This is a genomic window from Anaerocolumna sp. AGMB13020 (genome assembly GCF_033100115.1).
Lineage (GTDB): Bacteria > Bacillota > Clostridia > Lachnospirales > Lachnospiraceae > Anaerocolumna.
In genome coordinates, this window is record NZ_CP136910.1 from 3403700 (window position 1) to 3634385 (window position 230686).

The following is a 230686-nucleotide window of genomic DNA, read 5'->3' on the forward strand; positions in this document are numbered from 1 at the left end:
CGGGATTATGAGACTGGAAAGCGCTGTTGCAATTATTTATGGAGCCAACATCGGAACAACCTTTACTGCGCAATTCATGAGTTTTCAGATTAACCGCTACGCCTGGCATATTTTGATAGCCGGTTGTATCTTGAGCTTTGGCACACTACATAAACTAAAAACTACGGGGCAGGTACTGGTGGGCGTAGGGCTCCTTTTCTCGGGACTGAACCTTATGGGGAAAAGTGTCTTGATCCTGAAAGGAAATCCGCTGCTTTCCCAGTGGCTTATGGAACACTCGGAGAATGTTATATTATGCCTCCTTGCAGGTGTATTCTTTACCATGCTTGCCCAAAGCAGCAGCGCCACTGTCGGAATGACCATTCTGCTCTTTAACAATGGCTTATTGCCCTTTGCTTCGGCGGTGGCACTAACACTGGGGGATAATATCGGAAGCTGTATTACCGCTCAGGTTGCCAGCTTAAAGTCCGGAACAGCCGGTAAGCGGGTAGCCCTGGCGCATACCCTGTACAATGTCTTTGGCGTCGTGCTGGTATTTCTTATCCTGCCGCAGTTCTGTGATTTGATACTGGCGAGTACGAAGGCTTTAGGACAGGATAACACCAGGCTGATAGCAAATACTCATACCATATTTAACCTGGTCAGTGCCCTGTTGTTTCTGCCGATATCAAAATATTATGTACGGTTTCTCTATTTTCTCCTACCGGATAAGGTTCATAAAGGCTGTGATTAAAACTCGTGGCTCACAGTGATTCATCAAAGCTAAAGTACGCATCAAACACAGCTTTATATAAGCTGATTCGCACTTCTCATAGACGATTAGATAATAAAAGCAGGATTAATCAGTTGATAGCATGAAAAAGCATTGTCCGGACAACGGAAAAAGGGTAGTCTATAAATGACAACAGCAATTATAATATGTCCGGATATTTGTGATAAAGGTAGTGTGCTATGACATTAGCCGGATACTTATACAAGTTTATGGAGGTTCGTTATGTTAACGGAGAAGGATAAGAGGTGGATAGAAGCCACAGCAGAAAAAATCAATTGTAAAATGGCCTGGGTCAGTGAAAAATCAAAGGAAAAGATTCCTTATACAACAGTAAACGGCACATACGACAGTTATGATTCCAGTGATAAATCCTATCGGATCTCAGAAGGCTTAAATTGGTGGACCAATGGTTTCTGGGGTGGAATGATGTGGCTTATGTATCATGAGACGAAAGATGAGAAGTATGCTGACATTGCAAGATTCAACGAGGAGAAGCTGGATCAGTGTATAGAGGATTATTACGGGCTTCACCATGATGTTGGTTTTATGTGGCTGCTGACAGCAGTGGCAAATTACAGGATCACAGGAAACAAGGAGTCAAAGAAAAGAGGTCTGCATGTAGCAAACCTGCTGGCAGGTCGTTTTAATCCGGTAGGAAAGTATATCCGTGCCTGGAATGAATGGGGCAGTGATAATAATAAAGGCTGGGCAATCATTGATTGTATGATGAATATTCCTTTACTGCATTGGGCTTCTGAAGAAACCGGAGATCCCAGATTCCGTCACATTGCGGTAATGCACGCAAATACGGCAATGGAGAATTTCATAAGGCCTGATGGTTCCAGTGAACATATCGTAGAGTTTGATGCGGAAGCCGGAGGAAAGCTTGACACCCATGGAGGGCAGGGATATGAAAAAGGTTCTTCCTGGACCAGAGGCCAGTCCTGGGCACTATACGGTTTTATTCTAAGTTATATGCATACGAAAAATCCTGCCTATCTGGATACAGCCAAAAGAGTTGCCCACTATTTTATAGCAAATATCCCGGAGAGCGGACTTATCCCCATAGATTTCAGACAACCCAAAGACGATATTTGGGAGGATTCCTGCGCAGCAGCAATAGCAGCCTGCGGACTAATTGAAATCTCCAAGGCAGTAGGCGAACATGAGAAAAATCTGTATCTGGGAGCAGCCCTAAAGATGTTAAAGGCACTGGAAGCGAAGAGGTGTAATTGGACAGAGGATAGTGATGGTATCGTTGAGAACTGTTCCGAAGCTTATCATACCAACAAGCATATGAATATCATCTATGCTGATTATTACTTTATGGAGGCCATATTTAAGCTTAAGGGTGAGGATATCTTTTTGTGGTAGTTAACTTACTGTATCTATCAGTTAAGGGATGAGATTACTGGCTGAAGATCTATTATTTCATGCTTCATAATCGATAAGAATACAATACAACAAACAACCGATTCGTAATGTAATATTGTTTCAGAGAAAGCGAATGGTTATGAAACCCGGAAATTATTAATAAGAAGCTGCAGGTTGTTCATCACAGATTTCTGTCGATTTTGTAGACAGGGTGTGAGAGAGGCCTGCAGCTTCATGTACGTAAAGACTCGTGGCACGCTGAGCACCGCACGCTCTGCCTCGCTCGGAGCTCGGCAGAGCACAAGAGCATGGTTCGTAAAAAGAGAAAATCATAAAATAAAAAGCCTTATTAGGAAGAAAGGGATTTTTCACCCTCTTTTGTTAAAGTTGGGTAATTCTTTGCAGTAATCCTTTCTGAAACAAAAGGAGGAATCAATACACCTAGAAGCAGCAGGGCAATTATCCAGATGGCCTTTTCCTGTAAGAATTTTGAACTTAGTCCCCCAATGGCAACTCCTGTGAAGAAGGATAAGAGGATAAAGGAATAACCGATAGCGCTTCTTTTGGATTTGGATTCTTTTCTAACCAGCCATTTATAGTAGTTTTCTGCGCAGGAGCGCATATTTCCGGTACAAAATACGCTGGAATAGTTATCCCCCTTACCAAAGGTACGAAAAGTGCAGAATTGCAAGGAAGCTGCAAAAGAAACCAGAATGTTAGCTGCCATGTCAGGAAAAGAAGCGGGAAGCAGACCTGCGGTAAAGAGCACAACAACTTCCAATACCAGTATTCCCTTATTCCATAAGGGGACTTTTTCCTTCAGGAAATAATACATATGCAGAGCTATAAATACACCCAGCCAGAAGGATAGGATAGGAATCAGGGCATGAAGCATTTGTTTGTAGTCCTTTTGGATAAGATATACTCCCACAAGTACAAAGTTACCGGTCTGACCGGTGGCAAATACACCCCCATGAACCATATAGGAGTAGACGTCCATAAAGCCACCGGCCATGGTAAGTATCATTCCAAAAAACATTGACTGCATAAATTTTGCGTTTCTTTGTATATATGTCAACATAATAATTCTGTATTCACTCCATTCCAATAGGTATTGTTACCAGAGTTTGTTTGAAAGCTCCTGGCACCATTCCCGTTTCAAATATGCGTTGGACGCCTGAATAGTAATACGCGCTAACCAGTCATTAATTGTTGGTGGTAACTACTTATCAGGTTCAATAATGATCGATGTTATTGTCCAAGACCTTTCATAATATCGTTAATGAGTTCTCGTATAAAAGCGGAATCCAAAGTATCACCGGTTATCAGCAGACGATAGAACAAGGGTGCAAAGATAAGATCAATGCTTCGTTCCAGGTCCAGATCTTTTCTTAATTCCCCTCTTGCTATTCCACGTTCTAAGATTCCCCTTGAGATGTGTCTGCGAGGATTAAAAAAGCGTACCCGGTATTCTTCTGCAATTCCGGGGTTGAATTGTCCGGCTGCAATAAGCTCAGTTATCATTTTTCCTTTTGGACTCGTAATAAATATGGAGAGATTGTTAAACTGCTGGAATAAATCTTCTTTCACAGAACCGGTATCAGGCACTGGCAGAAGCAGCTCCGTTGCGGCAAAATAACCATCCAACACTACAGCGGCTTTGCCTGGCCACCACTTGTATATGGTAGCTTTGCTTACGCCTGCTCTTTCAGCAATACCTTCAATGGTAACGGTATCAAAGCCATTTTCCGATAACAGCTCATAGGCAGCTGTAAGAATGGCTTTTTTTGTTTCTTCACTACGGGGACGACCCAGTTTCTTATCCATATCAATACCAACTTTCTCATCCCAGGCGTACCTGGGGCCACTAATAAGCGGTGAAGAAGCTTGCTGTGGCAGCCTTCCTTTTTTATTTTCATTCCCATACCCTGTATATCACACTTTTATTTGCGCCTTCAATTCTTGAAAGTCATAAAGAATACCCGCTGTTACCGTTTTGGTCACCTCTTCGTGGATAGGTTACAGAGAATAGTTAAAAAACGATACGTTTATTATACTATAAAATAATACGAAAAAAAAGTATTGACAAAACTAAACGGTGCGTTTATTATATATTTTATAAACGGAACGTTCAGTAAATGTTTTAGCAATAATAAAATAATTTAAAAGTGTGAATCTAAATGATTCCTTTCAGAAAGGCAGATTACTATGAACACAGAAAAAAATATGGAAAAAAGAATACCACGCTGGCTTGTTTTGTTTCTTGCCGCTGCCTGCGGACTGATTGTTGCAAATCTTTATTACGCACAGCCTCTGGTAGGGCCGATCAGCAGCTCAACAGGGATATCCTCAGATACAGCAGGCTTTATTGTCACCATGACACAATTAGGTTATGCAGCCGGTTTATTACTGCTAGTACCTTTAAGCGATCTGCTGGAGAACAGGAAGTTGGTCGTTACCATACTTTTAGTAGCGCTCCTGGGATTGCTGGGGGCGGGCACAGCCGCAAATTCTGCGATATTTTTTACAGCAGCCGTATTGATTGGGCTTGGTTCTGCAGCAGCACAGATATTGGTGCCTTTGGCAGCTCATATGGCACCTCCGGAGCAAAGAGGAAGTATCGTGGGAAATGTCATGAGCGGACTTTTGCTTGGCATTATGCTTGCAAGACCCGCTGCCAGCCTCATTACAGATCTCCTAAACTGGAGAGCAGTATTTATAATATCCGCTGTTATCATAACTCTTCTTATTGTACTGCTTCGATTTTTTCTCCCCAAAAGAATACCGGTAGCAAATGAAAAATACTCCCTTATACTGAAATCCCTTTTTGTATTATTCCAGACCAAACCGGTGCTTCGAAGAAGAGCCTTTTACCAGGCAGCCCTTTTTGGCAGCTTCAGTTTATTCTGGACAGTAGTACCCTTATGGCTTTCCAGGAATTTTGGATTATCCCAAAGAGAAATTGCTGTATTTGGATTTGTAGGAGTGGCGGGTGCTATTGCGGCACCAATAGCAGGAAGACTGGCAGACAAGGGATTAAGCCGAAAACTTACGGGTGCAGCTTTTCTAATTGCAGCTTTGGCTTTTGCTTTCACCCATGTGCTCGAGAATGGGAATCACATGGTTTCACTTGTAATCTTCTGTATTTCAGCAGTGTTATTGGATATGTCCGTTTCTGGTAATCTTGTGCTCGGTCAGCAGGCAGTATATGCCCTGGGAGACGAAATAAGGGGCAGAGTAAACGGTATCTTTATGGCAGTATTCTTTCTGGGAGGTGCTCTCGGTTCTGCACTTGGCGGCTGGGCATATGCTAAAGGAAGCTGGAAGCTGGCATCCGTAATAGGTCTGGTATTGCCGGTAATAGCCTTTGTCTATTATCTGACGGAAAATAAAACCAGAAGAAAGTATAACTGACATATTGAATACGAACGAAAAGGTCACTGAACTGGACATAAAGTAGTCATATAAAAGAACCGGAACCATTGGAATGAGCAAAAAAACAAAAAAGGACAATTTATAAAGGAATGGGCAAGTTTGTCTTATTATATATTGTATAAAAAGGGTTCAGGAGTTCGAATTGAAAAATATTCCATACAAAAAAGCAATAATTATAGTAGTATTCTTAATCGGTGCTTATTTCTTTGGCGGCGGTATAGCTATGCTGGTTCAGGCTGCCGGAAGAAATGCAGTGAAAGAAGAAGCTAACTGGGGGTTGGGATTTCATACAGAAGGTCAGCCCCCCACCGGCAATGCCACATCAGAGGAGCTTAAAAAATACGATACCTATTACATCGGGGATACCGGTAAGAAAGTGATTTACCTGACTTTTGATGCGGGATATGAGAACGGTAATACACCGGCTATTTTAGAAGCACTTAAGAAACACAATGCCCATGCGACCTTTTTTATAGTAGGTAATTATATTAAGACCAGCCCGGAGCTTGTTAAACAGATGGTGGAGCAAGGGCATCAGGTGGCAAATCATACATATAATCATCCCAATATGTCCAGTATATCATCCAAAGAAGCCTTCGAGAAGGAAATTACAAGCCTGGAGACAGAATATGAAGCGGTTACCGGTCAGAAGATGACGAAATATTACAGGCCGCCTCAGGGAAAATACAGTATCAAAAATCTTGAAATGGCAAAAGAAATGGGTTACAAGACCTTCTTTTGGAGTCTCGCCTATGTAGACTGGTATCAGGATAAGCAGCCCACCAAGGAAGAGGCATTTAAGAAATTGCTTGGAAGAATCCATCCAGGTGCAATCGTACTGCTGCATAGTACCTCGAAAACCAACGGAGATATTATGGATGAATTGCTTACAAAGTGGGAAGAAATGGGCTATACCTTTGGCGTTTTGGATGATATCGTAGCAGGCAATTAATAGTCTGAAAACCCTGATAGCAGCGGACGTAAACTTTATTGGAACGGCATCCTATGAGAGGAATGAAACGCAAGGTATACGCATACTTTCTTAGAGAGACAGAATAAAAAGGCCGTGTAGACGATTAAAGAAAATCAAATACAACAATTACGATATAACGATAACGGACCCAACAAAACCATATCAACGAAAAAAGCGCTGTCCTGGGTACTGTTCTGGATTGGCTTATCCATGTGTTTTAATTTGGGAATCTATATCTTTCTGGGAAAAGAAAAAGCAATGGAATTCCTGGGCGGCTATGTAATTGAGCAGACCTTGAGTATTGATAACCTGTTCTTATTCCTTATGGTGTTTTCCAGCTTTGGAATCAGACAGTCCTCACAAAGGCGTGTGTTGAATTACGGTATCTTCGGGGCAATTGTGCTGCGTTTATTATTTATTTTACTTGGAGTGACCATCGTAAACAAGTTTGAATGGGTTCTGTACATATTTGGAGGGATATTAATTGTAAGCGGCATCAATATGGCTTACAAACAGGAAGAAAAGGATAATTTCAAAGAAAGTAAGATTATAAAGGTACTTGGCGGTATCATACCAATTACAGACACGCTGGAGGGAGACCGTTTCTTTGTAAAGAAAAATAATGCACTTCATGCCACTCCCCTGTTTGCAATTTTATTAATCATAGAATTTACGGATATCTTATTTGCCATAGATTCAATCCCCGCTATATTTTCCATCACTACAGATCCTTTTATTGTATACACCTCAAATATATTTGCAATCTTAGGACTAAGAAGCTTCTATTTTGTGCTTGGAAAGCTACATGAGACCTTTAAGTATGTAAAACACGGGGTAGCTTTTATCCTGATTTTTACGGGAATCAAGCTGGCTGCTTTAACCTTTCAGGTGGAAATACCCACGGAGCTGTCACTGGGCATAATCTTTGCGATATTGTCAATCAGTGTGCTGGCTTCTGTAGCATTGGGAAAGGTAGATACGGGAAAAGATTAAAGAAATAATAGAAGTGTCTAGAGGAATAATATAGAGCTATAGTAAATAAAAATAATAAGAAGAATCGATATTTTAGACGGAACTGTACTAGAAATATAGCAGTATATACCATATGAAATTTGAAGAATATGAAAAAAAGATTTCTATTATCATTAACGAGGCATGATTATTAAAAAGTTAATATTCATGCCCCGTTTTCAATCAAGATTATATTATAAGAGAGTAATAAATAAAGCTTCGTAATATTTTTCATTGTACGGATAGACTAGTTTACTTTATGGGAATTACTACATCTTTTATATGAACTTCAGATATTTGTTTATCTGTAAGCGGATTCAATGAAAATGCTATAATATTACCATCTTTATCTAACCTGCAATCCATTTTTCCAGATGTACTTCCATCCTCGTATATTATCGTTACATATACACCATAATACATACCACTATCTGTATTTATACTACTTAATAGATCTTCTTTTTTTCCGAAGTCTTGTAGAATAGAAGTATTAACAATAACTTGTAAATCTGCTATTGAAACTGAATTAATTTGAAGCTCTTTGCCACTCATATATATAGTTTTGGATAAATCTAAATTATCACCCGATATAATATTATCTGAATTATTATCAACTGAAAAACTTAGTGACCACTTACCAGCAATTGTATTATCCTTGTATTTAGTACCGTTTAGCTGAGATTCATTACATAATAATCGATTCACAGAAAGATAAATTGTCTTATCATGATCTATGGAATCAGAATTCCATACAAAATAACAATACAAAATTTTTTTATTATCGGACAAACTAGTATCAACCATATAATTATCTATTTTTTTGTTCTCGCATATTAATTTCTCCACAACTGGATTCATTGAATTTTCAAAAATCTTCCCATTGTCTTTTGTAAATGTAATCATAATTATCATAGTATTAGATACTACACGTGAAGATACAGCAGACATGGTAATATCATTATTACTATAGCTTATTTCCAAACTACTTACTTCTTCATTATCTAATTTTAGCTTTTTAGCTAACAACGATTGAAAATCAGGAGAAAATGCATATACAGTACCAACAGTAAGAAAAATAAAAATAAAGGAAGTTATAAAAATCAATTTGCCATATCGATAGTAACAATTATTAGTTTTTTTTGTATAATTTCTTTTTTGTAAGCACTCATTTTCTTTATTACTAAATTTCTCAATTATATATTCCGCTTTGGGGACCTCTAAATGTATTGCATTTTTGATTATTTCTTTTTCTTTCATTAAAATACCTCCAAATTTTTAACGGTACAAACCTCTTATTTGCTTTAGTGTTCGATATAACTTATTTTTAACATTAGATTCACTAAGATTTAATAATCTAGCTATTTGTATAATTGAATAATCCATATCATAGTACAAAAAAAATATCTTTTGTATTAATTGAGATTTTTTCGCTATTAGTTCATTAATTTCATTTAAAAGCAAACTCTGTAGAACCTGATCTTCTAACGATATATTGTCTTCAGAACAAATTTCAATTACATCATCAATTCCTGGTTCTTGACTATCTAATATGAAATTCATTTTATTTTTCATATGTTCGATAAATGAATAATGTTGATGAATCTTTTGTTTTGCTATATGCATTACAAAAGCTTCTTTATTTTGTATATAGCCACCTCCTTTTTTTACCAATACATCCATAATTTCCATATATGTGTTCTGAAAGATATCTTGTATATCTTCTACTTTACCGCATTTTGCAGTAATATAAAAGATTACCTTCTTGTTGGTTTCCTCATATATTTGATTAAAGATTACATTAATATCATTAATAGGCATATTATCACCCCTTTATTTTATAAGTTTATTGAAACATAAAAATAGTTTCATTTTATTTTTGTAAAAAGAACTCCTCCCAAATTAGTTAATTAAACTAATGGAAGGAGGAGTATATAGCGTAATAATCGTCTAAACTACTTATAATAATATCTTGTGCCTGAATAAGGACTATAGCTAGCCGAATGTATCATTACAGGCCCTTGTCCCCATTTAGATGTAATTGTTGTAGTGCTATAATTGGTAACAATACCTGAATGAATATAGTAATCAACATGAGCTGCATTTATCCATAATACTTTTTGGTTATTAGCAGTTGGAGAAGTACCAACTTGAGAATAGCTGCCATCAGTAACATATGCATAAGGACTATTCATCCAATAACCGTCGGTCAGTGTCTGATTTTGTGAAAACCATGCATATGAATGACAGTTATACATATTAGTAGCTCCATAACCTTCTTTAAATGTAGCATTAGGATATGAAGTTTTAAATGATTCGGTAAGAGAAATAGTTGCTTCCATACCAAAATAGTCATTTACTATAACAGATACGCTAGTTCCTTTGGGTGTTTTTACTGTAGTAATATACGCATTAGGAGTTATGATTGATGTTTTGCTATCTTCTGTATTTTTTTGTATTGAATAATCTCCTAATAATATTTTATTTTTATCTTCCAATAAAGTTTCATAAAATGGGCTTTCCAAACCTTTATAAATTTTAGAGTTATTTCTAGTTTTATATTTTTCTAAGGCTTCGGTATTTAATACATTAAGATTATCATCAGATAAATTATTTTGTATCTCATCTTGCGCTAATAGAACTTCTAACATTACTATTGATAACATTTCTTTTGCAGCAGCTCTTACTTTATCACTGAGATCACTTGAATTTTGAATCTCTTCTATAAGCATTTCTATTTTTGCTTCATCCATTTCAATATATCTTGATTCAGGAATAAAAGATTCTAATTTAATTTCGGTATTTTGATATAAATCAAGTAATATAGTTGATGAATCATTTCTGCTTAATAATTCATTTAGTCCATTAAACTGCTCTCTGATAGAATCAAATCCTTGCTGATATGTATTATAAGCAAATAAATTACACAATAGTGGATAATTTAATACAATATTAACTAATTCCTCTGTGGATATTTTTTTCAAGATTTCACTTGGTATTGTGCAAGCTGAAAACATTTCTTCACTTGTTTTTAAAAATTTCCAATAATTTGAGTCGGTAGTTATTGGAAAATTATAAGTATTAGTTGATTCATCAATCCAATCTTTAACGGTGAAGTTAGATATCTCTACTTGTCCCTGTGCCAATGGATATGTTACATTAACTAAACTGAATACGGTCATTATAACAGATGTGATAATTACTAAAAGTTTTTTAGATGCTTTTCCTTTCATGTTTATCTCCTTGATTAACTATTGCGTTAGTCATTGGTTACATGTAATATTTTAACATTATTTTATCTTTTGTCAATGGTATTTTACATAATTTAACTAAATAACCTATTTGATTTTTTGTATTTGATTCTATTGAAGACTAAAATATCTGTACTGCTGATAATAAGGTCGATAAAGCAGTAATAACGGAGGATTCCTCTATGCTAATGTAAGCTGGGGCAAATGTGACGAATTATCGTAATGGTTGAAAAACCAGTAAGACATCTTGTGCATATGCAAACCAGATTTCGGTACTGGTCTACTACATTTTCAACTGTTTTCACCGTCTATTTAACAAGATCCATGAGGAACCCCCAAATTGATATAACGGTCCGGTTGAAGTTAGTGATGATGGCAGACAAAATGCTGTACTCAGCAAGAAATATACATATAAACTTTGTAGTAGTTACCCTTACAAGGAAGCATCTATCGAAACATTGAATAATATCAGGCTACTTCCTTGACAACGTGGAAATGATAATTGAGGATATTGAAGGATTTTCTACCCTTTTAAGAAGTGGATTCAATCGTTATCAACAAAATAAGCTGTATAGAAAATCGGTGAATATAATAATTTTATAAATCACCATCTAGAAATCAGGTTATAGAATATAGCTTGTTCTTTATAATAATGCAACGCACTGTATAGGTCTAGTAGTAATAATAAAGACCCCAAAATTAAGCACCATATTTTGGGGTCTTTATTGTAGTACAGTTCTAGTGTTTGATTTATATAACGCTCTTCTGTAACTCCAAAAGAGTAATTGTTTAATTGCTAATTTTTTACTAAAATTTACAGAGGGAGAGATGAATTACTTACCTGCTTCTTTACCAGCTCTGCCAAATACCTTAATCAGCTCGTTAACGACAAAAGGTATAAGTGCAAATACAATTACAATTCCCCAATCCATCAGGCTTAAGTTGTGTACGCCGAAAGCCTTTGCAAGAAAAGGGATTGAAATTACAAGCTCCTGTAAGAGAAGACCTACAACAATAGCACCGAGTAAGAACTTGTTGCTGAAGAAACCAATCTGGAAAATAGTTTTCTCAGGATTTCTCATGGACAAAGAGTAGAACAGCTGAGAAGCTGCCAGTACGACAAAGGCCATGGTTCTTGCATAGATTAAAGCAGTATTATAATCAGCAGATTCCGTAATATCTTTAGCAAGACCGCTAAAAATATTATATCCATGCTCATACATACCGTAATAAAAGGCAGCCAGGGTTAGAAGACCGATTAAAAGACCACCGATAACAGCTCGTGTGCCGGAGCCTTCTGCAAAGAAGCTCTGTTTCGGGTTTCGGGGTTTACGTTTCATAACATCCTTGTCCCCAGGGTCCACACCAAGGGCGATGGCTGGAAGGGAGTCAGTAATAAGATTAATCCATAACAGCTGAGTGGCTGCCAGGGGCACCGGCCAGAAGAACAGGATGGAAAAAAGGATGGCAACTACCTCACCTAAATTACAGGATAAGAGGAAGATAACAGACTTCTTAATGTTATTATAGATGTTTCTTCCTTCTTCTATGGCATTTACGATAGTGGTAAAGTTATCATCTGTAAGAATCATATCACTGGCACCCTTTGCTACGTCTGTTCCGGTAATACCCATAGCTACACCGATATCGGCATATTTAAGGGAAGGAGCATCGTTTACACCGTCACCGGTCATGGATACGATATTTCCGTGGGACTTAAAGGCTCTTACGATCTTAACCTTATGTTCGGGGGAAACCCTGGCAAATACCCTGTAATCATTGATCTTACCTGAAAATTCTTCATCAGACATTTCATCGATTTCAGCGCCGGTCAAGCTCTGATCGATGGAATCTGCTATACCAAGTTCTTTTGCTATGGCAACTGCTGTATTCTTATGGTCACCGGTTATCATAATCGGTGTTATTCCGGCTGCTTTTGCTTCTTTGATGGAATCTTTTACTTCCAGTCTGGGAGGATCGATCATGCCCACAATACCTACTATTGTCAGCTCTTTTTCCATCTCCTCCGCATTGATGGCAGAAGCTGTGTCTTTAAAAGCAACACCTAATACACGAAGTGCAGCATCAGACATTTCCTCTGCTGCTTTTAACAGATTCTTCTTAATATCCTCAGTAATTGGAACAATCTGGCCGTTTACAAGAGCAGTTGTTGAAAGTCTTAACAGATTGTCGATAGCACCTTTGGTATGAACACGGAACTTGCCGTTTTCTTCATTCAGGGTTGACATAAGCTTTCTGTCAGAGTCAAAGGGCTTTTCACCTACACGTTTATGAGCATTGTTCAGAGTGTTCTTAGGCAGACCAAAACGTTCACCCATAACAACAAGTGCAACTTCCGTCGGATCACCGGTTCCAGTGCCGTTCTCATAAGTGGCGTCAGAGCATAATACAAAAGAGCGAACCAGCTCTTTCTCATCCGCTTCCGGGATTAGAGTTCCCATATCCACGGGAAGGTCTTTTTGATTACTTAAGGTGTGGGTTTTAACAACGGTCATTTTATTCTGGGTTAATGTACCGGTCTTATCAGAACAGATAATATTAACAGAACCTAAGGTCTCAACTGCCGGAAGTTTCTTTACAATGGCATTGATCTTTGACATCCTGGTTACACCAAGAGCCAAAACGATTGCAACGATGGCAGCAAGGCCTTCCGGAATAGCAGCAACTGCAAGACTAATGGCGGTCAGGAACATCTCAAATAAATCACGTTTCTGGAACAGTGCAATAGCAAATATCAAAACACAGATACCAATTGCAATATATCCCAAGGTTTTACCAAGTTCGTCCAAACGTTTCTGTAAAGGCGTAAGTTCATCGTTATCTTCATCAAGAATCTTGGCAATCTTACCGATTTCTGTTTCCATGGCGGTTTCTACTACGACACCTTCACCTCGGCCATAGGTAACCAGCGTTGACATAAAGGCCATATTGGTTTTGTCACCGATAGGAGTTTTGGGGTCAGGAAGAAGGGCAGAGAAATCTTTTGTAACCGGTACGGATTCGCCGGTAAGAGCGGACTCTTCAATCTGAAGGTTGGCACTTTCAATGAGCCTTATATCGGCAGGAATGAATCTTCCGGCATCCAGAATAATAATATCACCGGGGACAACGTCTTCTGAGTTTATTTCTTTCACTTCACCATCGCGGCGAACAAGGGATCTGGGAGTAGTCATTTTCTGCAGGGCTTCCACTGCCTTCTCGGCCTTTGACTCCTGAACAACACCGATAACGGCATTTAAGATAACTACCAGTAAGATAATAATAGCATCCGCATATTCCCTGATGAATACAGTGATTACTGCAGCACCTAAAAGTACGTAAATAAGCATATCCTGTAACTGGGCCAGAAATTTGGCTAACAGGCTCTTACCCGGTTTGCCTTTTAACTTATTAGGCCCGTATTTATCCAGCCTGCTGCCGGCTTCCGCGGAACTGAGTCCTTGGGATGGGTTTACATTAAGCTCTTTTAGAGCTTCCTCTGCGGGTTTAGAAAACCACATAAAAACACCTCTCTTTTTTCTATCCATCAGGTTTATTCAGGCGGAGGACATAACCCTGCGGATGTTAAAATGGTTTAAATCTAGTTTTTTCTAATATCATTAAGAATATTCTTCGAAGAATAATTGTACTATGAAATGGAAAAACAGTACAGTTAAAATTTGATTAGATTAGTAATAATTAGAAAAACTGGAAAATAAGTACGGTCAATAATTTTCATAAGCTACTCATATACAAAAAGTCAAAAATCTTATTGGCATTGATTTTCAGGAAAAATCATAAGTTAGCCACGAACCAGTCTCCACGGAAAATCCACAATAGTAAGATAGAATAAGACAGACTTGCTCTGGATAGAGATTATGGAGTATACTGCATAGAGAAATGTTAATACAGCGCACTGGCGAATCACACTTCCGAGTTATTTACAGGAGGATGCACAGCGAACATTTGAGAAAAGGAGTATTCTTGTGGAAGAGAGCAGAAAGAAGATATTAGTGGTTGAAGATGAAGCTAAAATCATGGAATTTATAGAACCCTACCTTTTAACCAGTGGCTACGAGGTAATAAAAGCCTGTTCAGGGAAAGAAGCAGAGGAGAAGCTTGAAGACGCGAAACCGGACATGCTGTTACTTGATTTGATGCTTCCGGATAAAAGCGGTGAGTCAATCCTTAAGGAGCTAAGAAAGACTTCTTCTATTCCTGTAATTATATTAACGGCCAGGAGCAGTGAGGAGAATGTGATTCACGGACTGGAGATCGGCGCAGATGACTATATCACAAAACCCTTCAGCCCAAGGCAGATGGTTGCCAGGGTAAATGCCCTGTTTCGCAGAAGTATAAAGGAGGAGGAAGAAGTCCTGGTCTTTCGTAAGGGCAGGCTGGTAATCAATCAGAAGGATTACAGAGTACAAAAGGACGGAGAAGATGTGGTATTAACGCCCAGCGAATTCAAGCTTCTTACAACCCTTGCCAAACGACCAACCAAGGTATTTACCAGAGAGGAGTTAATACTGATAGCCTTTGACGGAGATTATGCGGGGTTTGACCGAACCATTGATTCACACATAAAAAACCTGAGATCCAAGATTGAGCTTAATCCCAAGGAACCGGATTATATTCTGACGATAAGAGGTGTTGGCTACCGATTTGGAGGTGACTGAAGTTGAAATATTCTCTGAAACAGAGATTGACCGTGTCCTATATTATTATTGTAATTGCGAGTATCGGCTTCGCCATCCTGTTTGCAAATGTAGGTATAAAAAATCAGTTCAAGCGTTATGCCATCCAGAAACAGGAGAAAGAGACTGCTGAAATCGTTAACCTGATTCAGTTGAAATACGAGGAGGAGGGTGGATTTAGCAGCCACTATCTGGATCTCATTGGAATGAACGCCTTGCAGAATGGTATGACCGTAGTTATAAAAGACACCGGTAATAAAACCGTATGGTCTGCCTATGAGCACAATAACGGACTCTGTCAGGCAATGATACAGAACATGACCGTAAATATGTCCAGCTATTCCAATAAATGGGACGGGAAATATGAAGAGCGTACCTATACATTAAAGCTTAAAAACAGTGAGATTGGAGTACTTACTACAGGCTTCATGGGGCCATACTATTTTAATGATGAAGAGCTGATTTTTATAAAGGCACTGAATTCTATCCTGCTATTTACAGGAGCAGCTTCACTGCTGCTTGCCTTTGCCCTTGGAATAATTATGTCCGCCAGATTAAGCAGTCCACTTACCAAAATATCGGAAAAAGCACTGGCTCTTGCGAAAGGGGAATATAGAGGAAGGATTACGGAGGAGGTAAATACCAGAGAAATCAAGATATTGGCCGATACCATGAACCAATTATCAGAAGCCCTGTCAGATAAGGACAGGCTTCGAAAACAGTTAACCCAGGATGTGGCCCATGAGCTGCGCACTCCCCTGACTTCCGTGCAGGGACATATGGAGGCCATGCTGGACGGTGTATGGGAGCTCAGTACAGAAAGACTTGAGAGCTGCTATGAAGAAATTCTAAGGATAAAGAAATTAATCGGCAGTATAGAAGATCTGTCTGTGATAGAAGACAAGAATATTATTCTGCATCTGGAAAAATTTGAATTTCAGAAGCTGGCAGGCAGAATGATTCATAACTATGAGAATGATATTGTCGAGAAGAATATGACCATACGATTGAATGTACCTATGTCTTCTGAAGGTGTAAAAGAGGACCTGCTATATGCAGATAAGGATAAAATCTGTCAGGTGCTAAATAATCTCCTCTCCAATGCCGTAAAGTATTCCGACAGAGGAGCAGAGATTAATATAACCTTTGTGAAAGAAGAAAAACAGGCAGTCATACGGGTGACGGATACCGGAATGGGAATAGCAGAAGCTGATCTGCCCCATATCTTTGAGCGGTTCTACCGTGCGGATAAATCCAGAAACAGAAATACCGGTGGTGCAGGAATAGGCCTTGCCATCACAGAAGCAATTATTAAAGCCCATGGAGGCAGCATAACAGTAAAGAGTAAATACGGTGAAGGAACGGAATTTACGATTACACTGCCTCAGGTTTAGAACTGTCTGTTTTCCGTATCAGAGGGATAGTGTATCTCAAGACCCGGCTGGTGTTTTTTATCCATCTGATGTCTGGCTTTTCTGTTTGCTACAGAATCAAATACAATGGAAAAGTCATAATCCGGCGGATACATTTCAGAAGCAGGGGTGATGAGCTTGATCCTTTTGTGATTGATGAATTCCTTTTTTTTCTGCAGCTGGACCCCAATAAACCCTTTGTCATCAGAGGGCTTAAATACGATTCCTATTTTCTTTTGAGGATATACCATTACACTGTCTCCCAACGTGAATTTAGAAGAAGCGGGAGATATCTTAACGGCAGTCTCTTTGGGCAGACCCTGTACCTTTGGAAGTGGTGCATATGCAGTATTACCAGAGGAAGCAGCAGTTTTTGCCAGCGTGTCCGGTACTTTATCCGTCCTGTCTGCTTCACCTGCTGCAGTATTTATAAAGTCAGCGTCGTATTCCATATGCTTGGAGGATTGGACCTTGTCGTAAGCAGAGGTGGCATATGCCTCCTGGTAGGCTCTTGTCAGCATTTTTTCCGGTAGTCCCAGTCGTCTTGCAATATATAGAGCACAGCTTTCTCCGGCCTCTCCGATTTCCAGTCGATATAAGGGTTTTAGACTTTCCTTGTCAAAGGCCATTCTGGCATTTATCAGGCCTTTGGTTCTTGCTGCATACTCTTTTACCTCTGGATAATGGGTAGTAGCAACAAAGATACAGTTTTTCTCGCGCAGTTCCTCAAGAATTGCAATCGCAATACCCATACCTTCTGCGGGGTCTGTTCCGGAACCCAGTTCATCCAGAAGCACCAGACTTTCATTGTCTGACTGGCGAAGGATCTGAATGATATTCGTTATATGAGAAGAGAAAGTGGAGAGGTTCTCTGTAATACTCTGTCCATCTCCGATATCGCAGAAAATTCCGTTATTCATGCATAATTCTGCTTCCTCGCAGGGTACGTGAAGTCCGCTCTGTGCCATTAGAGATAAAAGTCCTACGGTTTTTAAGGAAACGGTCTTGCCGCCTGTATTAGGTCCAGTTATTACAATACCTTGAATATCGTTTCCTATTGAGAAATTTAATGGTACACATTCCTTCGGATTGAGTAAGGGGTGTCTGCCGTTCACTATGGAGATTCTTCTCTCGTGGTTCATAAGTGCAGGTACGCCTTTCATATCCATACTTAACTTTGCTTTGGCAAACAGAATGTCTAAAGTCTCCATTGCCTGCATATTTAGATTTATTTCAGAGGCGGCATCGGCTACCATGCCGGTTAGTTCATATAGAATACGTCTTATTTCATTATCCTCCAAAATTTTCTTTAAGGATAATTCCTCTTCCAGTTTGAGAACTGTATTCGGCACAATAAAGCAGGTAGAGCCGGTGGAGGATACATCCAGGGTGGAGCCTCCGATCTGATTCTTATATTCCTTTTTAACAGGAAGTACATAATGTCCGTTTCGGTTGGAAATATAATTTTCGGAGAACCAGTCTTTTTTGCTTCGAAGCAGATTTTCCAGCTTTGTTCTGATTTCTGTCTGTATCTGTTCCATCTTACGCCTGATTCCCTTTAGTTCCTTGGAGGCTTCATCTTCTACTCTGTTACCTCTTAAGCAGCGGCTTATTTCCTCTGTGAGTGGAGAAAGATCGGCAAAGGAGTTGCCGTAATAGGCAATATCTGTCTGCAGGAACTCAGCCTTTAACAGATAGGACTTCACTCGTTTGGTTGCTGTCAGAAACTGTGCGATAAATAGTAACTGTTCCGGCAGCAGCATACTGCCAAGAGCAGCCAGTTCCAGTAGCTGTGGAATATCCTTCATGGAGGGAAGGGGAGGTGTTCCAAGAGCCGTAAGTATGCCTTTGGCCTCGGTGGTTTCTTTGATCCTGGTATTTACCTCTGAGAGTGAGAGGTAAGGGGTGAGAGCCAACAGCTTTTGTTTTCCAATATCGGAAACGGCTCTTTCGCTGAGCATAATTTTTATTGTATCAAATTCCAAAGTATGAGAAGTCTTTTCAAACATGTATATAATCCTTTCTGAGTACAGGGCTTCTTGTTCTGATTGACAAGTATACAATTAAACTAATTACCCATAGGAGTAATCACATCTGCGGTTGAAGACAGATACTGTGATTGGTCTTTTATCTGGAGGTAAAAATTATATTATATTTGTCAGCAGTTGTCATAATGCTATAAGAAATAGAGCCCTTTTCTATCATTGCATAAAAATACCCACAGGAATCCTGTAAATTGAATTCATAGTCTTTCATCATAAATACGGAATAAAACACAGTATTTAAGATTTCAGAGTCTGAAATTCAACTCACAGCAACAGAAAAACTCCCTGTGGGTACAAAAAAAGCATAGCAACAAACTGCTACGCCAGCCTTTATATAGTATGGATATGTTACTTTTATAAAAGTCCTGATCAGGGCTCTATAAAAGGCGGAATTGTTCCGCAACATATCAAACCTGGAAACCGGTTATGGTTCCTGTTTTATATAATGATGGCAGATGAGTATATTCTGTAATGAGGGTAAGCATAGAAAAAACATGTAACACAAATAAACCGAGCCCTTTGGTGTATTTAAGGGAAGCTCTGGCTTCATGATTAATCCTTGCTCTACCATATTCAATTACGTGCTAGTTGGCACGAACCTCACTTACAAATAATACCGACATCAAAACCATCCTTTCATTTCTTGTTTTTATGGTGACATAATATCACGTTATCCGAAAATTGTAAAGAGAAAGAAAAAAATATTTTAGGACATAGCAAATTTCTTTATTATTGTGGATTTCTATAGCTGACTATTATATAACGTAAAATAAGAGGGTAACCAGAGACTGCTAGTAGCTCATAACAAATAATCCGAAAGAGCTTATGTCTAATTTTACGATTATATTTGTAGTGTAAATAGCAAAGAAATGTCACCAACTCAGGTGGACTTCATAAGATAATATATATCTTATAAAGGAGTTTACCAGATGGATAACTACAGACGTCCGATGTACCCTCATGGTGGCAGGAACATGGGCTACAATCAGAACCAGCAATGTGGCTGTGGGGTTACACCAGTTTTGGAAGCTGTAAAAGGCGGTTGTGACAATATAGGCAGCGTTGATAAATGTCTTGACAAATTGCCTTTGGCAATGTCCTATGTTCCTATGCAGAAGTGGAGAAATATCTACGATACAGGAATGGCCTTACAGGTTGGTACAATTTTTCAGGAATTGGATCTGCCTTTTCTTGCAGCAGGTAATAGATGCGGAGGAAGAGGTGGCAGACCATGACGAGTAAAAGCAGAGATCAATTGATGTGCATTATTACAGAAGCCAGCTTTGCACTTGATGATGCCAGGCTGTTTCTGGATACTCACCCTTATGATAAAGAAGCTTTAGAGTATTTTCAAATGTATAGGCAGATTAGAACAGAAGCCATGGAGGAATACAGAGACTGTTATGGTCCATTATCAGCCTATGATGTAGCGCCCTCCAATATGTGGACTTGGATTAATGATCCATGGCCATGGGAAGGAGAGTGCTGATTATGTGGACTTATGAAAAGAGACTTCAATATCCTGTAAATATTAAAACTCCTAATGCTGCAACTGCTAAATTCATAATAACGCAATTTGGCGGACTGTATTGTTATAGGGTATAATATAAAATTATACCCTATCTATAGTAGAAATAAACTTTAACTTTAGACTCTCTCTTATTATAAGTTATGCGCTCTATCACAGAAGAGAGTGCTTTATTCTTGGCTATCTTATCTATGGAATCATCATTTAATATTTTATAAAGCTCTTTAACACGAGAGAGCATTTCAGGCTTATGATCGTGCTTAACATCAACTTTTAGATCAGATATTTGCTTTTCGATAAATCTTCGTTCGGAAGAAATTAATTCTTTATTCATTTTATATTCTTCTATAGTATCTATACCATTAATGTAGGCGGCTTTTATACGTTCCGCCTTGACTTCCAGTTTAGATAATTGTTGTTCTAACAAAGATACATCAATCTGTCTATCTTCAGTCTTAACCGTATAATCAACCACTCCTGAATTAATTACATTTTGCAGATACTCCATTATCGCAGGAACCAATATATTACTTGAAACAGAATTGGACTCACATTTCCCCTTGGCATAGCTACTGCATTGAAAATTAAAAATATTAGGATTCTTGGAAGAAGCAGCAACTAAAGCTCTATTACAGTATGCACACTTAATAATTCCAGTAAGCCAGTGCTTATACTCTGTTACAGGACGAGATTTCAAAGGCTTGGCTACTCTTTTGATGCGCTCCTGAGCGGCATTGAAAACATCATCGGATATAATTGGTTCGTGTGTACCTTTGGAAATTATCCAGTCCTCTCTGGACTTGATAGTGTGAGAAGAGTGATGCTGCCGATTCCAACGGACATAACCAATATACATAGGATTCTGTAATATATATTCTATAGTACGTCTTTGAAAGGGCTTACCAAATCTGGTTTTAACTCCAAGTTCATTAAATTGCCTTGCTATTTGAAACATTGCTAATTCTTCATTTACGTATTTATTAAATATAGTTTTAACTAGTTCTGCTTCCTCAGGAACAACCACGGGAGGATTCCCAGGAGTTGTGGAAGCGTACCCTAACGGGGGGACAGACATATAACCACCACGCAAAGCTTTTTCGCTCATACCTCTCATAACTTCTCCCGATAATCGTATGGAATAATATTCATCCATCCACTCGATTATTCTTTCTATAAGAGTACCAAAAGGGCCATCTATAAGGGGCTCAGAGATACTTATTACATCAATATTATTTCTTTTGAGTAAGGATTTATAAAGAATACTTTCCTCTTGATTTCGTGCAAACCTGGAGTATTTCCATACCAGTATTACATTAAAAGGATGATCCTTTGATTTTGCCAGACCTATCATGCGCTGAAACTTAGGGCGCTTATCAGCTTTTTTTCCTGAGATTCCACCTTCTATAAAGACATATTCCTCAGAGACTAACATATTATTCTTTTCTGCATAATCAAGAAGAAGTCTTTTTTGAGCATCAGGGGATAGCTCCTCTTGTTTATCTGTACTTACACGTATATATAAAGCTGCTGTTAACATCTATAACCTCCTATTTGCATGACCTGGGTGAAATTCGGTTCTGTTACAACATACAATTGATATTTAATACTTTTAGCAGAGCAAGTTATGCTCTGCTCAATCGAACGTATTTATTCGTTTTGTGAACGTAGAGAAAAATGAGTCATTGTTACTATAACCTTACGCCCCATTGTTCTGTACCATCTTTATTTACTAATACTACTTCTTTATCTGAAATCCATTTTAACTCACCAAAATGTTTAGTATAGTCAAATTCATTTGGTTTCTCTGTTTTTATTAGTGATTTCTCAATTTCTTCACCTATTCGAGTTTTGATTAATATGAATATTTTGAAAGAAGTCACATTATGTTCGCAAATAACTTGTGCAATATAGTCTTTCCTTGGACTCTTTAATGGTTTTTTCCACATCCAGATATTTTCATAGTCACAGTCTTTTACTTTTTTGTAAGCATCATCAAAAGGTGTTCTATCCCAACCCGTTGTTTCTAAAACCTTATCTATCCCATTCATTAATAACTCTAAGGTTTGTTTTTTCTTGTTATAATCATCTAATTTTAAAAAACTATCTATATCTAATTTTATATCAACTTCATAAACGCCCCCTACACTAACAGGAATCATCCTTGATATATATTCAACGCAGTTAGGCATGATTTTCCAACAATCTTCAGTTTTATATTTCTCAAAAAATCTTGTATATAAGGAGGCCACACACCTTATTTCGTCACGAAATCTCATTCTCTTCAATTTCCATGTTTTTTCATAATCATATCGTGTGGCTTCGAAATACTCGAAATTCAATTCGTCCATAATGTTTTGTATAGCTTTCTCATCAGAAACATATGGAATATCGAGGTCAAACTCTCGTAGAATAGGCATTGTAAACCTCCCTTATTACTTATTTAATAACAGAATATTATTATTGTTCTATTTTATCAACTACTACACTTGGTATTGTAATAGTTCCACCCATAGTTGATTGATATGAAAATAATCCATAGGATACTCCATATATTGTGATATAGTCATCCTCAAGTATACGAATAGATACAATCGACGGATCATACTCAACATAAAGTACATCATCATATTCGGAATTCACAGCTAATCTCATTTGATTATAGCCGTCCCCCTCCATTACTTGAAGTACCTCGCCTGAGAATTTGACCTTTTTATTTGTATACTTATCAGGTGTCCTAGCAAGCTGACTATATGTTATACCGGTATCATAACCTGCTTTTTCTTCCTTTTCTTTTGCTGCGGCCTCTTCTTTCTCTTTTGCCGCCTTTTCTTCAGCCTCTTTTTTCTCAATAGCTTCAAGTGCTTTTTTATCTTTTTCTGCTTTTAAATTCGCTTCATTTGTTTGTGCCTCTATCTCCGCAGCAGATAAATCTTTATATGGCTCAATTATCTTCTCAAGTTCAGCTACCTTAGTTTTTAATTCCTCTGTTTCGGACTTCGAATTTTCCAAATTGGTTTTCAAAGTCTCATTTTCTGCTTTTACAGAGTCTAGTTCATTTGATACCTCCATATAATCATTTGATGATACCCCACATGCAGACAATAAAATAACAGTTGTTAACATAGTAAAAAGTAAACATAACTTTTTCATTAATAATTCCTCCTCTATATGTAATAACATGCCATATTATACCACATGAATACAAAATATACCATAATATCAATTCGTTAATAAATGATAAAAAGTGAAAAATGTGTAACGATATAATTGGTGATGAATACTGAAGACAGTACTGTAGAGTCGAAGATTTTTACTATAAAGGGAATTTTTTCAAAAACTCTTGATAAAAACAAACGTATGTTCTATAATGTGTCTAGCGGCTGGAAATGATTTGCGGGGTAGTACATATGGAAGAGACTAAATATTTGATTCAGGAAATGCTTACGGAAATGGATGAAACAGACGAAAACTTTATTAAAACAATACAAGCTATGATTAGACATTACCTGGAAAAGAAAAGAAGGCATTAGCCTTCTTTTTCAGATTGTAGACAAATTAGAAGTAATGCATATTGAACTACTATATGTATTACTATTTATTAGACCGGTAGTTTAATATAATTTGAATATATTTTATCGAGTAGCTTTAAGCTGCTGATTATTTATATAATGGGTATTAATGAGTATCTATTAATTTGATTAATTATGGTATATAATAACAATAATGAGAAGCTCGTAAAATGGTAGGTTAATACAATGGAAGTTAATGTTATAGCTCAGCTAACATAAATAATCTATTATATTTGGATTTGGATAAATAATTGGAGGAATATGATGAATAACCCATTTACTATTGATAATAACAATAAAAATAAATTTACATATAAAGAATATATAAGCAAGATCTTATCGGCCAATGATTCATTATTTCTTTTTGACTATAAAAACAAATTTGTTCCAGACAAACTTTATAAATACGCTATACTACCATCCGTACCCAAGGATAGAAAGAAGTATCTAACATCATTAAAAGAAGAAAAGATTTGGTTTTCTAGAAAGGACATATTAAATGATCCTTTTGAGTTGCAATACAGTTACATAGATTTTTATAGTAATGAGGGCAAAGAATTTTTTGCAAATTCAGTTAATAATACTGGGATATTTTGTTTGTCAAAAAATCCATTAAATAAACTAATGTGGTCACATTATGCTCAAGCACATAAAGGATATTGTATAGAATATAATGTAGTTAATAAGGACTTGATTTTTCCTGTTGAATACCGTCGAACGCGTCCGAATTTTAGTGAATTATATAACAATTTTATGTCGGTTAAGGACATATTGGCGGAGAGGCTTCTAAATTCTGGTTATGAAGAAAATTATCCTTTAGAGAAAGCTGTATTTGCGTTAGCAGCAATGAATAATTATAAAGACGCTTGTTGGGACTATGAGAAAGAATTTAGGATAACATCCATCAAATCTGATCAAAAAGAAGGATTCCTTGAAATGCCGACTAATCTAATTATGACTAAAATAATATGTGGAATAAATTGTTCCGGTCCGGATAAGGCGGATTTGCAGTCTGTCTGTGATCACGTAAATAAAAAGCGACTAAAAGAAGTTGTTAATAATAACAAAGATATTCCTGCCAAATGGTTAAGTGAACGGTTTTATAAACGTAATGAGGATGTGAAATTATATAAAGTTTATTATGATGACAAGTTAAAATTACATAAAAAGCATGTATAATAAGCGATGCAAATTGCCCCTTATGTTTAATAAAACTATTGGAATATAAAAGAATTGAAGAGATAAATATGAAGTTGTAAGGAAGATTAATATATGTATAATGTGAGGTGAACGCATGTGCTTGCCGTAAAATTGGAACAACTATGGTAGACTTGGACCTGAAAGATATATTGAAGTGTATATCTGGAGTAATGATACAATAGATAAATATCGTTTACTAAAAGCCAAATATATAATTGACAAATTCCAATTATAGGGAGGGAATGAACTGTCCATTATATTTACAATGATTAGTTTAAATTAAAGTTAAAAATCAGCTTATTATAATACGAAAATGATAAATTGCATTAAATAATATTAATTTATAAAAGCACGAGTATTTTTTCGTGCTTTTTTATACATATTCAATTATTGTATAATGGCAAACCGAGAAGCTGGTTAGTCAAAAAGGTAAGCGCACCATAACAGAGTGCCTTTAATTCTTTTTATCATCCATGAGATAATTAACATGGCTAAGGAAGACAGTAAACCCTCTAACCTGAGTAAATAACATCTATATCAGGTTAGAGGTTAAAATGAGCTATATAAGTTAAGTATTAAATTTTATAATGAGTGTATTGATTAATTAAAATTATTACTTAGTGACTTCAAAATGTACTTCAGATGTCGGGAATGTAATTCTTCCCATATATGCAAGTTTTATAGTCCCATTGTCTGCATCAGTTGTGATATATTTGCATTTTCCATGTACTTCGTATTGATGAGCTCTTTGATACCAACTTAAATTATACAGTCCGGGCGCAGAGAAGCCACATTGCCATGATTCGCCTTTGGTAATTTTCGTTGTATCAGTATACTTGTAGCCGCCTTTTACTTCAGCTTCTACTACCTTAACATTAAACTTGGCGGATCCGCTAACTGAAAATTCATGTGATGATGTGGCTTCTTTTGATACAGAAAGCGTATAAGTTGGTGATGCTCCCTTAACATAGGAAACGCTAGTACCATATATGTATTTATGTTTATATATTATAGATTTATTATAGAGAGCTGCACCTGAAACGTATTGAGTTTCTATTAGGAAAAATGGGGTTACATAATTAGGTTGAGAATCTACAGATGTTCCATCAGGTAAAAGTCCATTATGAGAAATACTGTCTGGAACCCTTACTTCCGCTTTAACAGCAAGAGGGGTAAACATTGTTGAGAGTGCAAGCAAAAGTGACAACGCAATAATTTTAATTTTCATATTCTTAATTCCTTTCTTTTTCTAGAAATTTTAAGAGTTCATTTGAAAAACTTATTACTTCTTCTCCTGCAACATTATTTTCTGCATTATTGGAAAAAGCAATGATAGTTATACTGATTCCATTATTAGTAAAAGAATTACATGCTAATTGAACATTAGGATAATTTTTATCATAACTTTCAGAAAATTTGCCATTAATTCCATTAAAATAATCTGGTAAATAGTCAATACTAGAGTTCCACTCAACAGAGTTTTCTTGACTACTAATGCTTAAATTTAATAATATTACAGTATTTTTTGATTTACATTTATAAACAAACATTTTTTGTCTGTTTAATAAATCATCTTCTTTAGCTTGTAAAGGTAATGCCAACATATGGTTATAGTTAGATAATATTTCATTATATCCTTTAATTTCAAATTTGTTAATTAAACTGTCAATTATGCTATAATAGCTATTTGTATCCGCAGTTAGTACTTTAGAACTTGCATCCTTGTTGTAAATAATGGACTTAAAATTAAAAAATAATGAAATGATAGATATAAGTAATAAAAAGGTAATGATATAATTCTTTTTCATAATAAGCCTTTCAAACTTTTAATTTAACAAATTAATGCATTAATTTATCGTAGTTTACCATAAATTAACAAATGTGTCAATCTAAAATGTAAAATATAGGGATTTTGGTAATGAATACAGAAACCAGTAAAAAAGATGCCATAAAATTAATTTATTTTTAGATAAAAGATAACATAAATATCATTATTAATAGAGATACTTGTGCTACTGAGGAAAGTATGATCAACATTATTCATTTAAAAGTAATGAAACATTTATTTTACAAGGAGAAATTATATGTTTAACGAATCATTTGTTCAGGAGTCATTAGAAAATTACTTTACAAATAAGGGCTATGAGTGTAAGCATGAACAACGTGGAATTGATTTAATAGTTACTAAGGATGGAGTAATAACTTGGATTATAGAAGCCAAGGGAGAAACTGCTGATACAAGAACAGATTTTTGCACTTGTGTTGGTCAGCTTCTGGGAAGGATAAATGAGCCTAATAAAAATTATGGATTAGCAATACCAAAAACGGAAAAACACATATATCAAGCAAAGCAATTATCAAAATTTGTACGTGGGCAATTAAATATATTTATTTTTTTGATTGATGAAAGTGGGAGCGTTGAGATAATTGAACCAAAAGATAATATCGAATGCACTATAGTCAAGTAAGTAGACACGATTATTAGAAAAAAATTTCTGGAACTAGTTATTAATCTTGATTCCAGAAGAGTTCCTCCTTCTCATTGGGAGTTAGCATTCCAAGAGAACTGTTGGCTTGAAAACCTAAATGTGTTAAGTAATTCGGATCTTGGAAAAGCTGTAACTTATGCATAGAATCAAAAGAAGTATATGGAGAATTACCTTCTTGACGGAAGATGTTCTCTTTCCAACTATACAGCTGAGAACGCAATCCGCCCGATTACAGTTGGTCGTAAAAACTGGTTATTTGTAGATACTCCTAAGGGAGCTACTGCATCAGCTGCAGTATATAGTATTATCGAGACAACAAAAGCGAATGGTCTTAACGTATATACCTATCTGGAATATCTACTTTTGTATATGCCAGACACGGACTGGAGGAATTACCCGGAAGGACTGAATAATTGAATGCCCAGGTATAAAGCCGTACAAGCAGAATGTGGAAAACACTAAAGAAGTGACATTAAAACCGATGTTATTCTTTTACATAAGGCACTCTCTTATTGACCACTTGCTTTTTTCATGCTTTTATTTTACATAAATATTCAATTATTATATAATGGCAAACCGACAAGTTGGTTAGTCAAGTCTGAAAAGAAGGCGTTAGCCTTCTTTTCTCAGTTCCTCTATAAATAAATCAGTACTATTTCTTATAACCTCTTTAGATTTATCATCTAATTTTTTGTATGTACGCAACATAGATTTTATGAACTTATATACAGAATCATCAACATCAACCAATAGATCGGTTAATATTTCGCCAAACTCTTCCTCTTCTGATACTAGATTAAAAATCTCTCCTTTTCCATTTCGGAGCCATTCTTCATTAACGTTGAATTCACGACAGATATCTTTAATTATTCTTTCTGTAGCATTACGTTGTTTTCTTTCTATTAAAGATATTGCGGAACGTTCAAGAGATAATTTGCTTCCAAAGCTTGCTTGGCTAAGATTAATATTTTCGTGTTCTCTAATTATCTTTATTCTATCTCGAATTTCTAAACCGTCATTTGATATGTCCAACTATATCACCCCCTCGCAAAAATAACATAACACAAAGTCGAGACATTGTAAACAAAATATTAAAAATTATATTGACAACCGAGACTTAGTGAACTATAATCGAGACATAGCAAACAATAAAACCATAAGAAAGGAGAAAATATATGAGTAAAAAAGCTCAAGATAATTTTAGAGAGATGGAAAATGAACAACAGGAAGACATCAGTGAGATGGCTCAAAAATGGGAAACCCTTGCAAAGCTTAATATGAACAGTCTTTACCTGGTTAATGCGCAGATGGATATACTTATCGCAAGGGAAATGATAGAAGCAAAGCAAACCGCCTAGTTAATAGGCTAGGCGGTAAAGAAAGGAGTAGTTACTTATGCGGGTCCGATTAGAATCGAATCACCGTTTTGACCATCAACCTTTGGAAAAGCAACAAAATCAGCAGCGATTTCATAACGGAGAGCTTTGTGGTACAGCGCAGCTTCAGCTTCATGCAAGTTCGAAAGTTGCTCTTGAGAAATCTCAAACTCGTACTCAAAGTCTTTTGGCTCCCAGAGATAACTTTTTAGAGCCTGCAAGGTGAGTATATCATAAATTACATTTTATAACAATAATTTGCCTAGTACTATACAGGAAACAAGTACAAACCGTTATACATACAATTAATCAGGAGGTGATTGTGTGGCTAAAAAACTAACAGTAGAAGGATACATAATCATTGATGGAGAGGAAAGACCATGGGAGTCATTTTCTCCAGAGGAACAAAAAGAAATAGGGCAGGTTCTAAATGACAGAGGATTAAGAGCAGCAGGGTACGTTCCTGTAAATGAACTGAATGACAAAACCGCTTAGGCGGTATATGGAGGGACAAGCTCAATGACAACACAAGAAATAATGCAGCGTTGTGAGATATTTCTGCCAGGTGACAAAGTCTTAATTAAAGACATAGTAAAAGATGAAAGCGGTCATCGCCCTGTAGAAACAAAAGTGGAAGGAACCGTCCTGCAAAGATATCCTCATACAATTCTGGTAAATAAACAAGGAGTTAGAGAAAGCTTTACATACTCAGATATAGCAATAAACAGCAGATTAGAAAAAATTAAAAATTCCAGGAGGAAAAATAATGAAAAGCACAGGAATAGTAAGAAAAATTGATGATCTCGGAAGGTTGACGCTTCCTAAAGAAACAAGGGACATGCTAGGTTTTGGAGAAAGAGAGCCGATTGAGATTTTCTTAGAAGAGGACAAGATATGTCTTATGAAATACGTTCCAGATAAAGGGTGCAAACAGTGCGGTTCCACAGAGGACGTCATAATAGTGGAAGGAAGCCGTATATGCTTACACTGCTTAGAGAAGTTCAATACAGCAATCAGGAATGCAAGGTAAATAAACCATAAAAAGTAAGAAAGAAAAAGGAATGGTAAAGAGAAGTGTTGATATAACTGTACATACAACAGACATTACAAAGTTAGAAATTGCTTTAAATGAAGCAGAAAGAATTTTAGAAACACACCCCAATGCCAGAATCGACATTGAGGTGGCGGAAAACTAAGACTGCTTAGTAACCTCGATAATCCCGATCATATCCTCTGAAATAGTGTAACTGGAATCAGAAGAATTAAGATGGAGACTACAGTTGGTCGGATAGCGATGTCTTAAAAGAGCATCACCTGACACGGATTCTTCTATTCCAAGATGAATGTAATCCACACTTGTTATATCTTCAAAAGTACTAGAGCTACCCTTAGGGTGACAAATAGTAAATGTATACATAGATTTCTCCCTTCTTATGTACTCGGCTTGGAAGAGCCTGTAAGGAGATTGTACCACGATATAACAAAATATTCCATAGGAGGACGAACCAAATATGAAGTTAAAGAAACTTGCATTGAAAGAACCGGTATTGGAAAATGCATTAGAAAATTTGGAAGAAGCCACAAAAGCATTAAAGGAAGATTACACACAAGAAAACTCCAGAAAACAGGGAGAAGCTCATTACACAGTATTTGGATTTATATGGGGATATTTCAGAGCTGGAGGAATTACAGAAAATAAATGAGAAGAACTTATTGCAGAGCTATTCACGATACAGGGCATAACACCATGGTAACATTGGAATTAAACCGGACAACGGATACATACCATGACGGAACTAAGATAACAGCCCCTTTCTGGGTAGTTAAATGTTTAAATCCAGAATGCAAGCACGAAGGCTGGTCCGTTACATACAAAGAAACCTGTTCAAAATGTGGACAACCTGCTGTAAGCACACCGGCAAATGTGGATAAAAAATCACCGGCTTAGTTACGAGCTAAGTCGGTGACCTGTAGAATGTTTGAAAAATTATTTGTACTTAAAAATCATAGCATATTTACAGGATTTTGTCAAAAAAATTCAAAAGGGTAAAGCCCTTTTCCGACCTTGTAATGAGTATTAACATCTCTGGTATTAAGGGGTAAATATGATAAGACATAGTAACTATGAACATGAAGAGGTATATAACCAGTTAGCATATACCTTAATAGCTAAGAAAGAACATAAGAAGGAATTAGAAAAAGAGGATCTGGATTATAAGTACATCGGTAAAGAATCGCTGGAAGAAGAACTCCAAAGAATCCTCAATGATAGAAAATATTATGGCTATGTAATAAAAACTATTAAATCAGGAGATCTGGTAGAAAGTGAAATATATCCCTGGTACGGAAGTAAAAAAGATATTCCAAGAAATAAGGATAGAAAGAACCAGAGAGAGACTCAGAACAATCTTAATCATAAAAACAATCAGAAAAAGGTTATCCGCTTAATGAGCTGCAACTTCACCAAAGAGGACTATATCGTTACCCTTACCTGGCAAGATAAATATTATCCCACCTTAGAAAGAGCAAAGAAAGATTTTGATAACTGGCTCGCCAAGGTAAAAAGATGGAGAGATAAGAGAGGATTACCACCACCAAAATATATATACGCACTTGAATACCTCGAAGAGGGTGAAACCACTAAAAAAGTCAGAATGAATATTCATGTCATCATAAGCGGTACCGGAAGGAATGATAAATCCGAGCAATTAGAGTACAGGGATATGCTAGAAACAAAGTGGACAAGAGGCTCACGCTGTGAAACCAGAAAAGTTGTTCCAGATGACTATGGTCTTACCGGATTTGCCAAGTATATAACCAAGGGCTGCCAAGATGAAAGAAAACATGCTAGGAAGTGGAACGGATCACAGAACCTTACCAAGCCCACCATAACCAAGAATCACACGAAAATAACGAGAAAAAAAGCTGAAAATATGTTCAGGGATAACAATTTCTTGAGAGAAGTCCTAGAGACCACCTATAAGAATAAATATAAGTTCCTGGACTGTGAAGCAAATGTAAACGAGTATGTATCCGGTATTTATTTCTATGCCAGGATGCGCAAGAGGGATTGAGGATGGAAGTAAACATATACATTAACACTTTCCATAAAGGAAGGCAGCACCAAGGTACAGGAACCTATGCTGCTACTTTAGAATACATAACTCAGGCAGATGAACCGGCAACCTTACAGCTTTACAAAGGTGTCGAAGGGACTACAAAGAATAGAACCGCACTTATTGCTTGCCTGGATGCCTTTTCGCGCCTTAAAACCTCATGTCTTATAAATCTCTACATAGATAACAACTATGTAACGGAAACGGTTAACCAAGAGTGGTATAAAGCCTGGGACATGGAAAACTGGACAAGTAAGAAAGGAAAGGTAAAAAACGCTGACCTATGGAAAGAGTTCTTTATAAACCTCCATAAGCACAAAGTAAGCATCACTTTCCAGAAAGACACACCCTATTCGTCATATATGCAAACAATGATTAAAATAGTTGAAATCGAATACAAGGAGGATATACATGTTTGATACATTCGGAGAATTTGACACAGTAGAAGAATTAAACCAGGCAGCAGCCGGACTTCTGGCGGAAGGGGACAATGATAATATTCTTCTCCTGGCCAAAGAAAACGGAATTGAAGAAGAATATGCACAAGCATATATAGCTGGAGATATCACGTTCTTAGCGGATTTAATGTGTGCAGCGATCGGAAAGCTTACGATTGAAAAAGCTAATATTAAATCTCAGATGCCAGTTAGACCGATTGTAGACTATCTGTGCACTTTATGTGTTGATGATGCCTTTGCAGGCATTGTAAGAAGTAAAGGAAAGAAATTGGAGAACTGCATCAAGGAAGTTGAAAAGAAATGTGAAGAGGAATGCAAAAGAACCAAAGACTTATATATTGCAGATGCCACCGTGTTTAAATGGGCAAAAGCCTATTATACAGAATAAGGAGGAAAGATGATAGCTTACAAAGGATTTGATAAAGACTTGTCATGTACCTCTTTCGGTAACAGGTTCCAGTATAAACTTGGGATAGTAAATACTACAGAAGCAGCGAACTGCAGAGAGAATGGATTCCATTGTGCTGAAGACCCTCTGGACTGCCTTAGTTATTATTCGGATTGGGATAAATCATCTTATTACATTGTAGATGCTGGTGGAGATATCCACGAAGACGGTACAGACAGCAAGATATCTTGTACGGAAATGTTACTACTTAAAGAGCTGACAATGGAAGAATTTATAATTGAAAGCTTGATATATATTAGCAATCACCCGCTTCGAAAAGCCAATAATCATGTGCGTATGGATGAAGCGGAAGCCAGTGGAAGATTCATTATTGTTAGAGGTAAGCAGCCGATCGCCAAAGGTGTTACGGGTTCCTATTTAGGTTTTGCCAGAGAAGAAAAGGAAAGTAATGAAATCAGTGATATAGCAGTTTATAAAATTGATGGAGTGAACTTTCTGCCGGATACATGGTATACGGTAGAAGGGATTCCGTTTGAAAAGGAGGCTAAGTCATGAAGAAAGAGCAGCTAAGAAAACTTAGAAGATTATACGCAACCGACACCATGATGAAAAATGCCGGAATGGATGTTCCTATCAAAAAAACTATTTCTTGGAGGAATGCCAGAGTAAACACATATAAACATGGACTTTACATGAGATGTCAGGTTCTGAGTGGAATATTAAAGGTTGCTTTCTTTGCAACAGAGAGTATGCGCCTTGGAAGTAACAAACCGCTTTATGAATTATTTATCAATAAGAACTCTGGTGAGTTCATAACTTGGGATGTTCTTCAGGAAAAGTGGAGTAATGCAAAATTGGACATGCTTGACTGGCCGGATACCGTCAGATATTCCCCTGACAAGTTTATAAACAGAGAAGGAAACAGAAGCATAAAAACTTATTTGGGAGTTGCGAACGGTGGATATAGAGGAATTTTAGATTATCAACTTAGTGTCAGAGAAGACCAGTTAAAACAGAGATACCGAAGGGAAACAGATCCATGGGATATGAAAATGGAACAAATACCGGAACTTCCGAAGGACTGGAAGCAGTGGTTTGATAAGACTGGTATCCCTGAAAATTATATCTTTTATGAGTACTCAAGAAAAGGTGCTACTGAAGGTTATTGCTCATGGTGTGAGAAAACAGTCCCCATAAGCAAACCCAAACACAATACAGATGGTAAATGCTCATGCTGTGGGCATAGTGTAAAGTTTAAATCCACCGGAAAAGCCGGAAACTTTTCTACAAAACGTGTGCCGGTCTATCTTTTACAACGTTGTGAGGACGGTTTTGTTATCAGAGAATTTATGGCTCACAGACACTATTACAAAGGAAAATACGAAAAGCCAGACAAGTGCTGTTTTGAACAGAGAAGAGTAATTTACGATAAGAACATGAATGCAGAGGCATTTTGGTACGGTTTATACAAGCAGATGCACACGCGATGGATTAAATCTGGATACTATAGTTGTTACGGTTCGGAAAGCGGGAGAGTGTACAAGCGAACAATACCTACATTGTCTAAAAATGAATTAAAACGAACTGGCTTACCAGAAATGATAAATTCTTTAGATAAAATTGATCCAGAGCTGTATCTCTATACTTTAAAAAACTATGGGTATCTGGAGCAGCTAGCAAAGGCAGGGTTAACAAGGCTTGCAAATGAGATTGTAACCGGTGGTAAAAATATTAACATTAAGCATATTAGTAATTTAGCAAAAGCATTAAACATTGACAAGCAGAGATTGAAAAGGTTAAGGGAAAACAACGGTGGAAGGATATTTCTTGAATGGATGAAGTTTGAGAAACGTAACGAGAAAAATATCTCTGATGATATTATCCAGTATTTTGAAAGCGAAAATATTATGCCAGATAACCTAAAATTCATATCAAAAAGAATGAGTGAAACTAAAATATACAATTTCCTACGAAAACAATATGCCCTAAGTGGACGTAAACCAAAAGAATTGTTATCATCCTGGGACGATTATCTTTGCATGGCGAACAGGCTAAAAATGGATACAAAAATTGAACTGGTATATAAACCAAGAAATCTTATAAAGAGCCACGACAAGTTTGTAAAGCTTTGTGGAGGACAAGAAATAGCGAAAAGAGCCGGAGAGATAGCTGAAAAATTCCCTAACGTTGATGAAATCTGCCTGTCTGTTAAAGAAAAATATGAGTTTTCGGATGAGAAATATGCGATCCTGGCACCTAGTAAAATTGAGGACATTATTACAGAAGGTCAGATCCTTGGACATTGCCTGGATGGTAGTGACCGGTATTTTGAAAGGATACAGATAAGAGAGTCTTACATAGTTTTTTTAAGAAAGAAAGAGGAATTGGATAGGCCTTATTACACTTTAGAAATCGAACCAGGCGGAGCCGTCAGACAGAAAAGAACAGTCGGAGATAAACAGAATCCGGATTTTCAAGAGGCTAGAAAGTTTATAGAAAAATGGCAGAAAGAAATACAGAAGAGATTATCCGACGAAGACATGAAGCTATCTCATGAAAGTGCAAAACTCCGAATTGAAGAATTTGCAGAACTAAGAAGAACAAAAGCCAAGATATGGAGAGGACACCTTGCGGGTCACTTGTTAGCGGACGTTCTGGAAGCTGACTTTATGGAAGTTCCGCTAGAAAGAGAGGGAGCATAATTGCATAAACATCATATAGTCTTTAGGTCACAGGGTGGATTGGACTTTGATTTAAACCTTATTGATTTAACATATGAGGAACACGAAGGAAATGAAGGGCCACACTTGAACAGAGCAAGAGACCTAGAATTGAAGCTAGACCTTCAGCAGCAGCTCATGGAATTATTCAGCGAGGAAAGCTACACGATTGAGGAAATAGCCCAAAAGTTAGGGAAATCAAAGAAATATTTTGAAAAGAAATTTAAGAGAGTACCATCGGTAGCAGGACGTTATTGGCGAATAGAAATTATTAAAAAGCTTATGGGAGGAAAGTTTTATCCATAATAACCATACGCAAAGCGTTGGCTATAGTAACCATTAAACACCCGTAAAAGGGGATTCATATGATATCTGGTCAATAACATATCACACGACTTGACCGGTCTTATCCAGGCTGTAATGGCCTGGAGGAAAGGAATTTCAATGGAGCTTAATCTTAATTATCAAGAAATAAAAGGAATTATAAGAAAAGATTTTAATACCGTAGCGGAGCGGTTTAATTCTATCGGTTATCACCTTAAGAAAGTAAGGGACGGAGAGTTATACAAAGAGGACGGCTACAAGGATATTGCTGAATTTGCCTTAAAGGAATACGGAGTAAGTCGCAGTAATACCTATAGATTCATGCAAATCAATGAAAAGTTCTCTGTTGGCGGAGATAGCCTGGAACTTCTTCCGGAATATGCTGGATTCGGAAACAGTAAATTATCTGAAATGCTTACCTTGGATGAAGAGGAGCTGAAACTGGTCACTCAAAGGACCACAAGGGATGAAATAAGGGAGATAAATAAGACACATCATGCCCAGGATGATACCCCAGTCGCGCCCGCGCGACAAGTGGCTGAAACCATTGATTTTACTCAATCAAATACCGATTTTGACAGCACCCAAAAAGAAGGTTTTGAACACCTTGTAAATGTCGCTTTTGAGTTCTTTAATGATAAAAATATGAGAGAGAAGTTAAAAGAACTTGGGCAGGCTTTCAGAAAAGATATTTCAGACCTGGAAAACGAAGTTTTAATCATAATAAACCCAAGCAAGCACACAACCTTCCGAAAAGGGATGCTAATTGTCTTCTTTGAAGAGTCAGTTATAAAGGTCAAGAAGTTCGGAGACATAACCAGAGAATTTACATATACAGATTTCCTTCGTGCAGCAGGAGAGACTTATAACCTTAATACTGGTGATCCTTGGGTGGAAAAGTTCGGGGAACCGGTACCAGAAATAAAAGAACCTGAGAAAAAAGAGCCAGAGATGAAAGAACCGCCTAAGAAGGAAACACCAAAGAAAGCGGAGCCACCCAAAGCAGAAACCAAGACAGAAGAAAAACCAGAGGTCAAAGAAACAGAAGAAAACCTCCCTGGGCAGATGGATATAAAAGAATTTCCAGAGTACCTGCCGGAGGAAGCAGAAAAGGTAGAAGGGGAAGTTATTACTGAAGACGCTCAGGAAGAGCTGCAAGAAGATGAAGAGGAAACGAAAGAGTCTGAAGAGATTGAAACCGAAGAGAGAGGACAACAAGTCCACGAATTAAAAACAGATCATATCTATTTTGCTGATGTTCTAACGAATAAAAAGCCTTTTGAACTTAGAAGAAAAGACAAAGACTTCCAGGTTAATGATGTCCTTCGCTTACATGAGCAGATCGACGGACAGCCCACCGGAAGAACGACGGACAGACTTGTAACCTACATTCTGGAAAATTACACAGGACTGGTTGACGGTTTCTGCATCTTGGGTATTCAGCCGGTATAAGGAGGGTATATGGAAAGAGATAAAATAATTATACGAAGTGCAATTATGCATATCCTCAATACAAACAATAATCATTTAGAATTTTCGGATACGCTCCTGGATCTAACAACTGATAAGTACGATTTCATAAGAAATCATATCTATAAAATCATGGATAGCGATGATTCAACAGAGTGCACATTTAATGAAGACTCTGAGATCCGGCAGCTGATGGAAGCCTTCGAAGAAACAAACCTCATTATGGACAGCCAAATGCTTGCCTACAAACTGTACGAGATTATGGCAATGAGCTTTTCTATTCCACCGGCCGATCTATTCGTAGTTCCATTTCAGGAAGCAGGTACAAAATACCTTGCTATACTGAAAATGAACTACAAAGAAAGCTATGTACACAAAGTAGAGAAATACAATTCAGGGATAAGCAATACCATAGCAAAGCAAAAAGTAACTCTGCCTTCCTTGTCCGCCAAGCTGACAGAGGCAGCAGTAATAAATCTAAGGTCACTAAAAATCAATTTGATTGAGAAAAAATACGACATTAACGGAGTAAAAGAAAATTATTTCTCCTCCAGATTCCTTCAATGCACCCCGCAACTTTCCACAAAGGCAAAACTCAATCTTGTGTCCAGGGCAATGGATAAAATTAAGAGAAAGTATTATCCGGAAGACTACAACAAAATAATGGAGTATAAGAGCCTTGTATATCAAAGCAATCTTGACGGTGAAATAATACCTGAAGATATCGTGGACGATATGTTTCCGGAAGAATCAGAAATCAAACAAGAATTTATCAATGACCTTGATAAGAACAACCTTACAAGAGATTCTATTACACCAAAGAAACCAGCTACGGTAAAGAAGTTTGAACAGCAGCAGCTGACAACGGATCAAGGAATTACAATCAGCATTCCTATGGAGCAGTATCTTAATAATAATAATGTGATTATCAAACACGCGCCCGATGGAACAATGGAAATAACCATAAAAGACATTGAAAGCATAACTGCCCGGTAATCATCGGGCAGCAGAAAAGAGGTGGAAATAAATGAAATTAGTATACACAGTAGAAATTGATAAGGATTTTGAATATTTAGACAACTACTTAGAATTATTGGAAGCAGTAACAGAAGAAGAATTCGGTTGCAATGTTGTACGTAGCAAACTAGAGACACCGGATGAAATAATCTCTAAAGGCGAATGGGAGGACGAGTAATGGACAAGAGAAAGAACCCAATAGTAAGGCCTTTTGATTATTCCAGAATCAAGAAGTGCTCAGAATGCGATCACTCCGACTGGAAAGGAATTTGTAAAAATAACACCCTATACAGATACTTGCGTAACGGATGCTTAAGAGAACCAAGCCAACAGGCAGAAAGGAAATGATATGAATTTAGATGAACTTGAACTAAGCGTAAGAGCCTACAACTCACTTAAAAGAGCGGGAATCAACACCCTGGAAGAACTCCGGGTTCTCACAGATGAAGATTTGCTTCGCGTAAGAAATCTCGGTCAAAAGTGTTATGTGGAAGTAAAAGAAAAATTGAAAGAGTTTTCCACAGAGAAATGGACATGGAACAGAGTAAAAGATGACTTTTGGGGACATGGAACCTGTGAGTCCAGAGAAGAAGCAATAAAAGAAGCAAAGGAATACGGTTACACGGATTTTTATATAGGAAAATGTGAAGACATTCCGCTGAGAAACGATCCTGACGTGGATAGAATCCTGGAAGAGCTAGACGAGGCATACTCTGAGGATTCGGGTTGTGATGACTACATCTATGACGGAGTAACAGATAAAGAAAAAGAATGGCTCTCAGATAAACTACAGGATTTAATGATTGAGTTTCATGAAAGAGTCAAGATTAAGCCAAATTATTACCGCGTTTTTGCAGAAGAACATATACAACTAACTAAAAAGGACGATTACGCTTCAATCGTCCAGATATGCTCCTTAACATAATAATTTAAAACAACCGTTCTTAAGGAATCACCAGACCTATAAGAGCAATTAAAAGAAACACCGCCCCGTATATCTTTATGATAATTTATCTTTTCAATGTGAGTCTTACATACATTACCGTATAAATCTTCTAAACAGATATACAGGGGCTTAAATTCTCCCATAGGGTTAAACACAGCAGCTACATTAACTGGTTGACCGGTTACATTTATTAACTCGGTTTTAGTATTTTCATAAAACGGCATAAGTCAAACCTCCAACTAAGTATTTTAATATTATACAAACATATGTTTTGTGCATCAATAGTAAATTTTACAAAAATATTGGGAATCATTGAAGGATTAATTGCTCGAAGCGAATAAACAAAATGTCAGCAGATTACTGGAAGGCTGAGTAAGTATATTTCTGTAATGCAATAGGACAGTATTGGACTATAGCTGACAATCCATAAAATAGTAAAACACTGCATCGGTTATAATTCCGGTGCAGTGTAAATAGTAGGATATGCGTAATATGTATGATGTTTACATCGACATTATTTAATTGAAGGCAAGCACTAATTATCTACCCCAAACGCCTCCAACAACATCAATTGATCCAGTAGTTGAAGAAAATTTAAAATAGAATTTATCCGAAGCACTTACGTCTTTAGCCGAAATTACAGAACTCATGTAGTTAGATAGTGTAGTTGACCAAATTTCAGTGTCTGCAAAGAGCGGAATGGGATTCTTTTTCATTAAGGTTACTTTTAAGGAATATGTAGAGTGGTTCTCAAAGTCAAAACTTATAAGAGAACTTCCAGTATATAGGTAACTACTGTAAATATTTACATAGTTAGAGGTGCCAGCAATATCATCTTTACCCTGCGTTGATAAATTCCATACAGTTGACGGAACTGCCGTGCCAGCAAATACTGAACCAGCAGTTGAAACAGATAGCATTATTGTTAAACAAAACACGAAAATAGCTCTAAAACTTTTCTTTCTCATATTATTTTACCTCTTTCTTTTATTTCATTACATTAATCTTCTTGCAAGAATAGATTATGGTAATATTATACTATAATATACAAAATAATACAAGATAAAATAAAATTCCATCCAGCTTTCATTGCAGGAAATGCAGATATAAAGGAATATGAAAAGGGTGAGTGGCAGGGCTAAGGCTACCAACCACCCAGCTAGTAAGGTGTAACGAGGCTACAAAAATATTTTATCCATGATATAAAAAATGTTACTTAAAAGGAGCAAGATAAATTGGCATATGAAGCAATACTAAGAACCGGTATCCGCTCGAAAGACTTCCTGCTCTCCTGGGCAGCAGAAGAGAACTTGACAGCCTTACCAGAAGCCGAATACCAAAGGCGTATAAACCTCGGTAAATCCCTCCACGGTCTACGTGCTGTAATAACAGAAGAATTACTAGGCAAAGAATTCTGTCTCTGCTATATCCATCCAGAAGACAAAGAAAAAGCCAAGGAAGCCTACTACATAGCAGAGCAAGCTCCATACTTCGGCTCCTACATAAACAACCGCAAGGACTTTGAAAGAGACTGGGCAGCAGGAACCTACGAACCAGACTACACAATTAAGCTCCACAGGAAGGAAGTTCAGATAATCGGCAAAATTGAACATGTCACAGAAGAAGACCAAGAAGGATACATAGATAACCCATTAGAGATACAGGAGGAAGAAAATGAGTAATACCATGAAAGAACTTCACCAAATAATACATAGCGTAACTGACATTCTTGAACATAATTCAAACACGAATTATCGTATTGCCAGAGAAAAGGCGGAAGCAGGAAGAGATGGATATAACGAAGCATGTGAAGATTTCAACAAAGCCCTAAGAGCAAGGCTAGAAGAAGAGGGATTCAAAACAATTACAGATGATCTTATGAAAATCTACCAGGAGCTTAAGAAAGAAATAGAAAATCCTTCTGAGGATAAAGAAGAGAATTACACAAACGGATATCACTGGGGACACAGAAACGGACAGATAGAACTTATTGAAAAACTTCTTAATATTGACACAGGAGGAAGAAAATAAAATGGAAATCATAATATTTGCTATTTGTTTATTTGTAGGCATTATCATAGGAGTTAAACTTACTAGACTGAATAAGGGTGAATGCGAGAAATGGATCAACGCTCCTATTATGACGATAGACATAGAAAACGATAAGCGAAGCAAAGAAAGGATACAAGGAATAATAAAAAACCAAGAACCTGGCATGATACAACCTGTTGATTTTAAATGCAATGAAAACATTGTATTTAAAAAAACAGCAGCGGTGGGGAGGTCAGAAATAACACCTGAAGTAATGGAACAGGTAAGGAAATGCTGTAATTCGTGCAATGAAATGGATTGTCCTTATTCTAGGGATACCATAGAAGAAGGAGTGTAATCACCGGTACTTAACAGGAGGAATGGAGAGGAGGATATTTATTGACTACAAACTTAACGAAAGATGTAGTGATTCAATATGTCGATCTGATTGAGGAAACAAAAGAACTTAGAAGGAGAATTGATACCCTTGAAAAAGAAATTAAGAAAATGGAAAGGGAAGGATCTGTTATAGATTGTGTCAAAGGTGGAGAAGGTGGTATACAGAATTTTAAAGTAGAAGGATTTCCGGTTCCTGCATACAACAGAAAGAAAACTCTATTATATATTCGCAAAGCAAACTTGGAAGCATTAGAAATGGAAAAACTAGAGCTTGTCATACAAGCAGAAGAGTACATAAATAGTATTGCAGATGCAAGGATGAGGAGACTTCTCAATCTTAAGATTATAGAGGGATTAACATATATGCAAGTGGCTGCTAAAATGGGAAGAAAGGCCACTCCTGACAGTGTGAGAATGGAGATAAACAGGTTTTTTGAAAAAAAATAAAGTTTGTTCGTTTTGTTCGGTCGACATGTGGTAATATGATACCATGAAATAAATAGATATTAAGAAGGTGTTTAGGCAGCAGGCTTAAGCACCTTTTAATATAAATAAATCACCCTAATAATGCCCAATATTATAAAAGAGGTGATGATATCATGAACAGTTTTATTTCGTGGATTGGTGGCAAAAGGCTACTACGTAACAAAATACTTGAACAATTCCCCGGTACCGAAGAATATGACAGGTACATAGAAGTATTCGGCGGTGCCGGCTGGGTATTGTTCTCAAAGGAAAGACACGCAGATCTTGAAGTGTTTAATGATGCAAACGGAGATTTAATCAACCTATATCGTATAGTTAAATTCCATAGTGAAGCATTGCAAAAAGAACTTGATTGGAATTTTGTTTCAAGAGAGCAGTTCTTTGACTACAAAGAGCAAATAAACAACAGAGGTCAGACGGATATCCAAAGAGCTGCAAAATTCTTTATGTTAATTAAGAACAGCTTCGGCTCTGATCTAAGGTCATTCGGTGTGAGGAATCGCAACTTAGACAAAGCTATTGATTACCTTCAGGAAGTTAAAGACAGACTGAGGCATACTGTTATCGAGAACAAAGACTTTGAAGGCTTGTTAAAGACCTACGACAGAGAAAGAGCACTCTTTTACCTTGACCCGCCTTATTATGACGCAGAAGAACATTATGATATTATATTCAAGGAAGCGGACCATATCAGATTAAAAGAATCTCTTGATAAACTAAAAGGTAAATTCATACTATCATATAATGATTCTGATTATATCAGGAAGCTTTACAAGGATTACAAAGTAATTGAAGTAGATAGGCAGAATAACCTAGTGTGCAAGGGTAGTAGTGAGAGATATAAAGAATTAATTATCAAAAACTTCTAATAACAATTGACAAACGTATGTTCGATTTGTATAATTGTCAGTGGGTATTATTATGATTTATTTAATCGGGAAGGGCACATAAAATGGTGTCCTTCCTATTTTATTGGAAGGATTCGACAGATTAAAATTATTAGGTACTTCCCAGGGGGGAGGGGCGTTTACGGGCACGGCGAGCCCCACCGCTTGCCTGGATGAAAATAAAAATAATTTTTGCACTTCGTTTCGCAAGAGTTAAAAAGTAAGGAAAGAAGGAGGTGGGAAACCGCATGAATGCTAATAAAACACCCTCGTCAAAGATTAAAAATAGTAAAGATATATTTGACGTGAAAGAACTGGATAAAAAGCATTATTGTGACTCCAAAACTTTAGCGTTGATTTTTGGCCTTTCTACTAGATGGATACAGCAATTGACGAAAGATGGAATCCTTGAAATGGTTGATACAGAACATGGGAAAAAGTATGATTTATTTCCCACCATTTTGCACTTCGCTAAATATCAATCAGAAAAACTCAAAAAAAAGGGGGGTTCAAAACGTGAAGAAGACTTAAAAATGTTGAAATTAGAGGCAGAAATTGCACTAAAAGAGTCACAGGGAGAGTTACATCGTTATAAGTCAGATATTCAATATGGGAAATACATTGATGTTGCTGACATACAGAGAGATTATGAACGATTCTTCGACATATTTAAAAAGTTTGCTTTATCTCTACCGAGTAAAGTATCAAATAAGTTAAACGGATTTTTGGAACCATTGCAAATAAGGCATATAGAAAAAGAATTAAAGGATGAGGTTGCGAAGCAATTAACCGGATTTGTTATTGCTGCAACTGTGGATCAGGAGGAATGAGTTGCGAAAATACTCTTGCACTGCATACCAGAAAAAAGCCTTACAATTCTTAAAACCTCCAGACAATATTACTGTTTCGGAATGGGCTGAGAGGTACCGCATACTAGATGCCAAGACCTCCGCCATACCAGGAGGATGGAGTAATGATGTAACGCCTTATTTGCGTGAGATAATGGATGAGTTCAACAGTGAATGTGAAGAAATTGTTTTTGTAAAACCTACACAGGTGGGAGGTACAGAAGCCTTACACAACATGATTGGATATGTAGTTACGCAAGATCCTGCATCAACGATGATTGTTTATCCAACTGAAAAACTAGCCGAAAGCATATCTGAAAATAGGTTACAGCCCATGTTTAGGTTATCGCCGGAACTTAGAAAGCACTTCAAAGAAAACGCTTCACAGAAGTTAGAGCTGCAATTTGATAACATGTACATAGTACTTACCGGTGCCAACAGCCCTGCCGGTGTTGCAAGTCACCCTATGCGGTACTTATTTATGGATGAAGTAGACAAGTATCCGGGTGCAAGTAAGAAAGAGGCTGATCCTATAAAGCTGGCAAGAGAGAGAACAAAGACTTTTGCCAGCAATAAAAAAATATTTATAACCTCTACACCAACGTTAAAAACAGGTCATATCTGGAAAGCAAAAGAAAGCTCAGATATTGAGAAGCATTACTTTGTTCCTTGTCCTCATTGTGGTGAAATGATAGAATTGAAATTTGCTCAGATTATCTATTCTAAAGATGAATCAATGTCAATTGCTGATAGAGCAGAAACGGCATATTATGTTTGCCAGGAGTGCGGCTCTATTATAAATGACAGGCATAAACCGACCATGTTAAGACAGGGAAAATGGAAAATTGTAAGTAAAAAGACAGAATACATTAAAAAGGTTGCTTACTGGATTAACACTTTATACAGTCATCAAGTAAGATTTGCAGATATCATAAAAGAATATCTGACATCCGTTGATGATCCGGGATTACTACAGAACTTTAATAATTCATGGTTAGCAATTCCGTGGGAAAATACAAAGCTTAAAACAAGCGAAGAGCAATTACTGGAGAGACAAACAGAATTACCTGAATTAATATTACCATCCTGGACCAAATTATTAACCGGTGGAGTAGATGTTCAGGAAAATTGTCTTTACTGGAGCATTAGAGCATGGGGGAATTTCTCAACTAGTCAGAACATAGCGCATGGGCAGGCGTTATCGCTTTCGGAGATTGAAAATGTAATGAATATGCAGTACCAAAAAGAAAATGGTGAAACAATGATTGTAGATAAATGCCTGATTGATAGTGGAGATCAGACAGACGATATCTACGAATTTTGCTTAATGAATCAGGAGTGGGCGATTCCCTGCAAGGGAGCTTCCGCTCCTTTGTTGAGTCATTATAAAATTAGTGTTATCAATAAAGCCAATTCTAAAGCGAATGGATTACAGTTAATTATTGTGGATACCGGGAAGTACAAAGACAGTATTGCTTCCAGAATGGCAAGACCAAACGGAAAAGGCAGCTGGATGGTACATAAAGATTGTGATTTAAACTATGCCAAACAAGTGACAGCCGAGCAAAAAATTACTATAGACGGAAAAGAAGTTTGGGATAAAAAAACTACACATGCCGACAATCACTATCTGGATTGTGAAGTATATAATTATTGTGCAGCAGACTTATTAAATCTTCGCATGCTCTATCTGGAGGATGAAAATAAGAATGTAGTAGAACCAGAGCAAACACAAGAAACACAAGAAGAACAATGGATTAAGAATAATGAAAACTGGTTTCAAGGAGGATAAAGAATGGACATGTTCTTTAAAGATACGCCGGTTCTTTTAATAATGCATCCGACCGCCAACATAGCAGACAATGAGTCGATGAGAAGGACACAGTCAATTATGAAAATTTTATATAAAACAAGAAAGGAGACCGAGTATGGACGGACTAAAATTAGATGCACAAATGCTCCTTGAAGAGGTAAACAAAGCCATTTATGCAATTATGGTAGGCGGACAGTCTTATAAAATAGGCAGCAGGGAACTAACCAGAGCTAACCTAAAAGAGTTAAAGGAACTTCGCACACTTCTAAGATCTGAAGTTGCAGAGGGCAGTGGTGGGTTATTTGATAATACTGTTGTTGCTGAGTTCCAGTGGAGGTAAATATGGGATGGATAGATGAAGTAGCATATAAAATATCTCCACAGTGGGCATATAAGAGGGAAGCCTGGAGGCAAGAGTTAGACAGTATCAGAAATTATGATGCTGGAGCCCTTGACCGGAACAATGCAAATTGGAATGCTTCGAACTTATCAGCAGAATTCACTGATAAATATGACAGGGATAAGGTCAGGGCCAGGGCAAGAGATCTTGAAAGAAATTCTGATATGGCAACAAGCGTTGTGAAAGCTTTTAAAAGAAATATCATAGGAGGCGGATTCAAACTACAGGCAAGAACCTCTGTTCCTGAAATAAACAATAAGCTAGAGGAGTACTGGAAAGAATGGTGTAAGAAAGAGAACTGCGATGTCACAGGAGTGCAAAGCTTTAATCAGCTTCTTCGTATGGCAGTACAGCGTAAAAAGGTGGACGGAGGAATTCTATTCATAAAAAGGTACACAGATGATGGGCTGATTCCTTTCAAGCTTCAGGCAATCGAAGTAGATGAGCTGGCAAAGGATGCTGTAACAAACGGTGAAAGAGTAGTGGGAGGCATTAAATACAACGAATACAACAAACCATTAGGATATTATATTAAACAATATGATATAGATGGATATACAATCAATGAACCAGTATACATCCCCGCAAAGGATGTTATTTTTATTTACAGCAAAAAAAGACCTTCTCAAATTAGGGAAATGTCAGATATGGCTCCAACGGTTACGCGGATTAGAGACATTAACGAATTTATGACCGCCGTCTCTGTTAAAGAACGTATAGCAGCTTGCTTGGCTGTTTTTATTAAGAAGAACAATCCCAATGGAGCCGGAGGTTTTGATAAACGAAATAACAATAACGCTAACACTCCGGAAAAGAAATATGATGGAAAAACACTTATACCTGGAATGATTAGAGAATTAAATGTAAATGAGGATGCAATAACAATCAATCCATCAGGACAGGCTACCGATGCAGCAGCTTTTGTTAAATTACAACAACGACTTATTGCATCAGGACAAGGAATCAGCTATGAGTCTACCTCCAGAGACATGAGCGAAGTCAATTATTCTTCTGCCAGGCAAGGAAGCATTGAGGATGATCTGGAATATACAGAAGACGGTGAGCTAATTGAGGAGTTCATGGCAGAAGTTTACGAAGCCTTTGTGACCTGCATTTATTTAACTGGATTAATTAAGTTTAAGGACTTTTATACCAAAAAACAGGACTACATAAAGCATGAGTGGGTAAAAGCACCGAAGAGGTGGATTGATCCCGTGAAAGAGGCTAACGCAAACAAAATCGCACTTGCTACAGGCCAGAAGACATTAAAAGACATAGCAGCAGAAAATGGTAGAGATTGGCGTGAGGTGGTGGATGAAATGGCAGAAATCAATGATTATGCAAATAAAAAAGGACTAGATTTAGGAGGTGCACTTTTTGGACAAAAAACAGCTCAAAAGCAGACAGGATAGTAATACCAGAGAGTTTTACTGCGCAAGTATACGCGCTATGTCTGGCGAAGGAAATGAAAGAAAATTTGAACTATCATTTTCCAGTGAAGAACCATATGAAAGATGGGATTATGTAGAAATCCTGGAACACACAGAAGATGCGGTTGATTTAATCAGATTGAATGAAATTGGCTGTGTTCTATTTAATCACAACAGAGATGTTGTGATAGGAAAAATAGAAAAAGCATGGCTACAGGATAACAGAGGATATGCAGTAATAGAATTTGACACGGATGAAGAATCAGATAAGTTTTATATGAAAGTGAAAAACGGCGTGTTAAAAGGTGTTAGCGTAGGTTATAGAGTAACCTTATGGGAAGAAGTGGGAGCAAATAAGAAATCCACAGACGGAAGATTCACAGGACCTTGTTCTATTGCAAAGAAATGGTTTCCTTATGAAATTTCTATTGTTTCCATACCAGCGGATGCTACTGTTGGAGTAGGAAGAGACTTGGAGAATCATGAAAATACTCACCAATCTCTTAACCTCTACCAAAAGCAGATTCAAATAAATAAAAATTATATCTAGGAGGATAATCATGACCAGAAAGCAAATGATTGATGCAAGAGCCTTAAAACAGCAAGAACTTATTAATAAGGCAAAAAATGAGGGATGCAGAGAGCTTACAAGCGAGGAACAGAGAGAATTTGACAAATTGCAAGGAGAGATAGACCTGCTAAAGTCTGCCGAGGAAGGAGAAGAGCCAACAGGAGACGGGGAAGAACCTGATCCTACACGTACACTTGAAGCAGAAAGGGTGCGAACAGCTGAAATTATGGATTTGTGTAGAGATTTCGGTATCGACCCCACAAAGCACATAAAAGATGGAACCTCAGTGGATGGCGTAAGAGCTGCCGTACTGGAAGAAGTAAAAAAAGGAGGCACACCAATCAGTGTAAGAGTCACTAACGATGAAGGTGACAAGTACAGAGCAGCAGCGGTTGATGGCATTTTAATGCGTGGCGGTATTCAGCTAGAAAAACCTGCTGACGGTGCCAGAGATTTCAGGGGAATGAGCTTAAGAGATCTGGCAATCGAATCGTTGGAACGTGATGGAATTAATGCAAGAAGAATGGGTAATGATGATCTATTTCACGAACTAATGCAGAGACAGTATTTTAACCCTACTTCTGCATTCCCTTCCATTATGGACGCTGCCATTAATAAGGCGTATGTTGAAGGGCATAAGAAAGTAAATGTAACGTTTGATAAGTGGACTAAGAAAGGCACTTTAAAAGACTTCAAGACTACAGAGAACAATTATCTGGCAGGGACCGCCGGTGAATTCCTGGAGGTGCCGGAATCTGGTGAATTAAAGCATGACAAACCAATTGATGCGAAGCTGCCTACCAGAAAGTTAAAGACTTACGGAAGACAATTCACAATGACCAGACAAGCATTTATCAATGATGATATTGGCTTTCTTACAACCATGCCTTCCAGATATGCCGCATCTGCCAGAAAGACAATTAACACACAGGTATATAAGATTGTAAACGATAACCCTACTATCTATGATGGTATTCAACTCTTCCATAGCGCACATAACAATCTTATGGGAGAGGCATCCGGTGTTACGGGTGCAGTAATCCAGAAGATGATCACAAGGCTGCAAAAACAGAAGAATCAGTTCGGAGAGGCAATCATCATACGCCCGGCTTATGTAATAGTCCCTGTCGGATATGGATTTACCATACAGACGATTCTTGGCAGTCCTTATATCCATACGGGAGAGAATACACAGGCAGTCAACCCGCTTTATGGGTACAAAATTGAGGTTGTCGAAGATCCTACCTTAAACGCTTTGGTGGGCGAAGGCAAACCCATGCCCTGGTATATAGCAGGTGATAAAAATGACGTTGATACCATTCAGGTAGATTATCTGAATGGAAATGAGATTCCCACAATTCGCAGAATGGAGGCTCCCGGTGTACTAGGTTTTACCTGGGATATCTATCTTGACTGGGGTATCAGCGTGATGGATTACAGAGGAATTATTAAAAACAGCGGTATCATTATACCGGACTAATGGAAGGAGAACATCTATGAAAGCTACATACTGGCAAAAGGGAGATACATTGGATTACAAGAATACTGGAAGTGCCAAAATTGAGCATGACACGGTTGTGGTCTTAGGAAAAAGAATAGGAGTATCAGGGACAGAAATTCCTGTAGGTGCAGTTGGTAGTATTCATGTTACCGGTGTGTTTGTAATGAACAAAGCAGCTGAAGTGATTTCTTTCGGTGACGACCTGTATTATGACTCTGAAAATGAAGTGGTGACTAAAACTGAGACAGAAGTTAAGGCGGGTTATGCTGCTGAATCAAAAGACAGCGCAGAAAGCAAAGTCTTAGTTAAAATCGACTAGGGAGGTAACTATGAAAAAACTAATTGCCATTATACCGATTCTGTATCTTGCGAAATTGTATCAGCCGGGGGAGGAGATCCCGGCTAGCGACAATACTATGGTGGAAGCATGGCTTGGCAATAAGGCAGCTGAATGGGTAGAGAATAATACTATGGTTGAAGATACCAGGGACAATGAGAATGAAGATGTTAACGAAACTGTAGATGAGGAAGAGCCGGAGAATCAGGAAGATAAAGAGAATAAAGAAGCTGAAACTTCAACAGAGAATGAAGATACTGACAATCAGGAAGATATAAATGTGGATTCATCAGGAGAGCAGGAAGTTAAGCAAAGCACTATTACCAGGAGGAATAAAAAGTAATGAGCTCCTTCAAAGAGCAATTAAAGGATGATATAAAAAACGTCTTTTTTAATACATCGGAATTTGCTGATATGCACGATATTGATGGAAAGATGATTCCTGCCATTATCGACGATGAAATAATGGAAGAGTACGAAAATCTAAAGGATTACAATTATGACGGAATGTACAAAGTAAAATTAGTTGTATTCGTTAGCTTGGATAGCTTTGAGAAAGTACCAGTTGCTGAAAGCAGCCTGAGGGTGGACGGAAGAAAGTACTTTGTCTTGGGAACATCAAAACCGGATGGAATGCTAAAATTAATTCTGGGAGTGAGTACTTCGTGATAAAGAATTTTGAAATAAGAGCACCTGATTTAAAAGACATTACAGGCGGAATTGAGGGGATAGGCAAGCAGAGTTCAGGAATGCTTTCAAGATCAATCAACAGGGCTGCAACAACAGCAAAAACCGCAATTGGTCGAAGTAAAACAGGTGCGCCGAGCGTATACAGAATAAAGACTGGTGAAGTAAATTCTGCATCTAAAATAATTAGAAATGCAGATAAAAAGAATTTATTTGCAATTATTTCCGTAAAAGGAAGGTCAAGGCCACTGATTAAGTTTGCTGTTAGTCCTAAAAGACTGGCGAAAAGACGTAAAAGCAGCGGTAACCCTAAATCGTATAAGGCTGCCGTTATGAAAAGCGGTAGCCTTAAAAATTTAAATCACCTTAAAAATAAGCCGTTTTTTGCAATTACTAAGAACGGAACGGAAGGCATATTTTCTCGTAAAGATTCAAAGATACAGAAGCAGATCAGAATAGTCAGGAGATTAAAAGGTAAAGGAGTTCGGGTTTATACTTATAAAACCAAAGTCAAAACCGGCGAGCCTTATCAAACGGATATTTTACAAATGCACTTCGGCCCTTCCATTCCTCAGATGGTGGAAAACAATGATGTTATGAGTAGAATCCAAAAAGAAGCTAACAAAACATTGCAAAAAAGATTAGACCATGAAGTATCAAGGTATTTAGAGAGGTTGAAAAAATGAGTGTAAAATATTTGCTTGTCGAAATTGAGAAGAATCTCCAAGAAGTATTCAAAGGATATAAGCTTGTAAATCAAAGGGAAAACCTTGCTTCTTTAAATATTTATCAATACAATCTGCCAGAGAAACAGGAAGAGAACGATGAAGAACATTTTCCTTACATCATTATCAGACCGACTGAAGGAAGTTTGAATCAAGAGGAAGAGACGGTCACAACCACTCTCATTTTTGGCATAAGTGATGATGGCGAAAACAAGCAGGGAGCTGCTGATATCACCAACATGATTGAAAAATACAAAAATCATCTTGCAAACAATAAATTTGTTGGAACTTATGAAGTATTATTCCCGATTACCTGGGAATTGCAAGATGAAGATACTCATCCATTGTATTTTGGTGGTATCGCAGTCATGTGGAAATTACACAACATGAAACAAAAGGAGGCAGTACTTATATGATTGAGAATGAGATAGAGACAGCGGAAAAAACCGAAGTAATCGGAAGGAAAGCTGATACGAAAAAGAAAGAAGATAGTAAAAAGAAGGATTTAAAGCCTTCAGAAACACTGGTCTATTGTGGGCCGACTATAAAAGGAATTGTGCAGCAGTACGCACACTTCAATAATGGGATTCCTGAAAGGCTAAAGGATTATGTAGCAAACCACAAAGCAGTAGAGAGACTACTTGTACCAATTGAGGATTTCGTAGAAGTAAAGCGAAACCTCCAGGTTAAAGGTACAGTAGAAAGTCTTTCTTATATCTCGATTGAGAAGGGAGAGTAAAATATGAATTATCAACACGGAATAATTTCCAGTGAAAAACCGACCTCCGTAGCCAAGCCGACAATTATTGAAAGTGCAGTCGGTGTTATATTTGGTACTGCGCCAGTCAATCTCTTAAAAGATCCATATAGTGCTGCAAACAAGCCGGTATTAATCAATAATTATAACGAGGCGGTAGAGAAGTTGGGGTTCTCTTATGACTTCAAAAACTATACCTTGTGCCAGAGTATGTATATTCGTTTCAAGAAGTTCTTTATGGCACCAGTTGTTATGGTTAACGTGCTTGATCCAGCTGTACATAAAGAAGATGTAACTGAAAAAACATTTACAATAGCAAATAAAAAGACTGCCATTGATGACCAGGGAATCTTATTAGACAAGATTGTTGTAAAATCCTCTGATGGAAACACCACTTATGAAGCCGAAACAGATTACTTGGTATCCTTTACGGATGAAGGTACAGTTGTCCTCGCTATCATAACTGGGGGAGCTATCGGTTCAGCTGCTTCTGTAAAAATAGCATATACAAAAATTGACCCGGCAAAAGTTACTCAGACTGATATCATTGGAGGTTATGATATCGAAACAAGGAAAAGAAGTGGCATTGACTGTGTAAATATGGTTCGCCCTTTGCTGGGTGTATTGCCTTGCCAGCTTCTCGCACCGGGTTGGTCACAGGTTCCGGCAGTTGCAGCGATACTGAGTTCAAAAACACGTCTAATTGAAGGCTTATTCAATGCAATAAGCATCACAGATCTTGATACTCAAGCGGTCGAAAGCCTTGATACAATACAGAAATATAAAGAAGATAACGGTTATGACGATGACTTTAATATTCCTTGTTATCCGAAAGTTATTGTAGATGGATATGAGATCTACTTATCTGCTGTGGTTGATGCTGCTATTGCTCAAACAGATAATGCAAATGGTGGTCCCTATGCTTCCCCTTCCAATAAGATTATAGCAATTAATGGTACTTGCCTGGATGGGGGAGAAGAAATATATTTTGACATTAACGAAGCCAATGAAATAAATGCAGCGGGAGTTATGACGGCTCTAAATTTAAACGGTTGGAGAAGTTGGGGAAATGAAATGGGCTGTTATCCTGCCAACACTGATGTAAAAGATAGATATATAGTGTGCCGTAGAGTATTTAACTATCAGGACAATACCTTTAAAATTAATTTTTTCGATAAGGTTGACAATCCGACTGATTACAGGTTAATTGAGGCAATCGTAAATGAAGAGAACCTCAATTTATCAACATTGGCCTCTAGGGGAAGGATTGCAGGAGGAAGTCTATTCTTTGATATAGATGAAAATCCGACTGAAAATATTTTGGATGGACATATCATCTTTCAAAGGAAGCTTTCTCCGTTTACTCCGGCAAAAGTTATTGAAACGGTTACAGAATTTGATCCTACGCTTAACAGCGCAGCATTAACGGGAGGGGAATAAGATGGGATACAGAGTACCTGAAGCAGTAAATCTTTTTAATGTTTACAATGGAACAAGCAGACAGGTGGGAGTAACGGGTTCGGTAGAATTGCCGGAATTTGCTTATATGACCAATACCATTTCGGCAGCTGGAATGGCAGGAGAATATGATGCTCCCGTCATTGGTCATATAGCTTCTCAGAAGTTAAAAATTCCTTTCGGCCAGATTGATGAGCAGGAATTTTTTGCTATGGTTGAAAGCAGCAGCAATATAACGCTAAGAGCTTCTATCCAAACCAGAGACGAGCAGACAAATGAACCGGAAATGGTGTTAATGACGATAACTGTTCGAGGGGCTACAACGGATTTTACACCGGGAACGATTGAAAAAGGAAAAACCATGAATGCAAGCATAACGAAAGAGGTTGCTTATATAAAAATCGTTATTAACAATGTGGTTTGCCTGGAATTAGATAAATTCAACAGTATTTTTATTATAAACGGCAAAGACATTTTTGCGAAAGTGAGGGCAATGATCTAATGGAAGAAAATGATACAGTTAAAGAAAATATTGAGGTAATAAGTAAAAAGAGAATTATCAAATTTGATAAGCCTTACATGTTTGAGACGGTAACCTACAAGGACATTGATTTATCAAAGCTCGATGACCTGACAACCGATGACCTTATGACAGCAGAGAGAATCTATAACAAAAGTGGTGGGGCAGCTATCAACCCGGAAACAAGTCTTTTGTACAGTATAATCCTGGCACACCTTGCCAGTGATATGCCGATTGAATTCTTCGGAAAATTGCCAGCCAAAGAGTCCTTAAAGCTTAAAAGGGAAGTCTATAATTTTTTCTACAGAGGGGCATAACATTCGGATCGGGAAAAGAGCTGAATAAAATCTGTATTCAGCTCTCTATGTCAAGAATGAATGTTAGCCTGGAACACTTAAAGAAAATGTCCTTAGACGAGTTGTTTGAGCTAACGGAGGAGGTAAGTAAGATTGTCGAAGAGAACCGAACACGAACTGCAAATAAGAATAGGCGGTAAGGTAGACAATTCCCTTACCCAAAGCGTTAACGAGATTAAAGGTGAATTAGGTTCCATGGGAAGTACAATAAAGACGGTGGCTGCAGCGGCGGTCACCGCTTTTGCTTCTGTGAAAGTGAAAGAAGCTTTCGATGATGTAACAGACGCCTCGAAGGAGATGCAGACTTCTATGGCTGGCGTTGCAAAGGTTGTAGACGGACTGAAAGATGACAACGGAAAAGTTACCAAATCCTATAATGTCATGAAGGATGCAATCCTGGATATGTCGAAAGACCTTCCGATGACTGCCGAGAATATAGCAGCTATTATGGAGGCAGCAGGACAATCAAATATTGCCAAAGATGAACTATTAGAGTTTACCGAAACCGCCACTAAGATGGGAATAGCCTTTGACTCCACCGCAGAGCAGTCTGGTGAGTGGATGGCCGCCTGGAGAACTGCTCTTAAAATGAACCAGAAAGAGGTTACAGACCTTGCTGATCAGGTGAATTATCTCGGAAATACAACCTCTGAAAGTGCTGTTAAAATCAGTGAAGTAATTACCAGGGTAGGAAGTCTTGCAGGAACGGCTAATGTGTCGGCCGCTTCCGTTGCTGCTATGGCTGCATCCATGACAAAAGTTGAAGCCGATGTATCGGCAACCGGTATTAAGAACTTTACACTTGCCTTGGCTGCGGGTGATAGTGCTACAAAGAGACAACACGCAAGCTTTGACAAGCTGGGTCTTAAAGCGAAAACAGTTGCGAAGAATATGCAGATGGATTCCCAAGGAACTATTGTGGATGTACTGGAACGAATTAATAAGTTAAGCAAAGAAGAACAGACCTCCACCATGAAGAACCTTTTTGGCAGTGAATCAATTTCTGCCATTGCGCCCATGATAGCGAACCTGGACAATTTAAAAGAACAGTTCAGTAAAGTTGGGGATGCTGCACTTTATGCCGGAAGTATGGAAAAGGAATATATTGCAGCTTCTTCCACTTATACAAATGTTGATGTCCTTACAGAGAATAAGATTCAGGCTATGAAGGTTCAGGTTGGTGATACGCTTGTTTCGCTCTCTGCTCTGGCAGCTGAGACAAAAGGTAATCTTGCGGAATCCTTTGGAGATTTTGTTCAGGATCATGCGCCAGAGATAGAAAGTACAGTCAGAAACATTGAAAAGGCCTTCTCTGAATTTTTACCTACCGCTGTAACAAATGTAAAAGAGTTTGGAAAAAATGCTATGGATCTTATTGAGCCGGTTTACGAACTCATAGAAGATAATCCAGATTTAATACCGAACTTTATCGTCTCAACTGGCGCAGCTATGGTTACATACAAAGTAGGAAAAAATATCGGGGAAATTGCAAAGAATGTGAAAGCTGTAGGAAGCCCTATAAAACTACTTACGGGCTTAATTACCAATCCCTGGGCACTAGCGATTGGAGCCACTGCTGGTGCTATTGCAATGATTGCGACCTCTGTCCATAACGCCAGAAAAGAGTTAAGAGAAGCTGATCTGGCTTCACGATTTGGCGATATATCTTTGTCTTTGAAAGATTTGGATGGGATGGCAGCAGAAATGTTACGCAGTAACAATTTCGAAAAAATATCTGAATCATTAGATATAAAAGAAGGTACAGAAAAACTGCAATTTACCATAGAAGACACTTTAGCTGAAATAAATAAACTTAACTGGAAAGTGGGAATAGGACTCGATTTATCTGAAGAGGAACGTGCTTCTTATCAAAATGATATAACAAGTTTTATAACAGATACACAGCAATTATTAGATGATAATCAATATGCTCTAAGCCTATCGTTGGATGTACTTACGGATGATGATGAGTCAGGAAATGCCATTAAAGCAAGCGCGAAAAAATTCTATATGGAAAATCAAGCTGCCCTGGAAAGTCTAGGTACGCAGTTGCAAGAAGCTGTTAATAATGCCTTCTCGGACGGATTACTTACCATAGATGAAGTGGAGACAATATCCAATCTTCAAAAACAAATGTCTGCTATCACTAGCCAGATGGCGCAGAGTAAATTTGAAGCAACGCTTGAAGTTATGGGAACTAAAACACTAGGAACTGATCTAACATCTGACAGCTTTAAAAATTATCTGGCAGAAATGCAAGAACAAGCCCAATCGACAATAACTGAATACGATGAATCCCTTACAATGAGTATAGCTAACTCTAAGGTACGGCTTAAGGCTGGAGAGATAAATAAAGATCAGTATGATAAAGAAGTTGCAGAGTATAAAAAGAATTACTTAGAGGATATCGGAGAATTAAATCTTACAGTGTCTAATTTTGCCACGGACACTCTTTTTCAAGCTTATGGAAAAGAAATGGAGTCAGGATTACCGCAATTAAGTGAAATTTTAAAAACCGTCTTAGAAGAAAACAAAGATGAACTTGCGGGGCTTATAGATAGCAACAGCTTAGGGCAATATGGACTTAGCGACTATATGAGTAATATGCTGATAAGTCAATTTAAAAAAATCAACATATCGAAAGAAGCAAAAGAAAACCTGCTTAACAATTATAAAGACCTATTACCCACAAAAGAGGAATTGGAAAAGACCATGTCCTCATATGTTGAAGAAAACAGAGATATACCATCTGAAATATTGGAAGAGTATAATAACATTCTGATGCTAGGTGCATTAGGAGGGGATGAAAATTCTATTTATTCGTTGCTGGGTTCTAAAATGGGTGAGGATGAAGAATATCGGGAAATCATAAAAAAAGCTGGTGAACTTGGGCTAGTATTACCGGAGTCTTTGATAAATTCATTAGATACGGAAATACCAAATATTACTGCGAAAGTGGCAGAGGCAAAGAAAGCTCTAATAGAAGAAGCTGAGAAAGAAGTAAATATAAATATTCCACTTAATATAAACACAAAAAGTAATGTGGCGGATATTTCAACTATACCAACAAGTGACTTATATAATCAACTATTCGGTAAAATACATCATAATGCTAAGGGAAATATAGTAAATGAACCTATCTTAACAACATTTGCCGAGGAAGGACCGGAAGCTGCTATTCCACTGGATGGCTCTCCAAGGTCTATTGACCTGTGGTATATGGCCGGACAGATATTGGGAATGTTTAACCGGGATACAGCTTATGGTAACGGGTTTAATATTCCACAAGCATACAGCAATATATCCAATAGTTCATCAACCAATAACATAAGCAGTGAACCAACCTTAAAAATAGAAAATACTTACTACATTGAAAATGCTTCAGACATACAGAAAGTCCAACAGGTTATAGAAAAATCACAGTTACAGATGCAAGCGCAGTTTGATCGCATGATGGCACAATATAAGAAGAGCGAAGGCAGGGTGAATATGAAACAATGAGTACATACATAACTGTTCAGGGAGATACCTGGGACATGATAAGCTTTAGGGTATACGGAACGTCAAAGTACATCGGCCTGTTAATGGAAAATAACTATGACCTGCTTGACATCTTTCTGTTTAGCGCAGGTATCGAAATTAATGTACCAGAATTACCCGAAGAGGAGGAGAACGACATACCGGATTGGAGGAAATAATGGGAACGGTAAGAGAAGCAACCTTAAGCCTGTCTTACAATGGAAAAAATGCGACAGAAGAGATTACAAACCGTCTTGGACAGATGACCTACACGGATGCGGCAAGCGGGGAAACAGATACTATTTCACTCGTCCTGGCTGATGAAAATCTGAAATGGTTAAATGCCTGGTTTCCTGTAGAAGGCGATTATATAGAGGCTGTCATAAATCAATACAACTGGAGCAAACCCGGTGATAATAAAAAGTTAAAATGCGGGAAATTCCTGATTGATGACTATGATTTTAAAGGGCCTCCGGATACCTTTAACCTAAAAGCGATATCTTGCCCTATAAATACGGATTTCTCTTCTACGAAGAAAAGCAAGACATGGAACAAAACATCCGTTAAAGGCATTGCGTCAGGAATGGCTAAGAAAATCGGAATCTCTCTGGTTTATGATGCTCCAGATTATAAAATCAATAAACAGGAGCAGAGCGACCAGGATGATATGCGGTTCCTGTTTGGGATTTGTGAAAGCTATGGCCTAGCCATGAAACTTTTTAATTCCAAACTGATTATCTTTAGTGAAGTGGAATATGAGAAAAAGAAAGCTGTCGGAACTCTTGATAAATCCGATTGTAGCACCTATGAGTTAAACGGGACATTAGTAGGAATCTATCACGGTGTCAGCATAAAGTACACTGACTCTAAGACGAATAAGACGCTTTCTTATGCTTACAACGAAAGCAAGGGAAACCGTATCTTAAAGGTAAATGAAAAAGCTGAGAGTTACGCAGATGCAGAAATAAAAGCAAAAGCCAAGCTACGGAAAGCCAACAAAGAAGCAAGGACCATAACTCTTGATTTAAAAGGAAACACTTCCTACGTGGCAGGTACCTGTTACAACATCACCGGCTTCGGAAAATTCAATGGCAAGTATTATATTGACAGAGTCACGCATTCTTTTTCGGACGGCTACACAGTGTCATTGCAGATGCACAGAGTATTATCATATTAAGGGGGATTGAGGATGAATGACATTATAAGAAGAGGAACTGTTGAAAGCGTTGATTATAAAAGCGGTACTATAAAGATTGTCCAGGAGGACAGGGACGATTCAGTTTCCTTTGACTTACCTCTAATGAGCTTCGAATACAATCCTCCCAACATTGGGGATATGGTAATTGCGGTCTTCCTTTCTAATGACAATACCCAGGGATTTGTTATAGGAAAGCCTTATAATAAGTCCAACCTTCCCACAAACGGGAAAAAAGGAGTTATACGAAAGGACTATGATATAGACGCCTTTGTCGAGTATGACAAGAATACAAAGACACTTACCTTGCAGGCTCAGAACATTCTTGTTAAAGGAAACATGAGCCATGAGGAAGGAGGAGTATCTTGAGCGTTGGTAGTTATGGAGGAATCGTTTTTCAGGTAAGCAAGAAAAAAATATACTCCTTTAGTAATTTCAAAAGAACCAGAACTGCCGAATGGAAAGAACACAGCAGGCATGGACAAAAAGCAATATCCCAGTTTATATCTCCAGGAATAGAAAACATAACTCTGGACATCCATTTGAATGCATCATTGGGGGTTAAACCTCTGACAGTAATAGAAAAATGGGGAAAACTACTTGAAACCGGCCACCATGATATTTTTGTTATAGGCGGTAAACAGGTAGGAAAAAATGAATGGAAGATTGAGAGTGTATCGGAAGCATGGAACACCTTTTTAAGCAAAGGAGAGCTAATAGCTGCGGATATCACAGTCACACTGTCAGAATACATAACCAGTGACAAACCAAAGAAAAAGTCAACCAGCACTACAACAAAAAAGACCACGACTACAAATTCTGCATCATCTGCCTTAGTAATTGGTAAAACATATAAGGTAAAAAAATTACTGACAGGCTATTATACAGCCCCAGAAGCCAAGAACCAGAGCGCGGTCAATCGAACAGGAAAAGTTTATCCAGGAACCTATTATATTTTTAACATATCTCAGGGGATGGTTAATGTAACGAAGGTCAAAGGTTCTCCTGGATCATGGATAAATCCATCCAAGAATAAGTAGGAGGTGAGCATGTACGATATTGATATACAGACAACGGATGACAGTATAACAGAAGAGGAGGTAGAAAATTTAATAAACCTTTCTCAAACACCCGTTGGAACAATTCCGATGGAGCGGGAAAAAGGGATTGACATGTCCTTTCTAAGTATGCCACGGGAATCAGCAAAATCCTTGTACAGCGTGGAACTTATAAAAAAAGCACGCTTATACCTGGACTTAGAAGTGCAAGACATTTCTTTTGAAGAGTATGAGGATGGAAAAATAAAAGCAAAGGTGGTGGTAAGCCGTGGCGAATGACATACAGAAATTATATGATTTACCAGAGGTAAGCTTCATCGAAGATATAGCAGCAGATACGCTATTAGAAGAAATGATAACAGACTTTCAAGACAAATATTATGAGCTGACGGGAGAGTACGAGACATTAGGAGAACTGGATAAATACAGAATTCTAATGAATGCATCTGTCTTGAAAATCTATCAGGCATTTCAGACGATTGAGAAGGCGGGGAAAATGAATCTTCTTAAATATGCTTCTGGTGATTACCTGGACAATCTGGGAGCCACAAGGGGCATAACGAGAAATCCTGCAAATGCAGCCACCTGTACCATTAAATTTTCATTAAGCCAAGTGCAAAACAGTGCTATCGCCATACCAGCAGGAACACAGATTACAGCCGGTGACGGAGTATATTTTGTAACAGACAATTACAGTGAAATACCTGCCGGATCAAGCGAATTAGAAGTATCTGCAACCTGCCAGACAGAGGGTACCGTTGGCAATGGTTATGTTATCGGTCAACTTAACACGATTGTTGAGCCAATAGCTTATATATCCGCTGTTACGAATATAACGGAATCTACAGGAGGAGAAGATATCCAGTCTGATGATAGTTTCCGTGAAAAGATTTTTCTTGCACCAAGCGGTTACTCCACTGCCGGCCCGGAAGATGCTTATATATATTGGGCAAAGGCATACAGTGCTGCTATAGGGGATATAAAAGTTATTACCCCGGCAGACGATACTGTCCAGCTGATAATCTTGTTAAAAGATGGCATGATACCAGACATGGAATTTCTTAATGGATTACAAGAATATTTGTCAGATGGCAATATAAAGCCTATGACGGAACTTGTAACAGTGACTGCACCGGATGTTGTTAATTATGACGTATCAGGAACATATTACATAAATCGCAGCAACAAAGACGATGCGGTAAAAATACAAGCAGCCGTTACAGCAGCATTAGATGAATATGTAGCTTGGCAGAAAGAAAAAATAGGAAGAGACCTTAACCCTTTCCATTTGCAATATTTGCTTGTGAAAGCCGGAGTAAAACGCATTGAATTAATATCGCCAACTTATCTGGATATCACAGATACAACGGTTGCTATAGCAAATGTAATCTCTTTGGAATATGGAGGAATTGAGGATGATTAGTTTACATGACAGTTATTTAGAAAGCGTCCTTCCTAATTTCTTAAAGCAAGACAAAGAAGCCAAAGCTTTCTGTTATGCACTGGATAGGCAAGTTAAGAAATTGCTTAACAGAGCTGCTGTTCTAGCAATCTGGTACGATGTACAAAATGTAGACGAGTCTTTGTTGGATTATCTTGCAATTGAACTAAGGACACAGTATTACTCCGTCGATCTGGAAGTTACGGTCAAGCGGCAGCTGATAGCTAATACTCTTATCTGGTACCAAAAAGCCGGAACGGTGGCAGTTGTCGATGAACTAATAAGTACGGTCTTCGGTTCGGGCAAGATTCAGGAATGGCATTCGTATAATGGTGATCCACATCATTTCAAGGTGCAGACTTCAAACCCTTTGATTACCTCTGAGGACATTCAGAAATTTAATGACATAATTAAGAACATAAAGCGAAAAACAGCAATACTGGATACGATTGACATTGTCTTAACGGCTACCATGAAAACTTATTATGGTTTTAAGCTTCAGACCGGTACCGTAGTCAGACTGAAGCAGGAGGGATAACGTGAGTTTTAGTACAATATTATTTACTGAAAAAGGCCGTGCCTTGCAATCGAAAGTATTGGCGGGTGCAGCCTTAAATTTTACTCGGATTGGAATGGGTTCCGGCTCTCTTGGTGGACAATCTCAAATTGCCTTAAACAACCTGATAGACCAGAAAGTTTCTTTAAACGTTACACAGGTATCGAAAAGCGGAAGCTATGCCGTGGTTGAAGGGAATTTCAGAAATGCAGATATATCTACAGGATTTTACTGGAGAGAGCTTGGAATTTTTGCACAAGATCCCGACATAGGTGAAATTTTATATTGTTATGGAAATGCTGGGAGTCTTGCTGAATATATACCACCTCAATCAAGCGAAATTGTTGAAAAGGTAGTCGGTCTTTCGGTAATTGTGGGAGATACAGCTAATGTTACATTGCTTACAGATTCTACAGCTTTCGCAACGAAGGCCGAGGTAAAAGCAGCTAAGGACAAAGCAGATCAGGCTTTTCGGTCAGCCAGTAATGGCAAAGAAGCAATTAAGACAGCCATTACTGGCATAGACCCAACAGTAACAATTCCTACAGAAGCCACCTTTGCACAGCTTGCTACAGCAATAGGACAGATCGAAACTGGAGTGGATACCGAAGACGCAACAGCGATTGCAGAGGGATTATTGGAGAATCTTTCAGCCTATGTAAAGGGTTTGAAAATAATCGGTACAATGCCAAATAAAGACGGGCATACCCTTAATGCAAGAGATGTAATAAATCTTCCTGCAAGTGGCAAGGTAGGGCTACAATTTCCCGATATAATCGGTGATTATAATTTATATGCAGTAAGTCCAGATACAGAAATAGAAGTAAGCTATGGTTTATTATCGGATAAGCTTGGTATAAAAGCTGCCGACATTAGAGCGGGTGCACAAATATTAAACCGTACAGGCACCTTTTCCTCGGATGCCACGGCAGGCGCAGGCAGTATATTGGATGGACGTATTGCTTATACAAATGGTAATAAAGTAACAGGTACAATTCCTATAGTAAATCCTGATATCAGTGGACAATTACCTGCTTCCTCGGTAATAGTCGGAGCTAGCTCAGGGGATGGTCTCAATTATTTATACATGCAACATGGGCTTTCGGGAAAATATAGTAATGGTGTGAACTGGGTAAGAAGCTACCAACCGGACTTAATTGCAGCCAATATATTATCTGGTAAAAACATATGTGGGATGGTAGGAACTGCTATAGCAGGTAAAAGATATGCCACGGGACAGGTAACATCTGGGGAAAATGTAAGTTGGTATTCGCCAGAGCAGGGAGGTCCGTTTTTGGGAAGAAAAGTACATGTATCTCAAATGAATTTAAGCTTTGTCCCATCTATTGTGCTGTTAATGGCAACTTCAAACTCTTGGGGTGCATATACTACCATATATTTCAGACAAGGATTTTATTCCAGTTCTTATGGAGTCTACACATGTAAATCCGAATCAAATTCAGGAGATGCTCGTCAACCGCTGCGACCTGCATCTGGGGACATTAACGAAATAATTACAACTAATTTTCAGTACGGTTCGCCTTTTACGTTTTGGGCATGGGAATAAGAAAGGAGAAATTTTATGGAATTATTAATAGTCTATGACACAACTGGAAGAATTATATACCAGGGGCAGGGTGACGTTTACGAGCCTGTAGGAATACCTAAAATGCGGGTTACAGTACCAAACGGAAAAAGAATTGTATCTATAAACACAGTAATAGAACCGCATGAACCTGTATTTGCCGACATTATGGGAATAGACCCAGATACAGCAACACTGGAGCAGCTTAAGGCGTACCAGATCACGAAAAGTAAAGAAAACCTTGAAACCTACTTAGAAGCCAACCCCATCACTTCTAAATGTCATGGCGGAGCAGAAAAACAGTATACCATAACAAAGGAAAAGCAAGCTCTACTTACCCAAGAAATGGCTATAGTACAAATGGCAATACAGGCAGGCATAGAGTATCAGCCGAGCTGGAATGCTGCCGGTGAACCCTGTACATACGATTGGACACTGGAAGAGATTAAACAACTAGCCTTTGAAGCTGTTACGGTAGTAAAACCTTTAATAAGCCACCAACAGACAATTGAAGCCCAGATAAATGCTGCACAGACCAAAAAGGAAGTATTAGCAATATCTATAGAATTTTAGGAGGAGCCTATGAGAAAATTCTTAAAGGCTCTTTTTCTATGGGCAATCGGAGGAATAATTTATTTCGCTGTAGAACTTATCTGGAGGGGATATAGCCATTGGACTATGTTTATCTTAGGTGGGTTGTGTTTTGTCCTCATAGGGGCATTAAACGAGCTGTACAGGTGGGACATGGCTCTTATTAGTCAGATGTTTATATCTGCATTGGTTATAACGCTTCTGGAGCTTATAATCGGCTTAATAGTTAATAAGTGGTTACATTGGGGTGTCTGGGATTATTCTCAGGTACCCTATAATTTTATGGGGCAGGTATGCCTCTTATATACCAACCTATGGTTCTTCTTATCTCTGGCCGGAATCATCCTGGATGACTTCATCCGATACCGACTATTAGAAGAAGAGAAGCCACATTATAAAATTTTATAGGGGGACTTTTATGGAAAAATTATTTAACACAATAAGTATGATATTTGGAGTTATAGGCGGTTTTATTTGTAAGTGGCTAGGCGGTTCCGACTTACTACTTAAGACAATCATAGTACTTGTCATTTTGGATTATACAACAGGGGTAATCAAAGGAATTTATGAAAAGAACCTATCCTCAGAGATTGGTTTTAAGGGGATTTTAAAGAAAATCATGATTTTTATAGTTATTGCAACAGCCTGGACCATACAGAAGCTTCTTGGAGAAGCAATAGCCCTAAGGGAGATTGTTATCATGTTTTTTGTGGTAAATGAGGCTTTAAGCTTGCTTGAAAATGCTGCAGTATTAATACCCATACCAGATAAACTGAAAGAAACTTTATTGCAGATTAGAGATAAGGAGGACACTGAAAATGACAAATAAAGAGCTTATCACACAGATCGGAGCTGCAGCGGTAAAATATTACCCTACATACAAGATTTTGCCGAGCATGACAATTGCCCAGGCAATCCTTGAATCTAATTGGGGTAAGTCAGGGCTGGCGAAAGATTGTCACAATTACTTTGGTATGAAATGGACAAGCACATGTGGAACTGACTATAAAGAATATTCTACACAAGAGCAGCGGACAGATAAAACCTGGTATACAGTAAAGGCGAAGTTCCGGAAGTATGCCAATGTTGCGCAAGGCATCAAAGGGTATTACGATTTCCTTAATTACTCCAGATACAAAAATCTTAAAGGGGTTACAGATTATAGGGAATCCTGTTTCCTTATAAAAGAGAATGGATGGGCAACAGATGTATCCTACACTACCAAGCTTACTAAACTGATTAAGGACAACGACCTTTGGAAGTATGACTTGCAGGCTATCTACCCTAAGCCTCCTACAGGTACTATAAATCCAGATTCCAGCTTTCTATCAATAATCTGGCTACAGCACAATTTAAATATCTGTCTGGCCGGAGTTAAAGGGTTTGTATCCTTGGTAGTAGATGGAGATTACGGAGCTAAGACCAGAGCGGCATTGCTTCTTTATTGGAAACAGTTAGACTGGAAACCCGGAACCGGTTGGGGAGTTGGAGCTAATACAAAGAATGCACTTGTAGCTAGTACAAATAATTAAACAATGGGTGAGCGTTAAATTAGTATTTGGGTAATTCATTTCGAAAAGATTAAATGACTATGTCAATAGACATTTGTGTCTATTGACATTTTTTGGCTAATAGAGTAGTATTGACTTACTAAGTTAACAAATGTTGGAAAATTGCTATTGTATTTGGAGGCTAAAATTTATGAAAAAAAACACAAAGTTATTATATTGTATTCTAGGTAGTATTATTCTATCATTGTTAAACAGTTCTTTTTTAGAAAGAGCACGATTTGGTATATTCCCAAATGGATATGGAACAAGTTCGTTTGGTGTTTTTTTTATTCAGTTGACTAACATTTTATCTTTTAGTGGTTTTGTACTGTTAATAGTATTTACGATTTTATTAATTATACATAATATAATAAATGTAATTAGAGGAGTAAATGAAACTACAAGTAAATGATATCATGTAATCAAAAATATTTTTTTGATTATTTGAATATAAAACACAGGAGGATAAATATGAAACATAAAATGAAAATCGTTGCTTTTGCACTAGTACTTGCTATGGTATTTACTTTAGGTGCTCCTATGAAAAGTTATGCTGCAACTGAAACAGCGCCAGAAAACGCTAAAGTGGAATCAATTAACTTACTTGAATCAGAGGATGTTGTTATTAGTGATGTATTAACTTTTGAAGAGATAGCAACAGAATATGCGAAATCAAATCAAGTATCAATTGAGGAAGCAAAGAAAATTCTTGGAGCAGATTCAAGCAGCACCAATAATTCTGCAGCAAAAACAGCAGGAATAATAACGCCTTATGCAACTACTTACAGAACAATAACAAAAGAATTATACAGCGTTTACAGTTATTATAAACCCAAACTAGTATTTTATTGCCAAACCACTGAATCTGGTAGTTACATGGGTATTATACAGATACTTAATGTTGAGATGAACAGAATTAGTGGTGGCACTGTTAAGTCATTTACTGGAAATGTGTATGTTCATCTACAAAGCTCTTATGTCATTTATTATTCCGTAAATGGTGAGTTTTGGGATATCGGTGTACAATCAAGCACAGCTAGTGTTGGAATAACCGTAGGAGGAGTTTTAACTTTGACATTTAATTTAACTAATCCTTCATCATTTTTCTACTCTTTATTTGAACAAGATACAATAGTAACGCAGCATTAAGAAAGTTCAAGTTACTCATTATATACCTATAATAAAGATTGACTTTAAAAGGTCAGTCTTTATTTTTATAATTCATATAACCTTTTCCTATGTTTCTCGCAGAGATATGTTTGTATTTTTATTATCGTGTCTATTTGTATGTTCGGAAAACAGATAAAGAAAAAGAAAAGTCCCCAGACATCGCTCGTCTGGGGATTGGGGATGAACAAATATTGCTAAACTTCTTCAACTCTAGTATATCATATTTTAATTTATCACATCTCACAATCAATGTAAATATATTATATGCTATTGCAATTAGGAGGTCCGGACGGAGAGCTGGCAGCATCTCAGCGTTACCTCTCTCAGAGATATGTAATGCCTTATAATGAAGTAAAAGGAATATTAACAGACATTGGAACGGAAGAACTGGCACATATGGAAATTATCTGTGCTATCGTTCACCAGCTGACCAGAAATCTTACCATTGATGAAATCAAAGCTTCCGGTTTTGACACCTATTTTGTTGATCACACTGTTGGTCTCTGGCCTCAGGCAGCAAGCGGAACACCCTTTAGTGCAACCGTATTCCAGTCAAAAGGTGACCCGATTACAGACCTTCATGAGGATATGGCAGCAGAGCAGAAAGCCAGAACCACCTATGACAATATCCTTCGTATGATCAAAGACCCTGATGTAATTGATCCCATCAGATTCTTAAGGGAAAGAGAAATTGTTCACTTCCAGAGATTTGGTGAATCATTAAGAATCGTTCAGGATAACCTGGATTCCAAGAACTTCTATGCTTACAACCCGGCATTTGACAAATAAGAAATCATTCAGAAGGTCAAGGAGTAAGTAATTTTAAGGAAGGGGTATTCCCTTCCTTTTCAATATAAAATATCTTCTGGGTTAATAACCTAAAAAGGCTGAACAGGGATTATATTCTATGAGAACAAACCTGCTGAATCAGCAGGTTTATGTATATATTAGAATTATTAAAAAACTCTAAACATACTTGTATTTATTGCAAATTATGATACTATATATGACATATACTAATGTTGACAGACAATACGGACAAAATAACAACCGATAGAAGCGGATACAGGAGGTAATAGAATGGATTTTTTTGAAAAAGTAAGCGGCACTATTACAGAAAAAGGCAAGGAATTATCAAAGAAAGCCAAAGAGCTGGCAGATATTGCAAAGCTCAGCAATCAGGTAAGCAGTGAAAAAGATAAAATAAATAAAAACTACCTTGAAATTGGCCGTGCTTATTATAATGCACATGTAGCCGATGAGAATTATGATTATGAAGGCTTATGCGGAGAGATAACCGTCTCCATGGATAAAATAGCTCAGTTAAAAAAAGACATCCAGAGCTTAAAGGGAACGAAATTATGCGAGACCTGCGGCGTTGAGCTTTCGAAAGAGGCAGCCTACTGTTCCAGTTGCGGTGCTAAAGTAGAAGAAGTAGCAGAGGAAGAGGAAGTCGTAGAAGATATCATTCATGTTGTAGATGATGTTGTAGATGATGTTGTTGATGCTACAGAGGATGTTACAGAAGAAAAAGAATGATAATATATAAAGGAAAAAAGCTGATACATTACGTACAGCTTTTTTTCATATCTCATTTTATGATTTTTGTTATTCAAACACGAAATACTTATTTGACGGATAATTTAGTTGAACAATTGACCGTATTCCCGTATTGGTTTTTTCTCCGGGACAAATCATTATATACTAAAGGACAGCCTCGGATTCCGCTATTTTATTCTTAATGGTTTCTGATACATAAGCTGCGATGTCGTTTGACTTCATTCCTTTGTAATCCTCATAATACAGAGGTTTCAAATAATGAATCTGTACACTGGTCTTTTTGATGGAATGGGTATCGAACACCTTGTAGGAATCCAGAATAGCAATAGGGACTATAGGGCATTTGGCATTCATGGCAGATTTAAAGCTGCCGCCTTTAAATTCCTGAATCTGATTCCCATTTTTGGATCTGGTACCTTCGGGAAAGATAAGATAATTTTTTCCCTGTTTCACTTCTTCTGTAACCTCATTTAATACCTTTAAGGACTGTCTTACATCCTCTCTGACAATAAACTTGGAACCAAGTAAAGTGAAAACATCCCGAAGGAAAGGTATATTCTGAATTTCTATTTTCGATACGGTTGCAAAAGGCTTATCATGAGTCTCCAGGAGTAACAGGGCATCAAAAAGTCCCTGATGATTTCCGAAAAGGATATAACCGGATTCTTTTGGGAGGTTTTCGGTCCCGGTACAGGTTATATGTACCCCTCCTCGGCGGTTGGCCTTCACAGTCAACCGATGGAGAAAAGCATAACGGGTCTGTTCACTGTATTTCTCAGGATGTTTCTTATATTTGTTTAATAGATATAACCAGTAAGGCAGCTGAAAGATGCTCCTTAATACCATTACCAAGATTCTTTCCATAGTAACCTCCATCTGTATGCCTGAGCACACATTCTATCCGGATGTTGAAACTATCTTTTCTTTCAATCTATTATCTGTATAAGCACAAAATACTTGTGATACTTTTAAATAGTAGTTTGAAAAATGCAATGCATTTTAATCTGACATTCATGCATTGCAGAATTGTATTTGCATACTTGCAAGTTAACTTATAACTTCATGCTAGTAATAAATTACATGATATCATAGCCCTTTAACATGCGGGCTCTGCTTGGATGTCTTAATTTTCTTAAGGCCTTGGCTTCAATCTGACGGATACGTTCACGGGTTACGTTAAATTCCTTGCCAACTTCCTCAAGGGTTCTGGTTCTGCCGTCCTTTAAGCCGAAACGTAGGATGAGTACTCTCTGCTCTCTTTCGGTAAGGGTCTCTAAAAGCTTGGAAATCTGATCCTGTAATACGGAATAGGAAGCAGCGTCTTCAGGTCCCATGATAGAATCATCCTTGATAAAGTCGCCTAAATGGCTGTCATCCTCTTCACCAATAGGAGTATCCAGGGAAATGGGGTCTGCGGATACCTTCAGGATTTCTCTTACCTTTTCAATAGGCAGCTTCATTGCATCTGCAATCTCCTGCTCGGAGGGCTCACGGCCTAAGCTCTGTAAAAGACTTCTGGATACACGATATGTCTTGTTAATAACTTCAGACATATGTACCGGAATACGTATGGTTCTGGACTGATCGGCTATGGATCTTGTGATAGCCTGACGAATCCACCAGGTAGCATAAGTACTGAATTTATAGCCTTTGCTGTAATCAAATTTATCAACGGCTTTAATAAGACCTAAGTTACCCTCCTGAATTAAATCAAGGAAAGAAAGACCACGGCCTACATAACGCTTTGCAATGCTGACAACCAGCCTTAAGTTGGACTCAGCAAGTACCTGCTTGGCATGGGCATCACCTTCTTCAATTTTCTTGGCAAGTTCAATCTCTTCTGCCACGGATAATAAGGGATAACTACCGATTTCCTTCAGGTACAGTTTTACAGGGTCATCAGACATGGTGCCGATCATGGATAAATCATCAAAATCCAATAGTGCGGCTTCATCGCTGTCTTCTAACTCCAGTATAATCTCATCATCAGGTTCATCCTCTTCAATGGGATTTAAGATGACAATGTTATGTGCCTCAAGATACTCATATATTTTATCGATTTGCCTTACATCAAGGTTCATCTCTTTAAAAAAATCGTTGACCTTCCCTACATCCACTACACCTTTATTGTCATTGGCATAGGACAGTAGTTCTTTAAGTCTTTCTTCAAAATTATGTGTTGCTTCGCTCATCATATTCCTCCATGGGTCTCATTGTTGCACAATACGATAAAAAAAGAAACCCTTTACAAAATTAAGTGCCCCAAGTCTAGTATGATTAATCATGGGACATTTCATGCAAAATATTTAGTAAATAAGTTTCATGGGACGAAATTACCACCAAATATCATTATAGCACAGGCTGTCCGATAAGAAAAGATAAATTTTATCACAAAAACCGAAATAACACGAAAAAGGTACAAGAGATTATCCTGTCCAAACATCTTTAGAATAAAATATGTGACAGGCCATCAAAATATCCATTAAAAATAAAATGTCATTGTTCCACTTGGGTAGAACTGGTTTTTAATATCTTTCTATAATCGTATTGATTTAAAGTCTTTACCGTCTTGACAAAGGTATTCCTTATAAATTATGCTGAAGTTATTAATTTCCAGCAATTAAATTTTAAAAGGAGGATTTTCCATGCCCTATATAAGTACAAAAACCAACATTGCAATAACCAAAGAGAAAGAACTTATCATAAAAGAAAAACTAGGTAAGGCTATCGCTATTATACCCGGGAAAAGCGAAAACTGGCTTATGCTGTCCTTTGAAGGAGGCGCAAGCCTCTATTTTCAGGGAAATGCTGATAAGCCCATTGCTTTTGTTGAAGTGAAACTCTTTGGAAAAGCAGACAGTAATTCCTATAACAAGCTCACCTCTGAGATTACGAACATCTTAGAAGAGGAGCTTCATATTGAACCAGGCAAAATATATGTAAAGTATGAAGAGGTAAGCCACTGGGGCTACAACGGTAACAACTTCTAGTGTTGAGTTTTCAGGCATACCCTTGTTTAAGGATATGTGTGGTAATCAATAGAAGCAAAAAACTATATCGAGGGACAGCTGCCAAAAGTTGCAGCTGTCCTTCTTTGGTGAGTGATTAGCGTGAATTCAAGGCAGCTCACACTTCTTATTTGGCAGTACCGCAAGCGGCTTGCGGTAAACATTGGGGGGAATGTGATTTATTGAACCACGAAAGTCACACCTGATTTATGGCAGAACCATATCTGCTAGCTAATACGGTAAGGCAAGAGGTGTTGGTGTGGTCGGTTTACGCGCAGGGTTACATAGGCGGAAGCCCGAAATAATTGAGCAATCCCTGATAAATAGCATAAGCAAAGTCATACTGTCTGTTTTCTAACTTCTGTGCGTCATTGTAATTCGTAATATATCCAAGTTCTATCAGAACGGCAGGCATATTAGTTCTTCTTAATACATACAGAGAGGGATTGATACGCACACCGTTGTTGTAAGTATCCAGCCGGTCTACGATAGCCAGAAGAATACGTTCCGCCAGATAGTAGGACTGGGAATAATTCTCGTATACATAACATTCTGTTCCATTTAGGGCGGGATTGTCACTTGCATTACAGTGGATACTTAAGAAATAATCTGCAGGCCAGGTATTGGCAAGACGTACCCGTTCTGCAAGACTGGAGGTGTTACTGTAGCCTAACACCTGTTCCGGACTGGTTCTGGAGGTGCGGGCTTCAAATCTGGGGTCGCCATTTAAGATATTTGCCAGATAAATACCTACCTGATAGGTAATATCCTGCTCTCTTAATCCGAACCCCTCTGCACCTGCATTGATTCCCTGGGGATTATGGCCCTGATCTATAAAAATTCGAATAGCCAAGATAATGCTCCTTTAATATCTATTATTACATCATATTCCGGGATCTGTAATTTGCTACTGAATAGCGTGGATTTTTCCATTGAGATTCTTTGCACAGATTTGCTGTGATAAAAAGGATGGAAGGTCTTGACAGCGGTACTGGAAGGAGTATAATGTGAAATGTGCATATGCACATATTAACGGAGAAATTAACAGCCAAGCAGAGATGGGAGATAAAGGTTATTTGTTCTGTATCAGAGCAAGTTGCTGATATCCGCAGAAAGGAGCTTTCCTTGCCAGGAAATGAGAAATGCAGATTTGTATGTGCAGAATATAAATACAGCTCTATAGAGCCTGCAGCAGAAGGAAAGGAATACACAGAACTTCAGATGGATGAGATGGAGGCATTGAGGTTATGTGACTTTGAAGGGATGGACCAGGAAATGGCAGCCCATAGCATGAATGTATCCAGAGGCACTCTCCAGCGTATTTTGTACTCTGCAAGGCATAAGGTTACCGAAGCCCTAATTGAAAACAAGGGTATAGTTATATCAGGGGGAAACTATAAGGTTTCTACCGGCTGCAGATGCAGCATGAGATGTAAAAAATGCAGAAAAGAGGTCACAGAGAATGAGTGAGACATACGAGACACAAAGCAGCTGCGGAGACAGCTGTTCAAGCTGTCAGGCTACCTGCTCCTCCAGAAAAGGAGAACAGCAGGACTTAAAGGAACCCTTGAATCCATACAGCAAAGTAAAAAAGGTTATCGGAATCGTAAGCGGTAAAGGCGGAGTGGGAAAGTCCTTTGTCACTTCCTATTTAAGTGTACTGCTCAACAGAGAAGGATATAATACCGCAATCCTGGATGCAGATATCACAGGGCCGTCAATTCCGAAAGCCTTTGGTATACACAGCAAAGCCCAGGGGAATGAAATGGGTATATTTCCATCCATCAGTAAGACGGGCGTAAGAGTCATGTCCGTTAATCTGCTGCTTGAGACAGAGGATACACCTGTTATCTGGAGGGGACCGGTTATAGCAGGAACTGTAAAGCAATTCTGGTCAGATGTTATCTGGGATGATGTGGATTATATGTTTGTAGATATGCCACCCGGTACGGGTGATGTTCCCCTGACTGTGTTTCAGTCCCTGCCCGTAGACGGCATTATTATTGTGACTTCTCCTCAGGAACTGGTATCCATGATTGTATCCAAGGCCGTTAACATGGCAGAGGCTATGAACGTTCCGATTCTTGGGTTGGTGGAGAATTACAGTTATCTGGAATGCGGAAATTGCGGAGAAAGAATAAGTGTATTCGGGAAAAGTCATGTGAATGAAACGGCTGAGAAGTTCAAGCTGCCCGTACTTGGAAGAATTCCAATCAATCCTGCTATAGCAGAATCTGTGGATGGAGAAAAAATTGAAGAGTTAAGTGGTGACTGGTTAAAGGATGCCGTAGGTGCTTTAAAGGGTCTTCTGTCAGAACAAAAGAAAGCCGAAAATACCTCTTTTATTCGCTTGGCTGTACCTACAGACGGCAGTAATAACGTTTTTGGTCATTTTGGAAAAGCAAAAGAATTCACGCTCTATGAAATAATAGATGGCAAACTGGCAGGAAAGACCTTGCTGACCTCTGCCGGAGAGGGACACGGACAGTCCATAGAGCTTATGAGAAAAGAGAAGATCAATACGGTTCTTTGTGGCGGTATCGGCATGGAAGCCATGGAAGGTCTCATGAATAACGGGATACTTGTAGTGCCGGGAGCAACAGGTGACGCTGATGTAGCAGCGGCAGCTTATCTGGACGGAAGTTATAAAAGCGGCGATTATGCAGCTGAAAGTCAGTCAGTCTGTTCCTGTAATTCACAAGGACATAAGGAACAGAATGATTGCGGGTGCAATTCCGATGGCTGTAACTGTCAATAAAATATGAAAGGTTATTTCTTATCAAGCAGAGTGCCACGTTTAACGGCATCAGAGCCGAATTTTTCCCGGATGCTGTCAAGGGCTTTATCAAGTTTCTCCTTTTTAACATCTACTTCATAATCAAAGAGGGAAAGCTGGGTATAGTCTTCCTCCTCCTTCAGCTTGCTGGCTCTTACGCCAAGAAGTCTTAAGGGAGCACCTTTCCAGGCTTCCCTTAAGAGTTTACAGGCACTTTGGTATATGGTATCTGTGGTGTTGGCAGGTGAGAGAAGGGTTTCCTGGTGAGAGGAGTTATTAAAGTCACAGTCTCTCATTTCAACAGTGATACAGGCTGCTCGTACATTATCCTTACGAAGCCTGGTCCCGACGGTCTCACTTAAGGAAAGCAGAATTTCTTTGGCACTTTCCATATCCGTGACATCAGCAGCCAGAGTGATACTGTTGCCGTAACCTTTGCTGGCAGCCGGACTGCTTTCTACAGGTCTTGTATCAATCCCCCTGGAATACGCATAAATCAGCTCTCCATGCTTCCTGCCTAAGTGGGCTTTTATGATAGCAGGGTCAGTGGCGGCGATGTCTCCGATGGTCTTAAGCCCAAGGCTTCTCAAGATTCGGGCAGAAGACCGTCCCACGAAGAAAAGTTCATTCAAAGGAAGGGGCCACATTTTCTTTTCGATTTCATGAGGAAACAGGGTATGTATTTTATCCGGTTTTTCAAAATCAGAAGCCATTTTTGCCAGCAGTTTATTGGAGGAGATACCGATATTTACCGTAAAGCTCAGTTCTTCCCTTACTCTTTTGGCGATTTCTTCTGCCAGCGTTAAGGGATCTTTGGCAGCGGGGATTCCGGTCATATCAAGAAAGGCTTCATCAATGGAAAAGGGTTCAATCGCTGGTGTATACTGATTTAATAAATTCTTTAAGGACTTGGAGTACTGTTCGTAAAGGCCGTGGTTTGGGGGTACCAGATAGAGGGAAGGACATTTCTTAAGGGCATGAACCACCGGTTCGCCGGTATTGATTCCGAATGCTTTGGCGGGATGGGATTTGGCAAGAATAACGCCATGCCGTTTTGATAGATCACCGCCGATTGCAGAAGGAATCGTACGGATATCGAAAGTATCCCCTTGCGCCAGCCGGTGCACAGCCTCCCAGCTTAAGAAGGCAGAATTAACGTCTATGTGAAATATAATTTTATCATACATAATGCTCTGCCTTCCTCCGGGAATCTATCAATTGATCGAGCTAAAAGCTAAATAACATAAAGTTTTGAAATATATTAAGGCTTTGGTCTTTTGATAACATTAATCTTGTGGGTATCCCATGAATGTTCTCAACATTAGCTTGTACTATTATAGCACAAACATGTATTCGGGGTAAATACCGGAAAGCGGATTCTGTCTGCGAATCTTTGACAATGAAATAACAATTAAAAAGGAATACCGAAAAATTTATTTTCTTTTTCGGACAAATAGGTTATAATATCTAGAGGTTTTTATTTCAAGTAAACAAACTCACACAAATGGAGGTATGGATATGCTAGTTTCAGCAAAAGAAATGCTTACTAAAGCAAAGGCCGGACATTACGCAGTAGGCCAGTTCAATATTAATAACTTAGAGTGGACAAAGGCAGTTCTTTTAACTGCTCAGGAATTAAATTCACCTGTAATCCTTGGCGTTTCTGAAGGTGCTGGTAAATATATGTGCGGATATAAAACCGTTGCAAGTATGGTATCAGCTATGATAGATGAATTAAAGATCACTGTTCCCGTTGCTCTTCATTTAGATCACGGCAGCTACGAAGGTGCTTTCAAATGTATCGAAGCTGGATTCTCTTCCATCATGTTCGATGGCTCCCACTATCCTATCAATGAGAACATTGAGAAGACAACTGAATTAGTTAAAATCTGTGCTGAGAAAGGACTTTCTCTGGAAGCAGAAGTTGGTTCTATCGGCGGTGAAGAAGACGGCGTTGTTGGTGCTGGTGAAATTGCAGATCCTAACGAGTGTAAATCCATCGCAGACCTTGGTGTAACAATGCTTGCAGCAGGTATCGGTAACATTCATGGAAAATACCCTGAGAACTGGGCTGGTCTTAACTTCGATGCTTTAGATGCTATCCAGCAGTTAACAGGAGATATGCCTTTAGTACTTCACGGTGGTACAGGTATCCCTGAAGATATGATTAAGAAAGCAATCTCTCTTGGTGTTGCTAAGATCAATGTTAATACAGAGTGCCAGCTTACTTTTGCAGCTGCAACACGTAAGTACATTGAAGATGGAAAAGACCTTTCCGGAAAAGGTTTTGATCCTCGTAAGCTTTTAGCTCCCGGTTTTGAAGCAATCAAAGAAACTGTTAAAGAGAAGATGGAACTTTTCGGCTCTGTAAATAAAGCTTAATTTATTGCATTATACCTTTAATAGGTTATAAACATAAAGATGCTTTCGCGTAATATGAATTATTAATAAAAGAGAAGGTGCCGCAGTATTATAATAAATACTGCGGCACCTTCTTTCCTTCTGTTTGGGTAACTGGTATTTTTTTGTGTATATTTTATAACCATTTTATTTCCCCTGAATCTTTACCAATCTCAATAACCTGGATTGGAATAAAGTTCTGTTTCTCCCGGAGGATACTTTCATCATAAAAATTAATGCAACATTATTAATGTCAGCTTTCATCGGATTACAAGAACAGATGCAACATTAATGAAACGATTAAGCACTATTATTAGAGATAAATGCACAAAATATTGACAGGATAAATAGAATAACCTATAATAGCACCAGTCAACAAAATGCATTGCAACTTATTTTGAAATTAAGTAAAATAATGAAAGAAAAATGGCAACAGTGAAAGGAGACAAGAAAGTGGGATATTTAGAGAAATATAAGCAGTGGACAACAGATGAGTACTTTGATGCGGAAACCAGAAATGAGCTCTTGGCCCTTGAAGGTAATGACGGTGAAATCAAAGACCGTTTCTATAAAGACCTTGAATTTGGTACAGGAGGACTTCGCGGAGTATTAGGCGCTGGAAGCAACCGTATGAATCTCTATACTGTAAGAAAAGCAACACAGGGTCTTGCCAACTTTATCATAAAGCAGGGTGGACAAGAGAAGGGAGTTGCCATTGCTTACGATTCCAGAAGAATGTCTCCGGAATTCGCAGCAGATGCGGCACTTTGCCTTAATGCAAACGGTATAAAGTCATATGTATTTGAATCCTTAAGACCTACACCGGAACTTTCCTTTGCTCTCAGAGAATTAGGCTGTATCTCAGGTATTGTAATAACTGCCAGCCATAACCCGCCGGAATACAACGGTTATAAGGTGTATTGGGAGGATGGCGCGCAGATAACTTATCCCAAAGATGTAGAAATAATCAGTGAAGTAAATGCCATCACAGACTATTCTGCGGTTAAGACCATGGATTTAGAGACTGCAAAGGAAAAAGGCCTCTATCATACCATAGGTACAGAGATTGATGACAGATATATGGAAGAGCTTAAGAAATTAGTGGTAAATCCTATTGCTGAAGCGTGCAAGGATATGAAAATCGTATACACACCTCTTCATGGTACCGGTAACCTTCCTGTAAGACGAATATTAAAGGAACTTGGGTTTACCAAGGTATACGTAGTACCAGAGCAGGAACTGCCCGATGGTAATTTCTCCACGGTAGGATATCCTAATCCTGAAGACCCCAAGGTATTTACCCTTGCAAAGAAACTGGCAGACGAAGTGGGTGCGGATATTATCCTTGCGACAGATCCTGATGCTGACAGACTTGGTGTTCAGGTAAGAGGAACCGATGGAGAATTCGTACTGCTTACCGGAAATATGTCAGGTGCCCTCATTGCAGAGTATGTATTTTCACAGAAGGCTGCCCATAATACACTTCCTGCAAATGCAGCCCTTATTAAGACAATCGTTACCGGTAATATGGCTGACAGAATTGCTGCCCACTACCATGCTGAATTAATCGAAGTACTTACCGGTTTTAAATATATCGGAGAACAGATTAAATTGTTTGAAGAGACCGGCTCCAATGAGTATGTATTTGGCTTTGAAGAAAGCTATGGCTGTCTGATTGGTACGCATTCCAGAGATAAGGATGCTGTTGTAGCGGTTATGACTTTATGTGAAGCAGCGGCTTATTATAAATCCCAGGGCATCACTCTTTATGAGCAGATGAACCGTGTATTCGAGAAATACGGATACTTTAAAGAGGATCTTGTTTCCGTAACCTTAAAGGGTATCGAGGGCATGGAAAAGATTAAAGAAATCATGGGTAATTACCGTAAGAATCCGGTGAAAGAAGCTGGCGGATTAAAGGTATTAAAGTTCAGGGATTATGAGAAGGATACGATAACAGATCTGACAACAGGTGCTGTAACACCTACAGGGCTGCCCAAATCAGATGTACTGTATTTTGATCTGGAGGAGGATGCCTGGTGCGCAGTTAGACCTTCCGGTACAGAACCTAAGATTAAATTTTATTTTGGCGTAAAGGGGACCAGTCTTTCAGATGCGGCTGAAAAGCTTGATAAACTGGTGCATGATGCTGCATTTGCAGTGGGATGAGGATATAGATTTAGGGAATAGAACGTTGTGAAGTAATGTGCTAATTGGTGGTTTTTTTAACAAGGGGACGGCAAACCGCACAAAGCAGAAAAACTCATGCTTCAATTCCAAGGTATAAGAAGTCCTAATTCTCTGGATAGTTTGTGCTGGGCATAATATAAAACCGATAACTCGCTACGCTCAGACAATCGGTTTTATATTATAGCACAAAATAGCCAGAGAAAGGACTTCTAATACCTTTCCATAGGCGCATTCGTTCTTCTGCTTTGTGCGATTTGCCTGAAATCATGTGGAAAAAGTTTTGGCACTTGGATCATGGCATTGATTGCTATAAACTAGGAATTAACTGTAAAAAAATAATAAGTAATAAAAAGTAATAAGTAATAAAAAATATAAGTAATAAAAAATATAAGTAATAAAAAATATAAGTAATAAAAACAAATAAGTAATAAATAATAATTATAACAAACAAATAATAAGAAGTAACAATTAAAGCAATCTCCTTTTCCATAATTATAAGAAAAGAGGGATTGCTTTATTGTTATATAAGTTAATGTGTAGTTTAGTCTAAAGAACTGAATAAATATGTCATAGTTGAAAGAACTGAATAGATACTGTATTACTGCAAATATATAAGTAAAATTCGATAATCCGTTAGTAAGAATTCTTCTGAGTTGATAGTTTATACCTTAGGATAACAAATATCAGCTAATCATATCTTTACAGTTTCTGTCCGCAGTTTCCGCAGAAGTTGGCACCGGTGGTTTTCGCTCCGCAGTTAGGACAGAAGTTAGGTTTTGTGCCGTTACTGGAGCCTGAGGTCTTGGTCGTCTGGTTGTTCATTTGTTCAAACACCTGATTTGCTATATTGAGACCCATCATCATACCGGCCATATCGGAAGCCAAGCCACTGCTTTTGTTGTTTCCGGAGAACATGCCGTCTGTTACTTTAACCTGCTGATAGCGGTTAATATCGCCAATCATATTATAGGAGGCATTCTTATTAATCATTGCCTGTATTTCTTCCGGATAGGTAAAGCTCATTATCTGAAAGCCCGATACGGTAAGACCGGTGTCAAAGAGCTGCATATCCAGATCGGTTTTGATGCCGGCTGCAATATCGAAGGAATTGCTTTGCAGATTGAACATGTCTTTCCCTTCTTTTGCAATCCATTTCATCAGGAGCTGGTCTAAGAGGGCGGTTATACGAAGCTTTACATCCTCTACCAGATAACTTTCCCTTATGCCTGCAACCTTATCGATAAGCTTCACGTAATCCTTTACGCGGAACTGGAAGGTTCCGTTGGCACGTACTGGCATACCACCGGGCAGGGAGGGAGCTGGTATATTGATTGCATTTTTTGTTCCCCATTTAACAGTGAACTCCTTGGTATTTATAAAGAGGACCTCGGCCCTCATACCGCTGTTGAAACCGAATTTAAAGCCGCTTAAGGTTGACAGGAAAGGAATGATCTGAGACTCGATGTCATAATCACCTTCATCCTTAAAGATACCCTCCACTTTGCCATTAAAGAGGAATATGGCATCCTGACCCGGGCGGATTATAAGTTTACTGCCTTTTTTGATTTCCCGGTTACTCCATTTCCAAAATATCATATCCTCTCTGAATTCTTCCCATTCCACTACATTGGATAATTGTTCTTTAAAGAAACCCATTAGTTGTCATCCTTTCTTGTTATGAAGTATTGATATGTTATTAGAAGCTTCTTCCGCCGCCGCTGTGCGAGTGTCCGCCGCTGGATACACCGCCGCCACCGCTGCTCCGGCCACCGCTATTGTTATCGTTTGTTGGTTTTTTCACTCTTGTAGTTGTTGTACGAAGATAATCGTCACGGTGATCTGTCAGACCGGAGCGGCCTTCATCCAGATAGGTTCGGCCCTGAGCTGTCATTCTGCCGCCGGAATTCGCCGCCATGACCCCAACGGAAATTCCGCCGATAACAAGAGCAATCACTAATTGTACGACTGTGTTATAGAGTGGATTCTCTTCTTTTTCTCCGTAATAATTACTTGGTCCGTTATAGCTGGATTCACCGTAATTTCCGGAACCGGTGCTGCCGTTGGAATTGGTATTGCCCGAAGCCGGAGTCTCTTTGACGCCTTTGCTTTCATTCATGTAATATGCTGATTGCTTAGCAAATTCCAGAAAGGCATCTCTATATTCACCATTCTTTAATATTTTTGTGATATCGTCGAGCATGTATTCTATGCGGTCGTTGTTAACATAATATTCTGCCTGACCGTAACCCTGTATTTCCACCCAGCGATTGTTCTCCTCCATGTTGACAAGGAGCATTACGGTATCGCCGTATTCTTTGTCATAACCAAATTTCATCTCATCATAGAAATCCTCCATGTAGTTTTGGGCAGTTTTTCCGTCTAGAGTCGAGGTGGTTATCATTATAATATCTGCCTTGGCTTCTTCACTGTACTCCAGGCAGGCAGCTTTTAAGGAATCGGCTTCTTTCTCTGTAAAGAGACCATAATTGTCAAACAAGTATTGCTTCTTGTTTTCTGTTCCGGACTCAGCTTGTGCATCCGTCACTGTCTCAGCAGCGGCTGATTCTTCTTCTGAGGCTGCCGATGCTTTGGTGGTCTTATCTGCTGAAGCCATAACCGTCATAGGGCTTAGCAAGGTAACAGTAAGTAAGGCTATGAAGAGAAGCAGCAGTCCTTTTACAAAAGGCAATCGAAAAATATTATTTCCTATCATAGCAGAGGACCTCCTGTCAGTAGTGCTATAAGCTTGATAATAGCAAAGGAAGCCGCACTGATACCGGCAAACCAGCCGGCAATTTTGGCAGCACTTAAAGGAGGTTTGCCTACAATCTTACCCGTCTGTCCATTCATCGCAAAAGTATGCTCTGACTTTTTATAATCATAACATACCATCCAGACGGGGAAAAGGGCGTATTCGGCATTCTGCGTATGGATACGGATATCCTTGTTATTATACGTGGTGGAAGAATAACCGCTTATTGTCTGTCTAAGGTAACTGTCCACATAATCCTGAACCCTGGATTCTACCCGGGGAAACATCTCACCGGCATCATAGTTATATTTTTCTGCCAGATACCCTGCAAGATATGGCATGTTAAAGGACTTTAGATCCTTATAATGATAAGGTTCCAGCTTATCCATCATCTTGTCATTCATTTTCTCAGAGGCATCGGTGGGAACCTTGAGATAATTAAGGTTCACTTTACGGTATACACGGTAATAGTCTGTTTCCGTATAAATATAATCGCCGCGGGTATAAGTTCTGACTTTGGTACAGGTAGCATCAGCAGTACCGATTCCATTCAGATCATAGAGCCAGAAAGGGACATAGATACCGGTAATACTCTTGATTCTGTCCGCTGTCATAAAGCCGCTTGGGGTTAACAACCCTTTTTTGCACCATTTCTTAAAAGCTGCCTGTGCCTCTTCTTTGTTAATGGCAAAGGGTATAACCAGAGAGGGAGCGAAACTACCTGAAAGGCGGTCTGAGAGAACTACTCCCGCACCGCAGAAACTGCAGGTGGTGGCTGTGGTATCCTGATCGGTTATCAGTACAGCTCCGCAGTTATTGCAATGATATTCATGTACCTCTGCTCCGTGGTCAAAAGCCTCTTTGTAAGAAGCAGACTCCTGATGTGTATGTTTATGGTCCCTGGCGTTCTTGTCGCCGGACATTTCCTCAATGTTCATGTTGGTGCCGCAGCTCTCACAATGCAGCTTTCCTATAGTGCTGTCAAAGGCCATATCAGCACCGCAGCTCGGGCACTTATATTGCACAACCATATGATACCTCCCAATTGGATCATCTAACTAATTATATTACAAATAATCTTTGCTGCCAATCCTTCTGTCCTAATTTCATCGGAAGATACCATAGAAATAATTTCTGAAAAAGGTAATACATAGAAGGGAAGGAGCAGACTAATATCATATAATTAGTTCCCTTACGCGAAAACAGCGGCTTAAAGCCGCTATTTTCATTTGTTTTAAGAATAAGTTTAAACTTTTTATAAGGCAGTTCTGCAAGGGTTTATTCCTGCGATGTGCCTGTGTTTAACTGATTTGTGGCAGTACCTCATCTCCAAACAGTACAGTGAGTTGGGTATTTGGGCTGTGATAAACTTCAGTCCCGGATACGACAGTGAATAAATTCTTCTATTTGTTAAGGCTTGCTTTTAATGCTGCTAACTCATCTTCAACAGCTGCATTTTCACTATACTTCTTCGTAAGATCTTTAATTGAGGCATCAGGGCCGCTGTGGTTAAGCTCAGCCATGGCATTTGCCTTATCCAGTGCTTTGTCAGCCATCTCTTCGTATCTGGAGAAGCTTGCGATGGAATCGTTAGCGGAAGATACAGAGGAGGTCATCTTATTAATACGCTCCTGCGTCTTTGCAACGGCAAGTTTTCCTTTGATCATTTCTTTTCTGGATTCCAGTTCATTGATATCAGAAACCAGCTTATCATGCATTTCCCTCATATGATTCGCATTGGTATTTGCCAGATTAAAGGATTCCTGCAAGCCGTTTAATTTAGAAGTAAGTGAAGCCTTCTGCTCCAGAAACTTTCTTGCATCCTCTTCGTTTTCTGCTTCCAGAGCCTTCACTGCATAGGACTGCATTCTTGTGATTTCTTCCTTGCATTCATCCAAAGTTCTTTTTGCTCTTTGCTCCTCTGCCATTATAGCTGCTGTTTCAGCTTTTACCTTATTTAAATCGCTGTTTAAATTTCTTAAACACTGGTCTATCATCTTCTCAGGATCTTCTGCTTTGTCCAGAAGTGCATTTATATTACTGGACATAATATCTCTGAATCTTGTTAAAATACCCATTATAAACCCTCCGTTCAGTTGGTTTCCATTTATTGTTTGCATCATCAGTTTAGCGTTTTCTGCGCTTTTAGTCAAGTTAAAATATGGTTAAAAACCTAACGGAAACATTAGAAACATTAAAAAAACCAATGTTTGGATGAAATGAGCGTTGACAGGTTACCTTCGGTGTTGTACATTATTTATGTAATATTAATGCAAAATTAATGGAAGACATATGATTGCTTTATGGTGCATTTATATTCATATATGAAAAGCAATGCAAGAATATGAGACAAAGAGCACATTATGAATTGAGTCAAGCTATAGTATGAAAAAATGCATAGTATAAAATTAAGATAGAGTTTTCAGTACTATATCAGGAATGTCTGTCCCGGACCAGATTTTCGAAAGAGGTTTTGCGGGAGACAAAAAGCATTTTCAACTACTGCTTCAGGTAAAACAATCAAAGCTTTGTTATTTACGAAAGGGGTTATTATGAATTTAAAACAGATTGCAGATAGAGGAATCATTGATTTCGGTAATTTATACCGTATTGGAAAAGTAATGAGAAAAGCCCAGGCAGGAGAGAATATAGCAATAGGAATGATAGGAGGCTCCATCACCCAGGGTTCCCTTTCCAGTAGCCCAAAGACCTGTTACGCCTATTTGGTATATGAGTGGTGGGTAAATAAATTCAGCAACAGCAACATTCAGTATGTAAATGGAGGTATCGGCGGAACTACTTCACAATTTGGAGTGGCAAGAGTAGAGGAAGATCTGCTGTGCCATAGACCGGATTTTGTCATTACGGAATTCAGTGTAAATGATACGAACAATCTTTTCTTTCAGGAGACTTATGAGGGATTGGTCAGAAGAATATTGACCTATGAAAACGAACCAGGGCTACTGATTCTTAATAATGTATGTTATAATGATGGGACCAATGCCCAGGAGGTCCATAATGAGGTTGGTGCTTACTATAAGCTGCCCATGGTGAGTATTAAGAACAGTGTGTATAAAGAAATCGAAGAAGGCAGGCTGTCAGGGCCTGATATTACACCGGATGATCTGCATCCCAATGATAAAGGACACAGGCTGGTAGCCGACGTTGTGATTAATATGCTGGAGGAAATCTATAAGAAGGTTATTTATGAGGGTACAGAAAAGGGATATTTCTTACCGGAGAAACCGCTGACCGCCAATCGTTATATGGACTCCCTTCGTATTAACAACAAAAACGCAGAGCCAGTATCCAAAGGATTTGTAAAAGATACTACGGTACAGGAGAATATTACTGAATTTTTCAGGAATGGTTTTTCTGCTGAAAAAGTAAATGACACTATTCATTTTGAGGTAGAAGGCAGGAATATTGCCGTTCAGTATAGAAAAACTGTAAAAAGAACAGCGCCTGTTGCTGTAGCTATCGTTGACGGTAAGAAAGATAGCCCGGTTATATTAGATGCTAATTTTGAAGAGGATTGGGGTGATTGCCTGTATCTTCAAAATCTGCTGACAGGCGGGGAAAAGAAGAAACATACAGTAGATATTACGGTTACAGAGGCTGATGAGACAAGCAAGCTGGATTTTTACCTGGTATCTGTAATTGTATCTGACAGGTAATTTCGTCAATACAACATCTGAAAGCGGATGGGGCATGAAATGGGAGTTGGTATGAAGCAGATGAATAAGTATGTTTACCAGGAGGTAACAAGTTGAGAAAGATAACAATACAGGATGTGGCAAAGGAACTTAACCTGTCCCGTAACACTGTTGCGAAAGCACTGAATAACAGTGACACGGTAGCATATGAAACCAGGTATGTAGTAATTAAGAAAGCTTATGAAATGGGGTATTCAAAGCTTTCTCCCACTGTTCTAAACGAATTCAAGATAAAGGACAGACTTGAGAGGGTCAGGACAGTAGTTGTATTTGCAAGAAGAGAATTATCAACCTTCTGGAACCGGATCATAATGGGAATCTCAGATGAATTGAACAAAAATAACTGCAAACTGCAGTTGAATTTTATCAGTGAAGAAGATGAGGCAAATTATATAGCACCTCTTGACATGGATACAGAGATGAGTGGTATCATTATCTTGAATGTCTTTAACAAAGGGTTCTTGGAATTAATACTGAAAAGAGATGTGCCGGTGGTATTCTTAGACGGGCCCAGCAATGTTCATGAAATAACCTCAATGGGTGATGTTGTATTATTTGAGGGGTATCATTCTACCAGAAGCATAACGGAGCACTTGCTAAGCCAGGGAAACAGGCGGATTGCTTTTATTGGAGACATTACGTATTGCAAAACCATTAAGGACCGTTACGAGGGTTATCTTGCGGCCCTTTCAGGTTATGGAATCGAACCCGAAGATCAGTTTGTAATTAACCGGCACGTGGAACACAAGTATTACAAACAGGAAGAAGTCAGCGTTGAACTTGGAAAATTAAAAGAATTGCCCGAAGCTATTGTATGTGCCAATGATGACATTGCCAAAGATGTCATGCTCTGCCTCAAGAGAAAAGGGGTAAAAGTGCCACAGGAAGTAGCGGTAACCGGTTTTGATGACAAGGAAGAGGTTGAGCTCTTATCGCCGTCCCTTACATCTGTTCATATCGGAAATCAAAGGATGGGGAGAAGACTGGTACAGCAATTGATCTGGAGAATCGATAATATGGATTTGCCGAAGGAAATATTAACGGTGAATACGGAAATCGTAATCAGAGAATCTTCCATCAGAAAAGGTAATTCCTAAAGAAGAACTCTTTCTTCTTTGTCAGTAATAAACAATGAATAAAGACAGAATGATTCCAAATACTTAAGTTAATTGAGACATTGACAGAACATCAATTAAGTCCTGAAGAATTGGAATCATTTTTATGCCGTTTTTTTCGCAAATACTTGCATTTGGTAGAGAATTATAGTACATTTTTACTTAGTGCCGTAGAAGCGGTTTCTTATAAACGGGGTGATGCCCTGCATGATGTGAAGGATAGAATATATGTGGATAGCAGACGGTTGGAAAGATTATGAAGTTATAGATACATCAAACGGTGAGAAATTGGAGCGTTGGGGGGAGTATGTCCTTGTACGTCCGGATCCTCAGGTTTTGTGGAATACAGAGAAAAAAGCGGCAGGCTGGAAGAAACCCAATGCCCATTACCACCGAAGCAGCAAAGGTGGCGGTGAGTGGGAGTTCTTTGATCTGCCAAAGGAATGGAAGATTCATTACAAAGATATGGTTTTCCATCTGCAGCCCTTTAATTTTAAGCATACAGGCTTGTTTCCGGAACAGGCTACCAATTGGGACTGGTTTGGTGACCTTATAAGAAAAGAAAAAGCAAAACATCCGGAGAAGGAGATTAGAGTTCTTAATCTTTTTGCTTATACGGGCGGCGCTACCATTGCAGCAGCCAAAGCAGGCGCCAGTGTAACTCACGTGGATGCGTCAAAGGGTATGGTCACCTGGGCGAAAGAGAATGCTGCCTTATCGGGGCTTTCTGATGCACCCATCCGTTATATTGTTGATGACTGCGGGAAGTATGTAGAACGTGAAATCAGAAGAGGGAATTTTTATGATGCCGTAATCATGGACCCGCCTTCTTATGGAAGAGGACCAAAAGGCGAGATTTGGAAGATTGAAGAAAGCATTCACCCTTTTGTTAAATTGTGTACAGGAGTGTTAAATAAGAATCCACTGTTTTTCCTGATAAATTCGTATACAACCGGACTACAGCCTGCGGTGCTTGCCTATATGCTGGGAATCGAACTTCAAAGTAAGTTCGGAGGGAAAATTGAAGCAGAGGAAATCGGATTGCCTGTAACCTCCAATAAATTGGTACTTCCCTGCGGAGCCTCGGGGCGCTGGAGCAATGTATAAGCAGTAATGCTGATAGATGAGAGGATAGGATGAGATGAGAAGAAGAACCGCAGTAGTAATATGCAGTTTCATTATCATAGCAAATATTTTGGGATTTGTGCTCATTAACAGATTTCCTTCTTATAATTTAAGATCTGCTGAAAATGGAGTGTTATCACTGACAGACTGGGATACTTCCGAGAGAGGACTTTTAACCGCCGGAGGTATCTGGAAATTGGGGGAACTTATAACTCCAAACAAAAAGGAAGATACATTTATACAATATAAGCATCTGAAAAGATATGTTAAGGTACCGGATGATTGGAGGGATTATGAGGAATATACAAGTAATCCCTTTCTTTCGGTACCTTTCGTTTAGTAGCGGAACTTCCTGAGGGCGGAAGTTATGGAATACTGAGCAATAGCATTCAATATAGCGCGGATGTATATTTGAATGGAATCAGGGTTTTAATAAGGTTTAAATACAATTTGCTGGATTATTACGGGAGATTCTATGAGAGTGTTATTGGTAGATGATGAAGAACTGGCTTTGGATGTTTTGCAAAGATTATTAATGCAGATAGATGGAATTGAAGTAGTTGGCAAATATACAAATCCCTTTAAGGCATTAGAAGCGTTATCGGTAATAGAGGCAGATGCTGTTTTCCTGGATCTTGAGATGGGAGGGTTGCATGGACTTCAATTTGCCCATGAACTGCTCCAGAAAAAACAGCAGCCGGCGATTATATTTGTAACAGCGTATGCTCAATATGCGGTAGATGCTTTTGAAGTGGATGCCTTAGACTATTTATTAAAGCCGGTTACCCTGGAACGGTTGAAAAAAGCTGTCCAGAAATTAGAAGCCAGCCTGAAAATGAAAGAAATAAAGAGGATTCGTATAGAAGAACAAACTACTGACATATACATACACTCTTTGGGAACATTTCAGATTCAGACCAGAGATGGAGATACCGCAGTACGCTGGCGTACAAAGAAGGTAAAAGAAATGTTCTGTTTTCTCTGGCTGAACAATGAGCAGCCAGTCTATAAACATCGTCTTCTGGAGGAACTCTGGCCGGAAGTTGCACCTGATAAAGGAGCAGCGCTTTTGCATACTACGGTCTATCAATTAAGAAAGACCTTGAAGGAGATGGGATTTGAGGAGGGAATACAATATATAAATGATCATTATGTATTGACATTGCCCTTTAAAAGCGATCTGGAAGAATTAAAGAACCTGCTTGAAAAAACGGCTCCCACCACCGAGGATATAAAACGTCTTTTAGCCATATACGAAGGTGATCTGTTTGAACAGGATGAGTATAATTGGTGTATTTATGAACAGCAGAATTTAAGAAATGCTTATTTGGATTGCCTTCAAAGATACACGAATAATAATATCGAAAGATCCCAGAATGTCATTATTGAAAAATGTTTACTCAAATTAGTGCAGATGGATGCTTATAATGAAAGGTTTGTTATTTTATTAATTAATTACTATGGCGGTATCGGTAATACCAAAGGATTAATTGAGGCATATGAGTATTATAGCAGAACTGTCCGGGAGGAACTGGGGATAATTCCGTCGCGGCAAGTAATAGAAAATTATCAGCACTATATAAAAAGAGGATAAATAACTCCATATGATTTGGTTGAGAGAGAAGTACCTTCAACCTTTAAAAAGAGCAGGATATGTACATAAACATATCTTTGCTCTTTTTTTGTGAAAGAGTCTATCGTTTAAGGGGTTCCTATTTTCCTGAGCAACTTTTTTTATTGGAAATAGTAATAGTATAGATTACTATTACTATTTGTTTAGAATTTGTTCAGAATGAAAAGATATAATAATTTTACATAAGATGGAGATTATAACACTTTTAACATATTTCATAGGAGGGATAAGAAAGGAAGCGTCAGTTACATAAGGGAATAATCTATAAAGAAAAAGTAGGTGGTCCAAAGAATTTAATATTCCACTAAACTCAAAACATAAAGAAATAAGGAGGAATTGAATGAAGAATATGTTTGAGAAAATCAAGAAAATACTGGTTGTAATTTTGATTTTAAGTCTTATATCCAATATACCGCTTCAGGGATTTGGGTTAGGTAACGTAAAGGCAGAACATAATCCGGATCTGGGAAATATATTTACTCAGGTAGTAATGACCAAGACTGCCAATCCGGAGGATCTGCTGCCTCTGGATAAACCGTTGGAAATAACGGAGAGTACTGAAGTTGGATTAATGTTTTACTGGAAAATCCCTGATGAGAAGGAATTGCTGAGCGGCGATTATGCACAGGTCAAGATTCCGGAGGTATTTAAGCCTATTGCAACTGCATCAGGAAATTTAATTGCCTCAGACAACAGTACCGTAATAGGTACCTTCCTCTTTGATAAGGATACGGGATATCTAAAACTGCAATTTAACGAAGTTTTGCAGGATGGCGGAGATTATGAGGAAGAAAGAAGCGGAACCGTAGGAATCATGCTTAAGTTTGATCTTACGAAATTTGAAGAAGATACTACTCAGCTGGTTCAGTTTGAGTTTATGGAGAGTTTGAATTTCAGTTTGACCGTTAAGCCGGCGGGCGGGACCGATCTTATAACAAAAACAGAAACCCATGAAGCGCTTAATGCCAAGGAAGTAACCTGGACGGTTGATTTAAACACCTCCCTTGAGGATATTGACAATGCAATATTTAAGGATACCATACCGGCGGGGCTTCAGCTGGTACCGGATAGTGTTAAAATGTACCCCCTTTCTGTAGGATATTATGGGGACTTGACGCCTGGTGCAGAAAGTCCTGTGACACCGGTAATCGAAGAAAATGGATTTTCTGTGCCCCTGGGGCAAATAAAAGGGAAAGCGTACCGTATAGTATACAAAACCAAAATTACCAGTTATGCACAGACCTCCTATACAAATAATGCGGTATTATATAACGGTGAGACAGAACTTGACAGTGCTTCTAAAACCATCAATGCGTTTGTTCGCAGTGCCATGGTTGAGAAATTTGGAACAGTCAGCGGAACGGATGCCAAGACAGTACATTGGGAAATTAATGTAAACAAAGCGGAATCCATTGTTACGGGAGCAGCTATTCAGGAAGTAATATCTGATAACCAGACAATAAAGAATAATACCATTAAGGTATATAAACTTGTAAAAAGCGGAAGCAGCTGGAGCCAGGGGACAGAGGTGACACCAGATATCAAGTCCCTTAATACCCTTGATGAGGATGGTAATCTGCAGTTTCCGATTACCTTAGGTGACTTAAAGGAAGGTGCCTATCGAATTGTTTACGACGCTTCCGTAATTTATGGTGAGAACTATTATTGGGAAGATAATAATGCAACGGTTCAGGCCAAGAACAAAGCAATACTGACTGACAGCGGGGTGTTTGCCGGAGAATCAGAAACCTCTGTAAATATAAACAGAAGTGAGCTGTTGACGAAAACAGCAGCAGCAACAGTTAATTACTCTGTTAAGCAGATTAAGTGGACTATCGTAGCAAATGCTGCGAATCATCCTATTAAAGGCGCTGTAATACACGACCAGCTGCCGGCCGGATTAACTTTGGTTGCCGGAAGTTTAAGTGTAAAGGATTCAAAAGGAGCAACACCTGCCTTCACTTATAATGCCGATGAAGACGGTAAGTTCACCATTAGCCTTGGAGATATTACATCTTCCTATTCCATAACCTATACAACAACAGTTGAGAAAGAGTATTATGGTAAAACTTTTCATAACAAAGCCTGGCTGAGTGGTGTTGGAACCGGAGTAGGACCCGGAACGACGGAGGAATTGTCTAAGGATGTTTCTATAGCTCCAACTATTGCAAATTCATACATAAAAGGAACCTTAGGAAGTAAAACCTATGACAGCATAACCTATGACGGTATCAATTATGATGCCAAAACCATGAGCTGGCAGATTACGGTGAAACCTGTAAAGAGAAATGTTACAGAATTGACCATATCAGATACTTTCCCCAAAAATGGAATGGTATTTCTTAAAGATACCCTGAGATTGCAAAGAGGTACTGCTACGACACCTCTGGTCGAAGGAACAGATTATACCATAGAGCCAGCAACCGGTCCGGATGAGGTGACTGGTTATCAATATGGATTTGTTCTGAAATTAAAAGGAGCTGCCTGGTCAGGGGCAGATTATTATATATATTATAAGACCACCTTTGATCAGAATACGCCGAACATTATTATCAATACAGATAAAACCTATGAAAACCAGGCAGTATTTTCCGGAAAAGCCGAAGAAGAAACCATAGATGGTGTATACACTGCTTCTTACGGATTGTCTGATACAGCCTTTAATAATGGTAAAAAAGAAGGAACTCTCGACAGACAGAAAAGGGAAATAGGCTGGAAGATATATACCAACTATCTCTCCGTTGATAAAGGCAGTAACATTGTTATTGAGGATACCTATGACAGCGGACAGCACCTTCTCGAAGACTCTTTTATAGTAACAAAGTATAAATTGGATGCTTCGGGAAATACCGTAAAGGATGGTATTGCCCTGATTAAAGATACCGACTATACTCTGGAACCTTATGAGAATGGACTGGGTTTTAAGGTTACTATAACAAAGAATCCTCAAGATCCTTATGTTATTGAGTATAAAACGAAGATTGACGGACTTTCAAAAGCAAACTACAACAATAAGGCTACTGTAATAAAAGGCGCCTCATCTGCATCTTATGAAGCAAAGGTTTCATATCCTGATTATAATAATTTTGTTGAGAAAGCAGCAACAGATGTAGATTCTAATATGAAGGTATACCCGGATGATGAAATCAATTGGAAAGTGGCATTGAATAAGAGTCTTTCGGAAGTGCAGAATGCAATCTTCACTGATGTGATAAGCAGTGGCCATGTATACTTAAATGACAGCCTTAAAGTATATAAGATTACGAATATAAATACCGGAACGAGAGAAATTGTCGATCCTGCCTCCGGTGAATATACCTTAATCAGTGTTGCAGGCAGCAATGCAGGAGAATGGAACTTAACGGTTATCTTTAGCAGTACGATAACCTCCAAATATGAGATAGAATATAAGACGGTGGTAACCGCTAAAACCGGAGTAATCAAAAATTCTGCGAAACTGACAGGAACTGGAGTATCAAAGACCAGCAGTGCCAATAATGGTTCCGGCTTTTCAGTTACTCAAACAGCCTTTGGTACAGGTGGAGGTACCACCAATAAAGGAAAAATAACCATTAATAAAAGGGATAAGGATACGGGAGCTCTCATAACCTCCTCAAATGCTGAATTTGAGCTTTATTATTACCTGAATGGTACAAAGACGGTTATCAGCGGCAGCAGCCAGCAGACGACAAACGGCATCCTTGTTTATCAGGGACTATCCTACAGAACCTATTATTTAAGAGAACTGACACCCCCCGGAGGTTATTATTCAAACAATACAGAATATGAAATAACGGTTAACTCCACAAATAAAAGCGTAGTAAAAGACATTATTAATGAGGCCAAAAAGGGTATCAAGGTAGTCAAGGTAGATTTGGACCAAAGCAGCAAGAAACTGGTAGGAGCCAAATTCAAACTTGTAAAAATTGAGTCTGACAGTACAGAAACTGTTATAGATGAAAAAGCAACCAATACAAATGGAGAGCTGTTGTTTAACGGGCTGGAGTATGGAAATTACAAGTTAATAGAAACAGCGGCACCAAACGGTTATCAGCTGCCCCTGGAGGTGGAATCTGAAGTTATTGAAATCCAATCTGAAACTGTGAATCCTTTGGTCTTTACAATCAGGAACGAAAGCAAGAAGTCCTTAAAGGTAATAAAAGAGGATAAGGATACGGACTCAAAGAAATTATCCGGAGCTGTATTCAAGCTTTATGATTCTGGGAATCAGCAGATTGGTGATACCTACTCCAGTGACAGCAATGGAATAGTGGTGATTTTCGGACTTATAAACGGTATCTACAAATTGGTAGAAATAACGGCACCGGAGGGTTATCAGCTGCCCCCGGATACAGAAACTACAATAGTAATTGACGCTGCAGTTGATCAATCCTCTGATGGCAGCTTAGATAATATCATAACCAAGGTTATTAAAAACGAGAGTAAAAAGTCATTAAAAATAGTTAAAGAAGATAAAGAAAATAGTTCTAAGAAATTATTCGGAGCTGTATTCAAGCTCTATGATTCTGCGAACCAGCAAATTGGCGATACCTACTCCAGTGACAGCAATGGAATAGTATCGATTCCCGGTCTGGTAAATGGCACTTACAAGTTAGTAGAAATAACTGCGCCGGAGGGCTATCAGCTGCCCCAGAATACAGAGACTGCAATCATAATAAATGCAGCAGAAGATTTATCTTCCGATGACAGCCTGGACAATATAATAACCAAAGTTATCAAAAATGCATCTCTAAAGACAATTAAAATTATCAAAGTTGATTCGGAGGAACCTGACAAGACACTTCAAGGGGCAGAATTCAAACTTTATGATGCAGATAATGTACTTATAGGTACGTATACGACAGACAGCAAGGGTGAGATTATAATATCAGGACTGAAGGTCGGCAGCTACAGACTGGTAGAAACCAAAGCACCGGAAGGTTATAAACTCCCGGACAATCCGGTTACCTTCATTGAGATAACCCATGATACAGATTACGACACGATACTGCCTTCCATTGGTAATGAAGTCTACCGTTCCATTAAGGTTATCAAGGTTGATGCAGAAGAGGAAGGAATTGTACTAAAAAATGCGGAATTTGAGTTATGGAAAGACGGTAAAAAGGTAGCGGATAACATTAAGACGGATGACAATGGGATTGCGGTCATTCCCAATTTGCTGCTTGGTGATTATAAACTGATAGAGATCAAGGCACCAGAAGGGTATATAACACCAACTGCCAATGAAACGGATATAGAGATAAAGGTTGGTTCGCCTTTGCAGATAACAGTAACGGTAGAAAATGATATCCTCAGAACGTTGATTATTCGCAAGCTGGACAGAAGTGATAAGACAAAATTATTGGAAGGAGCAGAGTTCACAGTAACAGCTCCGGATGGTACCATAGAAATCCTTAAGACCGGAAATGATGGAACAGCAGTTCTTACGGGGCTTAAGTTCGGAGAGTATCTGGTGAAGGAAACGAAAGCTCCTCAGGGGTATATATTGGATACCAGGACAAATACAGTAAGAATAGACAATACCAGTATTGTATTTACAATTGAGGTGGAAAACCAGCTATACATACCCGATATTATTATAACGCCCGGACAGCCAGGCACACCAACGCCAACACCGACGCCAATCCCTACACCGACACCGAGTGTGACACCGGTGCCTACCAAGACGCCGACGCCTACGGTTAATCCCGAGCCAACACCAACCAAGGAGCCAATTATTGAGCTTACGCCGGAAAACACACCAAAAGGTGGAAAGATACCAGTACCTGATGGTGGTAAACCTTCTATAACAAAGAAACCTGACAACGGTAAAGCTACCGTTGATAAAGATGGAAATTGGAGTTATATACCGGATAAGGACTTTACAGGAAAAGACGATTTTACAATAGTAATAAAACATCCTGACGGAACGGAAGAGGAAGTGCTCATAGAAATTGATGTAAATGAAGTTCCCAAAGGCGGTGTTACGGGAGATTCTGAAGCGGAAGACCCGGAAGGAGTTAAGGTGCCTAAGACGGGAGAAGAGTTTCCTATGGGGCTGTTACCTATTGCATTAATAGGTATTGCAGCCGGTGGTATCGCATTTATTAGAGTTAAGAAAAAAGAAGATATTGAATAAAAATCAAAAATAGAAAGAAGCAATGCCACTGATTGAAGCAATAATAGGATGCTGGGTCAGTGGCATTGCTTTTATAAAAAAAGTTAGAAAGATAAAACATCCTGTATATCTGTGTAGTAAAAGGAAATATAAATCTAGTCAAATTTACTATACCAAATTATAACAGCCTGTGTTATAATGTAGTCATAAAATATACGTCATATTTCTACAAAATATTTTTTTGAAACTTGTAGATGCTCGGTGCTTTCCACCGATAAAGGCAAAACCAGCGAAAGCTGGTGACGCAAAGCTAGAGGGCCTTAACTTATGCAGAGCATAAGCTGGCAGCCAGTTACCGAAAGGGGAGTTTTTTGTGTATAATTTTTTAAGAAAAAGTGTATTGTTTCTATTAATAGCAGTATTTTTAATAAGTACAGCAGGATATTCTATTACTGCAAAGGCAGCGGATTCTTTTCTTGACAAGAGTGAATTAGAAAAAGGAATCGTAACAGTAAACTACCAAATAGATGCCAAGGCTCTTGCAAAAGTAAGAGTAACAAAAAAAGACACGCAATACATATATGATCTGAAAGATGGAATGAGGCTTCCTCTTCAATCAGGAAACGGAAGCTATAGAGTTGAAATTCTTCTTCATGTTGAAGGAAACAAATATCGTAAGGCAGCCGAAGAAACGGTAGAATACAATACGGATAACGGTAAATCAATTTATCTTCAGAGTAACACCGTGGTTTATTGGCAGTCGGATATGAAGGCAGTTGCAAAAGCAGAGAAACTAACGGAGAATGCCAAAACGGATTCAGAAAAAGTACTGGCAATCTATAATTACATCGTTAAGAATGTCAAGTATGACACGAAGAAAGCCCGTACCGTAGAAGCTGGTTATATTCCTTCTGTAAATGATATATTTAAAACCAATCTCGGAATCTGCTATGACTATTCCGTTTTGTTCGCCTCTATGTTAAGAAGCATAGGAGTACCCGTTAAAGTACTTATGGGATCATCCTCTGATGTAACGGAGTATCATTCCTGGAATCAGGTATATTTAAGTGATAAGAAGTCCTGGATCCTTGTAGATACGACACTCGATGCCGGAAAGACAGCAAAAAGCATCAGCACCCTTTCTAAAGATGCTGGACATTATTCAGCCGACAGACAATACTAACTGGTATTGATTTAAAAAGTTTGTTCTTTCTTCCTATAACAATATATTGAAAAAGAGTACTGCGGATAAATTACCCCTATTTGCAGATACTCTTTTTTATTGGAAAAAAATATCTGCATAAATTGTTGAAAAAATTAAAAAAAATCTAAAAAAATACCTTGCATTATTGATTTTACTATAGTATAATTAGTACTGTTGTGACATTGATAGCGTAGAAACGTGAGGTTGCTACATACATATGTAGGTTTTCCGTGGAGCGAATGTCAAGTTATGAAACTGGCGACAAGTCACTGTACAAATTAAGATTCTGCGATTCCGAGCAGATTCGTGTGAGTTACCCTTAAGGGATCGGCTTCCTAGCTTTGGTGAGCCTTTTAAGGACCTTATGAACGGGACACACACGGCCAAGTGTACAGTCACCGCTTGTCGTACTGCAATTAAGTGCGAAAAGGAGGCGACTTTTTTTATGGCAAGTCAAGTAATGAGGATTACATTGAAAGCGTATGATCATCAGTTAATCGATCAGTCAGCTGCGAAAATCATCGAGACTGTAAAAAAGACAGGATCAAAGGTGAGTGGACCCGTACCCCTACCTACTAAGAAGGAAGTAGTAACAATTCTTAGAGCGGTACACAAATACAAGGATTCAAGAGAGCAGTTCGAGCAGAGAACTCACAAGAGATTAATCGATATCATCACACCTACACAGAAAACGGTAGATTCTTTATCAAGATTAGAAATGCCCGCCGGTGTGTACATCGACATCAAGATGAAAACAAAGTAATCAAACAACAGAAGTAATGAAAATCCTTTAGGGTTTATATATAGGGAAGGGTTCACAGGAATCCGCACCAAGGTAGACCATCTAGGATGATTGCACGCAGTACAATGCACATGTTGCAGCTGTTACATGGTGTAATCCGCTGTAGATTAAACAGGAGGTGCAAGAAATGAAAAAAGCAATATTAGCTACAAAAGTCGGAATGACTCAGATTTTCAATGAAAACGGAAGCCTTATTCCCGTTACTGTATTACAGGCAGGACCTTGCGTTGTAACACAGGTTAAAACAATTGAAAATGACGGATATGCAGCTGTTCAGGTTGGATACGGCGACATCCGTGAAGTATTAGTAAACAAGCCTAGAAAAGGACACTTTGCAAAAGCAGGTGTTGCAAACAAAAAACATCTTAAAGAGTTCAAGTTTGAGAATGCTGCTGATTATACAGTAGGACAAGAAATCAAAGCTGACATCTTCGCAGAAGGTGACAAGATTGATGCTACTGCTAAATCAAAAGGTAAGGGATTCCAAGGCGCAATTAAGAGATATGGTCAGTCCAGAGGACCTATGGCTCACGGTTCCAAATTCCACAGACATGCCGGTTCCAACGGTGCTGCTACAACACCCGGACGTGTATTCAAGGGTAAGCACATGCCTGGACATATGGGTCATGTAAAAGTAACAGTTCAGAATTTGGAAATTGTTAAAATTGATGCTGACAAGAACATTATTTTAGTAAAAGGTGCCGTACCCGGACCTAAGAAATCTTTAGTAATGTTAAAGAATACCGTAAAGGCAAACTAGAAGCTTTGAGAAAGGAGGACGACACAGATGGCAAACGTATCTGTTTATAATATGGAAGGCAAAGAAGTTGGTTCTATCGAACTTAACGATGCAGTCTTCGGAGTAGAAGTTAACGATCATTTAGTTCATATGGCAGTTGTTCAGCAGCTGGCTAATAAACGTCAGGGTACACAGAGCGCCAAAACCCGTGCAGAAGTAAGCGGTGGCGGAAGAAAACCTTGGAGACAGAAGGGAACCGGTCATGCAAGACAGGGTTCAACAAGATCACCTCAGTGGAAGGGCGGCGGTATCGTATTCGCTCCCAAGCCCAGAGATTATTCCTTCAAAATGAACAAGAAAGAGAAGCAGCTTGCTCTTAAATCTGCTTTAACTTCCAGAGTAGAAGAGAAGAAAATCGTAGTATTAGATGAATTAACATTCAGCGGAATCAAGACCAAAGAATTCGTTAAGGTTCTTGATAACTTAAAGGTAAATAAAGCACTGGTAGTTCTTGGCGAAAAGGATGAGAAAGTAGTTCTCTCTGCAAGAAATATCCCCACTGTGCTTACAGCAATTCCTGGAACTATCAATGTATATGATATCTTAAAGTATGATACACTGGTACTCACCAAGGATGCGGTGGCAAAAATCGAGGAGGTGTACGCATAATGGCTGATTTAAAATTTTATGATGTGATTTTAAAACCGATCATAACGGAAAAGAGCATGAACTCTATGTCCGAAAAGAAATACACTTTCTCTGTAGCTCCCAGCGCTACAAAGAACCAGATAAAAGAAGCGGTTGAGAAAATGTTCGCAGGAACAAAGGTTGTTAGTGTCAACACTATGAACCTTGACGGAAAGAACCGCAGACGTGGAAATACTTCCGGTAAGACATCAAAGGTTAAGAAGGCTATCGTTCAGTTAACTGCTGACAGCCCTGAAATCGAGATTTTCTCCGGACTGTAAGAAACAAAGTAACAGATTATGGTGTTTATTCGCCGATAACAGAATAAAATAAATGCTCGAAAGGAGTGCAAAAGATGGGAATTAAAAAGTTTAACCCATATACACCTTCCAGAAGACATATGACCTCATCTGATTTTTCAGAAATCACCACATCTACACCTGAGAAATCTTTAGTTGTTTCCTTAAACAAAAATGCAGGTCGTAACAATCAGGGAAAAATTACAGTAAGACATCAGGGCGGCGGCTCTAGAAAAAAATATAGATTAGTGGATTTTAAGAGAAGAAAAGACGGAGTACCTGCAAAGGTCCTGACAATCGAATATGATCCTAACAGAACAGCAAACATTGCATTGATCTGCTATGCTGACGGTGAGAAATCCTATATCCTTGCTCCTAACGGATTACAGGTTGGAACCACACTGATGAATGGTGAGACAGCAGAGATCAAAGTAGGAAACTGCTTACCACTTCAGAATATTCCTGTTGGTACACAGATTCACAACATTGAATTATATCCCGGTAAAGGCGGCCAGTTAGTTCGTTCAGCAGGTAACTCTGCACAGTTAATGGCGAAAGAAGGCAAATATGCAACACTTCGTCTTCCCTCCGGTGAAATGAGATTAGTTCCTATCATCTGCCGTGCAACCATCGGACAGGTAGGTAACATTGATCATGAGTTAATTAACATCGGTAAAGCGGGACGTAAACGTCATATGGGTATCAGACCTACAGTCCGCGGTTCCGTAATGAATCCTAACGACCATCCTCACGGTGGTGGTGAAGGTAGAACTGGTATTGGTCGTCCGGGTCCTGTTACGCCTTGGGGTAAACCTGCTCTTGGCTTAAAGACCAGAAAGAACAATAAACAGTCTAACAAGATGATTGTAAGAAGAAGAGATGGTAAAACTGTTAAATAAATAAGGAGGTTAAACCTATGGCTCGTTCATTAAAAAAAGGACCCTTCGCTGATGAGCATTTACTGAAAAAAGTTGATGCAGTGATTAAAACAGGCGATAAATCTGTAATTAAGACATGGTCACGTCGTTCTACGATTTTCCCTCAGATGCTTGGACTCACCATTGCTGTACATGATGGTAGAAGACATGTGCCTGTATATGTTACAGAAGATATGGTTGGCCACAAGTTAGGTGAATTTGTTGCAACCAGAACTTATAGAGGACACGGAAAAGACGAAAAGAAATCAAAGAGATAAAGTAACTTTGAATTGAAAGGAGGTTTCATCCATGGCGAAAGGACATAGATCCCAGATAAAGAGAGAAAGAAATGAGAAGAAGGATACAAGACCGAGAGCAAAGGTTTCTTATGCAAGAGTATCTGTTCAGAAAGCTTGTTTCGTTTTAGACGCCATTCGCGGTAAAGATGTTGAATCAGCTCTTGGTATTTTAGCTTATAATCCCAGATATGCTTCAACTGTAATAGATAAAGTTTTAAAATCAGCAATTGCTAACGCAGAGAATAATAACAATATGGATGTGAGCAAGTTATATATACAGGAGTGCTACGCTAACCAGGCTCCTACAATGAAAAGAATCAGACCTAGGGCACAGGGAAGAGCTTACAGAATCTTAAAGAGATTAAGCCACATCACTGTTGTGCTAAATGAAAGATAAGGAGGGCAATAATGGGACAGAAAGTTAATCCTCATGGTTTAAGAGTCGGAGTTATTCATGACTGGGATTCAAGATGGTATGCAGAAGCTGACTTTGCAGATAACTTAGTAGAAGACTACAATATCAGAACATACCTGAAAAAGAAATTATACAGTGCGGGTATTTCAAAAATTGAAATCGAGCGTGCTTCTGACCGTTTAAAGGTTATTATCTTTACAGCTAAACCCGGTGTGGTTATCGGTAAAGGCGGACAGGAAATCGAGAAATTAAAGATTGAAATCCAGAAGTTCACAACGAAGAAATTGATGGTTGATATCAAAGAAATCAAAAAACCGGATGTAAATGCTCAGTTAGTAGCTGAAAACATTGCTGCTCAGCTTGAGAACCGTATATCTTTCAGAAGAGCAATGAAAACAACTATGGCAAGAACCATGAGAGCAGGCGCTAAGGGTATTAAAGCCGCTGTTGCTGGTCGTCTTGGCGGTGCTGATATGGCTCGTACAGAATTCTACAGTGAAGGAACTATTCCGTTACAGACATTACGTGCGGATATTGATTATGGATTTGCAGAAGCAGACACCACTTTTGGTAAATTAGGCGTTAAAGTATGGATTTATCAAGGTGAAGTACTTCCCACAAAGGCAAAAAAGGAAGGGAGCGATAAATAATGTTAATGCCAAAAAGAGTAAAACGCCGTAAACAGTTCCGTGGCTCCATGGCAGGAAAGGCAACTAGAGGTAATACTATCTCTAACGGCGAATTTGGTCTGGTATCATTAGAACCAGCTTGGATAAAATCAAACCAAATCGAAGCAGCCCGTATCGCGATGACACGTTACATCAAGCGTGGCGGTAAAGTTTGGATTAAAATATTCCCCGATAAGCCAGTAACAACTAAACCTGCTGAAACTCGAATGGGTTCCGGTAAAGGATCTTTAGAGTACTGGGTAGCTGTTGTTAAACCGGGCCGCGTAATGTTCGAAATCGCAGGCGTTCCGGAAGAAACCGCAAGAGAAGCTTTAAGACTTGCAATGCACAAACTTCCCGTTAAGTGCAAAATAGTTTCTCGCGCAGATTTAGAAGGAGGTGCGGGCAGTGAAAACTAGTAAATTTTTAGAAGATTTAAACGTAAAAACAGCAAGTGAGCTGAACGACGAATTAGTAGCTGCTAAAAAGGAACTTTTCAACTTAAGGTTCCAGAACGCAACAAACCAGCTGGATAATACAAGCCGTATCAAAGATGTAAGAAAGAATATTGCTAGAATCCAGACAGTTATTTCTGAAAAAGCAAAAGCATCCAACTAATTATAAATATGATATCAATGCTCCCAGAGGTTATGTGAAAATAAATGCGATTTTCACCAAATGTGAAAATAGAAAGCGATTTTCGCGGAGTGTGAAAATGAAAAAATGATTTTCGCTGAGTGTGAAAATTAAGAACCAATTTTCACTTTTATCTAGGTAGTATCGCGAATGAACTCGCGATATGTACGGGTGTTATTGGGAAAGGAGAATTGTTGTGGAAAGAAATCTGAGAAAAGTTCGTACCGGTAAGGTAGTAAGTGATAAAATGGACAAAACAATCACCGTAGCTGTAATTGATCATGTTAAACATCCTTTATACAACAAGATCGTTAAGAGAACTTATAAGTTAAAGGCTCATGATGAGAACAATGAGTGCGGTATTGGTGATAGAGTAAAAGTTATGGAAACAAGACCTTTATCCAAGGATAAGAGATGGAGACTTGTTGAAGTTATTGAAAAAGCGAAATAATGTTATTCTGAAAGGAGTAAGGTCATGATACAGCAGGAATCAAGACTTAGAGTTGCTGATAATACCGGTGCAAAAGAATTACTCTGCATCAGGGTACTTGGTGGATCCACCAGGAGATATGCTAATATCGGTGATGTTATTGTTGCCAGCGTTAAAGATGCAACACCAGGCGGTGTTGTAAAAAAAGGTGACGTTGTAAAAGCTGTTGTTGTTCGTACTGTAAAAGGTGCTCGTCGTAAAGATGGTTCCTATATCAAGTTTGATGAGAACGCAGCTGTTATTATAAAAGAAGATAAAAATCCCAAAGGAACACGTATCTTCGGACCTGTTGCCAGGGAATTAAGAGAAAAACAGTTCATGAAGATTGTTTCATTAGCACCAGAAGTACTATAAGGAGGTGGAAAACCTGTGTCAATGTTAAAAATCAAAAAGGGAGATAACGTGAAAGTTATCACCGGTAAAGATAAAGGCAAAGAAGGTAAAGTAGTTGCTGTTGTAGACGGAAAAGTTCTGGTTGAAGGCGTAAACATGATCACAAAGCATGCAAAAGCTAATCAGGCTAATCCCAAGGGCGGAATCGTACATCAGGAGGCTCCTATCGATGCTTCTAACGTTATGTACGTTCACAAGGGAAAGACTACAAGAATCGGTTTTACTACAGTTGAAGGTAAAAAAGGTTCCAAAAAAGTACGTATCGCTAAAGTAAATGGCGACGTTATTGACTAATTCTAAGAGAGGAGGTCCCATAAGTTGACTAGATTAAAAGAACAATATTTGAACGAAATCGTAGCTGGAATGGAAAAGAAATTCGGTTACAAGAACACACTGGAAGTACCCAAATTAAACAAAATCGTTATTAATATGGGTGTCGGCGAAGCAAAGGAAAACTCCAAGCTTTTAGATGCTGCCATTAAAGATATGGAAACAATCGCTGGACAGAAAGCTGTTGTAACCAAAGCTAAGAAATCCGTAGCTAACTTTAAACTAAGAGAAGGCATGCCTATCGGTTGCAAAGTTACCTTAAGAGGAGATAAGATGTATGAGTTCGCTGATCGTCTTATTAACCTTGCACTCCCTCGCGTTCGTGACTTTAGAGGTGTAAGCGCAAACTCATTTGACGGAAGAGGAAACTATGCTCTCGGTATTAAAGAACAGGTTATTTTCCCTGAAATCGAATATGATAAAATTGACAAAGTCAGAGGTATGGATATAATTTTTGTTACTACTGCCAAGACCGATGAAGAAGCTCGTGAATTATTGACATTATTCGGTATGCCATTCAAAAAATAGTTAGGAGGGAATTTCATGGCTAAAACGTCTATGAAAATAAAACAGCAACGTACCCAGAAGTTTTCCACCAGAGAGTACAACCGCTGTAGAATCTGTGGCCGTCCACATGGTTATTTAAGAAAATACGGAGTTTGCAGAATCTGCTTCCGTGAATTAGCATATAAAGGACAAATACCAGGCGTTAAGAAAGCAAGCTGGTAATTAAAAGGAAGGAGGCAAACAACATGACAATGAGCGATCCTATTGCAGATATGCTTACAAGAATTCGTAATGCCAACACTGCAAAACATGATACTGTAGATATCCCTGCTTCAAAAATGAAGGTAGCGATAGCTGATATCCTTTTAAAAGAAGGTTATATCAGAAAGTATGATATTGAAGAAGTAGATGGTTTCAAAAACATCCATGTTACATTAAAGTATGGTAAAGATAAAAATGTTAAGATCATTACTGGTCTTAAGAGAATTTCCAAACCCGGACTTCGCGTTTATGCCAATACCGAGGAACTTCCTAAGGTACTTGGAGGACTTGGTGTAGCAATTATCTCCACCAATAAAGGTGTTGTAACCGATAAGGAAGCAAGAAAATTAAACGTAGGCGGCGAAGTACTGGCTTTCATTTGGTAATCAGCTGAAAACTACCCCCTTTTACCCGTTTTGCTAACAAAGCGGGAAAAAATTATGTATACAAAACATACTTCCGGCTGTATTATCCTGATAAACAGGAAGACAGCTAAGAAGTAATAAAATTATAGGAGGTGCGGGCATGTCACGTATAGGAAGAATGCCTATCGCTGTACCAGCTGGTGTAACCGTTGATATAGCAGAAAATAATAAAGTGACTGTAAAAGGTCCTAAGGGAACATTAGAAAGAGTGTTACCCTCTGAAATGGATATTAAACTTGAAGGTTCTGAGATTATTGTAACAAGACCTAATGACTTAAAGAAAATGAAATCTTTACATGGTCTTACAAGAACACTGGTTAACAATATGGTAACTGGTGTAACTGCCGGATATGAGAAAGTACTTGAAGTAAACGGTGTTGGTTACAGAGCTGCTAAATCCGGAAAGGAATTAACTTTAACACTTGGATATTCACATCCCGTAGTTATGGTTGATCCTGAAGGTATTGAGTCAGTATTAGAAGGACAGAACAAGATTACAGTTAAAGGTATAGATAAAGAAAAAGTCGGACAATACGCTGCTGAGATCAGAGATAAGAGAAGACCTGAGCCTTACAAAGGTAAAGGTATTAAATATGCTGATGAAGTTATCAGACGTAAAGTTGGTAAGACTGGTAAGAAATAATTGGAGGTGAAATAAAAATGGTTAGTAAAGAAGCAAGATCCAAAGTTCGTGTAAATAAACATAGAAAATTACGTAATCGTTTTTCCGGAACTCCTGAAAGACCGCGTCTTGCTGTGTTTAGAAGTAATACCCATATGTACGCTCAGATCATTGACGATACCGTAGGTACTACTTTAGTATCAGCTTCCACCCTGCAAAAGGATGTCAAGGCTGAGCTTGAAAAGACAAATGACGTAGCTGCAGCAGCATATTTAGGAACTGTTATTGCAAAGAAAGCAGTTGAAAAAGGCATCAAATCTGTTGTCTTTGATAGAGGCGGTTTCATATATCAGGGTAAAGTTAAAGCATTGGCAGAAGCAGCAAGAGAAGCTGGTCTGGAATTCTAAGCGAGGAGGGAAACACATGAAACGTACAATCGTTGATGTTGATCAACTGGAGTTAGTAGAAAAAGTAGTATCCATTAAACGTGTTACGAAAGTAGTAAAAGGTGGACGTAACTTCCGCTTTACAGCTTTAGTAGTAGTTGGTGATAAAAACGGCCATGTTGGAGCAGGTCTTGGAAAAGCAACAGAAATACCTGAAGCTATCCGTAAAGGAATTGAAGATGCCAAGAAGAAATTAATCTCATTCCCTATTGATGAAAACGGAAGTGTTCCTCATGACTATACAGGAAAATTCGGAGGCGCTACAGTACTTTTAAAGCGTTCACCAGAAGGTACCGGAATTATTGCTGGTGGTCCTGCACGTAACGTTCTTGAGCTTGCTGGTTTTAAGAATATTCGTACAAAATCACTTGGTTCCAATAACAAGCAGAACGTAGTTTTGGCAACAATCGAAGGATTAAGTCACTTAAGAACTCCTGAGGAAGTGGCTAAACTCCGTGGTATCACTGTAGAAGAGTTGTTAGGCTAGGAGGTGCCCAAGATGGCAGAGAAATTAAAAGTAACTTTAGTAAAGTCTACAATCAGTTCTATCCCTAAGCATAAGAAGACAGTGGAAGCATTAGGTCTTAGAAAGCTCCACAAAACGGTAGAATTACCCAACAATGAATGTGTTAGAGGTATGGTTGATCAGGTAAGACATTTAGTAAAGGTAGAAGAGATATAATTCCCAAGAAAGTAAGGAGGTGTACTAGATGAATTTATCAGAATTAAGACCGGCAGAAGGCTCCAAGCAAAGCGGAAATTTCAGAAAAGGCCGTGGACATGGTTCAGGTAATGGTAAAACTGCAGGTAAAGGACATAAAGGACAGAAGGCACGTTCCGGCGCACCCAGAGTAGGTTTCGAAGGTGGTCAGACTCCTTTTATCAGAACCTTACCTAAGAGAGGTTTTACAAACAGAAATACAAAAGAAATCGTAGCAATCAACGTAGACAGACTGAATGTTTTTGAAGATGGTTCTGTAGTTACTATCGCGAATTTAATCGAGACTGGTATCGTTAAGAACCCCAGAGATGGTGTTAAGATCCTAGGAAATGGAGAACTTACTAAGAAGCTTGACGTAAAAGTATCTGCATTCAGCGAATCTGCTGCAGAGAAAATTAAAGCTCTTGGTGGAAATGCTGAGGTGATTTAGGAGATGTTTAAAACAATCCGAAATGCTTTTAAGATTAAAGATATAAGAAATAAGTTAGTGTTTACTTTTATTGCATTAATTATCGTAAGACTTGGCTCTCAGCTCCCTGTACCAGAAATAAACAGGGAGTATTTCGCCCAATGGGTTTCGGGCCAGACTTCTTTAGGTTTCTTTGATACTTTAACTGGTGGTTCTTTTACTCAGATGTCAATATTTGCTCTGAATATTACACCTTATATTACATCCTCAATCATAATGCAGCTCCTTACCATTGCAATTCCTAAGTTAGAGGAAATGCAAAAAGACGGAGAAGACGGAAGAAAGAAGATTGCTGAATTTACACGTTACCTGACAGTTGTCTTAGCACTGGTTGAATCTGTTGCTATGGCTGTTGGTTTTGGTAATTCAGGTTTGTTAATCGGTGGATTAACTTTTGCTAATGTAGTAATCGTTGTTGCAGCTTTAACTGCAGGATCTACTTTTCTTATGTGGTTAGGTGAGAGAATCACAGAAAAAGGCGTTGGAAATGGTATCTCAATAATCCTTTTAGTCAATATCGTAGCCAAATTACCTAGTGACTTTACTAATCTTTTCAGAACATTCGTAACAGGTGCTTCCAGCGTTATCAATGGTATCCTTGGAACTGTTATCATTGTTCTGGTTACAGTATTTGTAATTGTATTTGTAGTTTTACTGCAGAGCGGACAGAGAAAAATCCCTGTTCAGTATGCAAAAAAAGTACAAGGCAGAAAAATGATAGGTGGACAATCCTCTCATATTCCTTTAAAAGTTAATACTGCAGGTGTTATTCCAGTAATTTTCGCTGGATCTATTATGCAGTTCCCTATTGTTGTATCATCTTTCTTTGATGTACATCCGGCAAGAGCATATTTCTGGCCTAAAGTATTATACTTATTAAATCAGAATAACTGGTGTAACTTTAAGAGCTTTGGTGAGTTCAAATACACTCTTGGCTTACTTATTTACATTGTTTTAATTATCTTCTTCGCTTACTTCTATACTTCAATTACATTTAATCCACTTGAAGTATCCAACAATATGAAGAAGCAGGGTGGATTTATCCCGGGTATCCGTCCCGGTAAGCCCACAGCGGAATACCTTACAAAAGTAGTAAATAACGTTATTTTAATCGGTGCAATTGGTTTAACTATCGTGTCTGTAGTTCCTATTTTCTTCTCAGGAAGCTTCAACGCACAGGTAACCTTTGGTGGAACATCTATCATTATTATCGTTGGTGTTGTTCTTGAGACCATGAAGCAGATTGAATCCCAGATGTTAGTACGTCATTACAAGGGATTCTTAAATGATTAATAAAATACAGATAAACTGCAGGCGGGGCACAGCCCCGCCATTTGCAGATTGCTTTTCGAAGGGAGTTTACAAAAATGAAGATCATTATGTTAGGCGCACCTGGCGCAGGTAAAGGAACACAGGCTAAGAGACTTGCTGAAAAATTTACTATTCCTCATATATCAACAGGCGATATTTTCAGAGCAAATATCAAAAATGGTACTGAGCTTGGAAAGAAAGCCAAAGGCTACATGGATCAGGGGCTTTTAGTACCTGACGAGCTTGTAGTTGATCTTGTAGTTGACCGAATCAAACAGGCAGACTGCGAGAAGGGATACATTCTTGATGGTTTTCCCAGAACTATTCCACAGGCAGAAGCACTGGATAATGCTTTAAAAGCAATCGATGAGAAGGTTGATTTTGCTGTCAATGTAGAAGTACCTGACAGTGATATCGTAAGCAGAATGTCCGGCAGAAGAGCTTGCTTAAACTGTGGCGCTACTTATCATGTTGTTACCATTCCTACCAAAGTAGAGGGTATCTGTGATACTTGCGGCAGCGAGATCGTATTAAGAGAGGATGATAAGCCTGAGACTGTATTAAAACGTCTTGAGATATATCATAATCAGACACAGCCTTTAATTGATTATTACACCAAGCAGGGAATATTAAAAGAAGTTGACGGAAGAAAGAATATGACCGATACTTTCGAAGATATCTTAAAAGTCCTTGGAAAGTAATATATAAATGAATTAAGTCTTTTACCTCTTAGCAATACAAAAATGCCATATTAAGGCTTTTTACATCCGAAAGAGGAGAAACTTATATTTAACTTATATATAGCGAATTAAATGATAAAGCAGATGCAGGGAGTGATTATTATGTCAGTAACAATAAAATCAGAGAGAGAAATAGAATTAATGCGTGAGGCGGGAAAGATTCTGGCGGCTGTTCATGAAGAGCTGAGAGAATTCATACAACCGGGAATCACCACTCTGGATATTGACAAAAAAACCAGAGAATTAATTAAAGGTTATGGCTGCATTGCATCCTTTCTTAATTATAATGGTTATCCTGCATCTGTCTGTGTTTCTGTAAACGAGCAGGTGGTTCATGGAATCCCCTCCAAGGGAAGAATATTAAACAATGGAGATATTGTAAGCTTGGATGCAGGTGTGATATATAAAGGATATCATTCGGATGCCGCCAGAACCTGGGCAGTAGGTGAAATTACGGAAGATGCAAAAGAACTCATACGGGTAACGCAACAAAGTTTTTTTGAGGGTATTAAATATGCAAAAACTGGCAATCATTTAAATGATATATCCTCTGCAATTCAAAACTATGTGGAATCTTTTGGGTTTTCGGTTGTTAGAGACCTTGTAGGACACGGCATCGGTACGAAGCTCCATGAAGACCCACAGATTCCAAACTTTGCACAGAAAAGAAGAGGAATCAGGCTTGAGCCGGGAATGACCTTCGCCATAGAACCTATGGTAAATGCAGGACGGCCTGAAGTTTACTGGGAAAGTGATGACTGGACAGTTGTAACGGAAGACAGATCCCTGTCGGCGCATTATGAGAACACCATTCTGATAACAGAGGGTGAGCCGGAAATATTCTCTTTAAAATAAAGCAGGAATAACGGAGCCGTAAAAGTGGATTATATGATTGGCAGAGGTGCAATATCCACCGCAGGACATGACATCGGAAAATGCTATGTCATATGCAGAGCAGATGATGAATATGTATATCTAGTGGATGGTATTGCCAGAAACATAAAAAACCCAAAGAAAAAGAACAAAAAGCATATTAAGTGCATTGAAGGAACCGAAAATCTCCTTCCATGCATCAATGATAATAACATAATAACCCGGAATGAAGATATCAAAAGAGCAATTAAAACTTACAGTAAGATATATAAAGGGGCTATACCCTGGTAATCTGTTGTATTTCTTCAAATTTATGGAGGTGACTTAATGTCCAAATCAGATGTAGTTGAAATTGAAGGAACCGTTATTGAGAAATTACCCAATGCTATGTTCCAGGTTGAACTGGAAAATGGCCATCGCGTACTGGCTCACATCAGCGGAAAACTACGTATGAACTTTATTAAAATCGTACCCGGTGACAAAGTAACTTTAGAATTATCTCCCTATGATTTAACCAAAGGAAGAATTATCTGGAGAGATAAATAAAATACTAAAATTTACTTGATTTTTCTTCTGTCATTTGTTATAATGATAGACGGACTTTTTTTGAAAGGAGTGAATTACTGTGAAGGTAAGGTCATCAGTAAAACCCATCTGCGAAAAGTGCAAGATTATAAAGAGAAAGGGAAGTATCAGAGTAATCTGCGAGAATCCCAGACACAAACAAAGACAAGGCTAATAATCAGTTAAGGGCTGCGAATGCGGCATAACTGTTTTATATAAGGCGTTTACAGGATAATTCATCAGAGGGTATCATTGATATATCAAACTGTGAAGTATAACCGTTAATTCTCAGGAAATACCGGTTAAGATTTATCCGGAAGCTTATCTGATAGGTTTTCATGTGAACGACAATATATAGTTCTTGCTTTCTGTGTTACAATCTGCTTTTTTGCAATTGTGATATTGTGGGTAAATCAAAATGGTTTATCTTGAAATCTATGGGGTTTCAGCGGATTAACCTTAGGGTTAGTCTGTCACAATTTAAAGCGGCTGCGCAATGAAACACCAGGTGGTGTTGTTCATTGCAAAATATCATTTTATTATTGAAAATGTTACAAAATCAGCTTCCAGGGATATAAGGAACGGGTATGCATTTCACCATATATCAGATATTCTGTTATATGATACTTTTTTCATCCTACCGGAGCAACCTTAAAAAACAACGGAGGTGTAATACGCACATGGCTCGTATCAGTGGTGTAGATTTACCAAGAGAGAAACGTGTAGAAATCGGTCTTACTTATGTTTATGGTATCGGCAGAGTAAGTTCTAACCGTATTTTAAAAGAAGCAAATGTTAATCCTGACACACGCGTTAGAGATTTAACAGACGAAGAAGTTGGCAGAATTCGTGATATTATTGATGCAACTCAGACAGTTGAAGGTGATTTACGTAGAGAGATCGCTCTTAATATCAAGAGACTTCAGGAAATTGGATGCTACAGAGGAATCCGTCATAGAAAAGGCCTTCCTGTTCGTGGACAGAAGACTAAAACTAACGCTAGAACAAGAAAAGGTCCTAAGCGTACAGTTGCTAATAAGAAGAAATAATATTATCCAGTTACTACGAGAAATTCTTAGAATTTCAAGTTCTGTAACGGCAAGGTATGCATTTGCTGTATAACAGCAAAGGTATAAACCGCTCGTAAGAACCGCAGTGGCTGAATAGTCACGAAATAAGGTAATTAAAATCCAACAGGAGGGTTTGTTAAATGGCTAAGAAAATAGCAAAAAAAGTGACTAAGAAACGTGTTAAGAAAAACGTTGATCGTGGACAGGCACATATCCAGTCATCTTTTAACAATACAATTGTTACTCTGACAGATGCAGAAGGCAACGCTCTTTCATGGGCCAGTGCCGGTGGTTTAGGCTTTAGAGGTTCCAGAAAGTCAACTCCCTATGCAGCACAGATGGCAGCTGAAACAGCAGCAAAGGCAGCTTTAGTTCATGGTTTAAAAACAGTTGACGTAATGGTTAAAGGTCCCGGATCAGGAAGAGAAGCAGCAATTCGTGCACTTCAGGCTTGCGGCATTGAAGTAACAAGTATCAAGGATGTCACACCGGTTCCTCATAACGGCTGTAGACCACCTAAACGCAGAAGAGTCTAATAGAGGAGGTAAGTAACAATGGCAAGAGACATGGGTCCTGTATTAAAAAAATGTAGAACACTCGGACTTGAACCGTCTGTTTTAGGAATTGATAAGAAGTCCAACAGAACTTCTTCCAGAGCAGGAAAAAAGGTTAGTGAATACGGTACACAGTTAAGGGAAAAACAGAAAGCTAAGTTTATCTATGGCGTTCTGGAGAAACCTTTCAGAAATAATTTTGATAAAGCAAAGAAAATGAAAATCGGTACTACCGGTGAGAATCTGATGATTCTTCTTGAGCTCAGACTGGATAACGTAGTTTTCCGTTTAGGCTTTGGCAGAACCAGAAGCGAAGCAAGACAGATTGTTGACCACAAGCACGTTTTAGTTAATGGCAAGTGCATCAACATTCCTTCCTATTCAGTAAAAGCAGGAGACGTTATTGAAATCAAAGAGAAATTCAAGAGCGCTCAAAGATATAAAGATGTTTTAGAAGTAACAGCTGGCAGACTTGTTCCAGCATGGCTTGAAGCAGATCAAGAGTCCCTTAAAGGAACTGTAAAAGAACTGCCTTCAAGAGATCAAATTGATGTTCCGGTAAATGAAGTGCTTATCGTCGAGTTGTATTCTAAGTAATCATTAATCGTATCATAATAACCCAAAAGGAGGGTCCTATTGTGTTTGATTTTGAGAAACCAAAAATTGAAATTGCAGAAATTTCTGAAGATAAAAAATTTGGACGTTTTGTAGTAGAACCTTTGGAACGAGGATACGGTACAACCTTGGGCAATTCTTTACGTAGAATTATGCTTTCATCCTTACCCGGAGCTGCAGTAAGTCAAGTTAAGATTGATGGTGTAGTTCACGAGTTCAGTGCAATTCCAGGTGTAAAAGAAGACGTTACTGAAATCATCATGAACTTAAAAAGCCTTGCAATCAAAAATACCAGTGAGACAAATGAGCCTAAAACGGCATACATTGAATTCGAAGGAGAAGGTATCGTAACAGCAGGAGATATCCAGGCTGATCCCGATATAGAAGTATTAAATCCTGAGCTGGTGCTTGCAACTCTGAATGGTGGCAATGACAGCAAGCTGTATATGGAAATTACCATAACAAAAGGTAGAGGATATATTAGTGCAGATAAGAACAAAAATGACGATCTGCCTATCGGTGTAATCCCTATTGATTCCATCTACACTCCTGTTGAGCGTGTTAACTTAAGCGTTGAGAATACCCGTGTTGGACAGATTACTGACTTTGATAAGCTTACACTTGATGTATTTACCAATGGAACTTTAGCTCCCGATGAAGCTGTCAGCTTAGCTGCCAAGGTTCTGAGCGAGCATCTGAACTCATTTATCGATTTATCTGAAAATGCCAAGACTGCAGAGATCATGGTTGAAAAAGAAGATAATGAGAAAGAGAAAGTTCTTGAAATGAATATCGACGAACTGGAGTTATCCGTTCGCTCTTATAATTGTCTTAAGAGAGCCGGCATTAATACGGTTGAAGAATTAACGAATAAAACTTCTGAAGATATGATGAAGGTAAGAAACCTTGGTCGTAAGTCCTTAGAGGAAGTGCTTGCAAAACTGAAAGAGCTTGGCTTATCACTTAATGTAAGTGATGAGTAGGTATTAAGATAAAGGAGGGAAACAAATGGCAGCCTATAGAAAACTTGGAAGAACATCCGATCAGAGAAAGGCATTGCTGAGAAGTCAGGTTACCAGCCTGTTATATCACGGCAAGATCAGGACAACTGAAGCCAAAGCAAAAGAAATCCGTAAAATTGCTGAGAGCATTATCGCATTAGCTGTAAAAGAGAAAGATAATTTCGAAACAGTTACAGTAAAAGCTAAAGTTGCCCGTAAAGATAAAGAAGGTAAAACTGTTAAAGAAGTTATAAACGGAAAGAAAGTTACTGTATTTGATGAAGTTGACAAAACTATCACAAAAGACAGCGCATCCCGTCTTCATGCTAGAAGACAGATGTTAAAGCAGCTGTATACAGTTAAAGAAGTTCCCACAGAAGCAGCTGGTAGAAAGAGAAATACAAAGACTGTAGATGTGACAGACAAACTTTTCGAGGAAATTGCTCCTAAGTATGTAAACCGTAACGGTGGCTATACAAGAATCATCAAAATTGGCCAGCGTAAAGGTGATGCAGCGATGGAAGTTCTTATCGAGTTAGTTTAATTATAACACTGCAATAGAAAAAGGCAGAAGCACTTAATGTATGTTAAGTTGCTTCTGCCTTTTGTGATAGCTGTTAAAGTGATAGCTACTCTATTTAAGTATTTTAGGTACAGGGTAATAACGGAACTCCGCTTTGCCGATAATTTCGTCTTTGGTGGCAAAGGTGTTCTCCCAGAATCTGGAGTCCAGAGAATCATTGCGGTTATCACCCATAAGGAAATAGGAATCCTCCGGTACCGTATAAGGACCATAGTCTCCAACAGGTGTCTCCTTTAAGTAATTCTCCTCTAAGGGAGTGGTACTGCCGTTGATATAGACCTTTCCGTCCTTAATATCAATTGTTTCACCGGGTAACCCAATTATACGCTTTAAATACTGCTGAGTCTCGTCATCGGGAAAATCAAAGACTATGATGTCACCACGTTTGGGTTCACCAAAAGTATAAGCTAACCGAAAAGCGATAATACGGTCACCAATTTTAATGGTGTTTTCCATGGAACCGGTAGGTACTTCTGCACTGACAACCACATACCGATTTAACACAAAAGATAGAGCTAAGGCACAGGCAATAAGTACAATCCAACTAAGGATCTCTTTTTTGACTGAAAATTTCCCGTTATTATTATCTCCAGTATTACTATCTTTTTCGGTGGAAGTATCTAAGCCTTCCTCATTTTGCTTGAAGTCTTCCATATAATCCTCATTTCATATCAAATTATTTGTAAAGTACGTTTACCATTGTAACATAATTGGAAATGTTAAACAAGAACTACAAATCGAACAAATCTTACAATTAAATTAACATTTGTGTATACAACTTATTTTGGGATTTTACTGGATCAAAAATACGTTGCAAATGTGGGAATAATAATTTACAATGTAAAAAGTATTGACAGTAGTAATGACAGCTGTGATAGAAAGTAAAATAAGAAAATATTGCAGATGAGGTTAAACTACAATAAATGACTACATAATAAGAGCAATGGGATGAAAAGCTTATATGAAAGCCTTCAAGTTAAAAATCTATATATAAGATGTTAAAAGCCTCTGAGTTAGAAATTAAGTATAAGATGTTTCAAGTTAAAAATTATATATAAGATGTTAAAGGTTATCAAATTAGAAATTTAATATAAAATGTTTAAAGCTATCAGGATAGAAATTTAATGTAGGATGTTTAAAGCTATCAAGTTAGAAATTTAATATAAGATGTTTAAAGCTATCAAGTTAGAAATTTAATATAAGATGTTTAAAGCTATCAAGTTAGAAATTTAATATAAGATGTTTAAAGCTATCAAGTTAGAAATTTAATGTAGGATGTTTAAAGCTATCAAGTTATAAATTTATATAAAAGATTTAAAGCCTTCAAGTTAAAAAATATATAAGATGTTGAAAGCTTTCAATGATAAGCTTATATGTGAAAATTCAAAGTATTAACATAAAAGATAGATAAGGCTTTTGCAAATAAATATGGAAATACTAAGTTTTTGACATAAAGGTATGTATTAATTCTTTAGACAGAAGGAATTAATACAAGGTAAATTAATAGTGGGTTTTATAGTTTTATAGTGTTCTCCTTTTGAGTAATCCTGAGAAAAACTTATTAAATACCCATACATGAAGTTGATTTACGAAAAGAATGTTTTAATTACGCTTAACAAATCTTTAATCTGTGATTGAAGATTCAGGAAAGAGGTTATTATGGAAATGGTTAAAACAGAAGGTTTGATTTTTGAATATATCAGACGAAATGATGAAGGTGAAGTTGAGTCTATAAACCGAGCCGTTGACAACGTGAATTTAGGAATAAAAAAAGGTGATTTTGTAGCGATTCTGGGACATAACGGTTCTGGCAAATCCACTCTTGCAAAGCATATGAATGCGATACTTACACCTACTGAAGGTGTTATGTGGGTAGGCGGTATTAATACAAGAGAAGAAGAACAGCTTTGGGATATCAGGCAGAACGCAGGTATGGTGTTTCAGAATCCGGATAACCAGATTATTGGTACCGTTGTAGAAGAGGATGTTGGTTTTGGAGCAGAGAATCTTGGGGTACCCACAGAGGAAATCTGGGAAAGAGTTGAGAAGAGTCTGAAAGCAGTAGGGATGTTGGATTATCGAAAGCATTCGCCTAATAAGCTGTCAGGGGGGCAAAAACAGAGAGTTGCCATTGCAGGTGTCATGGCTATGAAGCCACAATGCATTGTTCTTGATGAACCTACAGCCATGCTTGATCCCATGGGACGCAAGGAAGTTATTGAGACGGTAATGGAATTAAATAAGAAAGAAAAAGTAACGGTAATCCTGATAACACATTATATGGAAGAAGTTATCAATGCCGATAAAGTCTTTGTAATGGATAAAGGCAAAGTTGTAATGGAAGGCACACCAAGAGAGATTTTTAAAGAGGTAGACGAATTAAAGAAATACCGATTGGATGTTCCCCAGGTGACTGAATTAAGCCATGAACTAAGGAAAAAGGGTCTTGCTGTACCGGAAGGTATACTGACAGTAGAAGAGCTGGTCAAGGTATTAACCTCCCTTCCAAAGAAATAGACCTGTGCAGACGCAGAAAAGAGGTAGTTATGCCAATAATAATAGATAATTTACAATATGTGTACAGCCCTCAGACAGCATATGAAAAGCAGGCGCTAAAGGATGTCAGTCTGGTTATAAATGACGGAGAATTTATTGGACTAATCGGACATACAGGTTCTGGTAAATCTACTCTGATACAGCATTTAAATGGACTTCTAAAAGCTACAGCAGGTAAAATATATTTCAATGGCCAGGATATTTATGAAAAAGATTACAATATGAAATACTTAAGGAGTAAGGTTGGATTGGTATTTCAATATCCTGAGCACCAGCTATTTGAGACAACCGTTTATAAGGATGTAAGTTTTGGGCCGAAGAATTTGGGACTGGAGCAGGTCGAAATTGATTTAAGAACCTATGAAGCCATTAAGATGGTTGGTCTTGGAGAGGATATGATAGATGCCTCACCTTTTGAACTATCAGGCGGACAAAAGCGAAGAGTAGCCATAGCCGGCGTATTGGCCATGAAACCGGAAGTGCTCATTTTGGATGAACCAACCGCAGGTTTAGACCCGAAAGGCAGGGATGAGATACTGGAGCAGATTAATAAGCTTCATAAAGAAAGTGGAATAACAATTATTTTAGTGTCTCACAGCATGGAAGATGTGGCGAAATACGCAGACAGGCTGATTGTGATGAACAAAGCCGCTGTAGCATTCAACGACACACCTCACAAGGTATTTGAGCATTATAAGGAATTGGAGGCAATGGGACTTGCGGCTCCTCAGGTAACTTATGTGATGCATGAATTAAAGAGCAGAGGTATTCCTGTAAAAACAGACGCTACAACGGTGGAAGAAGCTGCAGGAGAAATACTGAAAGCGTTAAAGCAATAAATAAGGATACTGAAAGAAAATATCAGTAATTAGGAAAGGAATGCCACAGGCTGATCTCACAGCCTTAAAAGGTGGCAGTACCGCAGTTTCTCTGCGGTATGCAATGGGTGTAAAAATGATTCGAGACATAACAATCGGACAATATTACCCGGCAGATTCGCTGCTTCATAAGCTGGATCCCAGGGTAAAATTAGTGGGAACCATCGTTTACATCATCTCACTGTTTGTAATCGATTCCTATATCGGCTATGTGATAGCAGCTGCGGCTCTTTTTGCTGTAATCAAGTTATCGAAGGTTCCGGTAAAGTTCATATTAAGAGGCTTAAAACCTATTATTGCCATCCTGCTGTTTACGTTGATCTTCAACCTGCTGTTTACGCAGGGCGATTCCGTTTTCAGGTTTGGTATCATTAATATTACTAAGCAGGGCATCACGATATCGGTAACCATGGCAATCCGTTTAATTTTGCTAATTATGGGGTCTTCCTTAATGACCTTTACAACTACACCAAATCATCTTACAGATGGCTTAGAGAGCCTTTTAAGCCCTTTAAAGAAGGTCAAGGCACCTGTCCATGAAATATCCATGATGATGTCCATCGCTTTAAGATTCATACCCATACTAATGGAGGAAACGGACAAGATCATGAAAGCGCAGACAGCCAGAGGAGCAGATTTTGAAAGTGGCGGTCTGATGAAGAAGGCAAAAGGCCTGATTCCATTATTAGTACCCTTATTCGTATCGGCATTCAGAAGAGCCAACGATCTTGCAATGGCCATGGAAGCCAGATGCTATAGGGGCGGGGAAGGCAGAACGAAAATGAAGCCGCTAAAGTACAGAGGAAGGGATATATTTTCCTATCTTGTTTTAATTTTATTTTTTGCGGTAATAATTGGACTCAATCATGTAGATTTTACTGGTTTACTGAATGGTCTGCCTGGCTTTAAAAACTGATAATTCAGGAATTGGCAGATAACACATGAAATCAAAAGGTTTTAACCGTGCAATGCAAGTAGATAACGAAAAAAAGAATATATAATTGCATTACTGAATTACTTATGGAAGTACCGCACACTAAGAAAATGTGGTATGTAAGGGATATTATGAAGAGAATAATGTTGGTAGTCGCCTATGATGGTACAAAGTACTGCGGGTGGCAGATACAGCCAAATGGTATAACAATAGAAGAGGTATTAAACAAAGCATTGTCAGAACTGCTAAAGGAACCTATTACAGTGATAGGAGCCAGCAGAACGGATTCCGGTGTGCATGCACTTGGAAATGTAGCCATCTTTGATACAGACACCAGAATACCAGGTGATAAGATATCCTATGCCCTGAACCAGAGGTTACCGGTGGATGTCGTAATCAGAGAGTCAAAAGAGGTGGATGCAGATTTTCACCCAAGACGCTGCGTAAGTACTAAGACATACTGCTACCGAATCATGAACTCCAGGTTTCCGGTACCTACGGAAAGGCTTTATTCCTATTTTGTATATTACCCGCTAAAGGAAGAACTGATGACGGAAGCGGCCTCTTATCTTATTGGGGAACATGATTTTAAGAGTTTTTGTTCAACTGGATCCCATGTGACAGACACGACCAGGACTATCTATGACATACAAATAGAACGCACTGGGGAAGCAATAACGATTCGAATAAAAGGCAATGGATTTCTTTATAATATGGTCAGGATCATAGCGGGAACATTAATAAAAGTTGGATTAGGAGCAATACCTGCCACAGAAGTCAGAGAGATTCTTATAAAAAAGGATAGAAGCTATGCAGGACCAAAAGCACCTGCCCAGGGTCTGACCTTGGAAAAAATAGAATACAGCAATAAATGTATTGACACGCCTGGTGAAATATAATATAATATGGAGATGTGACGTGAGAATACCAGAGCCAAGCCCCGGTACGGTATTTTAACATATATAACTATTAAAATGAATGAATATGATTGAAATTAACAAGGAGGTACTCCAATGAAAAGCTTTATGGCAAGCGCATCAACCATTGAAAGAAAATGGTATGTTATAGATGCAACAGGACATACTTTAGGACGTCTTTCATCCGAAATCGCTAAAATCTTAAGAGGCAAGAACAAGCCTACTTATACACCTTTCATTGACACCGGTGATAATGTAATCGTTGTTAATGCTGACAAGATTAAAGTAACCGGTAAGAAACTGGATCAGAAAATATACTACAATCACTCCGACTACGTAGGTGGTATGAGAGAGACAACCTTAAGGGAATTAATGGCTAAAAAGCCTACCGACGCTATCAGCCTTGCAATAAAAGGCATGTTACCTAAGGGACCGTTAGGAAGACAGATGATTACAAAATTACACGTATACGCTGGACCTGAGCACAACAATGCAGCTCAGAAACCAGAAGTATTAGAGATTAAATATTAATCCAGGTTGAAAGGAGGAAAAAACATTGGCTAAAGCAAAATACTACGGAACCGGAAGAAGAAAAAGCAGTATTGCCAGAGTATATTTAGTACCCGGTACTGGTAAAGTGACAATTAATAAGAGAGATATGGAAGAGTTTTTCGGACTTGAGACATTAAAGTTAATCGTTCGTCAGCCCCTTACTCTTACAGATACAGTAGATAAATTTGATGTTATTGTTAACGTTCACGGAGGCGGTTTCACCGGTCAGGCTGGTGCAATTCGTCACGGAATCTCCAGAGCTTTATTAAAAGCAGATCTGGAATACCGTCCTGTATTAAAGAAAGCAGGATTCTTAACAAGAGATCCAAGAATGAAGGAAAGAAAGAAGTACGGTCTCAAAGCCGCACGTCGTGCTCCTCAGTTCTCAAAGAGATAATAAGAACAATAATGAAAGCCTTGAAAACACAGTGTTTCAAGGCTTTTTTGATGCTATAAATTATACGGCTCTTTGTCAATAGTTGGGGTGGGATTCGTATGAATCCCGCTCCTTTCTTACGTTTAGAGCTGTTTCGATAGTTCATTCTACTGTATGCTGTTTTGGGCATGCAAAATAAGCCTCCATATCCCGACCATTTTTCCTATGATGTACAATGAAGTATCCGAGTACGGAACCGGTTAAAGTTTCGGATTCCATAAGAACTTCGTTTTAATACTTTAATCTTATTGTTAAATCCTTCTGTGACACCGTTTGTAATGCCATATTTGAAGGCATTTAAGATTTCTTTTCTCCAAGACTGGAACGTTTTTGCACATTTCTCGAATTCTTTAATACCGCATCCTCTTGCATTAGATATCCAATCATCGAATTCCTGCTGTTGCTTACGATAGGACTCCAGCTGGCTGATGTCATAAAACCATTCTTTCATCATGTGCGCCAACCGTAGGTCATCACTATACTGGAGCATCAGATCACAGGCTTGTTTGTTCTCGTCTTTCAGCTTTCTATAGCGGGTCAAAATCAGCTTCCGGCTTCGTTTATAGTATTTTCGAAGAGAAGTCGGCATGGATTTTTGGAGCCGTTTACGAACATTTTCGATAGCCCATGTGACCTGACGAATGAAATGATACTTGTCCACTATAATCTTTGCATTTGGAAAGAAGGTCCTGGCCAGCTCCACATAGGGAAGCCACATGTCACAGACAAAGAACTTTACTTTCAGCCTTTCCTTTCTTGTAATGTTTCTCCAGTAATCAGCCAGATGGCTCTGAGTGCGGTCTGGAAGAATATCCAGAATCCGGTGTTTTTTAGGATCAACGAGGATACACTGATATTTCCCAGTAGAGGCATTGCCTTTAAATTCATCAATAGAAACAGCCTCAGGAAGTTTATCTGGGGGTGCATAATGGATGGTATCCAAAAGTCTGCAGATTGTAGGGACGGAAACCCCGGTAAGGATTGAAACCTGCTTGAGAGAAAAAGTCTGCCGAAGGAGAGATATAACATAAAAAGCCAGTCTCCTTGTTCTGCGGTGATAGGTAGGAAGAAAAGAATAGTGTTCCAAAAATCGTTTTCCGCAGGAGGTACATAAATAACGTCGTTTTCTTAGAACCAGAATGACGGTTTTACCTTGGAAAGGAGTGTCATTAATTTCCTGGATTCGATAGTCATGAACTCTTTTTGTTTTACAGCCACAACAAGGACAGGTCTGCTCAGAAGGTTTAGTTTCAATGAAAACCTTTAAAAAAGAATCTGCCTGAATCACTTTTTTTACAAAAACATCTTTCAAGTCTAAGAATGCCTTGCTATAATTAGGGTACATCTATAAGAGGTCACCTCCGTTAACATTAAACTTTGGTCGGGATAATGCGTTTGGGAGGCTTCTTATAGATGTATTTTATTACAACTAAAAGAATGTTGGAAGTGTGCTTTTCAAGCACACCCCAACATTCAGTATAGAACCAATTATACATTTGTTGTGAGTTAATTTATTTTGCCAGTTTCAGCTCTATAATTTCTGCTGTCTTTTTCCTGGTAGATGCCAGAACGTCCGCATATATGTCTGCTGTGATTCCAATATCCGAATGCCCTAAATAATCTGATACCACTTTAATATCTACACCACTGTTTAGAAGGAGTGTAGCATTGCAATGGCGCAGAGAATGAAGAGTAAGGAAATCAAAATCAGTACCCTTGATACGGTTCCGGAAAGAAGTATTTAGGCTGCTCCTGTCCTTATAGTTTCCGGTATCGGAGGTAAACACCATTTCCGGATGAATAAAGGTTTCTGATTGTGCTATTTGAAGCTCTAACTGATGCCTTTTGTGTTCTCTTAAAAGCTCCGCAATGGAATCGCTCATAGAGATATAGCGCCGACTGCTTTTGCTTTTGGGAGTGGTAAGGAAGTGCTTACCGCCTACATCTGATAGAGTATGTCTTATAGTAATGGTTTTATCAATATAGTCGATATCTTCCCACCGTAGCCCCAGGCATTCCCCGGAACGCATACCGGTGAATAGGAGCAGCTTAACAATTGTATTAAGTGAGGAATATTCCTGAAAAAGATTGAGAAAAGGGGGTAATTCTGATTCGGTTAGGTACTTACGTTTTTCATCTGCAGTAGCCTTCTTGGATGGGAGAATAACATTCCTGGCCGGAGATTCCTTCATATAGTCTTGGGTAACTGCAAATGTGAATATACTCTGCAAGATTGTGTATAACTTCTTTGCATTGGACGGTGATAGTGGAATTTCTTTTCCCTCTTTATTTTGAGTGGTGTGAGTACTAAAGAAATTTGTCAGCATTCCGGAAGTAATCTCCTTTAGCTTCTTATTCCCAAAATAGTCTTTGAAATGATAGGCAACCATTTTTTCATAGTTGTATGCTGTGATAGGTTTTAACTTATTGGGAGCGTAGAATTTAAAGTATTCCTCTGACAGCTCCTGGAATCTCATATTCTCATTAAAGGCAGAAAGACCTTTACAACGGTTCTTAAAATTAACATATTCCTCTTTAGCCAGCTTATCGGCCTTCTTTTCCGTTGTTCCTTCTGGAGGGGTAAAGGTGGTTGTCTTACGGATCTGTTTCCCTTCTGCTGTCATTCCCATTGCTACAGTGAAGGTATATGTATTACCTCTCTGCACAATTCCTGTGTCTACTCTTCTTGATTTCATCTTGTTATCCTTTCTTTAAGAACACCAGTTTTATGATGCATTAAATCAAGGCTTATAGTATAATGATTATGTGGATTGGCATTATACAAGCCTTTGGGTTTATATGTGTCATTTATGAAAGCAGCTTTTAGGTGGTGGTACACCTGGGGGCTGTTTTTATTTATTTCTTCTCAGTTTAACAAACTCAGCAAATTTCTTAATTTCTTCTAGTTCTTCTTCAGTATATTCATTTCCATCAAAATGAGCTGCTATTGTATTAATTTCCGTATCTAACTGAATAAGTTCTTTAATGATTTCTTTTTCGGTAGCGTTGGGAGTAGTGCTGCCAAAGGCTTTGGTCAATTCATCGTCTATGGATTGAGATTTCGAGATATCTAGTAATTGAGATCTGGTTATGTCCAACTCATTACATATCAGATCAATTTTATCCATTCTGGGCATGCTTATCCCATTTAACCAGTTTGAGACCGAAGACTTACCAACACCTATAGATTCTGCTAGTTCTGAAAAATTTTTTCTTCGTAATTGAGTATAAAATCGAAGATTGTTTGAGAAAACATGTTTTAAATCATTATCGGACATAATGTAATTCCTCCTTTTTAACAATAATACACTATAAATGAACTTCTGTCCATATTAATACACTATAAATAAAAAAAGTTCAATATAGCATCGACAGTTCATTATAAATGTACTATTATATTAGAGAAGTTCATAATAAATGAACTGAGAAAGAGGTGATATGATGAAAAAAAACGTAACAAAAATGCTAATAGCTTTAGGAGAGCAAGAAATGTCAATTCAAGAGTTGTCAAAAAGAAGTGGAATCTCCAGAACTACAATATCAGCTATTAAAGCAGGAAAAACATGTAGACCAGATATTGCAGGAAAGATAGCTAAAGCCATTAACAGACCATTAACAGATTTAATAGAAGCATAGTAATTTACATTCAAACTATCACCAGATCCTTCTGATCAGGTAAAAGAAAATCTAATCATGGCGAATCTGAAAGCCTAAGAATCTATAGTGCAAATTGTTCTGACGTCAGAACAGAAAGGAGCATAAAGCATGGTAATAATAAACGGGATTGAATGCCCTACGATGGTGACGATCAATAAGGCTGCAGAGCTTACAGGGGTATCGTATAGTTATATTCGGAGTTTATGCCTTACTAGGCAGATTGTATTTGTTAAAACCGGATGTAAGTATTTGATTAACCTGGAGAAGTTTGTTGCTTTTCTAAATGGTAATTAATATGCCGGACAAGCTATCATTTTACCAGGGAATTAGCGAAGTAACATTGTTTGACGATGACTTTCACAAGAAGGTTTACGGCTATGCCTATACTGACAATGACTTTCTTCCTGCAGTTGCTGCCAAGTTAACCGGCATAGGTCGGAAAGATATCATACAGGCCTATAATGAATGGTTCGCCAGGTGGAAAGCCGAAGATGATAAGGAAATGAAGAGTGTAGCAAAGTGGTATATAAAGGAGTGTGATAAGAAATTTGAAGAATTTCAGAAAGAACACCAGGGGAAGGCGGTGGAAGAATGGAAAGAAAGCCTACGGAGTTTGACTACAGAGGACTTAATCCTGCTATTATTGAACAACTCAACGAAAGAGGTGTGATACTAACTGTTGATAAAACAGGTTTTGAACCTTTTGAACCTTTTGAACCACCTAACATAAACCAATTAGTATCTTTTCCTATTGATGCTTTCCCCAGTGTATTTAGAGAATATGCAATAGCAGTTGCTGAATCCCTACAAGTATCAATAGATATGGTTGCTGTGGCAATATTAGGTTTAGCAGCTCTGTGTCTGCAAGGAATTTTCACTGTACAGCCCAAAGAGGATTGGCAAGAGCCTTTAAATCTATACATACTGATTATTGCCAGGCCATCAGAAAGAAAGTCACCTACCATGAAAGAGATAACAAGGCCGGTATATGAATATGTAAATGGCATAAATAAGGACAGGCAATCTGAGATATCCGAATACAACATAAAGAAGGATGTTTTATCAAAGAAAATTAGCCATCTAAAGGAATCTGTAGTAAGAAATAAGAAAAATGCATCAATGCAAGATATTCTGGACACTCAGAAAGAGCTAGAAGAACTGGAAGAGGTAGCACCATTAAGGATAATCGTTGATGATGTAACAACTGAGGCTTTAGTTAAGATTATGAAGGAGAATGAAGAAAGGATTTCTATTGTAACTGCCGAAGGTGGAATATTTGGAATGTTAGCAGGTAGATATAATAATCAGCCTAATATTGATATAGTCCTGAAAGCTTATTCTGGTGAACCTTACTCTTCTGATCGTATCGGAAGGAAGGGCGAGGGTTTAAATAATCCCTTACTTACATTACTTATCATGACACAACCGGTTGTTGTAGATGAAGCCATGCAAAATAAAGAATTTAGGGAGAGGGGTTTGCTTGCAAGATTCATGTATTCATTACCTGGTTCTAAGGTTGGTAAGAGAACATATAAATCTAAGCCCATAAGTCAGAGTGTCAGAGAAGATTATGATATCCTTACTAATCGTTTATTATCCTTACGTGACTGGAAATTTGAAACAGGAACAAATATAAGATTTAGTAAAGAAGCCGACAAACTAAGCGAAAATTTCGCAAATGAGATAGAAGGTAAACTATTAGATGATTATGAAGAAATCGAGGATTGGGCAGGAAAATTTCATGGTCAAACAATGAGAATAGCAGGGATATTACATGGTATTAAGCATTTACAGGCAGCTCCCACTACTTTGTTGGAAGGGCGGACAATGAATGAAGCTATAACAATAGGACGGTACTTTCTTGATCATGCAATAGCAGCATTTCAGATAGCCGGTTTAACGGATGCTCGTGAGATTAAGGATGCAAAGTATATTCTTAAACGTATCGACAAAAGGGACAATAAGGACAAAAGCATATCAAAAAGGGATTTATTTCAGTTATGTAATGGAACATTGAAGACAGTGGAGGACATGCAGCCAGGTCTTGATGAGCTTGTAAAACATGGTTATATAAGAATTTACAAGAATAATACAACAGGTGGAAGACCTAAAGATATTATCGAAGTAAATCCAGAATATGAATTGCAAAAGGTTCAAAAGGTTCAAAAGGAAGGAGATCAGAATGATTAAAAAGGAAATATGGATTAGGGTTAAAGTATCTGAGGAAAGCGAGAAGGTCAGGGCTGAAGTATGGGAGCTGAGAAACAGATTCCCAGGTGATTATGAAATCAAGATATTTTCAGAAGATACCAAGGGAATTAAAGACCTTCCTCAATCACATCAATTAAGCAAGGATAGCGTTCCGGTTTTAATTGCAAGGTTCAAAGAAGAGAATGTTCAAGTAGTTGAAAAGGAAGTTTACGTTGAGCCTGTACCGGAATGCAAGCCAGTAGAGAATGTGAGAGACTTGTTAGAACGAATTGCGGATTCTCTGGGAAATATAAACGATCAGTTTGAACGGTTAAATGACAACCTTGAAAATGTTACAGGTACCTTCAAGGGGAATGCGTGGATAAATGTATCAGCATCCGTCCATGAAAATTAAAAAAGCCCTTAACAATGTTACCAGCATTGCTAAAGGCTAAAGTAACCCGTCAACCACGAAAAGGAGAGTTACACCATAAATATATCATTGGTGAAGCTCCGGTGCAAGAGTAAAGGAGAGGAAACTTTATGGCAATGACATTTGAGGACTATTTGAGTGAATTAAGCGAAGAGGACTTCTTAAACTTGATTGATAACACAGCACTTCCAGAAGAGACAGGAATCACGATGAACCAGGCCAAGGCAATTATTAAGCATAATAACAGATCAATATACGCAAGTGTTAACGATGCCTTAAAACTTGGATACTTGGTTGCTAAGAAAGAGTATGAAGGAAATGATTGTCCAATGAATAATAGCAGCCTAATAGACTTATCGTGCGAAGTATCAGAGTGTAGCATCAACATCGAAAAGGCTAAATTAATCGTAGGGGATATTCTGGATAAATATAGCTTTTGTGTAGGTGGTCCGCTTGAGGATGATAAAAGAAAAGATATCAGTATCGATGCTGACAGAGTTATGACATACCTATTTATCGTATTTGATTATATTGTTTCCACGAACAAGCATTTAAATCTTATGCAAGATATGATTGTATTAAGTGATAAGAAGGTGGCACTATGAGTATAGCAGCTTCAAGAGACATTGCACCGGAGTTTAAAAGTATCCTGTCCAAATTACCTTTATTAGCACTGCAGGAGATAGAAAGCAGCTTCACAGAAGGATTAAGTAAGAAATCACATATTACACCTGCAGATCAGGAGATTATAAAGAGTTTTCAGGAAGAGAGAATATCCAGGCAGCATAAAACGGCTTTCATCCCTGAAACAAAGAAGTGCCCACGATGCAATACATATCATGCCCAGGACAAGAAGCACTGCCCGGAGTGTGGCCGGTACCTTTATAGCTGCGGTGACATTTATCAGCCAAAAGTAAGGAAGAAGGTGCAGCCATGAGTATGATAATAACAGTATCCTACGAAACTCAGGAAGAGCTAAAGACGGTGCTTACCCTTCTGGATCCAGTCATTAAGGATTGGAATAAGGCCAGTAAGAAAACCGGACAGTATAACAGGGTATACATAAAGACAAGAATCAGGGAGGGACAGGCTAATGGATAATGAGGACTTTAAGCAGTACATAATAGAGCAGCTTAACAGGATCCAGGATACAAAGATATTGAGAAGGATTTACCTGTTTATCCAGGCTATAACTGCATAGGAGATAAAGAGAAGGTACGTAACCGGTTGGCTGCGTACCTTTGTTTCTCTATAGAATAATTAATTAAATATATCTACGGTGTCGTCATCATTTTTTTTATAAAAAAGCTGAACATTCTTAATAGTAATAACATTAGACTTTATGGGTTCGCACTTAGGATAGTTAAAAATCACAAAATTCGCACCATTAATCTCACAAGACTTATTTACACTTTTATACTTGATTCCATCATACCCTAAATTTTTTATAAATTCTGAAATATACTGAGTGGGTACATAATTTATTGTATCTTCATCATTGACTATAGGGCTTGAAAATATTTCAGACAAGTCTTCGCATAATTTTATTTTTGAAGTACTGATGTCTGCAGGCTTTTGTGAAATAGTAAAATCAAATATTCTTAAATTTTCATTAACCATGATTTTGGCTATGCTAACATCAGCTCCTATTCTTGGTCTAACTTCGCTTATAGCAATGTCAAGATTATCTGTACAATATAGGTAAGGGATATATTTGTAATTAGCGCGCATATCTTTTGTCATTTTTATTGGTGGAACAAAACTCCCTTCCTTAGAGTATCCCAAAAAATTTTTTTCTTTATTGATGTCGTTGCAATTAGTAATTATCCTGGCTCTATATAAAAAGTCGTTAGGTTTAATAACTACTTGGGGGTTTGTATCAATATCTTTTAGAAAACTTAATACTGAGTTGTCAAGTGGGTTTCGATTAATATATTTAATTTCCTCGACAAATTCTTTAAGTTTATCGGATTGCATTTCATATTTTTTGTGTCTGATACATTCTCTACATATCCTAGGCTGATGTATACCTCTCTCAGCAAGAAATTCTTGTTCTGCGATAGTAAGAATAAATATTTTATTGCAATCTTTGCATTCAATAGATATATCGTTCATTTTTTACCCCCCATTATTTAATTAGCTGATATAAATATTGCATAAGACTTCTAATACACAAATAGTACAACATATTTCATAAAATCACCAGTAGCTTAACTTATTTTTTAAAGCGCAAAGTAATTAGTTATATTAACTTCTGTTTTATATCACACTTTAGTATAGTACAAATATTATGAATCAGAAATGAACCTTGCATACCTTTAGTAGAGATGATATAATGCAACTAGAATAAATAAAGATTAAGTACCCCAATGCCTTAGGCAGTGGAAGTCTTATTTTAAGACGTGGGAATAGCTATTCATCAATCCGATGATTAGTTGTTCCTGCGTCTTTTTTATTTGTTCCTCCTTTCCTGTTTTGTATAGATATTCTAAGCTCCTGGGCATGAGTTTAAAAGGCCTTTGCTCAAAACAGAGAGAGGATAACTATTGATCAAAATTAATAATAAAGGAGACAGGAAAGACATGAGCAAGAAATCAGAATTAATCCAGTTATTCAAAGAGTTTAAGGACAGGTACAGCACCATCCAGACCAGAATTGCAGAGGTACAAAAGAGTGATGCTTATACGGATATTGGAAGGGAACAGACTATCGGCAAGATATTAGAGGAATTTCAGCCAACGGTGCAGCTTTATCATGATAAGGCCATTGCTGCCATTGATAACGGCCTGACTGCTTTACAGGCAAAGTGGAAGGCTAACAGTGCTGGCAGACTTGCAGATGCAGGGTATCAGATCGGGCTGGGGAATGTCATTAAGATGATTGAAGCCGGTGCTATCCATGACAGGGACGATATGCAGAATATCATTGAAACCTACAAGGATGATTACAATGCTATGGCCACAATTAAGAATATCCTTCCTAAGAGTGAACAGGCTATGGACTTTGTAGGACTCATACCGGTGGATAACAGAGAGCAGAATAAGCAGCTCCTGGGACAGCTAAGAAATAATGCAGATCAGCACATCAATGTGTATAGGATAGAAAATGCCATGAAGTCAAGAGATGCCTTCCAGGGTGCAAGTTCAATTGTATTTGCATTAGATGGTGCGATTGAATTTGCTAATACCAGGCTATCTGATGATCTGTCACTGATTCAGTAAGTTATATGCCCTATATGCTCTTAACCGGGTATATAGGGCTTCTTTGTATAAAGGATGGTGAGGGAATGAGTAAGTTAACAGCGAAACAGAAAGCCTTTGTTAATGAATACCTGATTGATCTAAACGCTACGCAGGCAGCCATAAGAGCTGGCTATTCCGTAAAGACAGCAAACGAGCAGGGAGCTAGGTTGTTAGCAAATGTTAGTATTTCAGAATTTATATCAAAAGCAATGGAAGAACGGAGTAAGCGCACCGGTATTACAGCCGATCAGGTGCTGAATGAACTGGCCATGATAGCCTTTGCCAACGGTACTGACTTTGCCCAGGTGGTGGAAGAGCCTATCATCGTTAATGGCCGTTATGTTAAGGATCCTGATACCGGTCAGCTTAGAAAGCAGGAAGTTGTAAAGATTGTTCCAACTGATAAGCTGCCAGATGATAAGAAAAGGGCTATAGCAGGCATTAAAGAGGGACGATACGGTGTAGAGGTATCCACCTGTGATAAGGTAAAGGCCTTGGAGCTACTGGGACGTCATTTAGGTATGTTTAAGGATAAAGTTGAGCTTACTACCCTTAACGAAGAAAAGGGCAAGCTTGACGGAATTATCGCACAACTAAGGGGCTGAGAGTAGGGCTGTTGCGACGTCGCAACACTGGCCGGAGATCTCCGGTATAGTTCCGTTCTGATGTCAGAACAGTTGCGCCGGCGCAACAAAAAGTAATTGACGAACATTGACAACTGAATATTGATAGTTGATAGAAAAAGGTTAATCAGAATCTTAATTTTTTTTAATACAGAAATTAATAGCTTGTGATAATATTAATTTAAAAAGTGGAGAGTGTTAAATGAAGATAAAAAATATTTTAAAGTATTGGATAGATATATTATTGAATGTTATTAATACAATATCATTAAGCATATTGGGCTATTATACTTTCGGACATAATATAAAAGCAGTGTTCATGTATAATATTGTACTAATAGCTTTCTTTATCTCTGGTGTTTGGATTTATAAATCGGACGGAATTAAAGAACTAGGAAAAGAATTAATTAAATCCAGCATTATAGCAATTATGTTTCCTATAGCTATGATGTATGTAAATGGTCAGTTTGATTCAGTTTTTTTTAAGAGTTCCTTAACAAGTATCTTTTACGCGTTCTTACTTAAGCTTTTTATAAAGGAAATAGATGCAAAATTAAAGGGGATTTCTAAAAAAAATACATATGTAGCTTATGTTATTGCAAGCATTACTTTTATATATATTTATAACATTACACATGAGGTTATCATGGCTATGGGATATGGTGCGGCAATTGTTTCTATAGTTAAGATAATTAAGATATCTCCAGAACATAATAAGAATTAAAATACATTTTTCTACCAACTATCAACATTCAGTTGGTAGTTTTTTTATACCCAAAATTAAGGAGTTGATAACATGAGTAATGAAGAACTGGTGCAGCTCATAAAGCAGGGAACGGATCCGGCCGGTAATATGGAGCAGCTCTACATAAAGAACCAGGGTATTATCTTTTCAGTGGTTAAGAAGTACCGCTACGCTTGCCAGAGTGACCACAACGGCACTCCAATCATTGAACTGGATGAATAATTAATGCATGAAGCCTATTTCGGGCTTGTAAAGGCTGTTAAGAACTACGATGCAAGCCAGGGAGTGCTATTCATGTCATATGCTCCTTACTGGATCAGGCAGGCTGTTAAAAGGTTCTTGGATGATTGTGGCCGAGTTATCAGGGTACCGGTGCATAAACAAGAAAAGGTATATCAGTATAACCGGTTAACGGCTCACTTCCTGCAGAACTTCAACCGGGAGCCAACTATCCATGAGTATGCCAGGTGGCTGCAGATATCAGATAAGGCGGTGGAGCAGCTGCAGCGTTTCATGTTCCGGGACAAGATCAAGAGCTTTGATGAAATGGTGTCGATCGGAGAGGATGAGAGCATAACCTTTGCTGATACGGTGGCCAGTGATACAGATCTGGAAGGTGAAGTAATCGAAAGAGTATCCCAGGAGCAGCTAAGGGGTGAGTTGTGGGACTTAATACGCATGGTGCTTAAGGATGATAAGAAAGTCCAGATAATCAAGCTTAGATACATAGATAACCTTGCATTAGAGAGAATAGCAGAGCAGTTTAATATCAGCAGAGCTGCTGTTGATCAGTCTATTAAGTACAGTATAAGGCTTATCAAGAGAAATGCCGGTATAAGGCGGTTGGCCATTGAAACAGGCCTATGGGATGCAGATAAGCCCTTTAGTGCGGATAGGGTGAAATACTGGTGCGAATGCAGCCGGTATAATATGTTGGATAAGAATGAGTTAAGATATGCCAGGCGCATGGGCTGGGTAGATGAAGAGCTGCTGCAAGGGTATTCATAAAGTGAGTATCTCTTCCGGAACGACGAATATCGTTCTTCCGAAAATGAACGAAGGTGTGTCCACGTTTGGATTGACCTATCTTCACACGAATTTCGTAGAGACATTAAGACGGCTTCATACGGTTTTCGTACTAAGGGAAGAATACTGACCATAATTATGTGGTGAGTAAGGTTTTCGCCTTTAATGGCTAATACATATAAACAGTCGTGGCCAATCTTGGACAGGGGAAGATTCTTTCTTTAGGACTACTGAAAAATAAGGAGTCCTTACCGTTCAACATCATGTTGAACCTTACAAAACCTTACTTAAAGTCATATATAGATATTCCGCTTTACTGCGTAAAACCCTCGACACAATGTCGAACCCATGAAAGGAGATCACATGAGAAATAACGAACATTACATAGACCCTACAGCTCATGCAGCCATTAAGAGAGCAGACTGACACCGCTGTCCAGTTGCAAAGCCCAGGCCTTGGGGTGATGAAAGGCATCTTACGGTGGTAGGGTGTCTTTTTGTTGTAATTTATTGTATTAAGGTATATAATGGAAATAAAATCTGTATGAGGAGGAAAAGTAATGAATAAAAAATACGATGTAGAAACTTTTACTATTGATGAATTTAGAGAGCTGATTGCCAATGGAGATGATACACACCACAATCAGATAAGAGTGACTAAAAGTGGTGAGGTTTTTCTATCTCAAGATATAGTAGGAGCTAAAGATCTTGAAGATATAGCTTTTAGATTTGAAACATTTAACAGGGGAAATGGATACATAGGGGTTGCAGCATCAAAAGATGATGATATTATATTAATGTATAATGCCCTAATTAACAACTGGAATAAAGCTGTTCGTAGAACATATCTAGATATGTGGAGAATTGAGCAGTAAGTAAAAACATTAAGCATCCTTCGGGGTGCTTTTCTTTTAAATCCCTCTAGGCGGTTGGTTTTCTCTTGCTGAAAAATGGGAGAGGGTGTATAATTATGGTAAAAAAGGTTAAGGGGATATATATTGTATGCTAAGAGATATGGAAACACTATTAAATACTGTATGTAATGAGGAAATAAAATTATACTTAAAAGAAGCTCTTAATTGTTATAATTTCGGAGCATACAGAGCTTGTATAATTATGACGATGATTGGGGGCGTACATGATTTACATAATAAAGTAAAGGATTTGGCACCTAGTAACAGAGATATCGCAGTTCTTGAGGCAGAGATAAACACCCTGAAAAATGATTTAAAACCATATGAAAGAACACTAATAGAAAAATGTGCTACAGAAAAGATAGACATCCTTAATCCTAATGAAGCTAAAGAATTAATTCGCTGTTTTGATACGAGGAATGATTGCGCTCATCCAAGTGATTACAATTGCTCTGCAGAGAATGCACGCTATGTTTTTACAACTATAATAGACATATTGGCTTCGAAACCTATATTATTAGGACAACAACATCTTAATACCTTAGTTGCAGATATAAATAAAGATATTTTTTTTCCACGTAAGGATAAACTGGAAATTCAACAGATAGTTAAACAACAACTTGATAGATATAGTAGTAGAATTATTAAACCTTTAGCTAAGAGACTTGTTAAAGAAATAATAAGTGACACTTCGCGTATAAATAGTAATAAACAGTTTTTTCTAGCAAATATCGCTTTAAGGCTGGAAACAGATTTTGACGCCATAGTAGCGCCTCTATTTATTGATTCAAAGTTTAATTTGGATATAATGCATATGGTATCAGCAAATGAAAAAATGATAGAAACTTTATCAAATGAAAATATAAAAAGATTATTAAGCATATTGCACAAGTATACTCAAAATGACCTAGGATACAATTCTTTAGTTGTTGATATTTATCAATCAAAACGTTTAGATGATAGTGAATTGGATGATAATATAGCTGATTCACTAAACACGGGATATGAGCAAATGAGTGATAATCAGAGTTTAATATGGCTGGAGACTACTTGTAATGGTAATATTAGTGAAAGACGTTTTAATTTGTTAGTCAGTAAATATAAGAATCGTGTAATAAATAACCTTAAATTCGCAAGCCAAAATTATTTGAAAATATTGATCAAATGTAATGATCAAGAATTAAATACAGTAGTTATTAAAAGCATCATGGATAAAGTGGCTGAGTCAGATTATACAGTTAGCAATCCAGCTACGAATGAATTTGAACAATTGGATGAAGAATTCATTCGTAATTTATCCGATCAGGATATAGAATATATTATTTATCATATAGTAAAAGGTGCAGAGGGTTATGGGCGCGAAGTAAAGAGGGTTTTTGATACGTTTCATAATGTATATGTATTTAAAGCTTTTTGTGAAAAAATTGTGCCAACTTTTAATGAAATTAATTTAGAAAATTTGCTTAAAGTTAATTTATCAGATCATGCAATTGCTAAATTTGTGGGTCGAGTTAAAACTTCTATTAAAGGGTTCGCTGCTACCTTTGTTGAAGTTGCCGAAAACTTTATTTCTAAAGTAAATACAGATGATCCAGAGCAAGAATGGAATCAAATAATATTGACCAATGTAATATATTTTATACAAAGAGAGGAAACGGAATCCAATTAATTGGGATATGGTCATGGGATTTATGAAATGGAAAGACTGTTTACTAAGAATAGTTTTAATAGAGTTGGTATTGTGTTTACATTTATAGTATCTAGTAATTGACTATGATGCTAAAAATCCTTAAAATTCTTTTCCCAAATAATTCATGATACGAAATTGTTGTGATGTTGTTGTGAAAAGTTACATAAAACAATAAAATCTATGATTGATTACACAAGTTAATATTTAAGAAATGCAGTCAATATAAGAAAAATTGAAGTGTGACAACCTATAAAAAGCAATCATCATTACTCAAAGAGATAAGGATTACTGCAACGCAGGATGTCTTATTACAACTCAAAACAATTCAGAACCTCTCAGGACATTTGTCTTGGGAGGTTTTTATGTTGAAAATTATGTTAAAAAAAGCATAATATAGTTATGAATTCTTTTGAAATATTATCTCAAAGATGAAATTGTGAAAGGTTGTGTATGAAATGGAAACGATTGAATGTAAATATTGCGATACAAAGATATCATATAAAACATCTGCAAATTTCATTATTTTTTGTCCTAATTGCAAGCGCAATATATATTTGGAATGTGAGTATGGTTATGGTCCTGTAACACCCTGTAATATACTTTTAGGAAATGAAAAAATAGGAACAGTAAATGTGGACGAGAATAATAAATATTTTCTGGAGTATAGGTTTGAAAAAATTAAGCTTAATAAAGGATACTTAGACGCATTGTGGGAGGCAATTGAAATTGTAAAGAAAAAGATTAGTCCTAATTAGTCCTTATAGGAAAACAAAAGAATCAGAATTAGTTCAAAGTCATAAAGTGAAATGATATTCTTTTGATGGTGAAATATTAGAAATAGTATTTGATTCTTGAGAGAGGTTAATTGTGTTCGAACCGTCTGAGAGAAAATGAAATGGTAATATATGAACGATCTGTTTGTGATAAAGAACTTTTTAAAAAGCTATTGAATAAGTTGGATGTGGTTTTGCTGTATGGCAAGATAAATGTGGAAGTGAAGTATTCAATTTAGTGAGGAGAAGACATGAAGTACACTAATTATAAGATGATAAAAACATATGGAGGACAATCTATTGGAATGTTTGGGAATGACATTTATGCTTATGAGGTGCTTACAGGAATATGTGATGTCCCAGGATACTATCAGATAACAAAACACGAATATAATACATTTGATGAATGGAAGGATGAAAGTACAGGAGAACTTGGTACTATGTATGAAATCCATAACAGAAAGCCGTTGTGTAGTGGTTATAAGGATAGTACAGAAATTAAAAACGTTGCAAAAGAGTTTGTATGTCCGATTTGCGGAAAAGATTTTTTGGTTGAAGGAGGAATAGTTCCTAACCATATAGATATAAAACAAATATGCCCGGATTGTAATAAAAAACCGGAACCAAAGATGGATTTAATGTTTGAGATTAAAAAACAACTGCAGCGGGTAGAAATTAGGATACGAAATTTAGGCTCATTATTTACATCCTATTACATTGATCCATATTCTAAGTTAGATATGAGAGGATATGTTTCAGTAGGAAGCACAAGCTATTATCTTAGAGTTAATGAGAGAGGTAAGTTGATAATTGAGTATCATGTGATAGACAAAAGAAAGGCTGCATATTGGATATTAAGGGAATTGTTGTATTCTATGGAATATGATTTGTTGTCAAAAGAAGAAAAATATGATATCCATACGGATGAGGTTATAAAAGAAAAGTGTAGAGACCATTTTAAAAAAATGGATTTAAATTATACAGAATGGTATGAAAAGAACATTGGTATTTTCAATTTTGATAAAATCTTATAAAGAGTTTATTAGGAAATTACTAAAAGATTTTTCAAATACTAAACCAGGAAAAGTAGCTTGGGATAAAAATAAGGAATACATTTATCTTACCTAACATGACACGAGAAAATGGTGGTTTGAATATATCATAAAGAATCTGCGGTTATTTTTTTATGATTAAATAGAATGGCACTGTATTAGTCTATGATGTTACAAAAAAAGTTAAAAATAGGAAATTCTAATTTAATTAAATAAGTGACATGAAAGGATAACAGAAATGAAGTTCAAATACAGAAGAATTCAAGATAGTGATGCTCATTTTTTGACTCAAATTTTTTCTAATCCTGAGTATGAATTGTACTTTGCAGAAAATGACACAATAGAAGAAGACTGGATAGAAAGATTTCAATATTATAAAGATATCGAATCAAATATAATTATAGATGGAGCCAAGCCAATAGGGTGGATAATGTATAAATTAATAGATAATGTATGTGATTTATATATTGTAGTACTACTCGATAAAGAAAGACATAAAGGTTATGGAAAAGAAATATTTAGTGACTTGTTTGAAGCATATCCTTGCATTAAAAAGATAAAGTTAGATGTTCAGCAAAGAAATATAAATGCGTGCAAATTCTATCAGAAGTTAGGATTCAGAATTGTATCAGAAGAAAGACAACCTGTACGTGATAGCAGTGAAATGTATTGTAATATGGAATTAGATATTTGATGTTTTTAAGTGGTTTCACATGTACATGAACGATTGTTTTAGAACATAATCGAGATTATGAGAGTACTGGTTCGCCGGATCTTAATGAACAGAATGATTGGATGAATAGGTTGGCGTGCATAAAGATGGAACTGGATGGGACAAGGAATCTAGACATAAATATAAAGAAGGTGCAAAAAGATGGCTAGGAAAGCCACATATATATGATGAGGTGAAATTCCTTATTTCTTAACGATAACAGATTTATATTTGGAAGCTGAGAGGGAAAGTTACATGATAACGAAAACAGAATGGAAATGGACGAGAGAACCTAAAGAATATTCTATTTCAGAAGATCGAATTGAGATCATAACAAATCCATACACAGATCTATGGCAGCGAACATACTATCATTTCAGAAATGATAATGCACCTTTACTACAGATGAAAACAACAGAGAAGTTCTTTTCTTTCGTTGTAAAGACCAAGTTTGAGAGTAAGATGCGTTTTGATCAGTGTGGTATCGTTATGTACCTTGATAGTGAAAATTGGCTGAAAGGCTCTATTGAATATGAGAATGAAGAATTTCAGCATCTTGGAAGCGTGGTTACAAATAATGGCTATTCAGATTGGGCAACAACTGAGATTGATGCGCGAATCAAGTCTATGTGGTACAGATTCAGCAGACGGGAAGATGATTACTGCATTGAATGCTCTGAGGATGGAAAAAAGTTTAAACAGATGAGAGTCTGTCATATATATAAAGCTACTGGCGAAATTCAGTTTGGAATATATGCTTGCAGCCCGGAGGCTTCTTCTTTTAAAGCCACATTTACGAATATGGAAGTTACTGAATGCAAATGGCTGGCACATGATGGCCAGGCACCGGATGAAGCATAGAAGTCTTAATTTTGTGCGTGTGAAATCGTGCTAAATCGCATATTTGCTGACTTCATCAAGTTGTGGAATTAAGAAAAAGTAATAACATTGACTATATTAAAATACCTCATTATTGTTCGAAAAGTAGTTCTGAAATTTTGAAATTAATAAAAAATACTCCTAGTGTCACGTGTACTACTGTTTTTGTAGCTAACAATTTACCGAATAAGGAATTGTTAAAAAAGTATACCAAAAAAGTAAGGAAGGTATATTGCACTAACAATTTGGAGGAAGAAGATCATATTACTGACTATGGGACAATTTTGACAAGATTTAATATTGTTAATACAGAAGATATTAATACGGAAGTAGGTGGTAATGCTAAAGAATATTTTTACATAATAAGAATTGAACTTGGATAATGAAAATAACATTTTCCCGTTTTGAAGAAAAATAGTAGTAGTTAAACATTGACAAATAATAATTCAAAATATATAATTACTAGAAATTTATATAATAAAGGCATAGAAGAGAAGAGTAAACTATTTGCGCTTTTACAGAGACCTCAGGATGGTGAAAATGAGGAAAGTTATAAAATGGTTGAATATGGCCTCTGAGTTGCGTACCGAAACATATTGTTTAGGCTACGACGGGTGCACCCGTTACAGTGATAGACTATCGATGAATCATTTCTCATCCGTAGTTGATAAGACCTATATCGTGAGGTATAGGTGAATTTAGGGTGGTAACACGAAGCTTCGCTCTCGTCCCTGAAAAAGAAATTTTTCAGAGAGGAGGGCTTTTTTATTTGCTTTTTAAAAATTTAGATTTGTTATCACAATAAAAATGAAATGAGGAATGTTATATGAGAAACATTTTAGTTGGTGGTGCATGGCCATATGCAAATGGCTCATTGCACCTAGGTCACATAGCTGGGTTATTGCCTGGAGATGTAATTGCTCGGTATCATAGAGCAATAGGAGATATAGTATATTATGTATCAGGTAGTGACTGTCATGGAACTCCTGTAGCGATACGTGCAAAGAACGAAAATAAATCACCACACGAAGTGAGCGATTATTATCATGAGGAATTTAGAGATTGTTTTGAACGATTAGGATTTAGTTATGATGTCTATACGAAAACTTCTTCAGAAGAGCATATGAATTTTGTCAGACAGTTTCATGAAAAACTTTATAAGAGTAATTATGTTTATGAAAAAGAAGCTCCACAGGCATATTGTGATTGTTGTAATAGTTTTTTGGCAGATAGGTTTGTGAATGGAAAATGTCCGGAATGTGGGAATGATACAAGAGGGGATCAATGTGACTTTTGTGGAACAGTATTAGAACCAGAAGGATTAGTAGATCCAGTTTGTGCTGTTTGTGGTAATAGAATTTCGTTTAAAAATGCAACTCATCTGTATATTGCTATTTCAAAAATGGAGGCTCAATTAAAAGAGTTAGTTAATAACAATCCTAATTGGAGAAAAAATGCAATATCATTTACAAATCGCTATATAAATGAAGGATTAAAAGACAGGGCACTTACGCGTGATTTGGATTGGGGAATAGACGTTCCAAAAGAAGGATTTGAGGATAAGAAAATTTATATCTGGGCAGAAAATGTTCTGGGATATTTATCTGCCAGTCAAATTGCGGCAGAACAAACTGGTGATGATTATAAAAAGATATGGGGAGTAAATGCGAAACATTATTATGTTCATGGAAAAGATAATATTCCTTTTCATACTATTATTTTACCAGCATTGCTTATTGCCAATGGAGATGGATGGCATTTGCCAGATGAGATTATATCAAGTGAATATTTGACCTTGGAAGGCAGAAAAATATCTACAAGTCAGAATTATGCAATTTGGGTAAAGGATATTATAAATAGATATAATGCTGATTCTGTTAGATATTACTTGTTGGCAAATGGACCCGAAAAAAAGGATGCAGATTTTTCATGGCGGGAGTATGTGAATAGCCATAATGGTGAGTTGCTTGGTGCATATGGTAACTTTATCAATAGAACACTTGCTTTTATCAATAGATATATGAATGGAATTATTCCGGCAGGGAATTTGAATTCAGAAATTGAGGTGAAAATTGATCAGCTATTTTGTGAAACAGGAGAAAAAGTAGAGGCAGGTAATCTAAGGGATGCCATTGATGGAATATTTGAATTTGTACGATATGCAAATAAATTCTTTGATATTGAGCAGCCTTGGATTACAAGAGTTACAGATGTTGAGGCTTGTGATAACACACTTTTTAATTGTGTTCAAGTTATAGCTAATTTAGGAATATTGCTACATCCTTTCTTGCCATTTTCATCTGAAAAGGTTTGTAAGTGGCTAAAAATAAGTAATGTATGGGAAAAGCAATATGTATTGACCGGTTATCAATTACCAGAAATAGAGATATTATTTGAAAGAATTGATAAAAAAGTGATTGAAGAGGAAAAAGCCAGATTGGAAAAGCAGGAGGAAGTATAAGATGAATCATTTAGGTACAAAGACTCTTGAAACTAAGCGATTAGTATTAAGACCATTTAAGGAAACTGATGTTGAAGATATGTATCAGAATTGGGCAAGGTGTTTCAAGGCTTTTTTAATGCTTAGAAATAGGCTTTTGTTGTGAGTTAATTTATTTTACTAATTATAGTTCTATGATTTCTGCTGTCTTTTTCCTGGTAGATGAAAGAACGTCCGCATAAGAGATAAGTATAGATTAACAAATATTGTATATGCCTATTGACATTACAAAATGATTTGATATAATCAACTGTAATAACATAAGAAAAGCAAAGACGGAAAAAGTAATTTATTGGAACCATACAGAGAGAGAAACATTTGGTGAGAGTTTTTCATGAGAGATAATAAATGAAAACCATTCCTGAGCTGTAATACTGAATTAAGTAAGTGTTACCGTATGACTGCGTTAAAGTATAGGATTTGTTAGAATCTGAAGTGAAAAGTTAAGGTGGAACCGTGCATTAGAATTTATGCACCCTTAAATTAATGGTAATATGCCATTGATTTTTGGGTGCTTTTCTTATGTTGAAATTTATTAAATGTCGTAAAGGCATATTTTGAAAGGAGAACATAAGAAATGAAAGTTAGTATGAAAGATGGAACGGTAAAAGAGTGTAAATTTGAGGAGGAGTTAGGAAAAGAGGCATTTTGGCACACAGCTTCGCATGTTCTGGCACAGGCAGTTAAACGTATTTATCCTACTGCAAAATGCGCAATTGGACCGGCAATTAGAGATGGATTTTATTATGATTTCGAATTTGACTTTATTTTTTCTATTGAACATCTGAAAAAAATAGAAGATGAAATGAAAAAAGTGGTAAAGGAGAATTTAATATTACAGAGATTTGAATTGAGCAGGGATGAAGCAGTATCACTGATGTCAGAGAAAAAGGAACCGTATAAAATCATATTGATAAATGATTTGCCAATTGGAGAAAAAATCAGTTTCTATGAGCAAGGTGAATATGTTGATGTATGTGCAGGGCCTCATATTTCTAATACAAACCTGATAAAGGCATTTAAATTGACAACGATAGCAGGTGCTTATTGGAGGGGAAATGAACAAAACAAAATGCTCACAAGAATCTATGGTGTGGCATTTCCTAAAAGTAATCTACTAGAAGAATATCTTGAGTTACAGGAAGAAATAAAAAGAAGAGATCATAGAAGACTAGGGAAGGATTTGGGACTATTTGCACTATTTGAGGAAGGCCCTGGTTTCCCGTTTTTTCTTCCAAATGGAATGATACTAAAGAATCTATTGATAAATTATTGGCGAGAAATTCATGAAAGAGAAGGGTATCATGAAATATCTACTCCGATTATTCTCAATCGAGATTTGTGGCAGACATCAGGACATTGGGACCATTATCGTGAAAATATGTATACTACAGTTATTGAGGATATGGATTATGCTATTAAGCCTATGAACTGCCCAGGGGGGATGCTGGTATATAAGCAAAAGCCACATTCTTACCGTGAGTTACCAATAAGAGTAGGAGAACTAGGTTTAGTTCATAGAAATGAAAAATCAGGTACGTTACATGGATTAATGAGAGTACGAAGCTTAACACAGGATGATGCGCATATTTTTATGACACAAGAGCAGGTTACACAAGAAATAGTGGGCGTAATTTGTTTAATTGATGAGGTTTATAATAAATTTGGATTCAAATATTCTATGGAATTATCTACTAGACCAGAAAATAGTATTGGTAGTGATGAAGATTGGGAATTAGCAACGGAGAGCCTTAAAACAGCTTTAGAAGTAACAGGGAAAAAGTATGTTATAAACGAAGGTGATGGAGCGTTCTACGGCCCCAAGATTGATTTTCATCTAGAAGATTCCATGGGGAGAACATGGCAGTGTGGAACAATTCAATTGGATTTTCAACTACCACTTAGGTTTGGAGCAGAGTATATAGGTGCTGATGGTGAAAGACATAGACCTATTATGATCCATAGAACAGTTTTTGGATCGATAGAACGATTTATTGGAATATTAATAGAGCATTATGCAGGAAAGTTTCCTTTATGGCTGGCGCCTGTTCAAGTTAAAATCTTACCGATTTCTGACCGTTTTATCTCATATAGTAAAGAAGTGATGAATGTATTAAAAAAATCTGGTTTTCGTTGTGAAATGGATACTAGGGCAGAGAAAATTGGCTATAAGATTCGCGAAGCACAATTAGATAAAGTACCATATATGATTGTTGCCGGACAGAAAGAAATGGAAAATGGTGTAGTGTCAGTTAGAAAAAGAGAAGTAGGAGATTTGGGTAGCATTGAAATAAGTGAATTTATCACGATATTAAAGGGTGAGTCGGAGGTTTGAAATGAAGGCTACAGTTGTATTGATTGCGGATGATGAAGTTGAAAACTACGGTAGAAAAATACTTCTTGAAGCTCATCGTATTGGGAAGGTAGGTTTTGAAATGACAAGATTACCATTTCATGTATCTTTAAAGCAGCCATTCGTAGTACCAAGTCTTGAAGAAATCGAAGGTTTTTTTGATGAGTTTATAGAAAATGTAAGTTCTATCGAATTGAACTTTGAGGAATTAGTGGTATATCCTAATAATGCTCTTGGTGGAGAACCATCTGGATGTTTAAGTATTAGAGTTAGAAAAACCATAGAGCTTGACCATATCCAAAAAGATTTATTCGCTAATTTAGAGAATAGATTTGGTCCATGTCCAGCACCGTTTGATGATAATTATATTTTTCATATGACAGTAGCTATTGGTAAAGCGCCCTATGAAAACTACGAAAAGGCATATGATATATTATGTAAAAATAACTATAATAGAAGTTTTAAATTCCATAAAATGGGACTGTTGTATTATGACAATGATAATATTTTACCAGGTACTTATTTTTGTTATAAAACGGTTGAATTGAAACAATCAAAGTAAAAATTATATTATTAGATTTGATGTGGATGTATTGGGGAAAAGAAAGATATTTATAGAAATATTATGGGTATTTCAATTCAAAACAACGATTCAGAACCTCTCAGGACATTTGTCTTGGGAGGTTTTTGTATATTTTCTGTGTGAATTGTGATAGAATCTCAATTGATATGTCGGATATATTTATAAATTAACAGATTGATAAAACTATTTTGGAGATGCAGTATAAATGGAACCATATTATTATAGTCAGATGAGTAAACAGCAGCAGAGAATTTATCAGGTCATTAAAAGCGGTCTGGAGTCTCTCTCACAGAGCTTTGATGTGCAAAGAATTGATGGAACAGAGCTAAGTGATATTTTTTACAAGTTAAGATTGGATTACCCAGAAATATTTTATGCTTCAACATTTCATTATTCTTTCTATAATGATTCTACGTTGATAAAGATAAAGCCGGTTTATTTATTTGAAAAGAATAAAATCAGAGAGCATCAGCTGGCGATGAGAGCCCGGGTGGAGAAGCTTGCCCGGGTAGCAAAGGATAAAAGCGACTGGGAAAAGGAGCAATATATTCATGATTTTATCTGTGAAAATGTGACTTACGATAAGCTGAAGAAACAATATTCACATGAAATTCTAGGCCCATTGGGGCAGGGAGTAGGAGTGTGTGAGGGAATTGCGAAATCTGTGAAGATTCTTTGTGACCAGTTGTCTATTCCTTGTATCGTTGTTATTTCTGAAAATAACCCGGATAAGAATATCAAATATCGTCATGCCTGGAATGTGATTAAAATCAACGGCTCATGGTATCATTTAGATGCTACTTTTGATAATTCCTTAGGAAAAAAAGAAGTAAGGTATGATTATTTTAATTTGGATGATAAGAGCATTTTCAAGGATCATGAGCCGGTAATATACAAAATTCCGGTATGCAGTGCGGGTGATCATTTTTACTATAAAGAGAAGAAGCTTTCTTTTACCAAGCAGGAAGATATAGCAAGACGCTGCCAGCAAGCAATAAAAAAAGGAAAAGTGCTAACCTTTCATTGGAGAGGTGGTTATCTCACAAAAACGGTCTTAGAAGAATTATTGCATAGCATAGCTGAGGCGGCCAAGGAAAAGAGCAGGCACTGCCAGGTTTCTGTAAACTGGCAGCAGGCAGTCATTCGTGTGAAATTCATTCAGGAGCAGATAGAGAATTCAGTGAAGATGGATGATGCATACGAAGAGGAGAATGATACAGCACAGTAGAAGCCGTACTGCAATTTGCGTAAGAGGGGTAAGCAGGCTATAGGATTCTGAGAAATCTTAGTAGTAAGCCTGCAGTAAATAGACACACTTAAGATCCCAGTGGAGCAATTAGACGGTTTTACAGTTCTCATTCACCGTCAGAAAAATAATTATTATACAATAAAAATCTCAGTGCAGAAATGTTCTGGGATTTTTTTATGCACCAACAGAATAGGTGTAATGTAGCTTTTAAGCTTCGTTGCTGTTTTGGGACGATTTTTGATACAAATTCACCCAATAAACCTTACAGGTATTTACAAAGGAGTGCGAAAATGTATATACTTAGTACGGAATACGGACAAGCAATAGAAAGGATAGTGAAGTCAACGGAGTTGAGAGTTTATGAACGTATGTTTAAGCAATTTACGGATAGATGTATTGTCAGTGTGCTACATAGATTACATCTTCTACACCTATTTGACTACATTTATGTATTTAGAGACGGAAAAATCGTAGAAGAAGGAACCATAGAACAGTTGAAAAAGGCTATTTTAATGAAAAGTGGAATCAATATATGCAAATAACAGAGTAAAATATGCTTGAATACAAGATAAATTATTAGTACTAATGATACAATACTTATTTTTTAGACTTAATGATAATACACGAGAATCAAACACAAACGTTGGAACTGTCTCGGATGAATAAAAATTATAGGTTCAAAATAGTCGTCTTAAGCTTATATAAATAAAGCAAGACGGCTATTTTTTATTTATATAATATATATTTCTTTTTACAAGCTGGAATTAAGATTTTATAAGATCATTATATATGTTCCATGCATATTTCAAGGTACTGTTAAATATTTCTTCTTCATTTTTTACTATTATAGAGTATATCTGTTCTTTTAAAACTTCCATGTCATTAATACTTATCTTATCACGCAGCCAATCAAGATCGATATCAGAGGTAATATGGTTATAGTAATCAGTGGCTATATAATTAGCAAAAAGATGCATTAAGGCATTGTTCATTTCTTCGCCTCCTTTCATGCTTCATCATATTCGTTGCTTTCCAGAAATCCGTAAAAAATATTTCGGATACTACTATCTGTATATTTATTCTATCCGATTATTAGAATGTCCTAATTGATAAAAATGTTCCTATTTGTGAACCATTATATCATAAATTGTCAGGTATAATCAATAGAAATGTTCCTGTATGTGAACCGTTTTTTAGAAAGGGACTAATACTAATAGAGTTAGGGGAATGTAAGGAGGATATGCATGACAATGGTTTTACAAAACGCTGATTTATATTTGAACTTGAAGAAAATGAGGAAATCCAGCGGCTTATCTCAGTATGAGTTAGTTGCTCAAATGCAACTGCTTGGAAGTACTATGTCACGTTCTACTTATGCCAAGATAGAACAAGGAAGTAGAAATATAAAAGTTACAGACATAGTGGCATTAAAGAAAATATACAATGTTGATTTTTCGGAATTCTTTGAGGGGATAGGAACCTGCTAGATAAGATTCAAGACGGTGGTATACGATATATTTGAGGAATACTGCGAGAATGCCTATGGAATGGGACATAAGATTGGAGGATATAAGGGAGCAGCACAGCTTACAGAGTATTACCAGAGCAGTACTCCCATTGATGTCAAATCAGATGTAAGCTCTGTGTTGCTTTTTCAGCTTAACAGTGATTATGCAATGGTCATTTTTTTGAGACCCGTAAACACGATTGGATTAAGGTTATGTGGGGAGATTCTGGTGTTGGAAATTTCTCGATTAAGCGAAAAGATCTGAAAAATTGCGATTTTAGTAATGTGTTTTTTCAATGGGATTGTTCGTAGAGCATTTATTCAAAGCGGATCAAGCGCACTCTCCATTTTTCCATTTAAGCCGAATTAACACGAAAGGCCATGAGAAATCTGATGCTTTCTCATGGCCTGAAATATTCTAGAAACTGCATCTCAGTTCAAACTTTGCTGTTTATTACAATTTAGCCAGATATTTAGCAGTACGAATCATCTGGCTGGTAAAGGAATTTTCATTATCATACCAGGCAGCAATCTTAACCAGGGTATCCTCCCCCAGTGCTGTAACCTTTGTCTGTGTTGCATCAAACAGTCCACCATATGTCATACCGATAATATCAGAAGATACCAGCTCCTCCTCTGTATATCCATATTGCTCAGAACGGGATTGCTTCATTTTCTCATTGACCTGAGCTGCTGTTACTGAGCCCCTTACAACCACTGTTAATTCAGTTAAGGAGCCGGTCATAACCGGTACTCTCTGAGAGGTACCATCCAGCTTACCGTCTAAGGAAGGGATAACCAGACCGATAGCTTTGGCAGCTCCCGTTGAGGTTGGAATAATATTGCTTGCAGCCGTACGTGCCCTGCGCAGGTCTCCTTTGGCATGAGGGGCATCCAGTGTATTCTGATCATTGGTATAAGCATGTATGGTGGTCATAAAGCCTTTTCTTACAGGTGCCAGTTCGTTTAGGAAATATGCCATGGGAGCAAGACAATTGGTGGTGCAGGAAGCAGCGGATACAATAGCATCCCTTTTCGTTAAGGTGTGCTCGTTGACTCCATAAACAATAGTTGGCAGATCGCTTCCGGCAGCAGTAGAAATCAATACTTTCTTTGCCCCTGCATTAATATGAGCCTGAGAGCCTTTTTTGCAGGCAAAGAAGCCGGTACATTCTAATACCACATCTATACTGAGCTCTTTCCAGGGAAGGTTTGTAGGATCTTTTTCTGCATAGATTGGTATCGTAACGCCATCTACGATTAAACTGTTTTCTGTGTAAGAAACCTCTTTGTCATAGCGCCCTTGTGAAGTATCATATTTTAGCAGATGTGCTAGCATCTTAGGGCTTGTCAGGTCATTGATCGCTGCAATTCGATATCCTTCTGTGCCAAAAAGCTGTCTGAAGGCAAGCCTTCCTATTCTTCCAAATCCGTTTATTGCTATGTTATTTCCCATAACATCCACCTTTCTTTCTTTATTTTACATCCTTATTATATTGCTAGCGGTTATGTGGTACAATGTTAAAAATGAAGCATTTAACTATACTATCTGTCAGGAGAGAAGCATGCCCCAATATGATCGCCATAAAGGCAGAACTGTGTTAATTGAATTTATAACAGCCGAAGCTTTTGAGAGCCTTCCTTATGCAGAGAGATTTACTCTGATCTTTCTAACAACAGGAAGTATAAGCGGAACTTTAAATGACCGTCCGATAAAAATTACTGCCCCTGGTATCCTGTGTATATCAAAAGACGATAAAGTAGAGATTTTTGAGAAAGAGAATGCCTTTGCCCAGTCCTTTTGTTTCCATCCAGTTTTTCTGAACAGTATTCCGATAGCAGAGGGACAGGACTATATCGCAACCAAGTTAAAAATACGAACAGGAATATCTCTTTTTGAAAGGGATGGCCTGCACACAGGAGTACCGCTTATTACGGAAAAAGCCTATCCGCAATTGTTGGAGTGGTTCTTCGTCCTGGGAACAGAGGTGTATGCTCAAAGTGATTCCAGGTGGGTATGCAGAATCAAGCGATACCTGATACAGATACTCGGGCTGCTTGAGGATTTGAACCGCCAAAGTGAACAATCACCCGTTGATATTGTATTGGAATATATACATACCAATTATTCCGATAAAATCAGCCTTGTGGATTTGACAAGCTGCGCTCACTTAAACCGGGTATCCTTAAATAAGCTGTTTCAGGACAGATGTGGCAATACAGCAATGGGTTATCTCCTTTCCCACAGGCTAAAGGTAGCCGGCGACCTGCTAACCCATACAGGTATGAGCCTTAATGAGATTGCACGCTCTACAGGGTTTGAGTATGATACCTATTTTATCAAGCAATTCACTGCAAAGGTTGGGATGTCACCTACAGTCTATCGGAATACTACCCGCGAGATGGCGGCGGCTTTATAGATACTTTGAAGAAATAAAATTAAGGGATGACATAATGCCAAGTATATTGTAAAAGGGAAAAGGAATATTTCGATATGCTGTAGATAATTAGCAACGAAGTAGGTCTAAAGCAACCTACTTTGTTATTGTTTAGAGTTTATTTCTAAAAGTATTGATTTTCATGATAAGGTAAAATGAAGAAAATTATCTTTATCTATTTCTACTCTTCAGATATGATATTAAATCATCTGCAGCTAAACCTGAACTGCTATTTTTTGAAACAACATTATCTGAATCAATTGATAATGCTGCATGCGCTGAATTATTATTAATTATATATTGACCATACCCTAATCCTTTGCATACATAAGTGTTGTTATCGCTAGATAAGAAACCATTATATTTTTCTAAGAATAACAGAACTTGTCCGTCTTTGGTTAAAATCGGATCTTCTTCGGAAAATGTTTGTAAAACATTTATTGTTTTCGATTCTAGATTACCTTGTACGATTTCATTAACATTCACCTCTGAAACATAAAATTTTGTACCAACTTCATCAATTATTTCAGGGCTTCCATAAACATTCCCAAGAATAATTAACTCACTATTATCCTGTAAGTTCTCAATAGAGGCAGGTACGAAGTCTAGTTTGAGGTGAACAGAGTTTTTATTAGGTGTGTCGTATGTAACTACAGTTACTAAAATAGTCATTACTACTGCTAAGGCATATATTCTTTTTTTCATATTCTACCCCCTTATTAATAATTAGAATTAACACCATCAATATCATCTTTTTCTGGTTTAGCACTGCCTTTGTACCCGGAGTTTCTCATTAAAACGGTCATATCACTTATATCATCTAACCGAAAGGAGTGTCCCATTTCATGAGATACAAGTTCAGCTCCGTTTCCGCTAAAAGAACTATCGTAATATTCATTTAATTTTATATATGAGTTGTCAGGAAATAGAATTGGTATTGGAGCCTGACAATGTCCGTGCCAGCCTGTATTACCATAGTCTTTACTAGTAAATTCTATATTATAGTGGGTATAGAAGTCCGTTTCTTTTGAAACATATATTCTAGCACTGCTTGTGTTCCATGCACTAACTCCACTAGTAATAATGGAGGAATAATTTTTAGTTCCATTTTGGAGATAATAATACTTCAAGCTGTATTGGCTGGTGTTAAAATTCTTAGATCCCCATAGAATTGAGTAAGCCATAACTTTATTGGTTGAGACATAAGTACCGAAAACGAGTGCTAGTAACAGAATAATACTGAAAATTCTTTTGATGTGTTTCGATTTCATTAATAACTCCTCCTTCATCCAATTTGTTTTGTAATCCTCATCTTACCTTATTTATGTCATATTAAAATTCGTTGAATTTTAAATATAACCTTAATCAGTAAATAGTGATAGTACTAAATTACTTGTTATTATATAAGTAATAATTACTATCTATCTTTACGGCAATAGCTTTCTTGTATTCCTTGTTTTTGATATCATATATTTCTGTCTTGCTATCTAATATGCTTGCATCCCCGTTTCTCATTTTATAATAGGGGCTACGAACATTACCTTGTAATTTAAACTTGGTGGTACCAAGCAGCTCTCCAATTTGTTCTTCTGAAATGGCAACTCTTTCGTTGTTTTCATTATATTGACACTCATATGTTACTCCCTTTAACTTTAAGTAATCTCCCCATTTTAAATTTGAAAATCCAAATCTATCCAAACGAAATCCCCAAATTACTGTTGCAAGAATTAATAGTGAAAGAGTTATAATTAAGAACTTATGTTTTTTCATAATAAACCTCCAAAAATAATTTATTCTATGTAGTTGCATTATATTTATTTTAGCAATAATTACATTAAATGTAAATGTTTTCTGTCTATTCTACGATTTTTATGCATATTCTATGTCTATTTTCGGATGTTTAAATTAAATATAGAATAAAAAACTAATATAACATAAAAATTATATGATTAAATTAACGACAAAAAAAAGACTTAATAAGCTTAACGAGAATAAGAATAGCACTTGAAATCGTTGTAAGGGGCATATTTAACTCAGTAGAAAAGTCTCCCTAGATATTGTAGTTTGTTATATATATAATTTACTTGCAGGATAGATACCTTTAGAGGAATATGGCAGTCAGAGCGCTTTATTCGCCCTGTAAAATACAACGAAACGAAAAAACGATATGTTAAGGGATGGAGAAGGAAATGAAAAATATAACAACAAGACAATTCCGAATACTTGCAGATCATATGGAAATCTATCAGTTCATGACGAATATTTATGAAAAGGACTGGAGAAACGGGGTTCCAGCACCGTTTTTTGAGTATGCTTTATCCTCCTCCTGGATGGATAAGTCCTATACGCACAGAAACCGGATATGGGAGGATCAGGGGGAGATCGTTGCCTTTTGTTTTACTGAAAATCCGGTAACAGATATATTCTTTAACCTCAAACCTGGATATGAAGAGCTTGCAGAGGAGATGGTTCAATATGCAGATGAATATATGCCGCATATAGACTCTGAATTTCAGCTAAGGTTATTTAAAGGGCAGAAGGCTATTATAGAAGCAGCCAGAAAGCAAGGCTATCAACAGGTCGGTGAAAATATGGATATGATTTATGAATACGATAAACCACTGGATTACAAGCTTCCAGAAGGGTTTCGTTTTGTAGAACAGGGAAAATTCGATGTTGCCAAATCTATGGAATGCTGCTGGAAAGGCTTTGATCATGAAGCGGAGGAAGGTCCCTGGAATGGAGATGCAGAAGCGGGATATCATTTATTGCAGGCGCCTCATGCCACCAAGCAGTATGCCGTTGCAATTGAAAATGAAGCCGGAGAATATGTCTGTTGGGCGGGCATGTGGTGGGTTCCGGAAAATAATCTGGCATATATGGAACCTCTTTGCACCATACCTGAATACCGAAAGATGGGTTTGGCAGCAGCAGCTCTTTCTGAACTATATCGTAGAATGAAACCTTTGGGAGCTACTCATATGACCGGAGGCAGTAATCCTTTCTATGCGAAGATAGGCTATAAGCCGATGATTAACTGGACCTGCTGGAAGAAAGAACAGTAAGTACTTATGTTTGTATATAACTACCAAAGAAACAGCTGATTTACCTGATACCTCCTATCATTTCATTCATTGTAGTTTGGATTTTAGTTGTTTATACTATTATACAAACTGAAAGGCGTGATTGTAAGAAGAGTATAGGAGGGCAGCGGATGGATGAAGCGAAAAAAATTGTATGTACCTTAATTATTCCCAGTAAAATTTACAGGGAACTAAAGGCGGAGGTAAGGGAACTCTTTGCAGAAGAGGAGGGGGTATTTTCGGTACAATTCCCGGCAGATACGGCAGAAAATACATTTCTGGGAGAGTTTATCTGTGCCTTTTGTGAAGTGGTATTAATCATGAATAACCCCAAATATGAAATTACGGAAGAGTGTCAGTTAAGCACTGAGCTGTTAAGGTTTGGCACCTCGGAGGAATCTTACTGTCTTTTGGTGAATATAAAATATCCCGGTTCTGATAAAGTACATCATGACACACTGTATTTTAAAGAAGTATCCCAAAGCTTAGGGTTTTACACCTTTGAACTGCTGGGGGATCAGACTCTTTTTTCCATAGATTAGTAAGGTCGGAAGCTGCAGGGAATTCCTGTAGCACACGGATTTAATGTTGCGTAATTCGATTAAGTATATAGCTGGCGCTTTATGCCTTTGGTGGTTTGGGAGTCAAAGTGTACTGCATTGGATTGGCTTGCCTTATTATAAAATAGTCAAGTTGGCTTTGATGTTCTGAAAGCAGACACCAGGAAAAAAATGAAGTAATGGCAATGGCTTCTTGTGGTCCTATATACTGTACTTCTGCTATTTGTCAAAATAGTGATTGGGGAGGGGTCAAGCCGGTAGTTGAATTTCGGAAATTGAGTCTGGTGAAATTCCTCTTTCAGTATATCTACTATGCTTTTGGAACGGTACTTTTTATGTTGATTTTAATTTGGGGCAGAAGGCAAGTGATATTTGGTTTCACAAGGAGAAAATCCCATATGGAGGAATTGATATTCCTGCCTGTACTTCGTTGGAGAGCAGCCTTTTAGCTTGCGAAAGACCTTTGAGTAGTAATTGGGGTCTGTAAAACCTACATTAAGAGCTATTTCTGTTATGGAGATATCAGAACCTGTAACATAGAACAAGCTTTTTTCTATACGGTATTCAATTAGATATTCGAAAAGTGGAATCCCCATATATCTTTTAAATAAACGGCAGCATTCGCTTTTGCATAAATTAATATGTCTGGCAACATCCTCTAACTCAATCTTTAAAGTAAAATGATTCTCTAGATAGGTTAAGATCTGTTTTATTCTTTTGATATTCTGTTCCTCAAATTTTTTCGTTTCTTTTACCTGGTGTGGTCTGTTGCTTGCAAAGGTACGCCAAAGCTTCAGCAGCAGCAACTGTGTATCCAGCTCTCTGTAATAGCTCTCCTGTTTCGTTATGACAGAAAGCTGCATTAAATAGCTTATAATCTCAGTATGCCAGTTTTCTGACAAGTCGAAATGGAAAGAAGAAAAGCTTGTATCCTGTTGAAGGGGATTAACATATTTGTGCTGAATAAGACTCCCTTCATAGCCATAAATAATTTTCGGATTGAAGGTAACGGAGAGATAATTACAATCTTTATTCTTATCCATACGCCCTGTGTGCAGGGTATTGGAATTCCCAAAAAGTGCCTCCCCCTCGGTGAGATAAAAGATATCTTCATTAATCTGATAAAACATATTTCCTGAAAGAACCAGTGTAAATTCTATTTCTTTATGCCAATGCCATAGGAAAGAACCAGAGGTATACTTAGAAAGTGTTTCTTCGCTTACCAGCACAGGAAACTGATAGCTGCCGTGTTCCTTTAATTCTTTCTGTGTCGGGTCTGTTATTATTTGAATTTTATTTGTAGTTATATTTTGCAGGTTATCCGTTGTGTCAATCTTCATAGAAGGTACCTCGTTTCAATTCAGTTCATCATATAGAAAATGTAATTGATATAATCTGTAATTCTCAATTTATTACCTGAATATATAATGATTGTAGCGTATGCTAGTTCGTTTATCAATGAAAACCGCAATATTTTCCCTATATATCGCAGAATATTAAAGGTTTTTCTCTGATAAGCTGATAAACTGTTAATTAAGACGGAGAACTGAAGACGGAGCATATATGAAAAACACTGTACCATTATAGGAGCCAGGGAATAGCAGTTTTCAGACACGTCCAAAGGGAAGGAGAAAGATAAAATGGATTATTGGATGATTATAGCGGTATTATGTGCGTATGTTGTTAAAGGACTTTGTGCCTTTGCCAATACCTTGGTATTCAGTACCATACTTAGCTTTAGAACAAGTAATTTAAATATTACGCCGATTGAATTGATTGTAGGATATCCTGCAAATGCAATTATAGCCTGGAAGGAAAAGAAGTCTCTTCAATGGAAAATCTGGATACCGCTTTCCGTCCTTGTAATCGCAGGAAGTATACCTGGGGCGTTATTGTTAAAAAATGCAGACAATAGAATCATTAAGATTTTTTTTGGCATTGCGGTAGCAGCCATTGGTGTGGAGATGTTTTTTCGTGAGAGCCGGCAGGTAAAGAAGAAGTCTTCACCATTTGTTTTGTGGATAATAGGTGCTGTTTCGGGACTTCTGTGTGGATTGTTCGGTATCGGCGCCTTACTGGCCGCATATGTTGGACGGACAGCAGATAATAACCAATCTTTTCGAGGAAATCTCTGTATGGTGTTTTTGGTGGAGAATACCTTTAGAATTCTATTGTATCTGGCAGCAGGAATTATAACCCCCGGCATAATGAAAACGTCTGTTTTTCTGCTGCCCTTTATGCTGATCGGACTGGGAATTGGCAATTACCTGGCCCGTATCCTGGATGAAAGGAAAGTGAAAAAGGTGGTTATCCTTTCTCTGATAATATCAGGTGTCTGGTTAGTGCTAAAGAATATAAGCTGGCTGTGATTCAATTGTACTCCAGAAGCTGAGATTCATGTGTAATACTACAGCTATGATTCATGTGTAATACTGCAGCTATGATTCATGTGTAATACTGTGGCTGTAATTTTTATTGTAAATCTCAAAAGATTTGACAGATTTCCCGTTTATGTGATATGATTAATATAACTGATTTAGAGATATTGTATTAAAGATGCAAATGGTAGTGAAGATATGATAACAGCAAGTGTCATTCGTAGCGAAAGTTAGGAAGGATACCTGCTGTTTTTTTTGCGTTCAAATCAGTTTAAAAACATATTAAGAGAGGTAGCGATATGCCGCAGAACAAGAGAGAAAGTATGATTTTTACAGTAATGATGTGTTTTTTTATGGTGCTTTGGATGAGCATCTATAATGTTTCCCTTCACATGAAGGGGTTGTCCCTGACAAGTGTAAAAGAAGCCTGGACGGGGTTTCCTATTGCCTTTATAGTCGCCTTATGCTGTGACGTATTTATCGTTTCGGGGGCTGCCAAAGGATTTGCCTTCCGTTATCTGCTCAAAGCAGAAAGCAGCAATATACAAAAGGCCATAACAGTGTCCTGTTGTATGGTAATACCTATGGTTATTATCATGTCTTTATATGGGGCTTTTGAAGCTTGTTTTCAATCGGGGGCATGGAAGCAGCTTCCGGTTATCTGGATGTTCAATATCCCAAAGAATCTTATAATGGCACTTCCCCTTCAGTTATTACTGGCAGGTCCTATAATCAGAAGACTTTTTAGAAAAGCATTTCCTGTAGGGAAGGTACTGGATTAAACATTGGTATTCAGGGGGATTAAGGGAGGATATTCTGGCAAACATTCTCCTTTAAGTTTTCCTTCCCCCAATTGCACATTTCTGACAGGACAGGCATAAGTGACAGGCCTTTTTCAGTTAAGGTATATTCCACTTTAGGAGGAATCTGCTGGTACTCTGTCCGTATGATGATATCGTCCTTTTCCAGTTCCTTCAGCTGAGTGCTGAGCATCTTGTGGGTAATTCCCTTAATGGAGCTCATGAGCTCGCCGTATCTTAACACTTCACTTTTCCATAACCAGAACATTATAATAATTTTCCATTTCCCGCCTATGATGGACAGGGTATATTCAATGGGCCTGGAGCATACTTCAACTTTTTTGGGCATGTCTTGCTTCCTTTCGGGGAGTATTATTTAAAAAGTGCATACTTTTACTTTATATCGAAATATATTATACTATTTTAACATACAATGCAAATAGGTTTCTGTAGGCAGAAAGATGGTAACGTAAAAATAAAAGTCAGAATCGTATACGTGCAAGAGTGCGAAGACAGGAGTGAAGAATGAAAGAATTAGGAGCAGAAGAATTTAACAAGAATCCGTTTCAATTGATCGGAAGGGAATGGATGTTAGTAACCGCCAAAAAAGGGGATAAGATGAATACCATGACAGCCGCCTGGGGTGGTTTGGGTATAATGTGGGATAAAAACGTTGCTTTTATCGTAATAAGGCCCAGCCGTTATACGAAAGAATTTATTGATAGTGCAGATACCCTTTCTCTTACGTTTTATGATAAAGAGTATAAAAAACAACTGGCTTACTTAGGAAGCGTTTCCGGAAGAGATGAAGATAAAATATCAAAATCCAATTTTACAGTGGTGTACGAGGGAGAGACACCCTACTTTAAGGAAGCAAACCTGGCAATTATCTGCAAAAAGCTGTTTCGTCAGGAATTTACTCCGGACTCTTTTGTTGAAAACGGACTTGCGGAGAAATACTACCCAGGGAAAGATTATCATACTCTGTATATTGCAGAGATAGAGAAGTTCCTGGTAAGTGAATAACATCATTGTGCTGGAATATTAAAGGAGTGCATCCGGACCCCTGTCTTAGCTGACAGAGGTCCTTTCTATTTGTTGTAGTGAAAAATATTGAAAAATAATTCGAAAAGAATGTCGAAGAAGGAATATCTTATAAATTATCTTAAGAAAAAATTTTAGTATTGATAGTAAAAAAGGGTATCTTTAACAAAAACATATTGATATAATACAACTAACTATATTGTTTTGTATGCTAAATAAAAGGGTTGAAAAAGAGTCCAACTGTTCCTATTTTTGGCCGAAGGAGTTAGGTATGAGAAAGTATTATATTGATAATATTCGTATCCTGTGTATTCTGCTGTTGTTTCCGTATCATACAGCGATGATATTTAATAACTATGGTGAAAGCTGGTATATACACAGCAGGGGATCAGAGGCTGCCAGTTTATTTCTTATAGCGGTATACCCCTGGTGGATGGCACTCTTATTTGCCATGGCAGGAATGTCTGCGGTATATGCACTGAACAAAAGAACAGCCAAAGAATATCTTAATGAAAGAATACATAAGCTTTTAATCCCAACGATAGCGGCGATACTTTTACTGGTACCGGTGCAAACCTACATAGCAAATCGAACCTTTAACGGGTACAGCGGAAATTATTTTGAGCACCTTAGGTTTTTCTTTCGTTTGACTGATTGGAGCGGATACGATGGGCATTTTACAACAGGGCAGCTTTGGTTTACCCTCTATCTCTATCTATATTCCTATTGTTTTCTATCTCTTATGGTATGGTACTCAAAAAGGGATAAGAAGCTTAAGGGGGAGAAGTTCACCTTAATAAAGCTTATTCCTATGTTCATACTGATTGCGCTGGTAACACCTGTTTTGAATATTGGGGGTAAGAGTATCAGTGAATTTGCCGCTTATTTTTTATTGGGATACTTTGTTCTTAGTATGGAAGAGGTTCAGGAAAGACTTAAGAAGTATAGTGTTTTACTGGCGGTATTCTGGGTAGCTCTTATACTCTGGCGCTGCATCATGTACCAAAAGGGATTAGGAGAAGGGCTGTGGTGGGAGCTTGAACAGAGGCTTCTTGCCTGGGTGGGAATACTGGCCGTCTTGGGTATTGGAAGGCGTTATCTGGAGTTTAATAATAAGTTTACTTCCTACTTTACACCGGCAGCTTTTCCGCTGTATATATTCCACCAATCCATTATTGTAATAATAGGTTATTTTACGATTAATCGTATAGACGGGTTATTAACCCAATATGTTATTATATGTCTGGCCTCCTTTGGGTTAACGATAGCACTGTATGAGTTATGTAGACGGATAAGGGTCACCAGATTTCTATTTGGAATAAAGAAATAAGCAGGAAGAAAAGAGGTAGCAGATTATGCTGTGCCGATTGGTGATTGATATGAGCACATATCTCTGTACAAGGTCTGATGGGACGAAGCCTGTACAGAGTATTGGTTGAATAGAATTGTTGTTTAAGCCAGCAGTAAACTAAGATTCGTCCCCATTGGGGCTTGTACTTATAAAATACTATTAATATATTTTATAAGGAGATTCCAATGGATAATAAAAGTTTTCGTAATTATATTGTATTTTGGTTAAGTCAATCCGTATCACAGTTAGGGAGTGCAATGACAGGATATGCACTGATTGTATGGGCTTATAAGCAGACGGGCTCAGTACTAACAGTATCATTGATGTCTTTTTGTTCCTTTGCACCTTATATTATTGCCAGTTCTGTTACAGGACCGCTCATAGACAGGTATAAAAAGAAGACAATTATAGTGCTTTCTGATTTGGCAGCAGCGTTGAGCTCACTTGCTGTTCTGCTATTTTTGTTGCAGGGAAAGCTTAACTTAGGACACATATATGGTGTTAATATAATAATTGGGTGTATGAATTCATTGCAGTCACCAGCAGTCTCTGTAGCAGTGAATAACATGGTGCCAAAAGATAAATACAAACAGGTAAGCGGAATGGATTCCTTTTCCGGAAATCTGGTGGCGGTAACAGCGCCTATGCTGGCAGCTTTTGTATTATCTGTTCTGGGACTGGAAGGTGTTATCTTTATAGACTTAATCAGTTTTCTTTTTGCTGTTGCTGTCTTAATCTTTAAAGTTTCCATAAAGGAAGCAGGGGATAAGACAAAGGAGCAGAAAGAAGCTTATTTTTCTAGCCTTAAGAGTGGGTATTTATATCTAATGGAGAATAAGGGGCTTTTGTTTATTATGATAAGCATTGCTTTCATGAATTTCTTTTCCAGACTGACTTATGAGAATGTACTGTCACCTATGCTTCTTGCCAGAAGCGGAGGTGGTGATATTGCTTTTGGCATAGTAAGCGCTGTACTTGGTATAGGCGGTTTAATAGGCGGGATTCTGGTATCTGCCGGTAAAACATTTAAAAGTAATCTGAAAATGATCTATTATTCGGCAGCTTTTAGTTTCCTGTTAGGGGACCTTTTGATGGGACTTGGGAGAAATGTTTATTTATGGGTAATTGCTGGGTTGGCTGCCAGTATACCAATCCCCTTTATTAGTGCTGGACAGCGTATCCTTATGTATGAAAAAATACCAAAGGAGATGCTTGGCAGGATATTCGCAGTACGTAATGCCATTCAATACTCGACGATACCTTTGGGCATATTGCTTGGAGGAGTACTGGCAGACTTTGTGTTTGAACCATTTATGAGTTCTGGAAATTTGCTTGCAGCTTTTCTTGGCAGTCTGGTAGGAAAGGGTAAAGGCAGCGGAATGGCAGTAATGTTTCTGATAACAGGTATATTGGGTACAGTATCAACTCTGATAGGATATCACAGTAAAGAAGTTCAAAGTATGAAAAATAAAGAAAAATAGCCTACACAGTAGTTTTTGGGAGGGAGAATGGCCTAGATGATAGAAGTGAAATTTTATGATGAAATAGCGGACGAGAAATTAAAGTTTGCAGTTATCCTGACGAAGACAAAAGGGAAATGGGTATTTTGCAAACATAAGGAACGCATTACCTATGAAATTCCAGGAGGGCGAAGAGAACCTGGAGAGAGTATCCTTCATACAGCTATGAGAGAGTTGTATGAAGAGACAGGAGCTCTTTTATTTGACATTACCCCTGTCTGCGTTTATTCTGTTGTAAGAAATGAGGAGATGAAAGCCGATGACACAGACAGCAAAGCAGAGGCGGATGAAAGCTTTGGCATGCTCTATTTTGCTGATATTGAGGAATTTGAGGGTGAGCTCCATAATGAAATTGAATCCATCTTAATTACCGAGGAAATGCCAACTAATTGGACATATCCACTTATTCAGCCAATATTATTGGAATATGCGAAACAAGCTGGATTTTTCTAATAAAATAATAAATGTTCTTTAAAATTAATAATTAGCAGGAGGCTTAGAATGTATCAGAAGCCGGAAATGATATTATTTGACTACGGACAGACATTAGCAAGAGAAGAGAAGTTTAACCCGGTAAGGGGGACTCAGGCGATGTTAAAGCATGTAAAGAGTAATCCCAATGGTGTTACTGCTCTTCAAATACAGGAACTGGCAGATACATTAATCGAAGAAATTGCAAGTACGCTCCTTGGGGATAGCAGAAGCAGAAATCTTCTGGAAGTAAGCAATCATGTATTTCACCGTTATCTGTATGAATATTTTGGGGTGGAATTTGCAGAAAGCCCAGAGGTAATGGAACGTATTTTCTGGGATAATGCAGCAACGGGAAGGCCTACAGAGAATATTGAGAAGCTGCTGCTGCATTTGCAACAGATAGGAATACGTACCGGAGTCATAAGCAATATTACTTTCAGTACGGATACCCTTACAAACAGGATCAATGAACTCCTTCCGGATAATCATTTCGAATTTATTCTGGCCTCCAGCGACTATATATTTCGTAAACCTCACGGGAGGATCTTTGAAATGGCTCTTGCGAAGGCAAAACTTTCAGCGGAGCAGATATGGTTTTGCGGAGATAATCCCATATGTGACATAGAAGGAGCTTATAAAGCGGGGATGAAACCTGTCTGGTATACGGCCTGTATATTCGAGGATATGGAAGTAGCTCCAGGTATACCTTATCTTAAAATTGATGATTGGGAAGAATTAATACATATGTTATAATAGAAGAGGTTGCGGCGTTAGGAATTGACCTGTACTGTTTTCAACAGGATAATAATGCTGCAACCTAAGCTATTCGAAGTATTGCTGCCATGGGTGGCTGAAGGTGAGGAATATATGAAGAGACAATGTAGTCTAGATGAAATATCAGACGGTAAATTATACAGTGCCAACGATTTGGTGGAAGCCAGCTGCAACGGATGTCATGGAAGGGCTTCCTGCTGTCACGGCATGGGGAATTCCATTATTCTGGATCCTTATGATACCTATAGGCTGACAACCGGCCTTAATCTGTCCTTTGAACAATTACTGGCAGGTAAGCTTGAACTGAATGTGGTGGATGGAATCATACTTCCCAATCTTAAAATGATAGGCGCCAAAGAGCAATGTTCGTTCCTGGATGAGAGAGGAAAGTGCAGTATCCATAACTTCAGATCCGGAATATGCAGAATATTTCCCCTTGGAAGGGTTTATGAGAACAACAGCTTTCAGTATTTTCTTCAGACCGGAGAGTGCAGAAACAGCAGCAAGACTCAGGTGAAGATAAGCAAATGGATAGCCACAGAGGATTTAGAGAGAAATGAGAAATTTCTTATAAGCTGGCATTATTTTATTAATACTGCAGAAACAGCAGTAAAGAAGGCAGCAGATGAGAAGAGAATCAAAGAAATCAACATGCTTATACTGAATCTCTTTTATCTTATGAAATATGAGAAGGATATAGATTTTTATCAGCAATTTGAAGCAAGGCTTTCAAAGGCAAAGGAACTCCTTGGAATATAATATCAATACAGTAGAGCTATAAGAGCCCTCCGGTTATTTAACAGTTATAGAAAATATGGCAGACTTGTATTGAGATATAATGTGCCCTTGGGATAAATAGAACGGGATTGGAGTAAATGAAATAATTATTATAGAGTTTATTGCATACAGGTCATAAAGGAGTAGTAGGACATGGAACGAAAAGAACTGGTGGAATTATTACAGGAACATAACCAGGAACATCTATTGTGGTACTATGACAGGCTTACAGAGGAAAAACAGGCAAATCTTGCAGCACAGCTGGAGAAGCTGGACTGGAGGCTCTTAAAACTTTCTGAAAGTGGAAATGTCAGTCAGAAGCGAGGGGAGTTTAGCCCCCTTGCCGGTTTGAACAGAGAGCAGATTGAAGCGAACCGGGAAGCTTTTGAAAAAGCAGGACTAAAGGCTATTCGGCAGAATAAAGTAGGAGCGGTCCTTCTGGCTGGAGGGCAGGGTACCAGGCTTGGCTGCAGCGGACCGAAAGGGAATTTTAATATTGGCGTGACCAGGGAAATTTATATCTATGAGTTGTTATTTGGAAACCTTCTTGAAGTGGTTCATAAGGCAGCTGCCTGGATACCGTTATACATTATGACCAGTGATAAGACGCATGAGGAAACGACCAATTTCTTAAAGGAACATCAATATTTTGGTTATAATGAGGCTTATATTAAATTTTTTGTCCAGGAGATGAATCCTTCCGTCGACTATGATGGAAAACTCCTAATGGAAGCACCGGACAGGCTGTCGCTGTCTCCCAGTGGTAACGGAGGATGGTTTTCCTCCATGGTAAAAGCCGGATTGCTGAAGGATCTTGAAGCCAGGGGGATTGAATGGCTGAATATATTTGCAGTTGATAATGTGCTGCAAAAGATCACAGACCCTCTGTTCTTAGGAGCGACTATATGCTCCGGGAAAACAAGCGGAGCTAAGGTGGTCAGAAAGGCAGAACCTGGTGAACGAATAGGTGTATTGTGTACGGAAGATGGTAAGCCATCTATTGTGGAATATTATGAAATGACGGAAGTTATGCGGCAGGAGAGAACGCCCTCTGGTGAGTTAAGCTATTCGCTTGGTGTTACCTTAAATTATCTGTTCAAACTGGATAAGCTGAAGGAAATTTTAAGCAAAGATCTACCGATACATGTGGCAGAGAAGAAAATACCTTATCTGAATCAGGAAGGGGAATATATTCAGCCGGATAAACCCAATGGATATAAATTTGAAGAGCTGGCATTGGATATGATACCTTTATTTGAGGAGTGTCTTCCTTTTGAAGTAATCCGAGAAGAGGAATTTGCTCCGGTAAAGAATGCTTCTGGGGTTGATTCCCCTGAAACTGCCAGAGAACTTCTTAAGAGAAACCATATTAAACTGTAACGAGGTTATCCATAAAGAAATAACTAATCACATATACGACAAGGCGAATAGTATAAAACATAATATAAAGAATAAATCAACATATATGGCTCCAAATTAACTGAAAACAGTTGCTTACTGACTTTCAATGGGGTAATATTACAGTAGTATTAAATATATATTCTGTTTGTATCATACAAGATGTTAGACTGCTTCTGCAGACTCTGCAGAGGACATGAATAAAAAGGAGGCTATTATATGAGACGAAGGCATGTTATGAATGCGTAGCATCAGCTATTGCATTTTTAGAGAATAAATATGTTATAGCTGCTGCTAATCCTAAGATTAATATTATTAGGAGGGCGCAATGGGCTATAGGAAAGCAGAACAGATTCTGCCGAATGAAATTATTGAATTGATTCAGAATTACGTGGATGGAGAATGTATCTATATTCCCAGAAAAGAAAATAACCGACGGGACTGGGGAGAGAATACCAGTATCAGAGAAGAATTGAATGAACGAAATCATAACATCTATCTTGACTATAAAAACGGAATGAAAGGGACAGAAATTGCCGACAAGTATTTTTTGTCCATTAAGAGTATACAACGTATCATAGGTAAAATGAAATAAGAAACAGGTGCAGCTACAGATTTTTTGTTGCTGCACTTGTTTTTTTATAAAAAACTATGAGGTGGCATAAACCTTCCACAAATGATATGCTGTGAACAAAAAAGGAGGGGTGTTGTATGCTATCACCGCATCATAAAACATGGCTTATTCGTTTACCAAAGGCTATGTAAGTTTAATAATCAATTTAATAAAAATTAAATAATATTTTATCTTAAATAGCCTTTGCAAATCAGCTTAGAAGGAGATGCAAATGAGCTATTATATGATACTGCCGAAGGAAGCTTACCATATTCTTAGAAACTGTCCCAAATGCGGCTGCGGGTCGCGTTTTATCAGTACCAATAATTTCAGAGTAAATGCCAATGGAAACCGGATAGACGTCTGGTTAATCTATCAATGTGAAAAATGCAGGCATACTTATAACCTTACCATTTATGAGAGGATGAAGCCATCATTTTTAGCAGGAGAAGAATACAAAGCTTTTTTAGAGAATGATAAGGAATATGCGTTAAAGTATGGAATGAATAAAGGGATTTTTGAGGCTAACAGAGCACATATCGATATTTCTAATATAACCTATCGTTTAAAAAAGCTTAAGGAAGAAGCGGAGGGAGTAGTAGTAATTCAAAATCCCTATGGTCTTAAGCTCAGAACGGACAGAGTGGTGGCAGAGCTATTAGAAATCAGCAGGAGTGCTGCCAAAGAGCTGTTAAAGAAGGAAGAGACCAATAGTCAAAGCTATTTGGGTGAAGAAACCATTCTGCACATCACGGTTAGAGCAGATAGCAGATAATCGGTAATGCCGGCAGCAGGTATAACAAATAAAACCCCGAAAGAGGAAAGTTCATAAAGGAGCTTTCTCTTTTGGGGTTGTTTTGATATAGCAGTACTTCGATAAAAAGGTGGCGCTTCGCTTAACTATAACAAACCTGTTTACAGTTTACACGGGTTTAATCATAATAAATGGGCCTGCTTCCATTTATGGTATTGTCAAGGGAATGATTAATAAAGGCAATTGCATCCTCCCAGTTTCCCTGCTCTAACTGTGTCCATAAAGAAAAGGTGTTACGGTAGAGAGCCTCTATTCCGTAAAGGGTACAAAACCGTTCCCATAAAGTTAATACTGGTACTTTAAAAGACTGAAAGATCAACGGCAGCAAAGTATTACCGGATACCAGTGCAAGGTCGTGATGAAAACCAAAGGCTGCCAGGGCTGCCGTTTCATGAGAAGTGGCATTATGTATTTCATTAAGCCTGTTTTGAAGCAACACAGCATCTTTCTCGGTAAAATGTGTTCTGCAAAGCTGAACGGCAAGTACTCCAAGCGCAGCACGAACCTCTAAGATGGAGCGAATCTCCTCATCACGAAAGCGCCCTCCATTGTAGTTCATAATGGAAATCAGTGTATCCAGAGTACCATTCTGACGGTAATCAGCGACAAAGGTTCCTACCCTGGGCCTGATAATCAGAAATCCCTTCTTCTCAAGTTCTGTAATTCCACCATTCACTACTGCCCGGCTTACCTGCATGGCTTCTGCAAGCTGACGCTCTGGTGGCAGCTTTTCTCCTATCTTTAATTTACCCGATAAAATCATATGCTCTAACTGTGTAATAAAGAGTTCCTTTAAGGAGGGAGAACATAATTTTGTGAATTCCATAACAAATAACCTCCTGTGCTATTGGTATGACCAGATACCAGAGCGCTTTTTAAAGTAATTATATTGTATAAAATGATAAAAATCAATAGAAATAATATATAAATATATTGAATAAATACAATAAAAGTTGACTTATTTACAAGATAATGTTAAAGTTATAACAAAGTATAGACGCTGAGATGCTCTGGTATGACCACAGGGAATGGCGGAGGGAGGAATCATATGGAGAATTTCAGAATTCTCGAAATCAAAGAAAGTGTTTTTGCAGATAATGACAGGCAGGCAGTGAAGCTAAGAAAAGAATTAAAGGAAAAAGGTAAGTTCTTATTAAACCTTATGTCCTCACCGGGTTCTGGTAAGACTACGACTCTGACAAGAACCATAGAGGCACTAAAGGATGAAATGAAGATTGGAATAATGGAAGCTGATATTGACTCAGATGTGGATGCCAGAAGAATATCGGAGACAGGAACCAAAGTTATTCAGCTGCATACCGGTGGCATGTGTCATTTGGATGCTTCTATGACAAGGCAGGGACTGGAAGGTTTAGGAATAGAGGAGATAGATCTTGCTATTCTGGAAAATGTGGGAAATCTGGTTTGCCCTGCGGAATTTGATACAGGTGCTTCTAAGAATGCTATGATATTAAGCGTTCCGGAAGGAGATGATAAACCTCTCAAATATCCGCTGATGTTTTCCATATGTCAGGTACTGCTGATTAATAAAATAGACATGCTGGAGCATTTTAATTTCGATCTGGAAGCCTGTAAGGAACGTGTAAGAAAGATAAATCCTGAGATTACAATTATCCCTATTTCTGCCAGAACAGGAGAGGGTATTACGGAATGGACAGAATGGCTGCGAAAAGAAGTAAATCAGTGGAATAGCGGTAAATCAGTGGAATAGCGGTAAATCAGTGGAATAACGGTAAGTCAGTGGAATAGCAGTAAGTAAGTGAAATGGTTATTAGCATAGGCAGCAGGAGAAAAAATAAGCTTCTGCATACATAGCCCTGAAACGATATAGAAGGATAAAGATAAAGAGCTAAGCGAAGAAAAACAAAGTATATTAGCTAAACGAAGAAAAACACAAAAGAAATGACCAGGGGAAATAAACGGGAAAGGAGAGGGTTATACGAATCATAAGGGGATAATAAGGGGATGAGATTATCAAATATGATTCACAAAAGAAAGGGTATACATAAAATGGTCAGAACGATGGTAAATGAGAAGGTATTAGACCTGGCAAATCATATCAGCCGTAAAAAAAGAGGCTCCAAAAACGAAATCAAAGCAACAGACCCGGAATATCTGATATTGGAACCAGTTGTAACAGAGGAGATGGCAGAAGCTGCCCTTTGTATGGAAATAAGAAAAAAAGTAACTGCAAAGGAACTATCTGTATTATGCAATAAAACCGAGGAAAAAACAAAGGAACTGCTCCTGGAACTTGCCGATGCAGGTGTCTGTTTCGTAAATGAAATAAAGGGAGAGGACTATTTCTGGTATGATACCTGGGTTCCCGGCATTATGGAAATGATGGTAAATAATAAGAAGAATGTCGCTAAATATCCTCAGATAGCAGAAGCCTTTGAAGCCTATGGAAGGGTAAGAGGACCGAGAACAGCCGGAAGTTTCCCGGTAGGTGTGGGCCTTATGAGAGTAATCCCTATTCAGACAGCAATTGATGGAGAGACCAGAAGAGCCTCTTATGAGGAGGTTACTGGGTATCTTAATGAGAATAAGATATTTTCCGTATCTGATTGCTCCTGCCGTACAGCAAGAGAGGTTATGGGAGAAGGCTGCGGACATCTAAAAGAAGATATGTGTATTCAGATGGGTCATGCGGCAGAGTATTATATCCGAACCGGAAGAGGCAGAGAGATTACCAGAGAGGAAGCTTTTGAAATCATAAAAAGAGCAGAGGAAAATGGTCTGATGCATCAGATTCCCAATCTGGACGGCTCCGGTAAGACCCATGCTATCTGTAATTGCTGCGGCTGTTCCTGCCTGGCTTTGCGTACTGCCAGTATGTTTATCAATGCGGATATGGTGCGTTCCAATTATATCTCCAAGGTAGATAAGGATAAATGCGTAGCCTGCGGTGAATGTGTAAAGCATTGCCCGGTAAATGCCCTGCAATTAGGGCAGAAGCTTTGTTCCAAGACTCCAGTAGTTGACACCCTCATAAGAAAAGATACACCAAGGGATACCCTTTGGGGAGAAGACAAATGGAACAAGGATTACAGAACCAACCGTAAGAATGTAGTGGATACAGGAACCAGTCCCTGTAAGACCGCTTGTCCTGCTCATATAGCCGTACAGGGGTATATTAAACTGGCAGCCCAGGGAAAATACACGGAAGCCCTGGAACTTATCAAAGAAGAGAATCCTTTCCCGGCAGTATGCGGACGAATCTGTCCCAGAAAGTGTGAGTCTGCCTGTACCAGAGGTGATATGGATGAACCGGTAGCTATCGATGAAATCAAGAAATTCGTGGCAGAAAAGGATCTGAACAAAGACTATCGTTTTATTCCTAAGAAGAAGCATGATTACGGCAGAAAGATAGCGGTAATCGGGGGCGGACCCTCCGGCCTTTCCTGCGCTTATTTTCTGGCAGTGGACGGATATCAGGTTACCGTTTTCGAGAAAGAGCAGGTTCTTGGTGGTATGCTGACCCTTGGAATCCCCTCCTACCGACTGGAGAAAGAGGTAATCAACGGCGAAATCGAGGTTTTAAAAGAACTCAAGGTGGAATTTAGGACCGGCGTGGAAGTTGGCAAGGATATCTCTCTGGCAGAACTGCGTAAACAGGGATATGAAGCTTTCTATCTTGCAATCGGAGCTCAGGCTGGAAGAAAACTGTCCATAGAAGGTGAAGAGGCAGAGGGTGTTATCACAGGTGTTGACTTTCTGCATACTGTTAATCTTGGAAAACCCTCAGGGATTGAAGGGAAGACGGTGGTAATCGGAGGCGGAAATGTTGCAATTGATGTGGCAAGAACTGCCGCCCGCTCCGGTGCCAGTGAGGTTACCATGTATTGTCTGGAGAGCAGAAGGGAAATGCCTGCACTGGAGGAAGAAATTGAAGAAGCCTTGGAGGAAGACATCGCTATCATGAATTCCTGGGGACCGAAACGTATTGTGACAGAGAACGGAAAAGTTGTGGGAGTGGAATTCAAGAAATGCCTATCGGTTTTTGACGACAACAGAAATTTCCGTCCGGTATTCGAGGAAGAGAATACCCTGTTGGTAGAGGCAGACAGAGTAATGGTATCAGTAGGTCAGTCCATTCTATGGGGTGGTTTATTGGAAGACAGTCAGATAAAGTTAAATCCCAATAATACAGTGAAAGCAGATTCCTTCACCCTTCAGACGGATGAAGCAGATGTATTTGCAGGAGGAGACGCCCTGACAGGGCCACGCTTTGCCATCGATGCCATTGCACTTGGCAAAGAAGCTGCTATTTCCATTCACCGCTATGTTCAGCCCGGACAGAGCCTGGTAATCGGTCGTGACAGAAGGGATTATCATGAGCTGAACAAAGAAAGTCTTATACTGGAGGGTTATGATACAATACCCAGACAGAGGCCGGAGCATAAGACAGCTGTAAAAGTAGCTGAAAAAGCAGGCGGAAGTACTGTGGCTAATACTGTGGGGCTCTTTTCCGATAACAGAGGAGTTCTTACAGAAGAGCAGATCAGAAAAGAGACAGAGCGCTGCCTTGGCTGCGGAGCTACCGTCGTAGATGAATTTCTATGTGTAGGCTGCGGACAATGTACAACAAAATGCAAATTCGATGCCATTTCCCTGGAAAGAAAATATGACGGAGAAGGTGTGGCCTTTGAGAAGCTAAAGCCGGTAGTAATCAAGCAGGTACTAAAACGCAAGGGTAAGATAGCGGTAAAGAATATCAGAAGAAAGTTTAACAATGTATAGTCTTATGCAGGTAAAGGCAGGTGGTACTTGTGCATGAACTGGGAGTTGTAATCGAAGTAGTAAATACTGTAGAGAGATTTGCTCAGGCTAACGATGTAAGCCGTATAGATTCGCTGGTACTACAGATTGGTGAAATGTCCTCCATGGTGCCAAAATACATTGAAGCAGTATACCCGGCAGCTATAGAGGGAACCATTCTGGCGGATACGGAATTGATTATTGAGGTTTTGCCTGCCAACGGCCTGTGCAGAGAATGTAAGAAGGTGTACCACATCACCAAAACAAAAGGAGCCTGCCCTTTATGCGGCAGCAAGAACCCGGAAATTCTAAGCGGCAGAGAATTTATGATCAAAGAAATCCGATGTGTGTAAGGAATTACCATAAAGATGTAAAAATAAGTTGCCCTAAGAGGAAAATTGTGTTATTGTAAAATTGTTGTGGAAAATCTGTTACTTCGGTTCCCTGGAACCAAAACACAAAATACTTCTGAAAGCAGAGGTTGAAACAAGAATAATGATTATTAACCTACTTTTAAACAACGGTAAATTGCGCTAGTCTTATAATAGACTGACCCTGGATACAGGGTATTATTTGAGTGCGTTTTACCGGGGTTACTGATGCGGAATCTATCTGTCTGCGGTAATCTGTTTTAAGGTAGGTTTTTTTATGCCTGTAAATGAGGAATGCAGAAAGATAGAGCGATAAGTTGAAATAGCGAAATATTCAAAGGAGGGATTGCGGTCATGTGGATAATACGTTTACGTATAATGAAAGAGTCAGAATAGACCCGCCCCAATCACGGTGTCTGTCCTGACAGAGGAGCTTCGTCAGGAAAGGAAGAAAAAATATGGCACAAATTATTATAAATGATATGAGTTTTAGTTATAAGACCTTTTACGAACCGGTTTTTAACAGTGTGACAGTAAATCTGGATACAGACTGGAAGTTAGGGCTGATCGGAAGAAACGGAAGAGGAAAAACCACCCTCTTAAAGCTGCTCCATGGAGAGTTGAAGCCAGACAAAGGGAAAATTTTACTGGAATCAAAAACGGAGATTTTTCCCTATGAAAGGGAAGTAAGTTATACCCTGGCAATAGACGTGATAAAAGAATATATTGGGAACCTTAGGACACTGGAAGATAATCTTACGGACATGGAGGCCTTGCAGCAATATCTGGATCAGGACGGTTTTGAAATGGATAGCCGTATACGCAAGGAGATGTACCGGATGAAGCTGTCCGAGGAACTTTTAGACAGGGAATTTTCCTTGCTTTCTTATGGAGAACGGACAAAGCTTCTGCTGATAGCATTATTTCTTCGAAAAGACACTTTTCTATTGCTGGATGAGCCTACGAATCATCTGGATATGAAAGGTAAGCGAGAGGTGGCAGAGTATTTAAGGCAGAAAAAAGGCTTTCTGGTAGTTTCCCATGATAGAGAATTTCTGGACTCAGTAATAGACCATGTAATGGCTATTAACAAAGCGGATATCCTTGTGGAAAAGGGGAATTTTACGACTTGGAAACAGAACAAGGATCTTAAGGATGAATATGAGGCGCGTACCGGAGAACGGTTAGCCAGAGAAGTACGCCAACTGGAAAGACGTGCAAAAGAGAACCGCTTATGGGCTGGGGTAGCCAATACCCAAAAGTATGCCTTTGCCACCCATTCCAGAACCAATGGCGCCAAGTCCTATATGGGGCAGGCAAAGCGCTCTGAGGAGCAGATAAAGGAGAAGATAGAAGAAAAGAAATCTCTGTTACAGAACTTCGAGACCGTGGCGGATCTGAATTTTGAACAGCTGGAAACAGAAGCCGCCTGGCTGGTAAAAGGAAAAGATATCATGTTCTCTTATGATAACAGAGAGCTATTCTTTGGTTTATCTTTTATCATCAAGTCAGGAGAAAGAATCTGGGTCCAGGGAGAGAACGGTACCGGAAAATCCACTCTGCTTAAGATAATTTCCGGTGAAATAAAAACCAGAGGAATCCAGCGAACAGAGGATCTGCAGATTACGGAATCTCTCCAGGAACCTTTGTGGAAAGAAGGATATCTAAAGACTCATTTAGCGGAGGAAACAGGGGAAGATGAGATGCGAGTGGCGCTCTTTACAGATTTATGCCGGCTATTTGAACTTCCGGAATCTCTGTTTGAACGGCCCCTGGAGACCTTTAGCAGAGGAGAGTTAAAGAAAATTGAAGTTGCAAGGGCGCTGTCACTGGGAAATCACCTTATTCTCTTTGATGAACCTCTCAATTACATGGATATTTATTTTAGAGAACAGCTGGAGAAAGCTATTCTTGCAATTGAACCTACATTGGTATTCGTAGAACATGATGAGTGGTTCGGGGAAAAAGTATCCACCAAGGTGATTACTTTAGGCAGATAAATATATTAACAATATAACCTGAGGGTTGCTATAGGGGATACAGGGAAAGCTGATGCTGTCAGCTTCCTTGTATCCTTATTGTTTAGAATAAACTAAAATGCAGCGCTTATGACAAAAGCAGCCAGCGGTGGTTCTGTACGCTAAAGGACAGTTTCAGCTGTTGCTTTAAGTCACCGTTTTGTATATGACAGACAAAAACCAGATGATATAATCCGGCATATCGTTCTTCGTTTGAAAGAGAGATATCTTCAATTTTGTAAGTTACCAGGGAGTGTCTCTCATCCTCCAGGCGTACATAGGCTGGCGTAATCTTGCCAACAGGATCAAATACGGCAATGACATCAACAGGTATATTCATTCTACATTCACTTCCTCATAATTAACGGTTAATTTCTCTCTTGATACGCCCCCGGACATATGACAGACAGGATTATTTAAAAAGACTGCCCGCATGACAGCATCACTGCCGTATTTATCCCTGATTCCGTCTACCGCCTGTTCCAGCCTTTTGTGTTTCTCCAGCGTATACAGGTTATAGAAAGTCAGTTGATCGATACCGTCATCGGGTCTTGCATGACTGGTGTGGATGCCAAGCTTTCTTACCGGAAGTCCGTTCCATAACTCTGTAAAAAGCTTGTTGGCAGCAGTAAAAATCTCGCCGGTCTCATTGGAGGCGGAAAAGAGTGTCACCTGATGAGAAGCATAGGTAAAGTCATAGTAGGTAATAGATACAGCGACTACCTGAATCTTGACAGAGTCTTTGCGCAGCCTGGTGCCCACGGTCTCGCTAAGAGAAAGGAGAATCAGCCTGGCTGCTGAAGGATCAGTTATATCATAGGGGATGGTAGTAGAATTACCATAACCCTTATTGGCAGGAGGCGTATCGATTACCCGTGAAGGGTCCATACCATTGGCAAAAAGATAGAGAATCTCTCCATGCTTCTTAAGATGGGAACGCAGAATGGATATATCCGTGGCAGCGAGCTCCCCGATGGTCTTAATACCTAAGGAAAACAATTTGGCAGCGGTAGCTCTGCCTACAAAGAACAGCTCCGAAACGGGCAAAGGCCACATTTTAGCAGGAATTTCTGAGGGGAAGAGTGTGTGGACCAGATTAGGCTTCTTAAAATCACCCGCCATTTTGGCAAGAAGCTTATTGCTGGATACACCCACGTTAACCGTAAACCCAAGCTCCTTGTGGATGGTATCTTTTATCAGAGCTGCCACTGTGGCTGGAGATCCGTAAAGACCGGCGGTTCCGGTCATATCACAGTAGGCTTCATCAACCGAAAAGGCCTCTACGGAAGGAGCAAAGCTTCTGAGAATATCAAAAAAAGCAGCGGAACATTCTTCATAGAGGTTGTAATGAGGCGGGACCACTTTCAGATCAGGGCATTTCCTTAAAGCTTCCTGAAGAGTCTCGCCTGTCTTAACTCCATACTTTTTGGCAGGAATGGACTTGGCAAGAATGATGCCGCCACGATTCTTAACATCTCCTCCTACAGCAGAAGGAATCTCTCTTAAATCCAGTGTACCGCTTAAGTGCTTTAATCGGTGTACCGCTTCCCAGCTTAAAAAAGCGGAATTAACATCCACATGAAAAATTATCGAATCAAACATATGTTCGCCTCCTTGAAAAAGATTATAACAAACATTTGTTCTGGTGTAAAGAGGGGAATAATGTAAATTTTATTTTTGAAAAAAGGGGTTGTAGTATCGCTTTATTCTAGTATACTCATATTAACGGCGCCGTAAATAATAAAAAGGAGAATTTATTTATGGAACAATTCAATTTAAAAGCAATAGGGAAAATACAAGTAAATGACGATGGAATAAAATTATTAATAGCGAAGGAGTATATTCCTGCACTTACAAATATTAAGGATTTTAGTTATATTAATGTGCTCTGGTGGTTTGATCGATGTGATAATGTTGAAGCCAGATCGAAACTTACTGAAAAAAGTCCCTATAAAAATGCACCAGAGTTGTTGGGAACTTTTGCAACCCGCTCACCAGAGAGACCAAACCCAATTGGATTAACGTGCAGCTATATTACTTCTGTTGATTATGAAAACGGAATCATCCATTTAGCTTATATAGATGCTGAGGATGGTACTCCGATATTAGATATCAAACCGTATACACCCAGTCTGGACAGGGTAGAAAATCCATTAATGCCGGATTGGTGTTCCGGCTGGCCAAAAAATGTAGAAGATTCAGGAGATTTTGATTGGAATACAGTGTTTAACTTTTAATTTATAACCTATCCACAAAAAAGAGAATAGGTTGAACGGACCTCCAATAAGTTGGACTTTCCGCCTGGCTTATTGGGGTCATATCAAGGTTCTGAAATCTGTTCTTTGCCCTTATACCTGCTTTAAACATCTGAAATTCTGCAAAAAAAACAGCATACACATTTTTCGGGAGAAATATTGACCTTATAATTTGACTATACAGGAGGGTTTTGTTACACTTAAAATCAGTAACAGTCTGACTTATGGTTTAAGCACAGAAAGGCGGAAATATTCATGAATTTCAGACCGGTAAATTTCAGGGATCTTGGGGGCTTAGAAGGCAATGGCGGCAGGCGGATACGTCCCTGCAGGCTGCTCCGATCGGGAGAACTGGTAAGGTTATCAGAAGAAGATAAAGAAATACTTACAAAAGAATATCAACTGCGCACCATCGTAGATTTAAGAGGTGAAAAAGAATGCAAGGAGAGTCCCAATGACAAAATTACGGGTACAGTCTATCATAATATTGATGTTATAAAAGCAATACATGAGGCAGGCGCAGATATGGGAAGTTTTGAGACCATACCGGATATAGATACCGTAGACTTCTATATGCGTGGTCTTTATGAGCAGATGATACAAAACACTGAGGCTGTAAACTGCTACCGGAAACTGATAGACCTGCTGCTGTCACAGAAGGAAGGGGCTTTGCTGTTTCACTGTTTTGCGGGAAAAGACAGAACCGGATTGGCAGCCGCGATTATTTTAACCATCCTTGGTGTAAGAAAAGAAGATATATTTTTGGATTATCTAAAGACAAATGAGCAACGAAAAGCAGAAAACAGTATGCTGCTTCATAAATTAAGGAAGAAGGGCGTTTCAGAGGTAAGGTGTAAGATAGCAGAAACGGCACTGACGGTTAAAGCGGATTATCTGGAAGCGGCTTATCTTGCGGCTGAGAAACATTACGGTTCTTTTTCTGAGTTTATCAGTAAGGCATTAAAGGTGACAAAAGAGGAAGAACAGGAACTCATAAATAGGTATTTACGCTAAAATAGCTTTACAAAGAGGAGGGGCCGGCAGAAATTCTTCTGCCGGCCATTTATGAAAAAAAGTTTATGTCAACAAGGTTGGGGAGCCTTGATTTACCCGATTTAAAATTATATTTGTGTGTTTGTTTCTTTAATTTATGATATTATTATAACGTTCACATGTGTATAGAGTTTGAAGGAATATTGAAGATATTGTGAACAATTAAGAAAGATACTATAAACTTTGAGAATAAAAAATAAAAAAGAATCATATCAGTACTATTCTTGAGAAAGGCAATCTGTCCCGCCGTACCCAGGTGGCGGTATATTACCTTACCGGGAGAAAATAATTATAAATCAAACCCTTCCTTGACGAAGAGCTGCATAATTGATAGAATGAGCGAAAATAACAAAAATGGAGAAGGAATGGATGAATTATATAGTTAAACCTCTGGATAGCGGCAACGGTGAGATATTTACAGATTTTCTGGGAAATCTGGACTTTAGTCTTACCCCTCATTGGGCAACCTGTTTCTGCCGTTTTTATTACAGCGATTGCAGTATAGAAGAATGGGCAGCAAAAAGCGGTGAGGCAAACAAGGCAGAAGCCCTGGAGGATATACGGAGTGGAAATATGAAAGGGTATCTTGCCTTTGACGGGGATAAATGCATTGGTTGGTGCAGTGCCAATGATATCGCAAGATTTCCGAGGCTGTCAGAGGATGTCGGCCATTTGATTGAGGGAAAACGGACAGGTTGTACCATATGTTATGTGATACACCCTGAGTACCGGAGACAGGGTGTGGCAAGATTACTGCTACAATATGCCGTGGAAGATTTTAAGCAGAAAGGTTTTGACCATTTACTTGCATTTCCCGTAGTTGCGGATACACCGGCGGAGACCCATTATAGGGGGAGTGTAAATATGTATCTGGAAAACGGTTTCAAGGAAATTGGTGACCAGGACAATGTGAAGGCTATGCTTTTGGAACTGAAGTAAAATATGGGTGGCAAAAGGTTAGTGGGTTGCAAGGGGACGGCAAATTGTACAAACCAGAAAAACGTATGCTTCGATTGCAAGGTATAAGAAGTCCTAATTCTCTGGATATTTTATGCTGGGCATAATATAAAACCGATAACTCGCTACGCTCAGACAATCGGTTTTATATTATAGCACAAAATATCCAGAGAAAAGGACTTCTAAACCTTTCCATAGGCGCATTCGTTCTTTCTGGTTTGTACAATTTTCCTGACACTCATTTGTAATATGTTTTTTTGATTTTGGGATTATTTATTAAGTACTGATTGTGTACGAAAATATTAATAAAAAAGTATTTCAAATTTACGTTGACAGATGGAAGTGTATATGATAAATTGTAAACTAATAAATATACAAGTTGATAAATATATATAGTAAATGCAGTGACAAGGAGGAGTACATACGAATCCGATTTGCAGAGAGAAGGCGGCAGGTGAAAGCCTTCATTCAGGAAGTATGGAAGTAGCCTTTGAGCAGTGAACCCAACGGGAACGACTGGTAAACCTATGGAAACAGGCAGTTCTTTAGTAGACTTCAACGGAATTTTCCGCCGTTACACGGAAAGCGGTATCGATATCTTTAAGCCCTATGAAAAGAGTCCGTATCGTAATGAGTGCAGAGAACTTTCTCTGAATTTAGGTGGTAACACGGATAATTATTCGCCCTAAGCTAAAACTTTAGCTTAGGGCTTTTTTGCGTCTGACTTGGATGAGATAACAGGAAATATGATAGCATCCCATTTGCGGTATATTAAGTGCCGTACAGTTTAGAAGGAGGAGAACCATGGAAATGAAAGGAACATCACTTTTTATCAAAGCACTGAAGGAAGAAGGTGTTGATACGCTCTTTGCCTATCCGGGAGGACAGGTAATCGATTTGTTTGATGCACTTTATGATTCAGAGGGAATCGAGGTAATTCTGCCAAGACATGAGCAGGGGTTAATACATGCAGCAGACGGTTATGCCCGGTCAACAGGTAAAGTGGGTGTATGCCTGGTTACCAGCGGACCAGGTGCCACCAATCTGGTTACCGGTATTGCAACTGCCAATTATGACAGTGTTCCTTTGGTTTGCTTTACCGGACAGGTACCCACCCATCTTATCGGCAACGATGCCTTTCAGGAGGTAGATATTGTAGGTATCTCCAGGAATATTTGTAAACATGCCATAACAGTAAGAGACAGAAAAGATCTTGGCAGGATTATCAAAGAAGCCTTCTTTATTGCAAGGTCCGGTAAACCGGGGCCGGTAGTGGTAGACCTCCCAAAGGATATCCAGCAGGCTATGGGGAGTGACGAATATCCAAAGGAGGTATCCATCAGAGGGTATAAGCCTAATACGGGGGTCCATGTAGGGCAGGTAAGGAGAGCACTGAGTATACTGAGTCAGGCGAAGAAACCTCTGTTCTTAGTAGGCGGCGGCGTTAATATTGCCGATGCGGGCAGAGAGTTTACCCGCCTGGCTGAACTTACCGGTATGCCTGTAATTACTACCATAATGGGAAAAGGTGCGATTCCTACAAATCATCCTCTGTACATCGGCAACATCGGAATTCATGGTAATTATGCCGCCAATCGTGCCATCAGTGAATGCGATGTGCTCTTTTCCATCGGTACCAGGTTCAATGACCGTATAACCGGAAAAATTACGGAGTTTGCCAAGCTGGCGTCAATCATTCATATTGATATTGATGCGGCTTCCATCTCCAGAAATATTCAGGTGGATATACCTATCGTAGCGGATGCCAAAACCGCTATCTTAAAGATATTGGAGGAAGCGGAAGCGCTTCCTGTTAAGGAGTGGACAGAAGAGGTTCAGAGCTGGAAGCAGGAGTATCCTCTGGAAATGAAGAAATACGAAGGCATGACGCCGGAAATAATTATTCATAAAATAAATGAAAAATTTAGAAATCTTATCGTAGTAACGGATGTAGGGCAGAATCAGATGTGGACCACGCAGTATCTTGAATTGGATCATAACAGAAAGCTTCTGACCTCCGGCGGACTTGGCACAATGGGTTACGGACTACCGGCTGCCATCGGAGCACAGCTTGGTAACCCGGGTACTCCCGTAGTATGTATTTCCGGTGATGGCGGAATGCAGATGAACATACAGGAGATGGCAACAGCAGTAGCTTTGGAGCTTCCCTTGATTCTCTGCGTCTTTAACAACTCGTATCTTGGAAATGTAAGGCAGTGGCAGGAAATGTTCTATGGAGGACGTTATGCCTACACCTGCCTCACTGCCAGAAGAAGCTGTGCTAAGGATTGTAAGAATCCTGAAAAATGCTGTCCGAAATATTCGCCTGATTTTGTAAAACTGGCGGAAAGCTATGATGCAGCAGGAATCCGGGTAGAAAAAACCGAGGATATTGACGGAGCACTGGAGGCTGCCCTTAAGAGGACAGATGCCCCTACGCTGATTGAATTCATCATAGAGCCAGAAGCCAATGTATACCCTATTGTACCTACCGGTAAACCTTTAAGCGAAATGGTAATGGATTAGAAAAAAACATTATCGGGGTTGTAGCGATTTCAGAAATTAAGGGCTGCAATTCTATAATCAATAAGCATTTTATTGTAGGATTTATGTAACGGATGGAAGATTGTATAAAATACCTCAAATTATGTTGAGATGTCTTTCAGAATTGAATATAAATAGTTTTCAGGAAAAGGCACGTTGTACAGAATAATAAGATAGAGGAAGGCAGGAGAAAGATGGGAAAAGCAGCAGAGAATATCATAAAAAAGAGATGGATTTCTCTTTATGTTGAAAATGAGATTGGAGTTCTGGCAAAGATCTCCGGACTTTTTTCTGGGAAATCCTACAATCTGGACAGTTTAACCGTTGGCGAGACGGAGGATGAGACAATCTCCAGAATGACCATCAGTGTTACCAGTGATGAGAGTACCTTTGAGCAGATTAAGAAACAGTTGAACCGATGTGTTGAGGTAATTAAGGTAGTGGATTTTACTGATATACCAATTCACATGAAGGAAATATTATTTATTAAGGTTAACAGTCTGAATGCAGGAGAGAAAGAGGAGGTATTCCGCATCGCTCAGATTTATGGAATATCCGTAATAGACTGTGACCGCAGTAATCTTCTTCTGGAGTGTGTTCATACGGAGAGCAAGAATAATGGGCTGATTAAGCTGTTTAAGAATTCCTTTCCCAACCGCATTGAGGTAATCAAAGGTGGAAGTGTGGCCATTGAAGCGATTAGTATGGCAGACAGGTAGTTGCAGTTACTGGAGGAAATAACGCAGGCACTTTTAGCAGTACAACAAATCAGAGAAGATATTGATGAGAGTCAACCGGTGGTTTAGAAATAATTCTTAAACTTAATCCTGAATAGATGGAAAAAGGCACCATTAACTATTATAGTATAAATACAGCGCTGTAGCATTACATTACAATCGTATCTTTCTTAAGACCAGAGGATGGATACATCCTATTGGAGAATAGATTGTAAAAATAAAATATAACTACTGTTAGTGAGTATTTAAATGTGTTAACGTACACAGATAGGAGCTATTATGATAGAGAATGAAAAAGTCGGAAGCAGGATCGCGGTATTAAGAAAAGCAAAGAATCTGACAGGTGAACGTTTTGCAGAGCTGCTTCACGTAACGCCTCAGGCAGTAAGTAAATGGGAGAACGGTAAAAGTCTTCCGGAAACTTATCTGTTACCTGGTATAGCAGGTGTTCTTGGAACCTCAATAGATTCCCTGTTATTACCCCAGGAACTGGTTGTTTTAGAAGCCGTGTTTACGGACGGAGAAACTCAGGTGGATGTTACAAGGATACTTAACAGCAATATCAATGGAAATGCTCTTTACATCAGTGCAAATGCAAAGACCATGGGTTTTATAAAGGAGAGTGAGCGGCTTAAGATACTGGCAGTAACTTACCGAACACCGGAAGGAATCTTTCATGATTATGTTACGGAAGATGGTTTTCTGTCCCTGAACCTTAAGGAAGGCAGGTACAAAAAGGAGGACAACAGGCAGATAATCGGTGCATTCTATGGCAATCGGGAGGATTATAGGGATTGCATGGTAAAGATAAAACACTATGATTATTTTGCCTGGAAGGAAATACCTGTAGGGCATGAGAGTTTCCCGAGTTCTACAAAGACTGAGAAACAGGAATATCTAACGCTGATCTACAGTAACGGGGAAGGGGTTCATGTCGTCTGTTGCAGAGAAGGTGAAGCGCTGTGTTATACCAAAGACGGGAAGGATTTATACAGAAAAGATACTTCCTGCGCAGAGCTGGCTGGTATTGCTCCTCTGGAATGGGAAAAGGGTATGGACTGTACCTGGGCAGGAGCGCTGACCAGAGCTTTTCAATATCTAGGAGAGACATGGACCTACGAACAGCTGATGGGACTTTCCGGTGCCTGCTACCGTATAGCCTTTACAGAAATCTGGGATTACAGCGCCGTGGATGCACTGGTGGCCTATGATTACTCCACCCCCCTCTTTAAAGCGGCAGGCTATGAACAAATCTGGGCTGAACGTCTTAGAAAAGAAGAAAGGACAGCAGAGAGACATAGAATTGTTGCAGACATTAATGAAGGAAAACCTGTTATTGCCATTAACCTAAGGATTGCGCCGGAATGGGGTGTTATAACCGGATACAGAGATAACGGTAAGACGCTCCTTTGCAGAACTTATTTTGACGGAGAGTTGCTAAAAGAAAAAGGGATGGATTATTTGGAAGCGGATTTCTGGCCTTTTCTGATTACACATATCGGAGAAAGAAGAGATAAACCTTCAGATTATGAAAGCTTGCTTGCTTCATTGGAGTTATTGACAAAGTCTTTCCGTGCATCTGAACAGAACGGTTATTACCAGGGACAGGAAGCATATGAGAGATGGATTGGGGGGGCTGTTAAAGGAAGAATTATGGGATACTCATAGCAAGTGCGAAGATATTGAAAGAAGAATCGGTGTCAATGATACCACCCTCTTAAATCTTATTGATGCCAGAAGAAGTGCAGGGGTTTATTTAAAGGAAGCGGCAGCTTTTGCTCCTGAGGAGTATCAAGAGTCAATTAATCTGTTAAGTACAAATTATGATGAAATGGCAGAAAGTCTTAAGAAGTTCAGAGAACAGTCAAAGAAGACAGCCACAGAAAAGGTGCATTATAATGAAATTGATACGGGAAGAAATTTCAGTAGAGACTTTCGCAAAAAGCAGGCAGAGCTGTTAAAGCAGGTACTGGATAGAGAGAGAGTAATAGTGGTTGCTGCAGAGAAAGTGCTTAAGGAATTAAGAGCTGAATAATAAGTGGTTACTTAGAAGCTGGTTTCTATTAAATGAATAGCAGTAAAGTCAGAATGTTGACAGACTTAAAAATATATGCTATCATAACAAAAATTTATAAATCAAAGGCAGTGAAGAGAAGAGTACACTATAATGGATGCCACAGAGAGCCTCAGTTTGCTGAGAAGAGGCGCAAAAGGTATGGTGGAAAAAAAGCCTCGGAGCCGCGTACCGAAAGAGACATTCTCCTGAGGCTACGATGGGAGCGCCCATTACAGCGCCAGAGTATCGACCGACGACAAATAAGCCGGGGGTCCGTACTTGAAGAGGTTCCTTTTGCGAAAAAGGAATGAAACAGGGTGGTAACACGAAGCATAAGCTCTCGTCCTTGAATAAAATCAGGGAGGAGGGCTTTTTTTATTATAAGAAATTATTTTCTTGGTGACATGGACATATATAAATAAGCAAAAATACAATAAACAATAAGCACACAGACAAGAAGTAACAGACAAGAAGTAACAGACAAGAAGTAACAGACAACAAGTAACAGACAACTGTAACGGACAAGAAGTAACAGACAAGAAGTACAGACAACAAGGAACAGACAACAAGTAACAGACAACTGTAACGGACAAGAAGTAACAGACAAGAAGTACAGACAACAAGGAACAGACAACAAGTAACAGATAACAAGTAACGGACAAGAAGTAACAGACAACAAGTAACAGATAACAAGTAACGGACAAGAAGTAACAGACATAAGTAACGGAAAATAAGTGAACGGAAAATAAACGAAGCAGTAATAAACGAACAATAAACGAATAAACAGTAAACGAACAAACAATTAATACAAAAGTACTAAATGAAAAAATAGCAAATGGAAAGACATAATATGCAAAACAATAAAGAAAATTTAATCTTAACAATTAAAAAGTGTAAAGAAGCATAGAAGGAGAACATATGTTAACAGAACAGGAAATTATAAGAAGAGAAAAGTTAAACCAGATAAGAGAGACGTTAAATCCCTACCCGGAGAGATTTCCACTTTCCCATTCCTTAAAGGAGGCAGGAAATCTAGCGGATGGTACCGAAGCAGTTAGTATAGCCGGCAGATTGCTGTCCATTAGACGTATGGGAAAGCTTACCTTTGGAGTATTAGGAGATATTGAAGGCAGAGTTCAGATTGCTCTAAAGAAGGATGTATTGGGAGAAGAGGTCTATCAATTTGTTAAGAAGCAGCTGGATCTTGGAGATTTTGTAGGAGTAACCGGCGAGATATTTACTACCCAGGCCGGTGAGAAGACCGTAAGGGCAGACCAGTTTACTTTTTTAGGGAAGGCGCTTAAGCCGCTGCCGGAAAAGTTTCATGGACTAAATGACAAGGACAGCTGTTACCGTAAGAGATATCTGGATCTTATCATGAACCAGAAAACCAGGGACAGATTCCTGTTAAAGAGCAGCTTTGTAAAGGCAGTCAGAAGGTTTCTGGAAGAGGAGGCTTATATTGAAATTGAGACGCCGGTACTTATCAACAAGCCTTCTGGCGCCCTTGCAAAGCCTTTTACTTCTCATCATAACGCCTTGGATATGGAGGTGTATCTTCGTATTGCTCCAGAAACTTACCTAAAGAGGGCAGTAGTTGGCGGGTTCAATAAAGTATTTGAATTTGCCAGATGTTTCCGAAACGAAGGAATAGACCCGACGCATCTGCAGGATTTTACCATGCTGGAATGCTATCTGGCATATGCCAACTATCAGGACAATATGAAGTTTACCCAAAGACTCCTGGCACAGGCTGTCTATGAAGTATTTGGCAGTAAAACAATTGATGTAAACGGGCAGACGATCAGCTTTGAAGGAGAGTGGCCGGTGGTGACTTTTAAGGAGCTCATAGAGAGGGACTGTGGTATTGATATCGATAAATTTCAGAGTGCGGAGGAATTGCTTAAGGAAATTATAAGGCAGAATATCAAACTGGAAACCTCAGGGGAGCTTCAAAACCTTGGAAGGGGAAATCTGATTGACCAGTTGTATAAAAAGGTGAGCAGACCCAGGCTTACAGGCCCGGTATTTCTCGTGGAACACCCCATTGACCTTTCTCCGCTGGCTAGAGCAAAGGATGATAATGCAGAGATTACCGATCGGTTTCAGCTTATTGTCAACGGCGCAGAGGTAATAAACGGCTATTCCGAGCTGGTCGATCCAATGGAGCAGTACAAGCGTTTACAGCAGCAGGCAGCTTCCCATGGGAAAGGGGATGAAGAGGCCATGGTCATGGACAAAGATTATATTACTGCCATGGAGTATGGTATGCCGCCTATTTCCGGCTGGGGTATGGGTGTTGACCGTATCCTTCAGGTATTAACAGGAGAAGAGAATCTGAAGGATCTGATACTGTTTCCGCTTATGAGACCGGTAGAGGATGAGGGAGAATTTACGGAATAGTTCCAAGCTTATATCATAAATAAATGGAAAAGAATTGACATTTCCAGTAAAATGATTATAATGACTAAAAAGTATTTATATAAGGAATTGTTATTGACAGATACATCTATGCGGGATTACAGATATCGCTGTAAATGGCAGAAAGAAGGACACTATGGCACAAGCAATCATGAAAATAACAAAAGTTGTGTATTTTATGAACTGGAGTTACTCTGCTAACGCCGGTTATATTATCGTGCCATCCCTTCGTATATCTTTTAATACAGATACCGGACCAGGTCATGAGGAACTTTCCATATTCTGAAACAGGACCAAAAGTATATTATCTAACCGGTGTTTGTAGAAGCAGACACCGGTTTTTTGTTTACTAAATACATTCACCCAGTAAATTTTGAAAGGAGAGTACATAATGGAAGCAGTCAATTATTTGGAACAGTACTACAGCGGCTATGATGAGGAAGGGAGGCTATTGCGTAAATTCGGGCAGGTGGAATATCTAACCACAATGACCTACATTCACAAATATCTTCCAGAGAAAGACCGGGCAGAATGCCGTATTCTGGAGATTGGAGCAGGTACCGGAAGGTATTCGATCGCCCTTGCCAGAGAAGGATACCAGATAGATTCTGTTGAGTTAATAGAACATAATCTGAATATTTTAAAGTCCAAAATAAAAAAGGAAGATAAAATAACTGCAATACAAGGCAATGTCTTGGATTTATCGGCATATCCGGATGAAACCTTTGATATGACATTAGTGCTTGGGCCGATGTACCACCTGTATAAGGAAGAAGAGAAGAAACAGGCGTTAAGAGAGGCTATCCGGGTTACGAAATCAGGCGGTTATATTTTGGCAGCATACTGCATGAATGACGCTACGGTGCTGCAGTATTGTTTTATACAGAACGAATTAAGAGAATGTCTGGAGAAGAACATGCTGACAGAAGATTTTCATTGTTTATCCACACCAAAGGATCTTTTTGAACTGGTAAGGACAGAGGATATAAAGGAGCTGACCAAAGGGCTGGGAGTTAAAAGGGTTAACTTAATAGCCACAGACGGTGCTACCAACTATATGAGAGAAGTAATTGAACAAATGGATGATGAATTATTTGATTACTATATCAGATATCATTTAACCATATGTGAGAGGCAGGATTTGATTGGTGCAACTAATCACAGCCTGGATATTCTGAGAAAGGAGTGAATTTATGCTAACACCGGTATTGGAAACAGAAAGACTTCTTCTTCGCCCTTTAAAAGAATCGGATGCAGAAGCAATCTTTAGGAACTGGGCAAGTGATCCCGAAGTTGCAAAGTATATGAGCTGGAGCACCCATTCTGGTATAGAGGTAACAAAGGAATGGCTTCAAAGTATTCAAGCAAACATAGCAGCAGAGGACAAATATGATTGGGGATTTGTAAGAAAATCTGACAATAAACTTATTGGTAGCGGAGGAATCTATTTTAAGGAAGAGAGAGGCATGTTCACGGTGGGTTATAACCTGATGAGAGACTGCTGGAACCAGGGATATACAACAGAAGCAGTGGCAAAGATATTGGAGTTCGCTGTTAAGGATTTAGAGCAGACAAGATTGTTCGCCTACCACGCCAAGGAGAATCCCAATTCCGGAAAAGTTATGGAAAAGTTAGGGTTTCGCTATACAAAGGATACGGCATATGACAGTATGGATGGAAAAAGACATTTTGAAGCCAAGGAATATCTGTATGAAAGAACATCAAAACAAGTCTTATTATAGTATAATATGTCGCAATATGGTTGAATAACAAAGAATTATTTGGTATAATATACCTAAATATGGCGGATGGAGCATATTGGTTCAGTCTAAAATTGTTATTCAATAAAATTGCAGGGATTTTCCCAAAGCGGATAGGAGCAATTATGACAGATGATGCGGCAAGAAGCAAAGACAGAAGAGGGAATTATCAGGAGCTGGACAATATTTCATTAACAGAGATTATTAGTGTGGATTTTTTGCAGAAGTTTCAGGATGCATTTTCAAAGGCTATGGGAGTAGCAGGATTGACCACGGATGATAATGGTGTACCGGTTACACAGCCATCTAATTTCACGGACTTTTGCATGAAGCTTTCCAGGCAGACCAAGGAAGGTGCAAGAAGATGCAGAGAAAGTGATGCTTTCGGCGGTAAGGAAAGTGCAAGGACCGGTAAACCGGCAGTATATTACTGTGGCAGCGGCCTTATGGATTTTGGAGCACCCATTATCATAAATGGTAAGCAGATTGGCTCAGTTCTGGGAGGGCAGGTCCTGCCGGAGGCACCGCAGAAAGAGAAATATATTAAGATAGCGGAGGAAATAGGAGTAGATCCTGATGAGTATTTGAAGGCACTTGATAATGTAAAGATTGTCTCAGAGGAACAGCTAAGAGCTGCAGCAGATTTGTTATTTATTGTTACCAGTGAGATCTCTCAAATGGGTTATCAGAGGCTTATACTAAAAGGCGTTGTGGAAAAGCTCTACGACAGTGTAACCCAGATGATGTCCACTGTGGAAGAATTAACGGCTACAGCCACTAATGTAACGGAATACCAGTCTCAGTTGAACAATGAGATAAAGAATGTAAGTACGGTATCTGAAAAGATAGAGAAACTCTCGGAGAACGTGAAAGGTCTTGCGAATCAGACTAAAATGCTTGGACTCAATGCCTCCATAGAAGCTGCCAGGGCAGGAGAAGCCGGACGTGGTTTTGCAGTGGTTGCAAAAGAGATCAACCGTATGTCTGACGATTCCAGAAAAGCAGTTGATGGCATACAGCAATTTACTTCGCAGATTAACAACTCCGTAGCTCAGACTAGTGATATGAGCAGCTCCACCCTGGAAATTACCAGGCAGCAGGAAGAGGCTATGAAGACAATCGTTGAGTTTGTAGATGAGATAGTCAGTATGGCAGAAACGTTGAATAACCTTTCAAATTATCAGCATTCTGCGTTTGATTTTTAGATGAGTTTTATCTGGTTCGAATGAAAGGTAGAAATTCTGATAAAGTTGATTAATGAATAAGAAGAAGTACATAAAAAGACTTTGTGCGAAGTGAACCGTCTCCACAAAGTTAGATTGTTCAGGTCTAACTTTGTGGGGACATTTAAGGGTTTTTCCTCTCGTACAGAGTTTTTTTATTTTAAGGTATGAATGAAAATTTGTAGTAGCCAGCTATATTAGTTAAGGGAGATACTACAGTAAAATGGATTGAGATTAAAGTTTTTTGTAAATAGCATGAACCAGTTCTGCCTTAGAGCCAAGCACCATCCAAAGCTATGACCTGTCCGTTTAAATAATCGTTTCCGTCAGATAGTTGCCACACGAGTTCAGCTACTTCCTCTGTTCGCCCCATGCGGCCTGCCGGAATTTCCTCTTCCAAGGATTCTTTATCAGTAACGGATAAAAAAGAATTCATGGAGGTGTCAATGGCGCCGCAAGCTATGGCGTTTACCTGAATATTACTGGGCGCAAGTTCTTTTGCCAGTGCTTTTGTAAAAGCATTCATACCGCCTTTAGACGCAGAGTAGGCTACTTCGCAGGAGGCACCGCTGATGCCCCAAACAGAGGAGATATTGATAATTTTACCTTGCTTGGCTCGTATCATATCTGGGACGGCCTGATTACAGCAGTTATAAACGGATGTAAGATTGGAGGAGAGTATGGAATTCCAAGTATCAATATCCGTATCGGTAAATAACCCTACGTGAGAAATGCCAGCATTATTAACCAGTACATGTACTGGGCCAAAGGTTTTCCTGATTAGACCAAAGAGTTCTGAAACGGCAGCATTACTGCCCATATCACCCAAATAAGCCAAACAGGGCGAGCCAAGGCTCTCTACCTCTGCTTTGGTCCGCATCAGTTCGTTCTTATGGGTTTTGCCGGTTATAGCTATACGGAACCCTTCTTTGGCATAGCGCAAAGCAATCGCTTTTCCAATCCCTCTGGAAGCACCGGTTATCAGTATGGTTTTGGATTTCATAGGACCTCCCGAATTAACTTTATTGGTATAGATTATAGCTGAAAAGGACAAGGATTGCAAATCAATTGAAGCTCTGAATAGGCAGAACTGCAATTTAGACGCTTTATTAACAGCTTGCTGGAAGAGTTTGATATGAGAGAAATGCTTAATGTGTGAGGAGAAATTACATGTGAGAAGAGCTTATTATATGACTAGAGTTTAAAATGAGAGAAATGCTTAATGTGTGAGGAGGGATTACATGCGAATAGAACCTAGTATATTACATGATTTTAAAATGAGAGAAATGCTTACTGTGTGAGGAAATTTTAATATGAGAAAAGAGTCAAAAAGAGAGAAGTATCTAAAATGTGAGAAGAGCCTACGCGGTAGAGCCTAAATCGTTACTAGAACCTACTAGGTGGAGAGGTTACCAAAAAATATATATAGTATTTTTGAAATAGCGACAGATAGTTGTCGTTATTCCTATGTTATCTTCTTTAAAAAGGAGGTAATAAAAATGGGTTATTATGAGAATAAAGGATTGGCTATGTGTGGTCTGGCCTGTGTGTTATGTAGCAGTGAGGAATGTCCGGGATGTAAAGCCAAGGGATGTGACAATAGGAGTACCTGTGCTATTTATGCTTGTGCAGCAGAGAAAGAGTTGGAGGGGTGTTACCAGTGCAGCGAGTATCCTTGTAAGGAAGGAATCTTTCAAAATGTACGGGTGAGAGCCTTTAATCAATATGCAGGACAATTCGGAGAAAGAGCACTGCTGGAACGCTTACGGGAGAATTACAGCAATGGAATTCTCTATCATGACCCCCAGGGAGGAAAAGGGGATTATGACTGCCTGGATTCCGAGGATGAGATTATGGAGCTTCTGCAGTTTGGCAGCTGTAACCCTTATGAAAAATGTCCGGTATATGAAACGGAGCAATTTAAGCTTAGGCTTGTTACCAAAGAAGATGCGGAGGAATTACGGATATGTTACAGAGATTCAATGGTCTCAAAATTAATGAACAGAGATGGTTGTCCGCCGGAAGAGTTTGATTTTGCAGACAGAATGGAGCAGGTGATAGAGGGATGGCTTAATCAGGACTACGCCAATAGATATTTTATACGTTTTGCTGTCCAAGATAAACCAACAGGAAAGGTCATTGGAAGCGTTGAAACTTATGACAGGAAATATCAGAAGAAAAACCGGAATATTGGTGTCCTAAGAATGGATATTCTATCGGATTTTGAGAAAGAAAACTATTTAAGAGAGCTGCTTGAAATATCCAGCCACATATTTTTTGATATTTATCATAGTGAAATGGTATTGCATAAAGTAAAACCGGAGGCATTTGAGCGTTTAGCAGCCTCTGGTAAAAGTGGATTTGCACCGGTAGAGATAGAGGGCAGAGAACATTACTGGATGAGAAAAAGAGAGATATGAAAAGTGCATTTTCCTCTTGCCTACAAGAGCGAGCTGTGATAAAATACATCCAATACGAAAAGGCTATGACAGGGAAAAGTAACTGCTGCTTTGATAACAGAGAGAAGATGGTCGGTGTGAATCTTCATGAAAAAGTGCAGGGAAGGCGCCCTTAAGCTGTGGATTGAACGGGGAGACCCAAGTAGAGGCCAACGGAACTTCCACCGTTACCAGGGAAAGCGGTATAAAGTGTATACTCGTACCGTAATAGAGTGCAGGTTATCCTGAATTTAGGTGGTACCACGGACAGATATGTTCGCCCTAAGCAATTATTGATTGCTTAGGGCTTTTTTTATGCAATAGGGAAGGGAATCCATGTAATAGGTCAGGAGATTTTCCAATATTTCTAACCCTCCACTCCAGACGGAGAGTCCTACGAAAGAGCGACTATGCTCCTTTTTGGGAAAATTATATTGTGTGTTAAAGTGGGAATTGCTATTTGTGACAATTTATCAGATAACTGCCGGTAAAAGCTTATAATCATAAAGGGATCTTAACGCCTATAGTTTGTGACTCGTATTAAAAACCAATCAGAAAAAAGGAGGTTTTATTATGAAGAAATTTACAATGGAGGATTTATCAGCATATTGCAGTCAGTACGGATTTATTTTCAGGGGAAGTGAAATATACGGAGGGCTTGCCAATACCTGGGATTACGGTCCTCTTGGAACAAGGCTGAAGAACAATATCAAGGAAGCCTGGAGATATTATTTTATACAGTTAAGAGATAACAGTTACGAATTGGATTCGGATATTCTGATGAATCCCACTGTATGGGAAGCAAGTGGACATCTGGCAGGCTTTTCAGATCCTTTATTAGACTGTAAAAGCTGTAAAGCAAGACATCGGGCTGATAATCTGATAAATGAATATACAGATGAAATAAATGCGGATACCATGACCCAGGAGGAAATGCTTCATTATATACAGGAGAAGAAGATACCCTGTCCAAAATGCGGCAAATCGGATTATACGGATATAAGACAATTTAACCTTATGTTTGCCACACAGAGGGGAGTAACGGAAGATACTTCTGCCACTATATATCTGAGGCCGGAAAATGCCCAGGGAGAGTATGTAAATTTTCTGAATGTAATGAGGACCATGCGTACCAAACTGCCCTTTGGAATTGGTCAGATCGGAAAAGCTTTTCGAAATGAGATCACACCCGGTAACTTCACTTTTCGTACCATAGAATTTGAACAGATGGAATATCAGACCTTTTGTAAAAAAGGAGAGGATGAGGAGCTTTATGAGAATTTTAAAAACTATGGTATTTCGTTCTTTCAATTCCTGGGTTTAGACAGGGAGCATTTAAGGTTTCATGACCATGAAAAACTTGCCCACTATGCAAAAGCAGCCTGTGACATCGAATATCTCTTTCCCTTTGGCTGGGGAGAAATCAACGGTACCCATAACCGTACAGATTTTGACCTGACAAAGCATCAGGAGTATTCCGGAAAAAACCTTGAATATTACGAGGAAGAGACCAAGGAAAGGTTCATTCCTTATATTGTTGAATCCACCTATGGAGTAGATAGAGTCGTACTTGCGGTATTGCTGGAATCTCTTGCAGAGGAAGAACTGGATAAAGGAGACACCAGACTGGTGCTTCGCATTCCACCGGCTCTTGCGCCGATTAAGATAAATATCCTGCCTTTGATCAAAAAACGTCATGGAGAGAAGGCTACAGAAATATACAATGCTTTGAAGAAGAGATATATGGTAACCTATGACGATGCCGGAAATATTGGTAAACGATATCGTAGGGGTGATGCCATTGGTACACCTTATGCAATTACAATAGATGATGAGACCTTAGATGCAGGAGTTGTAACCATCAGAGACAGAGACACCATGACTCAGGTCAAGATGCCTTATACAGAGCTAAAGGACTATTTTGAGGGAGAATTTGATTTTGAGTAGCAGGTGATTGATGGATTCATAAAATAGATAGATTTGTTTGATGGATTATAATAATATTTAATAAGAACATACCGTATTATGATACATGTATTATGTACTATGCGATATGTTCTTATTGATAATTTGTGTCCTGGGGATGGGACATAAACTATGATGGAATATGCTCTATGAAACGGTTGAGGTAGTTGGGACCGGTGAGGATGGAAATCAAAATATGTTGAAGTATGGAATGAAAAAACATGGAATGAAAAAACATGAAATAAAAAGACATGAAATAAAAAGACATGAAATAAAAAGACATGAAATAAAAAATATGACATAGAAACATGAAACAGTAAAACACAAATACAATATTGAAAAAATACAAAATAAAAAAATGAGTGTCCATAACGAAGAATCTATTTTGTTAGGATGTCTGAAAGATAGGTCTTCACTAAATACGTGTCCATTGTTAGGGATACATTATAAAATATAAAATAGAAAAAATGGAAAATAGAAAAAGTATAGAATTCAAAAAACATAAAATAGAAAAAGATAGAAAAAAGTTTGAAGTATCAGATAAAGAAGTACCAAATATAATGAAGCAATACTTGCTTAAAGTGGAAATATATGTTATAATATTTTATAGGTTTTTTGCTTAATTTTTTTAAAATAATGCTACTATATTTAGTAAGAAATGAACGGTAGATATTATTGATTAATAATTATAATTATATCGCACTATCTAATTGAGTCTTAAATGTCTAAAATTAATATTATTCATTCTTGATTTACACTAAGTTAATTCTGCTTAACCAATTCCATTCAATTATCAAAAATTAATAGAAACAATTTAATTACATAGCTAATTTAATGTAAAAAAATCTCGAAATAAAACGATTATGAGTATAGTCATTTAAAACCCAATGTGGTAAAATTAGTAAAAAATATGAATGAAAAATAGAATAGTTCCAGACACAATGTTTGAAAATCAATAGCTAGAAAAAGATGAATAAGTGAAATAATATTACGTATTGAAGTATTTGATAGAGGTTTTCTATGTTCGAATAAGAATTATTTATATAAAACTATTCTATATACAATATAATTATTTTATACAAAAGAAAGAGGATGGAGGGACTATTATAATGACTACGAAAATACTAAAAAACAAAGGTATAAGCCTATTGCTAGTGTTAATAATTATATTTTCATGTATTATAGCACCAGTACAGCCGGCAACGGCGGCAGCAAGTAATAAAATTAAAATCTATAATTTTATCAAGCTGCTGGTACCTGCCGTAGGACTTGAAGCAGATACTACAGCCAACAGCCCTTATTTAAAAGCAGCATTAGCTGCCGGAATAGTTAAAGAAGGGGATTTCAAAGATTATAAAGCTGATCTAACAAGAGTGGATGCGGCTGTTCTTCTTAATCGTGCTGATGAATATTTAAATGGTGATAAAGTTGATCCGGAACTGTTGGCAGTTATCTTGGAAAAAAGGATCTCTGACATAAAAAAGATACCTGCAGGTAAAAGAGAAGCGGTAGGAAAGGTTTATGCAAAAGGTCTTATTGTTGGAAAAAGCAATGGAATGTACATACAGAATAGAGCGTTTAACGGATACGATTACTTGACTACTGCAGATGCAAAAAAAGTTGTATCTTTGCTTACAAACACAAAAGGCAGAGCAAAGTTAAGTCCAGATGGTCAGCTGATCCGAACAACGAACTTACCTAAAAATGCAAAAAGTTATCCCTATATCCTGGAAGCTTTCCCAAATTCCTTTTATGAAATGAAATACCAATATCAACTTGCTACATATACCTGGAAGCCAGTAGAAGGAAAAGACTATGCTTCGTCAGCTAAAATTACTACAGCGATGGATTCCTTAGAAATAGATAAAACAGGAATGTGTATCTATGTAGATGATTGGATGAAAAAAGTTGAGAATAATTTAAAATATCGTTTAAACGTTGATTACCGTACCATCAATAGTACCTGGGTAAATAATTTACGTAGTACTTATTTTGTATATAAAAATGAATCTTCTAATAAAAAAACAACAGATGATATAAAAGAATACATGAATTATGTGAAAAAAAATCAGATAGTAATTAAAAGTTCTGTGATATCCGTTGAACCATCTTCATTATATTTTGATCAAAGTTATAGAGTTAGAGCATATGTTAAATTTAAAATCTCTTTTCCAGGTGAAAAGAAGGTTCAGGAAGATTTATTTTTTGCAAGGCAGACAATATATTTACCAGGTTTAAGTAGAGATAAGTGGTTTGAAGGAATTTATGATATAGAACTTGCAACAGGTAATGGGAGTAGTAATGGAAGTGACTTTGCAATATTTGATGACTCACTAAATGACTATTATTACAAAGGAGAGTAAAGGAGATAGATGAAATACAAAAGAATTATAAGGGGATTAATGACTGTTTTATTTTCATGTATAGTAGTGCTATTAGTTCCATCTTTTATAGTTCGTGCTGCTGACGAAATACCAGATGTTAAATTTAATACTGAAACTGGAGAGTTTACATTTACAACAATAGATACAAAGGCTACTTCTGAAATTAGATGGAAAACAATAGGGTTTACAGTACGACGAGATGAAAGCAATGGGTTTCCAAGAAAAGATAAGGATTATGCCGTATTTAAACTAGAAAATGGTCAACAGCATTCTGTTCCTTATGGTGAGGATAAGTTAAGAGTTACCTTTACTTTTGACAAAGATCAGGTAAATAAAGCCTTCAGTAAGACGAAACTGGATGAAATCAAAGAAAATGATACCATATGGTTTAATGGGATTTTTCATACTGTGTATGGGGATAAGGAAAATACCTTTGAATATTTTAATCTGTCAGGAAAACCCTATGGAATTGCAACGGCAGAAACATGGAACAATCCGAATGATTTCAATGACCGTTTTGACTTACAAGTAGAATTTTCATACGGTTCAAAGAACAAAGAGCCAATTACGATTGAAAGACGTATTTATAGCAATGGTACAAGTACGCTACATGATACAAAAAACTATGCAACACAAATGAAAAATACAACTTTTACAACCAATAGTTCCAAAATCCCAGACCATATAGCTGGAACCAAATATTATCTTTACAGACTCTATTATGTTAATCTTCGAGATCCAAAGAAGAACGTAGGGAATCGTAAAACGGATATTAATCCCTATTTATCAGTAAGTGATTATGCTACAGCAATCAGTTATTTAAGAGATCGGGAATATACCGTTAAAGATAAAGGCCTTAAAATCGTTGCAATGTATCGTAAATTCAGTGAGAAACTCCCAAGTGAAACAGAGGACAATATGTCCAGGGAAGTTGAAATGATAGACCCTACAGCCGTCATTGCTGCGGATGCCAGGGGGGATGAATCTTTCGATGTACTGGAAGGAATCCCAGGGACTGAAAGTCTGTATGCCAATGTAAAAACAAATAAGTATCTTTCAGCCTATAACTTTATCAAAAAATCCGGAACAAAAGTCTATCCAGTAAATGTAACAAAGAATTATACGCTTACCTGGACAGAAAAGGATGAAAAGGGAAAGGAGTATGACAGGAGCTCTACCGTCCCGATCACGAAGACATATTACATTGAGCGTAAATATTCATACTGGTATATTGATGCTCTGGCGGTGTATGGACTTGATAAAGCGACAGTGATTAACGATGCTTTACCAGGTGGAACTTTAACAATGAATCCAACCGGCTATACTGCACCGACGGTCAGTTATACGAATTCTACCGAAGAAGCTGAACACCTGGTAACGCCTTTAAGAGATGGGGAAGTCAAAGAAATTAAACTACCAGGGGAAACCATCAATGGTGGTTCTGCAGAACCTTCCATCCCTACAGAAGACTGGAAGGAAAAAGCCGAAGCAGCCATTGCTAAAATCAAATGTAAAAATGATAAGCTGATATTCAATGGACAGACAATTATGGCAGATACTGAAAAAGAGGAGCAAACAGCGAATCCCATTGCAATTCCGGAAGGACAAGAGGAAATAGGGGAGAATGTTTTCTATAAATCAGGATTAGTAATACCTGGTACGTTAGCCAATGAAGAGTACTCAAGTGAAGGAAAAGTCGATTATAAACCCATTGTAACAATCGGCAATGAAACAGTATTTGAAATCGAAGAACAATATGAAATCAGTGATATTAACCCTGTGGTAGTACATACTCCGGTTGTATGTGATGGCATGGTTCAGGATAACAGGAAAGACAACCAGATGATTACACCGGATCCAGTTTATGCATCCCTGGTACTTGATAGACCCTTTTATGTAACGCTTCCCACAACCGGAAGCCACCGGGATATAAAAGGCTACGGATACCGAGATTATTCCAAATACATAGCAAGCAGGCAAGTTAAATTTGCATTTGATGTATACAAAGGCGGCTCAACTGCAGGTATTTACATTCCTAAAAATACCTGGACAAGCGTTGCCGAAGATACTTTGTTCTACGTACCTATTTGGGTTCCTGAAGGAAGGTATGAGATCCGGTACCGGAGCACAGCAATCAACGTAGCTGCGAATGATGGGTTAGAAAAAGTAGAAGACCTGGCAAATATAAGACTTGATAATTATGTGGCAGAAGATAACTCTATTGTTCAGATATCCGGAAGGATTTACGGATTAAATATCTACGATGTAACAGACTATCCTATTTGGGAAAAGGTCTTCCGCTTACCTAATTCCCTTAAAATGACCGGATTCAAATATACTGTTGGAACAAAAGATCAGAATGGCAACAGTAATGGACAGGATGCGAAATACACATTAACTATGGTTAATGGCAGCCATCCGGAATATAAGAATCAAGGTATCTTAAAAACTGGATACATGACACGATTTTCACTTACTACTGTTGGTAGTATGGCAGAGAATGATGATTATGTACGGATAAGGCCGAAGTTTTACTTTGTAGATAAGAATGGTAACAATCGTCAGGAAGTTGATATTTACTACTCTGAAACATTTGGTGGTAAGCAAAATGTCATGGTTAAGATGGGTGGAAATATTGACCTTCAAAATGATAAGTCGATTAAGACCGGAGACCCTTACCTGGGTATTCCTGAAAGTGAACTTGAGAAGACAGCTTTTTTTGAGGGAGTAACCATACAAAAACTCAAGGCGCAGCAAAAAAAGGTATATAATTTCATGAATATCATGTTACCATCCAGTCTTAGGATGTATGTTGGTACCCTCGCTCAGATTCCATCCGGCGTGACGGCGAAACAAGTAGCAACCAGTGTACAGAAATGGTACGGAGAATATTATCTGCCTGCAGAAGTACATATTGTACCTAAAGGCTTTGATGTGACCGCTTATGCTGTGAATAACGGCGGTTTAAATTACAAGGAATCCTTTTGGTTGAAAGATGGCTATATCATCGTGAATTTTGACATCACAACAGTAAAGGAAGGCATACTAAATCTAAGCTATATAAATGAAAAGAACAGCACTAACGGCTATTGCAACATGTGGAAGAGAGAAGGATATCAGTATCAGAAGACCAGTTACGGTGATATAACCTTTCAATTTCAGGATGGCGACTACATCATCTACTATTCTAATAAGAATGTTAATGGAGATTGGACCTCAAGAGGTACCCATTAATCTGTCTTGTCTATCGAAAACTTTTCTGTTATACTATAAAATGGCTCATAATGGATAAAATATCCATGAGTTAATTTTGTCTTCACAACTCGGATTAAAATCAAAAGTATAAAGAACCGTGAAAGGGCTAAAATTAAATAAGAATATACAGTAATATAATAAATGTATATCCGGGCCATAGCAATTGTTAAAGTTAAGTATAAGGTTTAGCTTTGAGATTCGTTTAAAAATACCTACAGAAAAGGCGATACAATATGGAAATGCATGTTTATAAAAATAAGTTTACCCATTATATACTTATTATAGTAGGAACAATTTTAATGGCAGTGTCTGTGAACCTGGTATATGAACCCATGGAAATGGTAACAGGTGGCTTATCCGGTCTGGCTATTGTTATAAAGAAGCTGACTGGTTTAGTTATTGAGGATGGTATACCTATCTGGATTACCAACCTGGCGTTGAACGTACCTTTATTTATTGCAGCGATACTGGTTCGAGGTAAGACGTTTGTTAAACATGCTTTTTTAGCGGAGATCAGTTTCACCTTAGCCCTTGCCCTTGTACCTTCGGGTATTAATTTTCTGGGGGACGACTACCTGCTGGCAGCGGTTTTTGGCGGAGTAATCGGCGGTGTAGGAATAGGTCTTGTATTTGCTGCCAATGCTTCTACTGGTGGTACGGACATGTTAGCTATGATAATTCATAAATTTATTCCTTATCATACCGTTCCAAGAATTCTTATTGTAATAGATGCAGTTGTAGTCACTATCGGTATTATAAGCTTTGGTATTACGAAGGCGCTTTACGCAATCATTGCAGTATACATTACTGCAAAAATATCTGACAGCATTCTGGAAGGCCTTAAGTTTGCCAAAATGGCATATATCATATCAGAACATTATGAAAAAATCGCTGAGCGTATTATAGCTGACCTGGACAGAGGGGTTACCGGTATTTCTGCTACGGGTATGTACTCTAATAAGGAAAAGAAAATGCTGTTTTGTGTAGTTTCCAAGAAGGAAATTGTTGAATTAAAAGAACTGGTTGCGGAAGTTGACCCCAGAGCTTTCATCATTGTGAGTGATGCCAGAGAGGTTATGGGCGAGGGTTTTAGAGAATATAGACAGTAAAATTAACGGGCAGTCAACAAAATATCGGTAAAAGTACTTATTTTTAAGTTGAATATACAAAGTACACAAAATGGTAAAAATTAATTTGTGGAATTGGGATATGGCTTTCATTGTGCTAATAGTGTATAGTTAGACATATAGTAATAGTACAAGACAGAGCACATGATGGCATTAAAATTTAGGGAGGAAATTATAAAATGGCAAGTTTATCTTTAAAGAACATCAACAAAACATACCCCAACGGTTTTGTAGCTGTTAAAGATTTTAATCTTGAAATCGCTGACAAAGAATTCATCATCTTCGTAGGACCCTCAGGTTGTGGAAAGTCCACAACATTACGTATGATCGCAGGTCTGGAGGAAATCACAGGCGGTGAGTTATGGATTGCCGATAAGTTAGTAAATGATGTAGAACCCAAAGACAGAGATATTGCGATGGTTTTCCAGAACTACGCTTTATATCCTCATATGTCTGTTTATGATAATATGGCATTTGGTCTTAAGTTAAGAAAAACTCCGAAAGACCAGATTGAGAAATTAGTACGTGAAGCAGCTAAGATCCTTGATATTGAGCACTTATTAGACCGTAAGCCTAAGGCTTTATCCGGTGGACAGAGACAGCGTGTTGCCATGGGTCGTGCTATCGTTCGTAATCCTAAAGTATTCCTTATGGATGAGCCTTTATCCAACTTGGATGCTAAACTAAGAGTACAGATGCGTATTGAGATCTCCAAGTTACATCAGAGACTTCAGACAACAATTATCTACGTAACACATGATCAGACAGAGGCTATGACACTTGGAACAAGAATCGTTGTTATGAAAGACGGTGTTGTTCAGCAGGTAGATTCTCCTCAGAACCTGTACAACATGCCTAACAATTTATTCGTAGCAACCTTTATTGGTTCACCTCAGATGAACGTAATCGAAGCTACTGCAGTAAAAGATGGCAGCACAGTTTCCTTAAAGTTTGGTTCACACTCCATCAAATTACCTGAAGCTAAAGGCAAAAAGGTTCTTGAAGGTGGTTATGAGAACAAGACTGTTATCTTAGGAATTCGTCCTGAAGATGTAAAAGATGAAGAAATGTTCATCAGCAGCTCACCTGATAGTGTTGTTAATGCAACTGTAAGAGTATACGAGTTATTAGGTGCTGAAGTTTACCTGTATTTCTCAGTAGATCAGTTCGATGTAACTGCAAGAGTTAATCCTCGTACAACTGCTAGACCTGGCGATACAATTAAGGTAGCATTTGACTTAACAAAGATTCATGTATTTGATAAAGATACAGAGCAGGTTATTACACACTAATCATTCTATTATACAGGATGGTAAGAGTACACTAATCGCTGTTAAAAACAAATATAATTTATTATTAATTAATAGAAGCAGAGAACTCGTATGGGTTCTCTGTTTTTGGCTTATACAAAGAAATTATAGGGGATACACAGAATCTGTTTGGTTGATTGCTTTAGCCAATAAAATCTATAGTATATAGTGGCAAGACCAAGCGCAGGCCTTACCTTATTGGCTCCTGCATTTAGCTTCTGGTTAACCTAGTTTATGTATGAACTCAGTAGCTTATGAATGGATGTTATGCATAGAAGAATATATAAAGTTTATCTGAGGAAATAAGATATCAAGTGATACCCACGTAAAAAGATTTATACTGATAATTAATTGATAAAGCTAATTATTTGTACGAGCTTGAAATGTAAAGGAAACAACTTAAAATAGTTTTTTATTACTAATAGCATAATTAATAACACTCGATAAAAGTTTAGTAAATAAACTATATTGAAAACGAGAGGAATTAACAGTATTGTACGAATAATATTATTAAATTTGTGTAAATTTAGTTTACTTTCTACGAAAACAATGCTAAAATAAGGGTTATAAATTTTTGGTTTTAAGAACGAATAGAAAAAGGAGTGACAATATGATATCGAATCAAATTCTGCAGAGCACTATTGAAGGCCTAAAAGGTATTACCAGAATAGATCTCTGTGTAATGGATACAGAAGGGAAGACTCTGGCAACCACTATAAATAATGCAGATGACTATGAAAATGCAGTTCTGAATTTTGTGGAATCCCCTGCCGACAGCCAGGTGCTTCAGGGCTATCAGTTCTTTAAGGTGTTTGATGAGCACCAGTTGGAATACGTAATATTAGCAAAAGGTGACAGTGATGATGTCTATATGGTAGGTAAGATTGCTTCTTTCCAGATACAGAACCTGTTAGTTGCTTATAAGGAGAGATATGATAAGGACAACTTTATTAAGAACCTTCTCCTTGACAACCTTCTGTTAGTAGATATCTACAACAGAGCTAAGAAACTTCATATTGAGACGGATGTCAGAAGAGTAGTCTTTATTATTGAGACAAAGAACGAGAAAGACATCAATGCTCTTGAAACCGTCAGAGGACTTTTCTCAGGAAAGACTAAGGATTTTATAACTGCAGTTGATGAGAAGAACATTATCCTTGTAAAAGAGTTAAAGCCCAACGAAACTTATGATGATATGAACAAGACAGCTAAGATAATTCTGGACATGCTTAACACAGAAGCAATGACCAAGGTTCATGTGGCTTTTGGTACCATTGTAAATGAGATTAAGGATGTTTCAAGATCTTATAAAGAAGCTAAGATGGCGTTGGACGTAGGGAAAATTTTCTACAGTGACAGAAATGTTATGGCTTACAGTAATTTAGGTATCGGACGACTTATCTACCAGCTTCCCATGCCTTTATGCAAGATGTTCATAAAAGAAATCTTTGACGGAAAATCTCCTGATGAATTTGATGAGGAAACCTTAACTACCATCAACAAATTCTTTGAGAATAATCTGAACGTATCAGAGACTTCCAGACAGTTATATATTCATAGAAATACTCTGGTTTACCGTCTGGATAAGCTTCAGAAGAGCACCAATCTGGACTTAAGGGTTTTTGAAGATGCAATCACCTTCAAAATTGCTTTAATGGTCGTTAAGTATATGAAGTACATGGAAACACTGGAATACTAGAGAAAAGCTGGAGATATTATAGTGTTTAGTAAGAGGGTAAGGCTTTCTCTTTGAGAGCCCCCCTCTATTCTTTTACGCAGGATTCGTGGAATATTGTTATATAAATTAAAATAGAAGCATTTAAATACAAAGAGGATGAGGAGTTCACCAGGTTTTAGAAAGGTGTTGGGAATGAATAACAATAGAGATAAGAGTTTGGAAGAAGCAGATGCTCCGGTTATAGTTTTTGACAAAGTATCAAAGTCCTATCAAAAGGGGACACCGGCTATTAATAATATCAGCTTTCAGATCACAAAAGGAGAGTTCGTATTTATAGTTGGCAGCAGCGGTTCGGGAAAATCAACACTGATAAAATTGATTTTGAAGGAAATTGAACCCACCAGCGGGAAAATATATGTCAATTTCAAAGATTTGACAAGAATGAGACACAGACAGGTTGCAAAATACAGAAGAGGAATCGGAGTTGTTTTTCAGAATTTTCGATTGTTAAAAGATCGAAACGTTTATGAAAATGTTGCCTTTGCCCAGCGGGTAATTGAGGTGTCTGCAAGTACTATCAGAAGACAGGTTCCCCTTATGCTATCGCTTATGGGACTTTTAGAGAAGCAGAAATCCCTGCCCACAGAGCTTTCCGGTGGTGAACAGCAAAGAGTTGCCTTAGCCAGAGCCCTTGTGAATAATCCGGTCATCTTACTGGCAGACGAACCTACCGGTAATCTGGACCCTAAAAATTCCTGGGAAATCATGCGTTTGCTGGAGGATATTAACAAAAGGGGTACAACCGTAGTTGTAGTTACACATAACAAGGAAATTGTAGACAAAATGCAAAAGAGAGTGATTACTATGAGTAAAGGCATATTAATCAGCGATGAGCAAAGAGGTGGATATTCCCATGCGTATTAGTACGATAATTTACAGCATGAAACAGGGTTTTAAGAATATCCGCAGAAACAGGATGTTCTCCGCCGCTTCCGTAGGAACGATTGGAGCCTGCTTGTTTCTTTTTGGTATCTTTTACTTTGTGGTTGCTAATTTTCAATTTATGGTTAAGACCGCTGAGACCTCTGTGGGCGTAACGGTATTTTTTGACAAAGGCATCAGCCAGGAACAGATCGATATTATAGGAGATGAGATCAGGACGAGAGCAGAAGTGGCTTCGATCACCTTTGTCTCTGCAGAGGAAACCTGGAATAACTATAAAGAAAAATTTCTGAATAAAGAATTGGCAGAGAGCTTTGGGGAAGACAATCCTCTCAAGGATTCTGCATCCTATACGGTAAAACTAAATGATGTATCCATGCAGAAAGATCTGGTATCATTTATCGAAAGGCTGGATGGAGTAAGGCAGGTGAATCACTCGGATACAATTGCGGATACCTTTAAAACCTTTAATGCTTTAGTAGGTTATGTGTCGGGAGCAATTATCATAATACTATTTGGTGTGGCCATATTCCTCATTAATACGACTGTAACAATGGGTATTGCCGTAAGAAGGGAAGAAATTTCAATTATGAAATTAATCGGAGCCAAGGATTCCTTTATCCGGGCACCGTTTATTGTAGAAGGAATTACAATCGGGTTTTTAGGTTCGGTAATTCCGTTGGTATTTCTTTATTTTATGTATAATAGATTGATAGATTACATATCCGGGAAATATAATAATATTTTCAGGACCTTTCAATTTATTGAAGTTAATGGTATATTTAAAACATTGGTTCCCTTAAGCCTTATCTTGGGAGTGGGAATCGGATTCTTTGGCAGCTTTCTTACTGTCAGAAAGCAGCTGCGTTTAAAAGAAGGCAAGTAGACATGCAATGATAAAGGGGAAGAGGTGCGAATGAAGAGGATACAGTTTACAGATCGAAAAGGCCGTCCTGTTGATTTCAAAAAATTGATACATAGAAATTTAAAGCTTGTTCCGGTAGTATTATTGGTTCTGATTTTTGCTACTCAGAATATCCTGAGTTATGCTGGTGAAATTGATAAAGCGAAACAGAATAAGACAGCCCTTGAACGAAAAAAGGAAGAAACTGAATCGAAAATTAAGGAATTAGAAAAAGAAAAAGATGATATACTTAAATATATCGAGAAATTAGATTTGGAGCTGAATGATCTTACCGAGGAAGTTGATAAACTCAATAAGAAGATAAAGACAGCTGAAAGCGATTTGAAAATTATTGAAGAAGATTTGGTAAAAGCGAAAGAGAAAGAAAAAGACCAGTACTCTGTTATGAAGAGCCGTATTAAATATATGTATGAGAATGGCGATACAGGTATTCTTGAGATACTCCTGCAGTCAGAGGATTTTTCCGACATGCTGAATCAAATGGAATATAAGGAGAAAATCACAGAGTATGATAACGGACTTTTGGAAGGTTATAAGAAACTAAAAGAAGAAGTAACAAAAAAAGAAGCCGAGCAGAAGGTCGTACTGGAGGATTTAAATACCTTAAAGGATGAACTTACCTTTGAACAGGGGACCATCGAGAGATTGCTGAAAGATAAGAATGCAGAAGTTGTCAAGTACCAAAAGAGTATAAATCAGTCAGAGGCACTGTCAGCTGAATATACGCAGAAAATCGCAGATCAGGAAGCGGCTATCGAGCAATTGTTAGAAGCTGAGAGAAAGAGAATCGAAGAAGCAGAGCGCAGAAGGAAAGAAGAGGAAGAGCGTAAAAGAAAAGAAGAGGAAGAGCGAAGAAAGCAGGAAGAAGCCAAGAATCAAAACTCCTCTGATGCAGACAATAATTCTACGGACAACAATTCCTCCTCCGGTGACGGCGATTCTTCGCAAACTACAGTAAACGGCTTTAAGTGGCCTGTTCCTTCAAGCAGCAGGATAACCTCTGGATTTGGTTACCGTGACCAGCCTACGGAAGGTGCCAGTACATACCACAAAGGAATTGATATTGGCGCTCCCACCGGTACAACGATTGTTGCGGCAGCAGGAGGAAGTGTAGTAACAGCCTCTTATAGTGTTTCTGGTGGTAATTACATTATGATTTATCATGGTAACAGTACCTACACGATTTATATGCATTGTTCCAAGCTTTTGGTATCGGTAGGCGATGAAGTGAGCCAGGGACAGTCAATTGCCCTCGTAGGTTCAACAGGAATATCCACTGGGCCCCATCTCCACTTTGCAGTTACTGTAAACGGTGAATATAAGAATCCCTTGAACTACGTCAGTTACTAACGAGATTATGAAATCAATAAATTACCCTTGCGATAGACAGATATGTTTAGACAATAAAATTAGGGGCAGCCATAGTACCGACTGACCCGGAAAAGAGGTAAAAGCAATGAAGAATAAATTTCTGAACGGATTTTTATCCGGGTTAGCTGCAACTTTTGTTATCGTAGCAATTGTTGTAACGGTCTTTGCCAATAAGATAAACGAGAACCTGTTGAGGGAAAATGATACGGTTAAAACAGAGAATACCAGTGCTTCAGCAGCAGCGCAGGTAACAGATCAGGATATCCTTAAGAAAATTGATAAACTGGAAGGCCTGATAGATAAGTATTATATGGAAAAGGTAGATAAGAATACCATGGCAGAAGGTATTTATAAAGGGCTTCTGCAAAGTCTTGATGATCCTTATTCCGTATATTATACCAAAGAGGAATACACTGCTTTAATGGAATCCTCCAGCGGTGTGTATTATGGTATCGGTGCAACAGTTTCCTCCGATGTTAAGACGGGTGTACTCTCTATCGTGAAACCTTTTGTGGGTGGTCCGGCCTATGAAGCAGGTCTTCTGCCAGGAGATGTGCTTTATAAAGTCAATGAAGAAGAAGTAACAGGAAAAGATATAACAGAAGTAGTCGGTAAAATCAAAGGAGAAGAAGGTACCACGGTTAATGTTACCATTGTCAGAGAAGGTGAAGCTGATCCGATTGAATTTACAATAACCAGACGTAAAGTAGAAGTGCCTACCATAGAGTATGAAATGCTTGCTAATAAGATCGGATATATTTCTATCTCTGAATTTGATGAGGTTACAGCAGAACAGTTCCGCCAGGCACTTGCAGACCTTGAGAAACAGGGACAGAAAGGTCTTGTAATAGATATCAGAAATAATCCGGGCGGATTACTTGATACCGTGGTAGATATGTTGGACCGTATGCTCCCCAGTGGAATGATCGTATATACAGAAGACAAATACGGCAACCGTGATGAATACAAATCCGACAGCAAAGAAGAGTTCAAGAAACCTTTGGCTGTGCTGATTAACGGAAACAGCGCAAGTGCTTCTGAAATCTTTGCCGGTGCCATCCAGGATTATGAAAAGGGAACGATCGTCGGAACCACAAGCTTTGGAAAAGGTATTGTTCAGTCCATCCTTCCTTTAACCGATGGGACAGCAATTAAAGTTACCGTATCCAAATATTATACACCTAAGGGTAGAAACATCCATAAGATTGGTATTTCTCCTGATGTAACCGTTGAACTTGATGATGCACTTCGCCAGAAAGTCGTAATTGAGAAGAAGGAAGATAACCAGCTTCAGAAGGCTATCAGTATTCTGAACAAAGAAATCAAAGCAAAAAAATAAGTAAAGCAAAAAAATGAGTAAGAAAATAAACAAAGCAAAAATAAACAAAGCAAAAAAAATAAAGCAAAAAATAAATAAAGCAAAAAATTAGTAAGATAAAAAAGTAAGATAAAAATAAGTATAACAAAATAAATAAACAAAAATAAGTAAGACGAAGTGGAAGGTATAATTGCCGAAAATAATTGCCAGAGACACTTTTATCAGCTCGAATTTGAAGCAATATCCTTAAATAATCGTATATTAAACAGCCAGCTTATAATCGGAGATTATTGTAAAATGTGACAAGAAAACCGATAACAGCTGGCTGTTTTTCTCTATGCAAATACAGAACAAACATTCGAAAAATCATTGCATTCAATTTACAGTTATGATATAATGACATGAAATTGATAGCAGGTAAATATTCGGGTTATTCTGAATTCCGGTTTAGAAAGGAATATCAGAAACCCATACTTATAAAGACGAAAGTTAACGAGGAAAGAGGCAGCGTCCTGCAAGTGTCGTAACCCTCCATGAATTCAGGTGGTCGTAAGAAAGCAGTGCGCTATAGAAAGGATAGTAAAATGAGTGAATTTAAGCTTGTTTCGGAATATTCTCCTACTGGGGATCAGCCAGAGGCAATAAAGCAGCTTTTGCAAGGTTTTCGGGAAGGAAACCAGTTTGAGACTCTCCTTGGCGTGACCGGTTCCGGAAAGACTTTTACCATGGCCAATGTTATTCAGGAGCTTAACCGGCCAACTCTGGTAATTGCACATAATAAGACCCTGGCAGCGCAGCTTTATGGTGAATTTAAAGAGTTTTTTCCTGAGAATTCCGTAGAGTACTTTGTCAGTTATTATGATTACTATCAGCCGGAAGCTTATGTGCCTTCAACAGATACCTATATAGAGAAGGATTCAGCTATTAATGATGAGATTGATAAGCTAAGGCATTCAGCCACAGCGGCCTTATCGGAACGAAGAGATGTAATCATTGTAGCCAGTGTTTCCTGTATCTATGGTTTAGGAGATCCCATTGATTATCAGGAGATGGTAATTTCCTTACGCCCCGGTATGGTAAGGGAGAGGGATGAGATATTAAGAAAGCTGGTAGATCTTCAATATACCAGAAACAATATGGATTTCAAGCGTGGCACCTTCCGTGTTAACGGAGATGTGGTAGAGATATTCCCTGTTACTTCCGATGACAGGGCTGTCCGCGTGGAATTCTTTGGTGACGAGATTGACCGGATAACAGAGATTGATGTACTTACGGGAGAGATAAAATGTACCTTGGAACACATGGCAATCTTTCCGGCCTCCCATTATGTAGTATCACAGGAAAAACTAGAGGGTGCCATTAACACCATACAGGAAGAATTAGATGAAAGAGTGCTATATTTTAAGAGTGAAGACAAGCTTCTGGAAGCGCAGAGAATTGCTGAGAGAACGAACTTTGATATAGAGATGCTTCGGGAGACCGGCTTCTGTTCCGGTATTGAGAATTACTCCAGACATCTTTCAGGACTGGAGCCGGGAAGTACCCCTCATACCCTGATAGATTATTTTCCTGATGACTTCTTAATTATCGTGGATGAGTCCCATATTACCATACCACAGATAAGAGGTATGTATGCAGGTGACCAGGCCAGAAAGAGCACTTTGGTTAATTTTGGTTTCCGTCTGCCGTCTGCTAAGGACAACAGACCTTTGAATTTTGAAGAGTTCGAAAGTAAGATTAATCAGATGATGTTTGTATCAGCTACTCCGTCTGTTTACGAAAAGGAACACGAATTATTACGTACGGAACAGATTATCAGACCTACCGGTCTTTTGGATCCGGAGGTTATGGTCAGACCGGTTAATGGTCAGATTGATGACCTGATTGGCGAAGTAAATAAAGAGGTTGCTAATAAGAATAAGATCTTAGTTACCACACTGACCAAGAGGATGGCAGAAGATCTGACGGCTTATATGAGAGAAGTCGGAATCCGCGTGAAGTATCTCCATTCCGATATCGATACCCTGGAAAGATCCGAGATTATTCGTGATATGCGTATGGACGTATTCGATGTATTGGTGGGTATTAACTTGCTCCGAGAAGGTCTTGACATTCCGGAAATCACTCTGGTAGCTATCTTAGACGCTGATAAGGAAGGTTTCCTGCGTTCGGAGACTTCACTTATCCAGACCATCGGACGTGCAGCCCGTAACTCCGAAGGACGAGTTATCATGTATGCGGATAAGATAACAGATTCCATGAATAAAGCGATATCAGAAACCAACCGAAGAAGAGCAATCCAGCAGAAATACAATGAAGAGCATGGTATTACACCTACCACCATTCAGAAGAAGGTACGAGAGCTAATACGAATTTCGAAAAAGGCCGATAAGAATTTTTATAAGATGGATAAGGATCCGGAATCCATGTCCCGCAAAGAGCTGGAGGCAGTTGTCAAGAAAGTTACCAAGGATATGCAGACAGCAGCTGCAGAGCTGAATTTCGAACTTGCAGCAGAGTTAAGAGATCATCTGATGGAATTAAAGAAGCAGCTGCATGATATGGAAGATTAGAGTATTGGTACTGTATTTGAATGATAATAGATAACTATTTGTATCTGATATTTTTATCTGATATTTGTAACTAATATTTGTTCCTGATATTTGTACGGTAACAAACAAGAGGATGAGCCATTGTTTATACAGCTTTCCGCTTCAAATCCCAGGCAAGCTGTGCCTATCCTGACAATAAAGCATTTATCGGCATTAGCATAAATTACGGATGCTGTATAAATAAGGAGAGTTTGTACAAGCGGTTAATAGAAGTATGGGAAGTGGATACACAACTTATTCCAAGCATAGGTCCCAAGACAGAGACAGCAGATATACATGCGGTATTCTGATAATAGATTGTTTTCAGGTTTATTATAATAAAATTCAGGTGTTATGATTTTAATAAGGTAAAGATACTGGCTAGATTGAGATTTCTAACCATAACAGGAAGTAATTAAATATATACAGACAGCATAAAATGCGACAAAATGAAAGGTGATGTCTGTACACTGGTGTAAGGTAAGTGAAAAATAGAAGTACTGCTATTTAATGAATATCAAGCTGAGCTTAGATAGGAAGAAAGAGGTTAAAATGGCTGATAAGAAACATTATATAAAGATAAGAGGAGCCAAGGAACATAATTTAAAGAATGTCACAGTAAATATCCCCAGGGATGAATTTGTAGTGTTAACAGGCTTAAGCGGCTCCGGTAAGTCCTCTTTGGCCTTTGATACCATATATGCAGAGGGACAGAGAAGATATATGGAATCTCTCTCATCTTATGCAAGACAGTTCTTGGGACAGATGGAAAAACCTAATGTAGAGAGCATTGAAGGATTGTCACCGGCAATCTCCATTGACCAGAAGTCTACCAACCGTAATCCCCGTTCCACTGTTGGAACTGTTACAGAAGTCTATGATTATTTTCGTTTGCTTTATGCCAGAGTAGGAATTCCCCATTGCCCTAAGTGCGGGAAGGAAATCAAGAAGCAGACTGTGGATCAGATGGTAGATGAGATCATGCGGCTAAAGGAAGGCAGCAGAATTCAGCTTTTGGCACCTGTTGTAAGAGGAAGAAAAGGTGAACATGTCAAATTGCTGGAGCAGGCTAAGAAAAGCGGCTATATCCGTGTTATGATTGATGGTCATCTATACGAACTAACAGAAGAGATTAAACTGGAAAAGAATATTAAACATAATATAGAAATTATTGTAGATCGTCTGATTGTTAAGGAAGGAATTGAGAAACGCCTTTCCGACTCTATCGAAAGTGTTTTGAAGCTTTCAGAAGGTCTGTTAATGATAGATGTAGCTGGAGAAAAGCCTTTAAGTTTCAGCCAGAACTTTGCCTGCCCGGATTGCAACATAAGCATTGAAGAAATCGAGCCAAGAAGTTTCTCCTTTAATAATCCTTTTGGAGCCTGCCCGGAATGCCATGGTCTGGGAATAAAGATGGAATTCGCAGAAGAACTGATTATTCCTGATGGCTCTATCAGTCTGGCGGATGGTGCTATTGCTGCACTTGGCTGGCAGTCAGCAACGGATCGGAGCAGTTATACCAGATGTACCTTGGAAGCACTTTCAAAGGAATATAACTTTAGTCTTAATACACCTTATGAGGAACTTTCAGATAGTATCAAGCATATGCTTATGCACGGCACCAATGGAAAAGTCGTTAAGGTCAGATATAAGGGACAAAGAGGCGAAGGAGTATATGATGTTGCTTTTGAAGGTCTCATAAAGAATCTGGAACGTCGTTACCGTGAGACCGGTTCAGAAACCACAAAACAAGAATATGAAAGCTTTATGAAGACCACTCCCTGTAAGGAATGCGGAGGACGAAGACTGAAAAGAGGTTCTCTTGCAGTAACTGTGGGAGATAAAAACATATCAGAGGTTACGGATTATTCCATCAGAGATTTAAGTGCCTTCTTAAACAATCTCAAACTGACACCTACCCAGCTTAAAATCGGTGAACTGGTGCTAAAGGAAATTTGCGCAAGAGTCGGTTTCTTAATGGATGTAGGACTGGATTATCTTTCTCTTTCCCGTGCTACCGGTTCCTTATCCGGTGGAGAAGCACAGAGAATCCGTCTGGCAACACAGATTGGTTCCGGACTTGTAGGTGTTGCTTATATTCTGGATGAACCCAGTATCGGACTTCACCAGAGAGATAATGATAAACTGCTTAAGACTCTTAAGAACCTGAAAGAGTTAGGAAATACACTTATCGTAGTAGAACATGATGAAGACACCATGTTTGCGGCAGACTATATTATCGATATAGGACCCGGAGCCGGTGAACATGGCGGGGAAGTAATAGCAGCGGGAACTGCCCAGGAGATTATGAGGGTGGAGGAATCCATTACCGGTGCTTATCTAAGTGGAAGAATCAAGATTCCCGTTCCTGATGAACGCAGGAAACCTACGGGATATCTGACCATAAAAGGTGCTACCGAGAACAATCTAAAGAATGTTTCTGTGGATATACCTCTAGGTGTTATGACCTGTGTAACCGGAGTGTCCGGTTCCGGTAAGAGCTCGCTGATAACAGAGATACTTAACAAGAGATTATCCAGAGACTTAAACAGGGCACGCTGTATTCCCGGTAAACATGAGGCTATGATTGGTATTGACAAGCTGGATAAAGTAATCAACATTGATCAGTCACCTATCGGAAGGACACCAAGATCCAATCCGGCCACTTATACCGGTGTGTTTGACCAGATAAGAGATCTGTTCTCAGCAACAGCGGATGCCAAGATGAAGGGTTATACCAAAGGAAGATTCAGTTTTAACGTAAAGGGCGGCCGTTGCGAGGCTTGCTCCGGAGACGGTATCTTAAAGATTGAGATGAATTTCCTTCCCGATGTATATGTGCCTTGTGAAGTGTGCGGCGGTAAACGTTATAACCGTGAAACTCTTGAAGTGCGTTATAAAGGCAAGAATATCTATGATGTTCTTGATATGACAGTAGAAGAAGCAATGAAATTCTTTGAAAATATGCCTTCTATCCGAAGAAAGATTGAGACTCTTTATGATGTAGGCTTATCTTATATCAGACTGGGACAACCTTCAACAACATTATCCGGTGGTGAAGCACAGAGAATCAAGCTTGCTACTGAGTTAAGTAAGAGAAGTACAGGAAAGACGATATATATTCTGGATGAGCCAACTACAGGACTTCATTTTGCGGATGTTCATAAGCTCATCGAGATACTCAGAAGACTCTCTGAGGGTGGTAATTCAGTTGTGGTCATTGAGCATAATCTGGAGGTAATCAAGACAGCGGATTATATTATCGATATGGGACCGGAGGGCGGAGACAAAGGCGGTACAGTAATTGCCAAAGGAACGCCGGAAGAAGTAGCGGCATCACCTAAATCCTATACCGGATACTATATTAAGAAGATGCTGGAAGATCATAAAGAGGCGGTAGTATAAATGGATAATAATTTTTATGCTATGATGTCTCGCATGAAATATATTGAGCGTTGGGCATTAATGAGAAATTCCAGACCTGAAAATGTCTCTGAGCATACACTTGAGGTCAGTATATTAGCCCATGCCCTTGCAGTCATAGGAAATAAAAGATTAAATAAGAATTTAAATGGGGAGAGAGCTGCTTTAATAGCTCTCTTCCATGATTCCACAGAGATAATCACAGGAGATATGCCAACTCCAATCAAATATTATAACGGGAACATACAGGGAGCCTTTAAGGAAATTGAAGCAGAAGCGGCAAGAAGACTGCTCTCTATGCTGCCGGAGGATTTTAAAGAAGATTATGAACCGATATTCTTTCCGAAGCAGGAAGAAGAATACATATGGAAATTGGTAAAAGCAGCAGATAAGCTTTCTGCTCTTATAAAATGTATTCAGGAGGAGAAGGCTGGCAATACAGAATTCTCAAGTGCCAAGGAGAGTATAACAGAAGCAATTAAAGAACTTCAGGTGGAAGAGGCTGAGATCTTTATGGGGGAGTTTATCACTTCCTATTATAAGAACCTGGACGAATTGACCTGATGGGGTATGTGATGGTTAGACTATTTGTAGCTGTTTTTTGCATATGGTCTAGTAGAAAGAATTGTTTTAGGGAATTATTTTAATATATTTTATACGTAAATACTAATAATAAGTTGAGCTTTAATTATCTTGTTAAATGATTTAGATGTTTGCTTTTGTGCGTCTCTGTTTTATTATTCGTTTTATTATTTGGGTAGATCATAGTGAGTATCCTTTACATGATTTGGTTTGGATTAAATAATAACACAGATAAAGCTGGCTATAGATTTTAATTAATTCAATTTCAGGTTATAATGAGCCAAGAAGTTATTTAAAAACTTAGTATAAGAAACTATTTTAAGAAATTATTTTAAGAAATTATATTAAGAAACTATTATAAGGAATTATAATTAGGAATTATTAATAAGGTGTTATTTTAGAATTCTTAATGATGATGTTAGTAGGATCTTGGAATACGATATTTCTTGACTTTTTTTAAATATTGGAAAGTTACAATAATTGTAATAATGGTTGTTGTCATAAAAGCAGCTTTGTGAGCTGCTTTTTCTCTTATTGATATAAGTTTTATTGCTTTAATAAATACGGTAAAAAATAGTTATAAATAGGGTAATTAATATAGCATTGCCAGTTGTAAGAAAGTCTGATATAATAAAAAAATATTTTGGTCTGGAATTCCTATAGAGGATACAGAAGAATATTAACGGTCACTGTTGAGAAAAATGAATATACAAACAGCATTAGGAGGAAAAACCAGTGGATAAGGAAATGGTAATTGTCCTTGATTTTGGCGGACAGTATAATCAGCTCATTGCAAGAAGAGTTCGAGAATGTAATGTATACTGTGAAGTATTGCCCTACAATACAAGCATTGAAAAGATTAAAGAAATAGCACCCAAAGGTATCATCTTTACAGGAGGTCCTGCAAGCGTATATGCAGAAGATGCACCTCATTGCGATAAGGAAATCTTCGAACTTGGTATACCGGTGCTTGGTATCTGTTATGGCTGCCAGCTGATGACACACCTTTTAGGAGGTAAAGTTACCAGTGCAACAAAGAGAGAATATGGTAAGACAGATGTAACAGTCAATGCGAAATCCCTGTTATTCAAAGGAGTTACCGAGACCTCAGTCTGCTGGATGAGCCATACTGACTATGTAGAGAAATTACCGGAAGGCTTTGAAGTAACCGCAACCTCTGATTCCTGCCCCGCTGCAGGACTTGAGATGGAAGCAAAGAAACTTTATGGAGTACAGTTCCACCCTGAAGTAGTTCATACTCAGGAAGGAACCAAGATGCTTTACAACTTCCTATATGAAGTATGCAGATGTTCCGGAGACTGGAAAATGGATTCCTTTGCAGAGCAATCCATTATCAGCCTGAAAGAGAAGATTGGTGATAAAAAAGTTCTCTGTGCATTATCCGGCGGTGTTGATTCTTCTGTTGCTGCAGTTATGATCAGTAAAGCAGTAGGAAAGCAGTTAACCTGTATCTTCGTAGATCATGGCTTACTTCGTAAGAACGAAGGAGATGAAGTTGAGAAGATCTTTACCGAGCAGTTTGACCTGAATTTTATCAGGGTAAATGCGCAGCAGAGATTTTATGATAAATTAGCCAATGTTTCCGAACCGGAAGCAAAGAGAAAGATCATTGGGGAAGAGTTCATCCGTGTATTTGAAGAAGAGGCGAAGAAAATCGGTACGGTAGATTTCTTAGTACAGGGAACCATCTATCCCGATGTTATTGAAAGTGGTTTGGGTAAATCCGCTGTTATCAAGAGCCACCACAATGTAGGCGGACTTCCTGACTATGTGGATTTCAAGGAGATAATCGAGCCTTTAAGAGATTTGTTCAAGGATGAAGTACGTAAAGCTGGTCTTGAGCTAGGAATACCTGAAAACCTTGTGTACAGACAGCCTTTCCCCGGACCTGGTCTTGCAATCCGTATTATCGGAGATGTAACAGAGGAAAAGGTTAAGATAATTCAGGATGCGGATGCTATCTACCGTGAGGAGATTGCAAATGCAGGCATCGACAGAAGCATCGGACAGTATTTTGCCGCTCTTACTAATATGCGTTCTGTTGGCGTTATGGGGGATGAGAGAACCTATGACTATGCAGTAGCGTTACGAGCTGTTACAACGACAGACTTTATGACTGCGGAGGCAGCAGAGCTGCCTTGGGAAGTACTTGGTAAGGTGTCTTCAAGGATTGTAAATGAAGTGAAACATGTAAATAGAGTACTCTATGATTGTACGGGGAAACCACCGGCTACGATAGAGTTTGAATAGAGAACAAAGCCCCAAGAATGGCGTATTTACGCGGTTCTTGGGGCTTTTCTTTGCGATGTGATACCTTTTTGATACCTGAAATTAGAATATTAGAGAGTATATGTAATTATACTTCAAATTTTGTCTTCACATGAGAGTACTGGTTTGTGAAGAAATATTAGATATCTAGTTGACATCTAATAAAAGAAATGATATACTCGACCCATAAAGAAGATATCTAGTAGAAAACAATAAGATATCAAAAATATTATTATAGGAGGTATTTATATGAAAAATGCATGGTTGGTACGCCCTTTTCCACATGGAGCAAAAAGACTTGATGAATTTAAAACTCAAAACATCGTTGCAGTAGGCTGGCCTGGTATAGGTGATTTGACAAATAAATCGAGAGAGGATATTAAAGAAATTCTTTCGGTAGTGCCTTATCAGCTGAATGGACTAGAACTTGGAAATGCTTATGCTACAATTGACATATTTGTAAATCGAATGCAAGTGGGTGATTTTATTCTTACACCTGATGGCGATGATATCTATTTTGGAGAAATTACAAGTGACTATTATATGGAATCTACCGTTGACAATGATAGTACTGGTTATCCTCATCAGCGTAAAGTGAAATGGTTGAATAATACATCCAGAAAGAACCTTTCCATGCCATTAAGGTCTTCCTTAAAAGTACACAGGACAACAGCTGATCTATCTGCTCATGTTGAAGAAATAGAGTGTTTAGCAAATGGAAAAGAATATAAAGTTGAAAAATTGAATGAAGCGAATGTTATATCAGTAAATTATCCTTTGCGTCCGGATTATACTATTTCATTTAATGTCCCATCGAATATTTCAAAAGATGAGGCTAAAAGATTAAGTAATTATTTAGAAACATTATATTTTGTTCAATAACTATAAAATGAAGGGATGGCTTTTATGAATAAAGTTGAAAAAGTGTACAAATATATTGTTAATGAGTATGGAAGCAGAAATGTGTGGATTTCAGATATCGCAAAGAGCCTTAATATTACAAAAAGGGAAGCAAATACACTTACAATAGAGCCTGGGTTTGTTCGTGGGAAAAGAGTCAAAACAAAAAATATGTCTAGTTTCATTAGTAATATAAAAGTCATTACAATAATAATGGGGATACGAGATTACAGAATAGATAAAATTTGAATGAAAAATTTAGTTGAATAGAAGTAAAAAAGCTCCAGGATTCTGGAGCTTTTCGTGTGAATTATGATAAAACAAACAACCCATCATATAACGAGAGACATTTTTTGAAATTAATTGTTGTATTCACTATGTGTTTTTTGTAATCCGATATATTCACCTATTTCATCAACTGTAGGATGAAGAACAATATTCCTTAATTCTAGCTTTTTTATTGATAAGCCTATAAAGAAATCTTTCCTATGCTATGGTGGAAGCTTATTTTAAGAGTATTGGTCATCCGATTTATTTTGGTGAAATCTATGACGAAGCAAAAGAACTAGAAACTGCTTATAAATCCAGTTTGATAGCAGAGCAATCTGAATTAATAGTTGTGGAAATGTTTGTAGATGGAATTACTCCTGAATCATATTCTTTTTTATCCGTAGATTCTAAGGCAAAGTACTTTGAATTTGATATGGCGGATAATAATTACAATTTGAATTTGTATAAAGATGTTATGAGGAAGATGAATCAAAAGATGTCTAGTTCAGAGTTGTTTGAAGGATATCAGGAGATTTATGAGGCAAAGATGTTGCAGCGGATGGATGGAGCGCAGGAGAAGAAATGGGATAGAAGTAGGTAGTTTAGGGCGTGTTGTTATTGGGTATGTATTAACAGTAGCAGCACGTTTTTTCTTTACAATAGATAATTGAATAAAACTTCAAAAATCGTTTGTTTTGCAAAAGTGGTTATGGTAAAATGGTTTTAAAATAAAACCATTAAAAAATGATTTTTAGATAATGAGGATTAGAATATGAATGAAATACTTGGCTTTGTAAATGAAAAAACAAAGGTATTAGTAATTCTAAAAGAAAACCAATTACAAATCGATGGAAAGAACATTTGTCCATTGAATCAGCAAGAAATAGCCAATCTGGTGTCTTGTGGGAAACTTAAGGTAAATCAGATATTAAAGGAATTGATTGATGATGGATATGTTGAAATGCTTCATACGAAGGGGCGGTATATTGTAACAGATAAAGGTGATGGGGTGTTAAAAAAGCTTTCACTTAGGTAGTGTAAGTCCTGAAAAAGGGACAGGTAAATGTGGTAGACTTAGTACATTAAGCTGCAAAGTAAAAAATTAAGTGGCACAAAGAAACTGGTGGAGGGGGTTTAGAGTGGAATATCTAATGAAGAATGATTTGATCAAGGAGTTAAATTTATCAACAAGAACATATAACGCGTTGATGAGAACTAATATAACAACAATTGATGATCTGCTGAAATTACCTACAGAACAAATATTTTTGATCAAAAACATGGGAGCCAAAAGTATTAAAGAAGTACAAGAAAAAATTGCTGATATTCAAATGATAGACGAATTGAATTCTCATGGAATGGAACAAAGAAACCATGTTAAAAGCTTTATAGGTAGTGATGGGATTGTGTATATAGACACTCCTGTTTCAGAATTAGAATTATCGAAAAGGTCTAATAATTGTCTGGAGAAGAATGGTATTCAGTATTATTCACAACTTGTTGGGAAAAAGGAAGAAGAGCTCTTTGAGATAGATAAAATGGGTGCAAAATCCGTTTATGAGATTCTTGACAAAATAAGTACATATAAACTTGTACCTGCTGGTAAAGACTCTATTGATGAAACAGAGGAAGATCGGTTTTGCAGAAAATTATTGCAGGAAATCTTATGTAAACTTGTTATTAATACAAATCAGGTATATCCACTCTTGCAGAAATTAGTTATAGATATATTGGAAAAAGAAAAATGCATTTTAAATGATGAAATATTTCAATTTCTCACACCGTGTCTATATGAGCAAAGTACCATTACAGAAGCAATAATAGGATTGGTTATCAAAACACTTGAATTAAGTCAAAGTGGTGTAGATGAAGCGAAGTTGATAGAGCTGCTTCCAATGTGTTTGACGGATAAGAGATTATTTCATGAATTGTTGATACAAATGGTAGAGCAAAGATATATTTTTATCAATGATGAACAACTATATGAGCGAAGATATCCTACAATAATGGAGTATATTTCAAAATTAGATAATGAGAGAGCGTCTCAAATTTTGGAGTTAAGACTTGGGGGAAAAACGTTAGAAGAAGTTGGAAAAGAATTTGGTATCACAAGGGAACGTATTAGACAGATAGAGTCCAAGTATATAAAAAAATCTCCGCAACTAATGGAAGATAGATATTCTTATGTTTTTGAAATGTACGATATTTCAAAAAAAGATTTTTTGTTGGGTTTTCGTGAGAAAGAGGAAGCATATAATTATTTGATTGTAGCATATGAAAAAGGAATAAAGAACATAGAATATATGCTTGAGGATGATAACCTCAGCAATCAATACAAAATATGTGCTGAACGTATTATTTATAAAAATTACGTGATATTAAATGGTGAAAGAGTATTGCGTTCACGGCCTGAACTTAGTGAGTATATCTTACGTACAGTTGGTAAAGAAGGAATTACATTTGAAGATTTTTCAGAACTCTATCGAATGCTTCTTGAAGATCTAAATTTACAGGAAGATTCTAAGTTTACATTAATGGAACGTGGTTATGAAAATAAATTATCTGTTAGCGATCATATACTCTGGAAACATCATAAAAAATTGCGCTATTATAATATTAATGCGTATGATTTTACAAATCTATTTTCAGGGCTTAATTTGAAACAGTATGAAAATATTGAAATATCAACGTTAAAGCTGTTTAGAGAATTTCCTGATTTAATGGAGGAATATGATATTCAGGATGAGTATGAGTTACATAATTTGTTGAAAAAAATATGTTCAAAAGATATATTTCCAACTATGAAGTTCAATAGAATGCCAAATATAGAGTTTGGTGAAGCCGATCGTGACGGACAAGTAATGAATTTATTGCTTGAACTTGCACCTGTTACAAATATAGAATTGGCTGAAATGTATGAAAGAGAATATGGAGTATTATCTCGGACGGTTTTAGCTAATTATTTAAAAAGCTTCGATAAATATTTTTTTGATGGAGTTTACAAAATTGACGCACCTAGAATGTCGGAATTGATGCTTTCAAGTTTACGCCAACAAATGAGTAAGGAATTTTACCTGTTTGCGGATATCCGTAAAATATATAAGGATGCATTTCCTAATGCCGATTCACAATTACTCAACCCTTTATCTGTAAAGGCATTGGGATTTCGAGTTTATTCTAATTATGTGATAAAGAATAACTATATTTCTGCAGTTGACTATTTTAGAACAATTTTAACGAAAGAGGATCTTGTTGATTCGACAATCTTCCCAGATGGGTTACAGACATTATTGGCCTATATGAACGAAGTATATAGATTAAAATTGTGCTATGAGATTATTGAATATAAACCGGCAAAATATGTAAATATTCGAAGGCTAAATTCTGTTGGAGTAAACCAAGATGATATAAAAGATTATTGTAAAAAAGTGTATCAACATAATACTCCAACATATTTTACAGTATATTCATTAACAAAAAATGGGTTTGAACATCCATTGGAGGATTTAGGTTTTGATGAATGGTTTTATTCTTCGATATTGGTGGAAGATAAAACACATTTTTCACATCGTCGAATGGGTGGGAGTCGGTTGTTTAAAAAAGGGAGAGGCACAGTGTGTCTAGTTGATTTTATCGAGTGGATACTATATTCAATAGATACTTTGTCCATGGATATTTATGATTTCACGGATAATTTGTCAAATGAATACAATATAAATTTGAGTGTATTTAAGATAATGGAAACAATTTCGGGTAGCTCAATGTATTATGATAAGATTACAGAAAAAATATATGCGGATTACGAAGTATATTTTGCGGAAATATAAAAATAGTGGAGGTAGTTAAACATGAATTTATTAATTGAAGGTATTGAAAATAAAGTTGTTTTTGAGACAGAATTAACGAAGCAGTTGTCTGTTGATAACCATTCGGAGATATATCCGGTATATAAAATCAAATTGGATCAATTGTACTTCAATGACCAAAATGACAGAATAGCAACCTGGATTAGTCAATACAAAAGTGAAACTAAGATTGAGAAAATAGATACGGATAAGAAAACTGATTATAACAACATAATACATAAATTTATTACAGATAGTAATCCAAAAGCATTAGAAGCTACTCAAAAAAATATTAGCATAATTGGACAAGAACAGCCAGGAGTTGTTTTGGCAGATGGAAGAATTGTAGATGGAAATCGACGATTTACTTGTTTGAGAAATATACAGCAGGAGTCAGGTGAGACGCAGTATATGAATGCGGTGATTCTTGATAGAGATATTACGGGCAATGCTAAGGAAATAAAAATGCTTGAGTTATATTTGCAACATGGTATAGATAAACCAGTAGATTACAATCCGATCGATAGATTAGTGGGCATTTATAACGATATAGTTGACAAAGAGTTGTTGTCTGTATCTGAATATGCAAAAAGTGTGAATCTTCCAGATAAAGAAATTCAAAGAGAAGTGGAAAAAGCAAAACTGATGGTTGAATATCTTGAATTTATTGATGCCCCAAGACAATTTCATCTGGCACGAAAAATGAATATTAACGATCCGTTAAAGGAATTAAACACTATTTTAAAACAGTGTAAGGATGATGATAAACGCGAAGATCTGAAAAATGTTGTTTTTGCAAATTTCGTAATGCAGCCGTATGGCGATATGACTAGATATATACGTAAAATCAAGAAAGTAGCATCGAACGCAAAGTTTTTAGATGATTATCTTGAAGAACAACTTGAATTAACAGAAAAAGTTTGTGATTTAATAGAAGAGTGTCCTGAGGTTAACGAAGAAGTTATTAATCAAAAGATTAGAGTACAAGAAGAACTTCAAAATGCCTTTGAGCATTCCACAGATAAGTGGGAGACTAAATCTAATAGTGTTGCTAGCAAATTATTACCAGCACAGCTGATTGAGAAAGCTTACGATCAGATAGATAATATTGATACCAATATTTTTAAAAAATTATCTGACGAAGAAAAGGAAACCGTTCGAAACAAGTTGGATTTGTTACAAGAAATGATTGATAATATCAGGGGCGAATTGGATGTTTAGAGAACTGAATTTGAAGGCGACATATTCTTCGTATGAAGATGATATGGGTGTTGAGTTTTATATACCGACTTTGGAAACGTGTAAAAAGTATGATAGAGCAACAGCGTACTTTTCAGCAAAGGCACTGTCTAATTATGCTAAAGGAATGGAGGTCTTTGCTCAAAGTGGAAATTATTGCAGAATGATTATTTCATCAGAACTCTCAAAAGAAGATTTTGAACAAATAAAAGAGGGATATAAACTAAGAGATTCAGTAAATAGAGAAATGATTTTGAAATTGAGAGAGACTCTGTCTTTAGAAGAAGAAAAAAATATTTCTAACTTTGCATATTTAATTTCTCTGGGTATTATTGATGTAAAAATCGCTTTTACACATATAGGTATTTTTCATGATAAATTTGGTATTATGGAAGATGAAATCGGAGATGTAATTTGTTTTAGGGGCTCAAATAATGAAACTGTAGCAGCATTTAATGCAAATTATGAAGCATTTGATATTACGTGTAGCTGGCAATCTTCTCAGTTTGATTTCTCAAAAATAACAAAAAGCAAAGATACATTTGATAGGTTGTGGAACAATCGGGAATTAAATGTTTTAGTATGTGATTTGGATGATTCGGTTCAACAGCAACTTTTATCTTACAATAAGGGGAAGGTAATAGTAGATAAGGTACAATTGGAGCCCAACTGTTTTCTCCTGGATTATGATACGGAGTTGAAGCTCGAAATAAAGACAAACCCGGATATTCTTCTTGATAACAAGATTTATAAATTGAGGCTTAAAAGGTATGTTGATGTAATTCGTAGCGATAGCAAGTTTTTGAAATTTAATCAGCAGTATACATATACAGCATTTAAAAAAATTATTTCTATTTTAGAAAGTGATTCAAAAAAGCGGGGATATCGATTTTTTGTTACACAAAGATTAAAAGATTATATAGCTCAACGTGAGATGAATATTCAACAACGATCAAATGTTGGGTTAGCAATTAAAAATAGAGATAATGTTGTAGAGCAGCAGTTTGAAGATTATAGAAAGATAGTTGATGAAGAATTTGAACGAAAACTTCGTGAAAAGCAGATGTGGGACTCTTTTTACATGTGTACAATGAAAAAATGCAGTAATTTCTCGGTGCCTGGATCTGGGAAAACTGCTTCCGTACTAGGTATGTATGCTTATTTGAGAAAAAAGGGAATTGTTAAGAGGATTGTAATGATTGGTCCTAAAAATTCTTTTGATTCTTGGGTAGACGAGTTCAAAATATGTTTTGGTTTAAAAAATAATATTTCGGTATTTAGTATTCAAGATGAAGCTCTGCATTCTACGGAAGAAAAAAGGCAGGTAATTACTTTTAACACAGGAAATAAAAATTTATTGCTTTTTAATTATGAAAGCTTGGGACCATTTGTTTCAGAATTGGGGAAACTAGTTTCAAAAGATACTCTTTTGGTGTTTGATGAAGTTCATAAGATTAAAGCGATTGGTGGAGTTCGGGCAACATATTCATTAGACATAGCTCAACAGGCAAATTATATAGTAGCATTAACAGGCACGCCTATACCAAATTCATATACTGATGTTAGAAATTTACTAGATGTACTATATCATGATGAATATGATGACTTCTTTGGATTTTCAATTTCACAGCTAAAAAATCCGAGTGGAGAAGATATTGAAACGATAAACATGAAGTTGCAGCCATTTTTTTGCAGAACAACAAAACAAGAGTTACTAGTACCGGAAGTTAATCCAGATATGATTATTAATGCGATTGCAAGTATGGCAGAAAACAAACTGTTTAATATCCTGACACTTAAGTATTCAAAAAATAAATTAGCTTTAATTATTCGATTATTACAACTAGAGTCAAATCCACGATTACTTTTAGAGTCTTTAGATATTTCAGAATTTTCAGATATATTGGACGTTTCTGCAGAAGTTGAAATGATAGATTACGTTGATTTTTCTGAAGAAGTTTATACCCTAATAAAAGGAATAGAAAATACCTGTAAATTCGAAAAATGTATTGGCTTGGCAGAAAAATTAATAACTGCAGATAAAACAATTATTATTTGGTGCATTTTTAAGGATTCCATGAGGCGTATATGTAAGGAGATGGAAAGACGTGGATACAAGACAGAAATTATAAGTGGAGAAGTAGTAATGGAAGATAGGCAAAAAATTATATCAGACTTTCGTTCTGGGAAATTTAAGTGTTTAGTTACTAATCCACATACTTTAGCTGAATCTGTTTCATTACATAGTGTGTGTCATGATGCAATCTATTTTGAATATGGATATAACTTAGTTCATTTATTACAATCAAAAGACAGAATTCATCGCTTGGGTTTACCAGATGGACAGTATACGCAATATTATTTTTTACAAGAGCAGTTTGTTACAAATGATGGCGAAGGGTTTTCGTTAGATCAGAAGATATACACTAGGCTTAAAGAAAAGGAGCAGATAATGCTCGATGCAATAGTAAATAATATATTGGAGCCTGGAACAACGGTCCAGGAAGATCTGGATATAATTTTTAAAGAACTAAAAATATAGTTCAAAGTGATTATATAACGAATTTTATGAAAGGAACTAATATGGATATGCAAAGATTAAAAGAACTTATTGAACAAATCGATGACATTCAAAAGTTATTTCATCCTATGGGAGGTAATTATAGTTTCGCAAAGGAAATTCATGATAATCCTGAATATCAAGAGTGGGTACAGGAGATTATACTGTTACTTCAGGAAATTTATGATAGATTACATGATCAGTTTATATGGTCATCATTAAATATACTCAATCAGAATATGAATGGTTTGAATGATGAGGACATATTTAATGAAATTAGAGGAAAGCTTAAAGTTATAGGGAAGCATCTTGAAAAATACTATCCGAGAAACATTTGTATTGCAGAGGAAAGAGATATTATGGAATCTAACAGAAAGTCCCCAATGGTATTCATAAGTCATTCTTCTAAAGACAGGGAAGCGGCTAGCAATATTGTCCAACTAATAAAAAATATGGGCTTGAATAAAGATCAAATATTTTGTAGTTCTATACCTGGATATGATATAAAACTTAATGGGGATATAATAGAGACATTGAGAGAACTCTTTTTGAAAAATGATTTGTACGTGTTGTTTGTGCATTCGGATGATTATTATCAAAGTCCTATAAGTTTAAATGAAATGGGTGCAGCTTGGGCTTTGAAAACTAATTATTGTTCAATTTTGCTACCAAACTTTCCATTTTCTGCAATGAAGGGAGTTGTTAATGCTAATACAATTTCAATAAAGATGGACAATAGTAGAAGCGAAGTAAAAGATAAACTTAATCAATTATATGATGGTTTGTCAGAGGTTTTTAATATTACACGAGAAAATGGAATTTTATGGGAAAATTTACGTGATGAATTTATTGATAAGATTAATGCACTACAATCAATAGTAAACTTAAATTCTTAATTACAAATGAAATATAAAGCATATAATATGCAAGAGATGTATAAATGCATTATTGAAGGAATCTTTGTTTGATGAACATTTATGGGTGTGGTATATTATAATTGAGACTAAATATGGGAGGTGATTAAAATGGCAACAGCTGATCAAATTAAAAGTTTAGTAAAAGCTTATGTTGACAAAAATGATGATAAATTTAAGACAGTTGTATTGCAAATTGCAGCCCACGAAGCAAAAATAGGTCATGATACCCTTGCGCGTGAATTAAAAATGCAAATGGATAAAATAGGAGTAAAAAAAGCGAGTGTTGTTCAATTAACACCGACCAATCCTATGCTTAATATGTCATTTCCAGGAAACGATATATCTGAATTAATTGTTTCAGACGAGATAAATGAAAAAATTCATAGAATTTTAAATGAGTATCGAAATAGAAATAAACTATATTCATACGGGTTGGTAAACAGGAGGAAGATTTTAATTGAAGGTAATCCAGGTACTGGTAAAACATTAACTGCTTCAGTCATTGCTTCAGATTTATCAATGCCATTATACACAGTACAATTGGATAAAATTATGACGAAGTTTATGGGTGAAACAAGTGTAAAACTTCGACAATTATTTGATAGCATTGAGGCTAATGTTGGTGTATATCTTTTTGATGAATTTGATGCAATCGGCGCTGATAGAAGCTTTGATAATGAAGTTGGAGAAATGAGGAGAATCCTGAATTCATTTTTGCAATTTATAGAACAAGACTCCTCAGAAAGTATTATTATAGCAGCGACAAATAATCAAAAGCTTTTAGACCAGGCATTATTCAGAAGATTTGATGATGTTTTACATTATTCTTTACCAACTGAAGCTGAAATAAAACGATTATTTGAATATAAATTAATATCTTTTGATAAGAAGTTTAGAATAAATCAGAAATTGCTTAATGCTGCAAATGGTTTATGTCATGCAGAAATTGTCAGAGTGTGTGATGATGCAATTAAAAAATCTATTTTAGAAGATGAGGTTATTAGTCAACAAGGTTTGATTAACCTATTGAATGAAAGACATGCGATATATTCTTGTAAGGAGGCATAAGGGAAATGGCAGTAGACAAAAGAAACATTTTTTTGACAAATACAGTGGATGAAATGCCCTATGTATCTGGTTCACGACCAGGAAAAAAGAATTTTCCTATTCGTAATGTGTCTAGCCATTCTAATTTCATTCAAAATAAATTACAACAGTGTTATGCCAATGATTTATCACAAAAGCAAGTTGCAGCAATTAGATACAAAGAAGGAGTTTATCTTGAGTTTTCAAGTGCTCCGGAACATGATTTGGCAATTAAGAGTCTTGAAAATCGACAACAAGGTATTCGTTTACTTAATGTTAGAAAAGATGAAGAAACTAATACTATTAAAGCTACAGTATATATTCCTGGAGGAAAAGAAAGCTATTTTTTGAAAAAGGTAGAAGAATATGCTGATGAATTAAAACTTACACCGACGGGAAACCCAAAAAACAATGATTTAATAAGTAGTATTGAGGATGTTAGATTAGCTATTCTAGATTCGTTTTGGATAGGAGCTTTAGATACTATACCTACGTCGCAACCTGAATGGTGCGAACTGTGGCTAAGGTATGATTGTGATAGGGATGATGAACAGTGGAATGCTTCCGAGGATGATATTACGCGAATTTGTAATGAAAACCAAATAGCGATTGATAGTAAACATATTATTTTCCCTGAGCGAATTGTTAAAATGGTATATGCAAATTCTGAGCAGTTGAAACTTTTGATAGGAGCTTGTTCCTATATTACTGAGATGAGGCGAGCTCAAGAGGCTACTTCGTTTTTTGAAAGTTTAGCAAATAGTGAACAAAAAGAATGGGTGGATGAATTATTAGCTCGCGTAACATATCAGAATTCAGGAGTTGCTATTTGTCTTTTAGATACGGGGGTTACTGCATCGCATCCATTATTGGATAAGGCTATGGATTTGAGTCATGTACAGAGTGTAAATTCAGCTTGGGGAAGTGGAGATCACCAAGGACATGGCACAGAAATGGCCGGTATATCTTTATTTTATGACGTAAAACATGCATTGATATCAAACTCAACTATTAGTGTTTCTCATGAAATAGAGTCAGTAAAAATATTGCCTCCGGTAGGTGAAAATGTTCCAGAATTGTATGGAGCGATTACTGAACAGGCAGTCTCATTGGCAGAAATAGCAAATCCAACTGCGAAAAGAGTTATATGCATGGCGGTTACATCTCCATGCTATAATACATTCGATGGAAGTCCTACTTCTTGGTCTGCATCAATTGATAATATTACATCTGGGGCTAATGAAGAAAATGAAAAGAGACTTTTTATTATTAGTGCAGGAAATGTGTATCCCGGTGAGTTTGGGGAAATCCCATATCCAGACGTCAATACTTTACATTGCGTGGAAAGTCCGGGTCAGTCTTGGAATGCCATAACAGTCGGGGCATATTCAGATGATATTCAAATAGATGATCCGTCATTTCGAGGGTTTCAGCCAGTAGCTCCAATAGGTGCAATTTCACCGTATAGTTCCACATCAGAAGTATGGGAGAGTAAATGGCCAATTAAGCCAGAGGTATTGTTTAATGGTGGTAATATGGCAACAAACGGAACCGACTTTAGTGAATGCCCAGATTTATCAATGCTTACTACTAATTATAGACCCTTAAGTAAACAGTTTTCAACCATTTGGGGGACAAGCTCAGCAGCTGCGCAAGCATCATGGTTTTGTTCTAAATTATTGGAGGAGTATCCTGATATTTGGCCAGAAACAGTAAGAGCATTGATGATTCATTCAGCGGAATGGACAGATACAATGAAACACCAATTTTGCATTGAAGATACAAAAACTAAAGGTCGTCATCGACTTTTGAGAACATGTGGTTATGGAATTCCAAATTTGTATAGGGCAATTCAATGCATTGAAAATAGCGTTAATATGGTTGCCCAAGGAGAGTTACAACCTTACGGGAAAAAGAGCATGAAAGATATGCACATACATACTTTGCCTTGGCCGAAAGAACTTCTTCGTGAATTAGGTGACGTACCAGTAAAAGTAAAAGTCACATTATCATATTACATTGAGCCAGGACCAGGAGAAGTTGGATGGAAGGATAAGTATCGCTATTCCTCATGCGGACTTCGTTTTGATATGATTAATTCGGATGAAAGTTTAGACGATTTTAAAAAGCGTATTAACATTAAAATGCGTGGTGAAGATAAAACAGATAATGGGGATGGAACAAGTGGTAGTGATCGTTGGTTTTTAGGTTCTAAAAATCGTGATGTAGGATCAATACATTCTGATTTCTGTGAATTAAGTGCAGTTGAACTATGTGAATGTAACAGAATAGCTATTTACCCAGTAGTTGGATGGTGGAGAGAACGAGATTATTTGGGAAAATATGATAGTACCATTCGCTATTCGATGGTTATAACTATTTCAACACCAAAGGTAGACGTTGATTTTTATACTCCAATAATTACTGAAATAGGAAATGTAGTCGAAATTGATATACCTAGTAATTTCTAGTAATAAATATCGAATAAACGTAGTGATACCGCTATGATACCCAAAGCTTATTATACTCAAAATAATACATAGAATTCCCGGACTAAAAGCAATCAAATAGCAGTAAATATATCAAAAATATTCGCATTAAAGCGAATGGTTAGGGAGTTTGAATAAAAAAATTAAAACGCTGCAATCCAATATTTATGAGGAGTGTAGCGTTTTTTTTCATTATAATAAAATAGTAGTGGTATTATTAAAGGTTGTACGGTATAATGACGTGCAAGTGCAGAAATAGTAAATTATATAGCTCTTAGATGAGCATATGAAATTAATGACTAAGCATTGATAGGCAATTATATATCTAAGTGCTACCAATATAAGACTGGAATTTATTGATGTGTTATTACCGGATATGCTAGATAGTAGTAAGTAGAAGTATAAAGGAAATATAGTGTTAAAAAGATTTAATAAAATTGAATGTAAGAAATTATTTAGTAGGATATTCAATTGGGAAACAAAAGACAAGTGTTATACTATGCCAATATAAATGGAGTGATTATCTAATGAAGGATTTGAAATTAGAGCCTATTATTTACAAAATTGAAGATAATAATGTATCATTAGACAAGTTTGAACAGCAAATTAGGGAAACGAAAAATAAAAAAATTCAAGACGTTATTCTAGATTATCCTACAGTATATATACATAACTGGAAGAATGCTGATGACTATGAGGTATATATAGGAGAATCGAACAATGTTGTTCAGCGGTCAAAGCAACATTATGCATATGCAAAGAGAGAAGAAAACTGGCAGAATAGTTTGATAAAAAACAATGCTATTTTATATATTATTGGACACGAACATTTTAATAAATCACTTACACTTGATATAGAAAACCGATTAATGCTATATATGTTGAGCGTAGCTCGGATTAAGAAGATACACAATCAAAAACGTAATCCTCAAAATAAGTATTATACAGAAAATGAACTGGATAACATCTTTAGACAGGTATGGAGTAAACTTAGAAGAAGAGATCCCTTACTATTTCCAACTGAGAGTTCAATTAAGGATTCAGCAGTATATAAAGCATCACCCTTACATAAGTTGACACCTGAGCAGGAAAGCGCAAAAGAATCAATTATTCAGAAAGTTTTTAATTCTTTAGATAATAAAACCGAAAAGCAACTTATTTTTATTGAAGGAGAAGCAGGAACAGGAAAGACTGTGTTGAATAGTAGCACCTTTTATGAGTTGTTTGAAAAAGCAGAAGAGCAGGAAATTTCACCCATACAATGTTGTTTGATGGTAAATCATGATGAGCAAGTTACAGTATATAAGCAAATTGCGCAAAAGCTTGGATTAACAGATAAATATGGTGAAGTTGTGTGCAAGCCGACACGTTTTATTAATATGCATACTGTTGAAAATCCTATAGATGTAGCATTTATAGATGAAGCTCATCTTCTATTAACACAAGGAGATCAGTCATACAAAGGAGTTAATCAATTACAAGATATCATTGATAGAGCTAAGGTTACTGTTATAATGTTTGATGAAAATCAAGTTCTTACAACACAACAATTTTGGGAAGCGGAAATTTTAGAGAAATATAGAAGTATAGCGATAAAAGCAGGAAACTATATTGAGTTAAAAAGACAATTAAGAATGGATGCGGATAAGGAAACGATCGAATGGATAGACGAATTCACAAAAAATCAAAAATTAAATAGAATACCCCATGATACGAAAGGATATGAAATTAAGGTATTTGCGAATCCAGAAGACCTAGATATGGAGATTGAAAGAAAAGCAAATAATGAGAAAACTACACTATCGAGGTTGGTTGCTACCTATGACTGGGAGTATAGCTCAACGCGAGCTCCTGAAGATAGATTAAAGAAATATTGGGAAGTACTTATTGGGAAATGGCATAAACCATGGAACTATGAGTTAGAAAAAGAACTGAATCGAACTGACAAGAGAAGTATAAAATCACTTTCTTGGGCGGAACAACCTCAAACAATCAAGGAAGTCGGATCGACATTTACAATTCAAGGCTTTGATTTGAATTACGTAGGAGTAATATTGGGACCGTCTGTAAGGTACAAAAATGGGAAAATTATTATGGATCCAGGAGAAAGTTATAATCATAAAGCAATAAGGAATAGAACGCTATCTGATGGTACTAAGAAAAAATTTGGTGAATTCTTAATACAAAATGAAGTACGTGTTCTTATGACACGTGGAGTTAAAGGGTTATATATTTACGCATGTGATGATAATTTAAGAAATGCATTACTTGAGATGAGTAATCATAGTGCTATCGAATAGAGGAAGGAAAAGTTAAATGGATCAAAAGAAAACAGTTAGTGAATTGAAACATATTGTTCAGTGCTTTTGTGAAGAAAGAGACTGGGATCAATTTCATAATCCCAAAGATCTAGCAATCGGTATTTCTACTGAAGCAAATGAATTGTTGGATATATTTCGTTTTAAGACTGATGAACAAATGAAACAGATTTTTTTGGATACTCAGAGGCGTGAACATGTCGAAGAAGAAATTGCTGACACTTTATTTTTTATTTTGCGTTTTGCACAGATGAACCATATTGATTTGTCAAAAGCTATAGTTGATAAGATAGAAAAAAATTCAAAGAAATATCCGGTTGAAGAGGTAAAAGGGAAAAATAATAAATATAACGAGAGGTAGTTTTAACG

At 37.9% G+C, this 230686-nt stretch carries 238 protein-coding genes, 4 pseudogenes, 1 riboswitch and 5 other annotated features (1 of these 248 only partly in view); of the genes and pseudogenes, 203 read left to right on the forward strand and 39 right to left on the reverse strand.

What is annotated here, in order from left to right:
• Together R2R35_RS13880 and R2R35_RS13885 are read left to right on the forward strand one after the other, a co-directional pair.
• Nucleotides 1-733, forward strand: partial view of a Na/Pi cotransporter family protein gene (locus R2R35_RS13880; RefSeq protein ID WP_317730421.1) — the 3' portion only. 233 nt of this gene lie to the left of the window's left edge; 733 of the gene's 966 nt are visible here — the last part of the coding sequence; its start codon lies off the left edge, out of view; it ends in the stop codon at nt 731-733.
• Nucleotides 734-994: 261 nt separating this feature from the next.
• A complete protein-coding gene (locus tag R2R35_RS13885; protein ID WP_317730422.1) occupies nt 995-2146 on the forward strand; it encodes a glycoside hydrolase family 88 protein in 1152 nt (383 codons plus the stop codon).
• 349 nt (nt 2147-2495) lie between these two features.
• On the opposite strand, the gene R2R35_RS13890 is transcribed toward R2R35_RS13885, so the two are convergent.
• Together R2R35_RS13890 and R2R35_RS13895 are read right to left on the reverse strand one after the other, a co-directional pair.
• On the reverse strand, nt 2496-3194 hold the full coding sequence (locus R2R35_RS13890) for a YoaK family protein (RefSeq protein ID WP_317730423.1): 699 nt from the start codon (nt 3192-3194) through the stop codon (nt 2496-2498).
• A gap of 203 nt (nt 3195-3397) precedes the next feature.
• Nucleotides 3398-3973, reverse strand: coding sequence for a TetR/AcrR family transcriptional regulator (locus R2R35_RS13895; RefSeq protein ID WP_317730424.1), 576 nt, complete (start codon nt 3971-3973; stop codon nt 3398-3400).
• A gap of 381 nt (nt 3974-4354) precedes the next feature.
• Here R2R35_RS13895 and R2R35_RS13900 point away from each other — a divergent pair, with 381 nt between their 5' ends.
• The 3 genes from R2R35_RS13900 to R2R35_RS13910 all read left to right on the forward strand — a co-directional run bounded on the left by R2R35_RS13900 (nt 4355) and on the right by R2R35_RS13910 (nt 7547).
• A complete protein-coding gene (locus R2R35_RS13900) occupies nt 4355-5560 on the forward strand; it encodes an MFS transporter (RefSeq protein ID WP_317730425.1) in 1206 nt (401 codons plus the stop codon).
• Nucleotides 5561-5723: 163 nt separating this feature from the next.
• Nucleotides 5724-6533 carry a polysaccharide deacetylase family protein gene (locus R2R35_RS13905; protein ID WP_317730426.1) on the forward strand — a complete coding sequence of 270 codons (810 nt, stop codon included), beginning with the start codon at nt 5724-5726 and terminating at the stop codon, nt 6531-6533.
• A gap of 180 nt (nt 6534-6713) precedes the next feature.
• Nucleotides 6714-7547, forward strand: a complete 834-nt coding sequence (locus tag R2R35_RS13910; protein ID WP_317734795.1) for a TerC/Alx family metal homeostasis membrane protein — start codon at nt 6714-6716, stop codon at nt 7545-7547.
• Between the two features lie 270 nt (nt 7548-7817).
• On the opposite strand, the gene R2R35_RS13915 is transcribed toward R2R35_RS13910, so the two are convergent.
• The 4 genes from R2R35_RS13915 to R2R35_RS13930 form a co-directional block, all read right to left on the reverse strand.
• Nucleotides 7818-8822, reverse strand: a complete 1005-nt coding sequence (locus R2R35_RS13915; protein ID WP_317730427.1) for a hypothetical protein — start codon at nt 8820-8822, stop codon at nt 7818-7820.
• Nucleotides 8823-8840: 18 nt separating this feature from the next.
• Entirely contained in the window at nt 8841-9383 is a 543-nt protein-coding gene (locus R2R35_RS13920) for an RNA polymerase sigma factor (protein WP_317730428.1), read from the reverse strand.
• A 134-nt stretch (nt 9384-9517) separates the two neighbouring features.
• Nucleotides 9518-10795, reverse strand: a complete 1278-nt coding sequence (locus R2R35_RS13925; RefSeq protein ID WP_317730429.1) for a hypothetical protein — start codon at nt 10793-10795, stop codon at nt 9518-9520.
• A gap of 851 nt (nt 10796-11646) precedes the next feature.
• Nucleotides 11647-14334, reverse strand: coding sequence for a cation-translocating P-type ATPase (locus tag R2R35_RS13930; RefSeq protein WP_317730430.1), 2688 nt, complete (start codon nt 14332-14334; stop codon nt 11647-11649).
• Nucleotides 14335-14799: 465 nt separating this feature from the next.
• Between R2R35_RS13930 and R2R35_RS13935 the strand changes: the two genes are divergently transcribed.
• Together R2R35_RS13935 and R2R35_RS13940 are read left to right on the forward strand one after the other, a co-directional pair.
• The gene (locus R2R35_RS13935; RefSeq protein WP_317730431.1) at nt 14800-15492 is read left to right on the forward strand and encodes a response regulator transcription factor; all 693 of its coding nucleotides are present in this window, start codon (nt 14800-14802) and stop codon (nt 15490-15492) included.
• A gap of 2 nt (nt 15493-15494) precedes the next feature.
• Nucleotides 15495-16904, forward strand: coding sequence for a sensor histidine kinase (locus R2R35_RS13940; protein WP_317730432.1), 1410 nt, complete (start codon nt 15495-15497; stop codon nt 16902-16904).
• Here the strand turns inward: R2R35_RS13940 and R2R35_RS13945 are convergent.
• Nucleotides 16901-18931: an endonuclease MutS2 gene (locus tag R2R35_RS13945; protein WP_317730433.1), complete on the reverse strand. Its 2031-nt coding sequence runs from the start codon at nt 18929-18931 to the stop codon at nt 16901-16903. The genes R2R35_RS13940 and R2R35_RS13945 overlap by 4 nt on opposite strands.
• Nucleotides 18932-19896: 965 nt before the next feature.
• Here R2R35_RS13945 and R2R35_RS13950 point away from each other — a divergent pair.
• The 3 genes and pseudogenes from R2R35_RS13950 to R2R35_RS24575 all read left to right on the forward strand — a co-directional run.
• A complete protein-coding gene (locus tag R2R35_RS13950; protein ID WP_317730434.1) occupies nt 19897-20202 on the forward strand; it encodes a spore coat associated protein CotJA in 306 nt (101 codons plus the stop codon).
• Complete coding sequence (locus R2R35_RS13955) at nt 20199-20456, forward strand: spore coat protein CotJB (RefSeq protein ID WP_317730435.1); 258 nt, start codon at nt 20199-20201, stop codon at nt 20454-20456. Before R2R35_RS13950 ends, R2R35_RS13955 begins: the two co-directional genes overlap by 4 nt.
• A gap of 2 nt (nt 20457-20458) precedes the next feature.
• Nucleotides 20459-20551, forward strand: a pseudogene (locus R2R35_RS24575) (manganese catalase family protein); the annotation flags it as partial.
• 35 nt (nt 20552-20586) lie between these two features.
• Here R2R35_RS24575 and R2R35_RS13960 read toward each other — a convergent pair.
• The 3 genes from R2R35_RS13960 to R2R35_RS13970 all read right to left on the reverse strand — a co-directional run bounded on the left by R2R35_RS13960 (nt 20587) and on the right by R2R35_RS13970 (nt 23645).
• On the reverse strand, nt 20587-22032 hold the full coding sequence (locus tag R2R35_RS13960; protein ID WP_317730436.1) for a recombinase family protein: 1446 nt from the start codon (nt 22030-22032) through the stop codon (nt 20587-20589).
• A 151-nt stretch (nt 22033-22183) separates the two neighbouring features.
• Nucleotides 22184-22912, reverse strand: a complete 729-nt coding sequence (locus R2R35_RS13965; RefSeq protein ID WP_317730437.1) for a hypothetical protein — start codon at nt 22910-22912, stop codon at nt 22184-22186.
• 40 nt (nt 22913-22952) lie between these two features.
• The gene (locus tag R2R35_RS13970; protein ID WP_317730438.1) at nt 22953-23645 is read right to left on the reverse strand and encodes a toxin regulator; all 693 of its coding nucleotides are present in this window, start codon (nt 23643-23645) and stop codon (nt 22953-22955) included.
• A 257-nt stretch (nt 23646-23902) separates the two neighbouring features.
• Between R2R35_RS13970 and R2R35_RS13975 the strand changes: the two genes are divergently transcribed.
• Together R2R35_RS13975 and R2R35_RS13980 are read left to right on the forward strand one after the other, a co-directional pair.
• A complete protein-coding gene (locus R2R35_RS13975) occupies nt 23903-24025 on the forward strand; it encodes a hypothetical protein (RefSeq protein ID WP_317730439.1) in 123 nt (40 codons plus the stop codon).
• A 303-nt stretch (nt 24026-24328) separates the two neighbouring features.
• Entirely contained in the window at nt 24329-25243 is a 915-nt protein-coding gene (locus tag R2R35_RS13980) for a DUF2971 domain-containing protein (RefSeq protein WP_317730440.1), read from the forward strand.
• 634 nt (nt 25244-25877) lie between these two features.
• Here the strand turns inward: R2R35_RS13980 and R2R35_RS13985 are convergent.
• Together R2R35_RS13985 and R2R35_RS13990 are read right to left on the reverse strand one after the other, a co-directional pair.
• A complete protein-coding gene (locus R2R35_RS13985; RefSeq protein WP_317730441.1) occupies nt 25878-26492 on the reverse strand; it encodes a hypothetical protein in 615 nt (204 codons plus the stop codon).
• 4 nt (nt 26493-26496) lie between these two features.
• Entirely contained in the window at nt 26497-27072 is a 576-nt protein-coding gene (locus R2R35_RS13990; protein WP_317730443.1) for a hypothetical protein, read from the reverse strand.
• A 276-nt stretch (nt 27073-27348) separates the two neighbouring features.
• On the opposite strand from R2R35_RS13990, the gene R2R35_RS13995 reads away from it, so the two are divergent.
• A complete protein-coding gene (locus R2R35_RS13995) occupies nt 27349-27732 on the forward strand; it encodes a hypothetical protein (RefSeq protein WP_317730445.1) in 384 nt (127 codons plus the stop codon).
• A 102-nt stretch (nt 27733-27834) separates the two neighbouring features.
• A pseudogene (locus R2R35_RS14000) lies at nt 27835-28170 on the forward strand (IS66 family transposase); the annotation flags it as partial.
• 195 nt (nt 28171-28365) lie between these two features.
• Here R2R35_RS14000 and R2R35_RS14005 read toward each other — a convergent pair.
• On the reverse strand, nt 28366-28785 hold the full coding sequence (locus tag R2R35_RS14005; RefSeq protein WP_317730446.1) for a helix-turn-helix domain-containing protein: 420 nt from the start codon (nt 28783-28785) through the stop codon (nt 28366-28368).
• A gap of 143 nt (nt 28786-28928) precedes the next feature.
• Here R2R35_RS14005 and R2R35_RS14010 point away from each other — a divergent pair, with 143 nt between their 5' ends.
• The 18 genes and pseudogenes from R2R35_RS14010 to R2R35_RS24580 form a co-directional block, all read left to right on the forward strand.
• The gene (locus R2R35_RS14010) at nt 28929-29111 is read left to right on the forward strand and encodes a hypothetical protein (RefSeq protein WP_317730447.1); all 183 of its coding nucleotides are present in this window, start codon (nt 28929-28931) and stop codon (nt 29109-29111) included.
• Nucleotides 29112-29148: 37 nt separating this feature from the next.
• A complete protein-coding gene (locus R2R35_RS14015) occupies nt 29149-29355 on the forward strand; it encodes a hypothetical protein (protein WP_317730448.1) in 207 nt (68 codons plus the stop codon).
• Nucleotides 29356-29453: 98 nt separating this feature from the next.
• The gene (locus tag R2R35_RS14020; RefSeq protein WP_317730449.1) at nt 29454-29624 is read left to right on the forward strand and encodes a hypothetical protein; all 171 of its coding nucleotides are present in this window, start codon (nt 29454-29456) and stop codon (nt 29622-29624) included.
• A gap of 24 nt (nt 29625-29648) precedes the next feature.
• Nucleotides 29649-29927, forward strand: coding sequence for a hypothetical protein (locus tag R2R35_RS14025; RefSeq protein WP_317730450.1), 279 nt, complete (start codon nt 29649-29651; stop codon nt 29925-29927).
• The gene (locus R2R35_RS14030; RefSeq protein ID WP_317730451.1) at nt 29896-30159 is read left to right on the forward strand and encodes an AbrB/MazE/SpoVT family DNA-binding domain-containing protein; all 264 of its coding nucleotides are present in this window, start codon (nt 29896-29898) and stop codon (nt 30157-30159) included. Before R2R35_RS14025 ends, R2R35_RS14030 begins: the two co-directional genes overlap by 32 nt.
• Nucleotides 30160-30190: 31 nt before the next feature.
• The gene (locus R2R35_RS14035; RefSeq protein ID WP_317730452.1) at nt 30191-30325 is read left to right on the forward strand and encodes a hypothetical protein; all 135 of its coding nucleotides are present in this window, start codon (nt 30191-30193) and stop codon (nt 30323-30325) included.
• A 315-nt stretch (nt 30326-30640) separates the two neighbouring features.
• Nucleotides 30641-30832 carry a hypothetical protein gene (locus tag R2R35_RS14040; protein WP_317730454.1) on the forward strand — a complete coding sequence of 64 codons (192 nt, stop codon included), beginning with the start codon at nt 30641-30643 and terminating at the stop codon, nt 30830-30832.
• Complete coding sequence (locus R2R35_RS14045) at nt 30829-31077, forward strand: hypothetical protein (RefSeq protein ID WP_317730455.1); 249 nt, start codon at nt 30829-30831, stop codon at nt 31075-31077. The genes R2R35_RS14040 and R2R35_RS14045 overlap by 4 nt, the downstream gene beginning before the upstream one ends.
• Before the next feature lie 157 nt (nt 31078-31234).
• Nucleotides 31235-32203: a hypothetical protein gene (locus tag R2R35_RS14050; RefSeq protein ID WP_317730456.1), complete on the forward strand. Its 969-nt coding sequence runs from the start codon at nt 31235-31237 to the stop codon at nt 32201-32203.
• Nucleotides 32204-32205: 2 nt separating this feature from the next.
• On the forward strand, nt 32206-32664 hold the full coding sequence (locus tag R2R35_RS14055; RefSeq protein ID WP_317730457.1) for an RNase H family protein: 459 nt from the start codon (nt 32206-32208) through the stop codon (nt 32662-32664).
• The gene (locus R2R35_RS14060; protein ID WP_317730458.1) at nt 32657-33091 is read left to right on the forward strand and encodes a Cas9 inhibitor AcrIIA9 family protein; all 435 of its coding nucleotides are present in this window, start codon (nt 32657-32659) and stop codon (nt 33089-33091) included. The genes R2R35_RS14055 and R2R35_RS14060 overlap by 8 nt, the downstream gene beginning before the upstream one ends.
• A 9-nt stretch (nt 33092-33100) precedes the next feature.
• Nucleotides 33101-33667: a DUF7666 domain-containing protein gene (locus tag R2R35_RS14065; protein ID WP_317730459.1), complete on the forward strand. Its 567-nt coding sequence runs from the start codon at nt 33101-33103 to the stop codon at nt 33665-33667.
• Entirely contained in the window at nt 33664-35814 is a 2151-nt protein-coding gene (locus tag R2R35_RS14070) for a PcfJ domain-containing protein (RefSeq protein ID WP_317730460.1), read from the forward strand. Before R2R35_RS14065 ends, R2R35_RS14070 begins: the two co-directional genes overlap by 4 nt.
• A complete protein-coding gene (locus R2R35_RS14075) occupies nt 35815-36138 on the forward strand; it encodes an HNH endonuclease (protein ID WP_317730461.1) in 324 nt (107 codons plus the stop codon).
• A 138-nt stretch (nt 36139-36276) separates the two neighbouring features.
• Nucleotides 36277-37608 carry a DUF3850 domain-containing protein gene (locus R2R35_RS14080; protein ID WP_317730462.1) on the forward strand — a complete coding sequence of 444 codons (1332 nt, stop codon included), beginning with the start codon at nt 36277-36279 and terminating at the stop codon, nt 37606-37608.
• A gap of 9 nt (nt 37609-37617) precedes the next feature.
• Entirely contained in the window at nt 37618-38622 is a 1005-nt protein-coding gene (locus R2R35_RS14085; RefSeq protein WP_317730463.1) for a nucleoid-associated protein, read from the forward strand.
• A 31-nt stretch (nt 38623-38653) separates the two neighbouring features.
• Nucleotides 38654-38821 carry a hypothetical protein gene (locus tag R2R35_RS14090; protein WP_317730464.1) on the forward strand — a complete coding sequence of 56 codons (168 nt, stop codon included), beginning with the start codon at nt 38654-38656 and terminating at the stop codon, nt 38819-38821.
• Between the two features lie 153 nt (nt 38822-38974).
• Nucleotides 38975-39169, forward strand: a pseudogene (locus tag R2R35_RS24580) (DNA-directed RNA polymerase subunit alpha C-terminal domain-containing protein); the annotation flags it as partial.
• 362 nt (nt 39170-39531) lie between these two features.
• Here the strand turns inward: R2R35_RS24580 and R2R35_RS14100 are convergent.
• Complete coding sequence (locus R2R35_RS14100) at nt 39532-39813, reverse strand: hypothetical protein (RefSeq protein ID WP_317730465.1); 282 nt, start codon at nt 39811-39813, stop codon at nt 39532-39534.
• A gap of 315 nt (nt 39814-40128) precedes the next feature.
• A complete protein-coding gene (locus R2R35_RS14105) occupies nt 40129-40557 on the reverse strand; it encodes a hypothetical protein (protein ID WP_317730466.1) in 429 nt (142 codons plus the stop codon).
• A 267-nt stretch (nt 40558-40824) separates the two neighbouring features.
• Between R2R35_RS14105 and R2R35_RS14110 the strand changes: the two genes are divergently transcribed.
• The 36 genes from R2R35_RS14110 to R2R35_RS14285 all read left to right on the forward strand — a co-directional run bounded on the left by R2R35_RS14110 (nt 40825) and on the right by R2R35_RS14285 (nt 68999).
• Nucleotides 40825-41271: a hypothetical protein gene (locus R2R35_RS14110; RefSeq protein ID WP_317730467.1), complete on the forward strand. Its 447-nt coding sequence runs from the start codon at nt 40825-40827 to the stop codon at nt 41269-41271.
• Entirely contained in the window at nt 41264-41620 is a 357-nt protein-coding gene (locus tag R2R35_RS14115; RefSeq protein WP_317730468.1) for a hypothetical protein, read from the forward strand. Before R2R35_RS14110 ends, R2R35_RS14115 begins: the two co-directional genes overlap by 8 nt.
• 1 nt (nt 41621) lies before the next feature.
• Complete coding sequence (locus R2R35_RS14120; protein ID WP_317730469.1) at nt 41622-41978, forward strand: hypothetical protein; 357 nt, start codon at nt 41622-41624, stop codon at nt 41976-41978.
• 41 nt (nt 41979-42019) lie between these two features.
• Nucleotides 42020-42466, forward strand: a complete 447-nt coding sequence (locus R2R35_RS14125) for a hypothetical protein (RefSeq protein ID WP_317730470.1) — start codon at nt 42020-42022, stop codon at nt 42464-42466.
• Between the two features lie 152 nt (nt 42467-42618).
• Entirely contained in the window at nt 42619-43374 is a 756-nt protein-coding gene (locus R2R35_RS14130; RefSeq protein WP_317730471.1) for a DNA adenine methylase, read from the forward strand.
• A 266-nt stretch (nt 43375-43640) separates the two neighbouring features.
• Nucleotides 43641-44222 (forward strand): hypothetical protein, encoded by a 582-nt coding sequence (locus R2R35_RS14135; protein ID WP_317730473.1) that lies wholly within the window; start codon nt 43641-43643, stop codon nt 44220-44222.
• Nucleotide 44223: 1 nt separating this feature from the next.
• Nucleotides 44224-46032, forward strand: a complete 1809-nt coding sequence (locus tag R2R35_RS14140) for a phage terminase large subunit family protein (protein WP_317730474.1) — start codon at nt 44224-44226, stop codon at nt 46030-46032.
• A gap of 136 nt (nt 46033-46168) precedes the next feature.
• Nucleotides 46169-46393 (forward strand): peptidylprolyl isomerase, encoded by a 225-nt coding sequence (locus R2R35_RS14145; protein WP_317730475.1) that lies wholly within the window; start codon nt 46169-46171, stop codon nt 46391-46393.
• A 2-nt stretch (nt 46394-46395) separates the two neighbouring features.
• Entirely contained in the window at nt 46396-47865 is a 1470-nt protein-coding gene (locus tag R2R35_RS14150) for a phage portal protein (protein WP_317730476.1), read from the forward strand.
• Nucleotides 47831-48433, forward strand: coding sequence for an HK97 family phage prohead protease (locus R2R35_RS14155; RefSeq protein WP_317730477.1), 603 nt, complete (start codon nt 47831-47833; stop codon nt 48431-48433). The genes R2R35_RS14150 and R2R35_RS14155 overlap by 35 nt, the downstream gene beginning before the upstream one ends.
• A gap of 10 nt (nt 48434-48443) precedes the next feature.
• Nucleotides 48444-49934 carry a phage major capsid protein gene (locus R2R35_RS14160; protein ID WP_317730478.1) on the forward strand — a complete coding sequence of 497 codons (1491 nt, stop codon included), beginning with the start codon at nt 48444-48446 and terminating at the stop codon, nt 49932-49934.
• Between the two features lie 16 nt (nt 49935-49950).
• The gene (locus R2R35_RS14165) at nt 49951-50274 is read left to right on the forward strand and encodes a DUF2190 family protein (protein WP_317730479.1); all 324 of its coding nucleotides are present in this window, start codon (nt 49951-49953) and stop codon (nt 50272-50274) included.
• Nucleotides 50275-50284: 10 nt separating this feature from the next.
• Nucleotides 50285-50635, forward strand: a complete 351-nt coding sequence (locus R2R35_RS14170; RefSeq protein ID WP_317730480.1) for a hypothetical protein — start codon at nt 50285-50287, stop codon at nt 50633-50635.
• On the forward strand, nt 50635-50961 hold the full coding sequence (locus tag R2R35_RS14175; protein ID WP_317730481.1) for a hypothetical protein: 327 nt from the start codon (nt 50635-50637) through the stop codon (nt 50959-50961). The genes R2R35_RS14170 and R2R35_RS14175 overlap by 1 nt, the downstream gene beginning before the upstream one ends.
• Nucleotides 50958-51665 carry a hypothetical protein gene (locus R2R35_RS14180; protein ID WP_317730482.1) on the forward strand — a complete coding sequence of 236 codons (708 nt, stop codon included), beginning with the start codon at nt 50958-50960 and terminating at the stop codon, nt 51663-51665. Before R2R35_RS14175 ends, R2R35_RS14180 begins: the two co-directional genes overlap by 4 nt.
• Entirely contained in the window at nt 51662-52120 is a 459-nt protein-coding gene (locus R2R35_RS14185; RefSeq protein ID WP_317730483.1) for a hypothetical protein, read from the forward strand. Before R2R35_RS14180 ends, R2R35_RS14185 begins: the two co-directional genes overlap by 4 nt.
• Entirely contained in the window at nt 52117-52443 is a 327-nt protein-coding gene (locus R2R35_RS14190; RefSeq protein ID WP_317730484.1) for a hypothetical protein, read from the forward strand. The genes R2R35_RS14185 and R2R35_RS14190 overlap by 4 nt, the downstream gene beginning before the upstream one ends.
• Nucleotides 52444-52446: 3 nt before the next feature.
• Nucleotides 52447-53901 carry a phage tail sheath family protein gene (locus R2R35_RS14195; protein ID WP_317730485.1) on the forward strand — a complete coding sequence of 485 codons (1455 nt, stop codon included), beginning with the start codon at nt 52447-52449 and terminating at the stop codon, nt 53899-53901.
• A 1-nt stretch (nt 53902) separates the two neighbouring features.
• Nucleotides 53903-54421, forward strand: coding sequence for a phage major tail tube protein (locus tag R2R35_RS14200; RefSeq protein ID WP_317730486.1), 519 nt, complete (start codon nt 53903-53905; stop codon nt 54419-54421).
• Entirely contained in the window at nt 54421-54756 is a 336-nt protein-coding gene (locus R2R35_RS14205; RefSeq protein WP_317730487.1) for a phage tail assembly protein, read from the forward strand. The genes R2R35_RS14200 and R2R35_RS14205 overlap by 1 nt, the downstream gene beginning before the upstream one ends.
• 132 nt (nt 54757-54888) lie before the next feature.
• Nucleotides 54889-58296 (forward strand): phage tail tape measure protein, encoded by a 3408-nt coding sequence (locus R2R35_RS14210; RefSeq protein WP_317730488.1) that lies wholly within the window; start codon nt 54889-54891, stop codon nt 58294-58296.
• On the forward strand, nt 58293-58493 hold the full coding sequence (locus R2R35_RS14215; RefSeq protein ID WP_317730489.1) for a tail protein X: 201 nt from the start codon (nt 58293-58295) through the stop codon (nt 58491-58493). The genes R2R35_RS14210 and R2R35_RS14215 overlap by 4 nt, the downstream gene beginning before the upstream one ends.
• Entirely contained in the window at nt 58493-59491 is a 999-nt protein-coding gene (locus R2R35_RS14220; protein WP_317730490.1) for a phage late control D family protein, read from the forward strand. The genes R2R35_RS14215 and R2R35_RS14220 overlap by 1 nt, the downstream gene beginning before the upstream one ends.
• 12 nt (nt 59492-59503) lie before the next feature.
• Nucleotides 59504-59878: a hypothetical protein gene (locus tag R2R35_RS14225; protein WP_317730491.1), complete on the forward strand. Its 375-nt coding sequence runs from the start codon at nt 59504-59506 to the stop codon at nt 59876-59878.
• Nucleotides 59875-60549, forward strand: a complete 675-nt coding sequence (locus R2R35_RS14230) for a phage tail protein (RefSeq protein WP_317730492.1) — start codon at nt 59875-59877, stop codon at nt 60547-60549. The genes R2R35_RS14225 and R2R35_RS14230 overlap by 4 nt, the downstream gene beginning before the upstream one ends.
• Before the next feature lie 9 nt (nt 60550-60558).
• Nucleotides 60559-60846 (forward strand): hypothetical protein, encoded by a 288-nt coding sequence (locus R2R35_RS14235; RefSeq protein WP_317730494.1) that lies wholly within the window; start codon nt 60559-60561, stop codon nt 60844-60846.
• Nucleotides 60836-61990: a baseplate assembly protein gene (locus R2R35_RS14240; protein ID WP_317730495.1), complete on the forward strand. Its 1155-nt coding sequence runs from the start codon at nt 60836-60838 to the stop codon at nt 61988-61990. The genes R2R35_RS14235 and R2R35_RS14240 overlap by 11 nt, the downstream gene beginning before the upstream one ends.
• Complete coding sequence (locus R2R35_RS14245; RefSeq protein ID WP_317730496.1) at nt 61983-62546, forward strand: phage tail protein I; 564 nt, start codon at nt 61983-61985, stop codon at nt 62544-62546. The genes R2R35_RS14240 and R2R35_RS14245 overlap by 8 nt, the downstream gene beginning before the upstream one ends.
• 1 nt (nt 62547) lies before the next feature.
• The gene (locus R2R35_RS14250) at nt 62548-64131 is read left to right on the forward strand and encodes a hypothetical protein (RefSeq protein WP_317730497.1); all 1584 of its coding nucleotides are present in this window, start codon (nt 62548-62550) and stop codon (nt 64129-64131) included.
• Nucleotides 64132-64146: 15 nt separating this feature from the next.
• Nucleotides 64147-64722, forward strand: coding sequence for a hypothetical protein (locus R2R35_RS14255; RefSeq protein ID WP_317730498.1), 576 nt, complete (start codon nt 64147-64149; stop codon nt 64720-64722).
• 9 nt (nt 64723-64731) lie between these two features.
• Nucleotides 64732-65148, forward strand: a complete 417-nt coding sequence (locus R2R35_RS14260; RefSeq protein WP_317730499.1) for a putative ABC transporter permease — start codon at nt 64732-64734, stop codon at nt 65146-65148.
• A 10-nt stretch (nt 65149-65158) separates the two neighbouring features.
• Complete coding sequence (locus R2R35_RS14265) at nt 65159-65569, forward strand: phage holin family protein (RefSeq protein ID WP_317730501.1); 411 nt, start codon at nt 65159-65161, stop codon at nt 65567-65569.
• Nucleotides 65559-66272, forward strand: a complete 714-nt coding sequence (locus tag R2R35_RS14270) for a glucosaminidase domain-containing protein (protein ID WP_317730502.1) — start codon at nt 65559-65561, stop codon at nt 66270-66272. Before R2R35_RS14265 ends, R2R35_RS14270 begins: the two co-directional genes overlap by 11 nt.
• 489 nt (nt 66273-66761) lie before the next feature.
• Entirely contained in the window at nt 66762-67439 is a 678-nt protein-coding gene (locus R2R35_RS14275; RefSeq protein WP_317730503.1) for a hypothetical protein, read from the forward strand.
• 285 nt (nt 67440-67724) lie between these two features.
• Nucleotides 67725-68249 (forward strand): manganese catalase family protein, encoded by a 525-nt coding sequence (locus tag R2R35_RS14280; RefSeq protein WP_317730504.1) that lies wholly within the window; start codon nt 67725-67727, stop codon nt 68247-68249.
• Nucleotides 68250-68540: 291 nt separating this feature from the next.
• A complete protein-coding gene (locus R2R35_RS14285; protein ID WP_317730505.1) occupies nt 68541-68999 on the forward strand; it encodes a hypothetical protein in 459 nt (152 codons plus the stop codon).
• A 165-nt stretch (nt 69000-69164) separates the two neighbouring features.
• Here the strand turns inward: R2R35_RS14285 and R2R35_RS14290 are convergent, their stop codons facing one another.
• Nucleotides 69165-69884: a lysophospholipid acyltransferase family protein gene (locus R2R35_RS14290; RefSeq protein WP_317730506.1), complete on the reverse strand. Its 720-nt coding sequence runs from the start codon at nt 69882-69884 to the stop codon at nt 69165-69167.
• 212 nt (nt 69885-70096) lie between these two features.
• Nucleotides 70097-71212 carry an RNA polymerase sigma factor RpoD gene (gene rpoD, locus R2R35_RS14295; RefSeq protein WP_033163910.1) on the reverse strand — a complete coding sequence of 372 codons (1116 nt, stop codon included), beginning with the start codon at nt 71210-71212 and terminating at the stop codon, nt 70097-70099.
• 453 nt (nt 71213-71665) lie between these two features.
• Between rpoD and R2R35_RS14300 the strand changes: the two genes are divergently transcribed.
• Nucleotides 71666-72010, forward strand: coding sequence for a phenylpyruvate tautomerase MIF-related protein (locus tag R2R35_RS14300; RefSeq protein WP_317730507.1), 345 nt, complete (start codon nt 71666-71668; stop codon nt 72008-72010).
• Between the two features lie 298 nt (nt 72011-72308).
• Here R2R35_RS14300 and R2R35_RS14305 read toward each other — a convergent pair whose 3' ends face one another.
• A complete protein-coding gene (locus tag R2R35_RS14305; protein ID WP_317730508.1) occupies nt 72309-72881 on the reverse strand; it encodes an N-acetylmuramoyl-L-alanine amidase family protein in 573 nt (190 codons plus the stop codon).
• A 167-nt stretch (nt 72882-73048) separates the two neighbouring features.
• Between R2R35_RS14305 and R2R35_RS14310 the strand changes: the two genes are divergently transcribed.
• From R2R35_RS14310 to R2R35_RS24590, 3 genes and pseudogenes are all read left to right on the forward strand, one after another.
• Complete coding sequence (locus R2R35_RS14310) at nt 73049-73498, forward strand: DUF134 domain-containing protein (protein ID WP_317734796.1); 450 nt, start codon at nt 73049-73051, stop codon at nt 73496-73498.
• A pseudogene (locus tag R2R35_RS24585) lies at nt 73491-74327 on the forward strand (P-loop NTPase); the annotation flags it as partial. The gene R2R35_RS14310 and the pseudogene R2R35_RS24585, both read left to right, overlap by 8 nt.
• Before the next feature lie 51 nt (nt 74328-74378).
• On the forward strand, nt 74379-74786 hold the full coding sequence (locus R2R35_RS24590; protein ID WP_334309129.1) for a NifB/NifX family molybdenum-iron cluster-binding protein: 408 nt from the start codon (nt 74379-74381) through the stop codon (nt 74784-74786).
• Between the two features lie 11 nt (nt 74787-74797).
• On the opposite strand, the gene R2R35_RS14320 is transcribed toward R2R35_RS24590, so the two are convergent.
• Nucleotides 74798-75991 (reverse strand): DNA polymerase Y family protein, encoded by a 1194-nt coding sequence (locus R2R35_RS14320; protein WP_317730510.1) that lies wholly within the window; start codon nt 75989-75991, stop codon nt 74798-74800.
• 331 nt (nt 75992-76322) lie between these two features.
• On the opposite strand from R2R35_RS14320, the gene fba reads away from it, so the two are divergent.
• Entirely contained in the window at nt 76323-77186 is an 864-nt protein-coding gene (gene fba / locus R2R35_RS14325) for a class II fructose-1,6-bisphosphate aldolase (protein ID WP_317730511.1), read from the forward strand.
• Between the two features lie 471 nt (nt 77187-77657).
• Nucleotides 77658-79373: a phospho-sugar mutase gene (locus tag R2R35_RS14330; protein WP_331670132.1), complete on the forward strand. Its 1716-nt coding sequence runs from the start codon at nt 77658-77660 to the stop codon at nt 79371-79373.
• A 720-nt stretch (nt 79374-80093) separates the two neighbouring features.
• Here the strand turns inward: R2R35_RS14330 and R2R35_RS14335 are convergent.
• From R2R35_RS14335 to R2R35_RS14350, 4 genes are all read right to left on the reverse strand, one after another.
• Entirely contained in the window at nt 80094-81050 is a 957-nt protein-coding gene (locus R2R35_RS14335; RefSeq protein ID WP_317730515.1) for an SPFH domain-containing protein, read from the reverse strand.
• A 40-nt stretch (nt 81051-81090) separates the two neighbouring features.
• Nucleotides 81091-82107 carry a TPM domain-containing protein gene (locus R2R35_RS14340; RefSeq protein ID WP_317730516.1) on the reverse strand — a complete coding sequence of 339 codons (1017 nt, stop codon included), beginning with the start codon at nt 82105-82107 and terminating at the stop codon, nt 81091-81093.
• A complete protein-coding gene (locus R2R35_RS14345) occupies nt 82104-83177 on the reverse strand; it encodes a hypothetical protein (protein ID WP_317730517.1) in 1074 nt (357 codons plus the stop codon). The genes R2R35_RS14340 and R2R35_RS14345 overlap by 4 nt, the downstream gene beginning before the upstream one ends.
• 372 nt (nt 83178-83549) lie before the next feature.
• Entirely contained in the window at nt 83550-84224 is a 675-nt protein-coding gene (locus R2R35_RS14350) for a PspA/IM30 family protein (RefSeq protein ID WP_317730518.1), read from the reverse strand.
• A 474-nt stretch (nt 84225-84698) separates the two neighbouring features.
• Between R2R35_RS14350 and R2R35_RS14355 the strand changes: the two genes are divergently transcribed.
• The 39 genes from R2R35_RS14355 to R2R35_RS14545 all read left to right on the forward strand — a co-directional run bounded on the left by R2R35_RS14355 (nt 84699) and on the right by R2R35_RS14545 (nt 114455).
• Complete coding sequence (locus R2R35_RS14355) at nt 84699-85823, forward strand: SGNH/GDSL hydrolase family protein (protein ID WP_317730519.1); 1125 nt, start codon at nt 84699-84701, stop codon at nt 85821-85823.
• Nucleotides 85824-85915: 92 nt separating this feature from the next.
• Entirely contained in the window at nt 85916-86959 is a 1044-nt protein-coding gene (locus R2R35_RS14360) for a LacI family DNA-binding transcriptional regulator (RefSeq protein ID WP_317730520.1), read from the forward strand.
• Nucleotides 86960-87205: 246 nt separating this feature from the next.
• A complete protein-coding gene (locus R2R35_RS14365; protein WP_317730521.1) occupies nt 87206-88084 on the forward strand; it encodes a class I SAM-dependent methyltransferase in 879 nt (292 codons plus the stop codon).
• Between the two features lie 34 nt (nt 88085-88118).
• Nucleotides 88119-88442 (forward strand): hypothetical protein, encoded by a 324-nt coding sequence (locus R2R35_RS14370; protein WP_317730522.1) that lies wholly within the window; start codon nt 88119-88121, stop codon nt 88440-88442.
• A 135-nt stretch (nt 88443-88577) separates the two neighbouring features.
• Complete coding sequence (locus R2R35_RS14375; protein ID WP_317730523.1) at nt 88578-89696, forward strand: response regulator; 1119 nt, start codon at nt 88578-88580, stop codon at nt 89694-89696.
• 379 nt (nt 89697-90075) lie between these two features.
• The gene (locus R2R35_RS14380) at nt 90076-95874 is read left to right on the forward strand and encodes a SpaA isopeptide-forming pilin-related protein (RefSeq protein ID WP_317730524.1); all 5799 of its coding nucleotides are present in this window, start codon (nt 90076-90078) and stop codon (nt 95872-95874) included.
• A 248-nt stretch (nt 95875-96122) separates the two neighbouring features.
• A riboswitch (cyclic di-GMP riboswitch) is annotated at nt 96123-96213 on the forward strand.
• A 13-nt stretch (nt 96214-96226) separates the two neighbouring features.
• Nucleotides 96227-97036: a transglutaminase-like domain-containing protein gene (locus R2R35_RS14385; protein WP_317730525.1), complete on the forward strand. Its 810-nt coding sequence runs from the start codon at nt 96227-96229 to the stop codon at nt 97034-97036.
• A 466-nt stretch (nt 97037-97502) separates the two neighbouring features.
• Complete coding sequence (rpsJ, locus tag R2R35_RS14390; RefSeq protein ID WP_033168728.1) at nt 97503-97820, forward strand: 30S ribosomal protein S10; 318 nt, start codon at nt 97503-97505, stop codon at nt 97818-97820.
• A 166-nt stretch (nt 97821-97986) separates the two neighbouring features.
• On the forward strand, nt 97987-98619 hold the full coding sequence (rplC, locus tag R2R35_RS14395) for a 50S ribosomal protein L3 (RefSeq protein ID WP_317730526.1): 633 nt from the start codon (nt 97987-97989) through the stop codon (nt 98617-98619).
• A gap of 27 nt (nt 98620-98646) precedes the next feature.
• On the forward strand, nt 98647-99267 hold the full coding sequence (rplD, locus tag R2R35_RS14400; protein WP_033168726.1) for a 50S ribosomal protein L4: 621 nt from the start codon (nt 98647-98649) through the stop codon (nt 99265-99267).
• Nucleotides 99267-99566 carry a 50S ribosomal protein L23 gene (rplW, locus tag R2R35_RS14405; protein WP_033168725.1) on the forward strand — a complete coding sequence of 100 codons (300 nt, stop codon included), beginning with the start codon at nt 99267-99269 and terminating at the stop codon, nt 99564-99566. The genes rplD and rplW overlap by 1 nt, the downstream gene beginning before the upstream one ends.
• A gap of 74 nt (nt 99567-99640) precedes the next feature.
• Entirely contained in the window at nt 99641-100483 is an 843-nt protein-coding gene (gene rplB / locus R2R35_RS14410) for a 50S ribosomal protein L2 (protein WP_317730527.1), read from the forward strand.
• Nucleotides 100484-100500: 17 nt separating this feature from the next.
• On the forward strand, nt 100501-100779 hold the full coding sequence (gene rpsS / locus R2R35_RS14415) for a 30S ribosomal protein S19 (protein ID WP_317730528.1): 279 nt from the start codon (nt 100501-100503) through the stop codon (nt 100777-100779).
• Between the two features lie 31 nt (nt 100780-100810).
• Nucleotides 100811-101197 carry a 50S ribosomal protein L22 gene (rplV, locus tag R2R35_RS14420; RefSeq protein ID WP_317730529.1) on the forward strand — a complete coding sequence of 129 codons (387 nt, stop codon included), beginning with the start codon at nt 100811-100813 and terminating at the stop codon, nt 101195-101197.
• An 11-nt stretch (nt 101198-101208) separates the two neighbouring features.
• A complete protein-coding gene (gene rpsC / locus R2R35_RS14425; protein WP_317730530.1) occupies nt 101209-101865 on the forward strand; it encodes a 30S ribosomal protein S3 in 657 nt (218 codons plus the stop codon).
• Entirely contained in the window at nt 101865-102302 is a 438-nt protein-coding gene (gene rplP / locus R2R35_RS14430) for a 50S ribosomal protein L16 (RefSeq protein ID WP_035297894.1), read from the forward strand. Before rpsC ends, rplP begins: the two co-directional genes overlap by 1 nt.
• Entirely contained in the window at nt 102292-102501 is a 210-nt protein-coding gene (rpmC, locus tag R2R35_RS14435; protein WP_317730531.1) for a 50S ribosomal protein L29, read from the forward strand. The genes rplP and rpmC overlap by 11 nt, the downstream gene beginning before the upstream one ends.
• A 214-nt stretch (nt 102502-102715) precedes the next feature.
• Nucleotides 102716-102970 carry a 30S ribosomal protein S17 gene (rpsQ, locus tag R2R35_RS14440; protein WP_317730532.1) on the forward strand — a complete coding sequence of 85 codons (255 nt, stop codon included), beginning with the start codon at nt 102716-102718 and terminating at the stop codon, nt 102968-102970.
• A 24-nt stretch (nt 102971-102994) separates the two neighbouring features.
• The gene (gene rplN / locus R2R35_RS14445; RefSeq protein ID WP_073278618.1) at nt 102995-103363 is read left to right on the forward strand and encodes a 50S ribosomal protein L14; all 369 of its coding nucleotides are present in this window, start codon (nt 102995-102997) and stop codon (nt 103361-103363) included.
• A gap of 15 nt (nt 103364-103378) precedes the next feature.
• Nucleotides 103379-103696, forward strand: a complete 318-nt coding sequence (gene rplX / locus R2R35_RS14450; protein WP_033168718.1) for a 50S ribosomal protein L24 — start codon at nt 103379-103381, stop codon at nt 103694-103696.
• A 24-nt stretch (nt 103697-103720) separates the two neighbouring features.
• Nucleotides 103721-104260, forward strand: coding sequence for a 50S ribosomal protein L5 (rplE, locus tag R2R35_RS14455; protein WP_033168717.1), 540 nt, complete (start codon nt 103721-103723; stop codon nt 104258-104260).
• Nucleotides 104261-104275: 15 nt separating this feature from the next.
• Nucleotides 104276-104461 (forward strand): type Z 30S ribosomal protein S14, encoded by a 186-nt coding sequence (locus tag R2R35_RS14460; RefSeq protein WP_033168716.1) that lies wholly within the window; start codon nt 104276-104278, stop codon nt 104459-104461.
• 23 nt (nt 104462-104484) lie between these two features.
• Nucleotides 104485-104886, forward strand: coding sequence for a 30S ribosomal protein S8 (gene rpsH, locus R2R35_RS14465; protein ID WP_317730533.1), 402 nt, complete (start codon nt 104485-104487; stop codon nt 104884-104886).
• Nucleotides 104887-105025: 139 nt separating this feature from the next.
• Nucleotides 105026-105568 (forward strand): 50S ribosomal protein L6, encoded by a 543-nt coding sequence (gene rplF, locus R2R35_RS14470; RefSeq protein ID WP_317730534.1) that lies wholly within the window; start codon nt 105026-105028, stop codon nt 105566-105568.
• 17 nt (nt 105569-105585) lie between these two features.
• Nucleotides 105586-105954, forward strand: a complete 369-nt coding sequence (gene rplR / locus R2R35_RS14475; RefSeq protein ID WP_317730535.1) for a 50S ribosomal protein L18 — start codon at nt 105586-105588, stop codon at nt 105952-105954.
• Nucleotides 105955-105970: 16 nt separating this feature from the next.
• Entirely contained in the window at nt 105971-106480 is a 510-nt protein-coding gene (gene rpsE, locus R2R35_RS14480; RefSeq protein WP_033168712.1) for a 30S ribosomal protein S5, read from the forward strand.
• A 12-nt stretch (nt 106481-106492) separates the two neighbouring features.
• Complete coding sequence (gene rpmD, locus R2R35_RS14485; protein ID WP_033168711.1) at nt 106493-106675, forward strand: 50S ribosomal protein L30; 183 nt, start codon at nt 106493-106495, stop codon at nt 106673-106675.
• 28 nt (nt 106676-106703) lie between these two features.
• Nucleotides 106704-107144, forward strand: a complete 441-nt coding sequence (gene rplO / locus R2R35_RS14490) for a 50S ribosomal protein L15 (RefSeq protein ID WP_317730536.1) — start codon at nt 106704-106706, stop codon at nt 107142-107144.
• Between the two features lie 3 nt (nt 107145-107147).
• Nucleotides 107148-108476 (forward strand): preprotein translocase subunit SecY, encoded by a 1329-nt coding sequence (secY, locus tag R2R35_RS14495; protein ID WP_317730537.1) that lies wholly within the window; start codon nt 107148-107150, stop codon nt 108474-108476.
• Nucleotides 108477-108550: 74 nt separating this feature from the next.
• A complete protein-coding gene (locus R2R35_RS14500; RefSeq protein WP_317730538.1) occupies nt 108551-109195 on the forward strand; it encodes an adenylate kinase in 645 nt (214 codons plus the stop codon).
• Nucleotides 109196-109336: 141 nt separating this feature from the next.
• On the forward strand, nt 109337-110089 hold the full coding sequence (gene map / locus R2R35_RS14505; protein ID WP_317730539.1) for a type I methionyl aminopeptidase: 753 nt from the start codon (nt 109337-109339) through the stop codon (nt 110087-110089).
• A gap of 24 nt (nt 110090-110113) precedes the next feature.
• Nucleotides 110114-110398 carry a 50S ribosomal protein L14 gene (locus tag R2R35_RS14510; RefSeq protein ID WP_317730540.1) on the forward strand — a complete coding sequence of 95 codons (285 nt, stop codon included), beginning with the start codon at nt 110114-110116 and terminating at the stop codon, nt 110396-110398.
• A gap of 36 nt (nt 110399-110434) precedes the next feature.
• On the forward strand, nt 110435-110653 hold the full coding sequence (gene infA / locus R2R35_RS14515; RefSeq protein ID WP_033168705.1) for a translation initiation factor IF-1: 219 nt from the start codon (nt 110435-110437) through the stop codon (nt 110651-110653).
• A gap of 79 nt (nt 110654-110732) precedes the next feature.
• Entirely contained in the window at nt 110733-110846 is a 114-nt protein-coding gene (rpmJ, locus tag R2R35_RS14520; protein ID WP_073285411.1) for a 50S ribosomal protein L36, read from the forward strand.
• Between the two features lie 505 nt (nt 110847-111351).
• Nucleotides 111352-111720 (forward strand): 30S ribosomal protein S13, encoded by a 369-nt coding sequence (gene rpsM / locus R2R35_RS14525; protein WP_033168704.1) that lies wholly within the window; start codon nt 111352-111354, stop codon nt 111718-111720.
• A 161-nt stretch (nt 111721-111881) separates the two neighbouring features.
• Nucleotides 111882-112277 (forward strand): 30S ribosomal protein S11, encoded by a 396-nt coding sequence (gene rpsK, locus R2R35_RS14530; RefSeq protein WP_033168703.1) that lies wholly within the window; start codon nt 111882-111884, stop codon nt 112275-112277.
• An 18-nt stretch (nt 112278-112295) separates the two neighbouring features.
• Complete coding sequence (gene rpsD, locus R2R35_RS14535; protein ID WP_317730541.1) at nt 112296-112892, forward strand: 30S ribosomal protein S4; 597 nt, start codon at nt 112296-112298, stop codon at nt 112890-112892.
• Nucleotides 112893-112933: 41 nt separating this feature from the next.
• Nucleotides 112934-113893: a DNA-directed RNA polymerase subunit alpha gene (locus R2R35_RS14540; protein ID WP_033168701.1), complete on the forward strand. Its 960-nt coding sequence runs from the start codon at nt 112934-112936 to the stop codon at nt 113891-113893.
• 25 nt (nt 113894-113918) lie between these two features.
• Entirely contained in the window at nt 113919-114455 is a 537-nt protein-coding gene (locus R2R35_RS14545; protein ID WP_033168700.1) for a bL17 family ribosomal protein, read from the forward strand.
• Between the two features lie 90 nt (nt 114456-114545).
• Here the strand turns inward: R2R35_RS14545 and lepB are convergent, their stop codons facing one another.
• Nucleotides 114546-115148 (reverse strand): signal peptidase I, encoded by a 603-nt coding sequence (gene lepB, locus R2R35_RS14550; protein WP_317730542.1) that lies wholly within the window; start codon nt 115146-115148, stop codon nt 114546-114548.
• A 1005-nt stretch (nt 115149-116153) separates the two neighbouring features.
• On the opposite strand from lepB, the gene R2R35_RS14555 reads away from it, so the two are divergent.
• From R2R35_RS14555 to rpsI, 6 genes are all read left to right on the forward strand, one after another.
• Nucleotides 116154-117011, forward strand: a complete 858-nt coding sequence (locus R2R35_RS14555) for an energy-coupling factor transporter ATPase (RefSeq protein ID WP_317730544.1) — start codon at nt 116154-116156, stop codon at nt 117009-117011.
• 29 nt (nt 117012-117040) lie between these two features.
• Nucleotides 117041-117889, forward strand: coding sequence for an energy-coupling factor transporter ATPase (locus tag R2R35_RS14560; protein ID WP_317730545.1), 849 nt, complete (start codon nt 117041-117043; stop codon nt 117887-117889).
• A 115-nt stretch (nt 117890-118004) separates the two neighbouring features.
• Complete coding sequence (locus R2R35_RS14565) at nt 118005-118844, forward strand: energy-coupling factor transporter transmembrane component T family protein (protein WP_317734797.1); 840 nt, start codon at nt 118005-118007, stop codon at nt 118842-118844.
• 149 nt (nt 118845-118993) lie between these two features.
• Entirely contained in the window at nt 118994-119761 is a 768-nt protein-coding gene (gene truA / locus R2R35_RS14570; RefSeq protein WP_317730547.1) for a tRNA pseudouridine(38-40) synthase TruA, read from the forward strand.
• A 114-nt stretch (nt 119762-119875) separates the two neighbouring features.
• A complete protein-coding gene (gene rplM, locus R2R35_RS14575) occupies nt 119876-120310 on the forward strand; it encodes a 50S ribosomal protein L13 (protein ID WP_317730548.1) in 435 nt (144 codons plus the stop codon).
• A 25-nt stretch (nt 120311-120335) separates the two neighbouring features.
• On the forward strand, nt 120336-120728 hold the full coding sequence (rpsI, locus tag R2R35_RS14580) for a 30S ribosomal protein S9 (RefSeq protein ID WP_317730549.1): 393 nt from the start codon (nt 120336-120338) through the stop codon (nt 120726-120728).
• A 202-nt stretch (nt 120729-120930) separates the two neighbouring features.
• Here the strand turns inward: rpsI and R2R35_RS14585 are convergent, their stop codons facing one another.
• From R2R35_RS14585 to R2R35_RS14595, 3 genes are all read right to left on the reverse strand, one after another.
• Nucleotides 120931-122112 carry an ISL3 family transposase gene (locus tag R2R35_RS14585; RefSeq protein ID WP_317730199.1) on the reverse strand — a complete coding sequence of 394 codons (1182 nt, stop codon included), beginning with the start codon at nt 122110-122112 and terminating at the stop codon, nt 120931-120933.
• A 166-nt stretch (nt 122113-122278) separates the two neighbouring features.
• Nucleotides 122279-123463, reverse strand: coding sequence for a tyrosine-type recombinase/integrase (locus tag R2R35_RS14590; RefSeq protein WP_317730550.1), 1185 nt, complete (start codon nt 123461-123463; stop codon nt 122279-122281).
• A 156-nt stretch (nt 123464-123619) separates the two neighbouring features.
• Nucleotides 123620-124045, reverse strand: coding sequence for a helix-turn-helix domain-containing protein (locus R2R35_RS14595; RefSeq protein WP_317730551.1), 426 nt, complete (start codon nt 124043-124045; stop codon nt 123620-123622).
• 163 nt (nt 124046-124208) lie between these two features.
• On the opposite strand from R2R35_RS14595, the gene R2R35_RS14600 reads away from it, so the two are divergent.
• The 8 genes from R2R35_RS14600 to R2R35_RS14635 all read left to right on the forward strand — a co-directional run bounded on the left by R2R35_RS14600 (nt 124209) and on the right by R2R35_RS14635 (nt 128148).
• The gene (locus tag R2R35_RS14600; RefSeq protein WP_317730552.1) at nt 124209-124403 is read left to right on the forward strand and encodes a helix-turn-helix transcriptional regulator; all 195 of its coding nucleotides are present in this window, start codon (nt 124209-124211) and stop codon (nt 124401-124403) included.
• 129 nt (nt 124404-124532) lie between these two features.
• Nucleotides 124533-124718 (forward strand): helix-turn-helix domain-containing protein, encoded by a 186-nt coding sequence (locus R2R35_RS14605; protein ID WP_317730553.1) that lies wholly within the window; start codon nt 124533-124535, stop codon nt 124716-124718.
• 1 nt (nt 124719) lies between these two features.
• Nucleotides 124720-125094 carry a hypothetical protein gene (locus R2R35_RS14610; protein WP_317730554.1) on the forward strand — a complete coding sequence of 125 codons (375 nt, stop codon included), beginning with the start codon at nt 124720-124722 and terminating at the stop codon, nt 125092-125094.
• Nucleotides 125016-126614, forward strand: a complete 1599-nt coding sequence (locus R2R35_RS14615; RefSeq protein WP_317730555.1) for a YfjI family protein — start codon at nt 125016-125018, stop codon at nt 126612-126614. The genes R2R35_RS14610 and R2R35_RS14615 overlap by 79 nt, the downstream gene beginning before the upstream one ends.
• Entirely contained in the window at nt 126607-127029 is a 423-nt protein-coding gene (locus R2R35_RS14620; RefSeq protein WP_317730556.1) for a hypothetical protein, read from the forward strand. The genes R2R35_RS14615 and R2R35_RS14620 overlap by 8 nt, the downstream gene beginning before the upstream one ends.
• Before the next feature lie 128 nt (nt 127030-127157).
• Nucleotides 127158-127652, forward strand: coding sequence for a hypothetical protein (locus tag R2R35_RS14625; RefSeq protein WP_317730557.1), 495 nt, complete (start codon nt 127158-127160; stop codon nt 127650-127652).
• Complete coding sequence (locus tag R2R35_RS14630; RefSeq protein ID WP_317730558.1) at nt 127649-127984, forward strand: hypothetical protein; 336 nt, start codon at nt 127649-127651, stop codon at nt 127982-127984. The genes R2R35_RS14625 and R2R35_RS14630 overlap by 4 nt, the downstream gene beginning before the upstream one ends.
• Entirely contained in the window at nt 127981-128148 is a 168-nt protein-coding gene (locus tag R2R35_RS14635) for a hypothetical protein (protein WP_317730559.1), read from the forward strand. Before R2R35_RS14630 ends, R2R35_RS14635 begins: the two co-directional genes overlap by 4 nt.
• Nucleotides 128149-128307: 159 nt before the next feature.
• Here the strand turns inward: R2R35_RS14635 and R2R35_RS14640 are convergent, their stop codons facing one another.
• Complete coding sequence (locus R2R35_RS14640; RefSeq protein ID WP_317730560.1) at nt 128308-129162, reverse strand: RES domain-containing protein; 855 nt, start codon at nt 129160-129162, stop codon at nt 128308-128310.
• Nucleotides 129163-129629: 467 nt separating this feature from the next.
• On the opposite strand from R2R35_RS14640, the gene R2R35_RS14645 reads away from it, so the two are divergent.
• The 16 genes from R2R35_RS14645 (at nt 129630) to R2R35_RS14720 (ending at nt 145929) form a co-directional block, all read left to right on the forward strand.
• Nucleotides 129630-130268, forward strand: a complete 639-nt coding sequence (locus tag R2R35_RS14645; RefSeq protein WP_317730561.1) for a hypothetical protein — start codon at nt 129630-129632, stop codon at nt 130266-130268.
• A gap of 65 nt (nt 130269-130333) precedes the next feature.
• Nucleotides 130334-130894 carry a terminase small subunit gene (locus R2R35_RS14650; RefSeq protein ID WP_317730562.1) on the forward strand — a complete coding sequence of 187 codons (561 nt, stop codon included), beginning with the start codon at nt 130334-130336 and terminating at the stop codon, nt 130892-130894.
• Between the two features lie 220 nt (nt 130895-131114).
• Entirely contained in the window at nt 131115-131636 is a 522-nt protein-coding gene (locus R2R35_RS14655; RefSeq protein WP_317730563.1) for a hypothetical protein, read from the forward strand.
• A gap of 72 nt (nt 131637-131708) precedes the next feature.
• Complete coding sequence (locus R2R35_RS14660; protein WP_317730564.1) at nt 131709-131879, forward strand: hypothetical protein; 171 nt, start codon at nt 131709-131711, stop codon at nt 131877-131879.
• A gap of 3 nt (nt 131880-131882) precedes the next feature.
• On the forward strand, nt 131883-132665 hold the full coding sequence (locus R2R35_RS14665; RefSeq protein WP_317730565.1) for a sigma-70 family RNA polymerase sigma factor: 783 nt from the start codon (nt 131883-131885) through the stop codon (nt 132663-132665).
• A gap of 577 nt (nt 132666-133242) precedes the next feature.
• A complete protein-coding gene (locus tag R2R35_RS14670) occupies nt 133243-133557 on the forward strand; it encodes a hypothetical protein (RefSeq protein WP_317730566.1) in 315 nt (104 codons plus the stop codon).
• A 127-nt stretch (nt 133558-133684) separates the two neighbouring features.
• Nucleotides 133685-135265 (forward strand): hypothetical protein, encoded by a 1581-nt coding sequence (locus R2R35_RS14675; protein ID WP_317730567.1) that lies wholly within the window; start codon nt 133685-133687, stop codon nt 135263-135265.
• Nucleotides 135266-135741: 476 nt separating this feature from the next.
• Nucleotides 135742-136041 carry a hypothetical protein gene (locus tag R2R35_RS14680; protein WP_317730568.1) on the forward strand — a complete coding sequence of 100 codons (300 nt, stop codon included), beginning with the start codon at nt 135742-135744 and terminating at the stop codon, nt 136039-136041.
• A gap of 269 nt (nt 136042-136310) precedes the next feature.
• A complete protein-coding gene (locus R2R35_RS14685) occupies nt 136311-137093 on the forward strand; it encodes a hypothetical protein (protein ID WP_317730569.1) in 783 nt (260 codons plus the stop codon).
• 256 nt (nt 137094-137349) lie between these two features.
• Entirely contained in the window at nt 137350-137805 is a 456-nt protein-coding gene (locus tag R2R35_RS14690) for a GNAT family N-acetyltransferase (RefSeq protein WP_317730570.1), read from the forward strand.
• 273 nt (nt 137806-138078) lie between these two features.
• Nucleotides 138079-138684: a DUF1349 domain-containing protein gene (locus R2R35_RS14695; RefSeq protein ID WP_317730571.1), complete on the forward strand. Its 606-nt coding sequence runs from the start codon at nt 138079-138081 to the stop codon at nt 138682-138684.
• A gap of 495 nt (nt 138685-139179) precedes the next feature.
• Nucleotides 139180-139438: a binding site (T-box leader), on the forward strand.
• A gap of 90 nt (nt 139439-139528) precedes the next feature.
• Nucleotides 139529-141163, forward strand: a complete 1635-nt coding sequence (metG, locus tag R2R35_RS14700) for a methionine--tRNA ligase (protein WP_317730572.1) — start codon at nt 139529-139531, stop codon at nt 141161-141163.
• A 302-nt stretch (nt 141164-141465) separates the two neighbouring features.
• Nucleotides 141466-141685, forward strand: a binding site (T-box leader).
• 94 nt (nt 141686-141779) lie between these two features.
• Complete coding sequence (gene thrS / locus R2R35_RS14705) at nt 141780-143537, forward strand: threonine--tRNA ligase (protein ID WP_317730573.1); 1758 nt, start codon at nt 141780-141782, stop codon at nt 143535-143537.
• Between the two features lies 1 nt (nt 143538).
• Complete coding sequence (locus R2R35_RS14710) at nt 143539-144117, forward strand: 2'-5' RNA ligase family protein (protein ID WP_317730574.1); 579 nt, start codon at nt 143539-143541, stop codon at nt 144115-144117.
• Nucleotides 144118-144343: 226 nt separating this feature from the next.
• A complete protein-coding gene (locus tag R2R35_RS14715; protein WP_317730575.1) occupies nt 144344-145366 on the forward strand; it encodes a transglutaminase domain-containing protein in 1023 nt (340 codons plus the stop codon).
• A 311-nt stretch (nt 145367-145677) separates the two neighbouring features.
• Complete coding sequence (locus R2R35_RS14720) at nt 145678-145929, forward strand: hypothetical protein (protein WP_317730576.1); 252 nt, start codon at nt 145678-145680, stop codon at nt 145927-145929.
• 222 nt (nt 145930-146151) lie between these two features.
• Here the strand turns inward: R2R35_RS14720 and R2R35_RS14725 are convergent, their stop codons facing one another.
• Nucleotides 146152-146379, reverse strand: a complete 228-nt coding sequence (locus R2R35_RS14725) for a hypothetical protein (protein WP_317730577.1) — start codon at nt 146377-146379, stop codon at nt 146152-146154.
• 252 nt (nt 146380-146631) lie between these two features.
• Here R2R35_RS14725 and R2R35_RS14730 point away from each other — a divergent pair, with 252 nt between their 5' ends.
• Both R2R35_RS14730 and R2R35_RS24735 read left to right on the forward strand, forming a co-directional pair.
• Nucleotides 146632-146874 carry a helix-turn-helix domain-containing protein gene (locus tag R2R35_RS14730; protein ID WP_317730579.1) on the forward strand — a complete coding sequence of 81 codons (243 nt, stop codon included), beginning with the start codon at nt 146632-146634 and terminating at the stop codon, nt 146872-146874.
• Between the two features lie 233 nt (nt 146875-147107).
• The gene (locus R2R35_RS24735) at nt 147108-147206 is read left to right on the forward strand and encodes a DUF1963 domain-containing protein (RefSeq protein ID WP_442872250.1); all 99 of its coding nucleotides are present in this window, start codon (nt 147108-147110) and stop codon (nt 147204-147206) included.
• Nucleotides 147207-147348: 142 nt separating this feature from the next.
• Here R2R35_RS24735 and gap read toward each other — a convergent pair whose 3' ends face one another.
• Nucleotides 147349-148350 carry a type I glyceraldehyde-3-phosphate dehydrogenase gene (gap, locus tag R2R35_RS14745; protein WP_317730580.1) on the reverse strand — a complete coding sequence of 334 codons (1002 nt, stop codon included), beginning with the start codon at nt 148348-148350 and terminating at the stop codon, nt 147349-147351.
• A 109-nt stretch (nt 148351-148459) separates the two neighbouring features.
• Between gap and R2R35_RS14750 the strand changes: the two genes are divergently transcribed.
• Nucleotides 148460-149314, forward strand: a complete 855-nt coding sequence (locus R2R35_RS14750) for an AraC family transcriptional regulator (protein WP_317730581.1) — start codon at nt 148460-148462, stop codon at nt 149312-149314.
• A gap of 189 nt (nt 149315-149503) precedes the next feature.
• Here R2R35_RS14750 and R2R35_RS14755 read toward each other — a convergent pair whose 3' ends face one another.
• The 3 genes from R2R35_RS14755 to R2R35_RS14765 form a co-directional block, all read right to left on the reverse strand.
• Complete coding sequence (locus tag R2R35_RS14755) at nt 149504-150037, reverse strand: hypothetical protein (RefSeq protein WP_317730582.1); 534 nt, start codon at nt 150035-150037, stop codon at nt 149504-149506.
• Nucleotides 150038-150051: 14 nt separating this feature from the next.
• A complete protein-coding gene (locus tag R2R35_RS14760) occupies nt 150052-150603 on the reverse strand; it encodes a hypothetical protein (protein WP_317730583.1) in 552 nt (183 codons plus the stop codon).
• A gap of 118 nt (nt 150604-150721) precedes the next feature.
• Complete coding sequence (locus tag R2R35_RS14765; protein WP_317730585.1) at nt 150722-151102, reverse strand: hypothetical protein; 381 nt, start codon at nt 151100-151102, stop codon at nt 150722-150724.
• 419 nt (nt 151103-151521) lie between these two features.
• Here R2R35_RS14765 and R2R35_RS14770 point away from each other — a divergent pair, with 419 nt between their 5' ends.
• Nucleotides 151522-152397, forward strand: a complete 876-nt coding sequence (locus tag R2R35_RS14770; protein ID WP_317730586.1) for a GNAT family N-acetyltransferase — start codon at nt 151522-151524, stop codon at nt 152395-152397.
• 149 nt (nt 152398-152546) lie between these two features.
• Nucleotides 152547-152957, forward strand: a complete 411-nt coding sequence (locus R2R35_RS14775) for a hypothetical protein (protein ID WP_317730587.1) — start codon at nt 152547-152549, stop codon at nt 152955-152957.
• Nucleotides 152958-153319: 362 nt separating this feature from the next.
• On the opposite strand, the gene R2R35_RS14780 is transcribed toward R2R35_RS14775, so the two are convergent.
• Nucleotides 153320-154315 (reverse strand): AraC family transcriptional regulator, encoded by a 996-nt coding sequence (locus R2R35_RS14780; RefSeq protein ID WP_317730588.1) that lies wholly within the window; start codon nt 154313-154315, stop codon nt 153320-153322.
• 300 nt (nt 154316-154615) lie between these two features.
• Here R2R35_RS14780 and R2R35_RS14785 point away from each other — a divergent pair, with 300 nt between their 5' ends.
• Nucleotides 154616-155344, forward strand: coding sequence for a sulfite exporter TauE/SafE family protein (locus R2R35_RS14785; protein WP_317730589.1), 729 nt, complete (start codon nt 154616-154618; stop codon nt 155342-155344).
• Nucleotides 155345-155652: 308 nt separating this feature from the next.
• Nucleotides 155653-156135: a DUF2798 domain-containing protein gene (locus R2R35_RS14790; protein ID WP_317730590.1), complete on the forward strand. Its 483-nt coding sequence runs from the start codon at nt 155653-155655 to the stop codon at nt 156133-156135.
• A gap of 19 nt (nt 156136-156154) precedes the next feature.
• On the opposite strand, the gene R2R35_RS14795 is transcribed toward R2R35_RS14790, so the two are convergent.
• Nucleotides 156155-156502 carry a winged helix-turn-helix transcriptional regulator gene (locus tag R2R35_RS14795; protein ID WP_317730591.1) on the reverse strand — a complete coding sequence of 116 codons (348 nt, stop codon included), beginning with the start codon at nt 156500-156502 and terminating at the stop codon, nt 156155-156157.
• Nucleotides 156503-156678: 176 nt separating this feature from the next.
• Here R2R35_RS14795 and R2R35_RS14800 point away from each other — a divergent pair, with 176 nt between their 5' ends.
• The 9 genes from R2R35_RS14800 (at nt 156679) to R2R35_RS14840 (ending at nt 164879) form a co-directional block, all read left to right on the forward strand.
• Nucleotides 156679-157179: a flavin reductase gene (locus R2R35_RS14800; protein ID WP_317730593.1), complete on the forward strand. Its 501-nt coding sequence runs from the start codon at nt 156679-156681 to the stop codon at nt 157177-157179.
• Nucleotides 157180-157468: 289 nt separating this feature from the next.
• Nucleotides 157469-158527, forward strand: coding sequence for an acyltransferase family protein (locus tag R2R35_RS14805; protein ID WP_317730594.1), 1059 nt, complete (start codon nt 157469-157471; stop codon nt 158525-158527).
• A gap of 206 nt (nt 158528-158733) precedes the next feature.
• On the forward strand, nt 158734-160029 hold the full coding sequence (locus tag R2R35_RS14810; RefSeq protein ID WP_317730595.1) for an MFS transporter: 1296 nt from the start codon (nt 158734-158736) through the stop codon (nt 160027-160029).
• 36 nt (nt 160030-160065) lie between these two features.
• Nucleotides 160066-160521, forward strand: a complete 456-nt coding sequence (locus R2R35_RS14815; protein WP_317730596.1) for an NUDIX hydrolase — start codon at nt 160066-160068, stop codon at nt 160519-160521.
• Nucleotides 160522-160569: 48 nt separating this feature from the next.
• Nucleotides 160570-161295, forward strand: coding sequence for an HAD family hydrolase (locus R2R35_RS14820; RefSeq protein ID WP_317730597.1), 726 nt, complete (start codon nt 160570-160572; stop codon nt 161293-161295).
• A gap of 114 nt (nt 161296-161409) precedes the next feature.
• The gene (locus R2R35_RS14825) at nt 161410-162075 is read left to right on the forward strand and encodes a YkgJ family cysteine cluster protein (RefSeq protein WP_317730598.1); all 666 of its coding nucleotides are present in this window, start codon (nt 161410-161412) and stop codon (nt 162073-162075) included.
• A gap of 171 nt (nt 162076-162246) precedes the next feature.
• Nucleotides 162247-163473, forward strand: a complete 1227-nt coding sequence (locus R2R35_RS14830) for a UDPGP type 1 family protein (RefSeq protein ID WP_317730599.1) — start codon at nt 162247-162249, stop codon at nt 163471-163473.
• 346 nt (nt 163474-163819) lie between these two features.
• Nucleotides 163820-164086: a CD3324 family protein gene (locus tag R2R35_RS14835; RefSeq protein ID WP_317730601.1), complete on the forward strand. Its 267-nt coding sequence runs from the start codon at nt 163820-163822 to the stop codon at nt 164084-164086.
• A gap of 250 nt (nt 164087-164336) precedes the next feature.
• Nucleotides 164337-164879 carry a DUF1062 domain-containing protein gene (locus R2R35_RS14840; RefSeq protein WP_317730602.1) on the forward strand — a complete coding sequence of 181 codons (543 nt, stop codon included), beginning with the start codon at nt 164337-164339 and terminating at the stop codon, nt 164877-164879.
• Between the two features lie 157 nt (nt 164880-165036).
• Here the strand turns inward: R2R35_RS14840 and R2R35_RS14845 are convergent, their stop codons facing one another.
• Nucleotides 165037-165744 (reverse strand): FadR/GntR family transcriptional regulator, encoded by a 708-nt coding sequence (locus tag R2R35_RS14845; protein WP_317730603.1) that lies wholly within the window; start codon nt 165742-165744, stop codon nt 165037-165039.
• A gap of 222 nt (nt 165745-165966) precedes the next feature.
• Here R2R35_RS14845 and hypB point away from each other — a divergent pair, with 222 nt between their 5' ends.
• The 4 genes from hypB (at nt 165967) to abc-f (ending at nt 172071) form a co-directional block, all read left to right on the forward strand.
• Entirely contained in the window at nt 165967-166650 is a 684-nt protein-coding gene (hypB, locus tag R2R35_RS14850; RefSeq protein WP_317730604.1) for a hydrogenase nickel incorporation protein HypB, read from the forward strand.
• Nucleotides 166651-166904: 254 nt separating this feature from the next.
• Nucleotides 166905-169682: an FAD-dependent oxidoreductase gene (locus R2R35_RS14855; RefSeq protein ID WP_331670141.1), complete on the forward strand. Its 2778-nt coding sequence runs from the start codon at nt 166905-166907 to the stop codon at nt 169680-169682.
• A gap of 29 nt (nt 169683-169711) precedes the next feature.
• Entirely contained in the window at nt 169712-170053 is a 342-nt protein-coding gene (locus R2R35_RS14860; RefSeq protein WP_317730605.1) for a hydrogenase maturation nickel metallochaperone HypA/HybF, read from the forward strand.
• Nucleotides 170054-170529: 476 nt separating this feature from the next.
• Nucleotides 170530-172071 carry a ribosomal protection-like ABC-F family protein gene (abc-f, locus tag R2R35_RS14865; RefSeq protein WP_317730606.1) on the forward strand — a complete coding sequence of 514 codons (1542 nt, stop codon included), beginning with the start codon at nt 170530-170532 and terminating at the stop codon, nt 172069-172071.
• 106 nt (nt 172072-172177) lie between these two features.
• On the opposite strand, the gene R2R35_RS14870 is transcribed toward abc-f, so the two are convergent.
• Nucleotides 172178-172429, reverse strand: a complete 252-nt coding sequence (locus tag R2R35_RS14870; protein ID WP_317730607.1) for a hypothetical protein — start codon at nt 172427-172429, stop codon at nt 172178-172180.
• Complete coding sequence (locus R2R35_RS14875; protein WP_317730608.1) at nt 172426-173691, reverse strand: DNA polymerase Y family protein; 1266 nt, start codon at nt 173689-173691, stop codon at nt 172426-172428. The genes R2R35_RS14870 and R2R35_RS14875 overlap by 4 nt, the downstream gene beginning before the upstream one ends.
• Nucleotides 173692-173849: 158 nt before the next feature.
• On the opposite strand from R2R35_RS14875, the gene R2R35_RS14880 reads away from it, so the two are divergent.
• The 12 genes from R2R35_RS14880 to R2R35_RS14935 all read left to right on the forward strand — a co-directional run bounded on the left by R2R35_RS14880 (nt 173850) and on the right by R2R35_RS14935 (nt 187077).
• Complete coding sequence (locus R2R35_RS14880) at nt 173850-174326, forward strand: SAM-dependent methyltransferase (RefSeq protein ID WP_317730609.1); 477 nt, start codon at nt 173850-173852, stop codon at nt 174324-174326.
• Nucleotides 174327-174599: 273 nt separating this feature from the next.
• Nucleotides 174600-175358 carry a tyrosine-protein phosphatase gene (locus tag R2R35_RS14885; RefSeq protein WP_317730610.1) on the forward strand — a complete coding sequence of 253 codons (759 nt, stop codon included), beginning with the start codon at nt 174600-174602 and terminating at the stop codon, nt 175356-175358.
• A 408-nt stretch (nt 175359-175766) separates the two neighbouring features.
• Nucleotides 175767-176336 (forward strand): GNAT family N-acetyltransferase, encoded by a 570-nt coding sequence (locus tag R2R35_RS14890; protein WP_317730611.1) that lies wholly within the window; start codon nt 175767-175769, stop codon nt 176334-176336.
• 413 nt (nt 176337-176749) lie between these two features.
• Nucleotides 176750-177045, forward strand: a binding site (T-box leader).
• Between the two features lie 113 nt (nt 177046-177158).
• A complete protein-coding gene (gene ilvB / locus R2R35_RS14895; protein WP_317730612.1) occupies nt 177159-178880 on the forward strand; it encodes a biosynthetic-type acetolactate synthase large subunit in 1722 nt (573 codons plus the stop codon).
• Nucleotides 178881-179092: 212 nt separating this feature from the next.
• The gene (ilvN, locus tag R2R35_RS14900; protein WP_331670143.1) at nt 179093-179617 is read left to right on the forward strand and encodes an acetolactate synthase small subunit; all 525 of its coding nucleotides are present in this window, start codon (nt 179093-179095) and stop codon (nt 179615-179617) included.
• Between the two features lie 297 nt (nt 179618-179914).
• Entirely contained in the window at nt 179915-181303 is a 1389-nt protein-coding gene (locus R2R35_RS14905) for a helix-turn-helix domain-containing protein (protein WP_317730613.1), read from the forward strand.
• Nucleotides 181251-181670, forward strand: a complete 420-nt coding sequence (locus R2R35_RS14910; protein ID WP_317730614.1) for a hypothetical protein — start codon at nt 181251-181253, stop codon at nt 181668-181670. The genes R2R35_RS14905 and R2R35_RS14910 overlap by 53 nt, the downstream gene beginning before the upstream one ends.
• 101 nt (nt 181671-181771) lie before the next feature.
• Nucleotides 181772-182042, forward strand: a binding site (T-box leader).
• Nucleotides 182043-182609: 567 nt separating this feature from the next.
• Nucleotides 182610-184094 carry a lysine--tRNA ligase gene (lysS, locus tag R2R35_RS14915; RefSeq protein WP_317730615.1) on the forward strand — a complete coding sequence of 495 codons (1485 nt, stop codon included), beginning with the start codon at nt 182610-182612 and terminating at the stop codon, nt 184092-184094.
• Nucleotides 184095-184248: 154 nt separating this feature from the next.
• Nucleotides 184249-184398, forward strand: coding sequence for a hypothetical protein (locus tag R2R35_RS14920; protein ID WP_317730616.1), 150 nt, complete (start codon nt 184249-184251; stop codon nt 184396-184398).
• Between the two features lie 105 nt (nt 184399-184503).
• Nucleotides 184504-185301 carry a class I SAM-dependent methyltransferase gene (locus R2R35_RS14925; RefSeq protein ID WP_317730617.1) on the forward strand — a complete coding sequence of 266 codons (798 nt, stop codon included), beginning with the start codon at nt 184504-184506 and terminating at the stop codon, nt 185299-185301.
• A gap of 4 nt (nt 185302-185305) precedes the next feature.
• Nucleotides 185306-185854: a GNAT family N-acetyltransferase gene (locus tag R2R35_RS14930; protein WP_317730618.1), complete on the forward strand. Its 549-nt coding sequence runs from the start codon at nt 185306-185308 to the stop codon at nt 185852-185854.
• A 143-nt stretch (nt 185855-185997) separates the two neighbouring features.
• Complete coding sequence (locus tag R2R35_RS14935; RefSeq protein WP_317730619.1) at nt 185998-187077, forward strand: PocR ligand-binding domain-containing protein; 1080 nt, start codon at nt 185998-186000, stop codon at nt 187075-187077.
• A 289-nt stretch (nt 187078-187366) separates the two neighbouring features.
• On the opposite strand, the gene ymfI is transcribed toward R2R35_RS14935, so the two are convergent.
• The gene (gene ymfI / locus R2R35_RS14940; RefSeq protein WP_317730620.1) at nt 187367-188098 is read right to left on the reverse strand and encodes an elongation factor P 5-aminopentanone reductase; all 732 of its coding nucleotides are present in this window, start codon (nt 188096-188098) and stop codon (nt 187367-187369) included.
• Between the two features lie 496 nt (nt 188099-188594).
• On the opposite strand from ymfI, the gene R2R35_RS14945 reads away from it, so the two are divergent.
• The 28 genes from R2R35_RS14945 (at nt 188595) to R2R35_RS15085 (ending at nt 230678) form a co-directional block, all read left to right on the forward strand.
• The gene (locus R2R35_RS14945; protein ID WP_317730621.1) at nt 188595-189515 is read left to right on the forward strand and encodes a DUF3795 domain-containing protein; all 921 of its coding nucleotides are present in this window, start codon (nt 188595-188597) and stop codon (nt 189513-189515) included.
• A gap of 56 nt (nt 189516-189571) precedes the next feature.
• Nucleotides 189572-189821: a binding site (T-box leader), on the forward strand.
• A gap of 285 nt (nt 189822-190106) precedes the next feature.
• Complete coding sequence (locus R2R35_RS14950; protein ID WP_317730622.1) at nt 190107-191480, forward strand: glycine--tRNA ligase; 1374 nt, start codon at nt 190107-190109, stop codon at nt 191478-191480.
• 160 nt (nt 191481-191640) lie between these two features.
• Nucleotides 191641-191802, forward strand: a complete 162-nt coding sequence (locus R2R35_RS14955) for a hypothetical protein (RefSeq protein WP_317730623.1) — start codon at nt 191641-191643, stop codon at nt 191800-191802.
• An 805-nt stretch (nt 191803-192607) separates the two neighbouring features.
• A complete protein-coding gene (locus tag R2R35_RS14960) occupies nt 192608-193861 on the forward strand; it encodes an S-layer homology domain-containing protein (RefSeq protein WP_317730625.1) in 1254 nt (417 codons plus the stop codon).
• A gap of 9 nt (nt 193862-193870) precedes the next feature.
• Nucleotides 193871-197116 carry a DUF5704 domain-containing protein gene (locus tag R2R35_RS14965; RefSeq protein ID WP_317730626.1) on the forward strand — a complete coding sequence of 1082 codons (3246 nt, stop codon included), beginning with the start codon at nt 193871-193873 and terminating at the stop codon, nt 197114-197116.
• 254 nt (nt 197117-197370) lie between these two features.
• A complete protein-coding gene (locus tag R2R35_RS14970; protein WP_317730627.1) occupies nt 197371-198246 on the forward strand; it encodes a YitT family protein in 876 nt (291 codons plus the stop codon).
• Between the two features lie 197 nt (nt 198247-198443).
• Nucleotides 198444-199556, forward strand: coding sequence for an ABC transporter ATP-binding protein (locus tag R2R35_RS14975; protein ID WP_317730629.1), 1113 nt, complete (start codon nt 198444-198446; stop codon nt 199554-199556).
• 628 nt (nt 199557-200184) lie between these two features.
• Nucleotides 200185-201273 carry a PucR family transcriptional regulator gene (locus R2R35_RS14980; protein ID WP_033168645.1) on the forward strand — a complete coding sequence of 363 codons (1089 nt, stop codon included), beginning with the start codon at nt 200185-200187 and terminating at the stop codon, nt 201271-201273.
• A 171-nt stretch (nt 201274-201444) separates the two neighbouring features.
• Nucleotides 201445-202176 carry a cell division ATP-binding protein FtsE gene (gene ftsE / locus R2R35_RS14985; protein WP_317730630.1) on the forward strand — a complete coding sequence of 244 codons (732 nt, stop codon included), beginning with the start codon at nt 201445-201447 and terminating at the stop codon, nt 202174-202176.
• Nucleotides 202166-203080 (forward strand): permease-like cell division protein FtsX, encoded by a 915-nt coding sequence (ftsX, locus tag R2R35_RS14990; RefSeq protein WP_317730631.1) that lies wholly within the window; start codon nt 202166-202168, stop codon nt 203078-203080. Before ftsE ends, ftsX begins: the two co-directional genes overlap by 11 nt.
• Nucleotides 203081-203110: 30 nt before the next feature.
• Nucleotides 203111-204469: a murein hydrolase activator EnvC family protein gene (locus R2R35_RS14995; protein ID WP_317730632.1), complete on the forward strand. Its 1359-nt coding sequence runs from the start codon at nt 203111-203113 to the stop codon at nt 204467-204469.
• 106 nt (nt 204470-204575) lie between these two features.
• Nucleotides 204576-205829, forward strand: coding sequence for a S41 family peptidase (locus R2R35_RS15000; RefSeq protein ID WP_317730633.1), 1254 nt, complete (start codon nt 204576-204578; stop codon nt 205827-205829).
• Between the two features lie 563 nt (nt 205830-206392).
• Nucleotides 206393-208381: an excinuclease ABC subunit UvrB gene (gene uvrB / locus R2R35_RS15005; RefSeq protein ID WP_317730634.1), complete on the forward strand. Its 1989-nt coding sequence runs from the start codon at nt 206393-206395 to the stop codon at nt 208379-208381.
• Between the two features lie 570 nt (nt 208382-208951).
• Nucleotides 208952-211804 (forward strand): excinuclease ABC subunit UvrA, encoded by a 2853-nt coding sequence (uvrA, locus tag R2R35_RS15010; RefSeq protein WP_317730635.1) that lies wholly within the window; start codon nt 208952-208954, stop codon nt 211802-211804.
• Entirely contained in the window at nt 211805-212386 is a 582-nt protein-coding gene (gene yfbR, locus R2R35_RS15015; RefSeq protein ID WP_317730636.1) for a 5'-deoxynucleotidase, read from the forward strand.
• 753 nt (nt 212387-213139) lie between these two features.
• Nucleotides 213140-214675: a glutamine-hydrolyzing GMP synthase gene (gene guaA, locus R2R35_RS15020; RefSeq protein ID WP_317730637.1), complete on the forward strand. Its 1536-nt coding sequence runs from the start codon at nt 213140-213142 to the stop codon at nt 214673-214675.
• Between the two features lie 267 nt (nt 214676-214942).
• Entirely contained in the window at nt 214943-215575 is a 633-nt protein-coding gene (locus R2R35_RS15025) for a restriction endonuclease (protein ID WP_317730638.1), read from the forward strand.
• Nucleotides 215576-215599: 24 nt separating this feature from the next.
• Nucleotides 215600-215842: a hypothetical protein gene (locus R2R35_RS15030; protein WP_317730639.1), complete on the forward strand. Its 243-nt coding sequence runs from the start codon at nt 215600-215602 to the stop codon at nt 215840-215842.
• A 244-nt stretch (nt 215843-216086) separates the two neighbouring features.
• Complete coding sequence (locus tag R2R35_RS15035) at nt 216087-216464, forward strand: hypothetical protein (RefSeq protein ID WP_317730640.1); 378 nt, start codon at nt 216087-216089, stop codon at nt 216462-216464.
• A gap of 171 nt (nt 216465-216635) precedes the next feature.
• Complete coding sequence (locus R2R35_RS15040; RefSeq protein ID WP_317730641.1) at nt 216636-216899, forward strand: helix-turn-helix domain-containing protein; 264 nt, start codon at nt 216636-216638, stop codon at nt 216897-216899.
• Nucleotides 216900-217014: 115 nt separating this feature from the next.
• Nucleotides 217015-219690 (forward strand): DNA-directed RNA polymerase subunit alpha C-terminal domain-containing protein, encoded by a 2676-nt coding sequence (locus tag R2R35_RS24495; RefSeq protein WP_331670144.1) that lies wholly within the window; start codon nt 217015-217017, stop codon nt 219688-219690.
• A gap of 21 nt (nt 219691-219711) precedes the next feature.
• Nucleotides 219712-220929 carry a hypothetical protein gene (locus R2R35_RS15055; RefSeq protein ID WP_317730642.1) on the forward strand — a complete coding sequence of 406 codons (1218 nt, stop codon included), beginning with the start codon at nt 219712-219714 and terminating at the stop codon, nt 220927-220929.
• Entirely contained in the window at nt 220922-223489 is a 2568-nt protein-coding gene (locus R2R35_RS15060; protein WP_317730643.1) for an SNF2-related protein, read from the forward strand. The genes R2R35_RS15055 and R2R35_RS15060 overlap by 8 nt, the downstream gene beginning before the upstream one ends.
• A 41-nt stretch (nt 223490-223530) precedes the next feature.
• The gene (locus R2R35_RS15065) at nt 223531-224403 is read left to right on the forward strand and encodes a toll/interleukin-1 receptor domain-containing protein (protein ID WP_317730644.1); all 873 of its coding nucleotides are present in this window, start codon (nt 223531-223533) and stop codon (nt 224401-224403) included.
• A gap of 129 nt (nt 224404-224532) precedes the next feature.
• A complete protein-coding gene (locus tag R2R35_RS15070) occupies nt 224533-225492 on the forward strand; it encodes an AAA family ATPase (RefSeq protein ID WP_317730645.1) in 960 nt (319 codons plus the stop codon).
• 5 nt (nt 225493-225497) lie between these two features.
• Complete coding sequence (locus R2R35_RS15075) at nt 225498-227981, forward strand: S8 family peptidase (protein ID WP_317730646.1); 2484 nt, start codon at nt 225498-225500, stop codon at nt 227979-227981.
• 545 nt (nt 227982-228526) lie between these two features.
• Nucleotides 228527-230299: a DUF2075 domain-containing protein gene (locus R2R35_RS15080; RefSeq protein ID WP_317730647.1), complete on the forward strand. Its 1773-nt coding sequence runs from the start codon at nt 228527-228529 to the stop codon at nt 230297-230299.
• 16 nt (nt 230300-230315) lie between these two features.
• Nucleotides 230316-230678, forward strand: coding sequence for a nucleotide pyrophosphohydrolase (locus tag R2R35_RS15085; RefSeq protein ID WP_317730648.1), 363 nt, complete (start codon nt 230316-230318; stop codon nt 230676-230678).
• The last annotated feature ends 8 nt before the right edge of the window (nt 230679-230686 follow it).

What these genes read in the sequence shown, in the direction of transcription:
- lepB (WP_317730542.1), bottom strand. Translation starts at nt 115,148, where the DNA reads ATGGAAGACTTCAAGCAAAATGAGGAAGGCTTAGATACTTCCACCGAA.
- R2R35_RS14975 (WP_317730629.1), top strand. Translation starts at nt 198,444, where the DNA reads ATGGCAAGTTTATCTTTAAAGAACATCAACAAAACATACCCCAACGGT.
- R2R35_RS14555 (WP_317730544.1), top strand. Translation starts at nt 116,154, where the DNA reads ATGGAAATGGTTAAAACAGAAGGTTTGATTTTTGAATATATCAGACGA.
- R2R35_RS14545 (WP_033168700.1), top strand. Translation starts at nt 113,919, where the DNA reads ATGGCAGCCTATAGAAAACTTGGAAGAACATCCGATCAGAGAAAGGCA.
- rpsH (WP_317730533.1), top strand. Translation starts at nt 104,485, where the DNA reads ATGACAATGAGCGATCCTATTGCAGATATGCTTACAAGAATTCGTAAT.
- yfbR (WP_317730636.1), top strand. Translation starts at nt 211,805, where the DNA reads ATGGATAATAATTTTTATGCTATGATGTCTCGCATGAAATATATTGAG.
- R2R35_RS13885 (WP_317730422.1), top strand. Translation starts at nt 995, where the DNA reads ATGTTAACGGAGAAGGATAAGAGGTGGATAGAAGCCACAGCAGAAAAA.
- R2R35_RS14220 (WP_317730490.1), top strand. Translation starts at nt 58,493, where the DNA reads ATGGGAACGGTAAGAGAAGCAACCTTAAGCCTGTCTTACAATGGAAAA.
- R2R35_RS14365 (WP_317730521.1), top strand. Translation starts at nt 87,206, where the DNA reads ATGTGGATAGCAGACGGTTGGAAAGATTATGAAGTTATAGATACATCA.
- rplD (WP_033168726.1), top strand. Translation starts at nt 98,647, where the DNA reads ATGGCAAACGTATCTGTTTATAATATGGAAGGCAAAGAAGTTGGTTCT.
- ftsE (WP_317730630.1), top strand. Translation starts at nt 201,445, where the DNA reads ATGAATAACAATAGAGATAAGAGTTTGGAAGAAGCAGATGCTCCGGTT.
- R2R35_RS14225 (WP_317730491.1), top strand. Translation starts at nt 59,504, where the DNA reads ATGAATGACATTATAAGAAGAGGAACTGTTGAAAGCGTTGATTATAAA.
- R2R35_RS15055 (WP_317730642.1), top strand. Translation starts at nt 219,712, where the DNA reads ATGAATTTATTAATTGAAGGTATTGAAAATAAAGTTGTTTTTGAGACA.
- R2R35_RS14980 (WP_033168645.1), top strand. Translation starts at nt 200,185, where the DNA reads ATGATATCGAATCAAATTCTGCAGAGCACTATTGAAGGCCTAAAAGGT.
- rpsD (WP_317730541.1), top strand. Translation starts at nt 112,296, where the DNA reads ATGGCAAGAGACATGGGTCCTGTATTAAAAAAATGTAGAACACTCGGA.
- R2R35_RS14910 (WP_317730614.1), top strand. Translation starts at nt 181,251, where the DNA reads ATGAGAGATGGATTGGGGGGGCTGTTAAAGGAAGAATTATGGGATACT.
- R2R35_RS14215 (WP_317730489.1), top strand. Translation starts at nt 58,293, where the DNA reads ATGAGTACATACATAACTGTTCAGGGAGATACCTGGGACATGATAAGC.
- ymfI (WP_317730620.1), bottom strand. Translation starts at nt 188,098, where the DNA reads ATGAAATCCAAAACCATACTGATAACCGGTGCTTCCAGAGGGATTGGA.
- R2R35_RS14025 (WP_317730450.1), top strand. Translation starts at nt 29,649, where the DNA reads ATGACAACACAAGAAATAATGCAGCGTTGTGAGATATTTCTGCCAGGT.
- R2R35_RS14930 (WP_317730618.1), top strand. Translation starts at nt 185,306, where the DNA reads ATGCTAACACCGGTATTGGAAACAGAAAGACTTCTTCTTCGCCCTTTA.
- R2R35_RS15085 (WP_317730648.1), top strand. Translation starts at nt 230,316, where the DNA reads ATGGATCAAAAGAAAACAGTTAGTGAATTGAAACATATTGTTCAGTGC.
- R2R35_RS14665 (WP_317730565.1), top strand. Translation starts at nt 131,883, where the DNA reads ATGCATGAAGCCTATTTCGGGCTTGTAAAGGCTGTTAAGAACTACGAT.
- R2R35_RS14105 (WP_317730466.1), bottom strand. Translation starts at nt 40,557, where the DNA reads ATGAGAAAGAAAAGTTTTAGAGCTATTTTCGTGTTTTGTTTAACAATA.
- R2R35_RS14650 (WP_317730562.1), top strand. Translation starts at nt 130,334, where the DNA reads ATGAGTAAGTTAACAGCGAAACAGAAAGCCTTTGTTAATGAATACCTG.
- R2R35_RS14345 (WP_317730517.1), bottom strand. Translation starts at nt 83,177, where the DNA reads ATGGTTGTGCAATATAAGTGCCCGAGCTGCGGTGCTGATATGGCCTTT.
- R2R35_RS15000 (WP_317730633.1), top strand. Translation starts at nt 204,576, where the DNA reads ATGAAGAATAAATTTCTGAACGGATTTTTATCCGGGTTAGCTGCAACT.
- R2R35_RS14925 (WP_317730617.1), top strand. Translation starts at nt 184,504, where the DNA reads ATGGAAGCAGTCAATTATTTGGAACAGTACTACAGCGGCTATGATGAG.
- R2R35_RS14950 (WP_317730622.1), top strand. Translation starts at nt 190,107, where the DNA reads ATGAAGAAATTTACAATGGAGGATTTATCAGCATATTGCAGTCAGTAC.
- R2R35_RS14995 (WP_317730632.1), top strand. Translation starts at nt 203,111, where the DNA reads ATGAAGAGGATACAGTTTACAGATCGAAAAGGCCGTCCTGTTGATTTC.
- R2R35_RS14795 (WP_317730591.1), bottom strand. Translation starts at nt 156,502, where the DNA reads ATGCCCAAAAAAGTTGAAGTATGCTCCAGGCCCATTGAATATACCCTG.
- R2R35_RS14755 (WP_317730582.1), bottom strand. Translation starts at nt 150,037, where the DNA reads ATGAAAAAAAGAATATATGCCTTAGCAGTAGTAATGACTATTTTAGTA.
- R2R35_RS14200 (WP_317730486.1), top strand. Translation starts at nt 53,903, where the DNA reads ATGGGATACAGAGTACCTGAAGCAGTAAATCTTTTTAATGTTTACAAT.
- R2R35_RS15025 (WP_317730638.1), top strand. Translation starts at nt 214,943, where the DNA reads ATGAAAAATGCATGGTTGGTACGCCCTTTTCCACATGGAGCAAAAAGA.
- R2R35_RS13995 (WP_317730445.1), top strand. Translation starts at nt 27,349, where the DNA reads ATGTTTAACGAATCATTTGTTCAGGAGTCATTAGAAAATTACTTTACA.
- R2R35_RS14080 (WP_317730462.1), top strand. Translation starts at nt 36,277, where the DNA reads ATGGAGCTTAATCTTAATTATCAAGAAATAAAAGGAATTATAAGAAAA.
- R2R35_RS14730 (WP_317730579.1), top strand. Translation starts at nt 146,632, where the DNA reads ATGACAATGGTTTTACAAAACGCTGATTTATATTTGAACTTGAAGAAA.
- R2R35_RS14920 (WP_317730616.1), top strand. Translation starts at nt 184,249, where the DNA reads ATGGCACAAGCAATCATGAAAATAACAAAAGTTGTGTATTTTATGAAC.
- R2R35_RS14560 (WP_317730545.1), top strand. Translation starts at nt 117,041, where the DNA reads ATGCCAATAATAATAGATAATTTACAATATGTGTACAGCCCTCAGACA.
- R2R35_RS14135 (WP_317730473.1), top strand. Translation starts at nt 43,641, where the DNA reads ATGAATGCTAATAAAACACCCTCGTCAAAGATTAAAAATAGTAAAGAT.
- R2R35_RS14115 (WP_317730468.1), top strand. Translation starts at nt 41,264, where the DNA reads ATGAGTAATACCATGAAAGAACTTCACCAAATAATACATAGCGTAACT.
- R2R35_RS14615 (WP_317730555.1), top strand. Translation starts at nt 125,016, where the DNA reads ATGGAAAGAAAGCCTACGGAGTTTGACTACAGAGGACTTAATCCTGCT.
- R2R35_RS14905 (WP_317730613.1), top strand. Translation starts at nt 179,915, where the DNA reads ATGATAGAGAATGAAAAAGTCGGAAGCAGGATCGCGGTATTAAGAAAA.
- R2R35_RS14885 (WP_317730610.1), top strand. Translation starts at nt 174,600, where the DNA reads ATGAATTTCAGACCGGTAAATTTCAGGGATCTTGGGGGCTTAGAAGGC.
- R2R35_RS14340 (WP_317730516.1), bottom strand. Translation starts at nt 82,107, where the DNA reads ATGATAGGAAATAATATTTTTCGATTGCCTTTTGTAAAAGGACTGCTG.
- R2R35_RS14880 (WP_317730609.1), top strand. Translation starts at nt 173,850, where the DNA reads ATGGAACAATTCAATTTAAAAGCAATAGGGAAAATACAAGTAAATGAC.
- R2R35_RS14955 (WP_317730623.1), top strand. Translation starts at nt 191,641, where the DNA reads ATGCTCTATGAAACGGTTGAGGTAGTTGGGACCGGTGAGGATGGAAAT.
- R2R35_RS14870 (WP_317730607.1), bottom strand. Translation starts at nt 172,429, where the DNA reads ATGAATATACCTGTTGATGTCATTGCCGTATTTGATCCTGTTGGCAAG.
- rpsK (WP_033168703.1), top strand. Translation starts at nt 111,882, where the DNA reads ATGGCTAAGAAAATAGCAAAAAAAGTGACTAAGAAACGTGTTAAGAAA.
- rpsJ (WP_033168728.1), top strand. Translation starts at nt 97,503, where the DNA reads ATGGCAAGTCAAGTAATGAGGATTACATTGAAAGCGTATGATCATCAG.
- R2R35_RS14605 (WP_317730553.1), top strand. Translation starts at nt 124,533, where the DNA reads ATGGTAATAATAAACGGGATTGAATGCCCTACGATGGTGACGATCAAT.
- R2R35_RS14965 (WP_317730626.1), top strand. Translation starts at nt 193,871, where the DNA reads ATGAAATACAAAAGAATTATAAGGGGATTAATGACTGTTTTATTTTCA.
- R2R35_RS14350 (WP_317730518.1), bottom strand. Translation starts at nt 84,224, where the DNA reads ATGGGTATTTTAACAAGATTCAGAGATATTATGTCCAGTAATATAAAT.
- R2R35_RS14320 (WP_317730510.1), bottom strand. Translation starts at nt 75,991, where the DNA reads ATGTATGATAAAATTATATTTCACATAGACGTTAATTCTGCCTTCTTA.
- R2R35_RS14660 (WP_317730564.1), top strand. Translation starts at nt 131,709, where the DNA reads ATGAGTAATGAAGAACTGGTGCAGCTCATAAAGCAGGGAACGGATCCG.
- R2R35_RS13900 (WP_317730425.1), top strand. Translation starts at nt 4,355, where the DNA reads ATGAACACAGAAAAAAATATGGAAAAAAGAATACCACGCTGGCTTGTT.
- R2R35_RS13960 (WP_317730436.1), bottom strand. Translation starts at nt 22,032, where the DNA reads ATGTTAACAGCAGCTTTATATATACGTGTAAGTACAGATAAACAAGAG.
- R2R35_RS14565 (WP_317734797.1), top strand. Translation starts at nt 118,005, where the DNA reads ATGATTCGAGACATAACAATCGGACAATATTACCCGGCAGATTCGCTG.
- R2R35_RS14640 (WP_317730560.1), bottom strand. Translation starts at nt 129,162, where the DNA reads ATGAACGATATATCTATTGAATGCAAAGATTGCAATAAAATATTTATT.
- R2R35_RS14710 (WP_317730574.1), top strand. Translation starts at nt 143,539, where the DNA reads ATGAAGGCTACAGTTGTATTGATTGCGGATGATGAAGTTGAAAACTAC.
- R2R35_RS15075 (WP_317730646.1), top strand. Translation starts at nt 225,498, where the DNA reads ATGGCAGTAGACAAAAGAAACATTTTTTTGACAAATACAGTGGATGAA.
- R2R35_RS13990 (WP_317730443.1), bottom strand. Translation starts at nt 27,072, where the DNA reads ATGAAAAAGAATTATATCATTACCTTTTTATTACTTATATCTATCATT.
- R2R35_RS13950 (WP_317730434.1), top strand. Translation starts at nt 19,897, where the DNA reads ATGGATAACTACAGACGTCCGATGTACCCTCATGGTGGCAGGAACATG.
- rpmD (WP_033168711.1), top strand. Translation starts at nt 106,493, where the DNA reads ATGGCAGAGAAATTAAAAGTAACTTTAGTAAAGTCTACAATCAGTTCT.
- R2R35_RS14890 (WP_317730611.1), top strand. Translation starts at nt 175,767, where the DNA reads ATGAATTATATAGTTAAACCTCTGGATAGCGGCAACGGTGAGATATTT.
- rplC (WP_317730526.1), top strand. Translation starts at nt 97,987, where the DNA reads ATGAAAAAAGCAATATTAGCTACAAAAGTCGGAATGACTCAGATTTTC.
- R2R35_RS14285 (WP_317730505.1), top strand. Translation starts at nt 68,541, where the DNA reads ATGGATTTTTTTGAAAAAGTAAGCGGCACTATTACAGAAAAAGGCAAG.
- R2R35_RS14690 (WP_317730570.1), top strand. Translation starts at nt 137,350, where the DNA reads ATGAAGTTCAAATACAGAAGAATTCAAGATAGTGATGCTCATTTTTTG.
- ilvN (WP_331670143.1), top strand. Translation starts at nt 179,093, where the DNA reads ATGGGAAAAGCAGCAGAGAATATCATAAAAAAGAGATGGATTTCTCTT.
- R2R35_RS14010 (WP_317730447.1), top strand. Translation starts at nt 28,929, where the DNA reads ATGAGTAAAAAAGCTCAAGATAATTTTAGAGAGATGGAAAATGAACAA.
- map (WP_317730539.1), top strand. Translation starts at nt 109,337, where the DNA reads ATGTCAGTAACAATAAAATCAGAGAGAGAAATAGAATTAATGCGTGAG.
- R2R35_RS14960 (WP_317730625.1), top strand. Translation starts at nt 192,608, where the DNA reads ATGACTACGAAAATACTAAAAAACAAAGGTATAAGCCTATTGCTAGTG.
- lysS (WP_317730615.1), top strand. Translation starts at nt 182,610, where the DNA reads ATGTTAACAGAACAGGAAATTATAAGAAGAGAAAAGTTAAACCAGATA.
- R2R35_RS14670 (WP_317730566.1), top strand. Translation starts at nt 133,243, where the DNA reads ATGAATAAAAAATACGATGTAGAAACTTTTACTATTGATGAATTTAGA.
- R2R35_RS15035 (WP_317730640.1), top strand. Translation starts at nt 216,087, where the DNA reads ATGGTGGAAGCTTATTTTAAGAGTATTGGTCATCCGATTTATTTTGGT.
- R2R35_RS13985 (WP_317730441.1), bottom strand. Translation starts at nt 26,492, where the DNA reads ATGAAAATTAAAATTATTGCGTTGTCACTTTTGCTTGCACTCTCAACA.
- thrS (WP_317730573.1), top strand. Translation starts at nt 141,780, where the DNA reads ATGAAAGTTAGTATGAAAGATGGAACGGTAAAAGAGTGTAAATTTGAG.
- infA (WP_033168705.1), top strand. Translation starts at nt 110,435, where the DNA reads ATGTCCAAATCAGATGTAGTTGAAATTGAAGGAACCGTTATTGAGAAA.
- R2R35_RS14815 (WP_317730596.1), top strand. Translation starts at nt 160,066, where the DNA reads ATGATAGAAGTGAAATTTTATGATGAAATAGCGGACGAGAAATTAAAG.
- R2R35_RS15065 (WP_317730644.1), top strand. Translation starts at nt 223,531, where the DNA reads ATGGATATGCAAAGATTAAAAGAACTTATTGAACAAATCGATGACATT.
- R2R35_RS14185 (WP_317730483.1), top strand. Translation starts at nt 51,662, where the DNA reads ATGAGTGTAAAATATTTGCTTGTCGAAATTGAGAAGAATCTCCAAGAA.
- rplM (WP_317730548.1), top strand. Translation starts at nt 119,876, where the DNA reads ATGAAAAGCTTTATGGCAAGCGCATCAACCATTGAAAGAAAATGGTAT.
- R2R35_RS14170 (WP_317730480.1), top strand. Translation starts at nt 50,285, where the DNA reads ATGAAAAAACTAATTGCCATTATACCGATTCTGTATCTTGCGAAATTG.
- R2R35_RS14160 (WP_317730478.1), top strand. Translation starts at nt 48,444, where the DNA reads ATGACCAGAAAGCAAATGATTGATGCAAGAGCCTTAAAACAGCAAGAA.
- R2R35_RS14835 (WP_317730601.1), top strand. Translation starts at nt 163,820, where the DNA reads ATGGGCTATAGGAAAGCAGAACAGATTCTGCCGAATGAAATTATTGAA.
- R2R35_RS14375 (WP_317730523.1), top strand. Translation starts at nt 88,578, where the DNA reads ATGAGAGTGTTATTGGTAGATGATGAAGAACTGGCTTTGGATGTTTTG.
- R2R35_RS14770 (WP_317730586.1), top strand. Translation starts at nt 151,522, where the DNA reads ATGAAAAATATAACAACAAGACAATTCCGAATACTTGCAGATCATATG.
- R2R35_RS14780 (WP_317730588.1), bottom strand. Translation starts at nt 154,315, where the DNA reads ATGAAGATTGACACAACGGATAACCTGCAAAATATAACTACAAATAAA.
- R2R35_RS15040 (WP_317730641.1), top strand. Translation starts at nt 216,636, where the DNA reads ATGAATGAAATACTTGGCTTTGTAAATGAAAAAACAAAGGTATTAGTA.
- R2R35_RS14070 (WP_317730460.1), top strand. Translation starts at nt 33,664, where the DNA reads ATGAAGAAAGAGCAGCTAAGAAAACTTAGAAGATTATACGCAACCGAC.
- rpoD (WP_033163910.1), bottom strand. Translation starts at nt 71,212, where the DNA reads ATGAGCGAAGCAACACATAATTTTGAAGAAAGACTTAAAGAACTACTG.
- R2R35_RS14765 (WP_317730585.1), bottom strand. Translation starts at nt 151,102, where the DNA reads ATGAAAAAACATAAGTTCTTAATTATAACTCTTTCACTATTAATTCTT.
- R2R35_RS14855 (WP_331670141.1), top strand. Translation starts at nt 166,905, where the DNA reads ATGAGATTATCAAATATGATTCACAAAAGAAAGGGTATACATAAAATG.
- R2R35_RS14460 (WP_033168716.1), top strand. Translation starts at nt 104,276, where the DNA reads ATGGCTAAAACGTCTATGAAAATAAAACAGCAACGTACCCAGAAGTTT.
- rplO (WP_317730536.1), top strand. Translation starts at nt 106,704, where the DNA reads ATGAATTTATCAGAATTAAGACCGGCAGAAGGCTCCAAGCAAAGCGGA.
- R2R35_RS13945 (WP_317730433.1), bottom strand. Translation starts at nt 18,931, where the DNA reads ATGTTTGAAAAGACTTCTCATACTTTGGAATTTGATACAATAAAAATT.
- R2R35_RS13895 (WP_317730424.1), bottom strand. Translation starts at nt 3,973, where the DNA reads ATGGATAAGAAACTGGGTCGTCCCCGTAGTGAAGAAACAAAAAAAGCC.
- R2R35_RS14290 (WP_317730506.1), bottom strand. Translation starts at nt 69,884, where the DNA reads ATGGAAAGAATCTTGGTAATGGTATTAAGGAGCATCTTTCAGCTGCCT.
- R2R35_RS14045 (WP_317730455.1), top strand. Translation starts at nt 30,829, where the DNA reads ATGAGAAGAACTTATTGCAGAGCTATTCACGATACAGGGCATAACACC.
- R2R35_RS14100 (WP_317730465.1), bottom strand. Translation starts at nt 39,813, where the DNA reads ATGCCGTTTTATGAAAATACTAAAACCGAGTTAATAAATGTAACCGGT.
- R2R35_RS14625 (WP_317730557.1), top strand. Translation starts at nt 127,158, where the DNA reads ATGGCAATGACATTTGAGGACTATTTGAGTGAATTAAGCGAAGAGGAC.
- R2R35_RS14645 (WP_317730561.1), top strand. Translation starts at nt 129,630, where the DNA reads ATGAGCAAGAAATCAGAATTAATCCAGTTATTCAAAGAGTTTAAGGAC.
- secY (WP_317730537.1), top strand. Translation starts at nt 107,148, where the DNA reads ATGTTTAAAACAATCCGAAATGCTTTTAAGATTAAAGATATAAGAAAT.
- R2R35_RS14060 (WP_317730458.1), top strand. Translation starts at nt 32,657, where the DNA reads ATGTTTGATACATTCGGAGAATTTGACACAGTAGAAGAATTAAACCAG.
- R2R35_RS14760 (WP_317730583.1), bottom strand. Translation starts at nt 150,603, where the DNA reads ATGAAATCGAAACACATCAAAAGAATTTTCAGTATTATTCTGTTACTA.
- rpsC (WP_317730530.1), top strand. Translation starts at nt 101,209, where the DNA reads ATGGGACAGAAAGTTAATCCTCATGGTTTAAGAGTCGGAGTTATTCAT.
- R2R35_RS14380 (WP_317730524.1), top strand. Translation starts at nt 90,076, where the DNA reads ATGAAGAATATGTTTGAGAAAATCAAGAAAATACTGGTTGTAATTTTG.
- R2R35_RS13980 (WP_317730440.1), top strand. Translation starts at nt 24,329, where the DNA reads ATGAATAACCCATTTACTATTGATAATAACAATAAAAATAAATTTACA.
- rplF (WP_317730534.1), top strand. Translation starts at nt 105,026, where the DNA reads ATGTCACGTATAGGAAGAATGCCTATCGCTGTACCAGCTGGTGTAACC.
- R2R35_RS14725 (WP_317730577.1), bottom strand. Translation starts at nt 146,379, where the DNA reads ATGAACAATGCCTTAATGCATCTTTTTGCTAATTATATAGCCACTGAT.
- R2R35_RS14275 (WP_317730503.1), top strand. Translation starts at nt 66,762, where the DNA reads ATGAAACATAAAATGAAAATCGTTGCTTTTGCACTAGTACTTGCTATG.
- rplB (WP_317730527.1), top strand. Translation starts at nt 99,641, where the DNA reads ATGGGAATTAAAAAGTTTAACCCATATACACCTTCCAGAAGACATATG.
- R2R35_RS14775 (WP_317730587.1), top strand. Translation starts at nt 152,547, where the DNA reads ATGGATGAAGCGAAAAAAATTGTATGTACCTTAATTATTCCCAGTAAA.
- R2R35_RS14245 (WP_317730496.1), top strand. Translation starts at nt 61,983, where the DNA reads ATGATTAGTTTACATGACAGTTATTTAGAAAGCGTCCTTCCTAATTTC.
- R2R35_RS14500 (WP_317730538.1), top strand. Translation starts at nt 108,551, where the DNA reads ATGAAGATCATTATGTTAGGCGCACCTGGCGCAGGTAAAGGAACACAG.
- abc-f (WP_317730606.1), top strand. Translation starts at nt 170,530, where the DNA reads ATGGCACAAATTATTATAAATGATATGAGTTTTAGTTATAAGACCTTT.
- R2R35_RS14310 (WP_317734796.1), top strand. Translation starts at nt 73,049, where the DNA reads ATGCACATATTAACGGAGAAATTAACAGCCAAGCAGAGATGGGAGATA.
- R2R35_RS14040 (WP_317730454.1), top strand. Translation starts at nt 30,641, where the DNA reads ATGAAGTTAAAGAAACTTGCATTGAAAGAACCGGTATTGGAAAATGCA.
- R2R35_RS14065 (WP_317730459.1), top strand. Translation starts at nt 33,101, where the DNA reads ATGATAGCTTACAAAGGATTTGATAAAGACTTGTCATGTACCTCTTTC.
- R2R35_RS14585 (WP_317730199.1), bottom strand. Translation starts at nt 122,112, where the DNA reads ATGTACCCTAATTATAGCAAGGCATTCTTAGACTTGAAAGATGTTTTT.
- R2R35_RS14015 (WP_317730448.1), top strand. Translation starts at nt 29,149, where the DNA reads ATGCGGGTCCGATTAGAATCGAATCACCGTTTTGACCATCAACCTTTG.
- R2R35_RS14055 (WP_317730457.1), top strand. Translation starts at nt 32,206, where the DNA reads ATGGAAGTAAACATATACATTAACACTTTCCATAAAGGAAGGCAGCAC.
- R2R35_RS14190 (WP_317730484.1), top strand. Translation starts at nt 52,117, where the DNA reads ATGATTGAGAATGAGATAGAGACAGCGGAAAAAACCGAAGTAATCGGA.
- ftsX (WP_317730631.1), top strand. Translation starts at nt 202,166, where the DNA reads ATGCGTATTAGTACGATAATTTACAGCATGAAACAGGGTTTTAAGAAT.
- rplP (WP_035297894.1), top strand. Translation starts at nt 101,865, where the DNA reads ATGTTAATGCCAAAAAGAGTAAAACGCCGTAAACAGTTCCGTGGCTCC.
- R2R35_RS14695 (WP_317730571.1), top strand. Translation starts at nt 138,079, where the DNA reads ATGATAACGAAAACAGAATGGAAATGGACGAGAGAACCTAAAGAATAT.
- R2R35_RS14800 (WP_317730593.1), top strand. Translation starts at nt 156,679, where the DNA reads ATGAAAGAATTAGGAGCAGAAGAATTTAACAAGAATCCGTTTCAATTG.
- fba (WP_317730511.1), top strand. Translation starts at nt 76,323, where the DNA reads ATGCTAGTTTCAGCAAAAGAAATGCTTACTAAAGCAAAGGCCGGACAT.
- R2R35_RS14655 (WP_317730563.1), top strand. Translation starts at nt 131,115, where the DNA reads ATGAAGATAAAAAATATTTTAAAGTATTGGATAGATATATTATTGAAT.
- R2R35_RS14280 (WP_317730504.1), top strand. Translation starts at nt 67,725, where the DNA reads ATGCTATTGCAATTAGGAGGTCCGGACGGAGAGCTGGCAGCATCTCAG.
- rplR (WP_317730535.1), top strand. Translation starts at nt 105,586, where the DNA reads ATGGTTAGTAAAGAAGCAAGATCCAAAGTTCGTGTAAATAAACATAGA.
- truA (WP_317730547.1), top strand. Translation starts at nt 118,994, where the DNA reads ATGAAGAGAATAATGTTGGTAGTCGCCTATGATGGTACAAAGTACTGC.
- rpsS (WP_317730528.1), top strand. Translation starts at nt 100,501, where the DNA reads ATGGCTCGTTCATTAAAAAAAGGACCCTTCGCTGATGAGCATTTACTG.
- R2R35_RS14810 (WP_317730595.1), top strand. Translation starts at nt 158,734, where the DNA reads ATGGATAATAAAAGTTTTCGTAATTATATTGTATTTTGGTTAAGTCAA.
- R2R35_RS14355 (WP_317730519.1), top strand. Translation starts at nt 84,699, where the DNA reads ATGAATTTAAAACAGATTGCAGATAGAGGAATCATTGATTTCGGTAAT.
- R2R35_RS14790 (WP_317730590.1), top strand. Translation starts at nt 155,653, where the DNA reads ATGCCGCAGAACAAGAGAGAAAGTATGATTTTTACAGTAATGATGTGT.
- R2R35_RS14235 (WP_317730494.1), top strand. Translation starts at nt 60,559, where the DNA reads ATGTACGATATTGATATACAGACAACGGATGACAGTATAACAGAAGAG.
- R2R35_RS13975 (WP_317730439.1), top strand. Translation starts at nt 23,903, where the DNA reads ATGGAAGAGACTAAATATTTGATTCAGGAAATGCTTACGGAAATGGAT.
- R2R35_RS14085 (WP_317730463.1), top strand. Translation starts at nt 37,618, where the DNA reads ATGGAAAGAGATAAAATAATTATACGAAGTGCAATTATGCATATCCTC.
- R2R35_RS14620 (WP_317730556.1), top strand. Translation starts at nt 126,607, where the DNA reads ATGATTAAAAAGGAAATATGGATTAGGGTTAAAGTATCTGAGGAAAGC.
- R2R35_RS14610 (WP_317730554.1), top strand. Translation starts at nt 124,720, where the DNA reads ATGCCGGACAAGCTATCATTTTACCAGGGAATTAGCGAAGTAACATTG.
- R2R35_RS24495 (WP_331670144.1), top strand. Translation starts at nt 217,015, where the DNA reads ATGAAGAATGATTTGATCAAGGAGTTAAATTTATCAACAAGAACATAT.
- R2R35_RS14785 (WP_317730589.1), top strand. Translation starts at nt 154,616, where the DNA reads ATGGATTATTGGATGATTATAGCGGTATTATGTGCGTATGTTGTTAAA.
- R2R35_RS14035 (WP_317730452.1), top strand. Translation starts at nt 30,191, where the DNA reads ATGGTAAAGAGAAGTGTTGATATAACTGTACATACAACAGACATTACA.
- R2R35_RS14675 (WP_317730567.1), top strand. Translation starts at nt 133,685, where the DNA reads ATGCTAAGAGATATGGAAACACTATTAAATACTGTATGTAATGAGGAA.
- uvrB (WP_317730634.1), top strand. Translation starts at nt 206,393, where the DNA reads ATGAGTGAATTTAAGCTTGTTTCGGAATATTCTCCTACTGGGGATCAG.
- R2R35_RS14630 (WP_317730558.1), top strand. Translation starts at nt 127,649, where the DNA reads ATGAGTATAGCAGCTTCAAGAGACATTGCACCGGAGTTTAAAAGTATC.
- R2R35_RS14175 (WP_317730481.1), top strand. Translation starts at nt 50,635, where the DNA reads ATGAGCTCCTTCAAAGAGCAATTAAAGGATGATATAAAAAACGTCTTT.
- R2R35_RS13920 (WP_317730428.1), bottom strand. Translation starts at nt 9,383, where the DNA reads ATGCCTATTAATGATATTAATGTAATCTTTAATCAAATATATGAGGAA.
- R2R35_RS14600 (WP_317730552.1), top strand. Translation starts at nt 124,209, where the DNA reads ATGAAAAAAAACGTAACAAAAATGCTAATAGCTTTAGGAGAGCAAGAA.
- R2R35_RS13965 (WP_317730437.1), bottom strand. Translation starts at nt 22,912, where the DNA reads ATGCCTATTCTACGAGAGTTTGACCTCGATATTCCATATGTTTCTGAT.
- R2R35_RS14090 (WP_317730464.1), top strand. Translation starts at nt 38,654, where the DNA reads ATGAAATTAGTATACACAGTAGAAATTGATAAGGATTTTGAATATTTA.
- R2R35_RS14335 (WP_317730515.1), bottom strand. Translation starts at nt 81,050, where the DNA reads ATGGGTTTCTTTAAAGAACAATTATCCAATGTAGTGGAATGGGAAGAA.
- R2R35_RS14270 (WP_317730502.1), top strand. Translation starts at nt 65,559, where the DNA reads ATGACAAATAAAGAGCTTATCACACAGATCGGAGCTGCAGCGGTAAAA.
- hypB (WP_317730604.1), top strand. Translation starts at nt 165,967, where the DNA reads ATGGAGAATTTCAGAATTCTCGAAATCAAAGAAAGTGTTTTTGCAGAT.
- R2R35_RS14845 (WP_317730603.1), bottom strand. Translation starts at nt 165,744, where the DNA reads ATGGAATTCACAAAATTATGTTCTCCCTCCTTAAAGGAACTCTTTATT.
- rpsE (WP_033168712.1), top strand. Translation starts at nt 105,971, where the DNA reads ATGAAACGTACAATCGTTGATGTTGATCAACTGGAGTTAGTAGAAAAA.
- R2R35_RS13970 (WP_317730438.1), bottom strand. Translation starts at nt 23,645, where the DNA reads ATGAAAAAGTTATGTTTACTTTTTACTATGTTAACAACTGTTATTTTA.
- uvrA (WP_317730635.1), top strand. Translation starts at nt 208,952, where the DNA reads ATGGCTGATAAGAAACATTATATAAAGATAAGAGGAGCCAAGGAACAT.
- R2R35_RS14750 (WP_317730581.1), top strand. Translation starts at nt 148,460, where the DNA reads ATGCCCCAATATGATCGCCATAAAGGCAGAACTGTGTTAATTGAATTT.
- R2R35_RS14935 (WP_317730619.1), top strand. Translation starts at nt 185,998, where the DNA reads ATGACAGATGATGCGGCAAGAAGCAAAGACAGAAGAGGGAATTATCAG.
- R2R35_RS14370 (WP_317730522.1), top strand. Translation starts at nt 88,119, where the DNA reads ATGAGAAGAAGAACCGCAGTAGTAATATGCAGTTTCATTATCATAGCA.
- rpsM (WP_033168704.1), top strand. Translation starts at nt 111,352, where the DNA reads ATGGCTCGTATCAGTGGTGTAGATTTACCAAGAGAGAAACGTGTAGAA.
- R2R35_RS14715 (WP_317730575.1), top strand. Translation starts at nt 144,344, where the DNA reads ATGGAACCATATTATTATAGTCAGATGAGTAAACAGCAGCAGAGAATT.
- rplV (WP_317730529.1), top strand. Translation starts at nt 100,811, where the DNA reads ATGGCGAAAGGACATAGATCCCAGATAAAGAGAGAAAGAAATGAGAAG.
- R2R35_RS14825 (WP_317730598.1), top strand. Translation starts at nt 161,410, where the DNA reads ATGAAGAGACAATGTAGTCTAGATGAAATATCAGACGGTAAATTATAC.
- R2R35_RS14635 (WP_317730559.1), top strand. Translation starts at nt 127,981, where the DNA reads ATGAGTATGATAATAACAGTATCCTACGAAACTCAGGAAGAGCTAAAG.
- R2R35_RS14150 (WP_317730476.1), top strand. Translation starts at nt 46,396, where the DNA reads ATGGGATGGATAGATGAAGTAGCATATAAAATATCTCCACAGTGGGCA.
- R2R35_RS14840 (WP_317730602.1), top strand. Translation starts at nt 164,337, where the DNA reads ATGAGCTATTATATGATACTGCCGAAGGAAGCTTACCATATTCTTAGA.
- R2R35_RS14685 (WP_317730569.1), top strand. Translation starts at nt 136,311, where the DNA reads ATGAAGTACACTAATTATAAGATGATAAAAACATATGGAGGACAATCT.
- gap (WP_317730580.1), bottom strand. Translation starts at nt 148,350, where the DNA reads ATGGGAAATAACATAGCAATAAACGGATTTGGAAGAATAGGAAGGCTT.
- R2R35_RS14260 (WP_317730499.1), top strand. Translation starts at nt 64,732, where the DNA reads ATGAGAAAATTCTTAAAGGCTCTTTTTCTATGGGCAATCGGAGGAATA.
- R2R35_RS15080 (WP_317730647.1), top strand. Translation starts at nt 228,527, where the DNA reads ATGAAGGATTTGAAATTAGAGCCTATTATTTACAAAATTGAAGATAAT.
- R2R35_RS14120 (WP_317730469.1), top strand. Translation starts at nt 41,622, where the DNA reads ATGGAAATCATAATATTTGCTATTTGTTTATTTGTAGGCATTATCATA.
- R2R35_RS15060 (WP_317730643.1), top strand. Translation starts at nt 220,922, where the DNA reads ATGTTTAGAGAACTGAATTTGAAGGCGACATATTCTTCGTATGAAGAT.
- R2R35_RS14195 (WP_317730485.1), top strand. Translation starts at nt 52,447, where the DNA reads ATGAATTATCAACACGGAATAATTTCCAGTGAAAAACCGACCTCCGTA.
- R2R35_RS13915 (WP_317730427.1), bottom strand. Translation starts at nt 8,822, where the DNA reads ATGAAAGAAAAAGAAATAATCAAAAATGCAATACATTTAGAGGTCCCC.
- rplN (WP_073278618.1), top strand. Translation starts at nt 102,995, where the DNA reads ATGATACAGCAGGAATCAAGACTTAGAGTTGCTGATAATACCGGTGCA.
- R2R35_RS14680 (WP_317730568.1), top strand. Translation starts at nt 135,742, where the DNA reads ATGGAAACGATTGAATGTAAATATTGCGATACAAAGATATCATATAAA.
- R2R35_RS14820 (WP_317730597.1), top strand. Translation starts at nt 160,570, where the DNA reads ATGTATCAGAAGCCGGAAATGATATTATTTGACTACGGACAGACATTA.
- R2R35_RS14590 (WP_317730550.1), bottom strand. Translation starts at nt 123,463, where the DNA reads ATGAAATCAAGAAGAGTAGACACAGGAATTGTGCAGAGAGGTAATACA.
- R2R35_RS13890 (WP_317730423.1), bottom strand. Translation starts at nt 3,194, where the DNA reads ATGCAGTCAATGTTTTTTGGAATGATACTTACCATGGCCGGTGGCTTT.
- R2R35_RS14720 (WP_317730576.1), top strand. Translation starts at nt 145,678, where the DNA reads ATGTATATACTTAGTACGGAATACGGACAAGCAATAGAAAGGATAGTG.
- R2R35_RS14255 (WP_317730498.1), top strand. Translation starts at nt 64,147, where the DNA reads ATGGAATTATTAATAGTCTATGACACAACTGGAAGAATTATATACCAG.
- R2R35_RS14130 (WP_317730471.1), top strand. Translation starts at nt 42,619, where the DNA reads ATGAACAGTTTTATTTCGTGGATTGGTGGCAAAAGGCTACTACGTAAC.
- R2R35_RS13930 (WP_317730430.1), bottom strand. Translation starts at nt 14,334, where the DNA reads ATGTGGTTTTCTAAACCCGCAGAGGAAGCTCTAAAAGAGCTTAATGTA.
- R2R35_RS15070 (WP_317730645.1), top strand. Translation starts at nt 224,533, where the DNA reads ATGGCAACAGCTGATCAAATTAAAAGTTTAGTAAAAGCTTATGTTGAC.
- rplW (WP_033168725.1), top strand. Translation starts at nt 99,267, where the DNA reads ATGGCTGATTTAAAATTTTATGATGTGATTTTAAAACCGATCATAACG.
- R2R35_RS14805 (WP_317730594.1), top strand. Translation starts at nt 157,469, where the DNA reads ATGAGAAAGTATTATATTGATAATATTCGTATCCTGTGTATTCTGCTG.
- R2R35_RS13925 (WP_317730429.1), bottom strand. Translation starts at nt 10,795, where the DNA reads ATGAAAGGAAAAGCATCTAAAAAACTTTTAGTAATTATCACATCTGTT.
- R2R35_RS14595 (WP_317730551.1), bottom strand. Translation starts at nt 124,045, where the DNA reads ATGTCCGATAATGATTTAAAACATGTTTTCTCAAACAATCTTCGATTT.
- metG (WP_317730572.1), top strand. Translation starts at nt 139,529, where the DNA reads ATGAGAAACATTTTAGTTGGTGGTGCATGGCCATATGCAAATGGCTCA.
- R2R35_RS14050 (WP_317730456.1), top strand. Translation starts at nt 31,235, where the DNA reads ATGATAAGACATAGTAACTATGAACATGAAGAGGTATATAACCAGTTA.
- R2R35_RS14265 (WP_317730501.1), top strand. Translation starts at nt 65,159, where the DNA reads ATGGAAAAATTATTTAACACAATAAGTATGATATTTGGAGTTATAGGC.
- ilvB (WP_317730612.1), top strand. Translation starts at nt 177,159, where the DNA reads ATGGAAATGAAAGGAACATCACTTTTTATCAAAGCACTGAAGGAAGAA.
- R2R35_RS14945 (WP_317730621.1), top strand. Translation starts at nt 188,595, where the DNA reads ATGGGTTATTATGAGAATAAAGGATTGGCTATGTGTGGTCTGGCCTGT.
- R2R35_RS14145 (WP_317730475.1), top strand. Translation starts at nt 46,169, where the DNA reads ATGGACGGACTAAAATTAGATGCACAAATGCTCCTTGAAGAGGTAAAC.
- R2R35_RS14165 (WP_317730479.1), top strand. Translation starts at nt 49,951, where the DNA reads ATGAAAGCTACATACTGGCAAAAGGGAGATACATTGGATTACAAGAAT.
- R2R35_RS13955 (WP_317730435.1), top strand. Translation starts at nt 20,199, where the DNA reads ATGACGAGTAAAAGCAGAGATCAATTGATGTGCATTATTACAGAAGCC.
- R2R35_RS14875 (WP_317730608.1), bottom strand. Translation starts at nt 173,691, where the DNA reads ATGTTTGATTCGATAATTTTTCATGTGGATGTTAATTCCGCTTTTTTA.
- R2R35_RS14205 (WP_317730487.1), top strand. Translation starts at nt 54,421, where the DNA reads ATGGAAGAAAATGATACAGTTAAAGAAAATATTGAGGTAATAAGTAAA.
- R2R35_RS14970 (WP_317730627.1), top strand. Translation starts at nt 197,371, where the DNA reads ATGGAAATGCATGTTTATAAAAATAAGTTTACCCATTATATACTTATT.
- R2R35_RS14300 (WP_317730507.1), top strand. Translation starts at nt 71,666, where the DNA reads ATGCCCTATATAAGTACAAAAACCAACATTGCAATAACCAAAGAGAAA.
- R2R35_RS24735 (WP_442872250.1), top strand. Translation starts at nt 147,108, where the DNA reads ATGTGGGGAGATTCTGGTGTTGGAAATTTCTCGATTAAGCGAAAAGAT.
- R2R35_RS15030 (WP_317730639.1), top strand. Translation starts at nt 215,600, where the DNA reads ATGAATAAAGTTGAAAAAGTGTACAAATATATTGTTAATGAGTATGGA.
- R2R35_RS14830 (WP_317730599.1), top strand. Translation starts at nt 162,247, where the DNA reads ATGGAACGAAAAGAACTGGTGGAATTATTACAGGAACATAACCAGGAA.
- R2R35_RS14030 (WP_317730451.1), top strand. Translation starts at nt 29,896, where the DNA reads ATGAAAAGCACAGGAATAGTAAGAAAAATTGATGATCTCGGAAGGTTG.